Annotated in this window: 205 protein-coding genes, 4 tRNA genes, 1 pseudogene and 1 riboswitch (1 of these 211 only partly in view); of the genes and pseudogenes, 114 read left to right on the top strand and 96 right to left on the bottom strand. The window is 71.0% G+C overall.

Going from position 1 to position 225,939, the window contains the following annotated elements; translation table 11 throughout:
• Together ACIRB1_RS08540 and ACIRB1_RS08535 are read right to left on the bottom strand one after the other, a co-directional pair.
• Positions 1 to 56 carry the beginning of a zinc ribbon domain-containing protein gene (locus tag ACIRB1_RS08540; RefSeq protein ID WP_403465371.1) on the bottom strand. It extends 688 nt beyond the left edge of the window, so 56 of the gene's 744 nt are visible here — the first part of the coding sequence; its start codon is at positions 54 to 56; its stop codon lies beyond the left edge, outside the window.
• Complete coding sequence (locus tag ACIRB1_RS08535; protein ID WP_352183470.1) at positions 53 to 925, bottom strand: Nif3-like dinuclear metal center hexameric protein; 873 nt, start codon at positions 923 to 925, stop codon at positions 53 to 55. Before ACIRB1_RS08535 ends, ACIRB1_RS08540 begins: the two co-directional genes overlap by 4 nt.
• Before the next feature lie 198 nt (positions 926 to 1,123).
• On the opposite strand from ACIRB1_RS08535, the gene ACIRB1_RS08530 reads away from it, so the two are divergent.
• Positions 1,124 to 2,395, top strand: coding sequence for a hypothetical protein (locus tag ACIRB1_RS08530; RefSeq protein WP_403465036.1), 1,272 nt, complete (start codon positions 1,124 to 1,126; stop codon positions 2,393 to 2,395).
• Between the two features lie 125 nt (positions 2,396 to 2,520).
• Positions 2,521 to 2,688, top strand: coding sequence for a hypothetical protein (locus tag ACIRB1_RS08525; protein WP_266768132.1), 168 nt, complete (start codon positions 2,521 to 2,523; stop codon positions 2,686 to 2,688).
• 83 nt (positions 2,689 to 2,771) lie between these two features.
• Here ACIRB1_RS08525 and ACIRB1_RS08520 read toward each other — a convergent pair whose 3' ends face one another.
• From ACIRB1_RS08520 to ACIRB1_RS08510, 3 genes are all read right to left on the bottom strand, one after another.
• Positions 2,772 to 3,719 (bottom strand): 3-oxoacyl-ACP reductase, encoded by a 948-nt coding sequence (locus ACIRB1_RS08520; RefSeq protein WP_403465035.1) that lies wholly within the window; start codon positions 3,717 to 3,719, stop codon positions 2,772 to 2,774.
• Positions 3,720 to 3,783: 64 nt separating this feature from the next.
• Positions 3,784 to 4,869 (bottom strand): Zn-dependent alcohol dehydrogenase, encoded by a 1,086-nt coding sequence (locus tag ACIRB1_RS08515; protein ID WP_352183466.1) that lies wholly within the window; start codon positions 4,867 to 4,869, stop codon positions 3,784 to 3,786.
• A gap of 29 nt (positions 4,870 to 4,898) precedes the next feature.
• Positions 4,899 to 5,759, bottom strand: a complete 861-nt coding sequence (locus ACIRB1_RS08510) for a MaoC/PaaZ C-terminal domain-containing protein (RefSeq protein WP_403465034.1) — start codon at positions 5,757 to 5,759, stop codon at positions 4,899 to 4,901.
• A 320-nt stretch (positions 5,760 to 6,079) separates the two neighbouring features.
• On the opposite strand from ACIRB1_RS08510, the gene ACIRB1_RS08505 reads away from it, so the two are divergent.
• From ACIRB1_RS08505 to ACIRB1_RS08495, 3 genes are read left to right on the top strand one after another with little or no spacing between them, the layout of a single operon-like run.
• Positions 6,080 to 6,973, top strand: coding sequence for an ABC transporter ATP-binding protein (locus ACIRB1_RS08505; RefSeq protein WP_403465370.1), 894 nt, complete (start codon positions 6,080 to 6,082; stop codon positions 6,971 to 6,973).
• Positions 6,973 to 7,689: an ABC transporter permease gene (locus ACIRB1_RS08500; RefSeq protein WP_352183464.1), complete on the top strand. Its 717-nt coding sequence runs from the start codon at positions 6,973 to 6,975 to the stop codon at positions 7,687 to 7,689. The genes ACIRB1_RS08505 and ACIRB1_RS08500 overlap by 1 nt, the downstream gene beginning before the upstream one ends.
• Before the next feature lie 17 nt (positions 7,690 to 7,706).
• Positions 7,707 to 8,999, top strand: coding sequence for a sensor histidine kinase (locus ACIRB1_RS08495; RefSeq protein WP_403465033.1), 1,293 nt, complete (start codon positions 7,707 to 7,709; stop codon positions 8,997 to 8,999).
• On the opposite strand, the gene ACIRB1_RS08490 is transcribed toward ACIRB1_RS08495, so the two are convergent.
• Positions 8,977 to 10,539 carry an alpha-L-arabinofuranosidase B gene (locus ACIRB1_RS08490; protein ID WP_403465032.1) on the bottom strand — a complete coding sequence of 521 codons (1,563 nt, stop codon included), beginning with the start codon at positions 10,537 to 10,539 and terminating at the stop codon, positions 8,977 to 8,979. The genes ACIRB1_RS08495 and ACIRB1_RS08490 overlap by 23 nt on opposite strands.
• A gap of 332 nt (positions 10,540 to 10,871) precedes the next feature.
• Between ACIRB1_RS08490 and ACIRB1_RS08485 the strand changes: the two genes are divergently transcribed.
• The gene (locus ACIRB1_RS08485) at positions 10,872 to 11,504 is read left to right on the top strand and encodes a response regulator (RefSeq protein WP_403465369.1); all 633 of its coding nucleotides are present in this window, start codon (positions 10,872 to 10,874) and stop codon (positions 11,502 to 11,504) included.
• Between the two features lie 37 nt (positions 11,505 to 11,541).
• On the opposite strand, the gene ACIRB1_RS08480 is transcribed toward ACIRB1_RS08485, so the two are convergent.
• The 4 genes from ACIRB1_RS08480 to ACIRB1_RS08465 form a co-directional block, all read right to left on the bottom strand.
• A complete protein-coding gene (locus tag ACIRB1_RS08480) occupies positions 11,542 to 12,324 on the bottom strand; it encodes a class I SAM-dependent methyltransferase (RefSeq protein WP_403465031.1) in 783 nt (260 codons plus the stop codon).
• A 282-nt stretch (positions 12,325 to 12,606) separates the two neighbouring features.
• On the bottom strand, positions 12,607 to 13,575 hold the full coding sequence (locus ACIRB1_RS08475; RefSeq protein WP_403465030.1) for a GNAT family N-acetyltransferase: 969 nt from the start codon (positions 13,573 to 13,575) through the stop codon (positions 12,607 to 12,609).
• A gap of 216 nt (positions 13,576 to 13,791) precedes the next feature.
• Complete coding sequence (locus ACIRB1_RS08470) at positions 13,792 to 14,625, bottom strand: hypothetical protein (RefSeq protein WP_403465029.1); 834 nt, start codon at positions 14,623 to 14,625, stop codon at positions 13,792 to 13,794.
• Positions 14,625 to 15,164 (bottom strand): SigE family RNA polymerase sigma factor, encoded by a 540-nt coding sequence (locus ACIRB1_RS08465; RefSeq protein WP_403465028.1) that lies wholly within the window; start codon positions 15,162 to 15,164, stop codon positions 14,625 to 14,627. The genes ACIRB1_RS08470 and ACIRB1_RS08465 overlap by 1 nt, the downstream gene beginning before the upstream one ends.
• Positions 15,165 to 15,346: 182 nt before the next feature.
• Here ACIRB1_RS08465 and ACIRB1_RS08460 point away from each other — a divergent pair, with 182 nt between their 5' ends.
• Complete coding sequence (locus ACIRB1_RS08460) at positions 15,347 to 15,772, top strand: hypothetical protein (RefSeq protein WP_352183457.1); 426 nt, start codon at positions 15,347 to 15,349, stop codon at positions 15,770 to 15,772.
• Here the strand turns inward: ACIRB1_RS08460 and ACIRB1_RS08455 are convergent, their stop codons facing one another.
• Positions 15,773 to 17,023 (bottom strand): lipid-transfer protein, encoded by a 1,251-nt coding sequence (locus ACIRB1_RS08455; protein WP_403465027.1) that lies wholly within the window; start codon positions 17,021 to 17,023, stop codon positions 15,773 to 15,775.
• A 225-nt stretch (positions 17,024 to 17,248) separates the two neighbouring features.
• On the opposite strand from ACIRB1_RS08455, the gene ACIRB1_RS08450 reads away from it, so the two are divergent.
• On the top strand, positions 17,249 to 18,982 hold the full coding sequence (locus ACIRB1_RS08450) for an MFS transporter (protein ID WP_403465026.1): 1,734 nt from the start codon (positions 17,249 to 17,251) through the stop codon (positions 18,980 to 18,982).
• A gap of 116 nt (positions 18,983 to 19,098) precedes the next feature.
• On the top strand, positions 19,099 to 19,749 hold the full coding sequence (locus ACIRB1_RS08445; protein ID WP_403465025.1) for a class I SAM-dependent methyltransferase: 651 nt from the start codon (positions 19,099 to 19,101) through the stop codon (positions 19,747 to 19,749).
• Between the two features lie 2 nt (positions 19,750 to 19,751).
• Here the strand turns inward: ACIRB1_RS08445 and ACIRB1_RS08440 are convergent, their stop codons facing one another.
• Positions 19,752 to 20,723 (bottom strand): alpha/beta fold hydrolase, encoded by a 972-nt coding sequence (locus tag ACIRB1_RS08440; protein ID WP_403465024.1) that lies wholly within the window; start codon positions 20,721 to 20,723, stop codon positions 19,752 to 19,754.
• A gap of 117 nt (positions 20,724 to 20,840) precedes the next feature.
• On the opposite strand from ACIRB1_RS08440, the gene ACIRB1_RS08435 reads away from it, so the two are divergent.
• From ACIRB1_RS08435 to ACIRB1_RS08425, 3 genes are all read left to right on the top strand, one after another.
• Positions 20,841 to 21,758: an N-acetylmuramoyl-L-alanine amidase gene (locus ACIRB1_RS08435; RefSeq protein WP_403465023.1), complete on the top strand. Its 918-nt coding sequence runs from the start codon at positions 20,841 to 20,843 to the stop codon at positions 21,756 to 21,758.
• Between the two features lie 86 nt (positions 21,759 to 21,844).
• A complete protein-coding gene (locus tag ACIRB1_RS08430) occupies positions 21,845 to 22,636 on the top strand; it encodes a hypothetical protein (protein WP_352183451.1) in 792 nt (263 codons plus the stop codon).
• Between the two features lie 116 nt (positions 22,637 to 22,752).
• Positions 22,753 to 23,757, top strand: a complete 1,005-nt coding sequence (locus tag ACIRB1_RS08425; RefSeq protein WP_403465022.1) for an LLM class F420-dependent oxidoreductase — start codon at positions 22,753 to 22,755, stop codon at positions 23,755 to 23,757.
• Positions 23,758 to 23,775: 18 nt separating this feature from the next.
• On the opposite strand, the gene ACIRB1_RS08420 is transcribed toward ACIRB1_RS08425, so the two are convergent.
• Positions 23,776 to 24,342, bottom strand: a complete 567-nt coding sequence (locus ACIRB1_RS08420; RefSeq protein ID WP_352183449.1) for a hypothetical protein — start codon at positions 24,340 to 24,342, stop codon at positions 23,776 to 23,778.
• A 128-nt stretch (positions 24,343 to 24,470) separates the two neighbouring features.
• Here ACIRB1_RS08420 and ACIRB1_RS08415 point away from each other — a divergent pair, with 128 nt between their 5' ends.
• Entirely contained in the window at positions 24,471 to 24,761 is a 291-nt protein-coding gene (locus ACIRB1_RS08415) for a hypothetical protein (RefSeq protein ID WP_352183448.1), read from the top strand.
• 100 nt (positions 24,762 to 24,861) lie between these two features.
• Here the strand turns inward: ACIRB1_RS08415 and ACIRB1_RS08410 are convergent, their stop codons facing one another.
• From ACIRB1_RS08410 to ACIRB1_RS08400, 3 genes are read right to left on the bottom strand one after another with little or no spacing between them, the layout of a single operon-like run.
• On the bottom strand, positions 24,862 to 25,929 hold the full coding sequence (locus ACIRB1_RS08410) for a prenyltransferase (RefSeq protein WP_403465021.1): 1,068 nt from the start codon (positions 25,927 to 25,929) through the stop codon (positions 24,862 to 24,864).
• On the bottom strand, positions 25,926 to 26,660 hold the full coding sequence (locus ACIRB1_RS08405; RefSeq protein ID WP_200716234.1) for a class I SAM-dependent methyltransferase: 735 nt from the start codon (positions 26,658 to 26,660) through the stop codon (positions 25,926 to 25,928). The genes ACIRB1_RS08410 and ACIRB1_RS08405 overlap by 4 nt, the downstream gene beginning before the upstream one ends.
• On the bottom strand, positions 26,654 to 28,054 hold the full coding sequence (locus ACIRB1_RS08400; RefSeq protein WP_403465020.1) for a glycosyltransferase family 4 protein: 1,401 nt from the start codon (positions 28,052 to 28,054) through the stop codon (positions 26,654 to 26,656). The genes ACIRB1_RS08405 and ACIRB1_RS08400 overlap by 7 nt, the downstream gene beginning before the upstream one ends.
• A 210-nt stretch (positions 28,055 to 28,264) precedes the next feature.
• Here ACIRB1_RS08400 and ACIRB1_RS08395 point away from each other — a divergent pair, with 210 nt between their 5' ends.
• Together ACIRB1_RS08395 and ACIRB1_RS08390 are read left to right on the top strand one after the other, a co-directional pair.
• Positions 28,265 to 28,912, top strand: coding sequence for a TetR family transcriptional regulator (locus tag ACIRB1_RS08395; RefSeq protein WP_403465019.1), 648 nt, complete (start codon positions 28,265 to 28,267; stop codon positions 28,910 to 28,912).
• A gap of 498 nt (positions 28,913 to 29,410) precedes the next feature.
• The gene (locus ACIRB1_RS08390; protein ID WP_403465018.1) at positions 29,411 to 32,647 is read left to right on the top strand and encodes an AfsR/SARP family transcriptional regulator; all 3,237 of its coding nucleotides are present in this window, start codon (positions 29,411 to 29,413) and stop codon (positions 32,645 to 32,647) included.
• Between the two features lie 35 nt (positions 32,648 to 32,682).
• Here ACIRB1_RS08390 and ACIRB1_RS08385 read toward each other — a convergent pair whose 3' ends face one another.
• Together ACIRB1_RS08385 and ACIRB1_RS08380 are read right to left on the bottom strand one after the other, a co-directional pair.
• On the bottom strand, positions 32,683 to 32,922 hold the full coding sequence (locus tag ACIRB1_RS08385) for a ferredoxin (protein WP_403465368.1): 240 nt from the start codon (positions 32,920 to 32,922) through the stop codon (positions 32,683 to 32,685).
• Between the two features lie 5 nt (positions 32,923 to 32,927).
• The gene (locus ACIRB1_RS08380; RefSeq protein WP_352183443.1) at positions 32,928 to 34,385 is read right to left on the bottom strand and encodes an aldehyde dehydrogenase; all 1,458 of its coding nucleotides are present in this window, start codon (positions 34,383 to 34,385) and stop codon (positions 32,928 to 32,930) included.
• 125 nt (positions 34,386 to 34,510) lie between these two features.
• Between ACIRB1_RS08380 and ACIRB1_RS08375 the strand changes: the two genes are divergently transcribed.
• Entirely contained in the window at positions 34,511 to 35,536 is a 1,026-nt protein-coding gene (locus tag ACIRB1_RS08375; protein WP_403465367.1) for an MBL fold metallo-hydrolase, read from the top strand.
• 72 nt (positions 35,537 to 35,608) lie between these two features.
• Positions 35,609 to 36,049 carry a nuclear transport factor 2 family protein gene (locus ACIRB1_RS08370; protein WP_403465017.1) on the top strand — a complete coding sequence of 147 codons (441 nt, stop codon included), beginning with the start codon at positions 35,609 to 35,611 and terminating at the stop codon, positions 36,047 to 36,049.
• On the opposite strand, the gene ACIRB1_RS08365 is transcribed toward ACIRB1_RS08370, so the two are convergent.
• Positions 36,043 to 38,286: an ATP-binding protein gene (locus ACIRB1_RS08365; RefSeq protein ID WP_403465016.1), complete on the bottom strand. Its 2,244-nt coding sequence runs from the start codon at positions 38,284 to 38,286 to the stop codon at positions 36,043 to 36,045. The genes ACIRB1_RS08370 and ACIRB1_RS08365 overlap by 7 nt on opposite strands.
• Before the next feature lie 313 nt (positions 38,287 to 38,599).
• Between ACIRB1_RS08365 and ACIRB1_RS08360 the strand changes: the two genes are divergently transcribed.
• Entirely contained in the window at positions 38,600 to 39,628 is a 1,029-nt protein-coding gene (locus ACIRB1_RS08360) for a PP2C family protein-serine/threonine phosphatase (RefSeq protein ID WP_403465015.1), read from the top strand.
• Between the two features lie 39 nt (positions 39,629 to 39,667).
• Here ACIRB1_RS08360 and ACIRB1_RS08355 read toward each other — a convergent pair whose 3' ends face one another.
• Positions 39,668 to 40,393: an alpha/beta fold hydrolase gene (locus ACIRB1_RS08355; protein ID WP_403465014.1), complete on the bottom strand. Its 726-nt coding sequence runs from the start codon at positions 40,391 to 40,393 to the stop codon at positions 39,668 to 39,670.
• Positions 40,394 to 40,539: 146 nt separating this feature from the next.
• Here ACIRB1_RS08355 and ACIRB1_RS08350 point away from each other — a divergent pair, with 146 nt between their 5' ends.
• Positions 40,540 to 41,409: a helix-turn-helix domain-containing protein gene (locus ACIRB1_RS08350; protein WP_403465013.1), complete on the top strand. Its 870-nt coding sequence runs from the start codon at positions 40,540 to 40,542 to the stop codon at positions 41,407 to 41,409.
• Here the strand turns inward: ACIRB1_RS08350 and ACIRB1_RS08345 are convergent.
• Positions 41,389 to 42,063 (bottom strand): phosphotransferase, encoded by a 675-nt coding sequence (locus ACIRB1_RS08345; RefSeq protein WP_403465012.1) that lies wholly within the window; start codon positions 42,061 to 42,063, stop codon positions 41,389 to 41,391. The genes ACIRB1_RS08350 and ACIRB1_RS08345 overlap by 21 nt on opposite strands.
• A 100-nt stretch (positions 42,064 to 42,163) precedes the next feature.
• A riboswitch (cobalamin riboswitch) is annotated at positions 42,164 to 42,235 on the top strand.
• A 110-nt stretch (positions 42,236 to 42,345) separates the two neighbouring features.
• On the opposite strand from ACIRB1_RS08345, the gene ACIRB1_RS08340 reads away from it, so the two are divergent.
• The 8 genes from ACIRB1_RS08340 (at position 42,346) to ACIRB1_RS08305 (ending at position 50,243) form a co-directional block, all read left to right on the top strand.
• The gene (locus tag ACIRB1_RS08340) at positions 42,346 to 43,587 is read left to right on the top strand and encodes a prenyltransferase/squalene oxidase repeat-containing protein (protein ID WP_403465011.1); all 1,242 of its coding nucleotides are present in this window, start codon (positions 42,346 to 42,348) and stop codon (positions 43,585 to 43,587) included.
• Positions 43,584 to 44,186: an SCO2322 family protein gene (locus ACIRB1_RS08335; protein WP_403465010.1), complete on the top strand. Its 603-nt coding sequence runs from the start codon at positions 43,584 to 43,586 to the stop codon at positions 44,184 to 44,186. The genes ACIRB1_RS08340 and ACIRB1_RS08335 overlap by 4 nt, the downstream gene beginning before the upstream one ends.
• On the top strand, positions 44,179 to 45,369 hold the full coding sequence (locus ACIRB1_RS08330; RefSeq protein ID WP_403465009.1) for an energy-coupling factor transporter transmembrane component T: 1,191 nt from the start codon (positions 44,179 to 44,181) through the stop codon (positions 45,367 to 45,369). The genes ACIRB1_RS08335 and ACIRB1_RS08330 overlap by 8 nt, the downstream gene beginning before the upstream one ends.
• Positions 45,366 to 47,039: an ABC transporter ATP-binding protein gene (locus tag ACIRB1_RS08325; protein ID WP_403465008.1), complete on the top strand. Its 1,674-nt coding sequence runs from the start codon at positions 45,366 to 45,368 to the stop codon at positions 47,037 to 47,039. Before ACIRB1_RS08330 ends, ACIRB1_RS08325 begins: the two co-directional genes overlap by 4 nt.
• Positions 47,036 to 47,872 (top strand): ECF transporter S component, encoded by an 837-nt coding sequence (locus tag ACIRB1_RS08320; RefSeq protein WP_403465007.1) that lies wholly within the window; start codon positions 47,036 to 47,038, stop codon positions 47,870 to 47,872. The genes ACIRB1_RS08325 and ACIRB1_RS08320 overlap by 4 nt, the downstream gene beginning before the upstream one ends.
• Positions 47,873 to 48,211: 339 nt before the next feature.
• The gene (locus ACIRB1_RS08315) at positions 48,212 to 48,628 is read left to right on the top strand and encodes a transglycosylase SLT domain-containing protein (RefSeq protein WP_329555118.1); all 417 of its coding nucleotides are present in this window, start codon (positions 48,212 to 48,214) and stop codon (positions 48,626 to 48,628) included.
• Between the two features lie 270 nt (positions 48,629 to 48,898).
• The gene (locus tag ACIRB1_RS08310) at positions 48,899 to 49,591 is read left to right on the top strand and encodes a YoaK family protein (RefSeq protein WP_403465006.1); all 693 of its coding nucleotides are present in this window, start codon (positions 48,899 to 48,901) and stop codon (positions 49,589 to 49,591) included.
• A gap of 67 nt (positions 49,592 to 49,658) precedes the next feature.
• Positions 49,659 to 50,243 (top strand): TerD family protein, encoded by a 585-nt coding sequence (locus ACIRB1_RS08305; protein WP_352183431.1) that lies wholly within the window; start codon positions 49,659 to 49,661, stop codon positions 50,241 to 50,243.
• Positions 50,244 to 50,321: 78 nt separating this feature from the next.
• Here ACIRB1_RS08305 and ACIRB1_RS08300 read toward each other — a convergent pair whose 3' ends face one another.
• Positions 50,322 to 51,557: a cytochrome P450 gene (locus tag ACIRB1_RS08300; RefSeq protein WP_403465005.1), complete on the bottom strand. Its 1,236-nt coding sequence runs from the start codon at positions 51,555 to 51,557 to the stop codon at positions 50,322 to 50,324.
• 225 nt (positions 51,558 to 51,782) lie between these two features.
• Here ACIRB1_RS08300 and ACIRB1_RS08295 point away from each other — a divergent pair, with 225 nt between their 5' ends.
• Entirely contained in the window at positions 51,783 to 52,952 is a 1,170-nt protein-coding gene (locus ACIRB1_RS08295; RefSeq protein ID WP_403465004.1) for a steroid 3-ketoacyl-CoA thiolase, read from the top strand.
• Here ACIRB1_RS08295 and ACIRB1_RS08290 read toward each other — a convergent pair.
• Positions 52,936 to 53,835, bottom strand: coding sequence for a LysR family transcriptional regulator (locus tag ACIRB1_RS08290; RefSeq protein ID WP_403465002.1), 900 nt, complete (start codon positions 53,833 to 53,835; stop codon positions 52,936 to 52,938). The genes ACIRB1_RS08295 and ACIRB1_RS08290 overlap by 17 nt on opposite strands.
• Before the next feature lie 139 nt (positions 53,836 to 53,974).
• On the opposite strand from ACIRB1_RS08290, the gene ACIRB1_RS08285 reads away from it, so the two are divergent.
• Positions 53,975 to 54,868: an SDR family oxidoreductase gene (locus tag ACIRB1_RS08285; protein WP_403465001.1), complete on the top strand. Its 894-nt coding sequence runs from the start codon at positions 53,975 to 53,977 to the stop codon at positions 54,866 to 54,868.
• On the opposite strand, the gene ACIRB1_RS08280 is transcribed toward ACIRB1_RS08285, so the two are convergent.
• Both ACIRB1_RS08280 and ACIRB1_RS08275 read right to left on the bottom strand, forming a co-directional pair.
• Positions 54,852 to 55,124 (bottom strand): DUF397 domain-containing protein, encoded by a 273-nt coding sequence (locus ACIRB1_RS08280; RefSeq protein ID WP_352183426.1) that lies wholly within the window; start codon positions 55,122 to 55,124, stop codon positions 54,852 to 54,854. The genes ACIRB1_RS08285 and ACIRB1_RS08280 overlap by 17 nt on opposite strands.
• Positions 55,081 to 55,998 (bottom strand): helix-turn-helix transcriptional regulator, encoded by a 918-nt coding sequence (locus tag ACIRB1_RS08275; protein ID WP_403465000.1) that lies wholly within the window; start codon positions 55,996 to 55,998, stop codon positions 55,081 to 55,083. The genes ACIRB1_RS08280 and ACIRB1_RS08275 overlap by 44 nt, the downstream gene beginning before the upstream one ends.
• 40 nt (positions 55,999 to 56,038) lie before the next feature.
• Between ACIRB1_RS08275 and ACIRB1_RS08270 the strand changes: the two genes are divergently transcribed.
• Positions 56,039 to 56,473, top strand: a complete 435-nt coding sequence (locus ACIRB1_RS08270; RefSeq protein ID WP_403464999.1) for an ATP-binding protein — start codon at positions 56,039 to 56,041, stop codon at positions 56,471 to 56,473.
• Between the two features lie 36 nt (positions 56,474 to 56,509).
• Here the strand turns inward: ACIRB1_RS08270 and ACIRB1_RS08265 are convergent, their stop codons facing one another.
• Together ACIRB1_RS08265 and ACIRB1_RS08260 are read right to left on the bottom strand one after the other, a co-directional pair.
• Complete coding sequence (locus ACIRB1_RS08265; protein WP_403464998.1) at positions 56,510 to 57,070, bottom strand: SMI1/KNR4 family protein; 561 nt, start codon at positions 57,068 to 57,070, stop codon at positions 56,510 to 56,512.
• A 44-nt stretch (positions 57,071 to 57,114) separates the two neighbouring features.
• On the bottom strand, positions 57,115 to 59,169 hold the full coding sequence (locus tag ACIRB1_RS08260; protein WP_403464997.1) for a phosphatase PAP2 family protein: 2,055 nt from the start codon (positions 59,167 to 59,169) through the stop codon (positions 57,115 to 57,117).
• Positions 59,170 to 59,387: 218 nt separating this feature from the next.
• On the opposite strand from ACIRB1_RS08260, the gene ACIRB1_RS08255 reads away from it, so the two are divergent.
• Positions 59,388 to 60,527, top strand: a complete 1,140-nt coding sequence (locus ACIRB1_RS08255; protein WP_403464996.1) for a DUF2330 domain-containing protein — start codon at positions 59,388 to 59,390, stop codon at positions 60,525 to 60,527.
• 60 nt (positions 60,528 to 60,587) lie between these two features.
• Positions 60,588 to 61,259: an O-methyltransferase gene (locus tag ACIRB1_RS08250; RefSeq protein ID WP_403464995.1), complete on the top strand. Its 672-nt coding sequence runs from the start codon at positions 60,588 to 60,590 to the stop codon at positions 61,257 to 61,259.
• Between the two features lies 1 nt (position 61,260).
• On the opposite strand, the gene ACIRB1_RS08245 is transcribed toward ACIRB1_RS08250, so the two are convergent.
• On the bottom strand, positions 61,261 to 61,653 hold the full coding sequence (locus ACIRB1_RS08245) for a hypothetical protein (protein ID WP_403464994.1): 393 nt from the start codon (positions 61,651 to 61,653) through the stop codon (positions 61,261 to 61,263).
• An 81-nt stretch (positions 61,654 to 61,734) separates the two neighbouring features.
• On the opposite strand from ACIRB1_RS08245, the gene ACIRB1_RS08240 reads away from it, so the two are divergent.
• A complete protein-coding gene (locus ACIRB1_RS08240; protein ID WP_403464993.1) occupies positions 61,735 to 62,151 on the top strand; it encodes a DUF1992 domain-containing protein in 417 nt (138 codons plus the stop codon).
• A gap of 18 nt (positions 62,152 to 62,169) precedes the next feature.
• Here the strand turns inward: ACIRB1_RS08240 and ACIRB1_RS08235 are convergent, their stop codons facing one another.
• Together ACIRB1_RS08235 and ACIRB1_RS08230 are read right to left on the bottom strand one after the other, a co-directional pair.
• The gene (locus tag ACIRB1_RS08235; protein ID WP_403464992.1) at positions 62,170 to 62,982 is read right to left on the bottom strand and encodes a hypothetical protein; all 813 of its coding nucleotides are present in this window, start codon (positions 62,980 to 62,982) and stop codon (positions 62,170 to 62,172) included.
• A gap of 5 nt (positions 62,983 to 62,987) precedes the next feature.
• The gene (locus tag ACIRB1_RS08230) at positions 62,988 to 63,626 is read right to left on the bottom strand and encodes a hypothetical protein (RefSeq protein ID WP_403464991.1); all 639 of its coding nucleotides are present in this window, start codon (positions 63,624 to 63,626) and stop codon (positions 62,988 to 62,990) included.
• Positions 63,627 to 63,803: 177 nt separating this feature from the next.
• Here ACIRB1_RS08230 and ACIRB1_RS08225 point away from each other — a divergent pair, with 177 nt between their 5' ends.
• Together ACIRB1_RS08225 and ACIRB1_RS08220 are read left to right on the top strand one after the other, a co-directional pair.
• Positions 63,804 to 64,430: a dihydrofolate reductase family protein gene (locus ACIRB1_RS08225; RefSeq protein ID WP_403464990.1), complete on the top strand. Its 627-nt coding sequence runs from the start codon at positions 63,804 to 63,806 to the stop codon at positions 64,428 to 64,430.
• A 10-nt stretch (positions 64,431 to 64,440) separates the two neighbouring features.
• A complete protein-coding gene (locus tag ACIRB1_RS08220) occupies positions 64,441 to 64,932 on the top strand; it encodes a GNAT family N-acetyltransferase (protein ID WP_403464989.1) in 492 nt (163 codons plus the stop codon).
• Here the strand turns inward: ACIRB1_RS08220 and ACIRB1_RS08215 are convergent.
• The gene (locus tag ACIRB1_RS08215) at positions 64,925 to 67,006 is read right to left on the bottom strand and encodes an MFS transporter (protein ID WP_352183413.1); all 2,082 of its coding nucleotides are present in this window, start codon (positions 67,004 to 67,006) and stop codon (positions 64,925 to 64,927) included. The genes ACIRB1_RS08220 and ACIRB1_RS08215 overlap by 8 nt on opposite strands.
• A 157-nt stretch (positions 67,007 to 67,163) precedes the next feature.
• Between ACIRB1_RS08215 and ACIRB1_RS08210 the strand changes: the two genes are divergently transcribed.
• Complete coding sequence (locus ACIRB1_RS08210; protein ID WP_403464988.1) at positions 67,164 to 68,237, top strand: peptidoglycan-binding protein; 1,074 nt, start codon at positions 67,164 to 67,166, stop codon at positions 68,235 to 68,237.
• Positions 68,238 to 68,417: 180 nt separating this feature from the next.
• On the opposite strand, the gene ACIRB1_RS08205 is transcribed toward ACIRB1_RS08210, so the two are convergent.
• Both ACIRB1_RS08205 and ACIRB1_RS08200 read right to left on the bottom strand, forming a co-directional pair.
• Positions 68,418 to 69,077 carry an HAD family hydrolase gene (locus ACIRB1_RS08205; protein ID WP_352183411.1) on the bottom strand — a complete coding sequence of 220 codons (660 nt, stop codon included), beginning with the start codon at positions 69,075 to 69,077 and terminating at the stop codon, positions 68,418 to 68,420.
• 259 nt (positions 69,078 to 69,336) lie between these two features.
• A complete protein-coding gene (locus ACIRB1_RS08200) occupies positions 69,337 to 69,918 on the bottom strand; it encodes a TMEM165/GDT1 family protein (RefSeq protein WP_352183410.1) in 582 nt (193 codons plus the stop codon).
• A 397-nt stretch (positions 69,919 to 70,315) separates the two neighbouring features.
• On the opposite strand from ACIRB1_RS08200, the gene ACIRB1_RS08195 reads away from it, so the two are divergent.
• The 3 genes from ACIRB1_RS08195 to ACIRB1_RS08185 all read left to right on the top strand — a co-directional run bounded on the left by ACIRB1_RS08195 (position 70,316) and on the right by ACIRB1_RS08185 (position 74,787).
• Positions 70,316 to 70,960, top strand: a complete 645-nt coding sequence (locus tag ACIRB1_RS08195; RefSeq protein WP_403464987.1) for an HNH endonuclease family protein — start codon at positions 70,316 to 70,318, stop codon at positions 70,958 to 70,960.
• A 139-nt stretch (positions 70,961 to 71,099) separates the two neighbouring features.
• Entirely contained in the window at positions 71,100 to 72,752 is a 1,653-nt protein-coding gene (locus ACIRB1_RS08190) for an alkaline phosphatase D family protein (protein WP_403464986.1), read from the top strand.
• 88 nt (positions 72,753 to 72,840) lie between these two features.
• A complete protein-coding gene (locus ACIRB1_RS08185) occupies positions 72,841 to 74,787 on the top strand; it encodes an FAD/NAD(P)-binding protein (protein WP_403464985.1) in 1,947 nt (648 codons plus the stop codon).
• On the opposite strand, the gene ACIRB1_RS08180 is transcribed toward ACIRB1_RS08185, so the two are convergent.
• Positions 74,759 to 75,301 (bottom strand): superoxide dismutase family protein, encoded by a 543-nt coding sequence (locus tag ACIRB1_RS08180; protein WP_352183406.1) that lies wholly within the window; start codon positions 75,299 to 75,301, stop codon positions 74,759 to 74,761. The genes ACIRB1_RS08185 and ACIRB1_RS08180 overlap by 29 nt on opposite strands.
• A gap of 296 nt (positions 75,302 to 75,597) precedes the next feature.
• On the opposite strand from ACIRB1_RS08180, the gene ACIRB1_RS08175 reads away from it, so the two are divergent.
• Positions 75,598 to 76,188 (top strand): DedA family protein, encoded by a 591-nt coding sequence (locus tag ACIRB1_RS08175; protein WP_403465366.1) that lies wholly within the window; start codon positions 75,598 to 75,600, stop codon positions 76,186 to 76,188.
• A 223-nt stretch (positions 76,189 to 76,411) separates the two neighbouring features.
• Here ACIRB1_RS08175 and ACIRB1_RS08170 read toward each other — a convergent pair whose 3' ends face one another.
• On the bottom strand, positions 76,412 to 76,639 hold the full coding sequence (locus ACIRB1_RS08170) for a DUF2277 domain-containing protein (protein ID WP_352183405.1): 228 nt from the start codon (positions 76,637 to 76,639) through the stop codon (positions 76,412 to 76,414).
• A gap of 115 nt (positions 76,640 to 76,754) precedes the next feature.
• Between ACIRB1_RS08170 and ACIRB1_RS08165 the strand changes: the two genes are divergently transcribed.
• Positions 76,755 to 77,660 (top strand): ketopantoate reductase family protein, encoded by a 906-nt coding sequence (locus ACIRB1_RS08165; protein WP_403464984.1) that lies wholly within the window; start codon positions 76,755 to 76,757, stop codon positions 77,658 to 77,660.
• A gap of 8 nt (positions 77,661 to 77,668) precedes the next feature.
• Here the strand turns inward: ACIRB1_RS08165 and ACIRB1_RS08160 are convergent, their stop codons facing one another.
• Positions 77,669 to 78,169: a GNAT family N-acetyltransferase gene (locus tag ACIRB1_RS08160; RefSeq protein WP_403464983.1), complete on the bottom strand. Its 501-nt coding sequence runs from the start codon at positions 78,167 to 78,169 to the stop codon at positions 77,669 to 77,671.
• A gap of 61 nt (positions 78,170 to 78,230) precedes the next feature.
• Complete coding sequence (locus ACIRB1_RS08155) at positions 78,231 to 78,662, bottom strand: GNAT family N-acetyltransferase (protein WP_403464982.1); 432 nt, start codon at positions 78,660 to 78,662, stop codon at positions 78,231 to 78,233.
• Positions 78,663 to 78,806: 144 nt separating this feature from the next.
• On the opposite strand from ACIRB1_RS08155, the gene ACIRB1_RS08150 reads away from it, so the two are divergent.
• Positions 78,807 to 79,151, top strand: a complete 345-nt coding sequence (locus ACIRB1_RS08150) for a hypothetical protein (RefSeq protein ID WP_403464981.1) — start codon at positions 78,807 to 78,809, stop codon at positions 79,149 to 79,151.
• Between the two features lie 105 nt (positions 79,152 to 79,256).
• On the opposite strand, the gene ACIRB1_RS08145 is transcribed toward ACIRB1_RS08150, so the two are convergent.
• The 3 genes from ACIRB1_RS08145 to ACIRB1_RS08135 form a co-directional block, all read right to left on the bottom strand.
• Positions 79,257 to 79,661 carry a hypothetical protein gene (locus ACIRB1_RS08145; protein WP_403464980.1) on the bottom strand — a complete coding sequence of 135 codons (405 nt, stop codon included), beginning with the start codon at positions 79,659 to 79,661 and terminating at the stop codon, positions 79,257 to 79,259.
• A gap of 50 nt (positions 79,662 to 79,711) precedes the next feature.
• The gene (locus ACIRB1_RS08140; RefSeq protein ID WP_403464979.1) at positions 79,712 to 80,434 is read right to left on the bottom strand and encodes a dienelactone hydrolase family protein; all 723 of its coding nucleotides are present in this window, start codon (positions 80,432 to 80,434) and stop codon (positions 79,712 to 79,714) included.
• Between the two features lie 258 nt (positions 80,435 to 80,692).
• Positions 80,693 to 80,767, bottom strand: a tRNA-Val gene (locus tag ACIRB1_RS08135).
• Between the two features lie 297 nt (positions 80,768 to 81,064).
• On the opposite strand from ACIRB1_RS08135, the gene ACIRB1_RS08130 reads away from it, so the two are divergent.
• Positions 81,065 to 81,796 (top strand): DUF4097 family beta strand repeat-containing protein, encoded by a 732-nt coding sequence (locus tag ACIRB1_RS08130; RefSeq protein WP_403465365.1) that lies wholly within the window; start codon positions 81,065 to 81,067, stop codon positions 81,794 to 81,796.
• Positions 81,797 to 81,867: 71 nt separating this feature from the next.
• Positions 81,868 to 83,352 carry a hypothetical protein gene (locus ACIRB1_RS08125; protein WP_403464978.1) on the top strand — a complete coding sequence of 495 codons (1,485 nt, stop codon included), beginning with the start codon at positions 81,868 to 81,870 and terminating at the stop codon, positions 83,350 to 83,352.
• A gap of 93 nt (positions 83,353 to 83,445) precedes the next feature.
• Here ACIRB1_RS08125 and ACIRB1_RS08120 read toward each other — a convergent pair whose 3' ends face one another.
• Positions 83,446 to 84,303, bottom strand: coding sequence for an SDR family oxidoreductase (locus ACIRB1_RS08120; protein WP_403465364.1), 858 nt, complete (start codon positions 84,301 to 84,303; stop codon positions 83,446 to 83,448).
• Positions 84,304 to 84,406: 103 nt separating this feature from the next.
• Between ACIRB1_RS08120 and ACIRB1_RS08115 the strand changes: the two genes are divergently transcribed.
• Positions 84,407 to 85,111, top strand: a complete 705-nt coding sequence (locus tag ACIRB1_RS08115; protein WP_352183397.1) for a TetR/AcrR family transcriptional regulator — start codon at positions 84,407 to 84,409, stop codon at positions 85,109 to 85,111.
• 70 nt (positions 85,112 to 85,181) lie between these two features.
• On the opposite strand, the gene ACIRB1_RS08110 is transcribed toward ACIRB1_RS08115, so the two are convergent.
• The 3 genes from ACIRB1_RS08110 to ACIRB1_RS08100 form a co-directional block, all read right to left on the bottom strand.
• Positions 85,182 to 86,351 (bottom strand): amidase domain-containing protein, encoded by a 1,170-nt coding sequence (locus ACIRB1_RS08110; protein ID WP_352183396.1) that lies wholly within the window; start codon positions 86,349 to 86,351, stop codon positions 85,182 to 85,184.
• 109 nt (positions 86,352 to 86,460) lie between these two features.
• Complete coding sequence (locus ACIRB1_RS08105) at positions 86,461 to 87,741, bottom strand: hypothetical protein (RefSeq protein WP_352183395.1); 1,281 nt, start codon at positions 87,739 to 87,741, stop codon at positions 86,461 to 86,463.
• Positions 87,742 to 87,784: 43 nt separating this feature from the next.
• Entirely contained in the window at positions 87,785 to 90,013 is a 2,229-nt protein-coding gene (locus ACIRB1_RS08100) for a transglycosylase domain-containing protein (protein ID WP_403464976.1), read from the bottom strand.
• A gap of 252 nt (positions 90,014 to 90,265) precedes the next feature.
• Here ACIRB1_RS08100 and ACIRB1_RS08095 point away from each other — a divergent pair, with 252 nt between their 5' ends.
• Positions 90,266 to 90,484 (top strand): zinc ribbon domain-containing protein, encoded by a 219-nt coding sequence (locus ACIRB1_RS08095; protein ID WP_403464975.1) that lies wholly within the window; start codon positions 90,266 to 90,268, stop codon positions 90,482 to 90,484.
• A 40-nt stretch (positions 90,485 to 90,524) separates the two neighbouring features.
• Here the strand turns inward: ACIRB1_RS08095 and ACIRB1_RS08090 are convergent, their stop codons facing one another.
• Genes ACIRB1_RS08090 through ACIRB1_RS08080 form a run of 3 tightly spaced genes read right to left on the bottom strand, consistent with a single transcriptional unit; the run spans position 90,525 to position 95,130 of the window.
• Positions 90,525 to 91,340: an HAD family hydrolase gene (locus ACIRB1_RS08090; protein ID WP_403464974.1), complete on the bottom strand. Its 816-nt coding sequence runs from the start codon at positions 91,338 to 91,340 to the stop codon at positions 90,525 to 90,527.
• Entirely contained in the window at positions 91,340 to 93,949 is a 2,610-nt protein-coding gene (locus ACIRB1_RS08085) for a phosphoribosyltransferase (RefSeq protein WP_403464973.1), read from the bottom strand. The genes ACIRB1_RS08090 and ACIRB1_RS08085 overlap by 1 nt, the downstream gene beginning before the upstream one ends.
• Positions 93,950 to 93,963: 14 nt before the next feature.
• Positions 93,964 to 95,130, bottom strand: coding sequence for an HpcH/HpaI aldolase/citrate lyase family protein (locus tag ACIRB1_RS08080; RefSeq protein ID WP_403464972.1), 1,167 nt, complete (start codon positions 95,128 to 95,130; stop codon positions 93,964 to 93,966).
• A 176-nt stretch (positions 95,131 to 95,306) separates the two neighbouring features.
• Here ACIRB1_RS08080 and ACIRB1_RS08075 point away from each other — a divergent pair, with 176 nt between their 5' ends.
• Positions 95,307 to 96,092, top strand: coding sequence for a TerD family protein (locus ACIRB1_RS08075; RefSeq protein ID WP_403464971.1), 786 nt, complete (start codon positions 95,307 to 95,309; stop codon positions 96,090 to 96,092).
• A gap of 49 nt (positions 96,093 to 96,141) precedes the next feature.
• On the opposite strand, the gene ACIRB1_RS08070 is transcribed toward ACIRB1_RS08075, so the two are convergent.
• From ACIRB1_RS08070 to ACIRB1_RS08045, 6 genes are all read right to left on the bottom strand, one after another.
• Complete coding sequence (locus tag ACIRB1_RS08070; protein WP_033286889.1) at positions 96,142 to 96,876, bottom strand: Tellurium resistance; 735 nt, start codon at positions 96,874 to 96,876, stop codon at positions 96,142 to 96,144.
• Positions 96,877 to 96,992: 116 nt separating this feature from the next.
• The gene (locus ACIRB1_RS08065; RefSeq protein ID WP_352183389.1) at positions 96,993 to 98,138 is read right to left on the bottom strand and encodes a DUF475 domain-containing protein; all 1,146 of its coding nucleotides are present in this window, start codon (positions 98,136 to 98,138) and stop codon (positions 96,993 to 96,995) included.
• Between the two features lie 153 nt (positions 98,139 to 98,291).
• The gene (locus tag ACIRB1_RS08060; protein WP_266768259.1) at positions 98,292 to 98,867 is read right to left on the bottom strand and encodes a TerD family protein; all 576 of its coding nucleotides are present in this window, start codon (positions 98,865 to 98,867) and stop codon (positions 98,292 to 98,294) included.
• Positions 98,868 to 98,982: 115 nt separating this feature from the next.
• Positions 98,983 to 99,558, bottom strand: a complete 576-nt coding sequence (locus ACIRB1_RS08055) for a TerD family protein (RefSeq protein WP_019060360.1) — start codon at positions 99,556 to 99,558, stop codon at positions 98,983 to 98,985.
• Positions 99,559 to 99,671: 113 nt separating this feature from the next.
• The gene (locus tag ACIRB1_RS08050) at positions 99,672 to 100,130 is read right to left on the bottom strand and encodes a peroxiredoxin (RefSeq protein ID WP_328831687.1); all 459 of its coding nucleotides are present in this window, start codon (positions 100,128 to 100,130) and stop codon (positions 99,672 to 99,674) included.
• 137 nt (positions 100,131 to 100,267) lie between these two features.
• Complete coding sequence (locus tag ACIRB1_RS08045) at positions 100,268 to 100,705, bottom strand: DUF3052 domain-containing protein (RefSeq protein ID WP_019060358.1); 438 nt, start codon at positions 100,703 to 100,705, stop codon at positions 100,268 to 100,270.
• 444 nt (positions 100,706 to 101,149) lie between these two features.
• On the opposite strand from ACIRB1_RS08045, the gene aceE reads away from it, so the two are divergent.
• Positions 101,150 to 103,897: a pyruvate dehydrogenase (acetyl-transferring), homodimeric type gene (gene aceE, locus ACIRB1_RS08040; RefSeq protein WP_352183388.1), complete on the top strand. Its 2,748-nt coding sequence runs from the start codon at positions 101,150 to 101,152 to the stop codon at positions 103,895 to 103,897.
• An 82-nt stretch (positions 103,898 to 103,979) separates the two neighbouring features.
• A complete protein-coding gene (locus tag ACIRB1_RS08035) occupies positions 103,980 to 104,762 on the top strand; it encodes a potassium channel family protein (protein WP_352183387.1) in 783 nt (260 codons plus the stop codon).
• Between the two features lie 160 nt (positions 104,763 to 104,922).
• Here ACIRB1_RS08035 and ACIRB1_RS08030 read toward each other — a convergent pair whose 3' ends face one another.
• Complete coding sequence (locus tag ACIRB1_RS08030) at positions 104,923 to 105,201, bottom strand: small hydrophobic protein (RefSeq protein WP_352183386.1); 279 nt, start codon at positions 105,199 to 105,201, stop codon at positions 104,923 to 104,925.
• 234 nt (positions 105,202 to 105,435) lie between these two features.
• The gene (locus ACIRB1_RS08025) at positions 105,436 to 107,055 is read right to left on the bottom strand and encodes an MFS transporter (protein ID WP_403464970.1); all 1,620 of its coding nucleotides are present in this window, start codon (positions 107,053 to 107,055) and stop codon (positions 105,436 to 105,438) included.
• Between the two features lie 82 nt (positions 107,056 to 107,137).
• Between ACIRB1_RS08025 and ACIRB1_RS08020 the strand changes: the two genes are divergently transcribed.
• From ACIRB1_RS08020 to ACIRB1_RS08010, 3 genes are all read left to right on the top strand, one after another.
• The gene (locus ACIRB1_RS08020; RefSeq protein WP_403464969.1) at positions 107,138 to 107,773 is read left to right on the top strand and encodes a TetR family transcriptional regulator; all 636 of its coding nucleotides are present in this window, start codon (positions 107,138 to 107,140) and stop codon (positions 107,771 to 107,773) included.
• Between the two features lie 93 nt (positions 107,774 to 107,866).
• On the top strand, positions 107,867 to 109,099 hold the full coding sequence (locus tag ACIRB1_RS08015; protein WP_352183383.1) for an alpha/beta hydrolase: 1,233 nt from the start codon (positions 107,867 to 107,869) through the stop codon (positions 109,097 to 109,099).
• Between the two features lie 58 nt (positions 109,100 to 109,157).
• Positions 109,158 to 110,006: a DUF4429 domain-containing protein gene (locus tag ACIRB1_RS08010; RefSeq protein WP_403464968.1), complete on the top strand. Its 849-nt coding sequence runs from the start codon at positions 109,158 to 109,160 to the stop codon at positions 110,004 to 110,006.
• A gap of 71 nt (positions 110,007 to 110,077) precedes the next feature.
• Here ACIRB1_RS08010 and ACIRB1_RS08005 read toward each other — a convergent pair whose 3' ends face one another.
• Positions 110,078 to 111,094: an aldo/keto reductase gene (locus tag ACIRB1_RS08005; RefSeq protein WP_403464967.1), complete on the bottom strand. Its 1,017-nt coding sequence runs from the start codon at positions 111,092 to 111,094 to the stop codon at positions 110,078 to 110,080.
• Positions 111,091 to 111,555, bottom strand: coding sequence for a MerR family transcriptional regulator (locus tag ACIRB1_RS08000; protein WP_352183380.1), 465 nt, complete (start codon positions 111,553 to 111,555; stop codon positions 111,091 to 111,093). The genes ACIRB1_RS08005 and ACIRB1_RS08000 overlap by 4 nt, the downstream gene beginning before the upstream one ends.
• Before the next feature lie 97 nt (positions 111,556 to 111,652).
• On the opposite strand from ACIRB1_RS08000, the gene ACIRB1_RS07995 reads away from it, so the two are divergent.
• Together ACIRB1_RS07995 and ACIRB1_RS07990 are read left to right on the top strand one after the other, a co-directional pair.
• The gene (locus ACIRB1_RS07995) at positions 111,653 to 112,120 is read left to right on the top strand and encodes a GNAT family N-acetyltransferase (protein ID WP_403464966.1); all 468 of its coding nucleotides are present in this window, start codon (positions 111,653 to 111,655) and stop codon (positions 112,118 to 112,120) included.
• A 19-nt stretch (positions 112,121 to 112,139) separates the two neighbouring features.
• The gene (locus tag ACIRB1_RS07990) at positions 112,140 to 112,955 is read left to right on the top strand and encodes a serine hydrolase domain-containing protein (RefSeq protein ID WP_403464965.1); all 816 of its coding nucleotides are present in this window, start codon (positions 112,140 to 112,142) and stop codon (positions 112,953 to 112,955) included.
• On the opposite strand, the gene ACIRB1_RS07985 is transcribed toward ACIRB1_RS07990, so the two are convergent.
• The gene (locus ACIRB1_RS07985; RefSeq protein ID WP_403464964.1) at positions 112,952 to 113,605 is read right to left on the bottom strand and encodes a pirin family protein; all 654 of its coding nucleotides are present in this window, start codon (positions 113,603 to 113,605) and stop codon (positions 112,952 to 112,954) included. The two genes, ACIRB1_RS07990 and ACIRB1_RS07985, sit on opposite strands and share 4 nt — an antisense overlap.
• 71 nt (positions 113,606 to 113,676) lie before the next feature.
• On the opposite strand from ACIRB1_RS07985, the gene fasR reads away from it, so the two are divergent.
• The 5 genes from fasR to fabF all read left to right on the top strand — a co-directional run bounded on the left by fasR (position 113,677) and on the right by fabF (position 118,648).
• Complete coding sequence (fasR, locus tag ACIRB1_RS07980; RefSeq protein WP_352183374.1) at positions 113,677 to 114,882, top strand: fatty acid biosynthesis transcriptional regulator FasR; 1,206 nt, start codon at positions 113,677 to 113,679, stop codon at positions 114,880 to 114,882.
• Between the two features lie 89 nt (positions 114,883 to 114,971).
• The gene (locus ACIRB1_RS07975; protein WP_352183607.1) at positions 114,972 to 115,889 is read left to right on the top strand and encodes an ACP S-malonyltransferase; all 918 of its coding nucleotides are present in this window, start codon (positions 114,972 to 114,974) and stop codon (positions 115,887 to 115,889) included.
• An 18-nt stretch (positions 115,890 to 115,907) separates the two neighbouring features.
• Positions 115,908 to 116,906 carry a ketoacyl-ACP synthase III gene (locus ACIRB1_RS07970; protein WP_328831674.1) on the top strand — a complete coding sequence of 333 codons (999 nt, stop codon included), beginning with the start codon at positions 115,908 to 115,910 and terminating at the stop codon, positions 116,904 to 116,906.
• A 107-nt stretch (positions 116,907 to 117,013) separates the two neighbouring features.
• A complete protein-coding gene (locus ACIRB1_RS07965; RefSeq protein WP_033286874.1) occupies positions 117,014 to 117,262 on the top strand; it encodes an acyl carrier protein in 249 nt (82 codons plus the stop codon).
• 114 nt (positions 117,263 to 117,376) lie between these two features.
• Positions 117,377 to 118,648, top strand: a complete 1,272-nt coding sequence (gene fabF, locus ACIRB1_RS07960; RefSeq protein ID WP_352183373.1) for a beta-ketoacyl-ACP synthase II — start codon at positions 117,377 to 117,379, stop codon at positions 118,646 to 118,648.
• A gap of 117 nt (positions 118,649 to 118,765) precedes the next feature.
• Here fabF and ACIRB1_RS07955 read toward each other — a convergent pair whose 3' ends face one another.
• Positions 118,766 to 119,260: a DUF3145 domain-containing protein gene (locus ACIRB1_RS07955; protein WP_352183372.1), complete on the bottom strand. Its 495-nt coding sequence runs from the start codon at positions 119,258 to 119,260 to the stop codon at positions 118,766 to 118,768.
• Positions 119,261 to 119,512: 252 nt separating this feature from the next.
• Between ACIRB1_RS07955 and ACIRB1_RS07950 the strand changes: the two genes are divergently transcribed.
• Together ACIRB1_RS07950 and ACIRB1_RS07945 are read left to right on the top strand one after the other, a co-directional pair.
• Positions 119,513 to 120,415, top strand: coding sequence for an SGNH/GDSL hydrolase family protein (locus ACIRB1_RS07950; RefSeq protein WP_352183371.1), 903 nt, complete (start codon positions 119,513 to 119,515; stop codon positions 120,413 to 120,415).
• Between the two features lie 10 nt (positions 120,416 to 120,425).
• Positions 120,426 to 121,403 (top strand): aldose epimerase family protein, encoded by a 978-nt coding sequence (locus ACIRB1_RS07945; protein WP_352183370.1) that lies wholly within the window; start codon positions 120,426 to 120,428, stop codon positions 121,401 to 121,403.
• An 83-nt stretch (positions 121,404 to 121,486) separates the two neighbouring features.
• Here ACIRB1_RS07945 and ACIRB1_RS07940 read toward each other — a convergent pair whose 3' ends face one another.
• Complete coding sequence (locus ACIRB1_RS07940; protein WP_352183369.1) at positions 121,487 to 123,937, bottom strand: glycoside hydrolase family 3 C-terminal domain-containing protein; 2,451 nt, start codon at positions 123,935 to 123,937, stop codon at positions 121,487 to 121,489.
• Between the two features lie 124 nt (positions 123,938 to 124,061).
• Between ACIRB1_RS07940 and ACIRB1_RS07935 the strand changes: the two genes are divergently transcribed.
• Positions 124,062 to 124,646, top strand: coding sequence for a TetR/AcrR family transcriptional regulator (locus tag ACIRB1_RS07935; protein ID WP_352183368.1), 585 nt, complete (start codon positions 124,062 to 124,064; stop codon positions 124,644 to 124,646).
• A 29-nt stretch (positions 124,647 to 124,675) separates the two neighbouring features.
• Here ACIRB1_RS07935 and ACIRB1_RS07930 read toward each other — a convergent pair whose 3' ends face one another.
• Positions 124,676 to 125,014, bottom strand: coding sequence for a YrdB family protein (locus ACIRB1_RS07930; protein WP_352183367.1), 339 nt, complete (start codon positions 125,012 to 125,014; stop codon positions 124,676 to 124,678).
• 25 nt (positions 125,015 to 125,039) lie between these two features.
• Positions 125,040 to 125,282 (bottom strand): hypothetical protein, encoded by a 243-nt coding sequence (locus ACIRB1_RS07925; RefSeq protein ID WP_403464963.1) that lies wholly within the window; start codon positions 125,280 to 125,282, stop codon positions 125,040 to 125,042.
• A gap of 8 nt (positions 125,283 to 125,290) precedes the next feature.
• Between ACIRB1_RS07925 and ACIRB1_RS07920 the strand changes: the two genes are divergently transcribed.
• Positions 125,291 to 126,547 (top strand): pyroglutamyl peptidase, encoded by a 1,257-nt coding sequence (locus ACIRB1_RS07920; RefSeq protein ID WP_403464962.1) that lies wholly within the window; start codon positions 125,291 to 125,293, stop codon positions 126,545 to 126,547.
• Here the strand turns inward: ACIRB1_RS07920 and ACIRB1_RS07915 are convergent.
• Positions 126,533 to 127,339: an EI24 domain-containing protein gene (locus tag ACIRB1_RS07915; protein ID WP_403464961.1), complete on the bottom strand. Its 807-nt coding sequence runs from the start codon at positions 127,337 to 127,339 to the stop codon at positions 126,533 to 126,535. The genes ACIRB1_RS07920 and ACIRB1_RS07915 overlap by 15 nt on opposite strands.
• 113 nt (positions 127,340 to 127,452) lie before the next feature.
• The gene (locus ACIRB1_RS07910; protein ID WP_352183364.1) at positions 127,453 to 128,316 is read right to left on the bottom strand and encodes a hypothetical protein; all 864 of its coding nucleotides are present in this window, start codon (positions 128,314 to 128,316) and stop codon (positions 127,453 to 127,455) included.
• A gap of 349 nt (positions 128,317 to 128,665) precedes the next feature.
• Between ACIRB1_RS07910 and ACIRB1_RS07905 the strand changes: the two are divergent.
• Positions 128,666 to 128,941 (top strand): annotated as a pseudogene (locus ACIRB1_RS07905) (peptidase M28); the annotation flags it as partial.
• Positions 128,938 to 130,092, top strand: a complete 1,155-nt coding sequence (locus ACIRB1_RS07900) for a serine hydrolase domain-containing protein (protein WP_352183363.1) — start codon at positions 128,938 to 128,940, stop codon at positions 130,090 to 130,092. The pseudogene ACIRB1_RS07905 and the gene ACIRB1_RS07900, both read left to right, overlap by 4 nt.
• A 60-nt stretch (positions 130,093 to 130,152) precedes the next feature.
• Here ACIRB1_RS07900 and ACIRB1_RS07895 read toward each other — a convergent pair whose 3' ends face one another.
• Complete coding sequence (locus tag ACIRB1_RS07895) at positions 130,153 to 131,151, bottom strand: NADP-dependent oxidoreductase (protein WP_403464960.1); 999 nt, start codon at positions 131,149 to 131,151, stop codon at positions 130,153 to 130,155.
• Between the two features lie 116 nt (positions 131,152 to 131,267).
• Here ACIRB1_RS07895 and ACIRB1_RS07890 point away from each other — a divergent pair, with 116 nt between their 5' ends.
• On the top strand, positions 131,268 to 131,705 hold the full coding sequence (locus ACIRB1_RS07890) for a MarR family transcriptional regulator (protein ID WP_352183361.1): 438 nt from the start codon (positions 131,268 to 131,270) through the stop codon (positions 131,703 to 131,705).
• Between the two features lie 139 nt (positions 131,706 to 131,844).
• Here ACIRB1_RS07890 and ACIRB1_RS07885 read toward each other — a convergent pair whose 3' ends face one another.
• On the bottom strand, positions 131,845 to 132,645 hold the full coding sequence (locus ACIRB1_RS07885; RefSeq protein WP_403464959.1) for a hypothetical protein: 801 nt from the start codon (positions 132,643 to 132,645) through the stop codon (positions 131,845 to 131,847).
• 256 nt (positions 132,646 to 132,901) lie between these two features.
• On the opposite strand from ACIRB1_RS07885, the gene ACIRB1_RS07880 reads away from it, so the two are divergent.
• The 8 genes from ACIRB1_RS07880 (at position 132,902) to ACIRB1_RS07845 (ending at position 143,508) form a co-directional block, all read left to right on the top strand.
• Entirely contained in the window at positions 132,902 to 134,059 is a 1,158-nt protein-coding gene (locus ACIRB1_RS07880; RefSeq protein ID WP_403464958.1) for a mandelate racemase/muconate lactonizing enzyme family protein, read from the top strand.
• Positions 134,056 to 135,060, top strand: a complete 1,005-nt coding sequence (locus ACIRB1_RS07875) for a zinc-binding dehydrogenase (RefSeq protein WP_403464957.1) — start codon at positions 134,056 to 134,058, stop codon at positions 135,058 to 135,060. The genes ACIRB1_RS07880 and ACIRB1_RS07875 overlap by 4 nt, the downstream gene beginning before the upstream one ends.
• Before the next feature lie 120 nt (positions 135,061 to 135,180).
• Entirely contained in the window at positions 135,181 to 136,155 is a 975-nt protein-coding gene (locus tag ACIRB1_RS07870; protein ID WP_352183357.1) for a hypothetical protein, read from the top strand.
• A 251-nt stretch (positions 136,156 to 136,406) separates the two neighbouring features.
• Positions 136,407 to 137,519 (top strand): multiple monosaccharide ABC transporter substrate-binding protein, encoded by a 1,113-nt coding sequence (gene chvE / locus ACIRB1_RS07865; RefSeq protein WP_403464956.1) that lies wholly within the window; start codon positions 136,407 to 136,409, stop codon positions 137,517 to 137,519.
• A gap of 46 nt (positions 137,520 to 137,565) precedes the next feature.
• Complete coding sequence (gene mmsA / locus ACIRB1_RS07860) at positions 137,566 to 139,116, top strand: multiple monosaccharide ABC transporter ATP-binding protein (RefSeq protein WP_352183355.1); 1,551 nt, start codon at positions 137,566 to 137,568, stop codon at positions 139,114 to 139,116.
• Positions 139,113 to 140,357, top strand: a complete 1,245-nt coding sequence (gene mmsB, locus ACIRB1_RS07855) for a multiple monosaccharide ABC transporter permease (RefSeq protein WP_352183354.1) — start codon at positions 139,113 to 139,115, stop codon at positions 140,355 to 140,357. The genes mmsA and mmsB overlap by 4 nt, the downstream gene beginning before the upstream one ends.
• Before the next feature lie 123 nt (positions 140,358 to 140,480).
• Positions 140,481 to 141,638 carry an aldose epimerase family protein gene (locus ACIRB1_RS07850; RefSeq protein ID WP_352183353.1) on the top strand — a complete coding sequence of 386 codons (1,158 nt, stop codon included), beginning with the start codon at positions 140,481 to 140,483 and terminating at the stop codon, positions 141,636 to 141,638.
• A gap of 160 nt (positions 141,639 to 141,798) precedes the next feature.
• Entirely contained in the window at positions 141,799 to 143,508 is a 1,710-nt protein-coding gene (locus ACIRB1_RS07845) for an aminotransferase class I/II-fold pyridoxal phosphate-dependent enzyme (protein ID WP_352183352.1), read from the top strand.
• Here the strand turns inward: ACIRB1_RS07845 and ACIRB1_RS07840 are convergent.
• The 3 genes from ACIRB1_RS07840 to ACIRB1_RS07830 form a co-directional block, all read right to left on the bottom strand.
• Positions 143,505 to 145,103: a methyltransferase gene (locus ACIRB1_RS07840; protein WP_352183351.1), complete on the bottom strand. Its 1,599-nt coding sequence runs from the start codon at positions 145,101 to 145,103 to the stop codon at positions 143,505 to 143,507. The two genes, ACIRB1_RS07845 and ACIRB1_RS07840, sit on opposite strands and share 4 nt — an antisense overlap.
• Positions 145,104 to 145,149: 46 nt before the next feature.
• Positions 145,150 to 146,343 carry a 4-hydroxybenzoate 3-monooxygenase gene (locus ACIRB1_RS07835; protein ID WP_403464955.1) on the bottom strand — a complete coding sequence of 398 codons (1,194 nt, stop codon included), beginning with the start codon at positions 146,341 to 146,343 and terminating at the stop codon, positions 145,150 to 145,152.
• Between the two features lie 109 nt (positions 146,344 to 146,452).
• Entirely contained in the window at positions 146,453 to 147,793 is a 1,341-nt protein-coding gene (locus tag ACIRB1_RS07830; protein ID WP_403464954.1) for a DUF3500 domain-containing protein, read from the bottom strand.
• A gap of 234 nt (positions 147,794 to 148,027) precedes the next feature.
• Between ACIRB1_RS07830 and ACIRB1_RS07825 the strand changes: the two genes are divergently transcribed.
• Positions 148,028 to 148,798 carry an intradiol ring-cleavage dioxygenase gene (locus ACIRB1_RS07825; protein ID WP_403464953.1) on the top strand — a complete coding sequence of 257 codons (771 nt, stop codon included), beginning with the start codon at positions 148,028 to 148,030 and terminating at the stop codon, positions 148,796 to 148,798.
• Positions 148,799 to 148,865: 67 nt separating this feature from the next.
• Here ACIRB1_RS07825 and ACIRB1_RS07820 read toward each other — a convergent pair whose 3' ends face one another.
• A complete protein-coding gene (locus ACIRB1_RS07820) occupies positions 148,866 to 149,519 on the bottom strand; it encodes a DUF4360 domain-containing protein (RefSeq protein WP_352183347.1) in 654 nt (217 codons plus the stop codon).
• 328 nt (positions 149,520 to 149,847) lie between these two features.
• Positions 149,848 to 150,306 (bottom strand): Rrf2 family transcriptional regulator, encoded by a 459-nt coding sequence (locus ACIRB1_RS07815; protein WP_352185615.1) that lies wholly within the window; start codon positions 150,304 to 150,306, stop codon positions 149,848 to 149,850.
• Positions 150,307 to 150,424: 118 nt separating this feature from the next.
• On the opposite strand from ACIRB1_RS07815, the gene ACIRB1_RS07810 reads away from it, so the two are divergent.
• Positions 150,425 to 153,400, top strand: a complete 2,976-nt coding sequence (locus tag ACIRB1_RS07810; RefSeq protein ID WP_403464952.1) for a beta-galactosidase — start codon at positions 150,425 to 150,427, stop codon at positions 153,398 to 153,400.
• A 12-nt stretch (positions 153,401 to 153,412) separates the two neighbouring features.
• Here ACIRB1_RS07810 and ACIRB1_RS07805 read toward each other — a convergent pair whose 3' ends face one another.
• The 5 genes from ACIRB1_RS07805 to ACIRB1_RS07785 all read right to left on the bottom strand — a co-directional run bounded on the left by ACIRB1_RS07805 (position 153,413) and on the right by ACIRB1_RS07785 (position 159,187).
• A complete protein-coding gene (locus ACIRB1_RS07805; RefSeq protein ID WP_403464951.1) occupies positions 153,413 to 154,924 on the bottom strand; it encodes an alpha-N-arabinofuranosidase in 1,512 nt (503 codons plus the stop codon).
• Positions 154,925 to 155,046: 122 nt separating this feature from the next.
• Positions 155,047 to 156,015 (bottom strand): arabinan endo-1,5-alpha-L-arabinosidase, encoded by a 969-nt coding sequence (locus tag ACIRB1_RS07800; protein ID WP_403464950.1) that lies wholly within the window; start codon positions 156,013 to 156,015, stop codon positions 155,047 to 155,049.
• A 21-nt stretch (positions 156,016 to 156,036) separates the two neighbouring features.
• A complete protein-coding gene (locus ACIRB1_RS07795; protein ID WP_352185611.1) occupies positions 156,037 to 156,894 on the bottom strand; it encodes a carbohydrate ABC transporter permease in 858 nt (285 codons plus the stop codon).
• Complete coding sequence (locus tag ACIRB1_RS07790; RefSeq protein ID WP_352185610.1) at positions 156,891 to 157,832, bottom strand: sugar ABC transporter permease; 942 nt, start codon at positions 157,830 to 157,832, stop codon at positions 156,891 to 156,893. The genes ACIRB1_RS07795 and ACIRB1_RS07790 overlap by 4 nt, the downstream gene beginning before the upstream one ends.
• Complete coding sequence (locus ACIRB1_RS07785) at positions 157,829 to 159,187, bottom strand: extracellular solute-binding protein (protein WP_403464949.1); 1,359 nt, start codon at positions 159,185 to 159,187, stop codon at positions 157,829 to 157,831. The genes ACIRB1_RS07790 and ACIRB1_RS07785 overlap by 4 nt, the downstream gene beginning before the upstream one ends.
• A 255-nt stretch (positions 159,188 to 159,442) precedes the next feature.
• Between ACIRB1_RS07785 and ACIRB1_RS07780 the strand changes: the two genes are divergently transcribed.
• The 5 genes from ACIRB1_RS07780 to ACIRB1_RS07760 are packed head-to-tail and all read left to right on the top strand — an operon-like array spanning position 159,443 to position 165,084.
• Positions 159,443 to 160,717: a DUF6545 domain-containing protein gene (locus ACIRB1_RS07780; protein WP_352185608.1), complete on the top strand. Its 1,275-nt coding sequence runs from the start codon at positions 159,443 to 159,445 to the stop codon at positions 160,715 to 160,717.
• 38 nt (positions 160,718 to 160,755) lie between these two features.
• A complete protein-coding gene (locus ACIRB1_RS07775) occupies positions 160,756 to 161,286 on the top strand; it encodes a toxin (protein WP_352185607.1) in 531 nt (176 codons plus the stop codon).
• Positions 161,283 to 162,467, top strand: a complete 1,185-nt coding sequence (locus ACIRB1_RS07770; RefSeq protein WP_352185606.1) for an MAB_1171c family putative transporter — start codon at positions 161,283 to 161,285, stop codon at positions 162,465 to 162,467. Before ACIRB1_RS07775 ends, ACIRB1_RS07770 begins: the two co-directional genes overlap by 4 nt.
• Entirely contained in the window at positions 162,464 to 163,639 is a 1,176-nt protein-coding gene (locus ACIRB1_RS07765; protein WP_403464948.1) for an MAB_1171c family putative transporter, read from the top strand. Before ACIRB1_RS07770 ends, ACIRB1_RS07765 begins: the two co-directional genes overlap by 4 nt.
• Before the next feature lie 47 nt (positions 163,640 to 163,686).
• On the top strand, positions 163,687 to 165,084 hold the full coding sequence (locus tag ACIRB1_RS07760) for an FAD-dependent oxidoreductase (protein ID WP_403464947.1): 1,398 nt from the start codon (positions 163,687 to 163,689) through the stop codon (positions 165,082 to 165,084).
• A gap of 70 nt (positions 165,085 to 165,154) precedes the next feature.
• Here ACIRB1_RS07760 and ACIRB1_RS07755 read toward each other — a convergent pair whose 3' ends face one another.
• The 4 genes from ACIRB1_RS07755 to ACIRB1_RS07740 form a co-directional block, all read right to left on the bottom strand.
• The gene (locus ACIRB1_RS07755) at positions 165,155 to 165,997 is read right to left on the bottom strand and encodes an SMP-30/gluconolactonase/LRE family protein (RefSeq protein ID WP_352185603.1); all 843 of its coding nucleotides are present in this window, start codon (positions 165,995 to 165,997) and stop codon (positions 165,155 to 165,157) included.
• Positions 165,994 to 166,767, bottom strand: coding sequence for an IclR family transcriptional regulator (locus tag ACIRB1_RS07750; protein WP_352185602.1), 774 nt, complete (start codon positions 166,765 to 166,767; stop codon positions 165,994 to 165,996). The genes ACIRB1_RS07755 and ACIRB1_RS07750 overlap by 4 nt, the downstream gene beginning before the upstream one ends.
• A gap of 153 nt (positions 166,768 to 166,920) precedes the next feature.
• Entirely contained in the window at positions 166,921 to 168,141 is a 1,221-nt protein-coding gene (locus ACIRB1_RS07745) for a helix-turn-helix domain-containing protein (RefSeq protein ID WP_352185601.1), read from the bottom strand.
• Between the two features lie 100 nt (positions 168,142 to 168,241).
• On the bottom strand, positions 168,242 to 168,394 hold the full coding sequence (locus ACIRB1_RS07740; RefSeq protein WP_266768360.1) for a hypothetical protein: 153 nt from the start codon (positions 168,392 to 168,394) through the stop codon (positions 168,242 to 168,244).
• 154 nt (positions 168,395 to 168,548) lie between these two features.
• Here ACIRB1_RS07740 and ACIRB1_RS07735 point away from each other — a divergent pair, with 154 nt between their 5' ends.
• From ACIRB1_RS07735 to ACIRB1_RS07690, 10 genes are all read left to right on the top strand, one after another.
• Positions 168,549 to 169,526 (top strand): DUF3068 domain-containing protein, encoded by a 978-nt coding sequence (locus ACIRB1_RS07735; RefSeq protein WP_352185600.1) that lies wholly within the window; start codon positions 168,549 to 168,551, stop codon positions 169,524 to 169,526.
• 179 nt (positions 169,527 to 169,705) lie between these two features.
• Positions 169,706 to 170,893, top strand: coding sequence for a glycosyltransferase family 4 protein (locus ACIRB1_RS07730; protein WP_352185599.1), 1,188 nt, complete (start codon positions 169,706 to 169,708; stop codon positions 170,891 to 170,893).
• Positions 170,890 to 171,717, top strand: coding sequence for a class I SAM-dependent methyltransferase (locus ACIRB1_RS07725; protein WP_403464946.1), 828 nt, complete (start codon positions 170,890 to 170,892; stop codon positions 171,715 to 171,717). Before ACIRB1_RS07730 ends, ACIRB1_RS07725 begins: the two co-directional genes overlap by 4 nt.
• On the top strand, positions 171,714 to 175,925 hold the full coding sequence (locus ACIRB1_RS07720; RefSeq protein WP_403465363.1) for an alpha-(1->3)-arabinofuranosyltransferase family protein: 4,212 nt from the start codon (positions 171,714 to 171,716) through the stop codon (positions 175,923 to 175,925). Before ACIRB1_RS07725 ends, ACIRB1_RS07720 begins: the two co-directional genes overlap by 4 nt.
• Positions 175,922 to 177,229 (top strand): condensation protein, encoded by a 1,308-nt coding sequence (locus ACIRB1_RS07715; protein WP_403464945.1) that lies wholly within the window; start codon positions 175,922 to 175,924, stop codon positions 177,227 to 177,229. The genes ACIRB1_RS07720 and ACIRB1_RS07715 overlap by 4 nt, the downstream gene beginning before the upstream one ends.
• Positions 177,226 to 177,957: a class I SAM-dependent methyltransferase gene (locus ACIRB1_RS07710; RefSeq protein WP_403464944.1), complete on the top strand. Its 732-nt coding sequence runs from the start codon at positions 177,226 to 177,228 to the stop codon at positions 177,955 to 177,957. The genes ACIRB1_RS07715 and ACIRB1_RS07710 overlap by 4 nt, the downstream gene beginning before the upstream one ends.
• A gap of 24 nt (positions 177,958 to 177,981) precedes the next feature.
• Complete coding sequence (locus ACIRB1_RS07705; RefSeq protein ID WP_403464943.1) at positions 177,982 to 178,881, top strand: hypothetical protein; 900 nt, start codon at positions 177,982 to 177,984, stop codon at positions 178,879 to 178,881.
• Entirely contained in the window at positions 178,878 to 179,087 is a 210-nt protein-coding gene (locus tag ACIRB1_RS07700; RefSeq protein ID WP_403464942.1) for a Trm112 family protein, read from the top strand. Before ACIRB1_RS07705 ends, ACIRB1_RS07700 begins: the two co-directional genes overlap by 4 nt.
• The gene (locus tag ACIRB1_RS07695) at positions 179,084 to 180,028 is read left to right on the top strand and encodes an FkbM family methyltransferase (RefSeq protein WP_403464941.1); all 945 of its coding nucleotides are present in this window, start codon (positions 179,084 to 179,086) and stop codon (positions 180,026 to 180,028) included. The genes ACIRB1_RS07700 and ACIRB1_RS07695 overlap by 4 nt, the downstream gene beginning before the upstream one ends.
• Entirely contained in the window at positions 179,916 to 180,506 is a 591-nt protein-coding gene (locus ACIRB1_RS07690) for a hypothetical protein (RefSeq protein ID WP_352185592.1), read from the top strand. The genes ACIRB1_RS07695 and ACIRB1_RS07690 overlap by 113 nt, the downstream gene beginning before the upstream one ends.
• Here the strand turns inward: ACIRB1_RS07690 and ACIRB1_RS07685 are convergent.
• Complete coding sequence (locus ACIRB1_RS07685) at positions 180,496 to 181,371, bottom strand: RimK family alpha-L-glutamate ligase (protein ID WP_403464940.1); 876 nt, start codon at positions 181,369 to 181,371, stop codon at positions 180,496 to 180,498. The genes ACIRB1_RS07690 and ACIRB1_RS07685 overlap by 11 nt on opposite strands.
• Before the next feature lie 160 nt (positions 181,372 to 181,531).
• On the opposite strand from ACIRB1_RS07685, the gene ACIRB1_RS07680 reads away from it, so the two are divergent.
• Genes ACIRB1_RS07680 through ACIRB1_RS07670 form a run of 3 tightly spaced genes read left to right on the top strand, consistent with a single transcriptional unit; the run spans position 181,532 to position 185,462 of the window.
• Complete coding sequence (locus ACIRB1_RS07680; protein ID WP_403465362.1) at positions 181,532 to 182,587, top strand: MerR family transcriptional regulator; 1,056 nt, start codon at positions 181,532 to 181,534, stop codon at positions 182,585 to 182,587.
• 60 nt (positions 182,588 to 182,647) lie between these two features.
• A complete protein-coding gene (locus ACIRB1_RS07675) occupies positions 182,648 to 184,093 on the top strand; it encodes an acyl-CoA synthetase (RefSeq protein WP_403464939.1) in 1,446 nt (481 codons plus the stop codon).
• Positions 184,086 to 185,462 (top strand): carboxyl transferase domain-containing protein, encoded by a 1,377-nt coding sequence (locus tag ACIRB1_RS07670; protein WP_403464938.1) that lies wholly within the window; start codon positions 184,086 to 184,088, stop codon positions 185,460 to 185,462. The genes ACIRB1_RS07675 and ACIRB1_RS07670 overlap by 8 nt, the downstream gene beginning before the upstream one ends.
• A 48-nt stretch (positions 185,463 to 185,510) precedes the next feature.
• On the opposite strand, the gene ACIRB1_RS07665 is transcribed toward ACIRB1_RS07670, so the two are convergent.
• Positions 185,511 to 189,152 carry a S8 family serine peptidase gene (locus ACIRB1_RS07665; RefSeq protein WP_403464936.1) on the bottom strand — a complete coding sequence of 1,214 codons (3,642 nt, stop codon included), beginning with the start codon at positions 189,150 to 189,152 and terminating at the stop codon, positions 185,511 to 185,513.
• Between the two features lie 310 nt (positions 189,153 to 189,462).
• Between ACIRB1_RS07665 and ACIRB1_RS07660 the strand changes: the two genes are divergently transcribed.
• The 3 genes from ACIRB1_RS07660 (at position 189,463) to ACIRB1_RS07650 (ending at position 192,978) form a co-directional block, all read left to right on the top strand.
• On the top strand, positions 189,463 to 190,503 hold the full coding sequence (locus ACIRB1_RS07660) for a rod shape-determining protein (protein ID WP_352185587.1): 1,041 nt from the start codon (positions 189,463 to 189,465) through the stop codon (positions 190,501 to 190,503).
• A gap of 59 nt (positions 190,504 to 190,562) precedes the next feature.
• Positions 190,563 to 191,924: a GAF domain-containing protein gene (locus ACIRB1_RS07655; RefSeq protein WP_403464935.1), complete on the top strand. Its 1,362-nt coding sequence runs from the start codon at positions 190,563 to 190,565 to the stop codon at positions 191,922 to 191,924.
• Positions 191,925 to 192,135: 211 nt separating this feature from the next.
• The gene (locus ACIRB1_RS07650; RefSeq protein ID WP_403464934.1) at positions 192,136 to 192,978 is read left to right on the top strand and encodes a DUF1932 domain-containing protein; all 843 of its coding nucleotides are present in this window, start codon (positions 192,136 to 192,138) and stop codon (positions 192,976 to 192,978) included.
• A 23-nt stretch (positions 192,979 to 193,001) separates the two neighbouring features.
• Here the strand turns inward: ACIRB1_RS07650 and ACIRB1_RS07645 are convergent, their stop codons facing one another.
• The 4 genes from ACIRB1_RS07645 to ACIRB1_RS07630 are packed head-to-tail and all read right to left on the bottom strand — an operon-like array spanning position 193,002 to position 195,309.
• Entirely contained in the window at positions 193,002 to 193,490 is a 489-nt protein-coding gene (locus tag ACIRB1_RS07645; RefSeq protein WP_403464933.1) for a hypothetical protein, read from the bottom strand.
• Positions 193,491 to 193,536: 46 nt separating this feature from the next.
• Positions 193,537 to 193,740, bottom strand: coding sequence for a hypothetical protein (locus ACIRB1_RS07640; RefSeq protein WP_352185583.1), 204 nt, complete (start codon positions 193,738 to 193,740; stop codon positions 193,537 to 193,539).
• Between the two features lie 4 nt (positions 193,741 to 193,744).
• A complete protein-coding gene (locus tag ACIRB1_RS07635; RefSeq protein WP_403464932.1) occupies positions 193,745 to 194,473 on the bottom strand; it encodes a hypothetical protein in 729 nt (242 codons plus the stop codon).
• Between the two features lie 56 nt (positions 194,474 to 194,529).
• Entirely contained in the window at positions 194,530 to 195,309 is a 780-nt protein-coding gene (locus ACIRB1_RS07630; RefSeq protein ID WP_403464931.1) for a hypothetical protein, read from the bottom strand.
• A gap of 1,329 nt (positions 195,310 to 196,638) precedes the next feature.
• Here ACIRB1_RS07630 and ACIRB1_RS07625 point away from each other — a divergent pair.
• The 8 genes from ACIRB1_RS07625 (at position 196,639) to ACIRB1_RS07590 (ending at position 205,398) form a co-directional block, all read left to right on the top strand.
• Positions 196,639 to 197,736 (top strand): ATP-binding protein, encoded by a 1,098-nt coding sequence (locus ACIRB1_RS07625; protein WP_352185578.1) that lies wholly within the window; start codon positions 196,639 to 196,641, stop codon positions 197,734 to 197,736.
• A 20-nt stretch (positions 197,737 to 197,756) separates the two neighbouring features.
• Positions 197,757 to 198,584, top strand: coding sequence for a roadblock/LC7 domain-containing protein (locus ACIRB1_RS07620; RefSeq protein WP_352185617.1), 828 nt, complete (start codon positions 197,757 to 197,759; stop codon positions 198,582 to 198,584).
• A complete protein-coding gene (locus ACIRB1_RS07615) occupies positions 198,577 to 198,963 on the top strand; it encodes a DUF742 domain-containing protein (RefSeq protein ID WP_266768386.1) in 387 nt (128 codons plus the stop codon). The genes ACIRB1_RS07620 and ACIRB1_RS07615 overlap by 8 nt, the downstream gene beginning before the upstream one ends.
• A 4-nt stretch (positions 198,964 to 198,967) precedes the next feature.
• Positions 198,968 to 199,528, top strand: coding sequence for an ATP/GTP-binding protein (locus ACIRB1_RS07610; RefSeq protein WP_352185577.1), 561 nt, complete (start codon positions 198,968 to 198,970; stop codon positions 199,526 to 199,528).
• 8 nt (positions 199,529 to 199,536) lie between these two features.
• Positions 199,537 to 200,916 carry a cytochrome P450 gene (locus ACIRB1_RS07605; RefSeq protein ID WP_403464930.1) on the top strand — a complete coding sequence of 460 codons (1,380 nt, stop codon included), beginning with the start codon at positions 199,537 to 199,539 and terminating at the stop codon, positions 200,914 to 200,916.
• Positions 200,917 to 201,021: 105 nt separating this feature from the next.
• Positions 201,022 to 202,269, top strand: coding sequence for a cytochrome P450 (locus ACIRB1_RS07600; RefSeq protein WP_403464929.1), 1,248 nt, complete (start codon positions 201,022 to 201,024; stop codon positions 202,267 to 202,269).
• The gene (locus ACIRB1_RS07595; protein ID WP_403464928.1) at positions 202,266 to 203,087 is read left to right on the top strand and encodes an enoyl-CoA hydratase/isomerase family protein; all 822 of its coding nucleotides are present in this window, start codon (positions 202,266 to 202,268) and stop codon (positions 203,085 to 203,087) included. The genes ACIRB1_RS07600 and ACIRB1_RS07595 overlap by 4 nt, the downstream gene beginning before the upstream one ends.
• Positions 203,088 to 203,286: 199 nt before the next feature.
• Positions 203,287 to 205,398 (top strand): LamG-like jellyroll fold domain-containing protein, encoded by a 2,112-nt coding sequence (locus tag ACIRB1_RS07590; protein ID WP_403465361.1) that lies wholly within the window; start codon positions 203,287 to 203,289, stop codon positions 205,396 to 205,398.
• Positions 205,399 to 205,550: 152 nt separating this feature from the next.
• Here the strand turns inward: ACIRB1_RS07590 and ACIRB1_RS07585 are convergent.
• The 3 genes from ACIRB1_RS07585 to ACIRB1_RS07575 all read right to left on the bottom strand — a co-directional run bounded on the left by ACIRB1_RS07585 (position 205,551) and on the right by ACIRB1_RS07575 (position 205,954).
• Positions 205,551 to 205,624, bottom strand: a tRNA-Ile gene (locus ACIRB1_RS07585).
• A gap of 178 nt (positions 205,625 to 205,802) precedes the next feature.
• A tRNA-Asn gene (locus ACIRB1_RS07580) sits at positions 205,803 to 205,875 on the bottom strand.
• Positions 205,876 to 205,881: 6 nt separating this feature from the next.
• A tRNA-Asn gene (locus tag ACIRB1_RS07575) sits at positions 205,882 to 205,954 on the bottom strand.
• Positions 205,955 to 206,110: 156 nt separating this feature from the next.
• On the opposite strand from ACIRB1_RS07575, the gene ACIRB1_RS07570 reads away from it, so the two are divergent.
• The 4 genes from ACIRB1_RS07570 to ACIRB1_RS07555 all read left to right on the top strand — a co-directional run bounded on the left by ACIRB1_RS07570 (position 206,111) and on the right by ACIRB1_RS07555 (position 211,750).
• Positions 206,111 to 206,416, top strand: a complete 306-nt coding sequence (locus ACIRB1_RS07570; protein ID WP_352185568.1) for a YtxH domain-containing protein — start codon at positions 206,111 to 206,113, stop codon at positions 206,414 to 206,416.
• A 51-nt stretch (positions 206,417 to 206,467) separates the two neighbouring features.
• Positions 206,468 to 207,925, top strand: a complete 1,458-nt coding sequence (locus ACIRB1_RS07565; protein ID WP_403464927.1) for an FGGY-family carbohydrate kinase — start codon at positions 206,468 to 206,470, stop codon at positions 207,923 to 207,925.
• A 163-nt stretch (positions 207,926 to 208,088) separates the two neighbouring features.
• Complete coding sequence (locus ACIRB1_RS07560) at positions 208,089 to 209,822, top strand: ABC transporter ATP-binding protein (protein ID WP_403464926.1); 1,734 nt, start codon at positions 208,089 to 208,091, stop codon at positions 209,820 to 209,822.
• On the top strand, positions 209,822 to 211,750 hold the full coding sequence (locus tag ACIRB1_RS07555; protein ID WP_352185565.1) for an ABC transporter ATP-binding protein: 1,929 nt from the start codon (positions 209,822 to 209,824) through the stop codon (positions 211,748 to 211,750). The genes ACIRB1_RS07560 and ACIRB1_RS07555 overlap by 1 nt, the downstream gene beginning before the upstream one ends.
• Positions 211,751 to 211,909: 159 nt before the next feature.
• Here ACIRB1_RS07555 and ACIRB1_RS07550 read toward each other — a convergent pair whose 3' ends face one another.
• From ACIRB1_RS07550 to ACIRB1_RS07530, 5 genes are all read right to left on the bottom strand, one after another.
• Positions 211,910 to 213,220 carry an RNA polymerase sigma factor gene (locus ACIRB1_RS07550; protein WP_352185564.1) on the bottom strand — a complete coding sequence of 437 codons (1,311 nt, stop codon included), beginning with the start codon at positions 213,218 to 213,220 and terminating at the stop codon, positions 211,910 to 211,912.
• 81 nt (positions 213,221 to 213,301) lie between these two features.
• Positions 213,302 to 215,206, bottom strand: coding sequence for a DNA primase (gene dnaG / locus ACIRB1_RS07545; RefSeq protein ID WP_403464925.1), 1,905 nt, complete (start codon positions 215,204 to 215,206; stop codon positions 213,302 to 213,304).
• A 35-nt stretch (positions 215,207 to 215,241) separates the two neighbouring features.
• On the bottom strand, positions 215,242 to 216,519 hold the full coding sequence (locus ACIRB1_RS07540) for an NAD(P)/FAD-dependent oxidoreductase (RefSeq protein WP_403464924.1): 1,278 nt from the start codon (positions 216,517 to 216,519) through the stop codon (positions 215,242 to 215,244).
• A 93-nt stretch (positions 216,520 to 216,612) separates the two neighbouring features.
• Positions 216,613 to 217,932 (bottom strand): deoxyguanosinetriphosphate triphosphohydrolase, encoded by a 1,320-nt coding sequence (locus tag ACIRB1_RS07535; protein ID WP_352185561.1) that lies wholly within the window; start codon positions 217,930 to 217,932, stop codon positions 216,613 to 216,615.
• Between the two features lie 103 nt (positions 217,933 to 218,035).
• Complete coding sequence (locus ACIRB1_RS07530; RefSeq protein WP_403464923.1) at positions 218,036 to 218,803, bottom strand: sirohydrochlorin chelatase; 768 nt, start codon at positions 218,801 to 218,803, stop codon at positions 218,036 to 218,038.
• 153 nt (positions 218,804 to 218,956) lie between these two features.
• On the opposite strand from ACIRB1_RS07530, the gene ACIRB1_RS07525 reads away from it, so the two are divergent.
• Entirely contained in the window at positions 218,957 to 219,643 is a 687-nt protein-coding gene (locus ACIRB1_RS07525; protein ID WP_403464922.1) for a vancomycin high temperature exclusion protein, read from the top strand.
• Between the two features lie 7 nt (positions 219,644 to 219,650).
• On the opposite strand, the gene ACIRB1_RS07520 is transcribed toward ACIRB1_RS07525, so the two are convergent.
• Complete coding sequence (locus tag ACIRB1_RS07520; protein WP_403464921.1) at positions 219,651 to 220,073, bottom strand: gamma-glutamylcyclotransferase family protein; 423 nt, start codon at positions 220,071 to 220,073, stop codon at positions 219,651 to 219,653.
• 189 nt (positions 220,074 to 220,262) lie between these two features.
• On the opposite strand from ACIRB1_RS07520, the gene ACIRB1_RS07515 reads away from it, so the two are divergent.
• A complete protein-coding gene (locus ACIRB1_RS07515; RefSeq protein WP_352185557.1) occupies positions 220,263 to 221,906 on the top strand; it encodes a M4 family metallopeptidase in 1,644 nt (547 codons plus the stop codon).
• A 107-nt stretch (positions 221,907 to 222,013) separates the two neighbouring features.
• Complete coding sequence (locus ACIRB1_RS07510; RefSeq protein ID WP_403464920.1) at positions 222,014 to 222,514, top strand: GNAT family N-acetyltransferase; 501 nt, start codon at positions 222,014 to 222,016, stop codon at positions 222,512 to 222,514.
• A 165-nt stretch (positions 222,515 to 222,679) separates the two neighbouring features.
• Here the strand turns inward: ACIRB1_RS07510 and ACIRB1_RS07505 are convergent, their stop codons facing one another.
• Positions 222,680 to 224,188: an MFS transporter gene (locus ACIRB1_RS07505; RefSeq protein ID WP_352185555.1), complete on the bottom strand. Its 1,509-nt coding sequence runs from the start codon at positions 224,186 to 224,188 to the stop codon at positions 222,680 to 222,682.
• 171 nt (positions 224,189 to 224,359) lie between these two features.
• Between ACIRB1_RS07505 and ACIRB1_RS07500 the strand changes: the two genes are divergently transcribed.
• Both ACIRB1_RS07500 and ACIRB1_RS07495 read left to right on the top strand, forming a co-directional pair.
• Positions 224,360 to 225,094 (top strand): TetR/AcrR family transcriptional regulator C-terminal domain-containing protein, encoded by a 735-nt coding sequence (locus tag ACIRB1_RS07500; protein WP_352185554.1) that lies wholly within the window; start codon positions 224,360 to 224,362, stop codon positions 225,092 to 225,094.
• 437 nt (positions 225,095 to 225,531) lie between these two features.
• The gene (locus tag ACIRB1_RS07495) at positions 225,532 to 225,777 is read left to right on the top strand and encodes a hypothetical protein (protein WP_352182735.1); all 246 of its coding nucleotides are present in this window, start codon (positions 225,532 to 225,534) and stop codon (positions 225,775 to 225,777) included.
• Positions 225,778 to 225,939 lie beyond the last annotated feature (162 nt).

Raw genomic sequence — 225,939 nt, 5'->3', positions numbered from 1 at the left:
ACGTCGAGGGCCTGGACGTCGAGAAGTCGGATCTGGTCGGCGGGCGCGGCGTTCAGTTGGGGGCTCCCATTGAGTCGGGTGTGCTGGAGGACGCCGCGTGGGCGGTCCAGGGGTCGGTGACCGTCTTGGAGACGTGGACCCTGAGGTCCCATCCCTCGCGGTCGGAGATCTCGTCGAGCTGGGCGGCGGCCAGCTCGCACCAGGGCCACTCGGTGGCCCAGTGCGCCGCGTCGAGCAGCGCCAGAGAAGTGTGGGACCGGGCCTCCGACACCGGGTGGTGGCGGAGGTCCGCGGTGAGGAAGGCGTCCACGCCCGCCGCTCGTACGTCGTCGAAGAGGCTGTCGCCGGAGCCGCCGCTGACCGCGATCCGGTGGACCAGGGCGTCCGGGTCGCCGGCGACGCGGATGCCCTGCGCGGTCGCGGGCAGGCGCTCGGCGGCCCGGGCGGCGAGGTCGCGGACGGTCAGCGGGTGGTCCAGCTCGCAGATCCGGCCCAGGCCCCGGCGGCCCTCCGGATCGGTCGGGTCCGGTACGAGCGGTCCCACGACCCTGAGGTCCAGCGCGCCCGCGAGGGCGTCGGAGACTCCCGGGTCGGCGCGGTCCGCGTTGGTGTGGGCGACGTGCAGGGCGATGTCGTGCTTGATCAGGGTGTGCACCACGCGGCCCTTGAAGGTGGAGGCCGCGACCGTGGTCGTACCGCGCAGGTAGAGCGGGTGGTGGGTGACCAGCAGGTCGGCGCCCAGCTTCACCGCCTCGTCGACGATCTCCTGGACCGGGTCGACGGCGAACAGCACACGGGTGACGTCCTGGTCCGGGTCGCCCACGACGGTGCCGACCGCGTCCCAGGACTCGGCCCGCTCGGCGGGCCACAGGTTCTCCAGCGCGGCGATGACTTCGGACAGGCGGGGTACGGACTGACGGGGCACGGGGAAAGGCTACCTGGCCGGGCTGGGCGGCTGAACCGCTGAAGCGGTCGCATGAAGGCCTGCGGCACCGTTCAGCACACCCGCCCCGGTTTCCTCAGGCGAATCGTTACTTGGCCACCCTTATGGATGATGACGCTGCTCATCGGTCCCACGCCCGTACGTGCGAAAACTAGTTTCGTCGCCGGAGGTGACCGAACCATGACGGCCTGTGCGATCGAGCCCACGGCGGCGGACGAGAACGGCGACGAGTGCGGGGACCCGCGGACCGATGGCACCGAGTGTGCTGTCACCGCGGACGGGTCGTACGCCGCCCGTCTCGCCCCGGCCGGCGACTGTCTGTTCCCGGAGCGGTGGACGCTGGACGGCCCCGAGCCGTACGCCGTGCCGCTGCCCGGCAATCAGCCCGAGGAGCCCGGCACCGAGGTGCAGCCGATGGGCGACGGGCGGGTGCTCATCCGGCGGCTGGTGGACGGGCGGCACACGTTCTCGCTGCTCTACCCGACCGGGCCGGGCACCGGTGAGCTGCCGCTGGGCGCGGTCGAGTGCCCGGACCCGGACACCCGGCTGCGGCTGCTGCCGCCCGCGCCGGGGGGCGAGAAGGCGTACGCCCTCGCCGTGGGCCGGCGCTCGACCGCCGTGTGGCTGGTCGCGGGCGGGGCGTTCGGGCCCGAGCATCTCGCGATGGTCCCGGGGCGCTGCTCGGGCGGGGTCTGGCTGGACCGGGCCGGGCGGATGCTGGCGCTCGACCGGGAGGTCGGGGGGCGGACCAAGGCGATCGTGGTCGACCTGGAGCGGGACGGGGAGGTGTCGCCGCTGTTGCAGATCACCGCGGACAGCGACGACCGGCTGCTCGCGGCCGACCCCGACAGCGGGCTGCTGCTGATCGGCTCGGACGCGCCGGCGCCGGGGCGGGGGGAACGGCTCGGGTGGGGGGTGGTCGGTTCCACGCTGCCGGTGCGGTTCCCGGAGTGCCTGCGGCTGCCGGACTGCACGGTGACGCCGTTCGCGATCCAGCCGGGGCAGGTGCTGATGCCGGAGAACTGCGGGGTGGCGCTGCGCGTCGACGGACCGGCCGGCACCTGGTTCGCCGTCTGGCGGCCCGCCGACCGGCAGCTGCTCCAACTCCCGGCGCCGGAGGGCTGGTTGACGGGCACCGGGCTGTGGACGGAGGACGGGGTGCTGCGACTGCCGTACACCACACGGGAGGTGCCGTGCGGGGTGGCGCGGTTCGCGGTGCCCAGGGGGGCGGGGGGGAACGGGGGCCCGGGGTCCGGGGGGACCTCCGGGGCGCTGGGGGGAACGGGGGAAACACGCCCGGGGGATCCGGTCGGGGACGGGACGGGGGGTGCGCCTGGGGAGGCCGTGCCCGCGCCGTCGCGGCCGTCACCGCCGGATCCTCCGGTGCCGGCGGCCCCGCGTCCGGTGCCGTTGCGGGAGGCACCGCTCAAGGGCCGGGTGGCGGTCGGGTAACGAAGTGGTGTGGGTCGGTAACGAAGTCGTTCCGGACGGCGATCCGCCTCGCGTCACCCCGGGAACGGCTGGATAAGATCGCCGGGCTGTATGAAGGATCATGTTTCTACGGGGTGAAGTATCCGATGAGCGACACGAACAGCGCGCAGACCATGTCTGCCGACACGCAGGAGGCCTCCGGCCACGGCAAGCACCGGGGTCCGGTCTCGGTCCAGGAGAGCGAGTCGGCCGCCCACGGCCGGCACCGCAAGCCGTCCGAGCAGGCCGAACAGTCCCGGTACGCGGCTGTCTGACGCCACGTCAGGCGCCGTGCGCCGCTTCGCACGACACGGCCCCGCCCGTCAACTGACGGGTGGGGCCGCTGCGTTCCCGCGTCCTACCGTTCGTGGTCCCGCTTGAGCCCGAGCACCTCCGCCGCCGCGAACGTCTCGCCGTCCGGCCGCTGCGCGTAGTGCGGAGTGAGGACGGCGTCCAGCTCGTCGTAGCTGAAGAGGTCCTGCTTGCTGTCGAACTTGGCCTGGACGTGCGGGCGTTCGACGATCGCGACCATGCCGCCGTGCACGACGAGGAGCTGTCCGTTGATCCGTGCGGCGGCGGGTGACGCCAAGTAGCCGACGAGCGGGGCGACATGCTCGGGTGCGAGGGGGTCGAGGCCGTCGCCGTCCTCCCCGAACCCGGCGAAGACGTCCTCGGTCATCCGGGTGCGGGCGCGCGGGCAGATGGCGTTCGCGGTCACGCCGTACTTGGCCAGCGCGAGGGCGGTGGAGGTGGTGAGGCCGACGATCCCGCCTTTGGCCGCCGCGTAGTTGGGCTGTCCGGCCGAGCCCGCGAGGTACGCCTCGGACGAGGTGTTCACGATCCGCCCGTACACCGGTGCGCCGCTCGCCTTGGACCGCTCGCGCCAGTGCCTGGCCGCGAAGTGGGTGGTGTTGAAGTGGCCCTTGAGGTGGACCCGGATCACCGCGTCCCACTCGCCCTCGGTCATGGAGAAGACCATGCGGTCGCGCAGGATGCCCGCGTTGTTGACGAGGATGTCGAGCCTGCCGAACTCGGCGATCGCCAACTCGACGAGTTCCGACGCCTGTTGGAAGTCGGCGACGTCCCCGGTGTGGGCCGTGGCCCGGCCGCCCGCCTCCCGGATCCGGGAGGCGACCTCCTCCGCGGGACCGGCGGAGGCCTCCCCCGAACCGTCCCGGCCCGGCTGCCCGTAGTCGTTGACGACGACGGCCGCGCCGAGCCGGCCGAGCTCGAGCGCCTCGGCCCGGCCGAGCCCGCGTCCGGCACCGGTGACGATCGCGGAGAGGCCCTCAAGTGGCAGTGACATCAAGGTCCTTTCGGTGGAAGGGGGCCCACAGATCCCGGAGTTCACGGGGTTCAGGTCCCGGGGCTCAGATCTCGATGCACGTGCGCAGGGCGGTCCCCTGGCGCATCTGGTCGAGGGCCTCGTTGATGTCGGCCAGCGGGACGCGGTGGGTGATCAGGCTCTCCAGGTCGACCCGGCCCGCGCGCCACAGGGCGATGGTGCGCTCGTAGGAACGCAGCACGTCTCCCCCGCCGTACATCGAGGGCAGGATGCGCTTCTCGTCGAAGAACAGCTCGAACATGCTGAGTTGGAGGTAGTCGTCGAGGGCGCCCGCGCCGACGACGACGAGGGTGCCGCCCCGGCGGGTGTTCTCGTAGGCGGTGCGGGCGGTGGCGGAGCGGCCGACGACCTCGAAGACGTAGTCGAACCCCTCGCCGCCGGTGACCTGTTGCTTGGCGTCGGGCAGCTCGTCCGGCGAGATCGCCTTCGTGGCACCGAACGTGAGCGCGGACTCGCGGCGCGAGGCGACCGGGTCGACGGCGACGATCTCGGCGGCGCCCTTGAGCCGGGCGCCCTGGATCGCGGAGATGCCCACGCCCCCGCAGCCGATCACGGCGACCGACGAACCGGCCGCCACGTCGGCGGTGTTGAGGGCGGCGCCGAGTCCGGTGGTGACGCCGCAGCCGATGAGGGCGGCGATGTCGAAGGGCACGTCGTCGGGGATGGGGACGGCGCAGCCCGCGTCGACGACGACCTCCTCGGCGAAGGTGCCGGTACCCGCGAAGCCGAACACATCGGAAGGACTGCCGCCGGGGCGCCTGAAGTTGGGGGTGCCCGCGTTCATGAACCCGGCCAGGCACAGCTGGGTCTGACCGCGCTTGCACGCCGGACAGGCGCCGCAGGCGGGCAGCCAGCAGACGACCACCCGGTCACCGGGCTTCACATGGCTGACGCCCTCGCCGACTTCGAGGACCTCCCCGGCGCCCTCGTGCCCGGGTACGAAGGGAGCGGGCTGCGGCAGTACGCCCGCCATCGCGGACAGGTCCGAGTGGCACAGCCCCGTGGCGCGCACCCGGATCCTGACCCTGCCCGGTCCGAACCCCGTCGACTCGATGTCGTCGAGGACTTCCAGCTTGTCCTGGCCTATCTCGTGCAGTACGGCTGCGCGCATGGTGCGGCTCCCCTCAAGTCCGGCCTGGTTCAGGAGTGTTCGACGATCGTGTCGGCGAGTACGGGAGCGTCGTCCCGCTCCACGGCGCTCACCGCGACCCGCACGCCGGCCCCGCCCTGCCGCCACATGCGGATGCGCAGCGTCTCGCCGGGGAACACCACTCCGGCGAACCGTGTGTCGTAGGAGCGCACCCGGGTCACGTCGCCGTCGAGCAGGGTGTCGACGACGGCCTTGAGCGTCATGCCGTAGGTGCACAGGCCGTGCAGGATGGGCCGGTCGAAGCCGGCGAGCTTGGCGAACTCGGGGTCGGCGTGCAGGGGGTTCCAGTCGCCGGAGAGGCGGTAGAGGAGGGCCTGGTCCTCGCGGACGGCACGCTCGACCACCTTGTCGGGCTCGCCCGTTGGGGGTTCGAGGCGGGTGGAGGGGCCGCGGTCGCCGCCCCAGCCGCCCTCTCCCCGTACGAAGATCTGCGCGTCGTTGGTCCACAACGGGCCGTCGGCGTCGGCGACTTCGGTGCGCATGACGAGGACGGCCGCCTTGCCCTTGTCGTACACGGCGGCGATGCGCCCGGTGCTGGTCGCGCTGCCGTGGGCCGGGATCGGGCGGTGCAGACGCAGGGACTGGCCGCCGTGCAGGACGCGGGCGAGGTCGACCTCGACGCCGGGCATGGACAGGCCGCTAATGACGCCGGGCGAGCCGTTGCCCGCGACGGTGGCGAAGCTCGGCAGGACGTGCAGCCGGGACTCCAGGGTGTAGCGCAGCTCGTCGGGGTCGGTGGCGGGGGTGCCCGCGCCGAGGCCGAGGTGGTAGAGCTGCACGTCCTTGGTGTTCCAGGAGATCTCTCCCGAGCGGGGTTCGGCGGCGAGTGCCTTGGCGGCGTCGATCGGCATGGGGCTCCTGTTCAGTGGTGGCGGAAGACCTCGGTGCGGCCGTCCGCACCGTCGGCCGCACCGAGGTCGTCACGGGCCGACCTAGAACGCGTTCCAGTCCGGCGCCCTTCTGTATAGCCGAGCGCCCCGTACTTGTGAAGGCTCCTGACGGTGCGTCAGGTGGGTGTCGGCTCCGCCGCCCGGGACATTTGTCCTGCCCGAGTCCGTACATGCGCATCTGCCGGGCGAGGGGGCCGATCCGTAGCGTCGTAGCCATGACACAGACAGGTGGGGCAGCGGTCGGGACGGCAGGCGGGACGGCGGACCGGACCGGGCGTGCCGTGTCCTTCACGGGGGCGGTCAAGTCCTTCGGCGCGGTACGGGCCGTGGACGGGGTGGACCTGGAGATCGCGCGCGGCGAGACGGTCGCGCTGCTGGGCCGCAACGGCGCGGGCAAGTCGACGACGATCTCGCTGCTGCTCGGGCTGAACACCCCCGACGCCGGCACGGTCGAACTCTTCGGCTCCGCACCGGAGTCGGCCGTACGCGACGGCCTGGTCGGGGCGATGCTCCAGGAGGCGCGGGCGGTGCCCCGGGTCACCGTGGGCGAGCTGGTCGGCTTCGTCGCCCGGCGCTACCCGGCGCCGATGCCGGTGGCGCGGGCCCTGGAGCTGGCCGGGATCGGCGACCTGGCCCGCCGGCGGGTGGACCGGCTGTCGGGCGGGCAGACGCAGCGGGTGCGGTTCGCCGTGGCACTGGCCGGGAACCCGTCGCTGCTCGTGCTCGACGAGCCGACGGCCGCGCTGGACGTGGAGGCACGGCACGCGTTCTGGCAGTCGATGCGGGCGTACGCCCGGCGCGGGCACACCGTGCTGTTCTCCACGCACTACCTGGAGGAGGCGGACGCGCACGCCGACCGGATCGTCGTCATCGACCGCGGCCGGATCGTCGCGGACGGCACCGGCGAGCAGCTCAAGCGGGCGGCCGGCGGCAGCCTCGTCTCCTTCGACCTGGCCGGCCGGGCCACCGACGACCTGACCCTGCTGCCCGGTGTGCGGTCCCTCGAAGTGCGCGGCGACCGGGCGCTGCTGCGCACCGACGACTCGGACGCGACCGTGATCGCCCTCGCCGCCCGCGACGCGATCCGCGGCCTGGTGGTCACCCCGGCCTCCCTCGACGACGCGTTCCTCACCCTGACGTCCCACGAACCCGAAGCCGAACTGGAGACGGTGTGATGTTCGACTACCTGCGCCTCGAAGTACGCCGGACCCTGCGCGACATCGGCTTCGTGATCGGCGGGATCGCGATGCCGGTGATGATGTACCTGCTGTTCACGAACCTCGGCGGCGACGACAGCGGCTACAAGGCCACGGCGATGGTCGGCATGGCCGCCTACGGCGCCGTCGGCTCCGCCCTCAACACCGGCGGCGGGGTCGCCGAGGACCGGGCGATCGGCTGGCTGCGGCAGCTGCGGGTGACCCCGATGACCCCGCGCCAGGTCGTCGTCGGCCGCGCGCTGACCGGTTCGGTGACGGTACTGCCCTCGATCGTCGCGGTCCTCGCGGCGGGCGGCCTGGTCAACGGCGTACGGCTCGACGCCTGGCAGTGGGCGGCGATCGCGCTGCTGCTGTGGCTCGGCTCGATCCCCTTCACCCTGCTCGGCCTCGGCAACGGCTACGGGCTCACCTCCCAGACCACCGGCGTCGCGAACATGGCCTGCACCATGGGGCTCGCGGTGGTCGGCGGCCTGTGGTTCCCGATCAGCCTGTTCCCCGGCTGGCTGCGCGCCGTCTCCGGCTACACCCCGACCAACCGCTTCGCCGAACTCGGCACCTCCGTCGCCGACGGGCACGCCCCGGCACTCGGCGCGATCGTGGTGCTGACGGCTTGGCTGCTCGCGTTCGGTTCGTACGCTGTGCTGGCATACCGCAGGACCGGGCGGACCGTGTGACCGGGGGAGCGAGAAAGATGCACTGGACGCGAGGGATCACCTGTCAGGTACGGGCCTGGCGGGCGGCGCGAGCCGACTGGAAGACCGACATGGAGCGCTACAAGGCCGCCGAGAAGGAGGCCCGCAGGACCGGCGGGAAGATGCCCGACCAGCCCGGTCCGCCGCCCACCGGCTTCGCGCTGCTGCCGTGGCTGCTGATGGGCATGGGCTCCTTCTCCAACCTCCTCCAGGGCAAGACCGCCAACCCCTGGATCGGCGGCCTGGGCCTGTTGGCCTTCAACTCCCTCTACATCTACGTCGTGTTCCGCGCCTTCGTGAAGGACAAGCGCGAGGCGGTCGCGACCCGGGTGGCGCTCGGCGTGATGTGCCTGATCACCTGCGGTCTCGCCGCGGGCTACGGCGGCAGCTGGCTGTACTTCTTCCCGCTGCTCGGCCTCGCCACCGGCGCCGTACTGCGCGGCTCGTGGCTCGGCAAGACCGGCATCGCGCTGGCCGCGCTGGCGGGCGCCGTCTCCGCTGTCCGGGCGGGCACGGACGCCATCAACATCGCGTACGGCACGTTCCTGTCCACGATGGTGACCGCGGCGATCCTCTCCCTCTCCGAGGCCGTACGCGAACTGCGCGCCGCCCGCGAGGAGTTGGCCCGCCGCGCGATCGAGAAGGAACGGCTGCGGTTCTCCCGCGACCTGCACGACCTGCTCGGGCACACCCTCTCGGTGATCGTGGTGAAGTCGGAGGCGGCCCGGCGGCTCGCACCCCGGGACATGGACGCCGCGCTCGGCCAGATCACCGACATCGAGGCGGTGGGCCGGCAGGCGCTCACCGAGATCCGCGAGGCCGTCACCGGCTACCGCGAGGGCAGCCTCGCCACCGAACTGGACCGCGCCCGCTCCGCCCTGACCGCCGCCGACATCGACCCGGTGGTCCGCCAGTCGGGCCCGCCGCTGACCCCGCAGAACGAGGCCCTGCTCGGCTGGGTGGTCCGCGAGGCGGTCACCAACGCCGTACGGCACAGCGGTGCGACGCGCTGCGAGATCACGGTCGACGGCATCCTGGACCGGGTGCGGCTGACGGTCGCGGACGACGGACCGGGCACCGGGGACTCCCCGGCGACCGCCCCCGCGGAGGACGTCGGCGGCACCGGCCTCAAGGGCCTCACCGAACGCCTCGCGACGGCGGGCGGCTCCTTGCGGGCCGGCCCGTCGCCGCGCGGCGGTTTCACGGTCACCGCCGAACTCCCGGTGGAGGCGGCGGAGTTGACGTCCTCCCTGGTGACTACGGCTGGAGCTACGGCGCCCAGGGAGCCGTGACGGCCCAACTCACGTCGTCGGTCCACGAGGTGGCGCTGTCGAAGGCGTTCGAGCCCCCGTCGCTCGCGATGTAGACGTTGTAGTTGTAGTGCCGGAGATATCTGGTCGGGTAGTTGTACGACGCGAACGAGGTGCCCGTGCCGCTCTTCCCGGTCGAGGCGCAGAACGTGGCGTCCTGTCTGAACTGGGCGGTGCCGACCATGGGTTGGCGGTAGAGCTGGTAGTTGTAGTGGCGCAGGAAGTCACCGGGATAGTTCCGCGACTCGAACGAGTAGCAGGAGCTGTCGGCGAGGCCCCGGCGGACGATCCAGGTGGCGTCGCCCTTGTCGAGCGCCGCGCTGCTCGACGTGATGGCCGAGAGGACCGCCGCGTTGTTCTGGTGGCGGATGTAGTCGCCGGTGCAGCACGAGGTGGTCGCCCGCAGCGAGATCTCCGAACCGGCCGCGAGGGTCCCGGTGGTGCCGGTCGAGCCGCCGTAGCCGACGGAGACGATGTTCGCCTGTACGGAGTTGTCGGCCGCGTCGGTCGGGATGCCGGCGGTCATGACGCCCTCGAAGAACGAGCCGATGGAGCCATTGCTGTTGTCCCCGCCGGTGCCGAGGACGATCGCGCCCTCCTGGTGCATGGGCGAGTATCCGCTCGTGGTGGGTTCACCCCCGGAATAGGTGGTCGTGAGACTCCCCGACTGCGCGTTTCCGTATTTCAGCGCGAAATGGTCCTGACCGTTGTTTTTCAGCAAAGCGGTGACGAACGGTATCGCTCCGGTGCCGGTGTTCGCGGTGTTCTTGCTGTAGCCGGAGTCCGACTGGAACAGCCCGTTCTCCAGGTCGGCCTGCACCCAGGGGCCGCCGCCGTAGCAGGGCGAGAACCAGCACTCCGTACCGAAGTTGATCGCGTCCATGTGACCGTTGCCGGTGTCCTTGTTGTTCGTCTCCGCGTTGCCGTAGTCGAAGCAGCAGCTGCCGTTGACGTGCGTGCCCGAGGTCACCATGTACATCCCCTCGGCGGCACCGTTCGTGGCCACGCCCGAGGTCGAGTTGTCGCGATAGCCCATCCCGGCCGAGATCTCCAGGCCGTAGACCTGATGGCCGCCGACCGTCACCGGCAGCGCGTCGGCGGGCGCCCCGACATCGGCCGCGCCGGCCCCGCCCGCACCCTCGACCGTGAGGTCGTTGTGGCGCGCCGACTGGTCGTAGATCTTCGTGATGATGCACGTCGTACCCGAACAGAACGAGTCCTGCGCCGCCGCGTTGGCATACCCCCCGGCCGCCAGCAGGCCGATGTTCGCGGTGGCGCTGTCGGAGGCCCGCTGCACCTGGTAGAGCGAGCCGTTGTACGACGAGTACAGCGCCCGGACGAGACTGTGCGCGGCGACGCACGGGGTGCCGGCGGTGGCGTAGATGTCGCACGGCAGCGACCCGGCGGCCGACGCCTGCGGCACGCCGACGGCCAGCGCGAGGACGGTGACGAGCGCGGACAGGGCGGCGAGGGTGGCGTTTCTCAGCCGGCGCGGCCGGGCGCGGAGGAATCGCAGGAACACGGTGCACCTCATTCTGTTGCGGGTGGGCGGTGCGGGTGGCTGGTACGGGTGGGCGGGGCGGTTGGGCGGTGCGGGTAGGCGGTTGGGGGTGGCTGGTCGAAATACCGGACACTGTTCGATCGAAATACCGAACCGTTCGCGATCGAAATGTCGAACTGCCGAAAGATTGTCGAAAGGTTTCCGGAAACTGTCCGGTGCGGGAAATTCCAAGGTGCTTTCGGAATGCCGAGGCGATTGTTTGCCCGCGGCCGGGGACCGTCAAGACTCGCGGACGCGAACAATGAAGAGTTTTTGACAACCGCCCCGGGCCTTACCCTTGCCCCGTGGATGAGATGCCCCGGGACCACCGGCCCGCCAAGTCCGTCAGAGTGCTGCTCGCCGAGGACCAGGGCATGATGCGCGGCGCGCTCGCCCTGCTGCTCGGCATGGAGCCGGACCTCGATGTCGTCGCGCAGGTCGGACGGGGTGACACGATCGTCGACGCCGCCCTGACCCACCGCCCCGACGTCGCCCTCCTCGACATCGAACTCCCCGGCATGAGCGGCCTGGACGCCGCCGCCGAACTCCGCGAACAGGCCCCGGACTGCCGGGTGTTGATCCTCACGACATTCGGCCGCCCCGGTTACCTGCGCCGGGCGATGGAGGCGGGCGCGGCGGGCTTCCTGGTGAAGGACGGCCCCGTGGAGGACCTGGCCGCCGCGATCCGCCGCGTCCTGACCGGCGAGACGGTCATCGACCCGGCACTGGCCGCCGCCGCACTGAGCGCCGGCCCGAACCCGCTCACCGCCCGCGAGTGCGACGTCCTCAAGGCCTCGGTGGACGGCGCGACGGTCTCCGACATCGCGACGCAACTCCACCTCTCGGAGTCGACGGTCCGCAACTACCTCTCGTCAGCGATCGGCAAGACGGGCACCCGCAACCGCATGGAGGCCATGCGAGAGGCCCGCCAACAGGGCTGGCTGTAGCCACCCCTCCCCCTGCCCCAGGCGCCGCTCCCCCGCCCTAGGCGCCGCTCCCCCGGCGAAACAGCGCGGTCCACAGAAAACCCTCCCCGAACCAGGCCGACTCCACAGGCTCATCCCGCATCCGCCGCACCTCGACCACCTCCAACTCCCCGAACACCCACCGCAGTTCATCAGCCGTGTAGGCCAGCCCGCCTTGCAGCCCGGAACCCCGGTACAGCTCGGCGTCGGGCACCTCGGACCCCATCCCACCCGCGGCGAAGCAGGTCAGCCCGAAGTAACCACCGGGTGCGAGGACTTGGTCCAGCAGGGCGAGGTAGCTGATCCGGCGATGCGGGGGCAGGTGATGAAAACACCCAGAGTCGTAGACGAGGTCGTAGGGACCGGGCAGTTCGGCACCCGCAAGGGCGAACACGTCCCCGCGGTGGAAACGGACCGAGGGCGCCTCCCCTTCGACGCTGCTGTCCCACGCCCGCTCCTGCGCCCGCTCCTCCGCCCACGCGACGGCAGCGGACGACAGATCCACCCCGTCCACCTCGTAGCCCCGCGCGGCCAGTTGAAGGGCGTTGCGCCCCGGCCCGCACCCCAGATCCAGAGCACGCCCCCTCTCGGGAATCAGTCCCCGGTCGAGATACCCGACCAGGTTCTCGTCCGCCTTCCCCACAAAGAACGGCACCCCTTTGTCCCGGTCGGCATAGAAGCCGTCCCACCAGGAGACCGCCCCGGAGGTCCACCGATCGGCCTCCGGCGCGAACATCCCGTCGAGAAGCCGCAGTACGTCGTCCACCGTGCGGATGTCACGCCCGCGCTGTTCCCGGTCCATCCGGTCCCCCTCTCCGAGGGGCCGATCGTAGGAGCGGGCGGGTCCGAGGCCGAGGTCAGCGCGTACCCGCAGCACACACACGAACGCCGTCAACACCCTTGTACGGTCCGGGAGTCGACCCCGGAAGGCCACCGGTCCGGGGGCAGGCCGAAACCCCGCCGGCACCCGGCCCGAAGGTCATCAGAACCCCGGTGCGGACGGCCCTGGCCCCACTTTTCAAGCATCCGGGACGGCGTCAGGTGATCCCGGGTCCGGACGGCCACCGCGCAGCCCGTACCCCCCTCAGCCCGCACCCCCGCAGCCCGCACCCCCGGACTTGATGAGCGGCGCGTCCCGTGACAACTCCCGGAAGCCGAGGCCGTAGTACAGCGCGCGTGCCTTCGGGTGGCCCGGGGCGCCCAGGCAGGCGACCGTCGCCTGGGTGGCGCCGGATGCCCGGGCCTGGTGCATTCCGTGCAGGAGCATCGCCCTTGCCAGGCCCAGGCGCCGGTATGCCGGGTGCGCGCCGACCGGTTCGAACTCGACGGTGTCGTTCGCCTCGTCGAGCCACATGATGGTCGAGGCCGCCATCGTGCCGTCCGGGGCCTCCACCAGGAAGTGCAGGTCCGCCCGGTATCCCGGTGTTCCGCGGACGCCCTCGTAGCTCTCGGCCGTGTAGGCCGAGGGGGCCCAGGCGTCCAGGTGGGCCTGGACCGCGGCCTCCGGGCCCGCCTCGGCGGCGGTGCGGAAACGGAAGCCCTCCGGCAGTACCGCGGGTTCCAGCTCGGTGAGGTCCCGTTCGTTGAGCTGCGTCCAGACACCCATGTCGCCGAGCGAGGCCGGGTCGGGCTCGTAGCCGTGTGCCGCCCAGCGGGTCAGGGCGAACTCGTCGGCGGCGCTCGCGACCACCGTGCGGTCGATGCCCGGCGCGGTGGCGTCGTACCAGTCGATCACCTCGTCGATCAGTTCAGCCCGGTCGGGGTGCACCTGGTAGGTGACGCAGGCGTCGGTGAGGTCCTTCACCGAACCATCGTTCCGCCGCACCTGCCGCGGAAGCCGGGCCCAGGCCCATGCCGCCAGCTCCCCACCCGCGAACCACAGCCGACAGGGTCTCCCCTTGCCGTCGCCGCCCTGCTCCTTGCCCCAGGTCCAGGCCAGCTCGCCGAACGTCGCGTCGGCGTTCACCAGGTCGGGACGAGTGGCGGTGACGCGCTGCGCCAACCCCTGCATCAGCCGCAGCTCCGCGGCGGTCACCAGCTCGACGTTCGTCATAGTGCGCCACCGTGCCAGAGCCCCGCCCGACCGGCGAACGGTTTTCGAGCCCCCGCTCGCGCCGGTCATCGGCATGGCGTGGACGGGGCGGACCACGGGTCTCCACCCCACGCCACACCCGGCGTCCCCGGCCCGCCCCACCCCGCGTCCCCGACCCGCCCCGCCACACCCAGCCTCCCCGACCAGGCGTCCCGACCACCCCGCTCCCTACTCCCCCTACTCCGTAACCACCTTCACCGAATCGAACGACGTCCCCGGCGCCCCCACGCACACGAACCAGTTCACCGGTGCCCCCGCCACCGGCCGGATCGACGACTCGTCGGTGTTGAGGTCGGCGCCCGCGGAGACCAGGTCGGCGTAGGTCGTCGTGCCGTTCTTCCAGGTGCAGGCGACCTGCTGGGCGGTCTTGGCGACCTGGCCGACGACCAGGCGCTGCGGCTCGGTGTGGTTCGGGTCGAGGGAGAGTGCGGCGGATTCGAGGTCGGTGCCCGCCATCCTGTCCTTGGTGTCGACCGAGTTCTGCGTGATGACGGACTCCTTCCCGTCCCCGATGCTCCGGCGCACGAAGAACGTGTACTTGCCGATCAGTTGGGACGACTTGTCCACGGCCACCGCCTCCTCGCCGTAGGCCTTCATGCGCTGGAGCTGGGCCCATGCCTCCCCCTCGTCGCGCGGCGCGCCCCACACCTGGACGGTGACCCTCCAGTCCTTGCCGCCGACGCCGCCCGTGCCGACCAGGGTGTCCTGCGGCTCGTACACATGGCGCTCCTCCGGAGTCAACGGCTGCGTCGGCCGCTGGGTCACCGCCGGTGTCACCTCCCGGCCGTCCCCATCGCGCAGCCCGGCCAGGGCCAGCGTGCCCGAGGCGCCCGTGATCACCAGTGCCGCGGCCGTCGCGAGTGCCCAGCGGCGGGCCCGGCGCCGACGGCCGCCGCGGATCACCGCCTGGTAGGGGGCTATGCCGATCTCGACCTCGTCCGCGGCGTCGGCCAGCAGGAGGGCGATGTCTCTGTCGGTCATCGTGGTGTTCGTCTCCCGGTCCGCGCTCATCACTTCCGCCCTCCCTGCGTCACCATCTCGGCGAGTCCCGGTATGGCACGGAGTTTCGCGATGCCCTTCGCCGCGTTGCTCTTCACCGCGCCGACCGAGCAGCCCATCGCCTGGGCCGTCTGTGTCTCGGTCAGGTCCTCCCAGTACCGCAGCACCACCGCCTCCCGCTGCCTCGGAGGCAGTTGGGCCAGTGCCTTCAGCAGGGCGCTGCGATCGTCGGCCTGGGCCATGCGGTCACCGGTGTCGGCGATCTCGCGGACCAGGCCCGAGTCGTCCTTGGGCGCCAGGAATTCCTTGAGTCGTCTGCGGTGTTTTCGTGCGTGCGCGTTGATCATCACGCGCCGCACATACGCCTCGGGATCGTCGGCCGAGCCGACCTTCCGCCAGGCCACAAAGGTCTGTTCGAGCGTCGACTGGACCAGGTCCTCCGCCGCGTGCTGCTCCCCCGTGAGGAGAAATGCCGTTCGCATCAACCGCGGCCAGCGGCCGATGACAAAGCTCTGGAACTCATCGTCCCGAGCCTGCTTGCGATCCCCCATGGGCACCTCCTAGATGTCTATAGGAGTCCACGAGCCGCCCGAACCGTTGCCCCTCCCCCCGAAATCCCTCCCCGCCGCTCCGGCGACCCGCTGAAGTGCACGTCACGGGGCAGAAGAAGAAGCCCGGGTCCCCCTCGACGCGATCCGGAGACACCCATTCACCCGACCGACCGGAGCCCCTCATGACCGCCGTACTCGCCCTGATCCACCTGCACGCCTTCCCCGACGGAAGCAGCGACTTCAAGCTGGTCGGCGTCTTCTCGACGCAGCGCAAGGCCGCGGAGGCGCAGGCCGCCACCGTGGAACTCCCGGGGTTCAGAGATTCTCCGAGCAGCTTCTGGATCGTCCCGTTGCAAGTGGACACGACCCCGTCCCCCGGGGACACCGGGCCGGACCAGCCACCGGGCGAACTCCATCTCCTCTTCCAGACCCTGGACCACCCCGAACGCGGCGAGCTGGTCAAGATCCTCGGCGCGTTCCTCTCGGAGGATCAGGCCCGGGCCGCCCTCGCGAACCATCCGGGCATCCCGGCCGGGGCCGAACTCGAGGTCGCGCCGGTGAGGCTGGACGAAAGGACCTGGACGGAAGGTTTCGTCACCGTCACATAGTCAAATGGAGGCCGCCCGCAACAACGTCACCACAGCCGCCCCGCCCAACCCGATGTTGTGCGCGAGCCCCACCTCGGCCCCCGGCACCTGCCGCTCCCCCGCCGTCCCCCGCAGCTGCCACACCAACTCGGCGACTTGAGCGATCCCGGTGGCCCCCAGCGGATGTCCCTTGGAGATCAGGCCGCCGGACGGGTTCACGACCCACCGCCCGCCGTACGTCGTCGCCCCGGACTCGACGAGTTTCCCGGACTCCCCCGGCGCGCACATGCCGAGCGCCTCGTACGTCAGCAGCTCGTTGATCGAGAAGCAGTCGTGGAGTTCCACGACGTCCACGTCCTCGATGCCGAGCCCCGACCGCTCGTAGACCTGGCGGGCGGCGGCCCGGGACATCGGCTGCCCGACGACGTCGACGCAGGAGCCGGACGCGAAGGACTCCTCCGTGTCGGTGGTCATCGCCTGGGCGACGATCTCGACGAGCGAACCCGAGCCGCCACCCGCAGCGAGGCCCGCACCCGATCCTGCCCCCGCACCCGCCCCCAGCCCCCGCTCCTCCGCGAACCGCTCCGACACCACGACCGCCGCGGCCGCGCCGTCCGACGTCGGCGAGCACTGCAACTTCGTCAACGGCCGGTGCACCACCCGCGCCGCCAGGATGTCGTCGACGTCGTACACGTCCCGGAACTGGGCGTACGGATTGTGCGCGGAGTGCCGGTGGTTCTTCGCGGCGACGGCGGCGAGCTGTGCCTCGGTCGTGCCGTACCTCTCCATGTGCTCGCGGGCCGCGTCGCCGAAGATCTGTGCGGTGGGCGGGGTCATCTCGAAGCCGTGGCGGGCGGCCATGACGCCGTAGTGCCGGGCCACGGGGGAGGTCGCGAAGTCACCGCCGTCCGCTCCGCCGCCGCCCAGCGAGCCCCGCTTCATCTTCTCGAAGCCCAGCGCGAGGACGCAGTCCGCGGCTCCGCCCTCCACCAGCTGCCGGGCCAGCATCAGCGCGGTCGAGCCGGTGGCGCAGTTGTTGTTGACGTTGTAGACGGGGATGCCGGTGAGACCTAGCTCATAGGCGGCGCGCTGGCCGGCGGTGGAGGGCTGGAAGCAGTAGCCGACAGGAACCTGTTCTACGTCGGCGTAGGAGATCCCGGCGTCCGCGAGGGCGGCGTTCCCGGCCTCCCGCACCATGTCCCAGTACTGCCACTCCCGGGTCTCGGGCTTCTCGAACCTCGTCATCCCGACGCCTGCGACATAGGCCTTCATGGCGGGCGAGATTAGAACACGTTCCAGAGAATGACCAGACCTGATGACACGTCAGATATCCATGGGACGGTCAAGGATTAGTTAGTACGCCGAAGCATCGGAATAGTTGCCCGTGCATACGAGGTTTACCGTGCACTTATCCCGCACGGATCAGTCACCTTGTACGGATCCACCCGCACGGATCACCCCACCCTGAACACCCTTACGGCCTGGAGGCCCCACTCCATGACGCACACGTCGACCGACCAGCCCGCACGGAGGCCGTCCGGCGCCGTCGTGCCGGTGCTCGCCTTCGCGGGCATCGTTGTCGCGGTGATGCAGACCCTGCTCGTCCCGGTCATCAAGGACCTGCCGCAGCTGCTGGGCACCGAACCCAGCAACGCCACCTGGGTCCTGACCTCGACTCTCCTCTCCGGAGCCGTCGCCACGCCGATCATGGGCCGCCTCGGCGACCTCTACGGCAAGCGCCGGATGCTGATCACCAGCCTGGCCGTGATGGTCGTAGGAGCCCTGGTCAGCGCCCTCACCAGCGATCTGCTCACGATGATCGCGGGCCGCACGTTGCAAGGCTTCGCGATGGGCGCGATACCCCTCGGCATCGGCCTGATGCGCGACATGCTGCCCCGCGAGAAGCTCGGCTCGGCGATGGCACTGATGAGTTCCTCGATCGGCGTCGGCGGTGGCCTCGCGCTGCCCGCCGCGGCCCTGGTCGCGCAGCACGCCGACTGGCACGCCCTCTTCTACGGCGCCGCCGGCCTCGGTGTTCTCGCGATCGGCCTCACCCTCCTCGTCGTACCGGAGTCCCCGATGCGCGCGGAGGGCACCTTCGACGTGCTCGGCGCGATCGGCCTCTCGGTGGGCCTCGTCCTCTTCCTCCTCCCCATCACCAAGGGCAGCGACTGGGGCTGGACCTCCGGCACCACGCTCGGGCTGTTCGCCGCGGCGGTCGTCGTCCTGCTGCTGTGGGGCACGATGGAGCTGCGTCTGAAGGCCCCGCTGGTCGACCTGCGCACCACCGCCCGCCCGGCGGTCCTCTTCACCAACCTCGCCTCGATCATGGTCGGTGTCTCCTTCTACGTCGTCTCCCTCGTCCTGCCGCAGCTCCTCCAGCTGCCGAAGTCCACGGGCTACGGCCTCGGGCAGTCGATGGTCAGCGCCGGTCTGCTGGTGGCGCCGCTCGGTCTGACGATGATGTTCACGGCCCCCGTCTACGCCAAGCTGTCGGCGAAGTACGGGCCGAAGTTCACCCTGATCCTCGGCATGCTGATCATCGGTATCGGCTACGGTGCGGGGCTCGGCCTCATGAGCGCGGCCTGGCAGTCCCTTGTCATCGCCGTCGTGCTCGGTGCGGGCATCGGGCTCGCGTACTCGTCGCTGCCCGCGTTGATCGTCGGCGCCGTGCCCGCCTCCGAGACCGGTGCGGCCAACGGGCTCAACACCCTTATGCGGTCCATCGGTACGTCCGTCTCCAGCGCGGTGATCGGGATGGTGCTGGCGAACACCGCGAACCATGTGGGCGGGGTCGCCATCCCGACGATGCACGGGTTCCGCGTGTCGTTCCTGATCGCCACCGGTGCGGTTGCCGTCGGCCTGCTGATGGCGCTGTTCCTCCCGAAGCCGAATCGGGCGCCGCGGTTGAACTTCAGCAGTGAGGAAGAGGCGAACCTGGAGCGGGCCGAGGAGGTTCTTCGGGGGTTCCGGGGGCGGGTGCTGAGTGCGGACGGGGTTCCTGTCGCCCGGGCCAAGGTCACATTGATCGATCGGCGTGGGCGGCAGGCCGGGGCGACGTTGTCCTCCGAGGACGGGAGCTACGTGCTCGCCGTGCCCTCGCAGGGGGCGTATGTGCTGGCGGCGCGGGCTTCGGGGCACGGTCCGTTGGCCTCATCCGCGACGCATGCGGGGGACTCCGTCGCGGTTGACCTGGATCTGTCCTTGCCCGGCGAGACCGTGAGCGCGTAGTCGGTAGTTCGTTCTGTGCAGGTGCGTGGGGGCTGGTCGCGCAGTTCCCCGCGCCCCTGAAGGGACGTAGCCTGGCCTGCGCCCACCAGCTCGCCCCGTACCGAAGGGACCGTCCCATGTCACCGGCACCCAAGCCCGAGATCCTCGCCGCGTTCGAGGCGGCCAAGGGATTCATGCCGGTCGACGAGGGGCTCGCCCTGTACGCCGCCGCGACGGAAGCCGGGCGCCTCGGCCTTCCCCTCCTCGAAGTCGGGACGTACTGCGGCCGCTCCACCCTCCTCCTCGCCGACGCCGCCCGCGAGGCAGGCGTCACCGCGCTCACCCTCGATCATCACCGGGGCAGCGAGGAGCAGCAGCCGGGGTGGGAGTACCACGACCCGGAGACCGTCGACCCGGAGATCGGGCTGATGGACACCCTGCCGACGTTCCGCAGGACCCTGCACCGGGCCGGGCTGGAGGAGCACGTGGTGGCCCTCGTCGGGCGCTCGCCGCAGGTCTCGCGGATCTGGGGCACCCCCCTCGCCCTCGTCTTCATCGACGGCGGGCACACCGACGAGCACGCGAACGGGGACTACGAGGGCTGGGCGCCCCATGTCGCCGAGGGCGGGCTGCTGGTCATCCATGACGTGTTCCCGGACCCGGAGGACGAGTTCACCGGGCAGGCGCCGTACCGCGTGTATCTGCGGGCGCTGGAGTCCGGCGCGTTCACGGAGGTGTCGGTGAGCGGCTCCCTGCGGGTCCTACGGCGTACCGGCAGCGGTATCTGAGGTCAACTGGACAGCCCGGCCAGCCAGTTGGTCAGGTGCTGGTTGACCTCCGCCGGGCGCTCCTGCTGGATCCAGTGGCCGCAGCCCTCCAGGATGTGCGAGCCGCGCAGGCCCGGCAGGGTCGTCGGGTAGGCGGCGATGGCGTCGGACAGCCAGGTGGTGGAGGCGTCCAGGGAACCGCCGAGGAACAGGGACGGCTGGGTGATGGGTGCGCCGTCGTAGGCCGCCATGTCCTCCCAGTCGCGGTCCATGTTCCGGTAGCGGTGGAGGGCGGTGGTCAGGCCCGTGCGCTCGAACTCCCCTGCGTAGACGTCGAGTTCGTCCGTGCCCAGCCAGGCCGGTGTCTTCGCCGGGAAGCGGTCGCGGAGGGTGCCGCCGTTCCTGCTCACGAAGTGCGGGTCGGGGGCGCCGGGTGCGGGCATCGTGTCGGCGGAGAACGCGGCGTAGAAGCCCGCCAGCCAGCCCCGTACGTCCGGTTCGGTCTCCGCCTCCGCCCGGCCCGGCTCCTGGAAGTACGAGACGTAGAACTCCTCGTCCCCGCCCATCCCCGCGAAGATCTCGCCGGGTCGCGGGCCGCCGCGCGGGGCGTAGGGGACGCTGAGCAGTCCCACGGCGTGGAAGACGTCGGGGCGCAGGAGGGCGGAGTGGGCGGCGATGCCCGCGCCCCAGTCGTGGCCGACGATCACCGCGGACCGCTCGCCCAGCGCGTGGACGACCGCCACAGCGTCCTCCACGAGGTCGCGCATGCGGTACGCCGACACGTCGTCCGGCCTCGACGAGCGGCCGTAGCCCCGCACGTCGACGGCCACCGCGCGGTGGCCGGCTTCGGCGAGGGCGGGCAGCTGGTGGCGCCACGAGTACCAGGACTCGGGGAAGCCGTGCACCAGCAGGACCAGGGGGCCGGTGCCCTGTTCGGCGAGGTGGATGCGGCCGGCGGGGGCGGGCACGAGGCGGTGTGTGACGTCCTTGACCATGGGCTTGAGTCCTCCGGGAGGGGGCTGGTCCCCCGATCGTCGGCCGGGGGCGGGGACGCGCGCGACTCCTGTTGCCGGTTCGGCAAACCCGCCGGGCAAGGCGGCTAGGGTGGCTCCGTGTCGTACGTAGGCCCGGACTTCGATCCCCCACAGCCCCGCCGTCCCCGCCGGGGGCCCCTGACCGTGGCGCTCGCCGCGCTGGTCCCGGGGGCCCTGATCGGATGGTTCGTGTACGAGGCCGTCGGCGCCCCGGGCGGCAGCTCGGGCCGCGCGGCGGGCAGCACGTCCTCCACCACGGCCGGCGCGCCCCTCTCGCCGACGGGCACCGCGTCCAACGACGACAAGCCGCCGGGGTCAAGTTCCCTCAAGGGTAAGGTCGTTGTCATCGACCCCGGGCACAACGTCACCAACTTCCAGCACACCGCCGAGATCAACCGCAAGGTGAACATCGGCACGAACTGGAAGGAGTGCGACACGACCGGGACGTCGACCAACGCGGGTTACTCGGAAGCCCGGTTCACGATGGACGTCTCGCACCGGCTGAAGGCGCTGCTCGAACGGCAGGGCATCACGGTGAAGCTGACGCACGACGGCGACTCCCCCGCCTGGGGGCCGTGCGTGGACCAGCGGGCCCGGATCGGGAACGACGCGCACGCGGACGCGGCGATCTCCATCCACGCGGACGGCGCGGCCGCCGGCGACCGCGGCTTCCATGTGATCCTGCCGGGCTCGGTGCACGCGGGCTCCGCCGACACCCGCGCCATCGTCGCCTCCTCCGCCGCCCTCGGCCGGGGCATCGCGGGCGACTACCGTCGCGCGACGGGCGAACAGTTCTCCAACTACATCGGCGAAGGCACCGGTCTCGTCACGCGTAAGGACCTGGGCGGTCTCAATCTGTCAACGGTTCCCAAGGTGTTCATCGAGTGCGGCAACATGCGCGATAGCAAGGATGCCGCACTGCTGACGGACAACGCCTGGCGACAGAAGGCGGCGCAGGGAATCTCTGAGGGAATCGTGAGTTTCCTGCGCGGGTAGCGGTCAGTGGGCTGATCCGGGCGGACACCCTGACAGGGTGGACGATAGGGTCTACCGACGACGAGACGACCTACGAAGGACCTGAAGTGAATATCCGCTCCCTCACACGAGGCGACGGCGTGGTGATCGGAGCAGCGGTATTGCTCTTCATCGCGTCTTTTCTCAGCTTCTACACGGCCACCGGTTACAGCAACGCTCCGACCGCCTGGGACTACCTCGGCGACGGCCTGGGCCTCTACATCGGTGGGGTCATCGCCGCCGCCCTGATCGTCGTCAACCGCCTGCTGCCGCAGCCGCGCAAGATCGTGGGCATCGAACTGGGCCAGGCGGGCGTCGCGTTCTCGGTCCTGGTGGTCTGGGCCCTGTTCTGGACCCTCGTGGATGTCCCGGACGGCCTCAGCGCCGGTGGCGGTCTCATCCTCGGCTTCATCGCGTCCCTCGTCCTGGCCGGCGGCGCCATCGCCACCCCGCTGCTCCCGCCGCTCCAGGCCGCCCTCGTCCCGGCCCCCAAGCCGGCCGCCCCGCAGCCCTACGGCGCCCAGCCGCCCGGTGGTTACGGCTATCCCGGCGCCGGTCCCGCCGGTCCGGGTGCGCCGCAGCCCTCGTACGGCACTCCGCCGCAGCAGGCGCAGGCCGGGCAGCCGTTCGGGCAGCCGCAGCCGGCGCCCGCTCCGGCCGGGGACTTCTCGCCGTTCTGGTTCGCCGTGCCGGTGGCCAGGCCGCTGTTCGCGGAGGACGGTTCGCCGTCGCCGATCGCCGAACTCGCGCCGGGTACCTGGTACTTGGCCGTCGAGCAGCGCGGGCCGGCCCTCGTCGCGCAGACGCAGGACGGCCGTCGCGGCGTCCTTCAGGACACCTCGGGTATCCAGCGCGGCTGAGCCCCGCACCGTCTCCCACGGCCCCTCGCCCTTCCCGGCGGGGGGCCGTTGTCGTACAGTCGCAGCCGTCGATCTGTCGACTGACGGACCGTCAGCTCCGTTGCTCTGGAGGCGATATGCGGCTCGGTCTCGCACTCGGGTACTGGGGGCGCGGGCCCTCCGCCGATCATCTGCCGCTGGCGCTGGAGGCCGAGCGGCTGGGGTACGACTCCGTGTGGACGGCCGAGTCGTGGGGGTCCGATGCCTTCACCCCCCTGACCTGGATCGCGGCGCAGACGTCAACGATCAAGCTGGGTACGGCCGTTGCGCAGATGGCGGCCCGCTCCCCGACCACCACCGCGATGCACGCGCTCACGCTCGACCATCTCTCCGGCGGGCGGGTGCTGCTCGGGCTCGGGCTGTCGGGGCCGCAGGTGGTGGAGGGGTGGTACGGGCGGCCGTTCCCCACGTCGCCGCTGACCGCGACCCGGGAGTACGTCGAGGTGGTACGGCAGGTGCTGCGGCGGGAGGCGCCGGTCGAGATGGACGGCCGGTTCCACGCGCATCCGTACCGGGGCGCGGACGGCACGGGACTCGGCAAGGCCCTCAGGTCCATCACGCACCCGCTCCGTTCGGACCTGCCGGTGCTGCTCGGCGCGGAGGGGCCGAAGAACGTGGCGCAGACGGCGGCGATCGCGGACGGGTGGCTGCCGCTGTACTGGTCGCCGAGCCGCCCCGAGGTCTACGGCACGACCGTCTTCCGGGACGACTTCCTCGTGGCGCCCATGGCACAGGTGAAGGTCTGCGACGACGTGGCCGAGGGCCTGCTCCCCGTGAAGATGATGCTCGGCTTCTACATCGGCGGGATGGGGCACGCGGCCCGGAACTTCCACGCCGACCTGATGGCGCGCATGGGGTACGAGCAAGAGGCCCGGCGGATACAGGAGTTGTTCCTCGCCGGGCGCCGCGAGGAGGCCGTGCTCGCCGTGCCGGACGCGTTCGCCGACGAGATCTCGCTCGTCGGCCCGCGTGAACGCATCGCGGAGCGGCTGGAGTTGTGGCGCAAGGGCCCGGTGACGGATCTCCTGGCCCTTGCGCCCGACCCGCACACGCTACGGGTACTGGCCGAGCTGAACTCCTAGGAGCAGCTCAACTCCTCGTCAGCCGCCCGCCAGTTGGCCCGCCGACGGCACCTTGTCGGTCACCTCGGCGCCGGCGCTCTTGCCCGCGTCCTTGACCTTGTTGATGATGTCGTCGAAGGAACCGGCCGTCGAGTCGGTCGAGTCGCCCTTGCGGAGCTTGGACGGCAGGTCCTTGAGCGAGTCGATCCCCGCGGTCAGCGGAGCGAGCGCCTTGGACAGCGTGGGGTCGCCCTCGGCGTTGCGCTTGGCGGCCTTGAGCCGGTTGTACGCGAAGGCGCCCGCGAGGCCCGCCTTGACGAGCGCGAACCTGCGTCCGCTCGCGCCCTTCTTGAACTTGCCCGCCTTCCAGGGCTTCACGATCCACTGGTAGGTGGCGCCCGCGGCGAGGCTCGCGTTGGCGACGAAGCGGGTCTTGGCCAGCTTCTGCCGCTGGGCGGTGGTGCTGGGACTGGGCGTGGCGGCAGCCACGACGGCCGCGGTGTCCTGGCCGGCGTCGGTGGTCGCGCTGCCGCAGGCGGTGGCGCCGGCGAGCAGGGCGCAGCACAGGGTGAGCGCCACGAAGAGGCGCCGTATCGGTACGGGCACGGGGTCCTCCGGGGTGTTCTCCCCGAGTGGGTGTCCTTGCTCCGGCAGCCTCACCCGGTTCGGGCCGCCGCGCCACCCGGGGGAAGCCGTTCGGGTTTCATCCGGTCGGAAGCGGCAATCCGCTTGGCATGTCCCCCTACTACAGACGCGGTTCGAATTCAGTCGGCAACGTCATAGTGATCATCGCCGACATCATGGCCCTCATTCTGGCCCTCTGGATTCTGATGTACCTGTTGGACGCCAACCGCGCGAACGACCTCGTGCAGTTCGTCCACCGTTCGGCCAACTGGCTCGCCGGCTGGTCCCGCGACCTGTTCACCTTCGACGCGGCATGGGCACGGGTCGTCTGCGGCTACGGCCTGGCAGCGGTGGTGTACCTCTTCATCGGCCACGCGATAGCCAACCGGGTCTCCCGCTGAGCAAGGCTGGTCACACAGTTCCCCGCACCCTTAAAAGCAGGGCTCGCCGCCTCTTTTAGGGGCGCGGGGAACTGCGCGACCAGCCCCCACCGGCCCGCGCTCAACAACAATCCGGATCCAGCCCCAACGGCAAGTGCTCCGCACCGAATACCGCACAGGTCGCGTCATGCCCACCCAGCGCCGCCACGGCCAGCAGCAGCGACCCCGCGGTCCACGTGGTCAACTCCCGCGGCCACACCGCGTCGTCGTCGAAGACATACCCGGTCCAGTACAGCCCGCTCTCGGCATCGCGCAGGTGCTGGATGGACTGAAGAATCTCCAGCGCCCGATCGGACTCCCCCAACGCCCATAGCGCGAGGGCGAGTTCGGCCGACTCCCCGCCCGTCACCCACGGGTTGGGAACGACGCACCGCACCCCGAGCCCCGGCACGACGAACCGGCTCCACCCCTCCTCCACCCGGGATGTGGCCTCCGCACCGGTCAACGCCCCGCCCAGGACCGGGTAGTACCAGTCCATCGAGTACCGGTCCTTGTCCAGGAACCGTTCGGGATGCCGACGGATCGCGTGCCGCAACGCCCCGACCGCCAACTCCCAGTCCGGCTGCGGCTCTTCACGCTGCTCGGCGATGGCGAGCGCGCACCGCAACGCCTGGTGGATCGAGGACGACCCGGTCAGCAGCGCGTCCGATGTGTCCGTGCCGTCGTCCTCCCGCTTCCACCCGATCTGCCCGCCCGGCTGCTGAAGCCGCAGCACGAACTCGACCGCGGCGAAGACATGCGGCCACAGCCGGTCGAGGAAGGTGTCGTCGCCGGTGGCGAGGTAGTGGTGCCACACGCCGACGGCGATGTAGGCGACGAAGTTGGTCTCGCGCCCCCGGTCGGTGACGTCATCCGGATCGCCGTCGGCGTAGGCCGCGAACCACGACCCGTCCGCGTTCTGGTGCCGCGCGAGCCAGTTGTACGCCCGCTCCGCCGCCGCGTGCTCACCGGCCGCGTCGAGCGCCATCGCCGCCTCGGTGTGGTCCCACGGGTCGAGGTGATGCCCCCGGAACCACGGGATCGCCCCGTCCTCCCGCTGCACGGCGAGGATGCCCGCGACGGTCGCGGCGGCCTCCTCCGCGGTGAGGACCCCGGGCAGGACGAGGTGTTCTGTCCGGGGAGTGGTCACTTGGCTTCCGCCAGGGGAAGGTGCGGCTTGGTCGCGTACGCCACGAAGCTCTTGCCGATCAGCGGGTTCAGCGCCTGTTCGGCGACCCGGGTGGCGAGGGGTTTCTTCATGATGTCCCAGACCAGGAGCTTGTGGTACGCCTGCACCGGCAGCGCCTTGTCGTTGTCCACGCCGAACGCGCACTTCAGCCACCAGTACGGCGAGTGCAGCCCGTGCGCGTGGTGGGTGCCGTACGGCTGGAGGCCCGCCTCGCGGATCTTGGCGAGGAGTTCGTCCGCCTTGTAGATGCGGATGTGGCCGCCCTCGACCTCGTGATAGGCGTCGGACAGCGCCCAGCACACCTTCTCGGGGCCGTAGCGCGGGACGGTGATGGCGATCCGGCCGCCGGGCTTGAGCACCCGGACCATCTCGGCGAGGACTCCCTTGTCGTCCGGGATGTGCTCCATCACCTCGGAGATGATCACGACGTCGAACGACTCGTCGGGGAAGGGGAGTTGGAGCGCGTCGCCTTCCATCGCGGTGGCGGTGGCGCCGGCCGGGGCCTCGCCGGCCTCCTTCATCGCCGCGAACCACTTGGCGACCTCGCGGATCTCCTCGGCGTTCTGGTCGAGGGCGACGACCTGTGCCCCTCGCCGGTAGCACTCGAACGCGTGCCGCCCGGCACCGCATCCGAGGTCCAGGACACGGTCGCCAGGGGCGAGCGGGAACCGGGAGAAGTCGACGGTCAGCACGTGGCCCTGCTTTCGGGATAGACACCGGTGTGGCTGTTCGGAGTTGCGGAGGGGGAGGTCGTACGGCCGGACATCGCCGCGCGGTAGCGGGCCACCGTGCCTTCGGCCGCCTTCGCCCAGGTGAAGCGGGCCAGGACGCGTTCGCGGCCCGCCGCGCCGAGGCGGGCCCGGAGCACCGGGTCGGCCAGCAGCCGGCTGAGGGCGGTCGCGAGTGCGCCCGGGTCCCCGGGGGGCACCGCCAGGCAGGTCTCCCCGTCGCGGCCCGCGACCTCCGGGATCGCCCCGCCCGTCGTCGCGACGAGCGGCGTCCCCGTGGCCATCGCCTCCGCCGCCGGGAGCGAGAAGCCCTCGTACAGCGACGGCACGCAGGCGACCTCCGCCGAGCGGACCAGGTCGACCAGTTCGGCGTCGGTGATGCCCTTGACGAAGTCGACGGCGCCTTCGAGGCCGTAGCGCTCGACGGCCTGGGAGACCGGGCCCTCCGTCGGACGCTTTCCTACGACGATCAGGTGCGCGTCGGGGTGTTCCGTGCGGACCTTCGCCAGGGCCTCGACGAGGAAGACGAGGCCCTTGAGGGGGACGTCCGCGCTGGACGTGGTGACGATCCGGCCCGGCACCTGCGGGACCGAGGGGTCCGGGGCGAACAGGTCGGTGTCGGCGCCGATGTGGACGACGTGGATGCGATCGTCGCGGACGCCGAGGTGGTCGATGATCTCCTGGCGCGAGGTGCCGGAGACGGTGAGCACGGAGGGCAGCCGGCGGGCGACGCGCTTCTGCATCCGGGTGAACGCGTACCAGCGGCGCTTGGACATCCGCTGCCACCGGTTCTCGGCCGCGTCCAGCTCCAACTGCCGGTCCACGGTGATGGGGTGGTGGATCGTGGTGACGAGCGGCGCGCCGACGTCCCCCAACAGGCCGTAGCCGAGCGTCTGGTTGTCGTGCACGATGTCGAACTCGCCGCGCCTGGCCCGGAGGTGGCGGCGGGCGCGGAGCGAGAACGTGAGGGGCTCGGGGAAGCCGCCGGTCCACATCGTGCCGACTTCGAGGGCATCGATCCAGTCCCGGTACTCGTCGCGCTTCGGGGTGCGGAAGGGGTCCGGTGAGCGGTAGAGGTCGAGCGAGGGCAGCTCGGTGAGGGAGATGCCGTCGTAGCCCTCGTCGAGGACCGGGTAGGGCTGGGAGCCGATGACCTCGACGCGGTGGCCGAGACGGGCCAGCTCGCGGGAGAGGTGGCGGACGTAGACGCCCTGCCCGCCGCAGAACGGGTTCCCCTTGTAGGTGAGGAGTGCGATACGGAGTGGTCGCTCTCCCCCACTCTCACCGCTCGACCGGGAGGGGCCACCACCGCCTGCCGAGTCCTCCTGGGAACCCGCCTGACTGGCCTCAGCGGTCACTCTGAGCCCCCTTCTCCCTGCACTGTCCCGCGAGATTACGCCGGGACGCTAATCTAGAACAAGTTTCAGACTTGATCGTCCAGGAGGTTCTGAATCTACCGGCCGGTACGGGTGCTGTGAGAAGTGGATCAGGTGATTCACACCACGGCCGACACCCTGCCATGATCGGTCCGATCACCCGCCCTCACCGACAGTCACGGAACGGGAGCCATGCCAGCGCAAGCCAAGCCCGAAGCCACCGTGCGGACCTCGCCGCCCCTCACCGAGCGGCAGGAGGCCCGTCGGCGCCGCATCCTGCACGCGAGCGCGCAGCTGGCGAGCCGGGGCGGCTTCGACGCGGTGCAGATGCGGGAGGTCGCGGAGTCCTCGCAGGTGGCGCTCGGCACGCTCTACCGGTACTTCCCGTCCAAGGTGCATCTCCTGGTGGCCACGATGCAGGACCAGTTGGAGCACATGCACGGCACGCTGCGGAAGAAGCCGCCGGGCGGCGAGAGCGCGGCCGAGCGGGTCGCGGAGACTTTGATGCGTGCCTTCCGCGCGCTCCAGCGCGAGCCGCATCTCGCCGATGCGATGGTCCGCGCGCTGACCTTCGCCGACCGCAGCGTCTCCCCCGAGGTCGACCAGGTGTCCCGGCAGACCACGGTGATCATCCTGGACGCGATGGGTCTGGAGGACCCGACTCCGGAGCAGCTCTCGGCGGTCCGCGTCATCGAGCACACCTGGCACTCGGCGCTGATCACCTGGCTGTCGGGCCGGGCGTCCATCGCCCAGGTGAAGATCGACATCGAGACGGTGTGCCGCCTGATCGACCTGACGGACCCGGGCCGCACGGAGCGGGACGCCCCCGGGGGTGCGTGAACGGCCGGTTGCGGGGGCAGCCGGCCGTTCACGCCGTGATGGCGGCCGGCATCCGGTTCCGGTCGGACGCACAGCGTGCCACGGTCTTTGGGTCGGACGCCGTCAACAGCCGTTTCCGCATGGCCTGTTGGACGCCCCGACGGCGCACGGCGAAGGAACCTCCGGCCCGCGGGCCGACTGCTCTCCCCCGTGGGAGCAGCCGGCCCCGGACAGCACCGGGAGCACCGCGCACCGTGTCGGCCGCGCCATGGGTGTGCTCACCCGCACCGGTCGGTTCCCGGAGGCGAGGACGCAGCTGGAACCCCGGTAGCCGGTGACGGCCGGGATGCGCTTCATTCGCTGTGCTCCTCCCTCATGTGGTGCGGGCGAGTTGCCGCTCCCAAGGTGACGGAGGGGGGTGGCCGGCGACCTTGCGTAAACCTTGTCCCGCTGGTGGGCAGGTGGTTGGGTGCGCGGTGGAGAATCCGTGAAGCGTGTGGGCGGGACGGTGGGGGCTGCGTGACGGGATTTCGGCTGCTGGGGCCCGTGGAGTTGTGGGTGGCGGGCCGTCCGGTGGAGCTCGGGCCCGCCAAGCGGCGCACGGTCCTGGCGGCACTGCTGGTGGACGCGGGCCGCTGGGTACCGGCGGAGACGCTGATCGACCGGGTGTGGGGGGAGGACCCGCCGGCGCAGGTGCGGGCCACGCTGTACGCGCATGTCGCTCGGATACGGCGGATGCTCGGGGAGGTGGGGGCGGGGCTCGCCGGGGACACCGAGGGCTCCGAACGCGCCGGGAGCGCCGGGGACTTCGAGGGCTCCGAACATGGCGGAGGCGCCGGGGACTTAGCGCTCTCCGCGGGCTCCCATGACTCTCACCGCGCCGAATTACCTTCCCCCGCGCCGGTGTTGGTGCGCGGCCCCGCGGGCTACCGGCTCGACATCACCCCGGACCTGGTCGACGCACACCGCTTCCGGGACCTGATCGCACGGGCACGCCGTGCCGAAGTCTCCGACCCCGGGCGGCTGTTGACGTTGCGGGAGGCGATGGGCCTGTGGCGGGGTACGCCATTGGCCGGGCTGACCGGGGAGTGGGCGGAGCGTACCCGGGAGAGCTGGCTGCACCAGTACGTCGACGCCATGCCGGCCTGGGCGGACGCCGAACTCCGGGTCGGCGGGCACCTCGTGGTGATCGACACGCTGTCCGGCCTCGTCGCCGAGCACCCGCTCGTCGAACCGCTCACGGTGGCGCTGATGCGGGCGCTGCACGCGGCCGGGCGCACCCCGGAGGCACTCCAGTGCTACGCCGGTCTCCGCAAGCGGCTGGCCGACGAACTCGGCACCACGCCGGGCGCGGAGGCCCGCCGGGAACACCAGGACCTGCTGACCGGGAAGGCCCCACCGCGCCCGCCGTACGGCACCGGCACCGGCACCGGCACCGGGAGCGGGAGCGGGACCGAGCGCGCCAGGGTCGTCCCCGCTCAACTCCCCCTGGACGCCGCCGGTTTCACCGGACGTGAGGACGAACTCACCCGGCTGGAGCAGGTGCTGGGCCCGAGTGGGCCGCGGCCGTCCGCCGTGGTGGTGTCGGCGGTGTCCGGGACGGCGGGCGTCGGCAAGACGGCGCTCGCGGTGCACTGGGCGCACCGGGCCCGGGACCGTTTCCCGGACGGCCAGTTGTACGTCAACCTGCGCGGCTACGACCCCGACCGCCCGATGACCGCCCCCGACGCGCTGGTCCGGTTCCTGACCGCGCTCGGGGTCTCCGGGCAGGACATCCCGCTGGAGCCGGACGACCGGGCGGCGCGCTACCGCACGGAGGTCGCGGGGCGCCGCATGCTGATCGTGCTCGACAACGCGGCCACCGTGGAGCAGGTCCGTCCGCTGCTGCCCGGCACCGGTTCCTGCGCGGTGCTGGTGACCAGCCGCGACAGCCTGGCCGGGCTGGTCGTGCGGGAGGGCGCCCAGCGGCTCGACCTCGACCTGCTGCCCGCCGACGCGGCCCGCGCCCTGCTGCGCCGGCTCATCGGCCCCCGCGCCGAGGCCGAGCCCGAGGCGGTCGGTGCCCTCGCCGCGCAGTGCGCCCGGCTCCCGCTGGCGCTCCGGGTCGCCGCGGAACTGGCCGCCGCCCGCCCCACCACTCCGCTGGCCGACCTGGTCGCCGAACTGGCAGACCGGCAACGGCGATTATTCCTGCTGAACGCGGACGGCGACCCCCGGGCCGCCGTGGTCACGGTGTTCTCCTGGTCGCTGCGGTACCTCCCGGCGGAGGCGGCACGGACGTTCCGCCTGCTCGGCCTGCAACCCGGCCCCGACCTGGACGCGCACGCCACCGCCGCGCTCACCGGCACCACCCCGGCGGAAGCGCGGCGATCGCTCGACGTCCTCGCCCGCGCCCACCTGGTCCAGCGCGTGGACGCCGCCCGCTACGGCATGCACGACCTGCTGCGCGCCTACGCGGCCGGGCTGGCGAGCGCCCAGGACACACCGGAGGCCCGCGAGTCCGCGCTGGACGGGCTCTTCGACCACTACCTCGCGACCGCTGCCGCCGCCATGGACCAACTCCACCCGGCCGAGGCCCACTTACGCCCCGCCGCGCCCGAGACCTCGACACCCGTGCCCGACCTCTCGGACCCGGACGCGGCCCGCGCCTGGCTGACCACCGAGCGCGCGTGCCTGACGGCGATGTCGGCACACACCGCCGCGCACGGCCGCCCCACCCATGCGATCCGCCTCTCGCAGACCCTGTACCGCCATCTCGTCAGCGGCCGGCACACCGACGGCCTGACGATCCACGGCCACGCCCGCGACGCGGCCCGTCTGCTCGACGACCCGGCGAGCGAGGCCCGCGCGCTCCTGGGCATCGGCACGGCCCACTACCAACTGGCCCACCACGAACCGGCCCGCCGCCACCTCCAGGAGGCCCTGACCCTGTTCCGCCGGGCCGACGACCCGACGGGCCGGGCCCGCGCCCTGACCAACCTCGGCCTGGTCGACGAACGCCTGGGCCGCTTCAGCACAGCGGTCGCCTACCTGGAACAGGCGCTGGCCCTCTACCGAAGCACCGGCGACACGGCGGGCGAGTCGATCGCGCTGAAGAATCTCGCCCATGTCGAGAGCCAGTTGGGCCGCTACGACGGGTCCGCCGACCACCTCCACCAGTGCCTGGCCCTGCTGCGCCGCACCGGCAACCGCTATCTGGAGGCGCACGCGCTGATGGACCTCGGCACGGTCGAGACCCGCCTCGACCGCCTGGACGAGGCAGCCGTCCACCAGGAACAGGCCCTGGCCCTCCTGAGGGAGGTGGGCGACGGCTACGGCGAGGCGGGCGCCCTGCACGGCCTGGGCGTCGTCCACTCCCTCCGCGACCGGCCCGCGGAGGCCGCCGACTGCCATCGCGAGGCCCTCGCCCTCTACTCCCGCAACGGCGACCGCGACGGCGAGGCCAGAGCCCTCAACGGCCTGGGCGAAGCGGCCCGGGCCACCGCCCGGCCGGCCGAAGCCCTCACCCACCACACCCGGGCCCTCACCATCGCCGAGGACATCGGCAACCCGGGCCAACAGGCCCGAGCCCACGCGGGCTTGGCGGAAACCCACGAGTCCCTGGCCGACATCCCCACGGCGGCCCACCACTACGAACGCGCGCTCGCCCTCTACCAGGAACACGGCATGCCGGAGGCGACCACGATCAGAAAACACCTGGAGACGGTGACCGGGGCCGCCGGCGATCCCTGCCCCCGAGGCGACGAGCCGGACTAGACGTTCTCCGCCACGCCCGCCCGAGCGCAGGCCGTCTACTCCTCGGGCGGGAACACCGGCTCCCCGCTGCCCAGGAGCGTGATCATGATGGCTTCCACCGGGCAGCCCTCCGCCGCCGCGAGGATCTTCTCGTTGGCGTCGGACTCGGAGGCGGTCGGGTGGGACTGCATGGCCGCGTCGAGGTGGAAGCGGTCGGGGGCCTGGTGGGTGCACTGCGCCGAGCCGATGCAGAGGGAGCGGTCGACCTCTATCTGCCAGCGGTCGCCCGCCCCCATCGTGCTCACCCCTCCCAGCCGGCGGGCAGGTGGATCATCTTGTGTTCGAGGAACTCGGAGAAGCCCTCGGGCCCGAACTCCCGTCCCAGACCGCTGTTCTTGTAGCCGCCGAAGGGGCCGAGCATGTCGAGGCTGAAGGTGTTGACGGAGTAGGTGCCGGTGCGGACCTGGCGGGCGATGTCGATGCCGTGGGCGACGTCGGCGGTCCAGACGCTGCCGCTGAGGCCGTAGTCGGAGTCGTTCGCGATCTTCACGGCCTCGGTCTCGTCGCCGTACGGAAGGAGGCAGATGACCGGGCCGAAGATCTCCTCGCGGGCGATGCGCATGGAGTTGTCGACGTCGCCGAAGAGGGTCGGTTCGACGTACCAGCCGTGGTCGAGGCCGGGTGGACGGCCGCCGCCGGTGAGGATCTTGGCGCCTTCCTCCTGGCCGATGCGGATGTAGTCGAGGTTGCGTTGCTGCTGGCGCTTGGCGACGAGCGGGCCCACCTGGGTGGCGGGGTCGAGCGGGTCGCCGACGACGAGGGCACCGGCCGCCGCCGCGAACGCGTCCGCGCACTCGTCGTAGCGGGAGCGCGGTACGAGGATGCGGGTCTGGGCGACGCAGGCCTGGCCGTTGTTCATCCAGGCGGCCGAGACGATGCCGGGGACGGAGGTGGCGAGGTCCGCGTCGGGCAGCACGATCGCCGCCGACTTGCCACCCAACTCCAGTGTCACGCGCGTGAGATGGCGGGCGGCGACCTCCATCACGCGCCGGCCGGCGCCGACGGAACCGGTGAAGGAGACCTTGTCGATGCCGGGGTGGCCGACGAGGTACTCGCTGACCTCGCGGTCGGCGGGGAGGATCGACAGGACGCCTTCGGGCAGCCCCGCCTCCTTCGCTATCTCGCCCAACAGGTAGGCGTCCAGCGGCGATTCGGGCGACGGCTTGAGGATCGCCGTGCAGCCGGTGAGCAGCGCGGGCGCGAGTTTGGCGGCGGCGACGAACTGCGGGACGTTCCAGGGGACCACGGCCGCGACCACCCCGACCGGCTCCCGGCGCACGAGGATCTTGCCGAGGACGCCGTCGCGCCGCTCCTCGTAGGTGAAGTTCTTCGCGACGGTGATCGCCGCGTCCCACACCATCATCGCGCCGAGGGCCTGCCCGAGGATGCTCCAGGAGTACGGCGACCCGTTCTCGGAGGAGATGACGCGGCCGATCTCCTCGTACCGGGCGGCGATCGCGTCCTTGATGCGGGTGACGACCGCGATCCGCTCGTCGAGGGTCGTGCGCGGCCAGGGTCCCTCGTCGAAGGCCTTGCGCGCCACGGCGACCGCGCGGTCCACGTCCTGGGTCGACGCGTGCGGGACGCGTCCGATGACCTCCTCGGTGTGCGGGGAGATCACCTCGATGACGTCCGTGCCCAGCGGATCGGTCAACTCCCCGCCGATGAACAGCTGTCGGTGTTCCACGAGCTCCGTCATGGCCGATTGCCTCCCCGGTACCGCTGTCTGACGATCCATCAGATACGAAGACTGAATACCAGTTCCGGTCGATGGAGTCCACGTATAGTGGCCGGAAGGCGGCGATTGGGGAGTCGATGACGTCCATGAGTCAGGTCCACGACCACGGCGGCGGTGTCCGTTCCGTCGAAGTCCCCATCCCGGACAACCCCTTGGGGACCACCCTCGTCTACGTCGTCGACACCGACCGCGGTCCGGTCCTGGTCGACACGGGGTGGGACGACCCGGGGTCCTGGGACGCCCTGGTCCAGGGACTGCTGGCCTGCGGGACGTCCGTCGGCGAGGTCCACGGCGTGATCATCACCCACCACCACCCCGACCACCACGGTCTGTCCGGGCGGGTGCGTGAGACGTCCGGGGCGTGGCTGGCGATGCACGCGGCGGACACGGCGATCGTCCGGCGGGCCCGTTCGACCCAACCGGGGCGCTGGCTGGCGTACATGACGGCGAAGCTCGCGGCGGCCGGTGCCCCCGAGGAACACCTCGCGCCCCTGCGCGCCGCCCGCCCGCGCAGCGTGCCGGGCCTGGCCCCCGCCCTCCCCGACCGCGAGATCGTCCCCGGCGAACTCCTCGACCTGGCGGGCCGCCGCCTGCGCGCGATCTGGACCCCGGGCCACACCCCGGGACATGTCTGCCTGCACCTGGAGGAGCAGCATCCCGCCCAACTCCCGGGCCACGGACGCCTGTTCTCCGGCGACCATCTGCTCCCCGAGATCACCCCGCACATCGGCCTGTACGAGGACCCGGACGACACCACGATCGCCGACCCCCTCGGCGACTACCTCGACTCCCTGGAGCGCATCGGCCGCCTCGCCCCCGCCGAGATCCTCCCGGCCCACCAGCACACCTTCACCGACGCGCCGGGCCGCGTAGGGGAGTTGCTCACCCACCACGAGGACCGGCTGAGGGGGTTGCTGACCCTGCTCTCCGAACCGCTCACGGCGTGGCAGGTCGCGGAGCGGATGGAGTGGAACCGCCCCTGGTCCGACATCCCCTACCCGTCACGGAACATCGCGGTCTCCGAGGCCGAGGCGCATCTGCGGCGGCTGGTGAAACTGGGGCAGGCGGAGTCGGTGCCGGGGAGCGAGCCGGTGACGTACGTGGCGGTGTAGTCCGGCCGTGGACGTGCCGCGGCCGGGGTAATCCGGTCGTGGCCCGGGGTGTCCGGCTGGTACCAACTTCCCATGGACCCCCTGGCTCAACTCCTCGCCGAGCGCGCCTGCGAGCGCGTCATCCTGGACTTCGTCCGCCGCCTCGATCTCGGTGAACCCTCGTCCGTGGCCGAGCTGTTCACCGCCGACGGCACCTGGGAGTGGCCCGACGGAAAACGGCTCGTCGAGGGGCGGGGGGCGCTGCGGGCGTACTTCGGGTCCCGGCCCGCCGACCGGCTCTCGCGACGCCTGATGTCGAACGTCCTCGTCACCCTCACCTCCCCCGGCACCGCGATCTCGACGGCGTACTTCACGACGTACCGTGTCGACGGCTACCACGGCGGCCAGGTCCCCGCGGGTCCCCCGGTCCAGGTCGGCCACTACGAGGACAGCTTCCGTGAGGTGGACGGGAGTTGGCTGATCGCGAGCCGGACCCTCTTCCTGCCGTTCGGTGGGGACACCCCGCGTCACTGAGCATCCGGCCGGCGCGTCGCGTAGGCGATTCCCTCGTCGTACGACATGGCCAGGCCCGCCCGGTAACCCGTCTCGTACGCGGTGTCGCCGAGGCGTTCGCGGACGCGGAGTTCGCAGGTGCGGCGGGTGGCGATGAGGTCGGGGGAGTCCATCTGGGCGCGGCCGGTGAGTTCCCAGAGGCGGGTGCCGATGCCGAGGAGGCGGGCGGCGCGGGGGGCGTCGCCCGCGGTGACGACGGCGGTGGCCAGGAGGTCGAGGGACATCGCGGCGCCGACGGTGTTGTGCAGCAGGGCGTGGCCCGCGATGGAGGTGCGGGCGCCGTTCACCGCGGCCGGTACGTCGCCGTGCGCCAGGTCCGCCTGGGCGATGAGGTGGTCGGCGAAGGCCCCGCACCAGTACTCTCCCTGTTTCCGGCTGGCCGTCCGCACCTCGTCGGCGACCTCACGGCCCCGCTCGTCCTCTCCCAGCAGGATGTGCGCGAGGGAGAGCGCGAGTCTGACCTGGAGCTGGGCCGCTCCGAACGCGTCGTCCTGCACGGGGAGTCGGGGCGCCGCGGCCAGGACGTCGATCGCCTCCTTCTGGCGGCTGGTGAGGGCCAGTTGGCCGCCCCTGAGGTAGACCGCGGCGACCTCCGCGACCGGGGAGCCCTGTGCGCGGGCCGCGTCGGCGCACCGCACCGCCCAGTTGGCCGCCGCCTCCTGGTCGCCCTGGAGGAGCGCGACCGCCCCGCGCGACCACAGGGCGAGGGTGCGGCCGTGCCCGGCCGGCGGAGCAGCGGGGAGGGGCCGGTCGGGGCGGGGCGGTGCGTCGCGTGCGTCGGCGGCGAACGCCTGGTCCGGCGGGGGCGGCGGGTCTGCGGCCAGGGCCTGGTCCAGGCAGTGGGCCGCCTCTCGGAGGTAGCCGCAGTGCCGCCACAGGAAGCCGACATGGCCCGTCATCTCCACGGCCGCCTCCCGGTCCGGTTCGGCCAGCGCGCTGTCGACGGCCGCGCGGAAGTTGGCGTGTTCGCTCAACACCCGCTCGCACCAGGCGGCTTGCCGCCCGGTGTTCCACTCGGCGCATCCCTGGTGGGCGAGGCGGGCGTAGTACTCGCGGTGTCGACGGCGTACGGCGCGGTCCTCGCCGAGCGCGTGCAGCCAGTCGGTGCCGTACTCCCGGACGGTGTCGAGCATCCGGAAGCGGGCCGACATCACCGGGTCGGGCAGCACGATGGACTGCGCGACGAGCCGGGAGAGCAGCCCGGCGATCCGCTCCGGCGCCAACGGGCCGCCCGCGCACACCTGTTGGACCGTCTCCGCGCAGAAACCGCCGGTGAAGACGGACAGCCGCGCCCACAGCAGGCGTTCGAGGGGCGCGCAGAGTTCGTGGCTCCAGCCGATGGCGGTGCGCAGGGTCTGGTGGCGGGGCGGGCGTTCGCCGGGGGTGGAGGTGAGCATGTCCAGGGGTGAGGGCAGGCGTTCACCCAACCGTGCGTGGAGTTGGCCGAGGGTGAGGTCGGCCAGGCGGGCCGCGGCGAGTTCGAGGGCGAGGGGGATGCCGTCGAGGCGGCGGCACACGGCGGCGGCGACGGCACGGGCGGCCTGGTCGTCGTCGGCCAGCGGGCGCCCGGCGGCGGCGGCCCGCTCGGCGAACAGCGCCACGGCGTCACCGGCCGCAGCCGTGTCGCCCGTGTCGGCGCCGCCCACCGGCAGCGGTTCGAGGTGCAGGACCTCCTCGCCGGGCAGCGCGAGGCGTTCCCGGCCGGTGACGAGGATGCGCAGGCCGGGTGCGCGGGTGAGCAGGGCGGCGGCGACCTTGGCGCTGTCGGCGAGGAGGTGCTCGCAGGAGTCGAGGACGAGCAACAGCCGTTTGCCGTGGGCCCATTCGGCGATGACGTCGAGCACCGGGCGGGTCGAGTGGTCGGCGAGGCGGAGGGTCTCCATGACGGCGAGGCCGACGAGTCCCGGGGTGTGGAGCGGGGAGAGTTCGACGAGCCAGACCCCGTCCGGGTAGGCGTGACGGGCCTCCGCCGCCGCGCGCAGGGCGAGCCGGGTCTTGCCGACCCCGCCGGGCCCGACGACGCTCACCAGCCGGGCCGTGCCCGCGGCCGACTGTCCGCCCGGCGCGGCCGGATCCCTGGCCGCCGGGTCCAACGCGGCCCCAAGCCAGGCGAGTTCGGCGCGCCGCCCGACGAAACTGTGCGTCTCGGGCGGCAGATTCCCGAGGTTCCCGGGGTTCGGGTGAGTCGTGTCCGGCACGAGGCCCAGTGTGTCCGTACGTCACCGGCTCCACGCCCGGGTCCCGGCACGCGGTCCACGGCTGCCCGGAAAAGCCGAAACACCCCCTGGACAGGTGCCCTTTCCGATCATCCGGGGAGTCATTCGGACACATCGTGATCGAGAGCTGATCAACTGCCCGGTGCCATGGGTGGGGAGGCGGAAATTCCGCGATCGTCGTGGCGTGAACGCGATGGATGGGGGACGCCGGTCCCGGACGGCGTGGACGGGTGGCGGCAGGGCGGGGACGGACCGCCGCGCGGCGCGGACAGGCGGCCGGACCCTCGGCGCGCCCGTGAGCTTCCTCCTCGCGCCCGTCGGCTGTCTGCTCGCGGCCACACCGGGGCTGCTGATTGGCCGGGTACAGCCGATCCTGCCCTTGCTGGCGATCGGGCCGCTGATGGCCGCGACGTTCCTGAATGCCCGCCGTACGTTCCTGGTCTGCTGCTGGACCGTCCTGCTCGCGCTCGCCGCGGGCCTCGGCGCGAGCCCGCACGTCACCGTCGGGTTCGCGGTCCGCTGGGCCGGGCTGCTGCTGGGCTGCGTGTGCAGTGTGTACGCGGCGCGCCAGCGCGGCCGGCTGCGGGAGCGGCTCGCGGAGGCACGGGAGGTGGCCCGGATCACCCAGGAGGCGATCCTGCGGCCCCTCTCCCGCACCCTCTCCGGCACCCATGTCTCCACCCGTTACCACTGCGCGAGCCGTGAGTCGTCGCTCGGCGGCGACCTGTACGACGTGGCGGTGACGCCGTACGGCCTGCGGGTGCTGGTCGGTGACGCGCGCGGGCACGGGCTCGACGCGCTGCGGACGGCGGCCGACACGGTCACCGCGTTCCGCGAACTGGCGTACACCGCACCGGACTTGACGACGATCGCGAGGGCGCTGGACGCCCGCCTCTCCCCTCATCTGGCCCCCGAGGACTTCGTCACGGCGGTGCTGGTGGAGTTCGGCCCGGGTGAGGTGCGGCTGGTCAACTGCGGGCATCCGGCGCCCCTGCGCTCCGGCCAGCGGCTGGAACTCCTCGAACCCCGGTTTCCCGCCCTGCCGTTGGGTCTGCACCCGGACCCGCGCCAGTACCGGGTCCGGCTCCAGCCCGGTGACCGTCTGCTCCTCTACACGGACGGCCTCACCGACTCCCGCGCCCCCGACGGCACCCCCTTCGCCCTTCTCTCCGAGTCCGCGCTCGCGCTCAGCGAACCGATGCCGGACGCGGCGCTGCACACCCTGTACGAGCGGCTGCTCGCCCACACCGGCGGCCCGCCCACCGACGACCTGGCCCTGGTGCTGTGCCAGCCGTCGGGGGTGACGGCGCCGGTCCGGGTCTAGGGCCTGGAACACGCGGCCCACCCGGCCCCGGCCACCGGTTCAGCCCAACTTGACCAGCAGTTGGGTGAGTTCGGCCGGCTTGGTGATCATGCAGTCGTGGCCGGTCTCCAGTTCCCACACCTGTGCCGGGGTGCCGTTGGGCTGCACCGCGGGGACGGGCCGCCGCTCGAAGCCCTCCGGTTCGCTGCCCACGCAGTGGATGTGGGTGCGCGGGACCGCCCTCGCGGCGGGGTTGTCCAGGTGGACGGGCTGCTGGAGGCAGAGCGCCGGCTGGTCCGAGACCAGCGTGCGCAGCCAGGCCACATCCGCCGGGTCGGTGACCCCGAACAGGCCGCCGGGCGGCGGGAGTTCGGGCAGCGGCGGAATCCGCCAGGGGGTGTCGGACCGCGCGGCCAGGTCGATCAGTACCTGGGTGAGGGGCATGATGTCGGTCGCGGCCTCGCCGTCCACCGGGACCATCGCGTCGAGGTAGACGAGCTGGGCGATGCGGTCCGGGACCCGGTTGACCACACCCGAGACGACCAGTCCCGCGTAGCTGTGGCCCACGAGGACGACATCGGTGAGGTCCTCCTGCATGATCAGGCCGACGACGTCGTCGACGTGGGTGTCGAGCCCCACCCCGGGCCCGAGCAGCCCCGCCTTGTCGCCGTATCCGGTGAGGGACGGCGCGAACACCCGGTGCCCGGCCGCCGTCAGCAGCGGTACCACCCGGTCCCAGGCGCGCCCGCTGTGCCAGGCGCCGTGCACCAGCAGATAGGTGGACATCTCATCACTCCCTGTCGTCGGTGGCCGGGGTTGCCGCCCGGCCACCGCTGACGCTCCCGCCCGCCCTCCGCCCCAGCCAGGGCCCCCGCGCCCCTGGGTGTGACAGGACCAGGCAGGCGCCCGGCCTGCCGTTTTACAGTGGACGGATGGCCGACGAACCGAATCTGCTGGGCGAGTACGTGCGCGCCCGCCGCGAACTCGTCACGCCCGAACAGGCCGGTATCCAGGTCTTCGGGGTCCGGCGGGTGCCGGGCCTGCGCCGCGAGGAGGTCGCGCTGCTGGCCGGGATCAGCGCCGACTACTACCTGCGCCTGGAGCAGGGCCGCGACCGCAACCCCTCCGTGCAGGTCCTCGAAGCCATCGCCCGGGTGCTCCGGCTCGACGACACCGCGACGGCCCATCTGCTGCGCCTCGGCGCCGACAGCCCGCGCCGCCACCGCGCCCGTCCGCACCGCCGGAAGGAGACGGTGCCGCCGACCATCACCACACTGCTCACGACGCTCCCGCTCCCGGCGATGGTCGAGGGCCGCTACTTCGACGTCCTGGCCGCGAACCCCCTCGCGACCGCCCTGTCACCCCGCTTCACGCCGGGCGCCAACCGTCTGCGGTCCCTCTTCCTCGACCCCGCCGAGCAGGCGCTCCACCCGCGGTGGGAGGACTCCAGCGGAGGCATGGTCGCCGCGTTCCGCGAGGCCGTCGGCACCGACACCGACGACCCGCGGTTCATCGAGCTGGTCGGTGAACTCTCCCTCGCCAGCCCCCTGTTCAGCCGTCTCTGGGCCCGCCACGACGTCCAGTCCTGCGAGGCCTCGTCCAGGTACCTCGACCACCCCCAGGTCGGCGGCCTCCGGCTCAACCGCGAGCGCCTGAGCATCGACGGCGCCCCCGGCCAGACCCTCGTCATCTACCACCCGGACCCCGGCACGGACGCGGCAGACAAGCTGACCCTCCTGGCCTCGGCCATCCAGCCACCGCCGGAAACCGCCACCGCTCCCCTACCCGAGACCCGCCACTGACCGCACCAACTCCTCGGCGGAATCGATCAGTTGCACCTCGCCCAGGGTCATGGTCGGATTCGCCGCCCGTCTCCGCCGGGCCTCGGCCAGCGCCTCCCGTGTGAGGCCGGACGGTTCGGCGAGCAGTGAGCGGAGCATCGCGCGGGCCGGTGCGGCGACGGGCAGATCGTCCACGGCGACCTGGGCGAGGATGATCGCGGAGAGCGCCCAGTCGAGCGCCGGTTCACCGTCCTCCGCGGTGGCCCAGTCGATGACGCGGGGTCCGTCCGGGGTGAGCAGGACATTCTCCGGGTGCAGGTCGAGATGGAGCACCCGGGTGCCGGGGAGCCGACCCGGGACGGCGTGCAACCGCCGTAGCAGCGAAGCGAGTACGGTCCCCGCCTCCCGGGCGTCGATCGCGCCGGCGGCGAACGCCTCCAGCATGGTGGGGCCGGTGAGGCGTTCCATGACGAGGTCGGTGCGCGAGTCGCCCGGCCGGACGCGGGGCACGGGATAGCCGTGGGCCCGCACGTGTTCCATCACCGCGCCCTCGGCCGCCGCGTCGCCCCAGTCCTCGCGGTTGCGGCGCAGCACCCAGACCTCGTCGAGTGCGTAGACGTCGGCGGTGCGGCCGGAGCCGATCAGTCTCCCCGGCGCTTTCCCCGTGGCTGGCATGGCCAGAACCTACCGGGGACGGCGGACCGGGCAACCCCTGCTCACAGCCGGGGCCCAGGTTCCCCGTACAGTGGCCGGGTCGCCATCACACCCGTACGGGGGGAAGCCGGTGCAATTCCGGCGCTGACCCGCAGCCGTGATCCGGTCCCGTGAGGGCCCGGTGAGCCGGACCGCCCCGCACGGCACGTGACCGGTTCACACGCACCGTCGAGGAATACGGAGCCGAGCCGCCCGGGGGTTCCCGCGCTGCCGTGCTCCCCGCAGGGAAGGCATCCGCCGATCATGAACGTCCGCCGCAGCGCCGCGGTCCTGGCCACCGTCGTCACCGTGATGGCGGCGACCCCGGCCGTCGCCGCCGGTCCGTCGCCCTCGCCGTCCACGGCGATACCCGCCGGGCTCTACGGCACCGCCGACCCCACCTACGACGGCGTCTGGCGCCAGTCCCTCGCGCTGCTCGCGCAGAACGCGGTGGGCGTGGAGCCCGCCGAGCAGGCGGTGACCTGGCTGCTGGGCCAGCAGTGCGCCGACGGCGCCTTCGCGGCGTTCCGCGCCGACCCCGCCAAGGCCTGCGACGCGAAGGTCATGGTCGACACGAACAGCACGGCCGCCGCCGTCCAGGCCCTCACGAACGACAGCCGCGGGGACTCCGCCGTCACCAAGGCCGTCACCTGGCTGAAGTCGGTCCAGAACCCCGACGGCGGCTGGGGCTACTCCCCGGGCGGTGCCAGCGACGCGAACTCCACCTCCGTCGTCATCGGCGCCCTCGCGGACGCGGGCGTGACCGTGCCGAACCTCCGGAAGGACGGCAAGTCCCCGTACGACGCCCTGGCGAAGCTCGCGCTGCCCTGCGACGGCGGCGCGGACGAGGGTGCCTTCGCCTACCAGCCCGACAAAAGGGGCAGGCTCGCGGCCAACGCGGACGCGACGGCAGCGGCCGTGCTGGGCCTCCACGACGAGTCGCTGACCGGCAGCCCGCAGGACGACGCCGACCCGCCCGCGTCCTGCGAGAAGCACGGCACCGACCCCCTCCGGGTGGCGGACAACGGCGCCGCGTGGCTCGCTCACGCCATGGCGAAGACCGGCCACCTCACCACCGCCCTCCCCGGCGCCAAGCCCCAGCCCGACTACGGCAACACGGCCGACGCGATCGTCGCCCTGTCGTCCCTCGGCCGGCACGACGAGGCCGCCAAGCCGCTGCACTGGCTGGAGACCCACTCCAAGTCCTGGGCCGCGCAAAGCGGTCCGGCCGCCTACGCCCAGCTCGTCTTCGTGGCGACCACGGCGAAGGGCGCCGACGTCCACGACTTCGGCGGCCAGAACCTCGTCACCCTCCTCAACGCGACGGGCCCGGCCCCCAAGGGAATCGGCGAGCCGCAGACCGCGGGCCCGACCGAGAAGGCGGCCTCCGACGACAACGGCGGTTCCTCGAACGTCGCCTGGACGGTCGGCGGCATCCTCCTCCTGGCCGCGATCGTCGGCGCCGTCCTGATCGCCCGCAGCCGCAAGCACGGCCGGCGACAGTGACCCGCCGCCTCCTCCTGCTCCTGCCGGCCCTGCTCCTCGTCCTGGGCGCCGCGGGTCACGCCCAGGCGGCCGGCTACCGCTACTGGTCCTTCTGGGACCGCACCGGCACCCACTGGACCTACGCCACCCAGGGCCCCGCCACCACCCGCCCGGACGACGGCACCGTCCAGGGCTTCCGCTTCGCGGTGAGCGAGGACTCGGCGAACGCGGCGCAACCCCGCCTCCGGTCAGCGGACTTCGCGAAGATCTGCGCCAACTCCCCGGCCGCCCAAGGCAAGAAGCGCGTGGCCCTGGTCATCGACTTCGGTACGGACTCCGACGCCCCCGCCCCCCGCACGGCCTGCGCGACGGTCGCCCCCGACGCGACCACGGCAGAGGCGCTGGCCACGGTCGCCAAGCCCCTGCGCTACAACACGGCCGCCCTGCTCTGCGCCATCTCCGGCTACCCGAAACAGGGCTGCGCCGACCAGGTGACCGACCGGAAGAAGACCCCAACCCCCCACCACGGCCCGTCAGTCGGCCTGCTGGCGGGAGCAACGGCCGTCGTCCTACTGGCCGCGGCAGCAGTATGGCGAGCCCGACGGCACCCCCATGACTGAAAACCCCGGCCCGAGCAACCCCCTTCTGAAGGGGCGCGGGGCTGTGACATGTGCGGCTCCGCCGCGCGGGCGCGACCAGCCACGACGGCGCGGCGGCCCACACTCGGCCCATCACAACACCCTGCACCCAGGGGCCTGGTGGCTCTGGTCCCTGGGCCTGGCGACAGCCGCCACCCGCACCACCAACCCCCTTCTCCTGGCCCTCCTGATCACCGTCACGGCCTACGTGGTGGCAACCCACCGCACCACCGCCCCCTGGTCCCGCTCCTACACCGCCTTCGCCAGACTCGCCCTGGCCGTCCTCCTCATCCGCCTCCTCTTCGCGACGATCCTCGGCTCCCCCATCCCCGGCACCCACACCCTCCTCACCCTCCCCGAACTCCCCCTCCCCCACTGGGCCCAGGGCATCCGCCTCGGCGGCGAGGTGACCACCGAGGCACTGCTCTTCGCGTTCTACGACGGCCTGAGACTGGCCACCCTCCTGATCTGCGTCGGAGCGGCGAACGCCCTGGCGAACCCGGCCCGCCTCCTCAAGTCCCTCCCCGGCGCCCTGTACGAGACCGGCGTGGCGGTGGTCGTGGCCCTCACCTTCGCCCCGAACCTCATCGCCGACGCCCAGCGCCTGCGCGCCGCCCGCCGTCTGCGGGGCCGCCCGGACCGGGGTCTGCGCGGCCTCCTCCAGGTCGGACTCCCGGTCCTGGAGGGCGCGTTGGAACGCTCGGTCGCCCTGGCCGCGGCCATGGACGCGCGAGGCTACGGCCGTACGGCCCAGGTCCCCGCCTCCGTGAGGCGGACGACCACCGCGCTGACCCTCGGCGGCCTCCTGGGCGTCTGCGCCGGAACGTACGGCCTGCTCACGGCCGAAGGCGCCGCATACGGACTGCCGTTGCTGCTCGCCGGTGTCGTCGCCGCCCTCGCGGGCCTGCGCCTGGGTGGCCGCCGCACGCTTCGCACCCGGTACCGCCCCGACCCCTGGGACCTACGGGCCTGGCTGGTCACGGCGTCCGGCGTGGCGGTCGCCGCGCTGCTGACCCTCGCCGCGACCCGCGACCCCGCGGCGCTCACCCCCGGCGTGATCCCCCTGACCGCGCCCACCCTCCCCCTCTGGCCGGCCGCCGCCGTCCTGCTCGGCCTGGCCCCCGCGCTCCTCCCCGCCTCCAAGCCTGCCAAGGAACCGTCGTGATCCGCTTCGAGGACGTCTCCGTGACCTACGACGGCGCTCCTGAACCCGCCGTCCAGCACGTCGACTTCGAGGTGCCGGAAGGCGAACTCGTGCTGCTCGTCGGCCCGTCGGGCGTCGGCAAGTCGACGGTGCTGGGCGCGGTGAGCGGACTGGTCCCGCACTTCACCGGCGGCACCCTGCGCGGCCGGGTCACGGTGGCCGGCCGTGACACCCGTACCCACGCGCCGCGCGAACTCGCCGATGTCGTGGGCACGGTGGGCCAGGACCCGCTGTCGCACTTCGTGACGGACACGGTCGAGGACGAACTCGCCTACGGCATGGAGTCGTTGGGCCTCGCCCCCGAGGTGATGCGCCGCCGGGTGGAGGAGACCCTGGACCTGCTGGGCCTCGCCGGTCTCCGTGACCGCCCGATCGCCACCCTCTCCGGCGGCCAGCAACAGCGCGTGGCGATCGGCTCGGTCCTCACCCCGCACCCCAGGGTCCTGGTCCTCGACGAACCCACCTCGGCCCTCGATCCGGCGGCAGCGGAGGAAGTCCTCGCGGTCCTCCAGCGCCTCGTCCACGACCTCGGCACGACCGTCCTCCTCGCCGAACACCGCCTGGAACGCGTCATCCAGTACGCCGACCAGGTCGCCCTCCTCCCGGCCCCGGGCGCGGCACCGGTCCTGGGCACCCCGGCGGAGATCATGGCCGTATCCCCCGTGTTCCCGCCGGTGGTCGACCTGGGCCGGCTCGCCGGGTGGACCCCGCTCCCCCTCACCGTGCGGGACGCGCGGCGCCGGGCGGGCGGGCTGCGGGAGCGCCTCACGGACCGCGAACCGGTGCGCGGGACCCGCGCCCCTGTCTCCGGGCCGGTCCCCGACAGCCGCCCGAGCGGCCCCCGTTGGCGCCCACGCAGGACGACCGTCTCAACTCCCGCCCCCACGGCGGAAGTCCAGGGCCTCGCCGTCCGCCGCGGCCAGGTCGACGCCCTGCGTCACCTCGACCTCACCCTCGCGCCCGGCGAGACGGTCGCTCTCATGGGCCGCAACGGCGCCGGAAAGTCCACGCTCCTCAACTCCCTTGTCGGGCTGGTCACTCCGACCTCGGGGACGGTCCGGGTGGGCGGTCTCACCCCGCATCGCACGGCACCCCGCGACCTCGTCCGGCGCGTGGGCCTGGTCCCGCAGGAACCGCGTGACCTGCTCTACGCGGACACGGTCGCCGCGGAGTGCACGGCCGCCGACGCGGACGCGGGCGCCGAGGCGGGGACGTGCCGTGCGCTGGTCTCAGAGCTGCTCCCCGGGGTGGCCGACGACGTCCACCCCCGTGATCTGTCGGAGGGGCAGCGTCTCGCGCTGGCCCTCGCGATCGTGCTGACGGCCCGCCCGCCGCTCCTGCTGCTGGACGAGCCGACCCGGGGTCTGGACTACGCGGCCAAGTCCCGTCTGGTCACGGTGGTGCGGGCGCTCGCCGCCGAGGGGCACGCGATCGTCCTGGCCACGCATGACGTCGAGCTGGCCGCCGAACTCGCCCACCGGGTCGTGCTGTTGGCCGACGGAGAGGTGATCGCCGACGGGCCGACGGCGGAGGTGGTCGTGGCGTCCCCGTCGTTCGCCCCGCAGACGACGAAGATCCTGGCCCCGCAGCGGTGGCTCACGGTCGCCGAGGTCAGGGCGGCCCTGGCATGACCACGCATCCGCCCCGCCGCGGGCGTCACCGCCCCATCCCCCTCACTCCCCGTTCCACCGCCGCCCTCGTCCTCGTCACGGTCACCGGCTTCGCCGCCTTCACCTGGCCCTTCCTCGCTCCGCCCACCTCGCAGGTCGCCGCCCACTCCCAGGACGCCCCCTGGCTGTTCGCGGGGCTGCTGGTGCTCCTCGTCGCGGTGTCGGCCGCGGCGATCGCGGAGTCCGGGCTCGGGCCGAAGGCCGTCGCCATGCTCGGTGTGCTCGCCGCGACCGGTGCCGCGCTGCGGCCCATCGGTGCCGGTACGGCCGGTATCGAGCCGATGTTCTTCCTGATGGTGCTGAGCGGGCGCGTCCTCGGACCGGGCTTCGGGTTCGTGCTGGGCAACGTCACGATGTTCGCGTCGGCGCTGCTCACCGGCGGGGTCGGCCCGTGGCTGCCGTTCCAGATGCTGGCGATGGGCTGGTTCACGATGGGTGCGGGGCTGCTGCCGGGCAGGGAGCGGCTGCGCGGCCGTGGCGAGGTCGTGCTGCTGGCCTGCTACGGATTCCTCGCCGCCTTCGGGTACGGGACCGCGATGAATCTGGCCGGGTGGCCGTTCATGGGGGCGCTGGCCTCGTCCGTGGCGTTCGAACCGCAGGCCGCCGTTCCCGCGAATCTGGCGCGGTTCGTGGCCTACTGCCTGGCGACCTCGCTGGGCTGGGATCTGGGGCGGGCCGTCGTCACCGTCGTCCTCACGCTCACGCTCGGGCCCGCACTCCTCGGAGCACTGCGGCGGGCCACGCGCAGGGCCGCGTTCGAGACGCCGGTCACGTTCGACGGACCCCCTGGGTGAGAGGGTGTGCGCCGACCGTGACGGAGGGGGTGAAGCGGCCCACATGACCCATGTCACGAACTACTGGGATTAGTAGTGTTTAGGCATGTCATGTACGCGCCTCAAACACCCTCTGACCTGGTGTTTGAGAGCCACGTCACACAGTTGACTATTCACCCACATGCGACCACAACTAGTAAAAGGGGTCTTTGCGGACACGGATCGAGAGTGTTTCTCTGGAGCAGTCGCACGGCGCCGACGAGCCCTCACGGGCCTCGGCGCCGACGCATTGCCCCCGCCGCGCACCGCGTGACACCGGCAGGCGTACGACACCTCTGTCCCCGAAGAAACAGGTTCTCCGTGTCCGTCTCCCGCATCGTCGCTCGCATCGCCTCCCCGAAGAAGGCCCTGACCGCCGCCGCTCTCGCCGCCGCCACCACCGGCATGGTGCTGACCTCGGCCCCCGCTCAGGCCGCGACGACGTCGTCCTCCTCCGCGCAGGCGATCGCGCACAAGATGATCCCGAGCGCCGCGCAGTACAACGCGTTCAGCAAGATCGTCGAGCACGAGAGCGGCTGGAACGTCACCGCCACGAACTCCTCCTCCGGCGCCTACGGCCTGGTCCAGGCCCTCCCGGGCTCGAAGATGTCCTCGGCCGGCTCCGACTGGAAGACCAACGCCGCCACGCAGATCAAGTGGGGCCTGGACTACATGAACTCCCGCTACGGCAGCCCGACGGCCGCCTGGAGCTTCTGGCAGTCCAACGGCTGGTACTGATCACCGGCCCCACACGCACCACAGAGCGGCGGGGGGGCGGGGGGCCCCGGGGGCCCCCCCCCCCCCGGGGGGGGGCGGCGCCCCCCCCCCCCCCCCCCCCCCCCCCCCCCCCCCCCCCCCCCCCCCCCCGCCCCGCCCCCCCCCCCCCCCCCGCCGCGGCGGCGGGTGTCTTGGTGGGTTGCTCCCGGGGGGTGGGGCCCCCCCCCCCCCCCCCCCCCCCCGGGGGGGGCCCCCCGGGGCCCCGGGGGCCCCCGCCGCTACATTGCGTTCATGGCCGAGAACACACCCTCCCCGTCCCACGACCGTGAAGCGCGCGGAGTGCGGCTGGTGGCCGTGCTGCTGGGGCTGACCGTGGTCAGCGGGCTCATCGACGCCGTCAGCTATCTGGGCCTCGGCCATGTCTTCGTCGCGAACATGACCGGCAATGTGGTGGTGCTGGGCTTCGCCGCCGCCGGGGCGCCCGGGTTCTCGGTGCTCCACAACCTCACCTCTCTCGGCGCCTTCCTCGTTGGCGTGGCGGCCGGTGGCCGGATCTCGGTCCGGATGGCCACCGGGTCGCGGCGCACCTGGGCCCGGGTGAGTCTCGGCGCGGAGGCGGTGCTGGTGGGGGTGGCGGCCGTCATCGCCTTCGCCGCACCGGGCGACCACGCCATCACCTACCCCCTCATCGCCCTCACCGCCTTCGCGATGGGGCTGCGCAACGCGGCGGTCCGCACGCTCAAGGTCGCCGACATCTCGACCACCACGGTCCTGACGTCGACCCTGACCGCACTGGTCGCCGACTCGGTCGCGGGCGACGGCTGGGGCCCCGGTTCGCTCCGCCGCGGTCTGGCCGTCGTGGGCATGATCGCGGGCGCGGTGCTCGGCGCCTGGCTCACGGTCCACCACGGCCTGCGCTACCCGCTCCTGATCGCGGCTCTGGCCGCCGGGGTGTTCGCTTTGACCGCATCCGGACGGGAGTAGCCCAAAGCCCGGTGAAGAAGGCAGAATTCGTGCGTCTGAGTCCCACGATCAAAAGGATCGATCACGCATGATCACGCTCACGAAGGAAGACGGTCCGGCGGATCTGGACGGAGTGACCCATCTGGAGATCGGGGCGTCCTGGGACCCCACCGTCGGCAGCAGCGGCGGCATCATCGGGAAGCTGCGCCAGAAGGCCGGTACGGACCTCGACCTGATCGCCATCGCGATGCAGGGCCAGGACCCGGTGCGGCTCGCGGGCCTCGATTCCGTGGACCCGCTGGGCAACGGCTCGCTGGTGCACAGCGGGGACAACCAGACCGGCAAGGGCGAGGGCGACGACGAGACCGTGACCGTCGACCTCGCGCGGATACCCGGCAACATCTCGTCGATCGTCTTCGTCGCCGCCGCCTACAAGAAGGGCAGCTCCTTCCGGAAGGCCCGCAACATCGCCTTCAAGGTCTACGACGCGACGGGCGGCAGCACCCAGCAGGTCGCCGAGATCTGGCCCAACCTGCTCAGCGACCACAACGGCTGCGCGGTCGCCAAGGCGATCCGTGAGGGCGCGAGCTGGAAGCTCCAGGTCATCAACGAGACCGGGAACATCAAGCAGGGCGACGAGCGGGAACTGATGAAGTTCGCCGTACGGAAGTAGCCGTACGCGCGGCTGCGCGCGGGTGCTTGAGACGGGCCGGCGGCGCCGGGATGCCGCCGGCCCGAGCTGTGCGCACGGTCAACCGGCGGTCACCTGAAGCTCCTTGACCCCGTTGATCCACGCGGAGCGCAGCCGGCGCGGGTCGCCGGTCAGGGTCAGGTTCGGCATCGCGTCCGCGATCGCGTTGAAGATCAGGTCGATCTCCAGGACCGCGAGGGACTTGCCGAGGCAGTAGTGCGGGCCTCCGCCGCCGAAGCCGAGGTGCGGGTTCGGGTCGCGCATGACGTCGAACCGGTCCGGGTTCTCGAAGACCTCGGGGTCGTGGTTGGCCGAGGCGTAGAAGATGCCGACCCGGTCGCCCTTCTTGATCAGCTTGCCGCCCAGCTCGGTGTCCTGGGTCGCCGTGCGCTGGAAGGCGTTGACCGGGGTCGCCCAGCGGACGATCTCCTCGGCGGCGGTCGAGGGGCGTTCCCGCTTGTACAGCTCCCACTGGTCGGGGTGGGTGAGGAACGCGTGCATGCCGTGGGTGATGGCGTTGCGGGTGGTCTCGTTCCCGGCCACCGAGAGCATCAGCACGAAGAAGCCGAACTCGTCGGAGTTCAGGTTGCCCTCGTCCTCGGCGGCGACCAGGGTGCTGACGATGTCGTGGGCCGGACACTGCTTGCGTTCGGCGGCCATCCCCATGGCGTAGGCGATGAGTTCGGCGGCGGACTCGGCGCCGACCTGCTCGGTGATGGCGTACTCGGGATCGTCGTACGCGATCATCTTGTTGGACCACTCGAAGATCTTGACGCGGTCGTCCTGCGGGATGCCGATGAGTTCGGCGATGGCCTGGAGGGGCAGTTCGCAGGCGACCTCGGTGACGAAGTCGAAGGGGCCGGGGTGGGCGCGAGCGCCCGCGACGATCGCGTGGGCGCGGGCGCGGAGGCGGTCCTCCAGGGCGCGGATCGCCCGCGGGGTGAAGCCGCGCTGGACGATCTGGCGGACCCGGGTGTGCTCGGGCGGGTCCATGTTGAGCAGGATGAGCCGCTGGACGTCGATCGACTCGCGCGTCATGTGCTCGCCGAAGCGGATGATCGCCGTGTTGAGGGTTGAGGAGAACAGCTCCGGGTGCGTGGAGACGTACCGGACGTCGGCGTGCCGGGTCACGGCCCAGTAGCCCTCGTCCTGGAACCCCGCGATGTTCAGGGGCTGTTGGATCCAGCGCACCGGCTCGGCCGCGCGCAGCTGGGCGAACTCCGGGAGCGGGACGCGGTGGTGGAGCAGGTCCGGGTCGGTGAGGTCGAACCCCTCGGGGAGAGCTGGACAGGGCATGGGTACTCCAGCCTGATTCTGACGGCCCATCAGGAATGTGTCGTGAAGGTAATAACGGGTTCTAGAACTCGCAAGGGGTACGGCGACCCGAATTCCCTGCACGCCCCTTGCGGTTGTGGACGGCCTGTCAGCAGACTGCACACAGAACTAGAACGCGTACTAGTTCTGCGTGGCGGGTGGCCGGGACGCCCGCGCCGCGCGGTGTACGAGGAGAGGACGTGTCCCATGGTCGCGGAACCCGTCATCGTGGAAGCCGTACGCACCCCCATCGGCAAGCGCGGCGGAGCGCTCGCCAACCTCCATCCCGCCTATCTCCTGGGCGAGACCTACCGTGAACTGCTGGGCCGCACCGGCATCCACGCCGACTGCGTCGAGCAGATCGTCGGCGGCACGGTGACCCACGCCGGCGAGCAGTCCATGAACCCCGCGCGCACGGCCTGGCTGACGATGGGCCTGCCGTACGAGACGGCGGCGACGACCGTCGACTGTCAGTGCGGCTCCTCGCAGCAGGCCTCGCACATGACGGCCAACATGATCGCCGCCGGTGTCATCGACGTCGGGATCAGCTGCGGCGTCGAGGCGATGTCGCGGGTGCCGCTCGGCTCGGGGTCGAAGCACGGGCCGGGAAAGCCGTTCCCGGACGAGTGGAACGTGGACCTGCCCAACCAGTTCGAGGCCGCCGAACGTATCGCCCGCAACCGGAAGTTGACCCGCGAGAACGTCGACTCGCTCGGTCTGATCTCGCAGGAGCGGGCGGCGATCGCCTGGTCCGAGGAGCGGTTCAAGAAGGAGACGTTCGCCGTCCAGGTGCCGACGACGGAGGACGAGCAGCGCGCGGGCCACGGCATGTGGCGGCTCGTCGACCGGGACGAGGGCCTGCGCGACACGTCCATGGACGCGCTGGCCCAGCTGAAGCCGGTGATGCCGACCGCCGTGCACACGGCGGGCAACTCCTCGCAGATCAGCGACGGCGCCTCGGCGATCATGTGGGCGTCGAAGCGGATGGCGCGGGCGCTGAAGCTCAGGCCGAGGGCGAGGATCGTGGCCCAGGCGCTGGTCGGGGCCGATCCGCACTACCACCTCGACGGGCCGATCGACGCGACACGGGCCGTGCTCGGCAAGGCGGGCATGACACTCAAGGACATCGACATCGTCGAGATCAACGAGGCGTTCGCGTCGGTGGTGTTGAGCTGGGCGCAGGTCTTCGGCCAGGACCTGGAGAAGGTCAACGTGAACGGCGGTGCGATCGCCCTCGGCCATCCGGTGGGCGCAACCGGCGCCCGCCTCATCACCACCGCGCTGCACGAACTGGAGCGCGCCGACAAGGAGTTCGCGCTGATCACGATGTGCGCGGGCGGGGCGCTGGCGACGGGCACGATCATCCAGCGTCTGTAGCAACCCAGTTGTCGGGGTGCAGGTGCTCCTCGGCGCAGACGCGGAAGGCCGCGAGGAGCGGTCGCCCCTCCTCGCCCGCGCGGACGGCCAGCACCACCGGGACCGGGGGCACGCCCTCGATCGGGACCGTCGTCAGATCGAGCCGCAGGCCCTTTCTGACGGCACCCGCCGGAACCATCGCGACCGCCTCGCCCGCCGCGATGGCCTCGAGCTTGTCCTCCAGCTCCCGGACGAACGGGCCGGCCGGCGCGGGGCGGCCGTCCGGGCGAGGGTCCACGCGCCAGAACGCGTTGAACTCCTCGTCCGGGAAACGGGGTACGGGCTCGTCGGCGATGTCGTCGATGCTGACGCACTCCTTGCCGGCCAGCCGGTGGCCGACCGGCATCAGCAGCATCCGGGGCTCCTCGCAGAGGACGCTGACGCTCAACCCCTCGGTGTCGAAGGGGAGTCGGCCCACGACCACGTCGACCCGGTGCTCCAGCAGGGCGGACGGCAGCTCGCCCCAGCCGAGGAAGCGGCTGTGCACGTCGGCCTCCGGATGACGGGCGCGCAGGGCACGCACCGCCGGGGTGATGATGAGTCCGTTCATGAACCCGATGACGACCCGGCTGGGCCGCCCGGCCGCCCGCGCCACGGCGGTCGCCTCCTCCGCCGACCGCAGCAGTTCATGGGCCCGGGGCAGGAACGCCCGCCCCGCTTCGGTGAGTTGCGTGCCCTGCGCGGTCCTGTCGAAGAGCCGCACCCCCAACTCCCCCTCAAGCCGCCGCACATGACGGCTCAGCGAAGGCTGCGCGAGGTGGAGCACGGCCGCCGCCCGGCCGAAGTGCAGTTCCTCGGCGACGACGGTGAAGCAGCGCACCAGGCGCAGGTCCAGGTCGGTCATCCTTCGACTGTACGACGGTGCGAGCTGCGTCGATACCGGAAATGAATCACGTCTTCCGGAGTCCGTCTTGGACGGGCGGGGTGCGGTGGGCGCACGCTGGAGGCACACCACTTCCTGACCCACCTGGGGTGATTTCGTCATGCGTGTCTTCGTCACCGGAGCGACCGGATTCGTCGGCAGCGCGGTCGTCCGCGAACTACTCGCCAACGGCCACGACGTGCTGGGCCTGGCCCGTTCCGACGCGTCGGCCGATCGGCTCGCGGCGACCGGGGCGGAGGTGCACCGGGGTTCGCTGGAGGACCTCGACGCCCTCCGCGCGGGCGCGGCGGCGTCCGACGGTGTGATCCACACCGGTTTCATCCACGACTTCTCGAAATACGCCGCCTGCGTCGCGATCGACCTGAGCGTGGTGAAGGCCCTCACCGAGACCCTCGCGGGCTCGGACCGTCCCCTCGTCATCAGCTCGGTCATGAGCCACGGCCGGACCGAGGACGACGTCCCCGACCCCGCCGACCGCCCCGACCTGCTCCGCCTCCCGGCCGAGGTGACCACCCTGACGGCGGCGGCGCGGGGCGTCCGTTCGTCGGTGATACGGCTGCCGCAGGTGCACGGGGAGGGCGATCACGCCTTCGTCCCCGGCGTGATCGACATCGCCCGCGCCAAGGGCGTCTCCGCGTACCCCGGCGACGGCACGAACGGCTGGGCCGCCGTGCACCGCGAGGACGCGGCGGTGCTGTTCCGGCTGGCCCTGGAGAACGCCCCCGCGGGCACGGTGCTGCACGCGGTGGACGACGAGGGCGTACCCGTACGGGAGATCGCCGAGGTCATCGGCAGGCGGCTGGACCTACCGGTGAAGAGCGTGCCGGTCGAGGAGGCCGGGGCCCACTTCGGCTGGCTGGGCCACTTCTACTCCTCCGACCTGGTCGGCACGAGCGTCCTGACCCGGGAGCGGTTCGGCTGGACACCGAGCCGGATCGGTCTCCTGGAGGACCTCGACCACGACTACTACTTCGAGGTCAACCAGCCGTCGTAGCGGACCAGTTGACGAAGGTCGTGAACGCGGCGGGGCCGAGGGTGAGGATCGGTCCCGCCGGGGTCTTGGAGTCGCGGATGGCGAGGGTGGGGGTGGTGGGGCAGGGGAGTTCGGCGACCTCTATGCAGTTGCCGCCCTGGTCGCTGCTGTACGAGGACTTCCGCCAGGCGAGCGGGCCGAGGGGCGCACACTCGACACAGTTGCCTCCCTGGTCACCGCTGTAGCTCGACTTCCGCCACTGAGTCACCGTCGGCATCGCGTTGTTCCCCATAACGTTCCTCCATCACGCGCCGGATCAGCGCCGCCGAGTCCCGAATGGAGAGGGCGGCAGCCTGGAGATGATCGTAACGGAGCGAACAGTCCTTGACGGTGTCCGGGTTGGCGGTCGGATGCCCGCTGCCGTAGCTCTCGGTGTAGACGATGGGCGGGTCGCTCGGGAAGCGATAGAGGTCGAACGAGCCTTGCAAACCCGCGTGGGCTCCGGCCGAGTGCGGCAGGATCTGAATGTTGATCCGAGGATTGTCCTCATAGGTCAACAGGCGGGCCAGTTGATCGCTCATCGTCTTCCGGCCGCCGATTTCCAGATACAGCGCGGCCTCACTCAGGATCGCCCAGAAGACCGGCGGGTTCTCCTTCTCGAAGATGCGCTGCCGAGCCATGCGAACGGCGGTCCTGTCGTCCAGGTTGCTCTGGTCCAGCGTGCCGAGCACAGCGCAGGCGTATTCCTGAGTCTGGAGGAGACCGGGGATCATCTGAGCCTCGAAGGAACAGATATCGACGGCCCGCGCCTGTAGTTCAGCAACTTGCTGGAACCACGCGGGCAGTTGACTGCGCAGCACGAGATCGAGCAACCGGGTCAGCAACCCACCGGTATTGAGGGCCGCGTCGACCGCCCTGCTGAATTCCAGCGTCGGGAACTTCTTCGCCGTCTCGATCTGGCCGATCAAGGATCCGGTGTAGTTGATGATGACGCCTAGTTGGCGCTGGGTGAGACCGGCCGCCTCTCGGTAACGGCGGAGTTCGTAGCCGTAGTAGTCCAGCGCCGAAGCCCCCGGGTCGAGGGTGGTGATGTGCACGCTAAGCCCCCTGTTCAGCCGACGTTTGTCCACCCGCGAACGGGTTGTATTCATACCGTTGCCGAGGGTAGCCGCGAAGCATCAGCCTCGTTATGTGAACGAACCGATTCCCCCCGCCGTGCTGGCCTTTCCCCACCGCCAGCAGTACGTCATGCACATCACCGTGGGCGAACACTCGGCCCGGCACATCCGCCGTATCGTCCGCTCGTTCCTGCTGGAGTGGGGCATGCCGGAGCTGGCCGACGCCGTCGAGCTCGCTGTCACGGAGCTGATCGCCAATGTCGTACGGCACGTTCCGGACCGGCGCTGCGGACTGTTCCTGCTGCGCCAACCGACCGGCGTACGCGTCGAGGTGAGCGACAGCTCCTGCCAACTCCCGGACCTGCACCCGGAGTTCGACGCGGAGTCGGAGAACGGGCGCGGGCTGGTACTGCTGGACGCGGTGACGGACAAGTGGGGGGTCACCCGGACGGCCGGCGGCGGAAAGGCCGTGTGGTTCGAGTGTTCGCGAACTGCGGTGGTCAGCTGAGGAGTTCGGACCGCGTGTCGCCATTCGCCCAGCCGCCTAGGCAGCGGGCCACTCCAGCATGCGTCCTTCATGGACAGCGGGACGGCGCCCCAGCCTGGGCAGGGGAGACATGTCCTCGACCGAGTCGCACAGGTCGTGAAGCATCACACGCGCATTCGGCCACAGCCAGCGGTACTCAGGGGAGCCAAAGGAGATTTCCCCTATCTCTCCGTGGCGGTCGCTCCGGTGGTCGATGAACAGCAGATCGCCGGTGAGGCCTTGCGCGAAGGGCACCCACCGCTCATGCGCGATGGACCCGACCACCTCTTCCTCGTAGCCCTCTTCCGCGGCTTCCCGCGACATCGCGGCCAGGTTCTGCTGCCACTCCAGAATCCCGTCCGTGGTGAGCGGGCTGTAACCGAGGAGGAAGGCGCCGGCCTGCGTACTCGACCGACGCGGGGCAACACCGTTGTGCTTCGAGAGCAACAACCTGAGATCGCCGGCCAGCGAGAACCCGACCTCGCCTTCCAGGTGAGACATCTCCGCGCTGGTGGCACCCGGAAGAAGCGCCTGATGATCCTCAGGCGCATTGTGGATGAGCCACGACTCCCATCTCATCCACAGTTCTTCGAGTTGATGCCCCGCTTCAGGTGCCGGGGCACTCATCCGGGCACCGCTGATGCCTTTTCCAACTCCGGCTTCTTCTGGGCCGGTTGAGTCAGTGATCTGGCCCGCGGTCCCTGGAAGACGTACGACAGCCCGAAGCCCGCCGTCACCACCGCCGCGCCGCCCACCGCGTCCAGGACCCAGTGGTTGCCCGTCGCGACGATCGCGGTGACGGTGAAGAACGGGTGCAGGAGGCCGAGCGCCTTCATCCACCACTTGGGGGCCAGGGCGAAGATGACGACGCCGCACCACAGGGACCAGCCGAAGTGCAGGGACGGCATCGCCGCGTACTGGTTGGTGAGGGCGGTGAGGGTGCCGTAGTCCGGCTTGGAGAAGTCCTGGACGCCGTGGACCGTGTCGATGATGCCGAGGCCGGGGAGCAGGCGCGGCGGGGCCAACGGGTAGAGCCAGAAGCCGATCAGGGCCAGGAGCGTGGCGAAGCCGAGGGAGGAGCGGGCCCAGCGGTAGTCGACCGGGCGGCGCCAGTAGAGGACCGCCATCACCGTCAGCGGGACCACGAAGTGGAAGGACTCGTAGTAGAAGTTGAAGAAGTCCTTGAGGAAGTCGACCTTCACGACCCAGTGGTTGACCGCGTGCTCGATGTCGATGTGCAGGAAGCGTTCGATGGAGAGGATCTGGTGGCCGTGGTGTTCCGCCGTGGCCCGGCCGCCCGAGTTGGTGCCGCCGGTCGCCGCGAGGCGGACCTGCTGGTAGGCCGCGTACGTGACGCGGATCAGGAGGAGTTCGAGGAGGAGGTTCGGGCGGGTCAGGACGCGGCGCAGGAACGGCAGCAGCGGGACGTGCTTCCAGCGCGCCGGGACCGGCTCGGCGTACTCCGTGGGGATCGGCCGGCGGTAGTACTCCGACGTGCGGGACAGGAACGGGACCGCCGTCGCGGCGGCGAGGGCCGCGAGCAGGACGACGTTGTCCCGGATCGGGTACATCGCCGGCATGTTCGGCAGCATCATTTTCGCGGGCAGGGTGACCACGAGGATCACCGCGACCGGCCACACGAACCGGTCCGAGGCCCGCTTGCCGACCCGGCCGACCACCGCGAGCAGCACCCACAGCAGCTGGTGCTGCCAGGTCGTCGGCGACACGGCGATCGCCGCGCAGCCCGTGATCGCGACCGCGAGCAGCAGCTGCCCGTCGCGCGCGTACCGCACGGCCCGGCGCAGGCCCAGGTAGGTGACGGCCGCGCCCAGCGCGAGGAACACGCCGATCTCCAGCGGGCCGGTGAGTCCGAGCCGCAGCAGCGCGCCGTGCAGCGACTGGTTGCCGAGGCCGTCGGCCGCGCCACCGAGGCCGGCGCCCGCCATGTGGTGCACCCAATACGTGTACGAGTCGTGCGGCATCGCGGCCCACGCGACCGCCACGCTCGCGGCGAACGTGCCCGCGGAGGTGACGGCGGCCCGGCGGCGGCCGGTGAACCACAGCAGCGGCGCGAACAGCAACACCGTGGGCTGGAGCCCGGCGGCGAGCCCGATCAGCACCCCGCTGGCCCGCTCACCGCGCACGGTGAAGCAGCCGAGCAGCACGAGCAGGACCGGGATGACGCTGGTCTGGCCGAGCCACAGCGTGTTGCGCACCGGCAGCGACAGCATGAGCAGGCTGATCGCGACGGGCGCGGCGAGCAGCGAGGCACGGCGGGTGACGGGCGGCGGCAGGGCGCGCGAGACGACCAGGCCGAGCGCGACGACCAGCAGCAGCGTGCCGAAGGTCCAGCCCCAGCCGAGGGCCTGCTCGGCTGCCCTGGTGAGCGGTTTGAGGACGAGCCCGGCGAAGGGGGTGCCGGTGAACTGCGTCGAGTCGTACAGCGAGCCCTTCACATGCAGCACGCCGTTCGGCCCGACCCAGGTCTCCAGGTCGGTCAGCCGTTCCCCTTGCGGGGTGCTGAGGACGACGGCCACCTGCCGTACGGCGAGGACCGTGGCGACCAGCCACAGGCCCAGGCGCGCCACGCGCAGCCGTGCCCTGGCCGTCCCGGCGGCCGTCGCCCCGAACGCTCCTGCGGCTCCCGCCGGTCGCCCGCTGTGCTCCACGTTCGCCACGCCTCGTAGGCCTCCCGCCCCGTCGTCCCACGCGTGTGCCGCGTGGATGTCCCTCTGCGAACCCTATGAGGTTCGCACCCCCTGCGGGAGAGACGCAGGCAACCCCCCCTTCACCTGACGGCCGCTCTCCTTTTGTCCGGATGACGATAGTGGGCGTGAGGTTGCCTGGGCACGGGAAACAACTGCGCGCTTCCGACCGGCCCCGCTAGCTTGTCGACATGATCGGTTTACCGCGGGGCCGGGCCCCGGCACGCGCACTGGCCGTCGTACTGGCGTTGTTCGCCCTGCAACTCGGCTCCCTGGTGGCACCGGCCTGGGCGTGCGGCTGCGGCGCCCTGGTGCCGGGCGGCGCGCAGCGGGTGGCGGTGGGGCGCGAGACATCCGTGGTGCGCTGGGACGGGCGCCAGGAACAGATCGTGATGCGGCTCACTGTCTCCGGTGACGCACGGCGGGCCGCCTGGATCATGCCGGTCCCGCACCGGGCGACGGTCACGCTCGCCGACCCGGCGCTCTTCGACGCGCTGAACACGCTCACCGCGCCCGCGCACCGCGTCCGTCACCACTTCTGGCCCCAGGACGGCGACTGGCCGCTCGTCTCCGGCGGTGCGGGCGGCGGCGCCCCGCCCGGCGCCGTCACGGCCCCCGGAGTCGGTGTGATCGGCCGTGAGCGCCTCGGCCCCTTCGACGTGGCCCGGCTGACCGCCACCGACCCGGACGCGCTCGGTGACTGGTTGCACACGAACGGGTTCGTCCTGCCGTCCCGCCTTGACCAGGCCCTCCAGCCGTACGTCGACCAGCGCTGGGAGTACGTCGCGGTCCGCCTCGCCCCCGCGGCAGCCGGCACCCCGCTCCAGGGCGCCCTCGACCCGCTGCACCTCACCTTCGCCGCCGAGTCCCCCGTCTACCCGATGCGCCTCTCCCGGCTGGCCCGCACCCCGCAGTCCCTCGGCCTGTTCATCCTCGCCGCGCACCGCATGGAACCCGGCGGCACCATCGGCGGCGAACCGCCCCGGGTCGCCTACGCGGGCCGCGTCCCCACCACCTCCGGCCCGCTGTCCGCCCTCGCCAGGGGCACCCCGTTCCTCACCGCCGTCAACCAGGAGTTCCCCGACCCGGCCCGCATCACCGGCGACCACCTGCTGCGCCGCACGGCGACCGACACCCCGTTCCACCAGGTCATCTACGAGGACCGGTTGACGAGGATCGCGGGCGTCCCGGCCTGGCTGCTGACGATCGCCGGAAGCCTCGCGGTGCTCCTCACGGCCACCGTCCTGTTCCTCGTACGACGCTCCCGGCGGCCGGAGATCCCGCCGCCACCGGCGTTTCCACCGCCTCCGACGCACCCGCCGGGTAGTTGACTTGGGTGGCCGACGCGGGTGCTCGGCCCACGTCACCGGACGCACGAAAGGCACCAGCACATGAGTGAGACACAGCTGTGGGACGACGTCGACGACTACTTCATCGGCCAACTCGCCCCGGAGGATGAGGTGTTGACGGCGGCCCTGCGTGACAGCGAGGCCGCCGGGCTGCCGGAGATCGCCGTGAGCGCCGCCGAGGGCAAGCTGCTCCACCTGCTGGCCCAGATCCAGGGCGCCACCCGCGTCCTGGAGATCGGCACCCTCGGCGGCTACAGCACGATCTGGCTGGCCCGCGCACTGCCCGCCGACGGCCGCGTGGTCACCCTGGAGTACAGCGCGCGGCACGCCGAGGTCGCCACCCGCAACATCGCCCGCGCGGGCCTCGACAAGATCGTCGAGGTGCGGGTGGGCCCGGCCCTGGAGTCGCTGCCCGTCCTCGTCGACGAACACCAGGACCCCTTCGACCTGGTCTTCATCGACGCCGACAAGAGCAACAACCCGCACTACGTCGAGTGGGCCCTCAAGCTCACCCGCCCCGGCAGCCTGATCATCGTCGACAACGTCGTGCGCGGCGGCCGGGTCGCCGACCCGGACAACGCCTCGCCGGACGTCCAGGGCACGCGCACCGCGATCGAGCTGATCGGCTCGCACGCGCGTCTCTCGGGCACCGCGATCCAGACGGTGGGCCGGAAGGGATACGACGGCTTCGCGCTGGCGCGCGTGCTGCCCTAGCTCAACTCCCGTGATAGAAGCCGACGTTGACGCTGCGCGGCCCGGTGCGGTCCTGGATGACGATCTCGCCGCTGCCGCCCCGGGGCAACGGCACGCTTCCGCCGTAGCCGACCGTCTGGGCGTACTCCCCGACGATCAGGCGTACTTCGGAGGACGGGTCGGGCTGGGAGCCGCGCAGCCAGCTCACCTGCCACACCCCCTCGGGTCCGCACAGGAACTCCAGATGGACCCGCGAGATGAACAGCCAGTCGTCCGGTGTCACCAGCCGGCACACCGACTCGTCCCGGCCCACCCGCAGCACCGCGCCCGGGTCACTGGGCGCGTCGGCCATCAGCATGCCGGCGGTCGCGCCCTCGTCCGTCCCGGAGACCGAGGCCATGGTGAGTTCGAGCACGTGCGCTCCCCTTGAAGTGTCCTTACAGCAGCGGGCGCATGATAAATCGCCCGGTGCCGCCGCGTCCGGCACAATGAAGTCATGACCGAGCGAAAGCCACCGGGTGTGTCCTTCGAGTCCTGGGTCGACAAGCAGATCCGGGATGCGGAGCAGGCCGGAGAGTTCGCCCATCTGCCGGGCGCGGGCAAGCCGTTGCCGTCCGGCGCCGACACGACGTACGACGAACTGTGGTGGATCAAGCAGAAGATGGCCCGCGAGGGCATCTCCGTGCTGCCGCCCACGCTGGCACTGCGCAAAGAGGCCGAGGACGCCCTTGCTGCGGCGTACTCGGCCTCTTCGGAGCGGATCGCCCGGCGGATCATCACCGAAGTGAACGTGAAGATCCGCGAGATGATGTTCAAGCCGCCGCCCGGACCCCCGCTCGGGATGAAGCCGTACGACGTCGAAGAGGTCGCGCGGGAGTGGCGGGAGCGCCGGGCGGCTGACGGACAGGGCTGAATGGACAGCCCAGGCCGGTCACAGGTGGAGGAGCCGCTCCGTCAGTTCGCGGTAGTCCCGCAGGGCCAGGCGGAGTTGCTCGGTGTCGTCCGCGCCGTCCGAGCCCTTGGACTCCCAGGAGCCGTGCAGGGTGGCGCGGCGCTTGGTGACGGCCTCGGTGAAGCGGGCGGCGACCTCTTCCAGCACGTGGTCGGCCTCCTCGACGGCGGACCGGGGCTCGTCCACGAACCCGGTGACCGCGTGCTGGAGCCGCAGGCTGAACTTGTCGCTCTCGTCGTGCGGCAGCAGGCTGCCGTTCTCGGCGTCCTGGGGGACGCGGCGTCCGTTGCCGGAGCCGACCGCGGGGGCCGGTTCGGGGGCGTGGACGGACGGGGTGGACTGCTCGGTGCGGTCACCGCGCTCGGTGCGGGTCGACTGGGCAGTGCGCTCGCCGCGCGTCTCCGTCGGGTCGCCCTCGCGCGGGGACGGAATCGCCCGGTCGGACGTCGAGGCCGGCGAGGCGGTGCGGTCCGAGCGGTCGGTGCGGTCCGAGCGGTCCGAGCCGAGGGGGGTCGCCCTCTCCTTGTCGGAGCCGGTGCCCCGCAGCGCGGACTTGTCGTCGGCGGTCCTGTCACCGGACTTGGTGTCGAAGGGCTTGGTGCCGGTCGTGCCGGTGCCGGTGGTTCCCGTGCCGGTGGTTCCCGTGCCGGTGGTGCCGGTGGCGGACTCGCGCGAGGCCTTGTCGGCGTCCCGCTGTCCGGTGGTCCTGTCGGCGCTCGCGTCGGTTGCCCTGCGCTCGTTCTCCTTGCGCTCGGTGTTCGAGTCGCCGGTCGGCCGTATCGCATCGGACATGTAGCTCAACTCCCCTTCAGTGCCTGCTTGTTGAATGCGCCGAACGAATGGCGACCGCCGCCTCCGTGGCCACTGCCGTCGCGGTTGCCGTCGTTCATCAGGTCGTCGAAGAGGGCGCGGGCTTCGAGCATGGCCTCACGCATCTCCTCGGTCCCGGCCTGGCTCTCCGGTGTGCCGTTCGCACGCGTGGTGACGACGCGGTGGACGCGCCGGTAGCCGTGGACGTGGTCCGCGTGGTGCACGGAGAGCGCGTCGAACTGCTTCTCGTACTCCTGGACGTCGGGGAAGCCCCGGGCTCCGGCGACCTGGCCGAGCAGCTGGTCGACCTCGGACATGGCCTCGCGGGGCGAATCGACGAACCGCTCCTGGGCGGCGGCCCAGCGTGCCTGGTACTGCTCACGGGCCGCGGGCTCCAGCGGCTTCTCCTGCAACGAACCGTGCTCCTGGACGCGCGCGCCGAGCTCCTGCTCGGCGGCCTTCGCGTCGCCGTTGTGCCGGGCAACGGTCCGGTCGTACTCCGGTCCGAAGCGGCGCTTCAAGCCCGAGCCGCCGGTCGCGCCTCGGGCACGCAGCGCCAGGGCGGCCGCGGCAGCGACCACGCCGACCACGATCACGATCAAAACGATGATCACGCCTGTGGACATGAGTGCCTTCCGGGTTCTCGCCCAACCGGCTCTCGTAGCCGGTCGGTTCCCCTACCGGGTTGCCGTAAAGACCCCCTTCAAACGACGGCCACACCTCCGGGGAATTCATGGCGCCGGTGTGTCGATTCCGTCCCGCCCCGTTCGACGCAGGGGTGAGAAACCATCGAGGAGGTTGTCATGAGTGACGTCATCGCACGGCTGGCCATGTCGCTGGACGGGTACATCGCGGGCCCGGAGTCGGGGCGGGAGCATCCGCTGGGCATCGGCGGGGAGCGGCTGCACTCCTGGGTGTTCGGGCTGCGGAGCTTCCGCCGGATGCAGGGCATGGAGGGCGGCACGGAGGGCCCCGACGACACCCTGCTCGCCGAGTGGACGGAACGGCCCGGCGCGGTGGTCATGGGGCACGGCATGTTCATCACCGGGGAGGTCCCGTGGGGCGACGAACCGCCGTTCCACACACCGGTGTTCGTCGTGACGCACCACGCACGCGAGTCGGTGGTGAAGAAGGGCGGCACGACCTACCACTTCGTCACCGAGGGCCCCGCCCGCGCGCTGGAGCTGGCCCGCGAGGCGGCCGGCGACAAGGACATCTCGCTGGCCGGGGGCGCCGACCTGGCCCAGCAGTTCATCCGCGCGGGATGGTTGGACGAACTCCTGCTGCATGTCGTGCCGGTCCTCGCGTGCGGCGGACGGCGCCTGTTCGACCACCTCGGCGACGCGCACATCGAGTGGCACAAGACCCAGGTCCTCGACTCCCCCGAGGTCACCCATATTCGCTTGCGCCGCATCCCCACCGCCTCGTGACAATGCCCGTATGACCTGGACGATCACCCCGGAGCCCGTCGACTCCCCGGCCGCCGCCGCACTCTGGCGGGCCTACTACACGGAGGTCAGCGACCGCTGGTACCTCCTGCACGAGCGGCGGCGGACGGACCCGGAGGAACTGGAACGCGAGATCGCCGCCCACACCGGCTCCGAACTCGCCCCGCCCGACGGGCTGTTGCTCGTCGCCCGGTACGACGGGGAGGCGGCCGGGAATGCGGGGGTGCGGCTCCTCGGGGGCGGCGTCGCCGAGTTGACGAGGGTCTTCGTGTACGAGGGGATGCGCGGCCGGGGCGGCGCGCCGAGGCTGGTGAAGGCCGCCGAGGACGCCGCCCGCGAGCTGGGCGCCGAGGTGATGATCCTCGACACCCGCACCGACCTGGTGGAGGCACGCGCGCTGTACGCACGGCTCGGCTACCAGGAGACGGAGCGGCACAACGACGACCCGTACGCGGAGCACTGGTTCCGGAAGAGCCTCAACTGAGCGCCGTGGACGCCCCGTCGTGCGGCTGTTCGCGGTCCGAGCCGCACAGCTCCCCGTTCAGCTCCTTCACCAGCTGGATGAGGTCCGTGGGCCGGTCAGGACCCCACCAGTCGCCCAGGGTCTCGGCGAGAGATTCCTCACGGGCCAGGGACAGCTTCTCGGCCACTTCCCGGCCCTGGTCGGTGAGCCGGAGGTCGAGGCCCTCGCGTACGGCCAGCCTGCGCTCCTCGACCTGGCGGACGGCGGCGAGGATCACTGGCAGCGGCACGGTGCTGCGTTCGGCGAGGACACCCGGCTCCGCCCAGCCGTCCCGCTTGATGCGCAGCAGCAGCCAACTCGCCGCCGGCTGAAGGTCGTAGCCCGCCTTGGTGGTGATGGTCCGGTAGATCTCGCGGCGGCCCTCCCGGGTGCCGAGCACGGACAGCGCGCGGCACACCTCGTCGTAGGAGGAGCGCTGGACCGGGTTGCTCGCGAGGGTCTCGCTGACGTCGGGTGCCGTGACCGAGCCGCGCAGCTTGTCCTCCTTGAGGAACCACGCCAGGACGAAGCCGACGAGGGCGACGGGGGCCGCGTAGAGGAAGACGTCGGTGATGGACGAGGCGTATGCGTGCAGGGCCTCCGGGCGTACGGCGGGCGGGAGTTGGGAGATTCCGCGCGGGTCCGACTCCAGCCCGTCCGGGGTGACGCCGGGCGGGAGGGAGGTGCCCTTGAGGGCGTCGGTGAGTTTGTCGCCGAGACGGCTCGCGAAGACCGTGCCGAAGATGGCGACGCCGAAGGAGGCCCCGATGGAGCGGAAGAAGGTCGCGCCCGAGGTGGCGACGCCGAGGTCCTCGTACGAGACGGCGTTCTGCACGATCAGCACCAACACCTGCATGACCAGGCCGAGTCCGAGCCCGAAGACGAAGAAGTACGCGCTCATCTCGGCGGTGGAACTGCCCTCGTCGAGTTGGTGGAGCAGCAGCAGGCCGAGCGCGGTGACGCCGGTGCCCGCGATGGGGAACACCTTCCAGCGGCCGGTGCGGCTGACGATCTGGCCGGACGTGGTGGACGAGATCAGCATGCCGAACACCATCGGCAGCATGTGCACACCGGACATGGTCGGGGAGATGCCCTGCACGACCTGGAGGAACGTCGGCAGATAGGTCATCGCGCCGAACATCGCGAAGCCGACGATGAAGCTGATGACGGCGGCGAGCGTGAAGGTGCGGACGCGGAACAGCTTGAGCGGCAGGACGGGTTCGGCGGCCCGGCGCTCCACGACGACGAACGCCACGATCAGCACGACGCCGAGCACCGCGAGCCCGATGATCTGCGGCGAGCCCCAGCCCCAGGTCGTACCGCCGAGCGAGGCGACCAGGACCAGGCAGGTGGCGACGGCGGCGATGAGGAAGGTGCCGAGGTAGTCGATGACGTGCCGGGTCGACCTGCGCGGGATGTGCAGCGCGGTCGCGATGACGGCGAGGGCGACGACACCGACGGGGAGGTTGATGTAGAAGACCCAGCGCCAGCTCAGATGCTCGGTGAACAGCCCGCCGAGAAGCGGCCCGAGGACACTCGTCGCACCGAACACGGCCCCGAACAGGCCCTGGTAGCGCCCGCGTTCACGGGGTGCGACCACATCGCCGACGATCGCCATCGACAACACGATCAGCCCGCCGCCGCCGAGACCCTGCAAGGCCCGGAAGGCGATCAGCTGGGGCATGTTCTGCGCCGCGCCGCACAGTGCGGACCCGACGAGGAAGATCAGGATCGCGATCTGGTAGAGCCGCTTCCGTCCGTACTGGTCGCCGAGTTTGCCCCACAGCGGGGTCGCGGCGGTCGACGCGAGCAGATACGCGGTGACGACCCACGACAGGTGTTCCAGTCCGCCGAGGTCGCTGACGATCGTCGGCAGCGCGGTCGACACGATGGTCTGGTCGAGGGCGGCGAGGAGCAGCCCGAGGAGCAGCGCCCCGATCGAGACGAGGACGTTGCCCGACACGTGTTCCTGGGCGGAACTGCCCCGTCGCGGGGGCCCCTCCGGTGGCTGCGCGTGGTGCACATTCCCCGTCATACCGTGCGCATCGCCGGCCATGAAGACCTCCTGCGGCTCTCGTTACACATCCATGGTGATCGGTATGGCCGGTTACGGCCTGTTGAGTCCGATGGGAAGCCGTCGTTCCGGGGGTCCGAGGAGACGGGGTGAAGGAGATCCGCATAACCTCTGGAGATCCACGGGGAGGGACGAACACGTGAACGAGGCGAAGGGCCACATATGCCCGCGGTGCGGCGCACCCCGGGCAGCCGACGGCTCCCCGTCGTGCACCTGCACCCAGCAGGCGGCCGACGCGCTCCGCGACACGCGCACGGCGGAGGCGGCAGCGGCGGAGGACTTCGACCCGCTGCGGATCAGGCCGTATGTGGAGCTGGACGGGGAGGCGAAGGGACCGGGGCCCACGGCGGGCTCGGGGACATCGGGGGCACCAGAGGGCGCGGCCGGTGCGGCCGAGACCCAGCGACTGCCCGCCGTCGAGGAGACGATGCCGCTGCGCGCGGTGCCGCCGGCGCCCGCCCCTCAGGGGGAGACCTCGGTCCTGCCCACCCTGCGGGCCCCCTCGGACACGACCCCGAACGCCACCGACCTGAGCCTGTTCGAGGACGGCGAGGACGGCGGAGGCCGCGAGGGGACCCCGGGTGCGTCCACGGGTGAGGGCGACCGGAACCCGACGCGTCGCCGCCGTACCGCGCTGCTCGCCATGGCGGGAGCGGCCGTGGCGGTGACAGCGGTGGCCGGCTTCGCCGGCGGCCTGTTCTCGTACGAGCCCCCGTCCCGGGACGACGCGGCCCCGCAGGACGTACGGGCGAGCGTCCCGGCCGAGTCGGAGAGCGCGGCCTCGGCGACACCGACCACGAGCGGCTCCCCGTCCGCCGGGCCGACGACGGCGTCCCCGACCCCGTCACTCGGCGAGACTCCGTCACCGACGGCGTCCTCGACCCCCTCGGCCACACCCTCCACGTCCGCGAAGCCGAGCCGCACCCCGACCCCCACGGCCACCGCCTCCACCGCGTCGGCCACCAACCACCAGAGCAGCAGCACGCCCGCCCCGGTCCTGCAACGCGGCGACGAGGGCCCCGAGGTGACCGAACTCCAGCTCCGCCTCACCCAGTTGAGGCTCTACACCGGCCCCGAGAACGGCATCTTCGACAAACAGGTCCAGTCCTCGGTCCGCACCTACCAACTGGCCCGAGGCATCACATCCGACACGCCAGGCGTCTACGGCCAGACAACCCGCACAAAACTGGAGTCGGAAACCTCCCAGCCGTAACGCGACACAGGTGGGGGTCAGGGGATCCAAGCCTCACCCGCAGGCCAACCCCCAAGGGGCCACCCCCTAAAGGGGCGCGGGGAACTGCGCGCCCAGCCCCCACGGCGCGGCACCCACAAAACAACCCAAGCCCCCCAACCGCCGTACCACTCACCCCGGGTCACCCCAAGTCACCGCACGTCACCCCACGTGCAGCCGAATCCCCCCACCCGCAACCCCCTCAACCCGCACCTCACGCAAATCCCGCACCACGACATCCGCCCGATGGAACCCGGCCTGCGGCCCAACCCCCACCACCCGCATCCCCGCGGAGCGCCCCGCCGCGATCCCCGCCCCCGAGTCCTCGAACACCACACAGTCCGCGGGCGCGACGCCCAGCTCGGCCGCGCCCTTCAGGAACCCCTCAGGGTCCGGCTTGCTCGCGCCGACGGACTCGGCGGTGACCCGAACCTCGGGAAGTTCCAGCCCGGCCGCCCCCATCCGCGCCGTGGAGAGGGCGACATCCGCCGAGGTGACGAGCGCGTGCGGCAGCCCCCGCAGCGAGGCGAGGAACTCCACCGCACCGGGAACGGGGACGACGCCCTCGACGTCGGCGGTCTCCTCGGCGAGCATGCGCGCGTTCTCCGCGTAGTTCTGCTCCATGGGCCGGTTCGGCAGCAGCAGCGCCATCGACGCGTACCCCTGCCGCCCGTGCACGACCTTCATGACCTCGTCCGCGTTCAGCCCGTGCCGGTCGGCCCAGTTCCGCCAGATCCGCTCGACCACGGCATGCGAGTCGACGAGGGTGCCGTCCATGTCCAGCAGCAGGGCACGGGCGGTGAGCACGGTGGTGGCCGTCATCGGCAGGCTCCAAGGAACGAACGGGAGGGGGCGCGGCGGATGACCCCCGGAGGGACAAGGCGGCCCCGTCCGCCGGTCAGGGAAAACGGACGGGAGCCACTTTGTTTCTCTACGGTACAAAACCGGACCGGCATCGCGCCACCACCCCCCGGAACAGTTCACTCACCGTTCAGCTCACCCCGCCGAACGAGAGCCCCCGCCACCCGGCGCCCCGCACCCCCGGCACCAGGCGCCCCGCACCCCCGTCACGCCACCCCCGTCACCCGGCGACGGCCTCCCACAGACTCCACGCCCCCAGCGCCAGCATCAGCACCGCCGCGATCTGCGTGATCAGCTTCAGCGGCACCCGCTTCATCAGCGCCTTTCCGCCCACGATGCCCAGCCCCGCGACCGCCCACAGCGCCAGCACCGCGCCGAGACCGACCGAGAACGGGTCGTCGTAACGGGCCGCGAGGTTGGCCGTCATGATCTGGGTCAGGTCACCGAACTCGGCGACCAGGATGAGCATGAATCCGGCGCCGGACACCTTCCAGAAGGACTGGTCCTTCGGCGCGCGGACCTCCTCCTCGTCGTCGCCCCTCTTGAAGAGCAGCACCGCGGCCCCGGCCAGGAAGAGCACACCGGTCACCGCGGCCACCAACTGCTGCGGCAGCAGCGTCAGTACGCTGCCCGCGGCCACCGCCAGCACGACATGGAGAAGGAACGCGGCGGCGACGCCGGCGAAGACGTACGAGGCGCGGTAACGGGTGCCGAGGACGAGTCCGGCGAGCGCGGTCTTGTCGGGGAGTTCGGCGAGAAAGACGACGCCGAAAACGAGCGCCGTCACGCTGATGCTGATCAAAATTCCTCAATCGGTCGGAGTCGCCGCCCCGCCGAGAGAATCGTCGCTGTCCGCGGACACCTCGGCACGGCAGCGCACGCGAAAAACGACTAGTGCACTGCTTACCGAAGGTCTCGCTGGCCAGCCCGTCCACCTGCGGACGAACCTGCCTCCGGGCGCCGGCTCAGAACGAGCTGAGCAGTATGTCGACGGTCCGGCGAAGAGCTACTCCCCTTCTGCGCCGTCCACTGTACGCGAGATCCGGGCCGCCCCGCCCGTGAGGAAAGTCTCGCCGCACCCCTTGTTGTGACATGAACACGTCACTAACTTCTTACCGAACACACACCTTCCGGCAACACGGCACGGCGAGCATTCCCTCGCTCGCACTCCAACACCCCCACACCACAAGGGAGTTCGTATGCCGAAGTTCTACGCGCGTCGACGGCTAAGCATACTCGCGGCGTTCACCGGACTCATAGCCTCCGTCGCCCTGTTCAACAGCCCGACCGCCTCCGCCGCCCTCCCCACGCCCGTCAGCGCGGCCGCCGCCCGTACCTACCTCGCCTCCCTCACCGTGGCGACCGAGGTCAGGACCGGCTACGTGCGCGACCTGTTCCCGACCTGGGACACCATCAGCGGCACCTGCAACACCCGTGAGTGGATCCTCAAGCGCGACGGCACGAACGTCGTCACCAACTCCGCCTGCACCGCGACCAGCGGCAGCTGGTACTCCCCCTACGACGGCGCCACCTGGACCGCCGCCTCCGACGTGGACATCGACCACCTCGTGCCGCTGGCCGAGGCCTGGGACTCCGGCGCCCGCAACTGGACCACCGCCCAGCGCGAGTCCTTCGCCAACGACGTGACCCGCCCGCAGCTCCTCGCGGTCACCGACAACGTCAACCAGTCCAAGGGCGACCAGGACCCGGCCACCTGGATGCCGTCGCTGACCTCGTACCGCTGCACGTACGTCCGTGCCTGGGTGCAGGTGAAGTACTACTACGACCTGTCGGTCGACTCCGCCGAGAAGACCGCGCTGACGAACTACCTCTCCGGTTGCTGATCGCCGCCAACCGGTGATCTGCGGAACCTGGCCACTGACCTCCGTCGTTCCGTACCGTACGGGGCGACGGAGGAGGGCGGGCCGAAGGGGCGAGGCCCCCGGAGGCGAGCCCGACCATGCAGGGGGCAGGTGATCGACCGTGGCCGGACTGAGTCTTGGACCACTGCTTCGCTACGCCGACGGATCGTCGGCGACGGTCTGGGTCGAGGCGAGCCGTCCGTGCACGGCCGAGGTGCGCTGTGCGGACGGCGCGGGCGGCACCGCCCGCACCTTCCAAGTGGCGGGCCACCACTACGCGTTGGTGCCGGTGGAGGGCCTCACGGCCGGGACGTCGACGCCGTACGACGTGTTCCTGGACGGCACGCGCGTATGGCCGCTGCCCGACTCGCCGTTCCCTCCGTCGGTGATCCACACCCCGGACGCCGACGGCACGGTCCGCGTCGCGTTCGGCTCCTGCCGCTGGGCCGCGCCGGCCGCCGGCTCCCACGACCCGGTGGGCCCGGACGCCCTGGACTCGCTGGCCTCGCGCATCGCCCGCGAGCCGGAGTCCGAACGGCCGGACGTACTCGTCCTGCTGGGCGACCAGGTGTATGCCGACGAGGTCTCCGACGCGACCCGCCGCTGGCTCTCCGCCCGCCGCGACCTGCGCGAGCCGCCGGGCGGCGAGGTCGCGGACTACGAGGAGTACACGCACCTCTACTACGAGTCCTGGCTCGACCCGGAGATCCGCTGGCTGCTGTCCACCGTGCCGTCGTGCATGATCTTCGACGACCACGACGTGATCGACGACTGGAACACCTCCGCCGCCTGGGTCGCGGACATGCGGGACACCGCCTGGTGGCGCGAGCGGCTGCTGAGCGGGCTGATGTCGTACTGGGTGCACCAGCACCTCGGGAACCTCTCCCCCGCCGAACTCGCCGCCGATCCCCTCTACTCGGCGGTCCGTGGCGCCCCCGACGGCACCGACGAACTCCGTGCCTTCGCCTCCCGCGCCGATGCCGACCCGGCCTCCGTCCGCTGGAGCTACCGCCGCGACTTCGGCCGCGTCCGGCTGCTGATGGTGGACAGCAGGGCGGCCCGCGTCCTCGACGAACAGCACCGCGCGATGCTCGACCCCGGCGAGGCCGACTGGCTGCGCACGGAGGCACTCAAGGACCGCGCCTCCTACGACCACCTCCTCATCGGCACCTCCCTGCCCTGGCTGCTGCCCCATCTCGTCCACGACGCCGAGACCTGGGACGCGGCCCTGAGCCGGGGCGAACGGGGCGCCCGCTGGGCCGGGTTCGGCGAGAAGCTGCGCCGCGCGGCCGACCTCGAACACTGGGCGGCGTTCCCGGAGTCCTTCGAGCAGCTGGCGGACCTGATCGCCGAGGCGGGGACGGGGGACGAGGCGCCGGCATCGGTGCTCGTGCTGTCGGGAGACGTGCACCACGCGTATGTGGCCGAGCCCAAGTGGCGTGACCGTCCCGGGACTTCAGGTGCGGCCGGGCCTCCGGACTCGCGGGTCCTCCAGCTCACCTGCTCCCCGGTCCACAACTCCATCCCCGCCTATATGCGCGTCGGCTTCCGCTTCGGCTGGAGCGCGGTCGCGCGCGGCCTCGGCCGCCGTCTCGTCCGGCACGGCCGCTGCCCCGACCCGTCGGTGACGTGGCGCAAAACGGGCGGGCCCTGGTTCGGCAACCAGCTCATGACCCTCACGCTGCGCGGCCGTTCGGCCCGGCTGCGGCTGGAGCAGGCACGGCCGGACGGGACGCTGCGGACCGTGGAGGACTCCCCCCTGACACCCTCGTGATCCCGTTGCGGGCATGATGAGGCGGACCGTCCGCTTCCGAGCGGGCGGTCTGCTCCATTGCGCCCCCACACGCCCGGGAGTCACCCCTTTGTCCCCAGTGAACGCGTTCGACGGCGAACCGGTCTCCGTCTCCGTCGCCGTGGTCGGCGCCGGTCCGCGCGGTACCAGCGTCCTGGAACGCCTCTGCGCCTCCGCGCCGGAGCTCCTCCCGCCCGGCGCCCGGCTCACCGTGCACGTCGTCGACCCGGCACCCCCGGGCCCCGGCCGCGTATGGCGCTCCGCGCAGTCGCCCGAGCTGCTGATGAACACCGTGGCCTCGCAGGTGACCCTCTTCACCGACGACAGCGTCGACTGCTCGGGGCCGATCCGCCCCGGCCCGAGTCTGCACGAGTGGGCGCCCGCCGAACTCGGCCCGGACGACTACCCCACCCGCGCGCACTACGGCCGCTATCTGGAGTGGGTGTTCGCCCGCACCGTCCGCGAGGCCCCCGACTCCGTCCATGTGCGGCCGCACACGGCCCGCGCCGTACGCCTCGACGACACGGCCGACGGCCACCAGTCCCTCACCCTCGACAACGGCCGTACCCTGTCCGCCCTTTCGGCCGTCGTCCTGGCGCAGGGCCACCTCCCGACGATCCCGGACCCGGCCCACCGCCGCCTCACCGCCTACGCCGACCGCCACGGCCTGCACCACATCCCGCCCGCCAACCCGGCCGACGTCGACCTGTCCGTCGTACGCCCCGGCGAACCCGTCCTGTTGCGCGGCCTGGGCCTCAACTTCTTCGACCACACGGCCCTGTTGACGACGGGCAGAGGCGGCCGTTTCGTCCGCGCGCGGAACGGGTCCCTGCGCTACGTCCGCTCGGGCGACGAGCCCCGTCTGTACGCCGGTTCACGCCGGGGCATCCCGTACCAGGCCCGCGGCGACAACGCGAAGGGCCCCTACGGCCGCCACATTCCCCAAGTCCTCACCCCCGAGGCGATATCCGCCTTCCGCAAACGCGCCGACTCGGCCGAGCCGCCCGAATTCCTCACGGAGATATGGCCGTTGGTGGCGAAGGAGGTCGAGACGGTCTACTACACCGCGCTGCTGCGTCTCTCCCGGCACCCGGCGTCGGCGGACTTCGCCGAGCGCTTCCTCGCCGTCCCGCACCGGGACCCCCAAGAGGCCCTGATCCTGGACGAGTTCGGGGTGCCGGCGGCCGACCGCTGGTGCTGGGACCGGCTGTCCCGGCCGTACGGGGAACGCGATCTCGCGCACCCGGCGGCCTGGCGGGACTGGCTGCTGTCGTATCTGCGCGAGGACGCGGAGCACGCGGCGCGCGGCAACGTGGACGGCCCGCTCAAGGCGGCCCTGGACGTGCTGCGCGATCTGCGCAACGAACTCCGGCTGGTCGTCGACCACGGCGGCCTGGCCGGTGCCTCGCGCCGTGACCACCTGGACCGCTGGTACACCCCGCTCAACGCGTTCCTGTCCATCGGACCGCCCCGCCGCCGTATCGAGGAGCTGGCCGCGCTGGTCGAGGCGGGCGTGGTGGAGGTGCTCGGGCCGCGGCTCGACGTACGGGAGGCGGACGGCGCCTGGGTGGCGTCCTCGCCCGAGATACCGGGCTCGGCGGTCCGTGTGACCACCCTCATCGAGGCGCGCCTCCCCGAACCGGACCTGCGCCGCACCGCCGACGAACTCCTCGGCCGGCTGCTGCGCACGGGCCGGTGCCGGCCGCACACGGTGGACGGCTACGAGACGGGCGGACTGGACGTGACACCCCGCCCGTACCGCCTGATAGACCGTCAGGGAGCCGTCCACGAAAGGCGGTTCGCGTTCGGGGTGCCCACGGAGGGCGTGCACTGGGTGACCGCGGCGGGCGCCCGGCCCGGGGTGGACTCGGTGACACTGTCGGACGCGGACGCGGTGGCACGGGCGGTGCTGCGCGCGGCGGCGACAACACCGGCGGCCGGCCGGCGGGCGCCGGACACCGGCGCCCGCTCCTGTTCGTCCCCGCAGGTCAGGGAGCCCAGCCGAACGGCACCGTGAAGCAGGCGGCGCGGGTGTGGCTGCCCGGCCTGTCATGGATCACGACGGAGGACGCCTCGCCCTGCCGGAAGCCCCACGCGTGCCGGGCGCTCGCCTCGGCGGCACCGTGCTCGTCGGCCGTGAAGTCGAGCCAGACCTCGTTGTCGGCGTTGGCGGCGGCCGGATCGGTGGACGGTTTGTGCTGGAAGTGCCCGCCCGCGGCGGCCGGGTCCGCGCCGCACGGCTTCTGGTGCACATGGACGGCGTACGCGTGTCCCGGCACCATCCCGTCGACCCGCAGCTTCACCGTCGTGGCACCGCCCACCGCCGTGTGCTGATTCACCTGAATCCACGCGGCGGCGGGCACCAGCTTGCTGTCGTACGTCACCGCCGCCGACGGCACGAGGGCGCCGACCGGCGCGAACCGCGCGTCCGTCCGCATCCAGAAACCGTCCGGAGCACCGGCCGCGGCGCCGCCCGTACCGCTCGCCAGTACGGCCGCGACGACGGCGCCCGCGCATATCCCTGCCACCATGATGTGTACCGTTCCTCACGTCTTGTTCCGCTTGGTTCCCCTTTGCCTACGTTGCTACGGGATGCGGGCGCGGGCCGCCCCCTGGGACGGGGCAGCCGGGTGAACACGCTGTGCCGATCACTCGCGCCCCCCGTGAATCTCCTGTCACTGCCCGGGCGTACGCTGTATGGCTGTCACTGGCCGCCCCTGCCGCTCCCTCGCGACACCGCGGCAGGTATGGCCCACGGGGGAGTTCACGGGGAGACGCGTTGTTCGAGAGTGTGGGGTCACTGACCGGCAGTCCATGGATCTACGCCATGGTCGCCCTGTCCGTACTCCTTGATGTGTTCCTGCCGGTCCTGCCGAGCGGTGTCCTGGTCATCGCGGCCGCGACGGCGGCGGCAGCGGGCACCGGTGCGGCGATCGACGCGGTTCCCGTGCCTCACGAGGTCCCGAGCATCCTGGCGCTGATCGCGTCCGCGGCGACCGCGTCCCTCCTCGGCGATCTCGTGGCGTACCGGCTCGCCTGGCGCGGCGGCGAACGCCTGGACCGCGCGATCTCCCGCTCCCGCCGCCTCACCACCGCGCAGGAACGTCTCGGCCAGGCCCTCGCCCGAGGCGGCGGCGCCCTAGTCATCCTGGCCCGCTTCGCCCCCGCCGGCCGCTCGGTGGTCTCCCTGGGCGCAGGCGCCGCCCACCGCCGAGCCCGGGACTTCCTCCCCTGGTCAGCCCTGGCGGGCCTCTCCTGGGCGGCCTACAGCGTGGCCCTCGGCTACTACGGCGCCCAGTGGCTGGGCACGACCTGGCTGGCAACGGGGGTGTCGTTGCTGGCCCTGTTCGGCGCGGGTGCGGCAGCGGCCTACGTAATGCGCCGCCAACCAACAACACCAGAGGCAACAGCCTCCTAAACAACGAAACACGCCAGGCGACACCCCCCCTAGGGGCGCGGGGAACTGCGCGACAAGCCCCCACCGGCCCGCACGTCACAACGAACGCCAGGCACACGTCCGCCTTCAGGGGCGCGGGGAACGGCGCGACAAGCCCCCACGGCCCGCACCTTCACGACGACCCGCAGGCACGTGTTTCCAGGGGCGCGAGGAACCGCGCCCCCCCGCCCCACCACCCCGCACCTCACGACACCCCCCGAGCCACCCCCTTCACCTCAAGCCCCCCAAGCAGTTCCGCGGTAGCCGCCGCAATCACATCAACCGCATGGTCAAAGACCTCACGGTTATGCGCAGCCGGCGCCCGGAACCCGGAGACTTTGCGGACGTACTGCAACGCGGCAGCCCGCATCTCCTCCTCCGTGGCCTCGTCGGGCAGAGCAGGCGGTCGAAGCGTCTTGATACTGCGGCACATACCCCCAGTCTCCCGCGTCGCAGCCCATCCCGCCGCCCCTCTCCCGAACACACCTGCGATGATCTCCCCCGAGGCGGCCACCGTTCACGGGGCCGACCGACGAGAGGACAAGCACATGGCGAACGACGAACTCACCGTGGCGATCCTGGGCCCGGGCGGAGTGGGCGGCCTGCTCGCGGCCCTGCTGTCCCGCGCCGGACACCGGGTGATCTGCCTGGCCGGAGAGGAAACCGCCGACACCCTCCGTACGAACGGAATCCGCGTCCACAGCACCCGCTTCGGCGACTTCACCGCCCCCGTGGAGGCCGACACGGAGCTACGCGAACCGGTGGACGCCTGCCTGATCACGGTCAAGGCGACGACCCTGGACCGGGCACTGACCCGCGTCCCGGCGAAGGCACTGGCCGACGCCCTCCTCGTACCGTTCCTGAACGGCGTGGAACACCCGGCACACCTCCGCGCCCACTACACCCCCGCCCAGGTCGCCCCCGCGATCATCCGGGTCGAGTCGACGCGCACCGCCCCGGGGCACATTGATCACGGCAGCCCCTTCGCGGAGATCGACCTGACCGGCGACCCGGTCCCCCGCCCCCGCCTGGACACCCTCGCCACCGCCCTGAACGCGGCCGGCCCCACCACCCAGGTCCTCCCCGACGAGACGGCCGCACTCTGGGCCAAGATGACCTTCCTCGCCCCCCTCGCCCTCCTCACCACCCGCTACGGCCTCCCCCTGGGCGACGTACGCACGCGCCACCGAGGGGAGTTGACGTCCCTGCTGGAGGAGACGGCCGCGGTGAGCCGGTCCTACGGCGGCCCGTCGGACCCGGGCGGGGCGCTCGCCCGGTACGACGCGTTCCCGCCGGGGACCAAGTCGTCGATGCAGCGTGACGCGGAGGCCGGACGTCCGCTCGAACTGGACGCGATCGGCGGGGCGTTGCTGCGGGCGGCGGAGCGGCACGGGATCGCGGTGCCGGTGGCGGCAAGGCTCGTAAGGGAGTTGGGGGCGCCCGGCGCCAACTGACGCCCCGCTCAGGCCTGGAGGTCGAACCGCCAGTCGTTCGAGGTCATCCAGCTGCCCTTCGGGTACTCGAACTCCACCGCGCCGATCAGGGTGAACCCGGCTTTCCTGCATACCGAGTTGGACGCGGGATGGTCGACGCCCGGAAAGGCGTGCAGATACCGGTGCCATCCGGCGGCCCGCGCCGCCACCACGACGGCGCGGGCCGCCTGGGCTGCCAGCCCGCGCCCCTGGAACTCGGGCAGCACCCCCCATCCGGTCTCCCACACCGGCTCGCCCCGCCACTCCCGCTCCCAGAAGCCGATCGAGCCCACGGTCTCCCCGCTCACCGCGGACTCCACCCGGAACATCCCCCCGCGGTCCAGCCGGACGTACCGCCTCTGCCGGTCGACGAGCCGCTCCTCGCTCTCGGGACCCCCCAAGTGCGCGGTCATCTCAGGGCTGTTGAGCCGCTCCAGCAACCAGAAGTCTCCCGCACCCCAGGGCTGAAGCCGCACCTGTTCCACATCCATGCCGAGCACATTAGGCGCGCTCACCGACAGCCGCGGGCCGGTGCGCCCTCGGCCAAGACCGTCAACTCGCCCCCATGAAGCGGTACATGCCGACCGAGCCGTGCCGGGCGGTGTCGGCGAAACCGAACTTCTCGTACAGGAAGCGCGCGGGTCCGTCCGCGATGAGCGAGACGTACGCGGTGGCGGGCGCCCGGCGTTCCAGCTCCTCCGTGAGCGCGGCCATGATGCGCCGGCCGAGCCCGCGTCCCTGATGCGCGGGATGCACGCAGATGTCGACGACCTGGAACGCCGTACCGCCGTCCCCGATGATCCGCCCCATCCCGATGGGCTCGCCCTGGTGCCGGAGCACCACCCCGTACCAGGTGTTGGGCAGCGCGGCGGCGACCGCCGCGGGGTCCTTGTCGGAGAGTCCCGCGTCGGTCCGCAGGCGCCGGAAGTCCTCGACGGACGGAACACCCGCGACCACTTCGTAAGGGTCAGTAATCACTTCCATGCCTTACACGCTAGAGGACGAGCGGTGAAGATTGCCACGGCGGCACCTCCCCGACCAGCGGTCGAAGCGCTCCTTCCGCACCCGTTCGCGTGAAGTCCCTGAAGGAACTCGCGACCCAAAATCGAACAGGCGTAGCATTACCTCGTGGCTACGACCTATGACTTCCCGAGTGACCTCCTCGCCGGTCAGGAGGAGCTGCATCAGGTCCGGGCCGAGCTGTCGGCCCTGCTGAAGCGGCTGCCCTGGTCGGTCGAGCCCCTGGACGGGTTCAGCGACACGAGCGGCTGGCGCAAGGTGGAGCGCCCGGCCTCCCCCGGCTGGACACCCGACGAACAGGCCGAGGTGGAGAAGCTCCGGCAGCGCGAACACGAGCTGGCGGTCTTCGTCAGCGGCCACCGTTTCTGGACGGAGGTCGTGGCGGCGGAGCGGGTGGAGACACGGATGCGGCTGAAGCACGCGCACGAGACACCGACGGCGGACGGCGACTGAGAAACCCCGGGCGGCGGGCGGCGGACGGCGACTGAGAGACCCCGGACGTCGGACGGCGGCTGGGAGACCCCGGGCGTCGGACGCGGCACCCCGCCGGTCCTTCACCTAGGGCTTGCGCGGCCCCCGCCGGCCCAGCAGCAGGGTCGCGGCAATTCCGGCGACCCCCGCGATCCCGACCACAGCGCCGAGAGTCCCCGCGGTCCCCGCCGTCCCGACCGCCCGGAAGCCGCGCGTCGCACGCCAGGACAGCACCGACCACCGCGACTGCGCGGACAGGACGGACCCCGTGCTCAGCCACGACCCGGCCGAGACGAACGACAGGGCCGAGCCGATCGAGCCGACCGAGAGCGCGCTCCCGATCGACCCGACCGACAGGCTCGACCCGACGGAGCCGATGGACAGCACCGACCCCACCGAGCCGATCGACAGCACCGAGTCCGTCGACCACAGGGACAGGACGGAGCCCGAGGGGGTGGTGCGGTGCGCCGACGGTACGGAGGATGTGGTCATGGACCCATCCTGCCCACCCGCGCGGGAAAGTCCCCCTCGGTGCCCCCGGTCTACTTCAGGTGGCGGCCGAAGAACCTGTCCCCGTCCTCCCGTTCGAACCACGGGGTGCCGAGGTGACCTCCCAGGTTGGCGTGGAGGGTCTTCTCCTTGCTGCCGAAGGCGTCGAACAGCTCAAGGGCCCGCTGGCGCGGGTTGCCCTCGTCGTCCCACTGGAGCAGGAGCAGCAGCGGGACGGTGACCTGGCGGGCCTCCTCGCGCTGGGCGTGCGGGACGTACCCTCCGGCGAAGAAGCCGGCCGCCGCGATCCGCGGCTCCAGCACCGCCAGCCGGATGCCGAGGGCGGTCCACCCCGAGTATCCGACCGGGCCGGTGATCCCGGGCAGGCCGAGGAGGGCGTCGAGGGCGGTGCGCCAGTCGGGGACCGCCTGTTCGACCAGCGGGCCGACGAGGGACTCGAAGATGTCGTCGGTGGGCTCACCGGCCCGCATCGCCCGGCGGAGGTCGGCGCGGGCCTGTTCGGCGGCGGCGGAGCGGGGCCGGTCACCGCACCCGGCGGCGTCGATGGCGGCCACCGCGTAGCCGCCCGCCGCGGACAGCCGGGCCCGGGCCACCAGGCGCGGTTCCGCCTTGGGCAGGCCGTTGTTGTGGGCCATCAGGATCAGCGGGACCGGCGCGGCGGACTCGGGCGTCCACAGGGTGCCGGGAATCTCGCCGAGGGTGAACTCGCGTTCCAGGACGCCGTCTTCGAGACGTCGTTCAGTGGTGAAGTCCATGGTCGTGCCTTTCGGGAGAGCTGCGTACGGCGCTCCCGGACGACCTATCGCCCGACCGCGACCCCGGAGGGGAGCACCCATGTCGTCACTGCGTTCACGGGTACCACCTCCTCGCTCTCTCGCACGGCCTCCGTGAAGGTAGCAGCGGGCGCCCCGGCCCGCCAACGGTTTTCCCGGCACCCGCCGCGGACCCGGACCCCGCCATGGAAAGAGGCCCCCGGGGAACTCCCCGGGGGCCTCTGACCTGCTGCTTGTTCCTGGTGGGCGCGGACGGTTTCGAACCGCCGACATTCGCCTTGTAAGGGCGACGCTCTACCCCTGAGCTACGCGCCCAGGACGAGTCGACAGCCTACATTGCCGGGGGGCCTGTCCCGCAAACCCGTATCGGGAAGAAAGCGGGTCGAGGGCGAGGTCAGGGGCGTCCCGGGGGTTTACCCCACCCCTGGTCCGGGAGTGCGCCGGATGCCCTCGCCGTGCGCCGCTCTCTACGGTCGTAGAGCGCCGTAGGAGTCACCAGGGCTCCGCGTCCGTCCCAGGGGGAGAACAACCGTGACCAGCTCCGGCACCCGTAGCCGTACCCGCACCCGTCGCCGCGCCACCCGCGCCCTCACCGGCACCACCGCCGTCGCCCTGCTGCTGCTCGGGGCCACCGCCTGCGGCACCGCCTCCGCCGGGGACGACAAGCACCCCGATCACCGCACCTTCGCGCTGCCCGGCCGTACGCTCACCATCGACTCCGACGACTCCGCGCTGGAGGTCGTCGCCTCGGACGCGAACCCGGCGGGGAAGATCGAGGTCACCCGGTGGTGGCAGGGCAGCGTGTCGATCGGGTCGGGTCCCAAGGTGAGCTGGGCGATGGACGGTGACCGGCTGAAGTTGCGGATGAAGTGCTCCGGGGTGATCGCCGACTGCTCCGCCAAGCACCGGATCGAGGTGCCGCGCGGGGTCACCGTGAAGGTGGAGGACGGGGACGGAAGCGTGCGGGCGCGCGGGTTCAAGGACGCGCTGAGTGTGCGGACCGGCGACGGTTCCGTGCATGTGACCGACTCCTCCGGGCCGCTGACCCTGCACACCGGGGACGGCTCCGTGCACGCCGAGGTCTCGTCCCGGCAGGTGCGCACGACCACCCGTGACGGGTCCGTGCACCTCGAACTCGGCGCCGTACCCGACCTGGTGGAGTCCACCAGCGGCGACGGTTCCGTGACGATCGCGCTGCCCAGGGACGGCGGTGCGAAGTACCGCGTGACGACCAAGACCAGGGACGGATCGGTGGATGTGTCGGTGCCCCGGGACTCGTCGAGTTCGCATGTGGTGACCGCCCACACCGGCGACGGGAAAGTCACGGTGCGGAACGTGAACTGACCGGCCCGTGTGTTCGTCCTCTACCGGTGGGAGAATGACAGCGGTCAGGATGGAAGACACGGGAGAGGGATGTGACGGCGACACCAGCGCAGCCGTATTCGCCGCTCACACGGCTCCGGCGCGTGCCAGGGCTCCGGCCCCCGCGCGGTTCCGCCGCAGGTCGCGCCCCACAGCCCGGCGCCGCGCCCCGTGACCCCCGCCCCGGTGACACCGCCCGCACGGGCGGCACCACCCGCGCGGCCCTCGACACCCTGACCCTGATCGGCCTCCCGCTGCTCGTCGCGCTCGCCCTCCCCGTCTCCTTCGCCGGTGGCGGCACCCGGCGCTGGTTCGGCGGGCGGGCGGAGAGCCAGCGGGCCGAGGCGCAGGCGGCGAAGGATGCCGCGGCGGCGGCGTTCTACGAGCTGGACACCGCCCAGCGGGATCTGCGGATCTCGATAGAGACCATTACCGCGGTCGACGACTCGCCTGCCGCCCGCCGCGCGGTCACCGACTTCGAGGCGCTGGGGCGGCGCATCGACGAGGCGAGCGGCCGGTACATCAACGCCGTCGACGCGCACGACCTCGACCGCGACGACCTGGAGGCCGCCGCGGCGAACCGCGCCCGTACCGAACTGTCCGCCGCGAAGGACCAGTTGGGGCAGGTGAAGCAGGAGCTGGACCGGTTCGAGAGCGGGCTCGGTCCGCTGCTCGGCAAGGCCGAGACCCAGCTGGCCCGGCTGGCGCCCGCCGTCGAGCGGGCCCGGCAGGCACTGCTCGCCGCCTCCAACGCCCTGGACGCCGTGCGGAGTTCGGGGCTGCGGGCCGACGATCTCGCCGCCCGGCTCGCCGCGCTCGGGCCGGAGCTGACCAAGCTGAACCAGGGTGCCGGGCAGCACGGTGTGCCGCAGACCCTGGAGCGGGCGACGCAAGTGGCCCGGGAGGCGGAAGCCATCCGGGCCCAGGCCGGTCAACTGCCCGAGAAGGCCGCCGAGATCGACCACCGGCTGGTCTCCCTGCGCACCCGCGCCCAGGCTCTCACCACCCGCGCGGGCCAAGTCGACCCGGTGCTCAGCGAGTTGCGGCGGCGCTTCTCCGCCGCGTGCTGGCAGGACCTCCAGCAGGTGCCGCAGCAGGCCGGGGAGAACGTACGGCAGGCCGAGCTGAAGCTGAAGGAGGCACAGGCCGCGCGGGACGCCCAGCGCTGGCCGGACGCCACCTCCCTGCTCTCGACCGTGCGGGCCCTCCTGAACACCACCGACGAGGCCGTCTCCGCCGCCGGCGACCGGCTGCGCCGGCTGAACGCCGTGCAGAAGGACCCCCAGCAGGAGATCGACCGCACCCGCTTCGCCATCCGCGACGCCCAACGCCTCGCGATGACGGGCCGCACCACCCCCGACCCCCGCCACGCCCGCCCCCTCGACGACGCCGTGGCCCGCCTGGACCGGGCGATCGCCACGCTGGAGGGCCGCCACCCCGACTACTGGCACTTCCTCACGGAGACAGAGGCGGTACGCCAGTCCGTGGCCCGGGTGGTCACCCAGATCCGAGAGGAACGCGGAACAGCGGGGCACTGACAGACACCGGCCCAGGAGTACACCGGCCCAGGAGTACCCGCGAAGGGGCGCGACCGGCCCCCACCGGCCCGCGGCTCCGAACAACCGGGCCGATCACGCCAGTGCGGCCCCGAGCACCTCCCGCAACGACGTGGGCGCCCTCCCGATCAGCTCCCCCAACACCGGACTCACCTCCGCGAACTCCCCCGCCCTGCTCGCCCGGAACAACCCCACGAGCAGCTCCGCCTGCCCCTCCGGCACGCCGTGGGAGACCAGCCCCGCCCGGTACTCCTCATCCGCGACCGTCACCCGCTTGATCGTGCGCCCCGTGACCGCCGAGGCCAGCGCCGCCACCTCCGCGAGGTCAAGCGCCTCCGCCCCGGTGAGCGGCGGCGTCACCCCGTCGAACCGCCCCTCCTCCACCAGCGCTGTCGCCGCGGCCTCGGCCAGGTCGGCGTGGGCCGTCCACGACACCGGCCCGTCCTCCGGCGCGGTCAACTCCCCCGTCTTCAGGGCCTCGCCGAGAAGCATCACGGTCGTAGCGGCATAGAAGCCGTTACGCAGCGATGTGAACGGGACGCCCGACGCGCGCAGCACCGCCTCCGTCTCCGCGTGGTCCGGCATCGGGGCGAACGGCGACGCCGGGTTCGCGCCCATGTGGCTGGTGTAGAGGACGCGGCGGGCACCGGAGTCGCGGGCCGCGGCTATCGCGGTGCGGTGCTGTCGTAGCGCCGCGTCGCCCGTGCTCGCGGCGGAGACGAGGAGGATCTGGTCCGCTCCCTCGAAGGCCTCGGCCAGGGTCTCGGGGGCGTCGAAGTCGCCCCGGCGGACGCGGACTCCCCGCTCGGTCAGTTCCCTGGCTCCCTCCGGGTCGCGGACGCTCACCGCTATCCGCTCGGCGGGGACGCGGGCGAGCAGCCGGTCCACCACTCCCCTGCCCAGTTGCCCATTGGCTCCGGTGACGACGATCACGGCTACCACCTCCACGAAGAACAGCACACATCAACCGCTAACACTCACGACATTAGCATCGCTACCGAACAAGTGCTAACGCGTTTCTGTTAGCGTTTGACGCATGTCTGCTGACGACGACTCCACCCCCCGCGAGCGCATCCTCGCCGCCACCGCCCGCCTCCTCACCGAAGGCGGGCGCGAGGCCGTGTCGACGCGGGCCGTCGGGAGCGCGGCCGGGGTGCAGGCGCCGACCATCTACCGGCTCTTCGGCGACAAACAGGGACTCCTCGACGCGGTGGCCACGGAGGGCTTCGCCGCCTATCTCGCCAGCAAGACCGAGCTGGCGCCCACCGCCGACCCGGTCGCCGACCTGCGCGCCGGCTGGGACCTGCACATCGACTTCGGTCTCACCAACCCGGCGCTGTACCTGCTCATGTACGCCGAGCCCCGCCCTGGCGCGGCCCCGCCGAAGGCCGCCGTCGCGGGCGCCGAGATCCTCGCCGGGCACATCCACCGCATCGCCGAGGCGGGCCGGCTGCGCGTGAGCGAGGAGCGCGCCGTGCAGCTGGTGCACGCGGCCGGCAGCGGTACGGCGATCAGCCTCATCTCCCTGCCCGAGGACCGCCGCGACCTCGAACTGTCCACGCTGGCAAGGGAGTCCGTGATCGCCGCGATCACCACCGAGACCCCGGCGACCGACGCCCCCGGCCCGGTCCCCGCCGCCGTCGCCCTGCGCGCCGCGCTCCGGCGGACCGACGTCCTGACCGACGGCGAGCTGAGCCTGCTGCGGGAGTGGCTCGACCGGATCGCGCGCGGCACGCCGTAGACGCGGATCGGCCCCCGTCGCTGCCGGAGCGAGCGACGGGGGCCGATGAAACCGTGCGGGACTACCGACCTCAGGTGCGGTAGGCGTAGTAGTACGCGTTCGGGTACGACGCGATGAGGCTCGCCACCGACCTGCGCAGGGTGTTGTTCGAGTGGTACGTGACGTACGGGACGCCGTTGCTCTTGGCCGTCACGATCATCGTGTGGTCCTTGGCACCGTCGCGGTCGAAGTCCATCTGGAGGACGTCGCCGACCTCCAGCTGGTACACGTTCGCGAGCGGGGTGGTCCGCTTGGAGTTCTGCGCGAACCAGGACCACTCGTTGACGCCGACGAAGGAGTCCGACTGGATGTCGGCGGTGCCGAACCACTTCGTGTAGTCGTAGACGTAGCCCGGGACGTGCTTCCAGCCGCCGGCCTTGAGGGACTGGCTGACGAAGTTGGTGCAGTCGCCGCCGTCCGCGTGGCCGTTGAAGTCCGGGTAGGCCGTGTTGTAGACGTTCCAGTACTTCTCGGCGTAGGCCGCCATCGCCTTGTAGTCGTACGCCGTGCTCGTCTTCGGGACCGCCACCGGGTTGCGGGTGATGGCCGCGCGCGGCGCGTCCGGCATGGTGTTGCCGTCGTCGGCCGGGGCGGGCGACGCCTTCACCGCGGGCTTGGACAGCGTGTTGACGGCGAGGCCGCCCTCGTCGGTGTCCTGGATGTTCGACAGCTGCCAGGTGCCCCGCTGGTCGGCCTTGAAGGTCAACTCGTGGTGGGCCTGGAAGCCGGTGGTCCTCGGCTGGTTCCCCGCGGCCTTCGCGTACGTCAGCGTGGTCGTCTCGGTGACGTCGGCCTTGGCGGTACGGCCGGTCACCCGGGTCGCGTCCAGCGTGACCTTCGTGGTGCCCGCGCTGTAGGTCTCGCCGAGCTTGGCGATGCTGCTCTGGCGGCCGCGCAGCTGGCTCAGCGCCGACTTCTCGTCGCGCGACTGGGTGCTGGAGAGGCGGACGTCGCCGGAGAAACGCGAGGTGGTCTGCTGGGTGCCGGCCCCGCGGACGAGGGCCTGCGTGCGGTCCGTGAAGACCGCGTCGGCGAGCTTCTGGAAGGTCGCCTTGGTCGCGGCGTTCACCGTCGGGTCGTCGACGACGGCCGCGCCCGCGCTCCAGTTGGGCACGAGGGCGACGCCGGCGACGACCGAGGCGGCCGCCGCCGAGATTATGGCCGTACGACTCCGCCTACGGCTCAGTTTTCTGGATTTCAATGGTGTTCCCCTCTACGCCGGCACGCCTACCGGGCGAGGGCATCTTCGCACGCCATATGTGGCTCCTGTGAAGGGGGTTGCACTTGGTCAGTTCACCAGTCGCGAAAGGTCACTTGACCACCGTGGACCAGTCGGGCGACTGAGCGGGGTCCAGACTGCGCAACTGCTGCAAAGTCTGGGGCGACTGCACATCCATCCAGTCCGAAAGCTCCTTGAAGGACACGCACTTGACGCCCTTCTTCGTGCAGATCCTCGGGATGATCTGGTCGATGGCCTTCATGTAGATGCTGCCGTTCCAGTTCTCGAAGTGGTTGCCGATGAACAGGGGCGCCCGGCTGCCGTAGTAGACCCGGTTGAAGCCGGCCATGTACGAGTCGACCGTCTTCTTCTCCCAGTCGGCGAACTTCGCGGGGTCGCCCTGGGTGGCGCCGCCCGACTGGTTGTAGAGGAAGTTGAAGTCCATCGACAGGGCCTGGATGTTGTCCCCGTAGGGGAGCAGTTCGAGCGGGAAGTCCCAGAGGCCGTCCTTCTTGGCGGGCCATATCTGGAAGTCGCCCGGGGAACTGGCGTCGTAGCGCCAGCCGTAACCCTTCAGCGCCTTCAGGAGGTTGGGCTGACCCTCCAGGCAGGGAGCACGGCCGCCGACGACCTCCTTCTTGAAGTCGAAGGGCAGCGCCGGGATGTCGGTGTAGCCGGTGTTGGTCTTCCAGTTCTCCACGAAGGAGAAGAACTGGTCGATCTCGCTCTTCCACTGCGCGACGCTCCAGTCACCGCCGCCCTTGGCCTCGCAGAAGTGGCCGTTGAAGTGGGTGCCGATGTCGTTGCCCTGCTCGTAGGCCAGGCGGAGCTGCTCCAGCGTGTCCCGGATGTGCTGGTCGGTCGGGAAGTCGATCGCGGCCGAACCCACCGAGTGCATCGGCGGGTGATAGAGGTCCCTCTTGCTCTTGGGCAGCAGATAGATGCCCGTGAGGAAGAAGGTCATATGGGCGTTGTACTCCTTCGCCATCTCCCGGTAGTGCGAGAAGAGTTTGTCGTCCCCCTGGAGCGCGCCGTCCCAGGAGAAGACCACGAACTGGGGTGGTTTCTCACCGGGCTTGAGCGGTACGGCCTTCAACTGGTCCTTCTGCGGCCCCGTGTACGAGGTCGAACCGTCCCCCAGCACCTGCGTCTTGCCGTCCCAGGCGGGTTCCTTGGACGACTTGGGCTCGGCGTTCCGGCCGGCCGACGCGGTGGGCGCCGTGTTGTCCCGGTTCAACGCCAGATACCCGGTCACCAGCGAGGCGACGACAAGGAACACGGCCAGGGTGAGGAACCCGGGCTTCGGGGTACGACGGCGCGGTTCAGGCGCTCTGCGGCGGCGGCCGGACGGTGCCTTCGTCCGAGGCTTCATGGGCGGCTCATTCTGCGAGGAGTTGGCGGGGTCGCTGCGGTGGTCAGCCCAGCGGGGTCATGGCTCTCGACCAGATGCCGTAGGGGACGTCGGTGACGGGAGTGCCGGAGATTCCTTTCAGCGGAAGGGGTTCGAGGCTCTTGTTCAGGTCGATGCGGTAGACGACGACGGCCGTGGACACCGACTTGGCCGTGCCGACGTACCAGGCGGCCGTGTCGTCCTGGGTGGTGCCGGACTTGCCCGCCACTCCCCCTCCGGCCTGCGCGTCCTCGGGGTGCGCGGTGGCGAAGGAGGCGGTGAGCGCGTCCGTCACCTCGTCCGCCGTGGTCTTGCTCATCGCCCGGTCGGGCCGCGGCCGTTCGAGAGGGACCCCGGCGCCGTTACGGGTGATACGGCGGACCGAGTACGGCTCGGTGTGCACACCCCCGGCGTCGAACGTGCCGTACGCGCTCGCCATGCGCAAGGCGCTGGGCGTGGCATTGCCCATCGACAGCGCGGGCACCTGTGCCCCGAAACTGGACGAGAGAAGCCCTGCCTTCTCCGCGGTCTGCCGGACGGTCGTCAGGCCGGTGTCCATCCCGAGCTGCATGAACGGCGTGTTCACGGACTGGGCAAGCGCCTGGCGCAGACTGATCTGCCCGTACGACTTGTTGCCGTCGTTGTGCGCGGCGACCTTCTTGCCGCTGCGGTCCCAGTACGGCCCCTCCGGCGTGGTGACCGGCACGCCGTCGTCCCCGTCGTACAGCGTGTCCGGGGTGACCGGGGTCGGCGGTCTGCCACGGGTCTTGGTGACCCCGTGCTCCAGCGCTGCCGCGTAGACGAACGGCTCGAAGGCCGAACCGGCCGGCACCGTCGTCGCGTTGGACTCGTTGAAGCCCTGCGTACGGTGGTCGGGGCCGCCGTACACGGCGAGGATACGGCCGTCGGAGGCGACCGAGGAGGCGCCGTAGTGGGCCGTCCTGGCGCCGGTCGGGTCGTGCTTCAGCGCGTCCTTGCGGGCCTTGGTGACGGCGTCGGTCAGCTCGGTCTCACGGTCGCGGTCGAAGGTCGTGTAGATCTGGTAGCCGCCGAGGTCGAAGTCCTTGTCCGAGATGTGCGCGGTCTTCTTCACGTACTGGGTGGCGAGTTCGACCAGGTAGTCGCTCTGCTTGCCGGTGTCGTAGGTCTTCGACTGCTTGAGCGGCTCGGGGAACGTCGTGTACTTGGCGCGCTCGGCCGGGGACAGCTTGCCGATCTTCACCATGCGGTCCAGGATCCAGGACCAACGGGCCACCGCTCGGGCACGGTTGGCCTTGCTGAGCGTCGGGTCGTAGAGGCCCGCGCCCTTCAGCAGCGAGGCGAGGAAGGCCCCCTGGCTGGCGTTGAGCTGGCTGACGTCCTTGCCGTAGTACGCCTGCGAGGCGCGTTGCAGTCCGTAGGTGCCGCGGCCGAACCAGCTGGTGTTGAGATAGCCCTCGAGGATCTTGTCCTTGCTCATCTTGTTGTCGAGCTTGAGGGAGATCATCGCCTCGGTGAACTTGCGGCCGACCGTCTGGTTCTGGGTCAGATAGACGTTCTTCACGTACTGCTGGGTGATCGTCGAGCCGCCCTCGGTGTCACCCTGGCCGACCGTGCGGTACAGGGCGCGGGCGATGCCCTTCATGGAGATGCCGGGGTCGGTGTAGAAGCTCTGGTTCTCGGCGGCGAGGACCGCCCAGCGGACGTCGGTCGGGATGTCCTTCAGCGGCATCGCCTGCCGCTGCACCCAGCCGGTCCGGGCCATGGGCGTCCCGTCGGACCAGAAGTACACGTTGTCCTGCTGGGTCGCGTACGCGTTGAGGTTCGACGGGATGTCGGTGGCCGCGTACGAGACGACCAGGAACAGTCCGCTGAGGCCGACGGCGGCGGCCACGCCCCCGAGCCACTGCCGCCAGGAGGGCATCCAGCGCCGCCAGCCGGTGCGGCCGGGGCGGGGGTACTGCGGGCGCAGCTTGCGAACGTACGGGGTGAGGAACATCACGGCCGGGGCGAGGCGCGCGGCGACCGGGGCGAAGCGGGTGCGGAGGTGTGCGGCGATGCGGGAGAGACGGGTGCGGAGGGACGGGCGAGGGGCCTTGCGTCCCCGGTGCCGTACCGGTTTCGTCTCCCCCTCGGGTATCTCGGGCTCCTCGGGTATCTCCAGGTCGGAGACCCGCAGCTGCATGGTCTCGTCCGGACGGAACCCGTCGGGGAGCTTCAACTGCATGGTCTCGTCCGGTGCCTGGCGCTCCTCCCCGTCCCCCTCGTGGCTCACGACGCGACTCCCTCCGCACTCCGTATTACTCGCACAGGCAGACGCATCGACGTACGAGGGGCTGAAATGGTTGCCGCGGACGCGACTGCAAATCCCGGTTCCCCCCGGCCTCACAGATCACGCGGCGCCCTCAAATTACCAGTGGTCTTCGCAAGTTCTCCATATAAGAAAACGACAGAACAGGACACAGTCGAAACCTTCATGAAAAAACAAGGTGCCGTACTCACGCGAGAACGCCGCTAGCCTGTGGGCATGCCTCGCTACGAGTACCGCTGCCGTACCTGTGGGTCCACGTTCGAAGTCAGCCGGCCGATGGCGGAGTCCTCGTCCCCGGCGGACTGCCCCGCCGGGCACGCCGACACCGTGAAGCTGCTGTCCGCCGTGGCCGTGCGCGGTATGTCCTCCGCGCCCTCGCCCGCGGCGGGCGGAGGCGGCGGCGGTGGCTGCTGTGGCGGGGGCTGCTGCGGCTGAGCAGGGCCCGCGCGGTTGCCCGCACCCCCGGGGGTTGCCCCTACGGGGTCGATGGACGGGCCGCTCTCAGGAACTCGCGCAGGATGCGCTCGCCGGCCAGGACGCCTCGCTCCGGCAGGGCCGTGACGTTGGGGGCCGTCCACGCCTCGTCCGCCAACTCGCCGTGGCCCGGGCGCCAGGCCGTGTCCGCGGCCAGGAGGAGGTCGGCGTCCAGCAGGGAGTCGCCGGCCGCCAGGGTGAGGGTGGCGTTGGTGCGGTGGGCCACCTCGCGCATGGCGGCGCTCTTGGTGAGGGGCTTGGGGACCGCGTAGATCTTGCGGCCCTGGAGGGAGACCGTCCAACCTCGGTTCTCCGCCCAGACCGCCAGGTCCTTCACCCACTCCTCGGGCAGGAGTTCGCGCTCGACCACGAGATAGGCGAAGAGGTCCTCGGCGATGCGGTGCTTGCGCACCCAGGCGGGATCGGCGGTGGTCGCGAGGTGTTCGCGCACCTCCTCCAGCGGGGCGCACTGGGCGGCCAGCTTCGCCTGGACCCGGGCATGCCAGTCCTCGTCGGTCACACCGTCGACGAGGAGATGGCCGCCATTGGCGCAGATCGCGAACTTCGGCTCGGGGCCCGGCAGGTTGATGCGCTGGTACTGCTTGCGGGTGCGGGTGGTGGTGGGCACGAAGACGGCCGTGTCGCCGAGTTCGGTGAGCAGGGCGGCCGACGTCTCCGTCATGAAGGACAGCGGCCTGCTCTCGTGCACCTCGACGCAGAGCAGCCGGGGCGCCCGCGCGTCCGGCATCGTGAGGGCGAGGGCGGCGGCGGAGTAGATGAGCGTACGGTCGAGGTCGCTCGCGACGAGTACCGGCATCAGACCGCCACCGCCCTGCCGTCGGCACCGGTCGCACCGCGCGTGTACTTGGGGTGGATCAACCCCACGCAGGTGTACGGCAGTTCGGCCACCTCCTCGACGGGTACGCCCCGCTGCTCGGCGAGCAGTCTGACGTGGTCGAGGTCGGCACCCGCACCGGCCCGCGCGAGGATCTTCCAGGGCACCCGGCGCAGCAGCACCCGGGTGGTCTCGCCGACGCCCGGCTTGACGAGGTTCACGTCGTGGATGCCGTACTCCTCGCTGATCCGCTCAACTGCCGCCCAGCCCTCCCAGGTCGGGGTGCGGTCGGCGGCGAGCAGTTCCTTGGCGAGGACGGTCACCGCGTCCGAGACCTCCGGGAAGCGGGCGGCGACGGCGTCCAGGAAGTCCACCGAGACATCCGCGCCGGCGAGTTCGCGGTAGAACTTCGCGCCGTGGAAATCGTGCGGGCCGACCAGGTCCGAGCGCAGCACCGTACGTGAAATCAGGCCCGACACGGTCGAGTTGAGGCAGGCGGACGGAATGAGGAAATCCTCGCGGGTGCCGTACGTCCGCACGCAGGAGCCGGGGTCGGCGAGCACCGCGATCTCCGGGTCGAAGCCGGTGATGCCGTCGGACTCCTCGAACTCCCTGATCGCCTCGGTGAGTTCGCGGGTGATGGCACCCTTGCCGGTCCAGCCGTCGACGAACACGACGTCGGCGGGGTCGTGGTGGGCGGCGAGCCAGCGGAGCGCGTTGGCGTCGATGCCCCGCCCGCGCACGATCGACACGGCGTAGTGCGGGAGGTCGAGACCGTGGCGGTGCTGGGCCCAGCGGCGCATCAGGACGCCCACGGGGGTGCCGGCGCGGGCGAGCGAGACGAGGACGGGGTGCGGGGAGCGTTCGGCGAGGACCAGTTCGGTGACCGCGCCCACCGCCAGTGCGAGGCGGTCGGCGGCCTCGTCCAGCGCGGTGTGGAACAGCTGCTGGTACTGCTCGCTCGGCTGGTACTCCACCGGCAGCGACTCCGCGTAGTGGGCTCCGCCGCTCTGGATGGCCTCCTCGCGCTCCTCGGTCGGCGCCTCCAGGGTCACGTCCGAGAGGTCCTGGAGCAGCCAGCCGACCTCGTCCGGGGCGTACGAGGAGAAGGCGGGGCCGCGGAGGGGGTCGGGGAGCATGGCGGGCCTTTCGGGGACGTACGAGGGGATCACCGCGAGGACTACGTGCGGGGTGTGTTCGGCGAGCCTCGCCAACAGGCCGTCCGGGGCGTGGAGTTCGGGGGTGTCGGCGGTGTCGTCGATCACGGCGACCACGGCGTCGAAGCCGGCGCCGGCGATGTTGTAGGCGTAGCGGTCGCCCGGGCCGTCCGCGGGGGTGTCGTGGGCGGGGAAGGTGAGGCGGGTTCGTATCGCGTAGCCGGGGTCGTCCACCGCGAGGACGGGTGAGCGGGTGGTGGTGGAGTACGTGACGCCGGCGTCGACTATCTGCTCCAGCTCGCGGGCCAGGCGGAGGGGGGCGTACATCAGCTCTTCGAAGCCGAGGATGTGGACGCGGTGGGCGTCCTCCGGCAGTGCGGCTGCCAGGCGGGCGGCCATGGCGGGGAGGGCGGTCTCCAGGCGTATTCGGTGACCTGGGGTGAAGCCGTGTCTGCCGCCGTCGGGGAGGTTTTTGGGCCAGCGGATGTCGACCTGGGTGACTCGGTTGTTCTTCGGGTGCGGGTCGGTGGGGGTCGGTCGCGCAGTTCCCCGCGCCCCCAGGGGGTTGGGGCTTGGGGTGGTTTCGATGCTTGGGGTGGTCTCCGCGCTTGCATCGGGGGCGGCGGCAGCGGCCTTGTCCTTTAGGGGCGCGGGGAACTGCGCGCCCAGCCGCGACGGCGCTGCGGACGGCCGACTACCCGACCCGGCACTCTCCGACTCGTACCTCGCCACCAACTCCTGGCCCTTCTCGAGGACCCCCGTCGGCAGGCTCACCGTCCCCGAAGCCGCCGCGACGAGGTCGACCCTCGCGCCGATCTCCGACGCGAACTCGTCCAGCCGTCCCGCGTCCGCCGCCGAGCGCATGTCGACGAGGGCGACGACCACGTACCGGCGCCGGGGGTACCGGGCGTGCAGGTCGCGGATGGTGTTCAGGACCGTGTTGCCGGTGGAGAACTCGTCGTCCACGAGGACCAAGGGGCCCTCGCCGGAGAGCAGGGCGGGGTTCTCGGGGAGGAGGAGATGGGACGTGGCGTGGGAGTGGGACTCCTCGAAGCCGCCCGCCGTGGCCACGCCGGGGACGGGGCGGCGGGTGGAGTGGAGGTAGGGAGCCAGCGCGATGCCGTCGGCGACCGCGTGGCCGAGGCCCGTCGCGGTCTCCGCGTAGCCGAGGACCACCGCCCGCCGGGACTCCTGCGTGCCGAGGAGTTCGCGGACCCGGCGGCCCAGGGTGAAGCCGTGGCCGTAGACCACCGACGGGGACTGCGGGACGTGCTTGCCGAGCACGTTCGACACGAGGAGGTGGGCCCGCTTGGGGTTGCGGCGGAGGGCCAGGCCCAGGAGGTCGGTCAGCCCGGGGTCGCCGAGCAGTTCGACACCGAGCCGCTGCGCGACCCAACTGCCCGACCAGACACCGTCGTTCACTGCCTTGTTCATACGTCCCTTGCGATTCAGCCGGGTATTCCGGCGGCGAGCAGCTCCACGAAGCCGACGTCCTCGCGTGCGACCCCGAAGATCTCGGCGCGCAGCATCGTCCGCTCGGCCCAGGCGCGGTGCGGCTTCACCTCGTTCATCTTGTTCGTGTACGCCGAGCGCAGCACTCCCCCGCCGCCCCGCTCCGGCCGCAGGATGTCCTGCGCGTCGGAGAACTCCTCGTGGCTGACCACGGACAGCGCGTGCACGGGCAGCACGTGGGTGGGGTGGATGCAGGTCTTGCCCAGCAGTCCGTTGGCCTGGTCGAGGGCGATCTCGCGGAGCAGGCCGTCCATCGCGTGCTCGATCAGCGCCTCGCGCAGCTCCTCGGCCTGGCCCTCCAGGAAGGGGCTGCGGCGCAGCTGCGGCTTGAACATGCGCTCCTGGACCCGGAAGTACTCCCACACCGGCCCGGTCACCGTGAAGCCGGTGCCGTCGGCGCGGCCCAGCATGTTCACCACGTCGGCGATCACGCTGGCGACGATCTGGACGTCGTAGGCCGTCATGTCGGAGGCGCGGCGCAGGCCGTACGACGAGCAGAAGTCCGTCACGCCGAGGCGCAGGGCGAGGACGCGGTCGCGGTACTTGTCGACCGCGCGGGAGATGCCCTCCAGGGTCTCCACGCGCGACTCGCGGTACAGCAGCTCGGGCGACTCCAGCACCGGCATGCCGAACAGCCGGTGCCCGCTCGCCGCCTCCGCGGCGGCCAGCGCCTCCAGGAACGGCGTGCCGCTCTCCTCGGTGAACTTCGGCATCACGAAACCGGAGAGGAGTCGTACGGCCGGACCCATGCGGCGTACGAGATCGGGGATCTGCTCGGGCACGCGGACCCGGACGAACAGCAGCGGAAGCCCGACGTCCGGGCGGGCGGCCAGGTCGGTGAACTGCCGGACCAGGTTCTCCTCGGCGGCCGGCACGTCCTCGTCGCCGATCGAGTCCTCCAGGCACAGCACCATCGACACCACACCGCGCGCCGCCAGCTTGACGACGTCGTCGGCGAGGTGCGGGCGGGTGGCCGGGCTGTAGAGCGTGGCGCCCAGGGCCGCGGCGAGCAGCCGGGCCGGGGAGTCCGCGTCGAACTCGCAGGGCTCCTGGAAGAAGAGACGCTGCCGTACCTCAGGGGCAATGTGCCCGAAATGACGCATAAAGCTCCCCCGTGGTGCCGGTGTGACTCGTGAACGTATTCGACAGGTGGCCGGTAATAGTACGTACAAACCCATGTCGGGGGTTCCCGCCGGGCATGAACTTCAGGTAACTCGGCCGTGTCGGTGTCCGAACCCCCACGTTGTCGTGACCAGGACCGAGAGGGCAGGATGACCGCATGACGCACGCGATGCTGAAGGGGTCGAACGTCCCGCTGGAGGCCACCACGGTACGTGCCGTGCTGCGCTGGACTCCCGGGCAGGGGGTCCCTGACGTGGATGCCTCGGCGCTGCTCCTCGGCCCCGCCGGTCAGGTGCGTTCCGACGAGGATTTCGTCTTCTACAACCAGCCCCGGCACCCCTCCGGGAAGGTCTGGTGGCTGGGCAAGAAACGGGTCGCGGAGGGCCCCACCGACACGATCCAGACAGATCTGGCCGGTGTCGAGTCCGAAGTGAGCCGGATTCTGGTGGTCGCTTCGGCGGAGGACAACACCTTCGACCGCGTACAGGGGCTGCGCATCCTGCTGTACGACGCGGGCGTCGCCGAGGGTGAGCCCCTGCTGTATTTCGACATCAAGCCGGAGACCGGCGAGGAGACCGCGCTGATCTGCGGGGAGCTGTACCGGCGGGGGGACGGGTGGAAGTTCCGGGCGCTGGGCGAGGGGTACGCCAACGGGTTGCGTGGGCTCGCGATGGACTTCGGGATCACGGTGGACGAGTCGGAGGGGGCCGTTCCCGAGACCTCCCAGCCGTTGCCTCCGGAGCAGCCGACCGCGGTGCAGGTGCCGGTGCCCGAGCAATCCGGCTACGGGTATCCGCCGGCTCAGGAGCCGGTGGCCCAGCCGGCGTACGGCTATCCGCAGACCGCTCCCGCGGGGACGTACGGCTATCCGCAGCCGGTGCCTGCTGCCACCGCGCCGGACCCGAACTTCCGGTTGCCGCCGCAGGGGCCGCAGTTCATCTGAGGGTGAGCGCGTCGTTTCCCGGGCGCGGGCCGGGTGGGAGCCCGAAAAACTATCGCTCGACCTTTGTCTTGTAGCCCCGGCCCCACTGAAGGCCCCAGCCGTACAGCCGGTCCAGCTCCGCCTGGAAGCCGTAGACGAACTTGACCTCCCGGCGGACGACCAGCTCGCCCTTGACGTTCTCGATCATCACCACGGCGCAGGAGCGGGCCTGGGGGTGGCGTTCGTCGAGGCCTATCTCGATGCGGGGGCCGTTGCTCGGGTAGAGGGTGACGATCGCGTGGGTGCGGTCGAAGGCGGGGGTCTGGTCGTAGATGTAGACGAAGACCAGGAGCCGCTTGATCTGGTCGCGGTGGTCGAGGTTGACGTACATCGTCTCGCCGGACGCGGAGCCGAAGCGGTCGTCGCCGCTGAGTTTCACGTACGGGGGTGAGTTGACGTCGCCCAGGAGGCCGCCCAGGGGCTGCACCACGCCCTTGGTGCCGTCCATCAGTTCATAGAGGCAGCCGAGGTCCAAGTCGACGTTGACCATGCTCTGGCTGTGGCCCATGACCTCCGGGGGCTTGAGCGCCTTGAAGGGGTGGCGCAGCAGGCTGTCGCGCTGGAGGCCGCCGATGTCGGAGGTCCGCATCCGCCAGGTGAGGTTGACGCGGAGGTTGCCGGTGGCCGCGCCCTGTTTGGTGAGCGAGACCTGATGGTGCCGTTTGGTCAGTTCGATCGCGTTGCTGGCCGCGCTGCCCGAGTCGAAGTCGGCCTCGCGCCGCCATATCCCGTCGAAGAAGCCCATTCCCGCCCCCACGCTCGCATCCACGTCCCGCATGACACAGCTGTCGGGGCGGCCGGACAGAGGACATGTCCTCGACGGCCGCCCCGAACAGAAGCGTTCCCTCACCAGGGAGCTTGTCACACCCCGGACGAGACCTCAGTCTTCTCGTCCGAGCCCGCTTCTCCCCCGGCTTCCGCCAGGGCCTTGTTCCTGCGGACCGATGACCAGAAGGACCAGCCGATCAGGACCACGCCGACCAGGCCGGTGATGACCTCGTTGATCTGGTACTGGATGGTCACCATCAGGATCACGGCCAGGGCGCCGATCGCGTAGTGCGCGCCGTGCTCCAGGTAGACGTAGTCGTCGAGGGTTCCCTGACGGACCAGATACACCGTCAGCGAGCGGACGTACATCGCGCCGATGCCCAGGCCGAGGGCCATGAGCACGATGTCGTTGGTGATGGCGAAGGCGCCGATCACGCCGTCGAAGGAGAAGGACGCGTCCAGGACCTCCAGGTACAGGAACATGAAGAACGCGGCCTGGCCCGCCAGGACGACCGCCGAGCGCTGCTTGCCGGTGCGCGCGGCCTCTTCCTCCTCCTCGTGCTCCCGCTCCTCCTCTTCTTCGAGCTTGTCCTCGAAGTAGCCGGAGAGCCCGCCGACGATCATGTACGTGATCAGACCGGCGACACCGGCGATCAGCACCGTCTGCGCCTTGTCCGCGTGGGCGCCGCCGTGCTGGTGGGCGTGTGCGGCGAAGGTGAAGGAGGTGATCAGCAGGACGATCAGGGCGATGCAGACCGACAGCATGTCGACCTTGCCGAGCTTGGCCAGCGGGCGCTCGATCCAGCGCAGCCACTGGATGTCCCGCTCCTCGAAGATGAAGTCCAGGAAGATCATCAGCAGGAACATGCCGCCGAAGGCCGCGATCGCCGGGTGGGCGTCGGTGACCAGCTGCTGGTAGTGGTCCTTGTTGTTGAGCGCGAGGTCGACCGCGTCGATCGGGCCGATCTTGGCGGTGACGGCGACGATGACGACGGGGAACACCAGCCGCATGCCGAAGACGGCGATCAGGACGCCCACCGTGAGGAAGATCTTCTGCCAGAAGGCGGACATCTTCTTCAGGATCCCGGCGTTGACCACCGCGTTGTCGAAGGACAGCGAGATCTCCAGGACGGCCAGGATCGCCACGATGCCGAAGGCTTCCCACCCCCCGTAGAACGCCGCTGCGACCAGGCCGAGCGCGGTGACCGCGAACGACCAGCCGAAGGTTTTCAGAAGCACTGGCTACCCAATCGTGTGTTGGGGGTCCCCCAGACGGAGTCTGAGGGAAGGTCTCCCCCTGCGCCGCACTCGGCTTTACTTAAAATTTGACGTCGAGCACTGAGTCTAAGGGGAGACTCCGCCGACCGGGACAGCCGGTATGAACAACGGCCTTTACGAGACGTTGACCCCGAAGTCCATGGCGATGCCCCGCAGTCCGGACGCATACCCCTGGCCGACCGCCCTGAACTTCCACTCGCCCTGGTAGCGGTAGAGCTCGCCGAAGATCATGGCCGTCTCGGTGGAGGCGTCCTCGGAGAGGTCGTAGCGCGCGAGCTCCTGGCCGTCCGCCTGGTTGACCACGCGGATGAAGGCGTTGCTGACCTGGCCGAAGGTCTGGCCGCGCTCGTCGGCCATGTGGATGGAGACCGGGAAGATGATCTTGTCGCAGGTGGCCGGCACCTTCGGGAGGTCGACCAGGATCGACTCGTCGTCGCCCTCGCCCTCACCGGTGAGGTTGTCGCCGGTGTGCTCCACGGAACCATCGGGACTCGTGAGCTGGTTGTAGAAAATGAACCACTCGTCCCCGAGGACCCGCCCGCCGCCGCACAGCAGTGCGCTGGCGTCCAGGTCGAAGTCGGCTCCGGTGGTGGAGCGCGCGTCCCAGCCGAGGCCGATCAGGACGTTCGTGAGGTTCGGTGCGGCCTTGGACAGGGAGACATTGCCCCCCTTGGCGAGCGTGACGCCCATAGTGCTGGTCCTCCCCGAGGTGATGCTTCTTTGGTTGTCCTGCGCTCCCCCCAGAGGGGGACCCCCGGCGCCGCACGGGGACCGCGCGGCGCCGGGGGGGTGAAGCCTCCCGACGTCAGACGTTGACGCCGAAGTCCTGGGCGATGCCGCGCAGGCCCGAGGCGTAGCCCTGGCCGATGGCGCGGAACTTCCACTCCGCGCCGTTGCGGTACAGCTCGCCGAAGACCATGGCCGTCTCGGTCGAGGCGTCCTCGGAGAGGTCGTAGCGGGCGATCTCGGCGCCGCCCGCCTGGTTCACCACGCGGATGAACGCGTTGCGGACCTGGCCGAAGGACTGCTGGCGGTTCTCGGCGTCGTAGATCGAGACCGGGAAGGTGATCTTGTCGACGTCGGCCGGGACCGCCGCCAGGTTCACCTTGATCGCCTCGTCGTCGCCCTCGCCCTCACCGGTGGTGTTGTCGCCGGTGTGCTCGACGGAGCCGTCGGGGCTCTTGAGGTTGTTGAAGAAGACGAAGTTCGCGTCACTGGCGACCTTGCCCGCGCTGTTCAGCAGCAGTGCGCTGGCGTCGAGGTCGAAGTCGGTGCCGGTGGTGGTGCGGACGTCCCACCCCAGACCGACGATGACCGCGGTCAGGCCCGGGGCCTCCTTGGTCAGTGATACGTTGCCGCCCTTGCTGAGGCTGACTCCCACGAGTCCTCCATTGGTGTCCAGGGGCGGGGATGCCCCGTAGTGCGTCGGTATCGGATCAACGTCTCGATCCTAGTGACGGGTTCCCGACCCTCGCAGGCCCTGGAACCTAACAATCACAGGGTGTCGAGCGCCTTCACGTACTCGTTGAGGTCGCGGGCGTCCGGCAGGCCGTTGACGACGGTCCAGCGCACGACGCCCTCCTTGTCGATGATGAAGGTGCCGCGCACGGCGCACCCCTTGTCCTCGTCGAAGACGCCGTAGGCACGCGAAGTGTTGCCGTGCGGCCAGAAGTCGGAGAGCAGCGGGTACTCCAGGCCCTCCTGCTCGGCGAAGACGCGCAGGGTGTGGATGGAGTCGTTCGAGACGGCGAGGAGCTGGGTGTCGCGGTCGGTGAACTGCGGCAGGTTGTCGCGCAGGGAGCACAGTTCGCCGGTGCACACGCCGGTGAAGGCGAAGGGGTAGAACAGCAGCACCACGTTCTTCTCGCCGCGGAAGTCGGAGAGCTTCACGGTGGCGCCGTGGTTGTCCTTGAGCTCGAAATCAGGGGCCTTGTCGCCGACCTGGATCGCCATTCGTCCTGAATCCCTTCGGTGGGGCTGTTCGGGTGAGACCACCCTGAGTCCACCCTACGCAGCGATCACCGCATGCGGACGGACGGGCTGGCGTGGCCAGCCCGTCCGGGATTCAACGATCGAGGTACCTCGGTGGACTACCTCTTGGACTTGGCCGCCTTGGGCGTCACCAGCCGGCTGCCGCTCCAGTCCTTGCCCACGCTGACGCTCTTGGCCGCGGAAAGGCCCGCGGTCGTGGCGGCTTCCGAGATGTCGCTGGGCTCGACGTAGCCGTCACGGCCGGTCTTCGGCGTCAGCAGCAGGATCGAGCCGCCCTCCTCGACGTACGAGATGGCGTCCACCAGCACGTCGGTCAGGTCGCCGTCCTCGTCGCGGAACCACAGCACCACGGCATCGGCGACGTCGTCGTAGTCCTCGTCCACCAGGTCGCTGCCGATGACTTCTTCAATGGCCTCGCGGAGTTCCTGGTCTACGTCGTCGTCGTAGCCGATCTCCTGGACCACCTGCTCGGGCTGGAACCCCAGCCTGACGGCAGGGTTCGTCCGCTCCTCCGCGTGGTCCGCGGTCGCGCTCACGGGTTGCCTCCTGATCATGTCTTGATGAATGTCCAGCCACGCGCGTGCGCGAAGCATTGGCCGTAGTCCACACGGACGGGCCGGATCGCGCAAGTACCCGGCGATTCGGAACGCCGAAACGGTGACGATCCTGGCCGTGTCGCCGCAACTCCAGGCACGCTATCGCGGCCACCGGTGACGTACACCACAGCGTTCTGCCCGGTTTGCACGTTTGAGAACCCTCCGAGGGTACGCGACTCGAATGACTTTGCTAAACGAGTCACGGTTACCTCACGGTAGAGATGACGATTGCCGTCCTGCGGTAGACCATGGGGAACGGTGCGGAACCATGGGAAATCCAGCGCCTATAAGCCTCGATAAGCACCCATCAGATCCCCATCAGCCCTCAGACAGCCCACTCAGACAGCCCCCTCACACAGCTCCCTCTGACAGGTAAGGAACAGCGTGGCTTCCGGATCCGATCGCAATCCGATCATCATTGGCGGCCTTCCGAGTCAGGTTCCTGACTTCGATCCCGAAGAGACCCAGGAGTGGCTGGACTCGCTCGACGCCGCCGTGGACCAGCGCGGCCGTGAGCGGGCCCGCTACCTGATGCTCCGGCTGATCGAGCGGGCCCGCGAGAAGCGCGTGGCCGTGCCCGAGATGCGCAGCACGGACTACGTCAACACGATCGCCACCAAGGACGAGCCGTTCTTCCCCGGCAACGAGGAGATCGAGCGCCGCATCCTGAACGCCACCCGCTGGAACGCGGCCGTGATGGTGTCCAGGGCCCAGCGTCCCGGTATCGGCGTCGGCGGCCACATCGCCACCTTCGCGTCCTCCGCCTCGCTCTACGACGTGGGCTTCAACCACTTCTTCCGGGGCAAGGACCAGGGCGACGGCGGCGACCAGATCTTCTTCCAGGGGCACGCCTCGCCGGGCATCTACGCCCGCGCGTTCCTCCTGGACCGGCTCAGCGAGCAGCAGCTGGACGCGTTCCGCCAGGAGAAGTCGAAGGCGCCGTACGGGCTGTCCTCGTACCCGCACCCGCGGTCGATGCCGGACTTCTGGGAGTTCCCGACCGTGTCGATGGGCCTGGGCCCGCTCGGCGCGATCTTCCAGGCGCGGATGAACCGCTACATGGCGGCGCGCGGGATCGCGGACACGTCGAAGTCGCACGTGTGGGCGTTCCTCGGCGACGGCGAGATGGACGAGCCGGAGTCGCTCGGCCAGCTGTCGATCGCGGCGCGCGAGGGCCTGGACAACCTGACCTTCGTCGTCAACTGCAACCTCCAGCGGCTCGACGGCCCGGTGCGCGGCAACGGCAAGATCATCCAGGAGCTGGAGTCGCAGTTCCGGGGCGCCGGCTGGAACGTCATCAAGCTGGTCTGGGACCGCACCTGGGACCCGCTGCTGGCCCAGGACCGCGACGGCGTGCTGGTCAACCAGCTCAACACCACGCCGGACGGCCAGTTCCAGACGTACGCCACGGAGACGGGCGCGTACATCCGCGAGCACTTCTTCGGGCACGACCACCGGCTGCGCGCGATGGTCGAGAACATGACCGACGACCAGATCCTGCACCTGGGGCGCGGCGGGCACGACCACCAGAAGGTCTACGCGGCCTTCGCGGCGGCCAAGGAGCACAAGGGCCAGCCGACCGTCGTCCTCGCGCAGACGGTCAAGGGCTGGACGCTGGGCCCCAACTTCGAGGGCCGCAACGCCACGCACCAGATGAAGAAGCTGACGGTCGCCGACCTCAAGGGCTTCCGCGACCGGCTGCACCTGCCGATCACCGACCGGGAGCTGGAGTCCGGCGCGCCGCCGTACTTCCACCCGGGCCGGGACTCGGAGGAGATCCAGTACATGCACGACCGGCGCAACGCGCTGGGCGGTTATGTCCCGACGCGTGTCGTCCGCTCGAAGCCGCTGGCGCTGCCCGAGGACAAGACGTACGCGAGTGTGAAGAAGGGTTCGGGCCAGCAGTCGATCGCCACCACCATGGCGTTCGTACGGCTGCTCAAGGACCTCATGCGGGACAAGGAGATCGGCAAGCGGTTCGTGCTGATCGCGCCGGACGAGTACCGCACGTTCGGCATGGACTCGTTCTTCCCGAGCGCGAAGATCTACAACCCGCTCGGCCAGCAGTACGAGTCGGTGGACCGTGAACTCCTGCTCGCCTACAAGGAGTCGCCGACCGGGCAGATGCTGCACGACGGCATCTCCGAGGCGGGCTGCACGGCCTCGCTGATCGCGGCGGGCTCGGCGTACGCGACGCACGGCGAGCCGCTCATCCCGGTCTACGTCTTCTACTCGATGTTCGGTTTCCAGCGCACCGGTGACCAGTTCTGGCAGATGGCCGACCAGTTGGCGCGCGGTTTCGTACTGGGCGCGACCGCCGGCCGTACGACACTGACCGGCGAGGGTCTGCAACACGCGGACGGGCACTCGCAGCTGCTGGCGTCGACCAACCCGGGGTGTGTCGCCTACGACCCGGCGTACGCGTACGAGATCGCGCACATCGTGCAGGACGGGCTGCGGCGGATGTACGGCTCGGACGCGGAACACCCGCACGGCGAGGACGTCTTCTACTACCTCACCGTCTACAACGAGCCGATCCAGCACCCCGCGGAGCCGTCCGACGTGGACGTGGAGGGCATCCTCAAGGGCGTTCACCGCATCAGCCAGGGGACTTCGGGGACCGTGCCGGCGCAGATCATGGCGTCCGGTGTCGCGGTCCCGTGGGCCCTCGACGCGCAGCGGATTCTCGCCGAGGAATGGAACGTCCGGGCCGACGTGTGGTCCGCGACCTCCTGGAACGAACTGCGGCGCGAGGCGGTCGAGGTCGAGCGGCACAATCTCCTTCACCCGGAGGAGGAACAGCGAGTTCCTTATGTCACGCGGAAGTTGAGCGGGGCGGAGGGGCCGTTCGTGGCCGTTTCCGACTGGATGCGGTCTGTTCCCGACCAGATTTCTCGATGGGTGCCCGGGACCTATCAGTCGCTCGGGGCTGACGGGTTCGGGTTCGCCGACACTCGCGGGGCGGCTCGGCGGTTCTTCCACATCGACGCGCAGTCGATCGTGGTGGCCGTGCTGACGGAGCTGGCCCGGGAGGGGAAGGTCGACCGGTCCGTGCTGAAGCAGGCGGTCGACCGGTACCAGTTGCTGGATGTCGCCTCGGCCGATCCGGGGGCCGCCGGAGGGGACGCCTAGTTCTTCGGGTGCGGGGCGTGGGGACTGCTCGCGCGGTTCCCCGCGCCCCTGCGGGGCGCTCCGCTCGCCCTAACATGCGGGCATGAAGGAACAATCGGCGCAAGCCCGCTGGGAGTTGCATACTCAGCGGCCCCTGCTGGGGCTCGCGGTCGCGTTCGCCGTGGCCTATGCCCTGCCGATCGTGGACTCGACCGCGGGGCATCGGCTGACGACCGTGTGCACGGTCGTCGAGTGGGTGGTGTGGGGGGCGTTCGCCGCCGACTACCTGATGCGGCTGGCGATGTCCCGGGACCGGCGGCGGTTCGTGCGGACGCACTGGATGGACCTGTGCGCCGTGGTGGTGCCGATACTCCAGCCGCTACGGCTCCTGCGCATGGTGTCGACGCTGATACTCGTCGGGCGCCGGGCACGGATGGCCTCGCAGATCCAGCTGACGACGTATGTCGCGGGCTCGGTGATCGGGCTCCTCATGTTCGGTTCGCTCGCGGTGCTCTCCGTGGAACGGGACTCCCCGAACGGGAACATCCGCACGCTGGGTGACGCCGTGTGGTGGTCGTTCACCACGATGACGACAGTGGGCTACGGCGACCACGCCCCGACCACCGGCCTCGGCCGGATGATCGCCGTCGGCCTGATGCTGTCCGGCATCGCGCTGCTCGGTGTGGTCACCGCGAACATCGCCACATGGTTCATCGCCCGCTTCGAGAAGGACGACGTGGAGGAGCGCCGCCAGACGCGGGCGATCGAGGAGCTGACGGAGGAAGTTCGGGCGCTGCGGGCTGAGGTGGCGGCGCTGTCGGGGGCGGAAGCGGGGGCTGGGGCGGCGGGGGTTCGGCGGGCGATGGGCGACGAGGTGGCGCGTTAGGGCCTGTCCCCACAGGGAGGCCGCGCGGCGTCAGGTGGCCCCAGCCGTCATGGCGGCCGGGGCGGGGCGGACCCTCACCCAGGTGAATGTCCACCCTCGCTCCGCTCGGAGACCGGCTGCCCGGCCTCCCCCAGCCGGGCACCCACCTGCTCACGCCCGCTCAGAAGAACGTCCACAGGACCGCCGCCAGCGTGTCGATCGCGCCCAGGATCAGGGCGATCAGGGCCGGCAGGGAGCGGGAGCCCACCCAGCGGCGGCCCATGGAGAGCCAGCCGCAGATCACGGCGAGTGGGCCCAGGAGGATGCCCAGGGTGAAGAAGCCGGCGATGGCGCAGACGAGTCCGATGATGCCCAGGGTCGCGCGGTCCGGCCCGGTCCCTGACCTCATACGGCCACGTGAGCGGGGGTATTTGCGCGTTCCGTTGCCGAGACCCGTCATCGTCAACTCCCTGGGCGTGCATGCCAGTTCGGCCGGTCTGTCTATGCCCTTCGGGTACCCCGCCCGACGCGAAGAAAGCCTGCCTGCGCGCTGCCCCCCTCCGGCAGCGCGCCGCAGACCACCCGTCCCCCCTGCCCTGCGGAGGACTTGACCCACTGTGACCTGCGGCGCGTACCGGGTGCCAGGAATCTTTAGCGGAGTCACCCTGATAGGCGAACTCCCCCCGCATCGGGGTCAGATGTGGGCCGCCCCCGCGCCCGCCTCCGCGTTCTCGCCGCGCTTGGTCAGGAACGCGACGAACACCGCGATCACCGCCACACCGGCCGCGACCAGGCAGGCCAGGCTCATGCCGGAGATGAACGTGTCGTGGGCGACCTGCGTGATCTTCGCGGCGATCGCCTCCGGGGTGTTCGGAGCGACCGGGGCGACACCGACCTGCACCGCCTCGGCGGCGGCGTCCAGCTGCGGCTGGGTGAGCTTGGGCAGACCCGCGTCCGCCCAGTTGCCGGCGAGGTCGCTGTCGACGCGGGAGGCCATCACCGCGCCGAGGACGGCCGTACCGAGGCTGCCGCCGATCTGCATCGCGGCCTGCTGGAGACCACCGGCGACACCGGAGAGCTCCATGGGCGCGTTGCCCACGATGACCTCGGTCGCGCCGACCATCACCGGGGCGAGGCCGAGGCCCAGCAGGGCGAACCAGATCGACATGACGGCGCTGCCGGTGTTCGAGTCCAGCGTGGACATGCCGAACATGGCGATCGCGGTGGCCGCCATGCCGCCGGCCAGCGGGATGCGCGGGCCGAGCTTGGTGATCGCGGCGCCGGCGAGCGGAGAGCCGACGATCATCATCCCGGTGAGCGGGAGGAGGTGGAGACCGGCGTCGATGGGGCTCATGCCGTGCACGTTCTGGAGATAGAACGTCACGAAGAACAGGCCGCCCATGAAGGCGATCGCCATCAGGACCATGAGGACCACACCGGCGGACAGCGGGACCGACCGGAACAGGCCCAGCGGGATGAGGGGTTCCGCGACCCGCTGCTCCCAGAACGCGAACAACGCGAAGCCCACCACCGACACGGCGAGGAACGTCCAGGTCGTGCCGGAGCCCCAGCCCCAGGCGGGCGCCTTGATGAGGGCCCAGACGAGACAGAACATGGCGCCGGAGAGCAGCCCGATGCCGAGGATGTCGAAGGAGCGCGGCGCGTTCTCCGCGCGGTGGTCGCGCAGGATCAGCAGGCCGAGGATCAGCGCGATGGCACCGACCGGCACGTTGATGAAGAACACCGACTGCCAGTTGACGTGCTCGACGAGGACGCCGCCGAGGATCGGGCCGCCCGCGGTGGAGGCGCCGATGACCATGCCCCACAGGCCGATGGCCATGTTGAGCTTCTCGGCCGGGAAGGTGGCCCGCAGCAGGCCGAGCGCGGCCGGCATCAGCAGCGCCCCGAAGAGACCCTGGAGCACGCGGAAGGTGACGACGAACGCGATGCTGTGCGAGAGCCCGATGGCGCCGGACGCGAGGGCGAAGCCGGTGACGCCGATCAGGAAGGTCTGGCGGTGACCGAAGCGGTCACCGAGCTTGCCCGCGGTGATGAGGGAGACCGCGAGGGCGAGGAAGTACCCGTTGGTGATCCACTGGACGTCGGCGAAGCTGGCGCCGAGGTCCTTCTGGATGGCCGGGTTGGCGATGGCGACGATGGTGCCGTCGAGGGCCACCATCATGACGCCGACGGCGACGGTTATGAGGGTGAACCACGGGTGGCCGCGCAGCCCCGTGGACGGCGTCGGGTCGGACGGGGCGGCTGGTGCCTTGTCCCCCGGCCCCGGCGCGCTGATGGTGGTCTGACTAGTCATACGCGGAGGCTAATGTCAGCCACTGACAGTTGACAAACAGGTTCAGATGTCGCGGACTGTCAACAATCGCGAGGAGAACAGCATGGAGACGTTGCGCGAGCGAAAGAAGGCCCGTACGCGGGACGCGCTGCTGCGTGCCGCCCTGGAGCTGTTCACCACCAAGGGGTACGAGCGGACCACGGTCGACGAGATCGCCGAGGCCGTCGACGTCTCGCAGCGCACCTTCTTCCGCTACTTCGCGAGCAAGGAGGAGGCCGCGTTCTTCGTGCCCCGGCTCACCGAGACCCGCTTCGTGAGCGCGGTCCGCGCCCGCCCGCCGCAGGAGGCCCCGCTGGAGACGCTGCGCCGGGCCGTGCTGGAGAGCTGGGACACCATCAACGAGGCGATCCAGCAGGTCGTACCGCTGGAGCTGCACCTGCGGACCTACCGGGTGATCGAGTCGACGCCCGCGCTGCTCGCCGTGCATCTGCGGCGCTCGCTGGAGCTGGAGGAGGAGCTGGCGCAGATCATCGCCCGGCGCGAGGGGCTCGGCGTCGACGCGGACCCCCGGCCCCGGCTGGCGGTGGCCGTGTTCGGCGGGGTGATGCGGGTGGTGGAGCGGATGTGGATCGCGGGGGACGACCTCAGCGTCGACGCGATGCGGGAGCTGACCGCGGAGTATCTGGACGCGGTGGGACCGGCGCTCGCCGAGAACTGGCGGGCGAGCCGCGTCGGGTGAGTCGTACTGAGTTTCTCGTCACGTCCCGCTGAAACGTGATACCCGTCACTCGGTTAACGCGAGACCCTCTCGTTCTCCTAGTGTGTCCTCCCAGTGACTTCCTTCGACTCCTCCCCCACGCTGAACGCCTGGCGCGCACTGCTCGCGCTGGCCGTGGTGTTCGTGATGCTGGCGACCACCGGCTGGACCGCGGTCCGCAGCCACCCGGGGAAAACGGCGCTCCAGTCCTCCCTCTCCGCGTGGGAGCACGGCCATGTGAACGGGCGCGAGCTGCCCGACCCGGACGCCTCCCCGACCCGGCTGGCCCGCTTCTTCGCCTCGCTCACCGCGCAGCAGCGCACGCGCCTCGCGCACCGCTATCCGCTCGCGGTCGGCAACATGAACGGCGCCCCGGTCTCGCTGCGCTACCGCGCCAACCGCATCGCTCTCGACCAGCAGCGCGCGGTCGAGAAGAAGCGCATGCACGACCCGCGCCTCACCCCCGTCGGCAAGCAGGAGGCGGGCCGGCTCCTGCACCGCTTCGAGGCGCTGACGACCGGGGACCGCCACATCCTGTCCTTCGACCCCGAGGGCTCCGGCCGCATCGCCGAGGTCTTCGGCGACCTGGACACCGCGCAGCGGGTGTCGGTCATCGTCCCCGGGGTCGACACCGACCTGCTCACGTTCCAGAAGACGTACAAGAACTACACGGCACCGGTCGGCATGGCGCAGAACCTGTACGCGGCCGAGAACACGGCGAAGTCCGCGACGGACACCGCCGGCACGCGGACCGCCGTCATCGCCTGGGCCGACTACACCGCCCCCGGCGGCCTCGGCATCGACTCGGCCACCGCGGGACGCGCCGAGGCCGGTGCCATACGGCTGAACGCGCTGGTGCGGGCGCTGCCCGGCGCCTCGCGGATCGCCCTGTTCTGCCACAGCTACGGCTCGGTGGTGTGCGGGGTCGCCGCGCACGAACTGCCCGCCCGGGTGACCGACATCGCGGTGGCCGGGAGTCCCGGTATGCGCACCTCCAGCGCCGCCCACCTGCACACCGATGCCCGGGTGTGGGCGATGCGGGACGCGAACGACTGGATCCAGGACGTGCCGTACATGGAGCTCGGCGGCCTGGGCCACGGCGAGGACCCGGTGTCGAACGCGTTCGGCGCGCGGGTGCTGGCCGCGAAGGACGCACAGGGCCACACCGGGTACTTCGCGCCCGGCACCGACAGTCTCGCCAACTTCGCCGACATCGGGGTTGGCGCGTACCACTCGGTGACGTGCGCGCACGAAGGTGACACCTGCCGAGAGGGTTTGTCCGGCGCCTCGGCGGCCGGACGCGCGTAGAAACAGCAGGAAGTGCGGTCTGCGCGGGGATGGGACGGAGGAGCATGTGCCGCCTACGATGAGCCGCATGGGTGACGTACTGGCCGGATTTCATGCCGCCTGGGAGTTCGAGTCCGACTCCGTGCTCATCCGCTACGAACGGGGCATCCGGACACCCAAGCTGTTCCAGGCGCTCGGCGAGCGCCGGATCCCCTTCGAGGCGATCGAGACGGTGACGCTCGCGCCGGGCCGGCGCGGCACGGTCGTGCTGCGCGTGGAGCCGCGGGCGGGGGCGGACCCTCTGATGGAGACGGCCGCGGGTCAGCTCAAGGAGAGCTGCGATCCGTACCGGCTGGCGCTGCCCGCCGAGCGGGAGACTCTCGCCGAGTACTACGCCGACGAGTTGCGTGCGCGCCTCAAACCGCACGAGGGGGCGGCGGAGCGGTTTCTCGTGGCCGCGCCCGAGGTGCCGCTCCGGTTCAAGGCCTACGACGGGAAGGCGTCCTTCGACGGGAGGACGGTGTCGTTCCGGTGGTTCTGGACCGGCGCGTCGTCGGCGAAGTGGAAGGCCGGCGACCAGAGTTTCGCGGTCGCCGACCTGAACGGGGTCGAGTGGCGCTCCCCCGAGGTCTTCGAGGGGCATCTACGGCTGTTGCACGGCACCGCGCCACTGCTGCCTGTCGACCAGGACCCGGCGGCTGTGGTGTTCGGGCTGGGGTACGGACCCGTGCACGAGTCCCTGCCGTTCGCGGCGGCCGTGCTCGCCGCGGTGCGCTCCGCGCGGCCCAGTGCGGTGATACCGGCCGCTCGGCGGGATCCTGCGGATATCGCCGAGCGGATTCGGCATCTGGGGGAGCTGCACGCGTCGGGGTTGGTGACGGACGAGGAGTTCACCGTGAAAAAAGCGGAGCTGCTGGCCGAGCTGTGAGTGCGGGTCCGTTGTGGCAGGTCGCGCAGTTCTCCGCGCCCCTGAAGGGGCGCTCCGGCTCGGGGTGTTTTCTACTCCCTGTGGGACGACGTGAACGTCATGTCCGCGTAGCGGTCGCCCGCCACCTTGCCGGCGATCGGCTCCAGGAGGGACAGCTCGTCGTCCGTCAGGACGATCCTCGTCGCCGCCGTGTTCTCCTCCACCCGGCCCGGCTTGGTCGTCCCGGGGATCGGGATGACCGGGAGGCCGTGGACCTGGGAGCGCTGTTGGACCCAGGCCAGGGCGATCTGGCCCAGGGACGCTTCGTGTGCCTCGGCGACCGTGCGGATCGGGTCGAGGAGGGTGGCGTTGGCGGCCGCGTTCTCGCCGGTGAAGCGGGGCTGGGTGCGGCGGAAGTCGCCCTCGGTGAGGTCCTGGTCGGCGTCGGCGAAGGAACCGGTGAGGAAGCCCCGGCCCAGCGGTGAGTACGGTACGACCGCCACGCCCAGTTCGGCGGCGGCGCCGACCAGGCTGATCTCGACGTCTCGGCTGAACAGCGACCACTCCGACTGCACGGCGGCGATGGGGTGCACGGCGTGCGCCGCCCGCAGTTCCGCGCCGGTGACCTCGCTCAGGCCCAGGTGCTTGACCTTGCCCTCGGCCACCAGTTCCGCCATCGCGCCGACGGTGTCCTCGATGGGGACGGCCGGGTCGCGGCGGTGCATGTAGTAGAGGTCGATGACGTCGACGTCGAGCCGCTGGAGGCTCGCCTCGACCGCCTGGCGGATGTACGGGCGGTCGTTGCGGATGACGCGCCGGGTGGGCTCGCCGGGCGGGATCGACAGGGCGAACTTGGTGGCGATGACGAGCTGGTCGCGGTGCGCCTTGAAGAACGGCGACAGGAACCGCTCGTTCTCGCCGACGCCGTACGCGTCCGCCGTGTCGTACAGGGTCACGCCGAGTTCGAAGGCGCGGTCCAGGGCGGCCTGGGACTGCTTCGCGTCCGCGGGGCCGTAGGCGAAGCTCATGCCCATGCAGCCGAGGCCCTGGACGCCGACCTCGGGGCCTGCCGCGCCGAGCCGTGCGGTCGGGATCGTGGTGTCGGTCATCCTGCCTTCTCCTTCTCGTGGGCGCGGCCGGCCGTGGCGTAGAAGTTGATCTTCCGGTCGAGGACGGCCAGGGTGTCCTGAAGTTCGGCGATCCTGGCGATGACGTCCCTGCGGGTCGCCTCCAGGAGTTCGAAGCGGTCGCCGTAGGTGTGCTCGCCCTCGCGCATCAGCTCGGCGTAGCGGACCATGTCGGCGACCGGCATCCCGGTCAGGCGGAGCTTGCCGACGAGGTCGAGCCAGTCGAGGTCGCGGTTGCTGTAGCGGCGCTGGCCGGTGTGCGAGCGGTCGATGTGCGGCATCAGCCCGATGCGCTCGTACCAGCGCAGGGTGTGCGCGGTCAGCCCGGTGAAGGCGACGACCTCGCTGATCGTGTAGCTGTCCGCGCCGTCCGGACGCCGCTCGGCCTGTGGCGGGCCCGCGCAGCTGTCGGTACTGGTACCCGTGGTCTCCATCACCGTCATGACCACCACGCTATGGCCTTGGAGTGCACTCGAAGCAAGCGGAACCGGTAAGAAATCGGCGGGACGGGCGAAGGGCGCGGTGGATAGCGTACGGACCATGAGTCTCGTACGACGGGCAGTGCCCGAGGATGCCGCCGAGCTGCTGCGACTGCGCCAGGTGATGATCGACGCGCTGCCCGGGTCGGACCCCGGCACGGACTGGCACGCGGAGTCCCTGCCGACGCTGAAGGAGCGGCTGGCGTCGGACGGGGACTTCGGGGCGTTCGTCGTGGACCATCCGGAGCGGCCGGGCGCGCTGGCCGCGCTGGTGGTCGGCACGGTGGACTACCGGATCGGGAAGGCGGGGAACCCGCGCGGGAAGGCCGGGTTCGTCTTCAGCGTGGCCACCGACCCGGACGCGCGGCGCCGGGGATACGCCCGCGCGTGCATGGAGGAGCTGCTCCAGTGGTTCCGCGAGCGCGGGGCCGGCCAGGTCCTCCTCACCGCCTCCCCCGACGCCGAGCCGCTGTACGCCTCCCTCGGCTTCACGCGCAAGCCCGACCCCATGATGGGGCTCATGCTCTGAACCACTTAGGCTCGACGGCATGTCCTTGCAGAGCCTCGCGCTGATCGAGAACTGGCCGGTGCCGACCGCGGCGGCGGCTGTCGTACGCGCCGACGGAACCCTTCTGGGAACCCACGGCCCGACCGACCACCGCTTCCCGCTCGCCTCGGTCACCAAGCCGCTCGCGGCGTACGCCGCCCTCGTCGCGTACGAGGAGGGCGCGATCGAGCTGGACGAACCGGCGGGTCCGCCCGGCGCCACGGTCCGCCACCTCCTCGCCCACACCTCGGGCCTGGCCTTCGACGAACACCGCGTGACGGCCCCGCCCGGCCAGCGCCGCCTGTACTCGAACGCGGGCTTCGAGCAGCTCGGCGACCATGTGGCGAAGGCGACGGAGATCCCGTTCGCGGAGTATCTGCGCCAGGCGGTCCTCGACCCCCTCGGCATGGCGTCCACCTCGCTGGACGGCTCCCCCGCGAAGGACGGCGTCTCCACGGTCGACGACCTCCTCCGCTTCGCCGCCGAACTCCAGGCCCCCCGCCTCCTCGACCCCCGCACGGTCGCCGAGGCGATGACGGTCCAGTACCCCGGCACCAAGGGCGTCCTCCCCGGCTACGGCCACCAGAACCCCAACGACTGGGGCCTCGGCCTGGAGATCCGCGACTCCAAGTCCCCCCACTGGACGGGCAGTTCGTCCTCCCCGCGCACCTTCGGCCACTTCGGCCAGTCGGGCACGTTCCTGTGGGTCGACCCGGCCGCGGGCGCGGCCTGCGTGGCCCTGACGGACCGGGCGTTCGGCCCGTGGGCGGTCGAGGCATGGCCGCCGTTCACGGACGCGGTGCTGGCGGAGCTCTAGGTCATCTCCCACATCAGCACCTCGGCCCCGGTGGCCGCCTCCACCACCAGCTCCCGCGCGTCCGTGACCCGCGCCGCGTCCCCGGGGCCCAGCTTCTCCCCGCCCATCCGGACCTCACCGCGCACGACATGGACGTACACCTGCGCCGCGTCCGGTACGGCCGTGCGCTCGCCGGGGACCAGGCGTCGGACATGGAGCATCGCGCCGGCCTCCGGTACCGCGTAGGGCGTGGAGTCGGCGATGCCGCGGACGATCTCGTACGACGGTTCGCCGCCGGGTTCCAGGGGGGCCAGCCACATCTGCACGAAGGTCAGGGGGCCGTCGCCGTCGTTGCGTTCGACGTGCCGGACGCCGGCGGCCGAGCTGAGGCGCTGGACGTCGCCGGGGCGGACCCGGGTCAGTTCGCCCGTGGAGTCGCGGTGGCTCAGCTCGCCCTCCACGACCCAGGTGATGATCTCGGTGTGGCTGTGCGGGTGTTCGTCGAACCCGGCGCCGGGTGCGAGCCGTTCCTCGTTGCAGGCGATGACCGCGCCGAACCGGAGGTTGTCGGGGTCGTAGTGCGGGCCGAAGGAGAAGGCGTGCCAGGACTCGATCCCGGCCTGCGGGTCACCCCCTGGGTAGCGCTCGGCGGAGCGCCGTACGTCCATCACACGGACCACGGTAGACCTCGGTCGAGACCCGCCACCGCACGCTCCCGTCCGGATAAGGCAGTCTTGTCCCCGTGCCCGAACCCGAAACCAGCAAACCCGCAGGCCCTGTGCCCCGTGCCCATTCGCACCCGGCGACTCTGAAGCGGCTGGAGCAGTCGTCCGGGAGTCTCGCCGCCCAGGCCATCGCGCGCATGGACGAGACGCTGTCGTGGTACCGGGCGATGCCACCGGAGAACCGTTCCTGGATCGGGCTGGTCGCGCAGGCCGGTATCGCCGCGTTCACCGAGTGGTTCCGGCATCCCGACGCCCCGCAGGCCATCTCCACCGATGTGTTCGGCACCGCCCCGCGCGAGCTGACCCGGGCCATCACGCTGCGCCAGACCGTGGAGATGGTGCGGACGACCATCGAGGTCATGGAGTCCGCCATCGACGAGGTGGCCGCCCCCGGCGACGAGTCGGTGCTGCGCGAGGCGCTGCTCGTCTACGCCCGCGAGATCGCCTTCGCGACCGCCCAGGTGTACGCGCAGGCCGCCGAGGCGCGTGGCGCGTGGGACGCCCGGCTGGAGTCCCTCGTCGTGAACGCCGTGCTGAGCGGTGAGGCCGACGAGGGGGCGGTCAGCAGGGCCGCCGCGCTCGGGTGGAACTCGCCCGAGCATGTGTGTGTGGTGCTGGGGACCGCGCCCGACGGGGACAGCGAGCTGACCGTGGAGGCGATCCGGCGGGCCGCCCGGCACGCCAAGCTCCAGGTGCTCACCGGGGTGCTCGGGGACCGGCTCGTCGTCATCGCGGGCGGGAGCGACAACCCGCTCGCCGTCGCCAAGTCGCTGATCGGGCCGTATGCCGCGGGACCCGTCGTGGCCGGGCCCATCGTGCCCGACCTGCTCGCCGCCACCCGCTCCGCGCAGGCCGCCGCCGCCGGGCTCAAGGCGTGCGCCGCCTGGCAGGACGCCCCGCGCCCGGTACTGGCGGACGACCTGCTTCCGGAACGTGCGATGGCCGGTGACCCCGGCGCCCGGGACCAGTTGGTGGAGGAGATCTACAGACCGCTGGAGGAGGCCGGGTCCGCGCTTCTGGAGACGTTGAGTGTCTATCTGGAGCAGGCGAGTAGCCTCGAAGGTGCCGCGCGCATGCTGTTCGTCCATCCCAACACCGTGCGCTACCGGCTTCGACGTGTGACTGACGTCACCGGCTGGTCGCCGTCGGATGTACGCTCCGCGTTCACGCTGCGGATCGCGCTGATCCTGGGGCGTCTGGCTGATGGAGATCCCCAGAACTAACCTTTTGTCGGGGCCCCACAAAACCCCTTCCCGTTCTTCGTCCCTGTCCCCACGGGCGGCCGTGCCCGTCCCCAAGAGAGAGTGTGAGAGTGCTCGTACTCGTCGCTCCCGGCCAGGGCGCCCAGACGCCCGGCTTCCTGACCCCCTGGCTCGACCTCCCCGGTGTCGAGGACCGTCTGCGTGCCCTCTCGGCCGCCGCCGACCTCGACCTGGTGCACTACGGCACGGACGCCGACGCGGACGAGATCCGTGACACCGCCGTCGCCCAGCCGCTGCTCGTCGCCGCCGGACTGGTCTCCGCCGCGGCCCTCGGCACCGTGAACCCGGGTGCCGTCGCCGGGCACAGCGTCGGCGAGATCACCGCCGCCGTCCTCGCGGGCGTCCTGGACGACACGGCCGCCCTGGCCCTCGTACGCAAGCGCGGTCTGGCGATGGCCGAGGCCGCCGCGATCACCGCGACCGGCATGTCCGCGCTGCTCGGCGGCGACCCGGACACCACGGTCGCGCACCTGGAGAAGCTCGGCCTGACCCCGGCCAACGTGAACGGCGCGGGCCAGATCGTGGCCGCCGGCACGATGGAGCAGCTCGCCGCCCTGGAGGCCGACAAGCCCGAGGGCGTCCGGCGGGTCGTGGCCCTGAAGGTGGCCGGCGCGTTCCACACCCGGCACATGGCCCCGGCGGTCGACACGCTCGCCAAGGCCGCGCTGGAGCTGACGCCCGCCGACCCGGCGATCACCTATGTCTCGAACAAGGACGGCCGGACGGTCGCCACCGGTGCCGAGGTGCTGGACCGGCTGGTCGGCCAGGTCGCCAACCCGGTCCGCTGGGACCTCTGCATGGAGACCTTCAAGGAGCTGGGCGTCACCGCCCTCCTGGAGGTGTGCCCCGGCGGCACCCTGACCGGCCTCGCCAAGCGCGCCCTGCCGGGCGTCAAGACGCTGGCCCTGAAGACCCCCGACGACCTGGACGCGGCCCGCGAGCTCATCGCCGAGCATGCCGACGCCTGAAGAAGGAGCCGTAGGAACATGTCGACGAAGATCAAGCCGAGCAAGGGCGCGCCGTACGCGCGCATCCTCGGTGTGGGCGGTTACCGTCCGGTCCGGGTCGTCCCGAACGAGGTGATCCTGGAGACGATCGACTCGTCGGACGAATGGATCCGCTCCCGTTCGGGCATCGAGACCCGGCACTGGGCGAACGACGAGGAGACCGTCGCCGCGATGTCCCTGGAGGCGTCCGGCAAGGCCATCGCGGACGCGGGCATCTCCGCCGAGCAGATCGGCGGCGTGATCGTCTCCACGGTCTCGCACTTCAAGCAGACCCCGGCCGTGGCGACGGAGATCGCCGACAAGCTGGGCACGGACAAGGCCGCCGCGTTCGACATCTCGGCGGGCTGCGCGGGCTTCGGCTACGGCCTGACCCTCGCCAAGGGCATGATCGTCGAGGGCAGCGCGGAGTACGTGCTCGTCATCGGCGTGGAGCGGCTGTCCGACCTGACCGACCTGGAGGACCGCGCGACGGCCTTCCTGTTCGGTGACGGCGCGGGCGCGGTCGTCGTCGGCCCCGCCAAGGAACCGCACATCGGTCCGACCGTGTGGGGCTCGGAGGGTGACAAGTCCGAGACCATCAAGCAGACCGTGCCGTGGACCGAGTACGACAGCACGGGCAAGTTCCCTGCGATCACGCAGGAGGGCCAAGCGGTCTTCCGCTGGGCCGTGTTCGAGATGGCGAAGGTCGCCCAGCAGGCGCTGGACGCGGCCGGGATCACCCCGGACGACCTGGATGTCTTCATTCCTCACCAGGCCAACGAGCGGATCATCGACTCGATGGTGAAGACGCTGAAACTGCCGGAGCACGTCACGGTCGCGCGTGACGTACGCACCACCGGCAACACCTCGGCCGCCTCGATTCCGCTCGCTATGGAGCGGCTTCTGGCGACCGGCGAGGCCAAGAGCGGCGACACCGCGCTCGTCATCGGCTTCGGGGCGGGTCTCGTGTACGCCGCGACGGTCGTTACCCTCCCCTAGGCACTCCGTGCCGGATCATCATCTGGTCCGGCACGGTCGCATCCACCCGCCGCTGCCGCGGCGGGGCACCGCCACACCCTCTGGATCACAAAGAAGGAGCGCCTGACATGGCCGCCACTCAGGAAGAGATCGTCGCCGGTCTCGCCGACATCGTGAACGAGATCGCCGGCATCCCGGTTGAGGACGTCCAGCTGGACAAGTCCTTCACCGACGACCTGGACGTCGACTCGCTGTCCATGGTCGAGGTCGTCGTCGCCGCCGAAGAGCGCTTCGACGTCAAGATCCCCGACGAGGACGTCAAGAACCTCAAGACGGTCGGCGACGCGACCACCTACATCCTCGAGCACCAGGCCTGAGCCACGTCTCGGGCCCGGACCACCGGGCCCTAGCCGCCTCATAGGCCCGGCTGCATGGCCCCGCCACCCGGCGGTGGCGCCGCTTCATCCTCGTACCGTTGGAGAAAGATTTCCGTGAGCCCGACCAATCGCACCGTGGTCGTCACCGGTATCGGCGCAACCACACCGCTGGGTGGCGACGCAGCCTCTACCTGGGAGGGCATGGTCGCCGGCAAGTCCGGCGTCAAGCCCCTGGAGCAGGAGTGGGCCGCCGAGCAGGCGGTCCGTATCGCCGCGCAGATCGCCGTGGAGCCGTCGGAGGTCATCCCGCGTCCGCAGGCCCGCCGTCTGGACCGCTCGGCGCAGTTCGCGCTGATCGCGGCGCAGGAGGCGTGGGCCGACGCCGGTTTCACCGACAAGGCCGGCGAGGACACGTCCGTCGACCCCGACCGGCTCGGCACCGTCATCGCCTCCGGCATCGGCGGTGTGACGACCCTGCTCGACCAGTACGACGTGCTGAAGGAGAAGGGCGTCCGCCGCGTCTCCCCGCACACCGTCCCCATGCTGATGCCGAACGGCCCGTCCGCCAACGTGGGTCTGCTCGTGGGCGCCCGCGCGGGCGTGCACACGCCGGTCTCCGCGTGCGCCTCCGGCGCCGAGGCCATCGGCTACGCCATCGAGATGATCCGTACCGGCCGCGCCGACGTCGTCGTCGCGGGGGGCACGGAGGCGGCGATCCACCCGCTGCCCATCGCCGCGTTCGGCAACATGATGGCGATGTCCAAGAACAACGACGACCCGCAGGGCGCCTCGCGTCCCTACGACACCGCCCGTGACGGCTTCGTCCTCGGCGAGGGCGCGGGCGTCCTCGTCCTGGAGTCCGCCGAGCACGCCGCGAAGCGCGGTGCCCGGGTGTACGCCGAGGCGGTCGGCCAGGGCATCTCGGCCGACGGCCACGACATCGTGCAGCCGGAGCCGGAGGGGCGCGGGATCTCCCACGCCCTTCAGAACCTGCTCGACAACACCGATCTCGACCCGGCGGAGATCGTGCACGTGAACGCGCACGCCACGTCGACGCCCGCGGGTGACGTGGCCGAGCTCAAGGCGTTGCGCAAGGTGTTCGGCGACGACGCCGACCACATGGCCGTCTCGGCCACGAAGTCCATGACCGGGCATCTGCTGGGCGGTGCGGGCGGTGTCGAGTCCGTGGCGACCGTGCTCGCGCTGTACAACCGGATCGCGCCGCCGACCATCAACGTGGAGAACCTCGACCCCGAGGCGGAGGCCAACGCGGATGTCGTCCGCGGGGAGGCCCGCAAGCTGCCGGTCGAGGGGCGTATCGCCGCGCTGAACGACTCGTTCGGGTTCGGTGGGCACAACGTGGTGCTGGCGTTCCGGACGGTCTGAGACATTCGCTGAACGGCGTGTGGCCCGCTCCCTGGGTTTGGGGGGCGGGCCACACGTTGTTTTTCGGCTATCGGCCGGTGGGGGCTGGTCGCGCAGTTCCCCGCGCCCCTAAAAACATCACACCACCTGGTGCAGCCAGCGGACCGGAGCTCCCTCGCCCGCGTAGCGGAACGGCTCCAGCTCGTCGTCCCACGGCTTGCCCAGGAGCTTGGCGATCTCCGCTTCCAGGTCGGTTTCGCCCTGTTGAGACCTCGTCAGGGCCGCGCGGAGGCGGTCCTCCGGGATGAGGATGTCGCCGTGGATGCCGGTGACGGCGTGGAAGATGCCGAGGTCGGGGGTGCAGCTGTAGCGCTCGCCCTCGGCGGTGGGGCAGGGTTCGGCGGTCACCTCGAAGCGCAGGAGGTGCCAGCCGCGGAGGGCCGAGGCCAGTTTGGACGCCGTGCCGACCTCCGCCTGCCAGGAGAATTCGGAACGCCAGGTTCCGGGGGCCGCGGGCTGTCGGATCCAGTCGAGGCTGACGCGTGTGCCGAGCACCCCGGCGACGGCCCACTCGACGTGCGGGCACAGCGCGCGCGGCGCGGAGTGCACGTACAGAACTCCACGTGTCGTCACCGGGACCTCCGGACAGAGCGGGGCATCTTGCGGGCTGGCAAACGGCGGCGGCAGCGCAGCCATGTTGAGGGCGAGGCTACCGTGCGGCGGGGCGCGGAGTGTGACGTACCGTCCGTCCCACTGCCAGGAAACCCCGCCATTCACCCATGGGGACGCTTGTACGGGGTGAGCCGTTGCATCGCGCACGTTCGGGAACCCTCGCGCGTTGTGATGGGTTGAGACGTGACACGACACCAAGGGGCTGGGCCAGGCATGCGATTCCGACGCCACCGTTCACGGGCCGTGCTCGCCGTCACGGCGGCGGCCGTCCTGGGCGCCGCCGGCTGTGACGCCGGCGGCGGCTCGACGAGCCCGCACGGCAAGAGCGGTACGGCGGCGAAGGCGAAGCCCTCCCCCACCCCGCTGTGGGACAGCAGCCCGTCCTCGGTCGCGGCGGTCGGCGACTCCATCACCCGCGGCTTCGACGCCTGTACGGTCCTCTCCGACTGCCCGGAGGTCTCCTGGGCGACGGGCAGTTCGGCCTCGGTCGACAGCCTCGCCGTACGGCTGCTGGGCAAGGCGGGCGCGGCGCGGCGCAGCTGGAACTACGCGGAGACCGGCGCGCGGATGGCCGACCTGCCCGCGCAGATCGGCCAGGCGGTCACCCGCAGGCCGCAGTTGCTCACGGTGATGGTGGGGGCCAATGACGCCTGCGCGGCCTCGACGTCGGCGATGACCTCCGTCGCCGACTTCCGCACCGACTTCGAGACCTCGCTGAAGACACTGCGCAGGTCACTGCCGAAGACGCAGGTCTACGTCTCCAGCGTGCCGAATCTCAAGCGGCTCTGGTCGCAGGGGCGGACGAACCCGCTGGGCAAGCAGATCTGGAAGCTGGGCATCTGCCCCTCGATGCTGGCCGACGCGGACGCCCTGGACTCGGCGGCGACCGAGCGGCGGGACACGGTGCAGGACCGGGTGGAGGCGTACAACACGGTGCTGAAGGAGGTGTGCGCGAAGGACGAGCGATGCCGTTTCGACGGGGGCGCGGTCTACGACTACCGCTTCGGGACGGACCAGTTGAGCCACTGGGACTGGTTCCACCCGAGCACGGACGGCCAGGCGCGGCTCGCCGAGATCGCCTACCGCCACGTCACCGCACGTACACCCGTGACCTAGGGTTTCCCTCATGAGCGAACTTTTCGGCACACTTCCCGACGGCACGCCGGTGCACCGCTGGACGCTGGAGCGGGCGGGCGTGCGGGTGCGGGTGCTGTCGTACGGCGGGATCGTGCAGTCGGTGGAGGTGCCGGACCGGGCGGGCCGGGTGGCCGACGTGGTGCTCGGGTTCGCGGACCTGGACGGCTATCTCGCCCATCCCGAGCCGTATCTCGGGGCGTTGGTGGGCCGGTACGCGAACCGGATCGCGGGCGGCCGCTTCCCGCTGGACGGGGTCACGTACTCGCTGGCGCAGAACAACGCGCCGAACTCCCTGCACGGCGGCGAGCGCGGTTTCGACAAGCGCGTGTGGGACGTGGAGCCGGTCGAGCACGGGCTGCGGCTCAGCCGGGTCAGCGCGCACGGCGAGGAGGGCTTCCCGGGGCGGCTCGTCGTCTCGGCGACGTACACGCTGGACGCGTCGGGGGCGCTGCGGTTCGCCTACGAGGCCACGACGGACGCGCCGACGATCGTGAACCTCACGAACCACAGCTACTTCAACCTCGGCGGCACCGGCAGCGGCACGGCAGGGGGCCATGAACTCCGGCTCGCCGCCTCGCGGTTCACGCCGGTCGACGCCGATCTGATCCCGACCGGCGCGCTGGACGACGTCACGGGCACGCGCTTCGACTTCCGTGAGCCGCGGAAGGTCGGCGCCGACTACGACCACAACTTCGTGCTCGACAAGGGCGTCACCGAAGCCCCGGTCGAGATCGCCGAGCTCCACGACCCGGCGTCCGGGCGGGTGTTGACGGTGGCGACGACCGAGCCGGGCATCCAGCTCTACACAGCGGATCATCTGGAGGACCCCTTCACCCCGGGCGCCGGGATCGCCCTGGAGACCCAGCACTTCCCGGACTCCCCGAACCGGCCGGGGTTCCCGAGCACGGAGCTGCGGCCGGGGCGGACGTACCGGTCGGAGACGGTGTACGGCTTCTCGGCGCGCTGAGAGCGGTCGCCTCGGCAGGAGATGAGCCCCGGTCCAGGGGTCAGGTCCCGGACCGGGGCTGTCTGAGGGGACGGTGTCCCGGATCAGACGTTAATCGTCGTCGTGACCCTGCGGTCGGTGATCGAGCGCCCGGCCTGGATCTCGTACGAACCCTTTACAAATGCCCACGCGTTCGCCGTCTCATCCCACATCTCGAAAGATCGGCGCGGAAGTTCGAGGACCACCTCGACGCTGTCGCCGGGGCCGGCCTCGACCCCGGCGAATCCGGCCAGCCAGCGGGCGGGCCGCTCCGGGTCGGGCTCGACGGGGGCCAGATAGACCTGGACGACCTCACGGCCGTGCCGGGCACCGGAGTTGGTGATCCGCACGGTGACGGACGTGCCGTCCGCCTCGATGGCGTCGTAGCTCCAGTCGGTGTAGCCGAGGCCGTGCCCGAAGGGGTACGACGGGGTGCGGCCCGCCTTCTCCCAGGCGCGGTAGCCGATGAACACGCCCTCGGTGTAGGGGAGTTCGCCGTTCTCCGGGAGGACCTGGGTGACCGGGGCGTCGGTCAGGGAGCCCCAGGTGGTGGGGAGCCGGCCGCCGGGTTCGTGGGCGCCGGTGAGGACGTCGGTGAGGGCGGCGCCGCCCTCCTGGCCGGGGAACCAGCCGAGCAGCACGGCGGCGACCTCGTCGCGCCAGGGCAGTTCGACCGGGGAGCCGGCGTTGACGATCACGACGGTGTTCGGGTTGGCGGCGGCGACGGCGTGCACCAAGTCGTCCTGGCGGCCGGGGAGTCGCAGGTCCGTGCGGTCGTAGCCCTCGGACTCGACGCGTTCGGTGGTGGCGACCACGACGACGGCGGTGTCGGCGGCGCGGGCCAACTCGACTGCTTCGGCGATGAGTTCGTCGGGATCGCGCTGCGGTTCCTGGTGGACGAGGCTGAAGCCGACGACCTTGAGGTCGCGGTTCTCGGCGAAGCTCACGACGTAGGTCAGGGACACCTCGACCGGCGTGCCGGCGGTGAGTTCGACGCGGGCGCGGGGTTCGGGCGAGCCGAAGAAGGAGCCGAACGGGTCGTCCTTGACCGGGCGTTGGACGTCGTCGTAGTACGTGGTGCCGTCGACGGCGAGGGTGAAGGCGCCGAGTCCCTTGATGCCGAAGGTGTGTTCGCCGGTGTCGCGCGGGGTGAAGGTGCCGGTGAGTTCGACGGTGTGGAGGGTGTCGTGGGTGACGCCCTCGGGGAGGTCGTCGCCCATCCACCGGAGCTGTCCGCTGGGTGCGTCGGCGCTGCCGATGACCTGGCCGGCCGCGTCCCGGCAGACGGCGCGCAGCTCGAACCCCTTGTCGGCGTCGGCGAGTTCGGTGTTCGGGTCGGCGCCGACGGCGTAGCTGAGGGCGCCGTCGGGGAGGGCGGCGGTGAGACCGTCGAGCGGGGAGACGACGTGCGGCGGGAAGACGATGGCGGAGCCGCCGCCGAGGACGCGGGCGTCGCGGGCGGCGGCGCCGAGGAGTGCGACGGTGCCGTGGGGCTTCAGGGGCAGCGCGTCGTGCTCGTTCCGGACGAGGACGAAGGAGCGGCGGGCGATCTCGCGGGCGAGGGCCTCTCCGTCGACGGGGGACGGGAGCCGGTCCGCCGCGACGACCGGCTCGGCGCCGTCCAGGATGCCGACGCGGGCGGCGAGCCGCAGCACGTTGCGTACGGCGGTGTCGACGGTGGCCTCCGCGACCTCGCCGTCCCGCACGGCCTGGGCGAGGGCGTCGCCGTAGACGGTCTTCGGGCCGGGCATGGCGACGTCGAGGCCGCCCTCGATGGTGGCGACGGTGGAGCGGGCGGCGGTCCAGTCGGAGACGTTGAACCCGTCGAAGCCCCATTCGCCGCGCAGGATCTCGTTCACGAGGTAGCGGTGCTCGGACATCGTGGTGCCGTTGACCGTGTTGTACGCGGTCATGATGCCCCAGGGGTGGGCGTTCTCCACGATGTGCTCGAAGGGGGCCAAGTACAGCTCGCGCAGGGCGCGTTGAGAGATGAGGTTGTTCACGGTGAAGCGGTCGGTCTCGGCGTCGTTGGCGACGAAGTGCTTGACGGTGGTGCCGACTCCCCCTGCCTGTACGCCTGTCACGTACCCGGCGCCGATCCGGCCGGTGAGGTACGGGTCCTCGCTGTACGCCTCGAAGTGCCGTCCGCCGAGCGGGGAGCGGTGCAGGTTGACGGTCGGGGCGAGGAGCACGTGGACGCCCTTGCGGCGGGCCTCCTGGGCGAGCAACACGCCCGCCCGGTAGGCGAGTTCGGGGTCCCAGGCGGCGGCGAGGGCGGTCGGCGACGGCAGCGCGACGGAGGGATCGGCGGCGGTCCAGCGCACGCCCCGGACGCCGATCGGGCCGTCCGACATCACGAGGGACCTCAGGCCGATCTCCGGGAGCGCGGGCAGGGACCACATGTCCTGCCCGGCGAGCAGCCGCGTCTTGTCGTCGAGGCCAAGCCTGCCGAGCGCCGCCTCGACGACCGCGTCAACCGCTCCGACCGCTGCGCCCGCTTCACGGGTTTCCGCCATCCCGGTGCCTCCTCGTTGAGTCCGTGGTGAGCCCACGGTGCGTCCGTGTGGTGCCTCCATCGTGCATCGGCTACCTGTAGAGCGGTAGGTTTCGTTACCTTGCCGTTATGTGAACGGTCGCCGGGTGTCGTACGGTGACGCCATGAACGCCACGAACTCCAGGACCCGGCGCGAGGAGCGGCGCGCCGAGATCGTGCGGGCGGCGCTGGAGGTGATCGCCGAGCGCGGCTACCGGGGCACGAGCCTGGCGGCGGTGGCGGAGCGCGTCGGCCTGACCCAGCAGGGCCTGCTGCACTACTTCCCGACGAAGGACGCGCTGCTCGTCGCCGTCCTGGAGGAACGCGACCAGTGGGACGCGGTGCCGGACACCCGCTGGCGCGTCGACCTCCTGGCCTCCCTGGTCGAGTACAACGCGATGCGCCCCGGGATCATCCAGACCTTCTCCGCCCTCCTCGGCGAGAGCGTCACGGAGGGCCATCCGGCCCGGGAGTACTTCACCGAGCGGTACGGCCGCGTACGGGGGAGCATGGCGGGCGTCCTGCGCGCCGAGTACGGCGACCATCTGCCGAACGGCCTCACACCGGAGCGGGCGGCACCGCTGCTGGTGGCGGTGATGGACGGTCTCCAGTACCAGTGGCTGCTGGACCCGGAGTCGGTGGACATGCCGGGCGCGTTCAGGGACTTCCTGGCCCTGCTGGGCGAGAACTGACAGGCAGTCAACTCCACACGTCTGCCCGGCTATTGATGCCAGACCACGGCCAGGGTCTTGCTCACCACGCACACGAGGGCGAGGACGAGGGCCCAGTCGTAGGCCCCGGCGAGGACGAGGGCGGCCACCCCGGCCCCGAACCACACCGCCTCGAACCCGACCCGCCCGGCGCCCCGCACCTTGTACCTGGCCTTCGGCGAACCGCACAGCCCCCACGCCACGGCGAGCACGACCGGCCCGCCGATCCCGAGCAGCCAGGCCCACGGCGTCGCGACGTCCCGCGTGAACCCCCAGTACCCGACGGCGACCAGGGCACCCACCTCGATGGCGAAGAGGACGCCGAGGTTCGCTGTCTTCGCTGTCTTCATGGGCGGCAGTATCACCCGGAAGCGATCACTCCGTCCCGGGAACGGCGGCCACGACTTCGACCTCGACGAGCGCGTCCGCTTGGAACAGCCGCGACACCTCGAAGGTCATGCCGGTGGGCGGGGTACCGGCGGCGACGGAGGCGTTCCTCGGGGTGCCGGCGGAGGAGGCCGGGGGGATCGGATCGTCCGTCGGGCCGGTGGCGTAGACCACACCCGTCACGCGATACTGCCGCCGTCCCGCACCGCACCCCACTGCGACGGAAGGCATCAACCACCTTGAACGTCATACGAGTTCGGACCGGCATCCTCGGACTGGCCCTGTTGGCCGGTTTCTCCGCGCCCAGTACCGGGGCGGCGGCGGCCGGCACCGCCCTGTCCCCGACCGTCGAGGAGCAGCGGCTCGACAAGGAGGTTCCCCGGGAGATCCTCGAGCACTCCGGATTCGACTCCGTGGCACCGGAGTTCAACCGGGCGCTGGAGGGCGCGCACAGTTACGCGCAGGCCCGGCGGATCGTCGTACGCGAGGGGACCGCGTTGTGGCGGCGGGCCGTGGCGCGGGCGCAGGGGCGGGGGCCGGCCGGCGGGGATCTGAGCCGGGACGACGACCGGCCGTTGTACTGGGCCCGGTTGGGGATGACCCGGGAAGTGCGGGGGTGGCAGCCCGGGTTCCGCATCAGTGAGGCGCAACGGGCCGCTCTGCTCTCCGAGTTGGAGGTGACCTCGCGCGGGCAGAGCAGCATCCGGTATCCGCACGAGAAGGGGGTCAGGCGGATACTCGTGACCGGGTTCGACCCGTTCACCCTCGACGCGGACATCCGGATCTCCAATCCGTCCGGGGCGACCGCGCTGGCGCTCGACGGCACGGTGATCCGGACCGCGGACGGGCCCGCGCGGATCGAGACGGCCATGTTCCCCGTGCGGTGGGCCGACTTCGCGGACGGGAGCGTGGAGCGGGCGTTGCGGCCGTATCTGCCGAAGGTGGATCTGTTCACCACCGTGAGCCAGGGGCGGGTCGGCCGGTTCGACGTCGAGCGGACCAACGGGGCCTGGCGGGGCGGGTATCCGGACAACGACAACGTGTCGAGGACCGAGACCGTGCCGGTCGCCGATCCGGCCTCCCAGCCCCAGTGGACGTCGACGACCCTGCCGTACAAGGCGATGGTGGCCGCCGACACCGGGCGGTTCCCGGTGTACGACCACACCGAGGTGACGGAGATCCCGGCGGGCGGCACCGATCCCGTCGTACGGCCCGACGGGCCCACCGCGGGGTCCACGGCCCGTGCCGGGGGCGGCGGGAACTACCTCTCCAACGAGATCGCCTACCGGGCGACGCTGCTACGGGACCGGCTCGGGCTGCACGACTCGCTGCCGGGCGGCCATATCCACACGCCGGTCCTTGCGTTCGGGGCGGGGAACACGGACCCGGCGACGGGGACGATCACCGATCCGGAGTTCGTGCGGAACCGGGTGGACATCATCGCGCAGGTCAGGGCGCTGGTGACGGTGGCGATGGACGCGTCACTGGCCGACTGACGCGGGTCCGGTCTCCGGGCCGCCCTCTTCCCGTTGACCCTCCTCGGTCTCCTCCCCCAGCAGCTCCCGCGCCATCATCGTCGCCCCGGCCACCGCGCCCGGCATCAGGAACACCGCGACGAACGGGATCAGGAAGGAGAGGCCGAGGGGGGTGCCGAAGCCCCAGATGAGGGTCTTGCGGGAGCGGAGGAGGGTGAGGCGGGCGCGGAGGTCGACGCCCCGGCGCTGGAGGGCGACCGCCGTCAGTTCCTCGGTGAGGAAGAAGCCGGTGACGAAGAAGCCGATCACCGGGATGACCGTCTGGCCGATGAACGGGACGAAGCCCAGGGCGAAGAGGAGGACGCCCCACAGGAGCGCGCGGACCAGGATGCGGAGGCTGTCGCGGGCGGAGATCCACAGTTCGCGCCAGAGCGGGAGGCCCGATTCCGGGGCGGTGCCGTCGGGGGATATGTCCTCGTCGACCTTCTCGGAGAGCGTCTCGTAGAAGGGCTGGCCTATCAGCAGGGTGACCGCCGTGAAGGTCAACACCGAGAGCAGCAGGGCGAGTACGAACAGGACCGCGGTGAGGAAACCGCGGAACAGGCCCTGCCACGGGCTCGACCAGTCGTCCGCGAAGGGCGTCGTCCAGGTGACGAAGTCGTCGCCCCAGAGCGCCAGCGCGACCAGCGCCGCGACATACAGGACGAGCGTGATCAGACCGGGGAGCAGCCCGAAACCGTACTGCCTCCCGTGCCGCGCGACCCAGCGCTGGCCCTTCAGGAGATAGCCGAACCCCGCTCCAAGATCATGCATGGGGCGAACTTTACCCAGCCCTTCCGCACCCCGCACCGGCCCGGGTCAACTCCACGTCAACTCCCTTCGGCCGAACCGGTTTCCGCCGATCTCCGTACCTCCCCGTCCCGGCCCTACGCCGTGCTCACCCCCACCACGACCGCCCGGTCCGCCGTCGGCGCCACCGCCGCCGTCACGCGGACCGCCGTCGCCCGGGCCACCCGGCCCGCGCGGGAGGTCGCCGCGAGGAGGGTCGGCTGGAGGTGTTCCAGGGCGGAGACGAGGAGTTCCTCGCCCGCGACCAGGACCGGGCCCGCGACCTTCGTGGTGGCGGCCGCCGCCTCCGTGAGGTCGGCGAGGGGTGGCAGCGCGGCCCGGATCACGTTCACGCCCGCGGTCGCCGCCCGTTGCGCGAGGGCCACCTGGAACGGGAGCAGCGGAGCCAGCGCCGCCGTCAACGCCTCGGCGACGCGCCGGAGTTCGGGTGAGGAGTCGGCCAGTACGTCGGCCGCCGCCCTGATGAGAGGGGTCAGGGCCAGCAGCAGGCCCGCGGCCACGCCCGCCGCCGCGGGGAGCAGCGGCGAGGCCGCCTCGACCAGGTCGCCGAGCGCCGCCGCGAACTCCTCCACCGCCGGTTCCACCGCGTCCAGCACGGGCAGCAGACTGTCCCCGAGCACGGTCAGCAGCGCCTGCGCCGGTGCGCTCACCGGGTGCACGGCCAGCGGGGCGCCGCTCGTACCGAGCCGGGTCAGGGTGTCGACGACGCGGTAGAACGCCTCCTGGGCCTGGGGCGACGCGCTCGCCTCGGCCAGCCCCGCGGTGGTCTCGCGCAGCACCCTGATCGCCTCCGCGCCCGAACCGTCGCGTGGATCAAGGGTGTTGATCGCGATCCTGGTGATGTTCCCGGCCGTGTCCAGGAGTTGGCCGGTGATGTCGGTGGTGCTGCGCGCCATGCGCAGCATGTCGTCCCTGCTGGGGAGCGAAGGAAGCGTTGCCATGGGAACTCCTCGCCGTACGCGGACGTGCGCAGCCGGACACACGCAAGGCCCGGCCGCGCACCACCCACGGCACCCGCCGTACCCGCGTCGTCCGCCGCACCCGCTGCCCGGAACCGGTGACCTGTGCTCAGCATGCCCCCTCCCCGGCCCCACGAATGCGCCATCCGGGGCATCGACGACACCGACGACTTCCTGTGTGCCGTTGAGTCGAACAGGTGCGGCCCGCCGTACCGATCTCTGGAACCAAGAGGAGGTACGCGTGCGAACCATTGCCCGAGCCGTCCGCCCGAGACCCGTTCTGATCACCGCCGTCGCCCTGACCACCACCGCCGGTTCGCTCCCGGCGCCCCGCGCCACGGCTTCGTACGCGACCGGGAATCCTCTTCTCACCGGGCACTGGCGGACGCGGGCCGACGGCTCGGGCGGTCCACCGGACGGGGCGGGGCGGCCCTCGGTCGTCAGTGGCCGACACGCCGTGCTGTTCGGCACGGAGCCCCTCTTCCGGGATCATCCCCAGGGGGAACTCCCGCAGGTCGGACGGGCGTTGTTCACCATGGCACACACGAGCGACGGCGCACGAGCGATGGCTCACGCGAGCAGCGGATCAGTGGAGGAGAGCGGATGACCCAGGAGATCCACGGCACCGTGGCCGACGGCTTCGAGGCGGTACGGGCGGAGTTCGCCGCGTTCGTGGCGACGGAACGCGACGACTACGAGGGCCAGTTGTGTGCATACGTACACGGCCGGCGGGTCGTCGACCTGTGGGCGGGGCCGCCTGGTACCGACGGCGACTCGCTCTATGGCGTGTTCTCGTCCACGAAGGGCGCCGCGCATCTCGTGGTGGCGCTGCTCGTGCAGGACGGCACGCTGGAGCTGGACCGCAAAGTGACCTACTACTGGCCGGAGTTCGCGTCCGAGGGCAAGGGTGGGCTGACACTGCGCGAGCTGCTCGCACACCGGGCGGGCCTCGTCGGGACCGACACCGGGTTCACGCTCGACGAGCTGGCCGACGACCGGGCGCTGGCCGAACGCCTCGCCGACCAGCGGCCGTTCTGGCGCCCGGGGACGGCCTTCGGCTATCACGCCCTGGTGATCGGCGCGTTGACCGGCGAGATCGTACGCCGGGCCACGGGCCGTTCGCTCCAGGAGGTGCACGAGGAGAGAGTGCGCGCGCCCTACGGGCTGGACTTCTTCCTCGGGCTGCCGATGGCGCACGAGCCCCGGTTCCGCACGGTCCAGCCCCTGTTGCTGTCACCGGAGCAGGAGGCCGCGCGGGCCGCGGAGCCGTCGGGGCCGCACAGTCTCGGCTCGATCGCGTTCAACGCGCACGCGGCGCAGCCGACCGAGCTCATGTCCCTGCCGAACGAGCGGGTGATCCGGGCGAAGGGTCCCGCCTCGGTCGGCGGGGTGGCGTCGGCGCGCGGGCTGGCGGGGCTGTACGCGGCGGCGACCAGTGAAGTCGACGACAGGGCGGCGCTGTTGAAGCCGGACACGGTGGCCGAGTTCGGGCAGCTGCACTCCGTCGGGTACGACGTGGTGACCGGCACGCACAGGTCGTTCGGCCTGGGGTTCCAGGCGACGGCGGACGCCTGGTACCCGTTCCTCGGCGCGGGCACGATCGGCCACAGCGGCGCGGCGGGCTCGCAGGCCTTCGCGGACCCGCGCAGCGGGCTGGCCTACGGCTACACCCGGCGCCGGTTCGCGTTCCCGGGCGGGGCGGCGCCGGAGAACGTGGGGCTGGTGCGGGCGGTGCACGGCGCGGCGCTGGCGCAGTGACGTCGGCGAAGGCCGCACCCCGCGTGAAAGGGTGCGGCCTCGGCGTAACGGCGTCTGGCGTCAGAGCTTGACGATCATCTTGCCGGTGTTGTCCCCGCGCAGCTGGCCGAGGAACGCCTCCAGGTTGTTCTCGATGCCCTCGACGACCGTCTCGCGGTACTTCAGGGCGCCGGACGCGACCCACGCGCCGACCTCCTGGACGAACTGCGGCTGAAGGTCGTAGTGGTCGCCGACGAGGAAGCCCTCGATGCGGCCGCGGGTCTGGATGAGGCGGCCGAGATTCTTCGGGCCGGGGGCGGGCTCGGTGTTGTTGTAGACCGAGATCATGCCGCAGATCGCGATGCGCCCGCGCTCGTTCAGGGAGCCGATCGCGGCTTCGAGGTGGTCGCCGCCGACGTTGTCGAAGTAGACGTCGACGCCGTCCGGGGCGGCCTCGCGGAGCTGCTGACCGACCGGGCCGTTCTTGTAGTTGAAGGCCGCGTCGAAGCCGTACTCCTCGACGAGGAGCTTGACCTTCTCGTCCGAGCCGGCGGAGCCGATGACGCGGGAGGCGCCCTTGAGCTTGGCGATCTGGCCGACCTGGCTGCCGACGGCACCGGCGGCGCCGGAGACGAAGACCGAGTCGCCCTCCTTGAAGGACGCGGTGCGCAGCAGGCCCGCGTAGGCGGTGAGGCCGGTCATGCCGAGGACGCCGAGGTAGGTGGAGAGCGGGGCGAGGTCGGGGTCGACCTTGACGGCGCCCTTGGCGTCGATGGTCGCGTACTCGCGCCAGCCGCCGAAGTGCAGGACGTGGTCGCCGGGGGCGAACCCCTCGGCGTTCGACTCGACGACCTCGCCGACCGCGCCGCCCTGCATGACCTTGCCCAGCTCGAAGGGGGCGACGTACGACTTCGCCGCGCTCATGCGGCCGCGCATGTACGGGTCGACCGACAGGTACTTGTTCCGCACCAGCACCTGGCCCTCGGCCGGGGCCCGGGTCTCGGTCTCCACCAGGGCGAAGTCCTCGGGCTTCGGCCAGCCGACCGGGCGGCTGAGCAGGTGCCATTCGCGGTTGATCATCACAAGCGCCTTTCGTTGTGCAGGGGTGTCTCGCATACTGCCAAATACTTCAGTACCTGAAACAACCATGCCTCTGGATATTTCATGATGTCAAGTAACGGGGTACGCTGGAGTCCATGGCCACACCCGAAAAGACGCGCCGCTCCGACCCCGTGACCATGGAGGTCGTCGAGCTGATCGGCGACGTCGTGGCGCGGTTCTACCAGGACTACGAGGAAGCGGCGGGCGACCACAAGCTCACCGGAGCCCAGGCCAGACTGCTCAGCCTGCTCTCCCTGGAGCCCCTGCCCATGCGCAGACTCGCCCGCAAGCTGAAGTGCGAGCCGTCGAACGTCACGGGCATCGTGGACCGCCTGGAGACCCGCGGCCTGGTGGAGCGCCGCCCCGACCCCGCCGACCGCCGGGTGAAGCTGGCGGCGGCCACGGAGGAAGGCCGCCGGGTCGCCCGCAGCCTGCGCGAGTCTCTGCGCTTCGCCCGCGAGCCGCTGGCCGGCCTGTCGGACGAGGAGCGGCTGGCGCTGCGGGGGCTGTTGCGGAGGATGCTGGAGGACTGAGGGCCGCGGCGGGTGCCGGTGACCGGGTGGGACTGCTCAGCCCCCGGTCCGTCCCGCCCGCCTCGGCGCGGTCACAGCGCCCGTCGTCGGACGCGAGGCCCGGGGCCTGCGCACGGGCGATGACAGCACCGCCGGTACGTCAGGAGCACCACCACAGGATCTGCTTGCACGTCTCCGACGGAGACGGTGTCGGGCTCGGGTCCGAGGAGGTCGGTTCCGAGGACGGGGTGGTGGTCGGCGGGTTCGTCGACGACGTGGACGCGGGGGACGTGGTGTCGTCGCCGGTGGCTGCCGTGGGGGTGCTCGTCTCCTCGGGGTCCTTGGTGGCCTTCGGGGACTTCGAGGGGGACGCGGAGGGTGACGCCGAGGCGTCCGGGGACGCCGTACCCGCGCCGGTTCCTACGGTCTTCGTCGCGTCCAGGGGCTCCGCCGTCGGGCTGGCCTCCTCGTCCGCGCCGCCCTCCGCGGAGGCGCCCGGTGCCGCGGACCCCGGGATCGAGAAGGGCGCGTCCGTGCCCAGTTCCGCCAGGCTCAGGCCGGCCGCCGCCAGTACGAAACCGGCCGTTATGAGAAGCACCCGGCGACGGCGCCTGCGGTGTGCCGCGGCCTTGCGGTCACGGCGGCTCCCGCCTGCCGTGTCCGGGTCCTCGGGGCCGTCGTCGTCGGCCTCGGCCTCGGTCGCGGCGAGGGTGCTCTCGACGCGGACGCGGCCCCGGTTCTTCCGCCGCGCGGCACGGCCCTGCGGCTCATCGTCCGCGTCACCCTCCTCGCGTCCGGCGTCGGGCGCGCCCTCGTACGACGCGCCGCCCATGTCCGGGCGCGCGTCAACCGCGGGTGCGTGGGCCTGAGTTGAGTCGGCCGGTGGTTCGACCGGCGCGCCGCACCCCGGGCACGCGAGGGCGCCGTTCAGGTGCCGGCCGCAGGGGTGGCAGTAGTCCATGACGCGGGGAAGACTAGGTTCCTCACAGGTGCCGTTCATAGTCACGCCTGTGAAAGTTGTGTGGGGACGTGGCGGGAAACGACAAGAATCGACACGAACCGGCGCCGTCAGGCGGTACGTCGATCGCCCGTCTTGCCGAAACCGTTACACGTTCGACCCATTGACACCCCCGCCTCGCCGTCCTTACTGTCTGCCCAGCATTTCGAACGTGAGCCGAAATTTCGAACAGCACTGAAGAGCACAGGGGGCAACTGCCGTGCGCATCACGGGAATCAGCACACACGTGGTCGGGACGCCATGGCGCAATCTGACGTACGTCCAAGTGCACACCGACGAGGGCGTCACCGGTGTCGGCGAGACCCGGATGCTGGGCCACACCGACGCGCTGATCGGTTACCTGCGCGAGGCCGAGGCAAACCACATTCTCGGTTCGGACCCGTTCGCAGTGGAAGACCTCGTACGCCGGATGAAGTACGGCGACTACGGGCGCGCGGGTGAGATCGTCATGTCCGGCATCGCCGTGATCGAGATGGCCTGCTGGGACATCAAGGGCAAGGCCCTCGGCGTGCCGGTGTGGCAGTTGCTCGGCGGCAAGGTCACCGACAAGGTGAAGGCGTACGCCAACGGCTGGTACACCACCGAGCGGACCCCGGAGGCCTATCACAAGGCCGCCCAGGGGGTCGTCGAGCGCGGCTACAAGGCTCTGAAGATCGACCCGTTCGGCACCGGGCACTTCGAACTCGACCACGAGCAGACCCTGTACGCGGTCTCCCTCATCGAGGCCGTACGGGACGCGATCGGCCCGGACGCCGAGCTGATGCTGGAGATGCACGGCCGGTTCTCGCCGTCGACCGCGGTACGGCTCGCGCACGAACTCGCCCCGTTCAAGCCCGCGTGGCTGGAGGAGCCGGTCCCGCCGGAGAACCTGAAGGCGCTGGAGAAGGTCGCCGCCAAGGTCGACATCCCGGTCGCCACGGGTGAACGCATCCACGACCGCGTCGAGTTCCGCGAGCTGTTCGAGAGCCAGGCCGTCGACATCATCCAGCCCGACGTCGGCCACATCGGCGGCATCTGGGAGACCCGCAAGCTGGCCGCGACCGCCGAGGCGCACTACGTCCTCGTCGCCCCGCACAACGTCGGCGGCCCGGTGCTGACCGCCGCCTCGCTCCAGGTCGGCTTCTCCACACCGAACTTCAAGATCCTGGAGCACTTCAACGACTTCGCGGACGCCGAGATCAAGAAGGTCGTCAAGGGCGCCCCGCAGGTGATCGACGGCTACTTCCACCTCTCGGACGCGCCCGGTCTCGGTGTCGAGCTGGACACCGACGCGGCGGCCGAATTCCCGCAGCAGCAGGCGCGGTTCGATCTCTGGGCGGACGGCTGGGAGCAGCGCAAGCCGAAGGGCACGAAGTGAGCACCGCGGTCGTCGTCGAGGCCCCGGGCGAGCACCGGCTGGCCTCGCACGAGCCCCGGCGGCCGGAGGCGGGCGAGGCGCTGGTGCGCGTCCACGCGGTCGGCATCTGCGGCAGCGACCGCGAGGTGTACCAGGGCAACAGGCCCGAGGGCTACGTCCGTTACCCCCTCACCCCGGGCCACGAGTGGTCCGGCACGGTGGCGGCCGTGGGCACCGGGGTGCCCGCGACCCTGGTGGGCCGCAAGGTCGTCGGCGAGGGCTTCCGCAACTGCCAGGTCTGCGACCGCTGCCACGCGGGCGAGACAACGTTGTGCACGGCGGGTTACGAGGAGACCGGCTTCACCCAGCCGGGCGCGATGGCCGCCACCCTCACGCTCCCCGCCCGCCTCCTCCATGTCCTCCCGGACGATGCCGACTTGACGGCGGCGGCCCTGCTGGAACCCGCCGCCTGCATCGCGGCCGCCGCACTGAAGGCGAACGCCCGCCCCGGCGAGCGGGTCGCGGTGGTCGGCACCGGCACGCTCGGGATGTTCGCGGTGCAGTTCCTGAAGGCGGGCTCGCCGGCCGAGTTGCTCGTGGTGGGCACCCGGCCCGACCGCGCGAAGCTGTCGAAGGACTTCGGCGCGAGCCGATTCCTCACCAGGGACCAGGAGTTGCCCGACGACTTCGATGTGGTGATCGAGACCGCCGGGTCCGCGTCCGCCGCGCGCACCGCCGCCTCCCTGCTGAGGCGCGGCGGACGCCTGGTCCTCACCGGTATCCCCGCGCCGGGCGCCGAGGGTCTCGACCCGACCGATCTCGTCGTACGGCAGCTGGAGGTGCACACCGTCTTCGGGGCACCGCCGGACGCCTGGGCGCACACGGTACGGGTCTTCGGGGCGGGCTTGCTCGATCCGCTCCCCCTGATCACCCATGAGCTGCCGCTCGCCGAGTTCCCGCAGGCCATCGAGCTGGTGGGGTCCGGCGATCCGAAGGTCGGCAAGGTGCTGCTGCGGCCGTAGGACACCCCAGTCGTACGTCGGCACGGGGTGACCTGACCACCCCGTGCCGACGTACCACCAGAACTTTCCGTACTCCGAGCCGCGAACTTTGTCCGATATACCGAACGCGAAGGACAGCTAGTGACCGACACCGCCACGGCAGCCCGCAGGCCCGGGGAGCAGGCGCTCTCCGCGCTCGGCCTGGGCGCGCCCGCACTCGACCCCGCCGACGCCTCGCCGCACACCTTCCCGGGCGGTGGTCGCTGGCGCACCGAGATCCCCTCGTGCGAGGGTCCCGAGGCGCTGGCGGTCATCCTCAAGGAGTCCTCTCGCCTGGACGTGCCGATCCACCGGATCAGCCAGGGCAGTGGCGTGTGGATGCTGACCGACACCGAGATCACCGAGATGGTCGAGGCGACGGCCGAACGCGACATCGAGCTCTGCCTGTTCACCGGGCCGCGCGGGACGTGGGACATCGGCGGCTCGGTCCGCTCCGACTCACGTGGCGGCGGCCTGCGTGCCCGGGGCCATGACGCGGTCGCCGGCTGCGTCGAAGACGCCGTGCGGGCCACGGAGTTGGGCGTCAAGTGCCTGCTCGTCGCGGACGAGGGCGTGCTGTGGACGCTGCACCGGGCGCGGGCGACGGGGATCATCCCGGCCGACACGACGCTCAAGGTCTCGGCGCTGATCGGTCCGGTCAACCCGGCGGCGTACGCGGTCTACGAACGCCTCGGCGCGGACTCCCTGAACGTCCCCAGCGACCTGACGCTCGCTCACCTCACCGAGATCCGGCGGGTGTCGGCGGCGCCGATGGACATGTACATCGAGGCGCCGGACGACCTCGGCGGCTACATCCGGATGTACGAGGTCGCCGAACTGATCCGCCGGGGCGCCCCGTTGTACCTCAAGTTCGGCCTCTCCAAGGCCCCCGGCATCTACCCGTGGGGCACCCACCTGCGGGACGTGACCCTGGACACCGCGCGGGAGCGGGTACGGCGGGGGCGGCTCGCCCTCGACCTGCTCGCCCGCCATGGGGCGGACACCGGCATGGCCCCCCTGGGTACCAGGCTCCCCGGCCCTCTCAACCGCTTCCCCACAGAGAGTGCCACCGACTGACGAACAGGGTCTGCGGGCCCGCCTGTGGCCGGTCGCGCAGTTCCCCGCGCCCCTAAGGGACCTGGGCCGGTGCTCAAGGGGCGCGGGGAACTGCGCGACCAGCCCCCACCGCCCCGCACCGAACAACACAACCCGCACCACCCCACACCCGTACCCGCACCCGCACCCGCACCCGCACAACAACCCCGCATCCTGAACCACCCTCCACACCCGCTGCCCCTCTCAACGACGAGAAGAATGAGGCCAGTTCCATGCACATCCGCAGAAGTCGTGCCCTCCCCCTGATAGCCGGCGCAGCCACCCTCGCCCTGACCCTCTCCGCATGCGGCCAGAGCGGTTCCGGCGGCAGCAAGGAGAAGTCGAGCAGCGCGAAGGGCGGCACGATCGGCATCGCGATGCCGACGAAGTCCTCCGCACGCTGGATCTCCGACGGCAACAACATGGTCAAGGACCTCAAGGCCAAGGGCTACAAGACCAAGCTGGTCTACGGCGAGGACGACCCGGACACCCAGGTCTCGCAGATCGAGAACATGATCACCCAGGGCGTCAAGGGCCTGGTCATCGCGGCGATCGACAACAAGTCCCTGAACAACGTGCTCCAGGAAGCCGCCAGCGCGAAGATCCCGGTCATCGCCTACGACCGCCTCATCCTCGGCACCAAGAACGTCGACTACTACGCGTCGTTCGACAACGAGAAGGTCGGCACCCTCCAAGGCACGTACATCGTGCACAAGCTGGGGCTGGACAGCGGCAAGAAGGGCCCGTTCAACATCGAGCTGTTCGCCGGCTCGAACGACGACAACAACACCAAGTACTTCTTCGACGGCGCGATGAAGGTCCTCCAGCCGTACATCGACAAGAAGGAACTGGTCGTCAAGTCCGGGCAGACCGCGCTCAACAAGGTCACCACCCTGCGCTGGGACGGCACCACCGCGCAGAACCGCATGGAGGACATCCTCACCGGCTCGTACAAGACCGGCCGGGTCGACGCCGTGCTGTCGCCCTACGACGGCATCTCCATCGGCATCCTGTCCGCGCTGAAGTCGGACGGCTACGGCTCGTCCAGCAAGCCGCTGCCGGTGATCACCGGCCAGGACGCCGAGCTGGCCTCGGTGAAGTCGATCATCGCCGGTGAGCAGACGCAGACGGTCTACAAGGACACCCGTCAGCTCGCCAAGGTCGCGGACACGATGCTCGACGACGTGCTCAACGGCAAGACGCCGCAGACCAACGACACCAAGACCTACGACAACGGCACCAAGGTCGTCCCCGCCTACCTGCTCCAGCCGGTGAGCGTCGACAAGACCAACTACGAGGACGTGCTGGTCAAGGGCGGTTACTACACGGACGCCCAACTCAAGTAGTTCCGGCTCCCGTTACCCGACCCCACACTGATTGGTAGGCACGACCATGGCGGGACCCGTCCTGGAAATGCGCTCGATCGTCAAGACCTTTCCCGGTGTCAAAGCGCTCTCGGACGTCACTTTGACGGTCCGTCAGGGCGAGGTCCACGCCATCTGCGGCGAGAACGGCGCCGGGAAGTCCACCTTGATGAAGGTGCTCTCCGGCGTCCATCCGCACGGCAGTTACGAGGGGGACATCCTCTTCGAGGGCGAGGAGTGCGCCTTCCGCGACATCCGGGCGAGCGAGCAGCGCGGCATCGTGATCATCCACCAGGAACTGGCGCTGGTGCCGTTCCTGTCGATCGCGGAGAACATCTTCCTCGGCAACGAGCACGCCTCGCGCGGGCTCATCAACTGGAACGAGACCCTGCGGCACGGCACCGAACTGCTGCGCCGGGTGGGCCTCAGCGACCACCCGGAGACCCGCGTCGCCGACATCGGCGTGGGCAAGCAGCAGCTCGTGGAGATCGCGAAGGCGCTGTCGAAGAAGGTGAAGCTGCTCATCCTGGATGAGCCGACGGCGGCCCTGAACGACGAGGACAGCGGCAAACTCCTGGATCTCATCCTGGAGTTGAAGAAGCAGGGCATCACCTCGATCATCATCTCCCACAAGCTCAACGAGATCCGCAAGGTCGCCGACTCGGTGACGATCCTGCGCGACGGGCGCTCCATCGAGACGCTCGACGTGAAGGCGCCGGAGACGACCGAGGAGCGGATCATCTCCGGCATGGTCGGCCGCGACCTCGACCACCGCTTCCCCGAGCGCACCCCGTACGCGGGCGAGCCCGAGGCGGCACCGGCTCTGGAGATCCGCGGCTGGACGGTGTTCCATCCGATCGACCAGCAGCGCAAGGTAGTTGACGATGTGTCCATAAACGTGCGCAGGGGCGAGATCGTCGGCATCGCCGGACTGATGGGCGCCGGCCGCACCGAACTCGCGATGAGCGTCTTCGGCCGCTCCTACGGCCGCTACGCCGGCGGCACGGTCCTCAAGGACGGCCGGGAGATCCGCACCAAGTCGGTGGCGGAGGCGGTCGGACAGGGCATCGCCTATGTCACCGAGGACCGTAAGCACTACGGCCTCAACCTCATCGACACGATCAACCGGAACATCTCGCTGACCGCCCTGAACAAGGTCTCCAAGCGCGGGGTGGTCGACGAGCACGGGGAACGGCAGGTCGCCGAGCGGTTCCGCACGTCCATGAACATCAAGGCACCGACCGTCTTCGAGCCGGTGGGCAAGCTGTCCGGCGGCAACCAGCAGAAGGTCGTCCTCAGCAAGTGGATCTTCGCGGGTCCCGAGGTGCTGATCCTGGACGAGCCCACCCGGGGCATCGACGTGGGCGCCAAATACGAGATCTACACGGTCATCGACCAACTCGCCGCCGAGGGCAAGGCGGTGGTCTTCATCTCCTCCGAACTGCCGGAACTGCTCGGCATGTGCGACCGCATCTACACGATGGCGGCGGGCCGCCTGACCGGTGAGGTGCCCCGGGCCGAGGCCACGCAGGAAGTGCTGATGCGCCAGATGACGAAGGACAAAGAGGTAACGCGATGAGCACGGACGTGACCGCCAAGAGCCCGGCCCCCGCGCCGCCGGGCAAGAGCGGATCGGCCGCGGGTGGCGGCCTGGTGCAGCTGATGCTGGACGGCCTGCGGCGCAACATGCGCCAGTACGGCATGCTGATCGCGCTCGGTCTGATCGTGATCCTCTTCGAGGTCTGGACCGGCGGGGACCTGCTGCTGCCGCGCAACGTCTCCAACCTGGTGCTTCAGAACAGCTACATCCTGATCCTGGCGATCGGCATGATGCTGGTCATCATCGCCGGGCACATCGACCTGTCGGTGGGCTCGCTGACGGCGTTCGTGGGTGCCTTCGCGGCGGTCCTGATGGTCAACCATCAGGTGCCGTGGCCGGTCGCGGTGGTGCTGTGCCTGCTGATGGGCGCCGTCGCGGGCTCCGTACAGGGGCTGTTGATCGCCTACGCGGGGATACCGTCCTTCATCGTCACCCTCGCCGGGATGCTGCTCTTCCGCGGCCTCACGGAGATCCTCCTCCAGGGTCAGACGCTCGGCCCGTTCCCCAACGGCCTTCAGAAGATAGGCAACGGCTTCCTGCCCTCCGTGGGACCGAACACCAACTACCACAACATCACGCTGCTGTTGGGGCTCGTGATGATCGCCGCGGTGGTGTGGCAGGAGGTGCGGGACCGCCGCAGGCAGCAGGAGTTCTCGCTCGACGTGCCACCCACCAAGCTGTTCCTGCTCAAGCTGGCCGCGATCATCGCCGCGATCCTCTGGCTCACGCTGCTGCTCGCCAGCTACGACGGCGCGCCCATCGTGCTGATCATCCTCGGTGTCCTGGTGGCCGGTTACGGCTATGTGATGCGCAACGCGGTCTTCGGCCGCCACATCTACGCGATCGGCGGCAACCTGCCGGCCGCGAAGCTGTCCGGCGTCAAGGACAAGCGCGTCACCTTCCAGGTGTTCCTGAACATGGGCGTGCTCGCGGCCCTGGCGGGTCTGGTGGTCACCTCCCGCCTCAACGCGGCCTCGCCGAAGGCGGGCGACGGCTTCGAACTCGAGGCCATCGCCTCGTCGTTCATCGGTGGCGCGTCCATGAGCGGCGGTGTGGGTACCGTCCTCGGCGCGATCATCGGTGGTCTCGTCCTCGGCGTGCTGAACAACGGCATGAACCTCCTCAGCGTCGGCACCGACTGGCAACAGGTCATCAAGGGCCTCGCCCTGCTGGCCGCGGTCGGCTTCGATGTGTGGAACAAGCGCAAGTCCGGTTCGTAACGGAAGCTCCGCCGGGAGAGCGGGACTTGGCCGCGGGTTCATCGTGGCTGGTCGCGCAGCCCCGCGCCCCCTTGGGCGCGGGGTCCCGGTGGAGCCCCCTTCAACGCACTAGGGAGCCGCTCCATGGAACTGAACAGACGCACGGTCATCGCAGGTGCCGCGGCAGCCGGTCTCGCCGCGAGCACGCTCGGCACGGGTACGGCGGAGGCAGCGGCCTCGGGAGGCCGACGGCCCGTGAAGGAGCTCTTCGGGACGCTCGCCGACGGGACGAAGGTGTACCGCTGGTCGCTGGCCAACGGCGGGACCCGACTGAAGGTCCTCTCCTACGGCGGCATCGTCCAGTCGCTCGAACTCCCCGACCGGCACGGCAAGTACGCCAATGTGTCGCTCGGCTACGACAACCTCGCGGCGTACGTCGCCGGCACCACGTTCTTCGGCGCGACCATCGGCCGGTACGGAAACCGCATCGCCAAGGGGAAGTTCACCCTCGACGGCAAGGCCTACCAGCTCTCCGTCAACGACGGCGTGAACAGCCTGCACGGCGGTGCCAAGGGCTTCAACACGAAGGTGTGGGACATCGAGCCCTTCACCAAGGGCTCCGACGTCGGCCTGTACCTCCACTACACCAGCGTGGACGGGGAGATGGGCTACCCCGGCACGCTCAAGACGAAGGTGACGTTCACCCTCACCCGGCACGGCGACTGGCGTATCGACTACGAGGCCACCACCGACAAGCCGACGGTCGTCAACCTCACCAACCACACGTACTTCAACCTCGCGGGCGAGGGCAACGGCGGCATCTACGACCACGAACTCTCCATCGCCGCCAGCAGGTACACGCCCACCGACTCGGGTCTGATCCCCACCGGTGAGCTGGCGAAGATCGCGGGCACCCCCTTCGACTTCCGCAAGGCCAAGCCGATCGGCCGCGACATCCGCGCCGGGCACCCGCAGCAGGTCACCGCCAAGGGCTACGACCACAACTGGGTGCTGGACAAGGGGGTCACGGCGAAGCCCGAGCACATCGCCACCCTGCGCGACCCCGCCTCCGGCCGCACCCTGAAGATCTCCACCGACCAGCCGGGCCTCCAGTTCTACTCGGGCAACTTCCTCGACGGCACACTGATCGGCACGTCCGGCCGCACCTACCGGCAGGGCGACGGACTGGCCCTGGAGACCCAGCACTTCCCGGACTCCCCGAACGAGCCGTCCTGGCCGACGACGGTCCTGCGCCCCGGTCAGACCTACCGGACGACGACGATCCACTCGTTCAGCCACTGAGTTCGGACCCGGGGTTCCCGAACACACGCCATTTTCACATCCGTTGAACAGCGCCACTCGCGTCTCCGTATCCATGGGTGGCCCGTGCTCCCCCGCGCGGGCCACCCAAGACGACGGGCCCGGTCGTCCCCGCCGGGCCCGCCTTCATACGGAGGTTCCATTGGCCGACTCCAACGTCACCTCGCTGTTCCGCGGCACGGGGGCACACAGCCCGTCGATGGCGGCGTTGGCACGTGAGAGCGACGGCACCGGGCCGGTGGACTTCTGCATCCCGTGCAACCCGTACTTCCCCACTCCCGCCATGTTCGACGAGATGGCGGCCAGGCTGCGCGAGATCATCACGTACTACCCGAGCAGCGCCGACACGATCACGGCCGAGCTCTGCAACCTTCTCCAACTCCCGCCGCAGTGCGTGGCGATGGGCAACGGTTCCACCGAACTGATCACCTGGATCGACCACTTGATGGTCCGGGAGTCCCTCGCCATCCCCGTCCCCACCTTCGGCCGCTGGACCGACCAGCCCATGGAGACCGGCAAGCGGGTCGACATGTTCCCGCTCCAGGAGTCCAACGGCTTCGCCCTCGACCTGTCGCAGTACGCGGAGTTCATCCGCAAGCGCAACACCAAGGTCGCCGTCATCTGCAACCCGAACAACCCCGACGGCGGCTTCCTGCACAAGCAGGCGCTGGTCCAGTTCATGGACGCCATGGCCGATCTGGACCTCATCGTCATCGACGAGTCGTTCCTGGAGTTCGCCGACGCGGAGGTCGAGCCCAGCGTCGTACAGGAGGCGATGATCCGTCCCAACGTGGTCGTCCTGCGCAGCCTCGGCAAGAACTTCGGCCTGCACGGCATACGGTTCGGATACCTCGTCGCGAACCCCGCGCTGGCCGGCCGCATCCGCAGCATGCTCCCCAAGTGGAACCTCAACGCCTTCGCGGAACATGTGGTGTTCATCCTCAAGGAGCACGGCGCGGAGTACGCGCAGAGTCTCCAGCAGGTGCGCCGCGACCGGCTCGACATGGCGAGCCATCTCTCCGCGCTGCCCGGCCTGACGGTCTATCCGTCGCAGGGCAACTTCCTCTTCGTGCGCCTCCCCGTGGGCGCGGAGGGAACCGTGGTCCGGGACCGGATGCTCACCGAGCACCGCATCCTCGTCCGCGAGTGCGGCAACAAGATCGGTTCGTCCAGCCGCTTCCTGCGGCTCGTGGTGCGCCCCCAGACGGACGTGCGTCGCCTGGTGTCCGGCATGGAACAGGTGCTCTACGGGACCAGGAGGGGAGCCGCCGTGCCCGAGCTGGGTACAGGGACCAACTACAGCTCGGGTACGGCGGCCGTGGATCGCCTGGTCGGCGCGACGAACGGCGCGGGGATGCAGAACCTCGCCGCCCAGGCCCTCGGCACGGGGACGTCGGGCGCCCCCACGCCGATGCCCGTGCCGGCGGCGGCGCAGATACAGCCGCAGCCCCAGCCGGTGCCCATGCAGGTGCCCCAGCCCCAACAGCCGCAGCCCCAGCCGCAGTTCCAGCCGATGGTGGCCGCCGCGCAGGTCCAGCAGATGCCGATGACGAGCATGGCCGACCAGCCGTCGAACGGAATGGGCATGCCGATGCAGACACCTCAACCGCCACAGCAGGCACCCCAGCCCATGCCCCCACAACAGCAGCCCTACGGCGTCCCGGCCCCGGCCCCCATGCCCCCACAGGGCCCCACCCCCACCGGCGTCCCCGCCCGCAACGGCCTCACCGCCGCCCAGGTGCGCGGCGCCACCAGCCCCAACGGCATGCAGAACCTGGCCCCCGCCCCCGCGACCGGCTGGCCCAACGCCCAGAGCTGGCCCAACGCGGCGGGGATGGGCCAGGCGGGCTAGGGCCGCACCGCGCTGATGAGCGACGCCCCCAGCGGCAGGGCGTGACTCGTCCGGACCGCGAAGCCCGCCTTCTCCAGCAGGCGCCGGTAGTGGTCCTCGTCGCGTTCCCGCCCGCCCACGTTGCACAGCATGTGGAGGTCCCACGCGACCGCCGTGGGACTCGGCAACAGCCGCTCCACCACGAGGAGTCGGGCGCCCGGGAGCATCGCCTCCGCGCAGCGCCGGAGGATCGTCAGGCAGCGTTCGTCGTCCCAGTCGTGCAGGACCCGGGACAGGAGATAGACGTCCCCGCCCGCCGGTACGGAGCGGGTGAAGTCCCCGGCGACGAAGGAGCAGCGCTCGGTGAGCCGGGTGCGGGCGGCCTCCAGGGCGCCGGGGCGTTCGTAGAGGACGCCCTCCAGGTGGGGGTGGGCGCGGAGCAGCCGGTCCAGCAGCGCGCCGTTTCCGCCGCCCACGTCCACCACGCGCCGCGCGCCGGAGAAGTCGACCAGGGTCGGTACCGGCGTGAACATCTCGGCGCTGGCCGCCATCGACCGGTGGAACAGGTCGCCCAGTTCGGGGTGTTCGGCGAAGTACGCGAAGTGGTGCCGGCCGTTGCGGTGGGCGAAGGCCTCCTCGCCGGTGCGTACGGAGTGGGTCAGGCCCGCGAAGGAGTCGTAGAACGGGCCCGCGTAGAGCCGGGCCAGCGGGTGGAGGCTGAACTCCGTCGCGGTGCGCAGGGGTTGGCCCGCCGCCGTGAGGTGGTAGGTGTCGTCGGCGGCCGTCAGGAGACCCAGGGTGGTGAGGTAGCGGAGGAGGCGGCGCAGTGCGCCCGGGTGCGTCGCGGTGCGTTCCGCGAGCCGCGCCGCCGACATGCCGGGGTGCTCCGCCAGATGGTCCGCGAGGTGCAACTCGGCCATGGTGGCGACCGCTTGGGTGGCCCAGGCCCCGGTCATGACGGTGAGCAGGGCCGTCGTGGGGTCGGGGAGGGGCAGGTGGCGCCCGGGGAGCCGGAGTTCGAAACGGCGGTGGGTGCTGGTGCGGTGGTAGAGGACGGTGACGTTCTCGTGCTCGTTGTAGCCGCCGCCGTCGGGCACCGCGCCGCCCCGCTCCTGGAGCAGCAGCCGTAGCCCTGCCGGGACCACCGGGCCGGGGGCGGTGACCGCGAAGGCGTGGTGCGACTCGTGTTCCGCCTCGCGTTCGTCGGCGGCCACGGCCTCCAGCGCGGAGCCGGCGGGCACGGGGAGCGCGAAGATCTCCACGCTGCGGGTGCCGACCGCCACGTGCGTGATGCCCACCGGGATGTCGGCGAGTTCCGGGCCGTAGCGGCGGGTCAGCCGGTCGCGGACCACGACGCTCGGGGTGACCGGGCCCGGTGCGAGGCCGAGGCGGCGGAGTTCCTCGCGGAGGCCGTCCAGGGATTCGGGGAAGACCAGGACGGCGGTGTGGTCGAAGACCACGTGCCGTGCCACGTCCGCCCGTTCGGCGGGTGTGAGGGCCGGGAGGAGTTCGGCCAGGACCTGGTCCGTGTCGTGGGTCTCGACGTAGGCCGCCGCGCGCTCGATGCGGGCCGCGTCGGCCGTGGCGAGGCGTGCCTGTACGACGGGGAGGTTCATGAAGGGGTTCCCGGTGAATCGTGGGGACGGAGACGGGAGACGCGGTTCAGATGCCGGTGTAGTTCTCGGCGAAGAAGTCCTGGTGCGCGCGGGACGTCCGCAGGCTGTCCAGGCGGGCGTACTGGAGCGCGCGGCCGTAGCGGGCGTGGGCCTCGACGGTGTGCTCGCTGTCCTCCGCGAGCGGGCCGTGCAGCAGGCCACTCATCCAGTGCGAGAACTCGTGGGCCCGCCAGACGCGCGGCAGACAGTCGGCGGCGTAGCGGTCGAGGTCGTTCTCGTTGTCGTGCTGGACGGCCAACGCCAGTGCCTGCGCGAGGCGTTCGGCCTGGAGCACGGCGAGGTTGGCGCCCTTCGCGGCGGAGGGGCTGATGAGTCCGGCCGCGTCGCCCGCGAGCCAGAGCTGTCCCTCGCCGGGGGTGTCGAGCACGTCGGAGCGCAGGTCCACGACCGCCTTCTCCAGCACCGGGCCGTCCTTGAGCTGTCCGAACTCGTCGACGCGGAGCCGGATTTCGAGTTCGGTCCAGATCCGGTCGGCGCTCCAGTCGGCGGGATCGGTGCCGCGGGGGCACTGGAGGTAGTAGCGGGTGACGGTCGCCGTGCGGGCCATGTGGCCGGCGAATCCCCGTGCGTGCAGGGCGTAGCCGACGGCCTCCATGCTCGGCGGGGCCTCGGCCAGGACCGCGAGCCAGCTCACGCCGTGGTCCCAGCGGGCGGTGCGCGTGCCGTGGGCGGTCATGGTCGCGCGGGCGACTCCCCGGTGTCCGTCGCACCCGGCCACGTAGCGGCCGACGACGTCCGTGCCGTCGGAGGTCCTGACCCGGCCCTGGGAGATCTCCTCGACCTCCGTGTCGAAGTGGATCACGCCACCGCGCCGGAGGTACTCGGCGAGGAGGTCACGTACCAACTCCTGCTGGGGGTAGACCGTGTGGACCTCGCCGCGTCCCAACTCGCCGTAGTCGAGGGTGAACTCACCTCGATCGCTGCGGAACAGGCAGGTGCGGTGGGTGTGGCCGCGGGCCAGCACGCCGTCCGCCAGGCCGTGTTGGGTGAGGACGCGGACGGAGTGGGCGGCCAGGAAGCCCGCTCTGGCCCGCCCCTCCACCGCCTCGCGTGCGCGCCGCTCCATGATCACGCAGTCGATGCCCTGGTCCAGCAGCAGGTTCCCCAGGACGAGCCCCGCCGGGCCCGCCCCGACGATCACCACCCCGGTCCGCGCCCCGGAGTCGAATCGTTTCCCCACATCCACCCCTGATCTTGCTTTTTCGGCCAAGGGGTTTCATATCAGCCAGATCAGGGAGATGGGCAATCGAAAGCGGCTTCTTAGCCCATAAGGGCCAACTCGGCATATGTCAGTGGTCGTTGTCGGGGTGCAGCTTCAGCAGGTCCACGCCGTAGTCGCCGCCGTTGGGGGTGCGGATGATGGTGTGGATGTGCTGCTGGGTGGGGGTGCCGCCGGGGCCGCCCGTGCCCCCCTTGGTGCCGTAGGCCAGCGGGGACTGGGCGTCGTACTCGATGAGGACGACCGGGCTGTGCACGCGGTAGTAGAAGGCGGAGGAGTCCTTGGTCTCCCCCATCCAGGAGAAGTAGGTCGAGTCGAGGTGGGCCTCGACCTCCGCCATCTTCACCTCGGCGTGGCCGTCGTTCATGGTGCCGACGTAGACGCGCACGAGGTCGAGGAGGTGCGTGCGCTGGGCGCTGCTGAACTCCTTCGCCGCCAGGCCCTGGTAGGCGAGCTCGGCGTTGTCCTGACCGGCGCCGGCCTTCATGTCGTCGCCGGACTTCTTGCCGCTGGAGATCACCTTGGCGCGCTGGGCGGCGGTGAGCGACCGCAGGAGGGTGAGACCGGCCTTGGTCTCGGTCCTGAAGAGGGTGATCTTCTCGCCCTGGTAGGTGGCGGAGGTCGGTTCGGACCCCATGAAGGTCGGGGTCATGACGACCTGGTCGCCGAGCACGAAGTAGTTGATGGCCACGTGGTGGCCCTCGTACTGGAAGCCCCACGGCTTGGTGGTGGACGGCGTGCCCATGAAGGTGAAGAAGTACGCGCCCTCGGTGAGGGTGTCCCGGTTGCCGCCGCTGTAGTCGCCGAGGAAGGCGTTGAGCTTCATGATGTTGCGGGTCCGGGTGAGCCCGTCGGCGGAGAGGGCGGCGGCGAGCAGCGCGTACCCGAGGTTCCGCTTGCCTGCGGTGATGTCGCCCATCCGCACGCCCTTGCGCTGGTACCCGTCGACGTTGCTCCAGGCCAGCCACTCGTCGTCGTCGACGTCGAAGGTGCAGGACGTGCGCTCCTTGGCGCTGAGCCCGTCGAGGAAGGCCTGCGCGGCCTTGACGATCCCGTCGGTCGACACATCGGTGGCGTGGATGGAGTAGAGCCCGTCGGTGATCTTGCCGTCGGTCGAGACGCCGGTGAAATCGGCGTACTTGACCTCACTCTGCCCCGGCCCCATACCGCTGCCCCCGCCCCCGGGTCCGCCGGAGGGCATCGCACCGGTGGGCACGCCACCGCCGGGTCCGCCCGAGGCAGCGCCGTTCGGGGCGCCGGAGGACGAGGACGCGGTGGCCGTGCCGGAGGTGTTCGAGGAGCAGCCGGTCATGGTCGCGACGGCGGCGACTCCGCCGGCGAGCAGCGCCTTGTTCATGAACCAGCGGCGGCTGCGGTCGGCTTCGGGGGTGCGGGGGCGGTGTCCGTGCATACGGGCCAACCTCCCGCACGAACCTGAGCCGAACCTGAAGCGCCGCCGCGTGAGCCTGCCGCTTCATCAGCGCGCTCCGGGCCGCCTCCCCCGGCTCCTCTCCCGAGCCATCGCGCCGGCGAGAGGCAGGTATCGGCAAGGGCCATCACTCGTGTCTCGCAAGCAACTTGACGGCTCGTCATTTTGCGAGCCGCACAGCCGGCGGACAGGCTCCACCCCTACGGTGCCGTGTCCATGACAGACTCCTCGAAAGACCCGGCAAAAGCAGGAACCCACGCGATCGGGCGCCGCACGGTCCTGATCGCCACCGGCACCACGGCCGCCGTACTGGCCGTAGGCGCCGCCGCACCCGAAGCCCCCACATCCGCCGCCGCCCCCACCGCGGCCGCCGCGGCCGCCGTCTGCACGCTCACCAAGGAGATGACCGAAGGCCCCTACTACCTCGACGGCGCCCTGGTCCGCGCCGACGTCACCGAAGGCAAGGCCGGCATCGCGCTCAAGCTCGCCCTCACGGTCGTGGACGACAGCACCTGCGTCGCGATCCCCGACGCGCTCGTCGAGATCTGGCACTGCGACGCGCTCGGCGAGTACTCCGGCTACGTCGGCAACAACGGCCACAGCGAACCGGACGACCGCACCTTCCTGCGCGGCGGTGTCCTCACCGACTCCGCGGGGCTCGCCAGCATCACGACGATCTACCCGGGGTGGTACCGCGGACGCTGCGTCCACATCCACGTGAAGGTGCACACCGGCGTCACGCTCACCTCGGACGGCTCGTTCACCGGCGGCCAGGAACTCCACACCGGCCAGCTCTTCATCGACGAGACGATCACCACCGCCGTCGCCAAGATCTCCCCGTACTCGGCCAACACGGTCACCCGCACCACCCTCGCCCAGGACTCGATCTACGACGACGGGGGCGCCGCGTCCGGCCTCATGACCGTCACGGGGTCGGCCTCCGCGGGCTACACGGGCACGCTGACGCTCGGCGTCCAGCAGAGCTGAGCAGACGGGGTGGCCCGCGGTGCGACACGGGCCACCCCGTCCTCAGGTCATCTCACGGCACCGCGCGTCAGGAGCCCGGGCAGTGCTCCCAGGCCATGTGGTAGACCGTGCTGATGTCGCCGTCCGTCGAGTCCATCGTCATGAAGCTGACCGTGCCGGGCGCCGAGGTGCCGGCGTTGACCCGGAGCTCCGTGTTGATGTTGAAGTTGCGCTGGACTCCGCAGGGCGCCCAGACCAGTTGGGCCACGTCCGTGCTGTCGTTCGCCTGCCAGTTGTCGTCGTAGGGACCGCTGAACGGATGGTTCTTGCTCGCGGTGTTCGACGAGCCCTGGAAGTAGTACGAGGCCTTCTGCGCACCGCTCGCGCCGCGCTGGAGCGAGGCGAAGCCCCGGTAGTCGGCGCTCGCGATGGCGTAGGTGAAGCCCTGCGGGACGTGGACGACCAGGTTGAGCTGGCAGTTCTTGCGGAACGCCGTGGGGTCGGAGTTGCCGCCGACCTGGGCGAGGTAGGCGCTGTAGGTCACCGTGAAGGCGGTGTTGTCCTCGGAGACGGCGACCGCCGTCGTGCCCTGCGGGCAGCCCGAGCCGTTGACCGTGGCGACGTTGATGACGATCTTGTCCGGGGGCGGGTCGTCGAACACGGGTGAGGATGCGTGCCCCACGGGCAGCGCGGTGGTGAGAAGAGCGGCGACGGCGCCGCTCAGGAGGAGCCCACCAGGCATGGTTTCTCCTTGGGATCGGGGGGTGGCCGCGCCCCAAGTCTTTGAAGAAACAATGAAGTTCCTGTGAAGACCGACGGCGCGCTCGCATCGTAGGAAGCCGCGCCGGAGGCGGTCAGGGCGAACTCAGGCCATTCACAGACGCGTCTTTCACACCGAATCCGCAGTGAGTGAACTCTGTTGGAAAAAGCGGGTGTTGACGTATCCGCTCCCGGGCTCTTCACAGCCGCACACCATGGAATCCTTCCGGCACGACCCCGGCCCGAGTACGCCGAGGTGACCCCAAAGGGTGAATCCGAGCGCGGCCTGGGACACGGACGAACGACAGGCCCTACGGGTTCTCCCAGGCCGCCGGTTCCGCGGCCAGCGCGCGTACCGGCTCCGGCAGGGCGTCCGCCGCGATGTCGGCGACGGTGACGCCCTCCAGGATTCTGCGGACGTTGGCGCGCAGGGCGATCCACAGGGGGAGGAGGGGTTCGGCGGAGCCGGTGTAGGCGAGGCCGGTGGGGCGTTCGCCGCGGACCGAGACGATCGGGCCGTCCACCGCGCGTATGACGTCGGCGACGGTGATCGCGTCGGCCGCGCGCGCCAGCCGGTAGCCGCCGCCCCCGCCGCGCCGGCTGTCGACGATCCCGGCGCGCCGGAGGTCGCCGAGAATTCCCTCCAGGAACTTGTGCGGGATGTCCTGCGTGGTGGCGATGGCCTCGGCCTTCACCGGGTCGTCGTCACCGCGCACGGCGAGCTCCAGAACCGCCCGTACCGCGTAATCCGCCCGTGCCGAGATCCTCATGCGTCCATTGTGGGCCGTTCCGGCATAGAGAATGACCCCGCACGACGGCCTCCTGGGATCACCACGGAAAATGGCTTCGCACGTGCCGCCGACGGACCGGACCCGGGAGGAGCTTCCAGTGGAGCTGAGCAGGCGTACCTTCAGCACCCTCGCGGGCACGGCCGCGCTCGGATTCGCGCTGGGGGGTGGCAGCGGCGGCAGCGGTGACGCGTACGCCGCGCACGTCGTGCCCACCGGCCCGCCGCCCGCGCCGCCGGGCGCGGACGGGCGGACCCACACGATCGGCTACGACCGCTACTCCCTGATCGTAGACGGAAAACGCCTGGTCCTGTGGTCGGGCGAGATGCACCCCTTCCGGCTGCCGAGCCCCTCCCTGTGGCGCGACATCCTCCAGAAGATGCGCGCCTTCGGCTACAACGCGGTCAGCATCTACGTCTCCTGGAACTACCACTCCCCCGCCCAGGGCCACTACGACTTCACCGGCGTCCGCGACCTCGACCTGTTCCTGCGCATGGCCGCCGAGACCGGTCTCTACGTCGTCCTGCGGCCCGGCCCGTACATCAACGCGGAGATCGACGCGGGCGGCTTCCCCGGCTGGCTCGTCGCCACGAAGGGCACGGCCCGCACCTCGGACCCGACGTATCTCTCGCACGTCGACGAGTGGCTGACCCAGGTCGACTCCATCGTCTCCAAGCACCTGTTCACCCAGGGCACGGGCACGGTCCTGCTCTACCAGATCGAGAACGAGTACGACGCCCACGTCACCGAGCCCTCCGGCCGCGACTACATGTCCCACCTCTACAAGAAGGTGCGCGCCGACGGCATCGACGTCCCCCTGTTCCACAACGACAAGGGACGCAACGGCTACTGGACCCCGGGGTCGTTCGACACCGGCGCGGACACGGGCGGTTGGCTGTACGGCTTCGACGGGTATCCCTCGCCGTCCCAGCTCCCGCCCGACTGGGGGCACTTCGGGGTGGGAGGGGCCAAGGGCGGTGCGACCGCCAGCCCCAAGACGCCCGGTTTCGTGCCGGAGTTCGGTGGCGGCTGGTTCGACCCGTGGGGCGGGTCCTGGTTCGACGGGAAGGGGTACGCGGAGTCGCGCCGGACGCGTGACGCGGCGTACGAGCGGCGTTTCTACCTCACCAACCTCGCCAACGGACTCACCCTCCACAACGTCTACATGACCTTCGGCGGCACCTCGTGGGGCTGGCTGCCCGCGCCGGTCGTCTACACGTCCTACGACTACGGCGCGGCCTTCGACGAGGGCCGCAACCCGACCGCGAAGCTCGTGGCGATGCACCAACTCGGCCATCTGCTGCGGACGGTGCCCGACTTCGCCAAACTGGACCGCGCGGCCGACGTCAAGGCGGACGGCCTGAAGGTCTACCACCTCACCAACGCTGACACCGGCGCCCACGTCTACGTCCTGCGCAACGACACCGCGGCGGCGGTCACGTCGACCCTGCCGACCGCGACCGACGACATCGAGGTCACCGTCCCGGCCCAGGACGCCCGTCTCCTCGTCACCCAACTCTCGCTCGGCGGGCGCACATTGAGGTACTCGACGGTCACACCGATGATGTCGCTCAGCACCGGCCGGCAGGACATCGCCGTGTTCGCCGGGCCCCGCGGCGAGATGGCGCACGCCGTCGTCGAGTGCCTCGACGAGCCGGTGGTGACCCGGCTGGACGCGCAGGCCGCCTGGGTGTGGGACCGCGGTCTCCTGCACGTCACCGTCCCACTCGGCATCGGCGGCCTCACCCGGGTCCTCGTCCAGGGCGGCGGCGTCGACAATCCCCTCCTGCTGGTCTTCGCCGACGAGGCCACCTCCGTACGCCTGTGGCCGTACGAGACCGGAGCGGGCACCGCGCTCGTCTACGGCCCCGCGCTGCTCCGCGCGGCCACCATCAGCGGGACGACCGCCCAGCTCACCGGCGACACCATCGGCGAGACCGGACTTGAGGTGTGGGGGCCGCGCGGCCTCACCGAGGTCACCTGGAACGGGCGGGCGGTGCCCACGACCGTCACCACCGCGGGCAGCCTGCGCTCCAACCCGGACGCCCTGCTGCCCGGCGTGCCCGCCGTGCCGCTCCCCGCACTCGACGGCTGGCGGCGGAAGGTGGAGAACCAGGAGGCCGCCGTCGCCTTCGACGACTCCAAGTGGACGACGGCGAACCGCACTTCGACGTTCAGCACGACCGCGATCCCCGCCGGGCAGCCCCTGCTCTTCGCGGACGACTACGGCTTCCACTACGGCGACGTCTGGTACCGCGGCCGGTTCACCACCGCCGCGACCGATGCCCTGGAGTCGGTGACCCTCGCCTACAGCACCGGCACGCAGGGCCTGCTGATGGCCTGGCTCGACGGGGAACCGCTCGGCACCCACCGGATGCCGGTGCCGACCACCAGCAGTGTGCGGCAGGGCAGTTGGGCCGCGAAGGCGACCCTCCCGGTCCCGGAGAAGCTGCGCACGGCCGGTTCGCACGTCCTGTCCGTGCTGGTGCGCCGCATGCAGCACGACCAGGACGGCAAGGCCCTCGACACCCACAAGGTCGCCCGCGGCCTGACGGCGGCGACCTTCAAGGGCGCCTCCCCGAAGGTGAGTTGGCGCCTCCAGGGCGAGACGGCACCCGATCCCGTACGCGGTCCGCAGAACAACGGCGGACTGTACGGCGAACGCGAGGGCTGGCACCTGCCGGGCTACGGCGACACCGGCTGGGAGGCGGTCACCCTCCCCCGCGCCGACAAGCGGCAGGGCGTGGCCTGGTACCGCACCACCTTCAAGCTCGCCGTGGACACCGGCATCGACGCCTCGATCGGCCTCGTCCTCGACGACGACCCGGCCCGCGCCTACCGCGTCCAGATCTTCCTCAACGGCTGGAACATGGGCCAGTACATCAACGACGTGGGCCCGCAGCACACCTTCGCCCTGCCGAACGGAATCCTCCGCACACGGGGCACCAACACCCTCGCCCTGGCCGTCCTGTCCGACGGCACCACACCGGCGGGCCCGAAGGACGTACGGCTGACGCTGCTGGGGAGCGCGGCCGGAGGAGTACCGGTGTCGCCGGTGGACTCCCCCGGCCGATAGCCCCGCCGGGAGCTACGCGAGCCTGATCATGTTCCAGGACAGCGGCTCCAGTACGGCGGTCAGCGTGCCGTCCTGGAGGGTGGTGCCGTCGACCCCGTGCGGGGCCACCCGCTCCGGGTCGGCCATGGTGTTGCGGGCGTCCGGGTCGGCGTCGGCGAGCGCGCTGTGCTCGACGACCGACGTCAAGTCCAGCCCGTTCAGGCCGACATGGAGCGGCAGCGACTCGGTGCGGCTGCGGTTGACGGCGAACACCGTGACCGAGCCGTCCTCGCCGCGCACGGCGGTGGCGTGCAGCAGGTCGGTCTCGCCGTACCGCTTCGTCTCGTGCGTCGGGGAGTCGACGCGGACGTCCAGGACCTGGCCCCGGCCGTGCCGCGACGCCTGCGCGAACGGGAAGAACGTCGTCTGGCGCCAGGCCGGGCCGCCCGGCTCGGTCATGATCGGCGCGATGACGTTGACGAGCTGGGCGAGGCAGGCGACGGTGACGCGGTCCGCGTGCCGCAGCAGGGCGATCAGCAGCGAGCCGAAGACCACCGCGTCCATGACGCTGTAGTTGTCCTCCAGGAGGCGGGGGGCCTCCGCCCAGTCCCGCGCGCCGGAGTTCTCGATCTCGTGCCACTGCGAGATGTACCAGACGTTCCACTCGTCGAAGGAGAGGTTGATCCTCTTCGAGGACTTCAGCCTGGCACCCACGTGGTCACAGGTGGCGACCACGTTCTCGATGAAGGACTCCATGTCGACGGCGGAGGCGAGGAAGGAGTCGAGGTCGCCGTCCTCGGGCTGGTAGTAGGCGTGCAGGGAGATGTAGTCGACGAGGTCGTACGTCTCCTCCAGGACCGTCGCCTCCCATGCCGCGAAGGTCGGCATGGACTGGCTGGAGGAGCCGCAGGCGACGAGTTCGACTCCCGGGTCGATCTGGCGCATCGCGCGGGCCGTCTCGGCGGCGATCCTGCCGTACTCCTCGGCGGTCTTGTGGCCCGTCTGCCAGGGGCCGTCCATCTCGTTGCCGAGGCACCAGAGGCCGATGCCGAAGGGGTCCTTGTCGCCGTGGGCGATCCGCCGGTCGGAGAGGGCCGTGCCGGAGGGGTGGTTGGCGTACTCCTGGAGTTCCAGGGCCTCCGCCACGCCCCGGGTTCCGAGGTTGATCGCCATCATCGGTTCCGCCTGGGGGCCCAGCTTCTTCAGGAACGCGATGTACTCGGAGAGGCCGAAGCGGTTGGTCTCCGTCGAGCGCCAGGCCAGGTCGAGGCGGCGGGGGCGGTCCTCCGCGGGGCCCACCGAGTCCTCCCACTTGTAGCCGGAGACGAAGTTGCCGCCGGGGTAGCGGATGGTGGTGACGCCCAGTTCCCTGACCAGCTCCAGGACGTCCTGGCGGAGGCCTTCCGCGTCCGCGGTGGGGTGGTCGGGTTCGAAGATGCCGGTGTAGACGCAGCGGCCGAGGTGTTCCACGAAGGAGCCGAAGAGGCGGGGGTTGACTTCGCCGATGGTGAAGGCGGGGTCGAGGGTGAAGCGGGCGGTGCGCATACGGGCCTTTCCGGGTTGGGTTTCGTCTGCGGCTTGGTGGGAGGGGGGGGCTGGGCGCGCTCTCGCGGCGGGGCCGCGTATCGACGGAGCCGCGTATCGATGCGGCCCCGCGCCCCTGACGGCTAGAGGACCTTTGGCCAGCCGGTGTCTGTCCAGCTCAGGGTGTTCAGCCCCAGCTTCGGGGTGCCTGAATCCTCTCCGTCGTAGTAGTGGTATGCCAAGACATCCTTACCTTTGTCTTGAAAGATGGATTGTCCGCCAGGGCCTATGTAGCGGCCGTGGGTGGCCAGCAGGAGGTCGCCGCCGCCCGTGAGCATGGGCTTGCCGGTGCTGTCCGTGTAGGGGCCCGTGATCGTTGCCGCCCTGCCTACGCGGATCTTGTAGGTGGAGTTCACACCCGCGCAGCACGCGTCGTACGAGGCGAAGAGGTAGTAGTAGCCGCCGTGTTTGAGCACATAGGCGCCCTCCACCGCGTACGGGGCGTCCGGGCGGGTGGCCAGTTGGGCTACCGGGGCGTTCGGGAGCGCCTTGCCGGTGGCCGGGTCGAGTTCGACCATGCGGATGCCCGTCCAGTACGAGCCGAACGCCATCCAGAGTCCCCCGCCGGCCTGGATCACCGCCGGGTCGATGGCGTTCCAGGTGTCCGTGGTCTCCGAGGTGAAGACCTTGCCCTGGTCGGTCCAGGTGCCGGGGAGGGCGGTGGGGGACGTCGCCACGCCGATCGCGGAGTGGTTCGTGCCCCAGGAGGACACCGCGTAGTAGAGCCAGTAGCGGCCGTCGCGGTAGGAGAGGTCGGGGGCCCAGGGGTCGGCGGTGGAACTGTAGTCGTACCACCAACTCGGGGGCGTGGCGAAGGCGTTGCCGGCGTCGTCCCACCGGACGCGGTCCTTGGAGGTGCGGGCGCCGATGATGCCGCCGGTCGAATAGGCCACGTAGGAGCCGGACTTGAGGCGGATGACCGTGGGGTCGTGGATGATCTGCTGGCCGGTGACGGGCTGCGGGTCGGGGTAGGTCGCGTCCGCTCTCGCCGTGGTGGGGAGCAGGGCGATCAGCGCGGCGGTCAGGAGTGTCGCCAGTCTCAGGGGCTTCAACTCGGTTCCTCCTGCGGTGGGTTACTGACCGGCCAGGCCCGTGTGGGCCACGCCGCGGACTATCTGGCTCTGGAAGAAGACGAAGACGATGATCAGCGGGAGGCCCGCGATGAGACCGCCTGCCATGAGCTGGGGCCAGACGATGCCGAAGGCGTTCTGCACGGTGGCGATGCCGTTCGGCATGGTCATCAGGTCGGGGTTGTTGGTCACCATGTACGGCCAGATGAAGTTGTTCCAGGAGGCGATGAAGGTGAAGATGCCGACCGCCGAGAGGGACGGTTTCGACAGGGGCAGGACGATCGTGAAGAAGATCCGCCAGCGGCCCGCGCCGTCGATGAACGCGGCCTCCTCCGGTTCCTTCGGCAGTGACTGGAAGAACTTGTAGAGGATGTAGACCATCGCCGCGGGCGCGCACTGCGGAAGGATCATCCCCCAGTACGTGTCGACCATCCCGAGCGACTGGACCGTCGTGAACAGCGGTACGCCGAGGATCGCCGGGGAGAACATCAGGCCCGCCATGGTGAGCGCCATCAGGGCGCGCCGGCCGCGGAAGTCGGTGCGGGCGAAGCCGTAGGCCGCGAGGGAGGCGACCAGGAGGACGAGGACGGTGACGCAGACCGAGACCACGACGGAGTTCACGAACCAGTTGGGGATGTTGCCCGCGTCGATGACGCTCTTCCAGGACTCCAGGGTGATGTGGTCGGGGATCCAGTGCGGGGCCGCCACCGATTCCGTCGGTGTCTTGAGGGACGTGGACAGGGCCCAGACCAGCGGGGAGAGCCAGATCAGGGAGAGCGCCGCGGCCACCGCCGTGAGGGCTGCCTGGCCCGGGGTCCAGGTGCTGCGGGGCTTGCGGCGCACGGGAGTCGGGGTGGTCATCGGGTCTCCTCCTCGCGGCGGCGGAGCAGCCACATACGGCCCAGGGCCACGGCCGCGATGATGAGGAACAGGACGAAGGAGATCGCGGAGGCGTAGCCGACGCGGTAGCTCGTGAAGCCCTGTTCGAGGGTGTACTGCACGAAGGTGCGGGTGGATTCCTCGGGTCCCGGGCCGAACTGGTACATGACGACGGCCTGGTCGAAGACCTGGAGCGAGGCGAGGACCTGGAGCGCGATGACCAGGCCCGTGATGTTGCGCAGGTTGGGCACGGTGATGTGGATCAGCCGCTGGAAGGCGTTGGCACCGTCCAGCTCGGCCGCCTCGTACAGGTGTTGGGGGATGTTCTGGAGGGCGGCCAGGTAGAGGAGGAAGCTGAAGCCGACCGTCCACCACAGGGTCGCGATGACGACCGCGAGCAGCGCCGTGGACTTCTGGGCCAGCCAGGGGGTCTGGAGGCCGAGGACGTGGTTGACCATGCCGTTGGTGGGCTGGAAGAGCCACCACCAGAGGTTGCCGACGACCGCCGAGGGGAGGAGGAACGGCGCGAAGAAGCAGAGGCGCCACAGCCATGTGAAGTGGACGGTGTGGTGGGCGATCAGGGCCATCAGCAGGGCCACCACGACGATCATCGGTACGACCCACAGCGTGAACTTGACGCTGTGCCACAGCGAGGACCACACGAGGTCGTCGCCGAGCGCCTCGCGGTAGTTGGCGAGGCCGACGAAGCTGGTGTGGTCGCCGGAGATGTTGGCGTCGGTGAAGCTGAGGTAGAGGCCGCGGACGACCGGGACGAGGACGAACAGGCCGTAGAGGACGAAGAACGGGGCGACGAACCAGCCGCCGTGCTGGAAGCGGCGGCCCCAGCGGAGGCGGGCGGAGTCGGTGGCGGCGGCCGAGCGGGGGCGCAGGGTGGCGGCGGATGCCACGGTGGCGGTCATGCTCCGGCTCCCGTCAGCTCCTGGGCGGCGGTGTGGCCGTCCATGGGGTTCTTCATCGCGAGGAGTTGTTCCAGGGCCGACTTCATCTTCCGGGCCGCGGCGTCGGGCTTGGTGGAGCCGAGGTTGGAGGCCGCGATGATCGGGCCGATGTGCTGGGCGAGGATGCCGGTGGAGCCGGCGAACCAGATGTGGGGTTCGGTGGCGGGGTGTTCCATGGCCGGCCTGGAGTACTCGTCCTGCGGGGTGAGCCTGAGGTAGGCCGGGTCCTTGAACGTGGGGAGGTAGGCGGGGACATGGCCGCCGCCCGCCCAGGCGGTGGCGTGGGTGACGAGGTAGGCGGCGAGCTGGTAGGCGCCCTCGTTGGCGGCGCCGCCCCGGTCGGACTGGTGGGGCAGCACGAAGGAGTGCGACTCGGCGTGGGTGGCGGGGGTGCCGAAGACCGGGGGCAGCGGCTGGGCGCCGTAGCCGAGTTTCTGGCCGCTGTAGTACGGCACCGACCAGTCGCCCTCCCAGGTGAAGGGTGATCCGGCGAGGAAGGCCTCGGCGTCGGTGGCGCCGACGATCGCGTATCCGTCGGTGACGTGTTGGCGGAAGAACTCCAGTACCTGGGTGGCCTTCTGGGTGTCGAAGGTGACGTCGGTGCGGGCGTCGTCGAAGTACGTGCCCGCGAGCTGCTGGTAGAAGGCGACGAAGAACCACCAGGAGAAATTCTGGTCGTTGGCGTGCAGGCCGAGGGTCTGTTCGCCCGACTTCAGTTGTTTCCGGGCCGACTTGAGGATGCCGAACCAGTCGTCGGTGGAGGTGGCGGAGGGCAACTTCCCTTCCGCGTCGAGGAGTCCGGCCTTCTTGCACACGTCGGTGCGGTAGAAGTTCAGCTGGACGTGGATGTCGAGCGGCAGGGCGTAGAGCTTGCCGTCGACGATGCCGCGCTGCCACAGGACCGGGTTGAAGTCGGCTTCTTTCACGCCGTACTTGCGGAGCAGGTCCAGGTCCCAGGGGTCCAGGAGCCGGCCGGGCGCGAAGCCGGGCACGCGGCCCTGGTGCATGACGGCGAGGTCGGGTGCGCGGCTGCCGGCGGCGGCCATGGCGAGCTTCGTGTAGTAGGGGCCGCCCCAGGTGAGAGTGGACGCCTTGACCGCGACGTCCGGGGTGGCCTGCTGGAAGGCGTCGACCATCGCGACCATGTTGCCGCCGTCGCCGCCGCTGAAGAGGTTCCAATACCGCACCCGGGTGCGGGCGTTGGAGGCGAGCGCGTCGGCGCCGGTGCCGAGGGCGGCGAAGCCGAAGCTGCCCGCGACCGCGAGGCCGCCCGCGGTGGCGAGGAAGTGCCTGCGATTCAGGTCAGGTAGTCCCATTCCCTGCCCTCACTGTAGAGATTTCGTGTTCGAAATGTCGTACGTCGCTCGTCACATCGAACGGGACCGTAAAATCGAAGCGCTTGCGCGTCAATGGGTTGAACACTGTGCACTGTTCATTCGCGGGGGCGATTTCCGGACACAGCGGTCGTTCCCGGTCCCACAACGGCCACCGGAGGACATGACGTCGCCAGTTGTGGGCGCGTAACCTCGGACCGGCCCGGCAGGCGGACGGCGGAAGGGGGAGCGCACGACGTGGTGACGACCTTCCTCGGCGAGCTGTACACGTCCTTCGCGTGGATTCCCACCGCGGTCCTCGGCGCCGCCCTCGCGCTGAAGCTGCCGGCGATCATCCGGCTGTGGCGGGAGCCGCTGCTGCGGGCGGTCGGCGGGCTGCTGCTGCTCGCCTGCGCGGTGTTCGTGTTCGTGATGCCACCGGTGATCACCTGGACCAACCGGGTCACGGGTGTGCCCAACTTCTCGGCGCCGTGGGTGTATTCGCTGCTCACCGCGTTCAGCGGGGCCGGACTGCTGCTCATCGTGACCTGGCGCAACGGCCTGTCGGAGCGCTCGGACGCGACCCGGCGCGCGAGGCGGTGGGTCATCTGGATCTACTCCGGCGTGATCGTGGCGCTGTGGGTGCTGTTCGCGCTGGCCGACGCGCCCGTGGAACGGGTCCGGGACCTGGACACCTACTACGCGAACACGCCCTTCATGCGCGAGATGATCGTGCTCTATCTCCTCGGGCACACCGTGGCCGTGCTGATCACCGGACGGCTCATCTGGAACTGGGTCCGCGCGGACGGTCTGCACGGCTGGCTGCGCTGGGGACTGACGTTCCTGGGCGCGGGCTACGCGCTGAACCTCGGGTTCGATCTCGCCAAACTCACGGCGGTCGCGGCCCGTTGGACCGGGCACGACCTCGACACCCTCAGCACCGACATCGCGCCGTGCGCGGCCTGCCTCGGCGCGATCCTGATCGCCGTCGGTTTCATCCTGCCGCACACCGGCCAGTACCTGCACGGCCGCCTCCGCGTCCGCCTCGCCCACCACCAACTCCGGCCGCTCTACGTCCTGATGCGCTCCGTCGACGGCGACGGCGTCCCCTTCGTGCTCTGCGCGAAGCCCGAACTCCGGCTGATCCGGCGGGAGACGTACATCCGCGACGTCCTCCTGCCGCTCGCCCGCCACCTCGACGACGACCTCCGCACCCGTGCCCACCAGGCCGCCCTCGCCCTCGGCTGCACCCCGCCCCGGGCGAAGGCGCTGGCCGCGGCGGTGGCGATCCTCGACGCCATCGGCTCCGGCCCCGGGCACCCCACCGGTCACCCCGACACCGCCGACCTCCTCCAGGATCTCGGCCCGGTCTCCCGCGCCCTGCGCCACCGCGACGCGATCGACGCGGTGCGCGCGGCCGTACGGAGGGCGGGACAGGGGGCCGGCACCACGGAGCCGGGCCCCGCACCGGGACCGGCACCCTCCGCAGACCCCGCGGAAGCCTCCCGCTTCCTGCTTCCGCGGCGACCGTGAGGTGGCTGAGTCGGCGAATGTCCTGGCATATTGCAGCGGTGCGCACGAAGAAGGAGATGCGTCGGTTCGCCGCCGCCCTCATCGACCCGATGCGCGTCCCGGTCCCGGCCGAGCCCGAGGCCCTGTTCGACGCGCTGGTCGACTCCGTGACGCGCTGGCGAGGACGTGAAGTCGTCGTCCGGCGCGAGGTGTTCCCGCCGCACACCGCCAGCGGCCTGTGGCTGGAGGGCGACACCTACGACGTCATCGTCATCGACAAGCGGGCCGCCGCCTGGCACCAGATCGTGATCTTCTGCCACGAGGTGTGGCACATGCACCAGCGGACCGCCCAGCCCACGCCCAGCGCCGACGGCAGCCCCCAACCCGTCGCCGCCCGCACCGACTTCAGCCTCGCCGACGAACAAGAGGCCGACCGCTTCGGCATGTTGATGAGCGGACGGCTGCGGCCCTGGCTGGAGGCCGCCGCCACGGCGGAGGAGGCACACGGCCCCGCCGTGGACGCCGACGGTCAGGACGGGCTCGCCGGGCGCATCGGAGCCGCCCTCAACTACCGCGGGACCAGAAAATGAGCGGTCTGATCAACTACCTCAGCTGCGGCCTGCTGTGGCTCGGCCTGCTGGTGAAGGCCCCCGATCTCCTACGGCACTGGCGCGACCCCTATCTCCGCGTCATCTGCGTGCTCCTCGGCCTGGCCGGGGCCTGCTTCTTCCTCGGGGCGCCCCCGACCGTCGGCGCGATCAACCACCTCAGCGGCGTCCCGAACCTCGCCGCGCCGCTGACGTACGCGTCGATCACCGCGTACAGCGCGTCCTCCCAGGTGCTCTTCGTGTACTGGCGGGGCGGACCGCACGTCCACCGCACCGCCCGCCGCTGGATCGTGGCGTACACCCTCGTCCTCATCGGCATCGCCGTGATGTTCGCGCTGGGCGACACCCCGGTGGAGCGCCGCACCGACCTGGACACCTACTACGCGAAGACGCCGTTCATCACCGAGATGATCGTGCTGTACCTGTGCGGGCACCTCGCCGCCGTCAGCGTCACCACGGTGTCGTCGCTGCGCTGGGCGCGCCAGGTGGACGGCTGGCTGCGCGCGGGGCTGATCACGCTGGGCATCGGCTCGCTGTGCGGCGCCGGGTACAGCGTGACCAAGTTCGCTGCGGTCATCGCCTGTTGGTGCGGACGCGACTGGACGAAGCTCGGGACGACGGTGTCACCGGCCGCCGCGGGCCTGGGCGCGGTCCTGATCGTCGTCGGTGTGCTGATCCCGCTCAGCGGCCCCCGGCTGACCCAGTGGCGCCGGGCGCGGCGGACGTACGCCCGGCTCGAACCGCTGGAACACGAACTGGACGAACTCCTCACCCGCCGCTCCCTGCGGCTGCCCCGGCCGCGCTGGTCCTCCCCCGCGACCCGGCTGGTGTGGCGGCAGACCAGCATCCACAACGCGCTCGGCCACCTCGACGCGTTCTTCGACCGGGCCCTGTACGAGCGGACGCTGGAGGCCGCCGCCCGCACCACGGGCGACCCGGAGCAGGCCGAGGCGACCGCGTGGGCGGCGGTCGTCGCCGCGGCCGTGGCCGAGGAACGCCACCGCGACCCGCGTCTCCTGCCCGCCGACGAACCGGGCCGGCTCCCCGACCGCGCCCCCGGCACCACCCTCCTGGTGCCGATCGCCGACGCCCTGACCCGCTCCCCGCTCGTCGCCGCCGCCCGGGTCCGCGCCGGTACGACGGAAGGGAGTTCACGGGCATGAGCCTCATCGTGTATCTCGCCGCCGCCGTCTTCGGACTGTCCTGCACCGTCCTGCTGCGCCGCCCGCCGAGCTTCCCGCGCGACCCGCTGACCCTCACCACCTGTGTGGCGATCGTCCTCGGCGCCCTGGGCCTGGTCTGCGCCGCACCGCCGACCCTGAGCGCGGTCAACGACCTCACCGGCGTCGCCAACTTCGGCGCCCCGCTCACCTACGGCATGATCTCCGCGTACAGCTGCTCCCTGCTGGTGCTGCTCTTCCAGTGGCGGGGTGGCTCCCCCGCCCGCATCCGCCGCCTGGTGCTGCGCAGCATGGCCGCCTACGGCGCGCTGATCATCGCCATCGTCGTGCTGTTCGCGCTGGCCGACGCGAGCACCGAGCGGCTCACCGACCTCGACACGTACTACGCCAACACGCCCTACATGCGCGAGATGATCGTGCTCTATCTGCTCGGGCACAGCGCGGCCACCCTCGCGATGTGCACGGTCTGCGTCAGTTGGGCGCGGGAGGTCACCGGTCTGCTGCGCAGGGGGCTCCAACTGATCCTCGTCGGCACCCTGTTGGACGTGGTCGGCTTCCAGCTCGTCAAGTACACGGCGGTGGTGGCCCGTTGGTCCGGGCACAACCTCGACTTCCTGTCCACCGGAGTCGCCCCGCCGATGGCCTCGCTGGCCGCCCTGACCTGCTCGATGGGCTTCGTCCTGCCCCGGCTGCTGCCCACCGCCCGCGCGCACTGGCGCTACCTCGACGACCTGCGCGGACTGGGCCCGCTGTGGTCGGAGATCCGGTTCGCGTCCATCGCGCCGAAGCCGCCCAGCGCGCTCTGGCAGCTGCCCCGGATGCGACTGCACTGGCGTGAGGTGTCCATCCACGACGCCCTGTTGGCGCTCGCCCCGTACTTCGACGACCGGGTCCGTGAGCGCACCCGTGAGGCCGCGCTGCACGAGGGGCGCTCCGCGCACGAGGCCCGGATGGTCGCGGAGGCGGCGATGGTGGCCGACGCCGCCCGCCGTGCCGCCGCCCGCGAGGAACCCTTCGGCACGCCGAGCACCTACCGGCTCTACGCCATGGAGGTCTCCGACACCGGCGGGCTGGTCGAGCTGGCGCGGGCGCTCGCCCGGTCCCGTGTCACCGCGGCCGTACCGGAGGGTACGGTGAAGGCCACCCCGCACTGATCCACTCGCCCGAACCCGCCTGTTCCCGGGCCGACTTGAGGAGCCGCATGCCGCGGAGAGCTGTCGTCATCGGGGCCGGACTGGCCGGCGTGCTGGCCGCGGCCGCGTTGTCCGCCCACGCGGACGAGGTGATCGTGCTCGACCGGGACGAGCTGCCCGAGGGACCGGAACACCGCAGGGGCCTTCCGCAGGGCCGCCACGCCCATCTGCTGATGTCCGGCGGCCTGGCCGCGATGGAGGACCTCGTACCGGGCGTTTTGATGCGCGAGCGGCTGCTCGACGCGGGCGCTCACGAGATCTCCCTCAACTCGGGCCTCCTCGCGCTGACTCCGGAGGGCTGGCTGCGCCGCTGGCGGCACCCGGGCCCCCGCATGCTCACGTGCAGCCGGGCGCTGCTGGACTGGGTGGTCCGCGAGGCGGTCCTCGCCGAGACCAAGACCGTGATCCGGCACGCCCAGGGCGTGGCACTCCTCGGCGACGCCCGCCGCGTCACCGGCGTCCGCATCTCGACGGAGGCCGGGGAGAGGGAACTCGACGCCGACTTCGTGGTCGACGCGAGCGGTCGCGGCTCCCGTGTCGTCCACTGGCTGGAGGATCTCGGCGTCACCGGCGTCGAGGAACGGATCGTGGACTCCGGGCTCGTCAACGCGACCAGGATCTACCGCCGCCCCGCGGGCGCGGAGCACTTCCCCCTCACGATCCTCCAGGCCGACCCCTACGCGTCCCGCCCCGGCCGCGCCGGCATGGTCCTCCCCATCGAGGGCGACCGCTGGATGGTCAGCCTCGCGGGCACCCGCGGTGCGGAACCCCCCGCGGACCCGGACGGCTTCCTCCAGTACATACGCGACCTCCCGCATCCGATCCTCGCCCGGCTGATCTCCGGCGCGGAGCCGCTGACCGACGTGCACACCAGCCGCAGCACGCGGAACACCCGCCGCTATCTGGAGAAGGTCCGGGACTGGCCCGAGGCCTTGATCGTCCTCGGCGACGCCCTGGCCACCTTCAACCCGGCCTACGGCCAGGGCATGTCGGTGGCCGCGCTGGGCGCCCGGACCCTCTCCCACGCGCTGACCCAGGACGGATTCACGGCCCCCGGCCTCTCCGCGAGGGTCCAACGCGCCCTGGCGGCCCCGGTGGAGGGGGCCTGGTCGATGGCAGTGGGCCAGGACATCTGGTACCCCGACACCAAGGGCCCGACGCCCACCAGGGCCGACCACCTGGTCGCCCGCTACTCCCGCCGTCTCCTCAAGGCGGCGACGGGTTCCTACCCAGCGGCGGCAGCCCTGTCGTCGGTGACGAGCATGGAGTCGGCCGCGTCGGCGCTCCTGCGCCCCCACGTCGTGCTCGCCGCCCTCAACGGCCCACTCCTGCCCAGGCTTTCCGCCCCGCCTCTGACCCCGGCGGAACGCCGGACCCTGGCGACTCTGGATCACCGGGCGAGCTGACGTCCTTCAGGGCCGGCTCCGCCGTGTGGGCGCGACCGGCCACAGCGCGCCCGCGGGCACGGAACGGACCTCAGCCCGCGAACGCGACCTGCGGCAGCCCCTTGCCCACGCCCGGCACGACCAGCAACGACCCGGCGACGGGATGCGGCGCCTCAAGCCCCACCCGAGCAGTGGTCACGTACAGGTCGGTGAGGTCCGCGCCCCCGAACGCACACGCGGTGACCAGCGAAGCCGGCAACGGGACAACCCGGTCCAACTCCCCGTCCGGCGTGTACCTCCGCACCGCGCCCCCACCCCACAGAGCCACCCACACACACCCGTCGGCGTCCACGGTGAGCCCGTCGGGGAACCCGGCGCCGGCCTCGATCTGGGCGAACCGCCGCCGTCGGCTGACCCGCCCGTCCGCGTACTCGAACACATCGATCCGCCGGGTGGGCGAGTCGATGTAGTACATCAGCCGCCCGTCGGGACTCCACCCGGTCCCGTTGCTCACCGCGACGTCGTCCAGGACGAGCTGCACGGACCCGTCCCCGGTGATCCGGGACAACGTCCCCCCGCACGCCGCCTCGTCGTAGCGCATCGTCCCCGCCCACAGCGCCCCGTCAGGCGCGACGGCGGCATCGTTCGCCCGCCGCCCCGGAACGACCTCCCGATGCAGCCAGCCGAACTCCCCGTCGGCGTCGAGGAGTCCGACCCCGTCCCGCAGATTGAGGACGAGCCCCCCACCGGCCCGAGGCTTCGCGGCCCCCACGTGCTGGTCGGTGACCCGCACCGTCCGCACCCCGGAAACGGGGTCGTACGTGTGCACCCGGCACCCGAGGATGTCGATCCAGATCAACCGCCCGGTGGCCGCGTCCCAGGTAGGGCCCTCGCCGAGCGTCGCCTCGGCCCGTACCGCCACCTCGTACGTCATCCCACGCTCCGGTGTCCGAGCCGCTCCGACAGTTCGGCCGCGCCCTTCGCCGCCAGCTGCTCCAGCTCGGTCCGCCGCTCGTCGCTCCAGCGGATCATCGGGACGGAGATGGAGAGCGCGGCGACGACCTGCCCGGTGCGGTCCCGGACCGGCGCGGCGACACAGGACACGTCCGGGTTCGACTCACGGCTCTCGACGGCGATCCCCCGCTCCCGGATCTCGGCGAGGGCCACCCGCAGGGCGTCCGGGTCGGTGATGCTGTTGGGCGTCATCGCGGCCAGCGAGGCGTTCGCCGGGATACGCGCGGTCAGCTCAGGGGCGGGCAGCGAGGCCAGCAGCATCTTGCCCACGGAGGTGCAGTGCGCGGGCAGCCGGCGGCCGGCCGCCGACACCATGCGCACCGCGTGCGTGGAGTCGACCTTGGCGATGTAGATGACGTCGGTGCCTTCGAGGATGGCCACGTGCACGGTCTCGTCGCAGGTCTCGGCGACGGACCGGGCGACCTGCTGCCCCTCGGCGGCGAGGTCGAGCTGCTCGGCGTATCGGCTCCCGAGCTGGTACGGACGCACACCCAGCCGGTAACGTCCGGGTTGTCCGGGCACGGGCACGATGTACGACCGGGCCGCGAGGGTGGTGACCAGTTCGTGCACGGTCGTGCGCGGCAGTTGCAGCTTGCGCACGATGTCGGGGGCGGAGAGGGTCCCGTCCCCGTCGAGGAAGAGCTCGAGAATGTCGAGAGCCCGGGTCACGGCAGGTACGAGGCGTCCCACAACCGGCCCCCTTCTTGGTGTCTGTGAGTGGCTGATCTTGGCGTGAGCGCGTGCTTGTGCTGCGCTGTGTTCGAAATTTCAACTGGCGATCGGCATGACGAACACAGGCTAGCCATAGTGGGTTGCCCGGGCAATGGCCGGGTGACCAGGTGACTACCGAACGGCCCCGGTACCCCCCAGCCGACCCCGCAACCGCTGCGCGCGCAAGACGAGTTCGAGCTCGAACCGGCGGTCCGGATGATCGATCTCGTCGCCCCACAGCTCACGGATCTGCCGCAGCCGGTACCGCACGGTCTGCGGATGCACACCGAGCCGCGCCGCCACCTCGGGCGCCCCGCCGCGCGTCTCCAGCCAGGCCAGCAGGGTCTCCGCGAGCCGCCGCCCGTGCGTCGGCCCGCAGTGCGCCAGCGGCGCGAGACACCGCAGCGCGAGATCGTCGATCAGCTCCTCGGGCTGGAGCAGCACCAGCGCCTCGGTGTGCTCGGTGCAGTACAGCACTCCCCCGCCCGGCAACAGCCCCCGCTCCATCAGCCCTACGGCGGCCTCGGCCCAGCGCGCCGACTTCACCGCGTCGGCCAGCGGCACCGGGGGCCCGATCGCCCCGGCCCAGCCGGTCAGCGCCCGGTGCAGCAGTTCGGGCCGCCCGGCGGCGTCCGGTTCGGGCACGACCATGCGGGGCCGCTCGTACTCCATGTCGAGCAGGACCTCCTGCCCCACGGCGGGGGCGACGGCCTCACGCGCGGGGCGCAGCAGGACACCCACGGCGACCTTGTCGGGGAGCGGCCAGCCGATCCGCGCGGCGCGCTCGGAGAGGGCCTCGGCCGGGTCGCCGCGATGGTGTTCGGCGAGGAGGAGTTCCATGAGCCGCCGTTGCAGCCGCAGCCGCTCCCCCGCCTGCCGTGCGGCGGCCTCGGCGTATCCGCGCACGGACTGGTCGACCAGCCCGTCCAGGTACTCGTAGCCCGCGTCGACGAGTGCGTACATCGCGGGCGGCGGGATCTCGACCCGCTGCCCGATCTCGGCCAGCCGGCGCCAGGCGAGCCGGACGCCCATGCGGTAGATCGCCTGGAGCGAGTCGAGGCTGCGGCCGTTCAGGCCCTCTCCGCGCCCGAACTCCTGGAAGACGCCGGGCGGTACGGTCGGCCGCCCCTCGGCGGTCTCCAGGTGCTGGACGAAGACCTCGATGGCACGCCGGATACCGACCAGGGCCATCGGCTCGCCCGACTCGTCCAGCACCAGCGGCAGTTGAGGGTGCTCCCGGCGGATCTCCCGCAGGATCTCCTCGGCGAGCGCGGGTGCCTCTGCCATCGCGATCGCCGCGAACTCCCGTACCTTCAGGCGCGGTACGTCGTGCCACGCCGAGCGCGCGGTCATGGTCGCCGGGCGAGCGGTCGACGGCTGAGCGGTCGCCGATGGCGTGGTCGGCGGCCGGGATGTCGCCGACCGGGCGGTCGCCGGGCGCGCGGCCACGGCGTCAACTCCCTTGGTCCGCTTGCTCGTACGTGACCAACGGGGTGTTCGGCTGGGCTGGTCTCGCGTCGAGCAGGGCGACGATGCCGAGCGCGGCGCCGACGGCGAGGGCGGCGGCCAGGAGCACGGTCAGTGCGGCGGCGAGCAGTCTGGGCATCGCGGGGTCAGCCTCTCTGTCCTGAGGTCCGTGCGCCCCACCTCTGCCCGTCGGCCCAGTGTCGGCAGACATTGACACTCCGTCAAGGGCCGCCTACGGTTCCCGGCCCAAGAGCGGCCCGAACTCCGTCACCACATCCCACTGGAGTGCCCGGATGCGCCGTACAGCCTCTCCACTTTCCCTGATCCTGCTGGGACTCGGCACCTTTCTGCTGGTCCTGGCGCCGCTGCTGGCCTGGTACGTCGAGCCGCGGGCCGCCGTGACCCCGATCGACATCGACACGACCGCCGTCTACCGGGGCACCGGCAGCTACTTCGACACCGGCGAGCTGCGGACCGTGGACGACCAGCGGATCACCGTCACCCAGCAGGTGCGCGGCGATGTCGCGGACAGCGAGAAGAGCGGGGACGCGGTCTGGGACGTCACCACGACCGTCGACACCGACAAGTCCCTGCCGGCCGCCGATCCGCACGACGCGCTGGAGTTCTTCCCCAACCGCTGGGTCACGGACCGCAGGACCAACAAGCCGGTGCACTGCTGCCACGAGAACCCGTACTTCGAGGGCGATGCCTATCTGAAGTTCCCGTTCGACGTGCGGAAACAGTCCTACCAGTGGTGGGACAACTCCCTGGGCGCCACGGTGACCCTGCGTTACGCGGGCACCAAGAAGGTGCAGGGCTGGTCGGGTTATGTCTTCAAGGGCACCGTCCCGCCCACGAAGATCGGCACCCGGCTGGTCCCCGGCAGCCTCGTCGACCAGCCCGGCTCCCCGCAGATCCTGGCCGAGGAGTGGTACTCCAACCACGGCATCGAGCTGATCGCCGACCAGCGCACCGGCCGGGTGATCTACGCCAGCACCGGCCCCCGCCGCACCCTGCGCGCCCCCGGCCACGCCCACGACGCGGTCCTCCTCCTGGACGCCGACAAGCTCGCCTTCACCACGGCCACGCAGAAGGAACAGGTGAGACTGGCGAAGAAGGAGAGCGGCCAACTGCGCCTGGTGGGGCAGACGTTGCCGATCGGTACCGCTGTGGCCGGATTCGTCCTCGCGGCGATCGGAGGCGTTTTGGTGCTACGCGGCCGTCGGCGCCCCGAATCATCCACTTCACCCGAGTATCCGCCCACGATGTGACGTGACGTCAGTTCTAATAACCCCCGAAATTGTCACGCGGGTGAGTAGCCGTCACGAACGCCGGGGCGAAAACTGTCCACCCACCCGGACACAGCCCACGCACAGAACTCCGCACCGCGCCCCGCCCCTTACGGCCCCACCCCACAGAGTTCCGCACCCTGAGACGAGTTGGAGCACCCATGCCCCAGCACGTGCCCTACTCTCCCCCACCCTCGAATTCACTGGGGTGGGGGGACCCCCACCGCGCCCCGTTTCCCCCGGTCGCGCAGTACCCCCCGACGCCGGTGCCGCAACCGCGCCGGATCGTCTTCCTCGCCCACCGGGACCTCGACAACCCGCAGGCCGGCGGTTCCGAACTCCTCGTGGACAGACTCGCCGACGGCCTGACCCGGCTCGGCCATCAGGTCACCCTGCTGTGCGGCGGCCCGGCGTCCTACCGCGACTACCGCGTGGTGTCGGCGGGCGGCGCCTACGGCCACTTCCTGCGCGCCCGATCCGCCTTCGCCCAACTCGTCGGTGACTGCGATCTGTTGGTCGAGGTGTGCAACGGGATGCCGTACTTCGCGCCCGCGTGGCACCACGGGCCGACGCTGCGGCTCGTGAACCACGTCCACACGGACCTGTGGAGGATGCGGTTCGGCGGCCCGATGGCGCCGGCGGCCCGGATCGGGCGAAGACTTGAGCACTGGGCGCTGGCGGGGGCGCGGCACCGGGGGCTGTTGGTCGCGGTGTCTCCCTCGACGGCGCACGCGCTGCGCGGGATCGGGGTCTCGCGGGACCGCATCCGGGTCGTCCACAACGGAGTCGAGGAGCCGGGGCCTCGGGCCGCTCGGTCCGTCGAGCCGTTGTTCGTGGCCGTGGGGCGGCTCGTCGAGTACAAGCGGGTCGATCTGCTGCTGCGGTTGTGGGAACGGGTACGTCCCGTTGTCGGCGGGCGGCTGCTGATCGTCGGTGACGGCCCTGAACGTGAGCGGCTTGAGCGACTCGCCGGGCCCGGCGTGGAGTTCACCGGGCATGTCTCCGAGGCCCGGAAACACGAACTGCTCTGTGCGGCCTGGTTGTTGCTGCATCCCTCCGCGCTGGAGGGGTGGGGCCTGGTGGTGACCGAGGCCGCGGTCCGGGAGACTCCGGCGGTGGCGTTCGACGTGCCGGGGCTGCGGGACTCGGTCGTCGATGGCGTGACGGGTGTCCTGGCCCGGGGGGAGTCCTCCTTCGCGGCGGCCTGGTGCACGTTGGCGTTGTCCGGGCAGCGACGTGAGGTCATGGGCAGGGCGGCGCGGGATCGTGCGGCGCGCTATCGATGGGACCGGACGATCAGGCAGTTCCGGTCGGTGGCCGGTGAGGCGGTGAAGGGCTGGGGGCCGTGAGCCGGCCGCGGTCCGGCGGGGGCTGGTCGCGGCCCCGCGGCGGAGCCGCTGATGTCACGCCCCCGCGCCCTCATCAGGGCGCCGCTCCCCACCGGCGGTTCAAGGACCCGTCTCTTCACCGGTCCCTTGCCCTCTTCCGCGCCTTTCTGCATGAGCAGGACGACCCGGAGTCCTGCTATGCGCTGCTCGCCACCGACGCCGCCGATCAGGTCGAGTCCTACGACGGTCCCGTCGCCGGGCGCACGGTCGTGGACGTCGGTGGTGGGAGTGGGTACTTCACGTCGGAGTTCCGGCGGCGGGGCGCTCACGCCTACCTCTTCGAGCCGGACGTGGGGGAGTTGGCGCGCAAGCCGGCGGACGGGACCGTGATCGCCGACGGATATCTGCTCCCTCTGTCCGACGGAGTCGCGGACGTCACCTTCTCCTCCAACGTTCTCGAGCACGTGTCCGATCCGCAGACGTTCCTCAGTGAGCTGGCGCGGGTGACCCGGCCCGGTGGGCTGATCTACGTGTCGTTCACCAACTGGCTGTCCCCGTGGGGCGGTCACGAGTGGGCGCCGTGGCACTACCTCGGTGCCGAGCGGGCCCGTGCGCGCTACCGGCGGCGTACCGGAAAGCCGGCCAAGCACACGCTCGGCGAGAACCTGTTCGCCGTGCACATCGGTGCCACCCTGCGGCAGGTCCGTGCCCGCGACGACGTGACGGTCGTCGTGGCGCGTTCCCGCTACTGGCCCTTCCTCGACCGAGCCGTCGTCAAAGCGCCCGGGATACGGGAGTTGGCCACCTGGAACCTCCTCCTCATTCTCCGGCGGTGTCCACCATGACGGCGACCACGGTCCAGGCCCCGCCCCCGGCGGCCGACCCCTCCGGCACGACCGTCGCGGGGCCGCCGGAGGGCCCGAGGTCATGGCGCTGGCTGCTGGGGTTCTGGGCCGTGGTGTTCGTGCTGTTCCTCGCCGTGCACCCTGGCCGGCAGACCTTCGACACCAAGCTCGGGGTGACCGTCGATCCGGGTCAGTTCCTGTCCGACCTGGGCCAGTTGTGGCACGACCGGGGTTCGTTCGGCGGCATCCAGGACCAGTACGCGGGCTACCTCTGGCCGATGCTCCCGTTCTACTGGCTGGCCCACGCCGTGCGGTTGCCGGTGTGGCTCGCGGAACGCCTGTGGTTGTCGCTGATCCTCTCGGTCGCCTTCTGGGGGGCGCTGCGGCTGGCCGAGCGGCTGCGTGTCGGCAGCCCCGCGTCCCGGCTGCTGGCCGCCGTGACGTACGCGTTGTGGCCGGTGTTCACGATCGTCGTGGGGTCGACGTCCGCGGCCGCGCTCCCCGGGGCCTTCCTCCCCTGGGTGCTGCTGCCGCTCACCGACGAGCGTCATTCGGCCCGGATCGCGGCCCTGCGGTCGGCGCTGGTCGTCCCGTTCATGGGCGGGGTGAACGCGGCGGCGACCCTCGCCTCGCTCCTCCCGGTGGGTCTGTATCTGCTGTCCCGCCCACCGGGGCCACGGCAGCGCAAGCTGATCGCGTGGTGGGTGCCGGGGGTGGTCCTGGCGACGGCGTGGTGGTGGATCCCGCTGCTCATGCTCGGTGTCTACGGCGAGAACTTCCTTCCGTACGTGGAGACTTCGCAGACCACGACGGACACCATGTCGGCCACGGAGGGCCTGCGCGGAGCCGGTGACTGGGTCGCCTATCTGCATCTCGGGGAGGCGTGGATACCGGCCGGGTGGACGGTCGCCTCGTCGGTGATCGTCATCGTCTGCTCGGCCCTCGCGGCCGGACTCGGCCTGGCGGGCCTGGCCCGACGGGACATGCCGGAGCGGCGGTGGCTGGTGCTGATCGCCGTGACGGTCGCGCTGATCCTGTTCGCCGGGTACGGCGGCGCGTTCGGGGCGCCCTTCCACGGGCTGGTGCAGGACTGGCTGAACGGCCCGCTGGTCCCCTTCCGCAACATCTACAAGTTCCAGGCGGGCCTGGCCCTCGCGCTCGTCCTCGGCCTGGCCCACCTGGTGGGCATCGCCACCGAGCCACGCGGAGCGCGTCCGGTCCCGGGCCGCCGGCTCGTCCCGCTGATCGCGCTGGTCCTCGTCCTGCCCGGTCTGGCCTGGCCGTATCTCAACGGGTCGATCCTGAACCCGGGTTCGTTCCAGCGGCTCCCCGCATACTGGCAGTCCACGGCCGACTGGCTGCACAGATACTCCCCCGACTCCCGCGCCCTGGTCGTCCCGGCGACCGCGCACGGCATCTACACCTGGGGCTCCCCCATCGACGAGCCCCTCGACGTCCTCGCCGACTCCCGCTGGGCCGAGCGCGACTACGTCCCGATGGGCACCCCGGGCAACCGCCGCGCGATGGACGCCGTGGAACAGGCGCTGGCCAGCGGCAGCGAAGTCCCGGGCCTGGCCGACTACTTGAGCCGGGCGGGCGTCTACTACGTCGTCGTCCGCAACGACCTCGACCCCGACCAGATCGGCTACGTCCCGACGACCACCGTCAAACGCACCCTCGAACAGTCCGGCTACCGGCGGGTGACCGGCCTGGGCCCCGTCATGACCGGCGGCCGCATCGCCGACGACACCCCGCTCCAGGTGGAGGGCCTCTACCCGCGCCAACGGGCGGTGGAGATCTACGAACCGACCGGCAAGGACGTGATCCGCCCAGGCCAGGCGGGCCTGACGCCGGTGGCCGACACGGCGGTGGTCTCGGGCGGCCCGGAGTCCCTCCTCCCCCTCGCGACCGAACTCCGGGGCCGGGCCACGGTGTTGACGGGCGACAACCACCCGGGCCTGGGCTCCCCCGCGCTTCAGATCGTCGGCGACGGACTGCGCCGGGCGGACACCCGGTTCGGCCTCGTCGACGCCAACACGTCGTACACCTACACCCCCACCGAACGCAACGCGCCCGACGCGGTCCAGGACGCCGGGAAGAAGCCGAAGCAGATCCTGCCGACGAAGGGCATCGCCCACCAGACGGTCGCGCGGCTGCGCGGCGCCCGCTCGGTGACGGCGTCGTCCAGCGGCAACTGGCTGTTCTCGCTCCCCCAGTTCGACCCGGTGAACGCCTTCGACGGCGACCCCGGCACCGCGTGGGCGGAGGGCGCGCCGGGTTCGCCGAACGGGCAGTGGCTGCGCATCGGGTTCGCGGGCGGATCGTACGACATGCCGAGTTCGTTCAAGGTCACCCCGCTCCCGCAGGAGAGCGTGCGGGCGGCGGCGACCAAGGTGCGGGTGCAGACGGCGAAGGGGACGGCGACCAGCTTCCTCCAGCCGAGCGGCATGACCCAGACGATCAAGTCCCCGCCGGGCGAGACGGGTTGGATGAAGCTGACGATCGTCGGCTCGGTGGCCCGGCACACCGGTCTGACCGGTGCGGGCTTCTCCGAGATCGCCCTGCCCCACGTCCAGGTGACCCGGCTCCTCCAGCTCCCCACCGACGCCGACACGAGCGACGCGTCCGCCGAGATCATCTCCCTGCACCGCACGGCCGACCCGACCGGTCTCTCCCCGACAGGCACGGAGGCGGGCCTGCACCGCACGTTCTCGACGGCGACGGCGGGAGCGTACGAGATGAGGGCGAGCGCGGTCGCCGTCCCCGGCGAGGAGCTGGACAGGCTCCTCTACGAGGTGGCCCCCGCCCAGCAGCACCGCGTCACCGCGACGGCGGACTCCACCGCGGCGCTCGGCACGGGCCTCTCCGCCCGCAACCTCACGGACGGCGACCTGACGACGGGCTGGGTGGCGGGCGACCGCCCGACGATCCACCTCACCTGGACCGGCAAACAGGCGGTGGGCGAAGTGGTGCTGGCCCCCGCGGGCGGCCTGTCGACGCGTCCGACCGAGGTCGACATCAGTTCACCCGACGGCTCGACGATCGCGGGCGTGGACGAGAACGGCGTGGCCCGCTTCGATCCGATCACGACGGACCGCCTGACCATCACCGTCACCAAGACCGCCCCCCTGACCCTCCACAACCCGATAGCGGACGACAGCCTCCAGCTCCCGGTGGGCCTCACCGAGGCCTACATCCCGGCCCTGGCCCAGTACCGCACCCCGCAGCCGAACCCGTCCCGCCCCTTCACCCTGCCCTGTGGCAAGGGCCCGGTGGTGGCGGTGGACGGCGAGCTGTACGCAACGAGCGTCCAGGGAACGGTGGGCGACTTGACGGCCCGCCGAGAGGTTCAGGTGACGCCTTGTCAGCAGGGCTTGTCGGACGGGTCGTTGGAGCTGACTTCGGGCGCACACCGGGTCGAGGCGGGCGACGCGGGCCCGTTGACCCTCACGGACATCACCCTGACCCGGGGCACGGTCACCGAACCCATCGCCACGAACCGTCAGTTGACGATCCAGGACTGGCTCGGCGACCGCCGGGAGGTGACCGCGGGGGCGGGCGCGGCCTCGTACCTCACCACCTACGAGAACTACAACACGGGCTGGAAAGCCACCCTGAACGGCAAGGAGTTGTCCGCCCTGCGCCTGGACGGCTGGCAACAGGGCTGGCGCGTCCCGGCGGGCGCGGGCGGCAAGATCAAGCTGACATATGAACCGGCGACCACGTACGAGGCCGGCCTGATCGGAAGCGGCGTAGCCATGGCGGCCCTCCTGGCCCTGGTCGTCTGGCGCCGCCGGGACCCCAACCCCGACGACCTCCAACCACCCCCACCCCTACCGGGCCTGTGGCTGGGCACGGTCGCACTGACCCTGGTCGGGGTGGTGATAGCGGGTTGGTTCGCGCTTCTGGTCCCGGCACTGGCGCTACTCGCGTACCGCCGCCACGCCCTCCTGGTCCCCATCGCCTTCGTGGCCATGACGGGCGCGGGCATCACAGCGGCGACGGGAGCGGGCGACCCGGTGGGCGCGGCCCACGGAGCATTCGGCCACGCGGCCCAACTCCTGGCACTCATAGCCCTGTTCGCAGGTCTGGTCAGCACCGAGGGCTGGAGCGCCCCGATAGGGGCGCGGGGCCGTGACATCAGCGGCTCCGCCGCGGGGGCGCGACAAGCCCCCACCGGCCCGCACCAAAAGGACGACCCCCGATGACCACACTCGACAACCCCCGCTTCCCCACCCGCATCCCCTTCCCCACAGTCGACGAAATCGCCCGCCACTGCCACCAGTCCACGGAACCGGAAACCGTCCACATAGAGGTCCACCTCCCAGGCCCCCTCAACCCGGACCGCCTCCGCACCGCGTTCACGGAGGCCCTCCACCACCACCCCCGCATCCTCATGCGCGAGGCCCCGGGCCCCTGGTACCGCCGCCGCTACGAATGGGAGCTGACCCCCGCCCCGGACATGGACGTGGTCACCTTCCCGCCCGCCACCAAGGACGCCCTCGAAGAAGCCCGCACCCGCTCCCTCACCCACACCCCGCCCCTGACCACCTCCCCGCCCATCCGCCTGGAAGCCGTCCCCCTCCCGCCCCCGGGCACGGGAACCGCCCTGATCCTCACGGTCAACCACACGGCGCTGGACGGCCCCGCCTGCCTCCGCATCCTCGCCACCGCGGCGGAGCGCTACGGCGGAAAGGACAACACCCCGACCGCCCCGCCGACCCGCCCCCCGGAGGCACCGGAACCCCCCGAGAACACCCCGTCCGTGTGGACCCCGCCCGCCCGGGTCGCCCCCGGCACCCCCGACCGGTCCCCCGGCGGCAACGGTCTCCTCCTCACCGAACTCCCGGTGCCGCACCGCCCCAAGGGCTCCCCGTACACGGTGAACGACCAGCTCATGGTCACCACGGCCCTGATGATCGCCCACTGGAACCGGGAACACGGCGAACACCCCCGCCCGCTGCGCATCACGATGCCCGTGGACGACCGCCCCCGGGGCACGGACATGCCGATAGGCAACGGCACGAGACTCGTGGAAGTCACCTTCGCCCCGGCGGAGTTGACCCCCGCCCCGGCCCGGATGGCCGATCTGCTGCACCGCACGGCGAACCGCACCCGCACCCTCAAGGCCCTCCAACGCCCCCAACTGGGCCATGGCGCGGCTCTGTTGACGGCCCCGGTCGTCCCCGTGGCCTGGCGCGCCGCCCTCACCCGAGGGCTGCGCAGGGCAGCGGCCCCCTGGACGTCGACCACCCTCCTCAGCAACATCGGCCGCATCCCGTACACCCTGGACTTCGGCGAACCGGCAGGCCGAGCGCACGCGGTCTGGTTCTCCGCCCCGGCCCGCATGCCCCGCGGCTTCACCGTGACGACGGCGTCCACCGCGGGGAAGCTGCACGTCGCCCTCCGCTGGTCCCGCACCCTCCTCGGCCCCGGCGACGGAGCCCACCTCCGCGACCTGTTCGAGCACTACCTGCACACGACGGAACAGACGGAGGAGCATCCGGCATGACGACCACCACCCCGCATCGCCCCGGCCTCCGCGACTTCTACGAGAACCCCGCCGTCCCCGTCGCCTCCGGCCCGTCCCGCACCCTGCGCCAGGCCCGCGCCCTCGCCACCGCCCTGGGTCCGGCCACCGCCGGACACCCCCGCACCGTCCTGGACATCGGCTGCGGCGACGGCACCGCCGCAGCCACCGCCGCACCTCTCCTCGCCGGTCACCGGGTCGTCGGCGTCGACTGGTCCCAGGACGCCCTGGCCCGCGCCCGCACCCACCTCCCGTACACGGTCCGCGGCGAACTCACCGCGCTCCCGCTCCGCTCCGCCTCCGCCGACGCCGTCCTGTTCAGCGAAGTGATCGAACACCTCGTCGACCCGGACACGGCACTCGACGAGATCCGCCGCATCCTGCGGCCGGGAGGCCATCTCATGCTGTCCACACCGAACTTGGCGGCCTGGTACAACCGCGCCCTGCTGCTCGCCGGCGTCCAGCCCGTGTTCTCGGAGGTGAGCCTGCGCGCGATCCACGGCCGTCCGGGCAAGGAGGTCGTGGGACATCTGCGGCTCTACACCCCGCGCGCGTTGCGGGAGTTCGTGGCGGCGGCGGGCTTCACGGTCGTAGGGCTGAAGGGGGCGCCCTTCCACGGCGTACCGCGTCCGCTCCGGCCGCTGGACCGACTGGCGTGTGCCAGACCGCGGTTGGCGTCGATCCTGTTGCTGCACGCGCGGAAGAGGTAGGGGGCGCGGCCCGTGTGGTGGGGAGTGGCTGCGGCCCTGTTGGCGAACGTCCTGTACAGCGGCGGGTTCGTCCTGGAGAAACGGGCGCTCGCCGGGCTGCCCGAGGTGACGGTCCGTCAACCGGTCAGGCTGCTGCGGCTGGTGCTGGGCAGTCCGCTGTGGATCGGCGGGTCGCTCGCGCTCGCGTCCGGGTTCGGTGCGCAGCTCGCCGTGTACCGGACGCTGCCGATCGCCGCCGCGCAGGGCATCTTCGTGTCGGGTCTGGTGCTGCTCGTGCTGCTGTCGACGCGGCTGCTCGGCGAGGAGACCAGCGGCCGGGAGCGGTACGCGCTCGGGGCGATCCTCGTCGCCCTGCTGATGGTGGTGCTGTCGCTCAAGGAGGGCTCGGACCAGGTCAGCCGCAACGCCCCTTATCCACTGGTCCTGTTGGTGTGCCTGCCGTCGCTCGCGGCCGGTGTCTGGCTGTACCGGCACACCGAGCGGCGGGCGGCACACCGGCTGCCCACCACGGGCGTCGAGTACGGCGTGGCGGTGGGCCTGTTGTACGGGGTCAGCTCGCTCGCCATCAAAGGGGTGTCGAGCTGTCTGACGACACATGACGTGGGCGGGGCGATCGTCGGGCTGCTCCGGTCGCCGTATCCGTATCTCCTGCTCTTCACCGGCGCGTTCGGTCTGGTCATGTCGCAGGCGGCGCTCCAGCGGTGCCGGGCCTCGCTGATCGTGCCGGTCTGCACGACGGTGACCAGTCTGTTCACGGCGGTGCTCGGCACGCTCGCGTTCGGCGAGGCCCTGCCGCACGATCCGCTGCGGCTGGCCCTGCGGATCGCGGGCACCCTCCTCGCGGTCACTGTTCTGCTGGCCATGCCGAAGCACGACGACGCGCCTCAACCACCGGCCGAGGCCAAGGAGTTGACACCCCCATGAACCCGGACGACCCGCTGCTGAAGATCCTGGCCTGCCCGCTCGACAAGGGCCCGCTGCACCTGCTGTCGACGGACGCCCTCTACAACCCTCGCCTGCGCCGCCGTTACCCCGTCGTCGACGGCATCCCGCAACTCCTGCCGTCGTCGGGCGAGCAGGTCACCGACGACGCCGAACACGAGGAACTCCTCAAACGGATGGCCCCATGACCCCCGCGAACCCCGGGGAACCCGCTCCCCGCACCCTCACCGCCCGGCTCGCCCCCCTCCTCCCCACCCGCCTCGTCGCCGCCACCGCCCGCGCCGTCTACCCCCGCTTCGAACCCGAACTGGCGCGCCTGGCGGACCTGTTGCCGCCGGACTGCGGGACGGCGGTCGACGTGGGCGGCTGGTACGGCCCCTGGACGCACCGGCTGTGGCGGCACGCGCGGGAGGTGGTGACCGTCGAGCCGGTCCCGCACCTGGCGCGGCTCCTCGAAGCCGCCGCGCCCGCGCACGCCCGGGTGGTCCCGGCCGCCGCCTCGGACCGTCCCGGCACGGCCCGGCTGTGGCTGCCGCCGGACGACGAGGGCGACCGGGGTGTGTCCTCCCTGGTCCGCCGGGACATCCACGCCCGCGCGGTGCACGTCCCCTGCGTCACGCTCGACGGGCTCGGCCTGCGGGACGTGGGTTTCATCAAGATCGACGTGGACGGCAGCGAACTGGCCGTCCTGCACGGCGCGACCGGCCTGCTCACCCGCGACCGGCCCGCGCTCTTCGTCGAGCTGGAGTCCCGCATCCAGCCGGTCGCCCCCGTGGTCACCTACCTCTCGCTGCTCGGCTACGAGGGCTGGGTCCTCCCGGACCGGAACCGGGACTGGGTCCGGCTCGCGGACTTTCCCCTGGAGGATCACCAGGCCCGGACCTCGTACGTCGTCTCCCAGGGGCTGCTGCGCCGGGTCCTGCCGTTCTCCCGGGGCCCCCGTTACGTCAACTCGGTGCTCTTCCTCGCCAACGGCCGCACCCCGGGTGTCAGTGCCGTGCGCGACGATGGATCGCATGCCCGAGACGAAACGCCCCGCGAGCCCCTTCGGCCCCCTGGACTTCCAGCTCGTCCTGCTGCGTCGCATGGCGGACCACAACCCGGACCTGGTCGAGGACGCCCGTCATGAGCTGGGCGTCTCGATCGCCGACATGCGCGAGGCCAACAAGCGGTGGCAGGCGATGCTGCACGCCCCGCGCGGCCGGCCCGCCGCCTCGCGCTACCGCTCGATCCTGGGCGCCCCCGACTCGACCGTCAAGCGCAGGATCGGCGACCTGGACTGCGAGGCCCGGCTGTGGACGCTGCCCCTCTGGCCTGACCTCCGCTTCGAGGTGCTGACTGCCCCGAACGGCGCGGTGTGGAACGAATGGCTGGTCCGCGCCCCGGGCACCCAGGGCCCCGCCCTCCGCACCCTCGACGACCTGACCCCCTGGTCCTGCACGGTCGACGAGGCTGCCCGCGCCTTCGCCCCCGCCCGCCCCCTGGAGGGCACGGCCCCCACGCGTTGGGGTCTCGCCTTCACCGCCCCGGACGCGCGGGGCGTACGCCACAGGTGCGCGGCCGAGTTCACCTGGGGCCTGCTCCAGCGGACGGCGGTCAGCGACTAGCCGCCCCCAGGATCACCTCGACCACCGCGGTCAGCGACGACTCCGGATGCAGATCCAGGAAGAGGTTCGGCTCGACGAGTTCCAGCTCCATCACGCACGGCTCGCCGTCCGGCCCGTCGACGAGGTCCACGCGCGCGTACAGCAGCTCCGGAGAGTCCGGTACGGCGGCCAACGCCCGCTCCGCGAGGGCGAGTTCGGCCTCGGTCGCGGTCCACGGCTCCAGGTCCGGGTGGGACACCTTGTCGTCGTCGTAGGCCGTCCCGCGCGCTAGTACGGCCCCCTTCCGCGAGGCGTGCACGAACCGCCCCCCGAAGAACAGCAGCGCCCGCTCCCCGCTGACGTCCACGTTCGTCAGATACGGCTGCACCATCGCGGTCAGCCCCTCGGCGTGCATGCGCTCCAGCTGTCGTACGGCCGTCTCGTGCTGGTCGGGCGTGTAGCGGGCGGCGAAGCGGGCGCCCGCGCCGGAGGTCGGCTTGACGACGTACTCGTGGTCGTCCGGGAGGTCGGCCGGGTCGCCGGGGGCGAGATAGCGGGTCGGCACGACGGGCACGCCGGCCGCCGCGAGGTCGCCGACGTAGCGCTTGTCGGTGTTCCACCGCACGACCTCCACCGGGTTCGCGAGCCGGGTCGCCTTCGCGGTCCGCTCGGCCCAGGCCACGAACTCGGCGGGCCGCCAGCTGTAGTCCCAGGTGGAGCGGAGGAGCACGAGGTCGTACGAGCCCCAGTCGGTCCCGGCGTCGTCCCACGGCGCGGCGACCGCCTCGGCCCCGGCCGCCCGCAACGCCGCCACCAGCACCGGGAGGTCCCGGTCCTTGCTGGGCTTGCTTCCGGGGTCGTAGGTGGCGAGCGCGATTCGGGGCACGGGAGCCTCCAGCTTCGTACGGCGGTCGGTCTGCGGTCGGTCTGCGGCAGATCGTTTCCGCAGGTTAACCACGGCCACCGCAACCGCGGCAACCGGATTGACCTTCCCCCTCGGTGAAGCCCCAGCATCGGTGACGGAACCGAAAGAGGTCGAGGTGCGCATGAAGGGCACGGACATGCTGACGATCGGGGCCTTCGCGCGGGCGTGCAGGCTGTCGCCGAAGGCGTTGCGGCTGTACGACGAGCTGGAGCTGCTGCGGCCGGCGCGCGTGGACCCCGACAGCGGCTACCGGTACTACGCGGTGGACCAGCTGGAGCGGGCGCGGCTGGTCGCGTGGCTGCGGCGGCTGGGGATGCCGCTGGCCGGAATCCGTGAGGTGTGCGCCCTCGAACCTGCCGTCGCCGCGCGGGAGATCCGTGCCTTCTGGGCGCGGATCGAGGCGGAGACGGCGGTGCGGCGGGATCTCGCCGGGTTCCTCGTCGACCATCTCGCGGCCGTGACGGCCGCACCGGGAAAGGACTCCACCATGCTGGAACTGCGTTATGCCGCCCACTCGGACCGCGGTCTGGTCCGCCCCTCCAACCAGGACACCGCGTACGCGGGGACCCGGCTGCTCGCGGTCGCCGACGGGTTCGGTCCGGCGGGCGCGCCCGCGAGCGGGGCCGCGGTGGAGGCGCTGCGTTTCCTGGACACCGAGGAAGTGCCCGCGGGCGATGTGCTCAACCTCCTGGAGGAGGCGGTACGGGGTGCCACCGAGGCGGTCCGTGACGTGGCCGGTCCCGACGAGAACGGCACGACCCTGACCGCGCTGCTGTGGACGGGCTCGAAGCTGGCGCTCGTGCACATCGGGGACTCGCGGGCGTATCTGCTGCGCGACGGCGGGCTGTTCCGGATCACGCACGACCACTCGGTCGTCCAGTCGCTGATCGACGAGGGCCGGCTGACACCGGAGGAGGCCGGCGCCCACCCTCAACGCATGATGCTGCTCAAGGCGTTGACGAGCGGAACCCCGGACCTGAAACTCCACGACGCCCGTCGCGGCGACCGCTATCTGCTGTGCTCGGACGGCCTGACCGGGGTCGTCCCGGAGCACCGCGTCCGCGAACTCCTGACCGCGAGCCCGGACCCGGAGGAGGCGGTACGGTCCCTGGTCGACGCGGCGAACGCGGCCGGGGGTCCGGACAACGTCAGTTGTGTGGTGGCGGACGTGGTGTAGGAACGGGGGTGTCCCCGACGGTTGGGGACCCTTGTCCCCGACGACCAAGGAGTGCGCCGCGTGTCCACCCTCTTTCCCGCCCTGACCGACCCGGGCGGCCGGCCCGCGCTCAGGTTCGGTGACCGATCCCTGACGTACGCGGAGCTGGGCGCGGCGGCGGACGCCCTCGCGGCCCGGTGCGCGGGCGCCGGCCGGGTCGCCGTGTGGGCCACCAACTCGCTGGAGACGGCCGTCGCGGTCGTGGCGGCACTGCGGGCCGGGGTGGCCGCGGTGCCGCTCAACCCGAAGTCGGGCGAGAGGGAACTCGGCCACATCCTGACGGACAGCGCACCGACCCTGGTACTCGCGGCTCCGGGCGACGAACTTCCCTCCGCGCTACGGCACTTGGAGCGCGTCGACATCGACGTGCGGGGTGCCGGAGTGGAGGGTCCCGACGTCTCCCCCGGCGACGAGGACCCCGCCCTCGTCGTCTACACCTCCGGCACCACCGGCCCGCCCAAGGGTGCCGTCATCCCGCGCCGGGCCGTCGCCGCGACGCTGGACGCGCTCGCCGACGCCTGGGAGTGGACCGGCGACGACGTCCTCGTGCACGGGCTGCCGCTGTTCCATGTGCACGGACTGGTCCTCGGCATCCTGGGCCCGCTGCGGCTCGGCGGCTCGGTGCGGCACCTGGGCCGCTTCAGCACGGAGGGCGTGGCGCGGGAGCTGAACGACGGCGCGACGATGATGTTCGGCGTCCCGACGATGTACCACCGCATCGCCGAGTCCCTCCCCGATGACCCCGAACTCGTCAAGTCCCTCGCCCGCGCACGCCTGTTGGTCTCCGGCTCGGCCGCGCTCCCGGTCCACGACCACGAACGGATCGCCTCGGCGACCGGCCGCCGCGTCATCGAGCGCTACGGCATGACGGAGACCCTGATGAACACCAGCGTCCGCGCGGACGGCCGGCCGCGCGCCGGAACGGTCGGCGTCCCGGTGCGCGGGGTGGAACTCCGGCTGGTCGAGGACGACGGCACACCCCTGTCGCGGTACGACGGCGAGAGCGTGGGCGAGATCCAGGTGCGCGGCCCGAACCTCTTCACCGAGTACCTCAACCGGCCCGACGCGACCGTCGCCGCCTTCACCGCCGACGGCTGGTTCCGTACCGGTGACATGGCCGTGCGCGATCCCGACGGCTATGTCAGGATCGTCGGCCGCAAGGCCACCGACCTGATCAAGAGCGGGGGTTACAAGATCGGCGCGGGCGAGATCGAGAACGCGCTCCTCGAACACCCCGGGGTCCGCGAGGCCGCCGTCACCGGCGAACCGGACCCCGACCTCGGCGAACGCGTCGTGGCCTGGATCGTGCCGACGGACCCCCAGTCACCGCCGCAGCTGCCCGAGTTGGCCGACCACGTGGCGTCCCGTCTCGCCCCGCACAAACGCCCGCGCGTCCTGCACCACCTCTCCGAACTCCCCCGCAACGACATGGGGAAGATCCTGAAGCGCTCCCTGACCCATGACTGAACGCCTCTCGGCCCGGGAGACCGTGGCCCTCCTCACCGACGACTTCACCGAACTCCCCTACCCGGCACGGGAGTCCAAGCCGGACGGCCCCCTCGCCTGGCAGGGCTACGACGCCTCGCGCGCCCGCGCCGCCGACCGCACCGGCGAGTCGGAGTCGGTGATCTGCGGCACGGCCACCGTGGCGGGGACCCGAGCGGTGCTACTCGCCTTCGAGTTCGGCTTCCTCGGCGGCTCCCTCGGCGAAAGCACCGGGGACCGGCTGGAGGCGGCGTACACCTACGCCCGTGAACACCGGCTGCCCGTCGTGCCGTTGGTCGCCACCGGGGGCAGCCGGATGCAGGAGGGCATGATCGCCCTCACCCAACTCCAGCGCGTGGCGCGCCAGTCGGCGCTGACCCGGGAGGCCGGACTCCCGCAGATCGCGGTCCTCCGCGATCCGACCACGGGCGGCGGCTGGGCCACCCTCGGCGCGGGCGCCGACGTGATCCTGGCCCTCCCCGGCGCCCAGGTCGGCTTCGCGGGCTCCCGCGTCCGGCCGCCCGACGCGGACCCGGCGGCGTACACGGCGGAGGCCCAGGTGGCGGCGGGCGCGGCCGACGCGCTCGTACGACCGGAGGAGCTGAGGGAGACCCTGGGGAGGTGGCTGCGGCTGCTGACCACGCCGTGGGCGGGGCAGGCGCCGGTGCCTGCCGCGCTGGGCGCGGTGGCCGGGCTGCCGGTGTCCGGGCAGGAGGCCGGGCCGGGCGCCGAGGCCGGTCTCCCGGTCACCGGACGGGAAGCCGTGCGGCGCGCCCGGTCTCCCCGACGCCCGCGCGCGGCAGCCTACTTGGACGCCTACTTCACGCACCGGCTGGCGATCTGCGGTGACCGGTGCGGCGGTACCGACGCGGGCATGCTGTGCGGGTTCGGGGAGCGGGAGGGGCGGACGGTCGCCTATGCCGCGCAGGCCGGGACGGCGACCCGGCCCGCCGGTTATCGCACCGCCGCCCGGCTGATCCGGCTCGCGGGCCGGCTCGGCATCCCGGTGCTGACGCTGGTGGACACCCCGGGCGCGGCCAACGACGCCGAGGCGGAACGGCAGGGCGCGGGCGCCGCGATCGCCGACCTGTTCGGCGCGGTGGCCTCCGCCCGCACCCCGCTCACCACCCTGCTGATCGGCGAGGGCGGCTCCGGCGGGGCGCTGGCGCTGGCCGCACCGGGCGACACCTGGGCCACACCGGACAGCTACTTCTCGGTGATCGCCCCGGAGTCGGCCGCCGCGATCCTGAAACGGCCGCCTGAGGAGACCGGGTCGACGGCCGACCAACTCCGCCTGCGCCCGCAGGACTTGGCGGAGCTGGGGCTGATCAGGACCTCGCGGACCGTGTAAGAGGCGGTGCCGTCCCCCCTCCCAAGGAGACGGCACCGCCCGTCCGCGTCACCGGACTCCCACCGCTCGTATGATCTCCTGGCGCACCGAACCCCCTTGGTCGTCGCTCGCGGACGCCCGCAGCGAGATGTACCGAGCACCCCGGGGCACGGTGAGGGTGCCGCGCCATGCCGCGTGGCCGCCGGAGAGCTTCACCGAACGCCACGACGTCCCGTCGTCGTACGACACTTGGAGCGTGCCGCCGACGATCGTGCCGGTGTCCGGCGCGCCCACCACATACGAGGCGCCGACCCCGACCGGCACCCGCCCGCCGCCCCGCACATCGCCCGCGAGGTCGGTGTCGATGTCGAAGGCGAGGTTGAGAAGGGGCAGGAAGGTCCAGCGGTCGGCCGGTGTGGCAGCCGAGTCGAAGGTCCACTCGGCGTGGCCCCGGGTGGAGAGTTCCCAGCGGGCGGGGTCGAGGGCGGTGTCGGTGACGACCTTGTAGGTGTGTTCGCCGGCGGGCGCTTCCCAGTCGTAGGCGGTGGAGTCGGTGTTCCGGTCGACCAGGGTGCCGTCCTGGTAGACGGCGGTGGACTGGGTCATGCCGCTCTCCTCGCTCCAGACGTCGCCGAAGCCGGTGTGGTCGGGCCCGGAGTCACCCCAGCCGGGAGTGTTGAACTGCATCTGGTTTCCCGACCGTTGCTGTCCCCAGCCGAGCCCGGTGCCGAGCCATGGATGCCACACGGGCTTGAACCAGTCGAGGGTGCGCTGCTCGCCGCCGGTGTACCGCACCAGCCCGCTGCGTTCCTCCAGCGTGCCGTCGCCGACCGTCACGGACTCCGCCCAGCGCTGCCCCGGACCGGTCGAGACATAGTCGGTCCGGGTGGCCGGGTAGTCGACGCGCTCCAGGAAGCCGAGCCCGAGCGGGAAGGTGTCGGTGATCGAGTAGCGGAACTCCCCGCCGCTCACCGGCTTCACCGCGTGGAACGTGGTGTCCAGGACGGCGAGTTGGCGGCGGCTGGGCGCGTAGGTGAGATCGGCGTCCGGGATCGCGCCCGGGTGTCCGGCCGAAAGGTCGTACGTGTAGGGCGTGTTGCGCGTCCCGGTCATGTCGACCGTCTTCATCGCCCGTAGCCGTGCCGCGTCGGCGGCGTTCACCGAGGCGATCTGGAGCGGCCGGTCGGAGCCGTCGTCCGCGCCCCACCAGGCGCTGAGCCGTCCGGCCACGTCGTCCGTCACGAACAGCGCCTTGGCCCCGGCATCCTGGACGGCCTGGGCGAGCGCGACCGGATCGGCGCCGTCGGCGAGACGGGCGAGCACGGCCCTGCCCCGGACGGCGGCGGTCACGGGTCCGTCTCCGATGTCCGCCAGCGGCAGCCGGCCGCGCCCCTCGATCAGCGTGCCGCCCGACTGCACGACGGCCTCGCCGACCCCCTTGACCTCCAACCGCGGCTTGCCGAGCCGCCATATGGTCCGGTACTCGAAGCTGCCCTGGGTGACCTTGTCGGTCGGGGCGGCGAAGACGCTGTCGTACGTCACCGGTACCTGGACGGCGTCGAAGAGATCGGAGCCGTTCGCGTTCCGGTCGTACTCCATGACCAACTGCCGTGTCTCGGTGCGCTGTTGAACCTTCGCGGCGACCTCCCTGAGCCGCCGCCCGTCGAGGGTGACCTCACGGTCCCGGTCGAGGGCGATCTCGGGCGCCGCGAGGAAGCCGAGCCCCAGGGAGTCGGCGCCGTGGCTGCCGTGCACGTCGAAGAAGGAGGTGAGGCTGTACGTCCCGGGCTGGAGCCGCAGCCTGACCGTGCCGGAGTCGTCCACGGCTTCCGGGTAGGGGTCGTAGCCCTCGGCGAGCCGCTGCACCACCAGGTCGGCGGGCGTGGCGGCCCCGTCCCGGTCCTTGACGTGGACGGTGAGGGTGTACCGCTCCTCCTCCTTGACCAGCCCGAACGCCGTGTGGGCGACGGGAGTTCCGGCGACGGAGGCGACGATCTGCCCGCTGGTGTCACCGACCTCGGCCTGCGCGCCGTCGCCGGTCACGGTGGTGGAGGCGGTGCCGTGCGCGGGCACGGTGAGGGTGGAGTCGGCGAGGGTGGCGACACCGGCCGGGGCGCCCTGCGCGACCAGGCTCAACTGCACAGCCGTGTCGGAGGAGTTGGTGTAGGTGAGGGTCCTGCTGACCGGCTTGTCGCCGTCGTAGGGCCAGCGGTAGAAGCCGAGGTCTGCGCTGCCGGTGGCGGTGACGCGGGCATCCACGGCATCGGGCACGCTCACCCGTCCCGCACCCAACTCGTAGACGGAGGCGTCGAGTTGCCTGGACGTGGACATCAGCGCGTCCTTGAGCTGCGCGCCGGTCCAGTCGGGGTGTTCCTGGGCGAGCAGCGCGGCCACCCCGGCCACGTGCGGGGTCGCCATCGACGTACCGCTCATGGAGGTGTAGTACCCGCTGCCGTCGACGAGTTGGGAGCGGGCGGCGAGGATGTCGACGCCGGGGGCGGAGAGGTCGGGCTTGAGGGCGTTGTCGCCGTGGCGTGGTCCGGCGCTGGTGAAGTAGGCGGCCTGGTCGTCCGCGTCGACGGCGCCGACGGTGAGGGCGGAGTCGGCAGCGCCGGGTGAGCCGATGGAGGAGGGGGTGCCGGTGTTGCCCGCGGCGATGACGAAGAGGGCGCCGGTCTCCTGGGACAGGGTGTTCACGGCCTGGGCCATGGGGTCGGTGCCGTCGCTGGGTTCGGTCGAACCGAGGCTCATGGACACGATCTTGGCGTGCACGTCCCGGGCGGCCCACTCCATCCCGGCGATGATCTGCGACTCGCTCCCGGACCCCTGGTCGCTGAGCACCTTGCCCACCGCGAGGGTCGCGTCCGGGGCGACTCCCTTCTCCTGCCCGTCGGATGCGGCTCCGCTGCCGCCGACGGTGGAGGTGACGTGGGTGCCGTGGCCGTTGCGGTCGGCTGTGTCCTCGCCGTCGATGAAGCTCTTGGTGGCGGAGACGCGTCGGGCGAGGTCGGGGTGCGAGAGGTCGACTCCCGTGTCCAGTACGGCGACGGTGACGCCCTTGCCGGTCAGCCCGGCCGCCCAGGCGTGCGCCGTACCGATCTGCGCGTTGCTCTCGGCCATGTCGGCGGTGACCCGCCCGTCGAGCCAGACCTTCCGTACGCCGTTCTGCCGGGTGAACGCCTTCCAGAATCCGCGCCCCTTGTCCGCGTCGACGGCGGCCCCGCGGACGCTCGCGAGGGTTCGCGTCCGCTCGGCGTCGCGCGGGGTCGCGGTCGGCGCGCCCTTGTCGTAGGTCACGATCAGCGGCAGCTCGTCGGTCGTCCGGTCGGCGAGGCCCTGGCGCAGCAGCTCGCTCACGTCGAAGAGTCGCCGGTCGAGGGTGCCCGCGCGCAGGTACGGGAGAGCCTCGTCGGGTACGACGGTGAGGTCACCGTTGGCCAGCCGGGTGCGGACGGCGCCGGTGGCGCCCCGGGGGCGCTCGACGCTCACGGTCTTCCGGCCGCCCGCGAGGTCGGTGACGGTGACCTTGTCGCCGGTGACGAGGGTGACGGTGCGGGTGGGGTTCGTGGTGCGGGTGGGGTGTGCCGTGGGGGTGGAATGCGCCGTGGGGGTCGTGGTCGTCGCCCGCGCCTGTGCGGCCGTCGGCAACAGCGCGACCACGAGCCCGGCCGACAGCAGCACCGCCCCGCGTCTGACTGGTCCTCTGCTCATGCCCGCCCCTCTTCGTCGCATCACCGGGTCGTCGAGTGCTGCGACGAGTGTCACGGGGCTTGTGGTGCAAGGGAGTTGAACGGGGCTGGCGGATTGACGCCCTGGCGCTTTCCCGCCAACGCGGCGTCACGAGGACACCCCCCACTGCCCCTTAACCGATCTTTATTTCGGGCATTACAGACAAATACCCCCATTCAGCCGCACCCCACCCGGCCCACCACAAGGCGCGCCCGCCCCACCGCCCCCGCACGATGCGAAAGAGGCCCGCCGCCCGGCGAAGCCCCGGTCCGCGCTCTCGGGAGAACCTGCCATGACCGTCAGTCTGGAGCAGTTGCGACGCTGCCATTTCGCCGTCGACCTGGGTGCCGCCCGTACCCGTGTCTACGTCAAGGGCGCCGGGCTCGTCGTCGACCAGCCGTCCGCCGCCGCCGTGAACACGCGGACCGGTGCGCTGATCGCCGTAGGAGAGTTCGCGGAGAAGATGACGGGCCGTACGCCCGACTACATCCGGGTGGTGCGGCCGGTGTCCGGCGGCACGGTCGTCGACATCGAGATGGCGCAGCGCATGCTGCGGCACCTGATCGGCGACAAGGTGCGCCGCGCGCTGCGCCGCAAGCCCCGGCTGCGGGCCGCGGCCTGCACCCCGCACGACGCCGATCCGCTGGCGCAGCGGGCCGCCATCGAGACACTGGTCGGGCTCGGGGCGCGCCGGGTGGAGCTGGTCGACACGCTGATCGCCGCCGCGGTCGGCTGCGGGCTGCCCGTCGAGCGGCCCGAAGCCACCATGATCATGGTGTGCGGGGCCGCCGCGACCCAGGTCGCCGTGCTCTCCCTCGGCTCGATCGTGACCGCCGAGCGCATCCCGGTGGGCGGTGAGGCCGTGGACCACGCGATCGTCCAACACCTGCGCCACGAGCACGAGTTGATGCTCCCGAGCCAGTCCGTACGACCGCTGCAACTGGCCCTGTCCGGCAACGGTCTCACCCCGCACGGCCCGACCACCACCGAGATCCACGGCCGGGACGTGGCCAGCGGCCTCGCCCGTTCCGTACGGGTCGACACCGCGGCCGTACGGGACGCGATCGAGACCCCGCTGACCGCCGTGCTCGACGGGATCGGCCGGGTGCTGCGCAACTGCCCGCCCGACCTGGTGGCCGACCTCGCGGACCGCGGGATCATGATGGTCGGCGGCAGCGCGCTGCTCCCCGGCTTCGACCAGATGCTGCGCGGGGCGACCGGCATGCCGGTGCACATCGCCGAGCGACCGGACGTGTGCGCCGTACAGGGCCTGGGCTACATGCTGGAGGGCAAGATCGAGCCGCTGGTCCTGGACCCGCTGGCGACCGCCTGAACCCGGACCCGGCCGGCCCCCGCGAAGGCGTCCCCGACCTCTCCCGGCTCCTCGAAGCCGTGCTGAGCGTCGGCTCCGAGCTCGAACTGCGCACCACGCTCCAGCACATCGTGGACGGCGCCGCCGAGCTGACCGGCGCGCGGTACGCGGCGATCGGGACCACGGACCCCGGGCAGGACGGCCTCACCGAGATCCGCACCGGCGGGGCCGAGCCACCGTCCGCCGGGGTGCTCAGCGTGCCGATCCACGTCCACGACGAGGTGTTCGGCCACCTCCACCTGGCCGGCAAGCACCACTCCGCCCCCTTCACCGCCGAGGACGAGCAGCTCCTGCACGTCCTCGCCGCCCAGGCCGGCATCGCGATCGGCAACGCCCACCTGTACGAGACGGCCCGGCAGCGCGAACGCTGGATCGAGGGCGCGGCGGCCGTCACCACCGCCCTGCTCACCGGCGAGCGGGCGGCCGACGCGCTGGCCACGGTCGCGGAGGGCGCACGGGCGCTCGCCGACGCGGCCGCGGGCGTGATCCTCCAGCCCACCCCGGCGGGCGGCATGGAGATCGTCACCGCGTCGGCCCACGACGACCCGGGCGACTTCGTCGGTACGACCATCGCACCCGGCAGCCCGGTCCTGGTCCAACTCCTGGGCGGCGAACCGGTGTTCATCGACGACTCGGCGACCGACCCGCGCATGACGACGCATGTACGGCACCGGTTCGGCCCGAGCATGATGCTGCCGCTCCAGGCGGAGGGCCGCCTCATCGGCACCCTCGCCCTCCCGCGCCGGCCGGGCGACCGCCCCTACACGGCCGTGGAACGCCTGCTGGCGACGCAGTTCGCGTCCCAGGCCGCGCTCGCGCTGGTGCTGGCGGACGCGCAGCACAGCCGGGAACGCCTCGCGGTGTACGAGGACCGCGACCGGATCGCCCGTGACCTGCACGACCTGGTGGTCCAACGCCTGTTCGCCACCGGCATGATGCTCGAGTCCACGCAGCGCAGAACCGCGGAATCCGACGAGGCCCACGACCTCCTCGGCCGCGCCGTCGACGAACTCCAGTCGACGGTCCAGGAGGTCCGCACGGCGATCTTCGCCCTGCAACAACCTCCGGCGGAAGCCCCGACATCCCTGCGCGGCAAGGTACTTCGCGAAACGGCGACCGCCTCCGCGATCCTGGGCTTCGCGCCCTCGACGCACTTCGAGGGCGCGGTGGACACGCTGGTCCCCGACCGGGTGGCGGCCCCGCTCCTGACCGCCCTCCGCCGCGCCGTCACCGCCGCGTCCCACCGCGCGGGCGTCTCCCGCCTGGAGATCACGATCGACGTGACGAGACCCCTGCCGGACGGCAGGGGCGCCGTACGACTGCGGGTCCACGACGACGGTGGCACGGACGGCACGACGGTGAACTGGCAGTCGCCGCTGTAGGGTTCGGCCTGGTCAGTACGGCAGGAGGCGCCCCGACGGCGTCCTGCGGTCGATGGTGTCGTCCCGGGGCGCGATGGGCCGGCGACTGACGCGAACGCGGATCTGTCGGTTCATGGCGCCCTCCCGAGGCTCATATCTCCTATGCCCCTCTCCTATGCCCAACACTCGCCCTCGCGACTCCCAACAACATCACGTCCGTACGGTGAGACCCATGACGATCACTCTCACGCTGCTGCATCCCGGCGCCATGGGCGCGAAAGTGGGCGGCGAGGCGACCCGCACGGGCACCCGAGTCCTGTACGTCCCCGCAGGCCGGAGCCCCGCCAGCCTCCAACGCGCCCGCGACGCGGGCCTTGAGCCCGCCGACTCCCTCGAATCCGCCCTGGCCGCAAGCGACTTCGTGCTGTCGGTGTGCCCGCCGCACGCGGCGGAGGACGTGGCGCACGAGGTCCTCGCGCACCCCTTCCGGGGCGTGTACGTGGAGGCCAACGCGATCAGCCCGGACCGTACGCGGCGTATCGCGGCGGCGTGCGCGGAACGTGACGTGCTGATGCTGGACGGCTCGATCGTCGGCGGCCCGCCGGGACCGGCTAGCGCGCCACGCCTTTACCTGAGCGGGGACGGCGAGCAAGTCACCCGCCTGGCAGGCGCGTTCGAGGGCACCCGGGTCGCGGCCCGCCCGCTGGACGCGGAGATCGGTGCCGCGTCGGCACTGAAGATGGCCTACGCCTCCTACCAGAAGTCGGCCCGCGTCCTGGCCGCCGTGTCGCACGCCCTCGCCGCCCACCACGGCGTGGCCCCCGAACTCGCCCGCGAGGCAGCCTCGTTGACGTCCAACATCTTCGCCGAGACCGACCAGCTCCCCAGCGTCGCGGCCCGCGCCTGGCGCTGGGCACCGGAGTTGGAGGAGATCGCGGCGACGTTGCGTACGGCGGGGTTGCCCGCGGAGTTGGCGGAGGGGGCGGCGGCGGTGCTGGGGCGGTGGACCGGGGACAAGGACAGGCTCGACCTGCCGCTGGAGGAGGTACTGGCCCACCTCCAGGCCGAGGACTGACTCAGCACGCCGTCAGCACGCCGTCAGGGCGCCGTCGTGGGTGCGACGCTCCGCAGCTCCCGCACGGTCCCTCCGAGCCGGGACCGGAACCCCGCCAGCAGCTCGGGCTTCGCGCTGACGACCCACCGCGTACCGACGAGGTACTTGCCGCCGTAGATGGCCGCACTGTCCAGCCAGGTCACCTTGAACCGCTCCTCGGGGAAGGTGGTGATCCGGTACTCCCCCTGCTCCGTACGGCAGATCCCCTCCCGCAGCTCGTCCGCGTCGATCCGGATCTCGGCGGTGCAGCCGGTCAGCCCGGCGATGACCTCGACCTTGGCGGGGGCCACGACCCCGGCCTCGGGGGCGGCGGTGACCACGGCCCGCGTCGACGCCGCCCGCTTGCGGTCGGCGGTGTCATCACCCTCGCCTCCGCCGCAGGCCACGGCGAGGGGGAGGAGGGCGAGTGCGGCGCTTTTGCGGAGGCGGGAGGTGTGGGCTCGGGATGACAACTGCCGTGTCTGGTAGGTCATGGCAGGGGGTACGGGTGTGCCACGGTCCCTGTTCACCCCGGAACGGTCAGCCCTGGGCCAGCACCACGATCCCGCCCAACAGCAGGAAGACCCCGCCCGCGAAGGCAAGCCCGGCGAGACCGGCCAGCACCGCCGGCCGCAGGATCAGCGAGGACGACGGCGCCGCGGCCGCGCTGAGCTGCCTGCGCCGCAATCCGAGGGCCCGGATACCGGCGAGCACGGCCACCAGGCCGATGATCAGATACGCCATGACGTCAGTTCTCCAGGCTTTCGAGCAGTTCCGCGAGCTTTGCGATCACGGTGGACGGGTCTCCCTCGGCAAGGGGGTCCGGGTGGCCGGGGACGTGGAGACGGAAGTGTCCCGGCTTCTGGAATGCCACCGACGCCAGGAGCCGGGAGTCGTACGCGTCGGGCATGAACAGGAAGTTGTGTCCCAGGCCCGGAAAGAACCGGCTCACGGTCGGGTGGTCGGCGGCCAGGTCGACCACGTCACGGTAGAACTCCGTGGCGTCACGCCGGACGATCCGCCACTGAGTCTCCAGGGCGTCGCCGCGCTCGTAGGCCAGTTGCAGTTCCGAGAACTCCACGAAGGGCCAGCGCGCGGCCATCTCCTCAAGCCCGGTCCCGGCGAGCCAGGCACGGGCCGCCTCGGCGACCTGGCGCCTGTCCAGGCAGCTGCCGTGCGCCCACCCCTTGGCGCCCCGAAGGAACGTGAGGAGGTAGGTCTCGTCGGCGGTAAGCACGGACACCCGTGAACGGCCGTCCGTCACGGACACCGGCCCCCGGTCGGGACGTGTCGGTGACGTGGTGAACAAGTTCGGTGACTCCGCGCCGAGTTCGGCGTTGAGCGCCTCGGCCAGCTCACCACCGAACAGGGCGCCGGGAAAGCGCGTCATCCGCCACATCTTCCCCATGGTGCCCCGTACCTTCTCCGGGTGGTTCGCGGCACGCCCCAGGTTCACCGCGTCCTGGAACACCGCCACCGGGTCGGATTCGTCCTCGTCGGCCAGCGAGGGAGGGAACTCCCGGGCGCCGACGGCTACTTCAGGTCGAGCGTGTCCCCGCCCGCCGTCTTCAGCGAGGTGGTCGTGGTGCCGGGGAAGTACCAGCGCCAGGTTCCCGCCGAGGTGACGGTCACCTTGGTCGTCAGTTGCCCGATGTTGCCCGTCGTGACGGTCTTGACCGTGCTGTAGTGGGCGGCGCCCTTCTTCTTGAACTGGAGCCTGACCTGCTGCCCGGGGTACCCGTGGTACTTGAGGTCCTCCCAGTTGGCCCGCGACAGCTTGCCGGTGACCGTCACCTTCGCGTTCTTGGCGACCTTCTCGGGCGCGATCACCGTGGTGAGCCGGGCGGCCCGCTTGACCTTGTAGTCGGCGATGTCGTCGGAGATCCAGTAGTCGCCGTCGTTCGCCTCGACGTTCGCGTTGACCTGCCAGACGCCGGCGAGCTTGTTGGAGTCGATGTCGTCGCTGTCGGCGATCCACGCGGGGTCGATGGTCATCGTGGCCCGGCACACCGAAGTGGTCGCACTCTTCTTCGTGCAGCGCGAGTCGTTGTTCCAGTCCGCGAAGCTGAACAAGAGTGTCTTGTTGAAGGTGCTGACGTGCAGGAGCCCCTTCACCCCCGAGTTGTCCTTGACGGTGATGTCGACCGGGTAGCGGATCGTCTTCGCCGTCCCCACGATGACGTTGCCACCGCCGTTGACGACGGTCTTCACCACCCGGACATCGCCCCGCCCCTCCGCGTGCGCGCCGGTCGCCGTCACCAGTACCAGGGCCGCTGCCCCACCGGCCGCGGCCCAGGCCGTTCTGCCTCTCATGACCCTCCCCTTGTCGTGTGCGTGCCAGGGGAGCCTATGTGATCAGCGATTTTCCACGGGTAAGTCCAGGACCGGTGAGTCCGGGACCGTACCCCGAACAACGAACAGGGGCTGTCCCGCACCGTGTGCGGAACAGCCCCTGTGATCGAGCGCCGGGCAGGCCTTGCACCTGCATTTCCCCGCGGGAAGCGGAGCGTCTTTCCTTGGACCACCAACGCAGCACCAGCCGACCGGAGTTACGGCGACGGGCTCAAGATCCAGCATAGCCCGAGGAAGCGCGTGAGCCCAATCCGGACGACCCCCTGGCGCCGAACCGGGAGGAGCCGGGCAAGAACGGCCCAGGCCGCGTTTCGCACCGTACGCACCATGCCGGAGCCGATTGATCATCTGCCGCGAAAAGGACTCCCGCGCGTGCCAGTTGTGCGCACCCCGAGTGATGAAGTGGTGGAGACAGTGGAAACACCTGGAGCCGACGAGGCCGACATCCACCCGCTGGGCCGGACGTCGTCAGCCTGCCGAAACCGACAGCGGAGCCGCGGAAGAGTCGGGCCGTACCCCCGTCGCGGGGCGCCAGGACGACAGGGCGGCCGGGCTTCACGTCCGCCGGGCACCTCTCGACACTGGAGCCGATGCCGGTGACGGTCTGTCACCAGTGCAGGAGAAGCGCCGAGTTGGAGCGAGCTGGTGGCCTCCGGCTCGGGCCCGCCGGCGATCCGTCCCGCACCGGTACAACACGCCACGTTTTCGCGGGACTTGCCGAGGTATAAGACAGCCGCATCGACCCACGCGCCACCGTTGACCTCGCCCCACTCCCGCCCCGTACCACCGGGTCCGCAGGAGGCCCGGACCACCGCGCCCCTCAACCCACCGTCGTCACGCTCCGCCACCCCGCCGTCCGACCGCGACAACCCCGTTCACCCGCAGGCCACTTGGTGATTACGGACATCTCGGCGCCTTTACCGGAGCGGTGGGGACGGCACCCCTCGGCGCCGGAGCTCCCGGCATCCAAGTCCGGTCAACACCCCTTGCGCAGCAGGCATGTTAACTCCGTAAAACCCGATGGAGTGAACTCTGATGCACCGGTTGACGGTGATAGCATTCCGCCGTCTGCGACCTTGATCCACTTTTGGTCAGACTTCGAGTCTGAACGCGGTCACCCCTCCGCGTCGATCAGTCATGCAGTCCCCTGGACGGGTTGCGGATCCCTGCAAGGCGTACTCGATGACGCCTGCACGCCACGCGCCGGGAAAGGTTTCCATGACTCAAGACGTGCTTCTTTGGTGCCTGGTTGCGATAGCGGTGATAGCCACAGCCGCGGTCGTGGCTCTCATGCTCCGCAGTAGAGCCCTGGGGAGGAAGAAGAAGGAATCCGAGGCGGCGCTGGAGGCGCGGCTGCGGTATACGCAGGGTGAACTCGACCGCGCCCAGGCCGCCTTGGTGACGCTGCGGAACGAACAGGACAGTGTCATCCGCGAGGCGGGGCAGGCCGCCGAGGAGAACACCAAGGCGGTCCTCAAGGGCGCCGCCCGTTTCCTTCAGAGCCTCGCGGCCGAGCAGACCACCCTGCTGGACGGGGTGCAGCGGGAGTACGGCGGTCACGCGGTCCTCTCCGACCTGATGGACATCACCCACGCCAACGCCCAGATGGCCCGCAAGGCGCAGGGCATCGCGGTCATGTGCGGCGCCCCGCTGGGCCGCCGCAACCAGCCCGCCAGCGTCTACGACGTCGTACGCAGCGCGCAGAGCCAGATCCGCAACTTCCAGCGGGTCGAGATCATGCAGCCGAGCGGCATCGCGCTGAAGGCCTCCGCCGTCGCGCCGGTCGCCCTGGCCGTCGCCGAGCTCCTCGACAACGCCGCCAGCTTCTCGCAGGCGGACGCACCGATCGAGGTCACGTTCCGTCAGGCCCAGAAGAACCTGTGCATCGTCATCGACGACGCGGGCGTCGGCATGAGTGACGAGGACCGGCAGCGGGCGACCGCGCTGCTGTCCGGGGAGGGACTTCCGCAGCTGTCCGAACTGGGCACCCAGCCGAAGTTCGGCTTCCCCGTCATCGGTCTGATCGCCCGTCAGCACGGCTTCACGGTGGATGTCACCGGTGTCTCCCGGTACGGCGGCGTACGGGCCGTCGTCCTTCTGCCCGAGGAGCTGTGGACCATGGAGGAGACCCTGCCGCCGGCCACCGAGGCGCCCGTGAGCAGCATCCGGCCGATGGAGACCGGGCGGTCGGCGCGTACGGCGGGCGGTCTGCCGAAGCGCGGGTCCCGCATGTCGCCCACCGGTGTTCCCACCAGTGGAGACCAGTCGCCCCGCCGGAGTGCCCGGCGCGGCTCCGGCAGCCTGGCGGCCCTTCAGCGCGGTACGCAGTCCGCGCGTGACACGGCCTCCTTCGACACCCAGACGCCCGGAGGGTCCGAAAACGCATGAGTACAGCAGACCTGTCCTGGATGGTCCAGGACATCGTGGACAACGTGCCGAGAGCACGGCACGCCGTGGTGTTGTCCGCGGACGGGATTCCGCGCGGGTCCACGGACGACCTGACCGGACAGGACGTGCGGACCATCTCCGCCGCCATGGCGGGGATGCAGTCGCTCAGCCGGGCCACCGCCCACTTCGCCGGGCTGGCCAGGGACCGGCAGTGGATCCAGACGGTGATCGAGTTCCAGCACGGCTGGGTGTTCCTGATCGGGGCCGGGCAGGGTGCCTATCTGGCCGCCGCCGCGGAGCCCGACGTGGACATGGAGCAGCTCTCGTTCCGGATGAACCGGCTGGTCTCCCGGCTGGGCAACAACCTGACGGCGCCGCCGCGGGTGACCGCCGGCGACGCGGCGCACAGCGTGGACGCCGCCTCGGCGCAGCGGGACGCGGAGGGCGGCGGGGTCTTCCTGCTCGCGGAGCTGGACAAGGCGGTGGCGTCGGTGCCGGGCGCCCTGCACGCTCTGCTGCTCGGCGCGGACGGTCTGCCGCGCGGGGCGAGCGCGGGGATCGGCAGGAACCTGGCGGACACGATCTCGGCGGCCATGACGGGCATCCACGCGTACAGCCGGGCGACCGCGCCGTTCGCGGGCGGTCAGCAGGACGACGAGTGGATGCAGACGGTCATCGAGTTCGAGCACGGCTGGGTGTTCCTGATCGCGGCCGGCGAGGGTGCCTTCCTCGCGGCGGCGGCCGAACACGGCTGTGACATCGAGGAATTCACCGTACGTCTGGGCGACACGATGCCGGCTCTCAGCGCCGGGTCGGCCGCTCGCGGAGGAAGGACGGGCGATGCGTGACGACCTGGACGGCGAGCTGGAACTCACGGCCCCATTAGTCCCCCTCTTCGTCATCGCGCAGGGTCGCGCGCTGCCGCGGGAGAGCGAGTACGAGCACACCACGATCATCACGGCCCAGGACGGCGCCCTGGCGGCGGCCCGCACGCTGTCCCCCGAGGCCCGTACGGTCATGGACCTGATCGCGGACGGCTTTCTCTCGGTCGCCGAGGTCGCCGCGCACACCCGGCTGCCGCTGGGCATCGTCCGCATCCTGCTGGCGCAGATGGCGGAGGACGGTCTGATCCATGTGCGTGACCCGGTGCCGCACGCCGAACGCCACGACCCCGTCCTGCTGACCGCCGTGCTCGACGGCCTGATGCGAATTCGAACCGGAGCGTAGTCCCGTGTATCTGGATCCCGACGTCTCCCGCTCCGTGAAGATCCTGGTCGTGGGCCACTTCGCGGTCGGGAAGACCACGTACATCGGAAGCGTCTCCGAGATCGAGCCGCTACAGACCGAGGAGGAGATCACCGAGGCCAGCGAGGGTCTCGACGACCTCTCCGAGACCCCGGACAAGACGACCACGACCGTCGCGATGGACTTCGGGCGTCTCACCCTCGGCGAGGACCTGGTCCTCTACATCTTCGGAACCCCCGGTCAGGAGCGGTTCAAGCAGATGTGGGAGGGGCTGTCCCGGGGAGCGCTGGGGGCGCTCGTCCTGGCGGACCCCGAGCGGCTGGAGGAGACCTTTCCCGTCCTCGACCTGGTCGAGGCGTTCGGTCTGCCCTATGTCATCGGCGTCAACACGTTCGAGGGGAAGCAGCAGTTCCCGCTGGACGAAGTGTGCGAGGCACTCAACATCGCCGAGGAGACCCCGGTCATCCACTGCGACGTCCGTGACCAGGACTCCTCGATGCAGGCACTCATCACGCTCGTGAAGCACCTCTTGTCCTCACTCGGCTAGGAGCCAGCATGCAACACCCCTTCGACCCGTCCGGGGCACCGGCCGGCTGCCCCGCGCACGGCAACGTCCCGCTGTACGGTCCCGACTTCGGCTCCGACCCCGAGAGCACCTACGCCCGGCTGCGCACGCTGGGCCCGAGCGCCCCGGTCGACATCGCGCCGGACGTCGAGGTCGAGCTGGTGACGAGTTACGACGCCAGCCTGTACATCCTCCAGAACCCGACCCTGTTCGTGCGGGACTCGCGCCGCTGGAACGCGCTGAACGACGGGCAGGTGCCCGCGGACAGTCCGGCGCTGCCGATGATGGGCTACCGGCCCAACGCCCTGTTCAGCGACGGCGCGGCGCACGCCCGGCTGCGGCAGGCGGTCACGGACAGTCTCGCGACCGTCGAGCAGAGCCGGCTCGTCCGGCTGACGCAGCAGTCGGCCGACTATCTGATCAGCCAGTTCAGCTCCGAGGCCCTCGGGCAGGCGGAGTTGATGGCCGCCTACGCCCAGCCGTTGCCGCTGCTGGTCTTCGGTGAGCTGTTCGGCTGCCCGCCGGAACTCGGTGACCGCGTGATCGCTGGCATCACCGGCATCTTCCAGGGCATCCCGGGTGCCGACGAGACGCTGGGCGGGGCGCTCGCCGAACTGATCGCCCTCAAGCGCCGGCAGCCCGGCGAGGACCTCACCACCCAGCTGATGGTGCACTCCTCCCGGCTGACCGACGAAGAGGTGCTGCACCAGCTCGTCACCCTGCTCTCCGGCGGCACCGCGCCCCTGACGGCCTCGATCGGCACCAGCACCGCGCTGTACCTCAGCGACGACTGGCCGAGCGGTCTGCCGGTCGAGGACGCGGTGGTGAAGACGCTGTGGAACTACGCGCCGATCGCCAACTACGCGGCCCACTACCCCACGCAGGACGTCGAGTTGGGCGACCGGACGCTCCACTCGGGCGACCCGGTCCTGATCTCCTTCGCGGCCGCCAACAACGACCCGAAGCTGACCGCGCACCGCGAACAGCTCAGCTCCAAGGCCCACCTGGCCTTCGGTGCCGGTCCGCACGCGTGCCCGGCGAAGGACCCGGCGTTCATGATCGCCGCCACGGCCGTCGAGTCCCTCCTGAACCGGCTGCCCGACGTCGAGATGCGCGTCCCCTTCAAGGAGCTCGCGTGGGTGCCGGCGCCGTGGAGCCGCCAGTTGGTGACCGTGCCCATCCGGTACACCCCGCGCACGGTGCCGTCGGCGGCCAAGCCCCGCCCGGCGCGGCCGTCCGCTCCGGGCGTCGGGCAGGCGCCCGCCGCTGTGCCGCAGCAGGCCGCGTTCAGCCGGCCGGCCGCGCACGCCGCTCCGCGCCCCAAGGGCGGGATGTTCAGCCGCTTCCGTGCCTGGGTGAATGGTGAGTGACGTGAAGAGCGAGTGATGTAAGTAACCCTACGAAAGCACTGTGTTATTGGATGATTCAAACATCCCACGGGTACGAATGGCGGCTGGCAGAGAGGAGCCACCATCGTGGGAAGCGTCACGACTCCGACAGCGGACCGTCGGGCCACCGTCTCCCTGTTCTCCCGTCTCCGGACGGCTGAGGGACAGGCCGATCCCTTCCCCATCTACGCGGCACTCAGGGCGCGCGGCACAGTCAGCCCCGCGCCCTGGGGCGGTCACCTCGTGACCGGCTACGGCACCTGCGACCAGGTACTGCGCAACGGCCTCTGGCTCGAACCGGACACCGACTGGAGGGCTCGGCAGGGCGCGCGTACCCGCTGGAGCGCCCCCTCCTCACGGGAGATCAGCCGAACCATGCCCGCCCTCAACCCGCCGGAGCACACCCGGGTGCGCCGGTCGGCCGGCACCTTCGACCGCTCCACCGTCGAGCAGATCGGCCGACGGGTGAACGACATCGTCGACCGCCTCCTGGACACCCTGCACGAGCGCCTGCGCGCGGGCGAGGCCGACTTCGCGGAACTCGTCAGCGAGGAACTCCCGGTCGCCACCATCGGCGACTGGCTCGGCATACCCGGCGCGGACTGGCCCCGGCTGCGTGAACTGACCCACGACCAGGTCTTCACCCAGGAGCTGCTCCCGAACGCCAGCCAACTGGCCCGCTCCGACGCCGCGATGGCGGAGCTGCGGGTCTACTTCCTGGAGCTGGTGCGCGACCGGCGCGCACATCCGGGCGACGATCCCGTCTCCCGGTGGATACGCGCCTGGGACGAGCTCGAACCGGACCGGGACAAGGCCGACGAAGGCGTCTACTTCCTCGCCCTGTTCGTCCTGCTCGCCGCCCTGGAGACGACGTCGACACTGCTGTCGACCATGGTCCTCCTGCTGGTCGAGGACCCCGCCCGCTGGAGTCTGCTCGCCGAACACCCGGACCTCGTCCCGGAGTTCGTGGAGGAGACCCTTCGCTACGACCCTCCCACCCACGTCATCAGCCGGGTCGCCTCCCAGGACTGCCTCCTGGAGAACACCGAGGTCCGCGCCGGCGAGATGGTCCACCTGATGGTGGGTGCCGCCCACCGGGACCCGGCCCGGTGCGCGGACCCCGACTCCTTCGCCCCCCGGCGCAAGCTGACCCATCTCGCCTTCAGCGGGGGCATCCACTACTGCCTGGGCGCACCCCTGGCCCGGCTGGAGGCGCAGACCCTGCTGCGCCGCATGATCGCCCGACTGCCGAGACTCACCCTGGTACGCCGTCCCGCGATGGCACCCCGGGTGGCGTTCAGGCGACTCCTGAACCTGGACGTATCACTGACATGAACTCGCCAATGACCCCCGGTGCCACCGTGCAGACCCCCGTTCCGGAGCCCTTGAACCACCCGGAGACGGCCGCCCCCGCCGCCCCCGTGAGCCTCACCCGGACCGGGTCCGTCCTCCACGTACAACTCAACCCCTCCGGCCAGGACGACGACGTCCTGAGCTCCGCCGTCCTGGACGCACTCATCGCCGTCCTCGACGGCCTCCACGAACAGCCCGACGTACGCATCCTGGTGCTCTCGTCCCTGGGCGAAGACTTCTGCCGGGGAGCGGACCGCCGCGAGTTCCAGGAGGCGCTGGCCGCCGATCCGACCGGGGCCACGCTCCGGCGCATCACGGACAAGGCCCAGCGTCTGTGCCAGGCGCTGGAGAACACCCACGCCGTCACCATCGCCCGCCTCCACGGCAACGTCATCGGCGCGGGCCTCGCCCTGGCCGCCCACTTCGATCTGCGCGCGGGGGCGGACACCTGCCGCTTCCGCATGCCGGAGGTCGGCCTCGGCCTCGCACCCGCGTGGGGCGGCGGCATGGGACGCCTGATCGTGGAGGCCGGTGCCGCCCGTATCCGCGAACTCATGCTCACCTGCGAGGACTTCGACGCCTCCACCGCCCACCGCCTGGGGCTCCTCCACAAGGTCGCGCCCCTCGACGACCTGGACGACACCGTCACCGCCTGGACCAGACCCCTCGCCCGACGCTCCCCACAGGCCCTCGTCCTGACCAAACGCATGCTCACCGGCTACGTGAAGGCAGCCCGGGCATCCGACACCACCCTGCTCGACTCCCACCTCCTCGCCGCCCAACTCACCCAACCACGCTGACGACAGAAGCACCGGCCCGCCGCTCACCCCCGGTTCGGCGGGCCGGGCATCTGCTGGAACGGGGCGGCCCGGAAACCCCTTTCCGTACTGTCAGTGGCCTCTGTTAGCTTCAGGCGCCCGTGTGATCCACGGGCGTCAGACGCTCACAGGGGAGGGCCACTTGACCAGGTTCGCAAGGACAGGCAGACGTAGACGGACGATGGTGGGGGGCTGCGTGGCCGCGCTGTTGGCCACGGCCACCGGGACGGCGTACGCGGTGGACAACCTGCCGCCGGATCAACCGCTCGTCCGAGACCTCCAGTCGGGAGGCAAGCCGTGCGCGACCGGTGACGACACGGCCTACGTGTCGGCGCCGCCCAGGCTCAGCGCGGTGCTGTACGACCCGGAGGAGGACAACCAGCCCTCCGAATCCAGCCCGCTCAAGGGCGAGTTCGAAGCCTGGTGGACGGACGCGGCCGGAGTGAAGCAGCAGCGCAGCTACACCTCCGTCACTCTCTCCTCGGGGTCGCGCCAGGACTGGAGGATGCCGAGCGACATCCCGGCGAACACCGTCGTCTCCTGGCACGTCCGCGCGAACGACGGCAAGGCGACCTCTCCGTGGAGCGACGAGGGCGACGGCTCGGTCTGCTCGTTCGTGTACGACGACGTGAGCCCGGAGAAGGCGACGATCACCTCGCCCGAATACCCCAACCGGGAGGACGTGTTCTGGGTGGACGGAGTGGGCGTCTACGGCCACTTCACCATGGTCTCGCCGTCCGACGACGTGGAGTCGTACACGTACGGCTTCCTGGGCGGCCCTTACGGCACCGTCTCCGCGGCACGACCGGGCGCGCCCGTGACCATTCCGTATCTGCCGCTCTCCCAGGGACCCAAGTCGCTGACGGTCCACGCGATCGACCGGTCGGGCCGGAGCAGCGCCGAGTCGCACTACGACTTCAACGTGAAGGCCGGCCGCGCCCCCGTCGCCCGCTGGAAGCTGGACGACCCCGCGGACTCCCGCTCGGCCACCGCCGAGACCGGCACCGCCGCCCGTGCCGGGACCGGCGTGACCTTCGGCGGCCCGGCGCCCACCGGCACCACGGCCACCGCCACGGTCGCCCTCGACGGCAGCGAGCGAGGCTTCCTCACGCCTGACGCCCCGGCGACCGACCTCCGTAAGTCCTTCGCGGTGAGCGCGTGGGTACGGCCCGCCGAGACCGGCCGGGACATGACCGTCCTCAGCCAGGATGCCGCCGCGGCGCCCGGCTTCGACCTCGGGCTGCGCAGCCAGGACGCCGGGCCCGCCTGGTCGTTCGCGATCGGCGGCGCGCGGGTGTCCGGCGGCGCCCCCGAGACCGGCGAGTGGGCCCATCTGCTGGGGCTGTACGACGCCGAGACCGGAAAGGCGCGGTTGTACGTCAACGGCCACGAGGTCGGGACCGCGGCCGACGCGACTCCCGCCGAGGCGGCCGGTGCCTTCCAGATCGGGCGCGCCCTCGGGGCGGCCGGCTATGGAGGCCAGTGGCACGGCGACGTCGGCGACGTACAGGTTCACGACCGGGTCGTGGTGCCGAACGAAGCCGCCGAACTGGCCTACCGCAAGCCCAAGTTGCTGGGCCACTGGTCACTGGAGAACGCGACGGACGGGGTGAGCCCCGAGCAGTCGGGCGGCACGCCCCTGCGGCTCGGCACGGGGGCTTCCCTCTACCAGGGCTCCGACGACTCCTGCATCCCGGACATCGACCCGGACTGCGCCTACGTGCCGCCGCCACTCGTCGGTGACGGTCATCTGCGACTGGACGGCGAGAGCGGGTACGCCGCTGCCGACGGTCCCGTCGTGGACACCGGGGACAGCTTCACTCTCGGCGTCGTCGTACGCCTCGCGGACTCCGAGCCCGCCCACCCGATGACCGTGCTCTCCCAGTCCGGCGAGCACACCGACGCCTTCAGGCTGCGCTACGAGCCGTCCACGTACTCCTGGCAGCTGGTGATGCCGGAGAAGGACGAGGCCGGGGCCCCCGAGAAGGTGGTGTCCCAGATCACGGGCGCGGACGGAGGCGAGGGCCAGGGTCATCGCCTCGCCGTGGTCTACGACGACGCCACCGACACGATCAGGCTTTTCCTCGACGGCTACACCAACACCCAGGCCACCACGACCCTCCCCAACGGCTGGCACAGCACGGGTGCCCTCCAGATCGGCCGCGCCAGGTCCGGCGACGGCTGGGGCGAGTACCTGCACGGCGACGTGGATGAGATACAGGCCTACTCCGGCGCGCTGAGTGACGGCGACATCATCGGCCTGGGGGCGGGTACGGACCCCTGCGTGTGCTGATGCCTGATCCCTGACTTCCCCAACGGTCCGCCGGAACCCCGGTCCTGGCGGACCGTCGGCCGAACAGCCGAACGGGTGTCACCCCGGTCGAGTGACGGCACCCGTTCCGACGTTTCCGCAGGTGGAAACGGTTCTCCTGAAAGAGGCAAGGGTGGGGCGGGTGGGACTCGAACCCACGGCCGACGGATTATGAGTCCGCTGCTCTAACCGGCTGAGCTACCGCCCCATTACGGCGCGTCGCGCACATTTGTACGCGCCGTCTGCCGCAGCATAGCCGCTCATACGATCTCCTGCTTCGGATGGTCGACTTCGCACGACCATGAGGACTGCGGCACGTCGCGAGCGGTTCCGGGGGACATGAAAAAGGACCCCAACGGGGTCCTCATCACTGCTTCCTCACTGCGCTCTCCCGACTGGACTCGAACCAGTAACCTGCCGGTTAACAGCCGGCTGCTCTGCCAATTGAGCTACGGAAGATCGAAGCTCCCCCGACTGGACTCGAACCAGTAACCTGCCGGTTAACAGCCGGCTGCTCTGCCAATTGAGCTACAGGGGAATGCCTCGTTGCATCGAACGTACCTCCCTGGGTATTCGCCAGAGGGCGTGTGCTCGCTGCGACACATACATTAGCGCAAGCAGGGGGGTGCTCCGCCAATCGGTTCCCCCGGCACCGAGCCGCGCCGGAGATCTACGCAAGGGAAGGATGGCCGTCATGCGCTACAAGCTCACGTTCGTCGTCGGACTGGCTCTGGGTTACGTGCTGGGCACGCGGGCCGGACGCGAGCGCTACGAGCAGCTGAAGAAGTCGGCACGTCAGGTCGCGCAGAACCCCGCCGTCCGCAACACCGCCGAGACGGCGGCGCAGCAGGGCCGCCAGTTCGCGGGCAAGGCGTACCACGTGGTCGGTGAGAAGGTCGGCGACCGGGTCCCCGACTCGGTCGCCCAGCGCGTACGGTCCCTGCGTGAGCGCAACGCGAACGGCACGGGCGAGGACGACTGGGGCACCAGCAACACGTAGGGAGTCCGGACCCGGCGCCGCCACCTCCCGCCGTACGGCAGAATTTCCGCCATGGGGATAGTCGCCGGGTTGGACAGTTCGCCCGATTTCACTCGTATCGTCGTCTGCGACACGGACACGGGGTCCGTGCTCAGGCAGGGATATGCGCCGCATCCGGTCGAAACCGAGACCGAGGGCGGCGGGCGGCCCTCCGATGTCGATCCACAGGCCTGGCTGCTGTCGCTGGGCGAGGCGGCCGGCGGGGGGCTGCTGGAGGGCGTGCAGGCCATCGGCGTCTCCGCGCAGCAGAACGCGGTCGTGCCGTTGGACGCGCAGGGCAACACCGTGCGGCCCGCGATGGTCGGCGGTGACAAGCGGGCGCAGGTCGCGGCGGCCGACCTCGTCGACGCGCTCGGCGGGCGTGAGGCGTGGGCGCAGGCGGTGGGTTCCGTACCGCAGGCCGCGCACCCCGTGACCAAGCTCCGCTGGCTGAACAGGACCGAGCCCGACAACGCCCGCCGCACCGCGGCGCTGCTCCAGGCGCACGACTGGCTCGTGTGGCAGCTGCTCGGGCGGCCGGTGCGGAGGACGACCGATCGGGGTGGAGCCTCCGGGACCGGTTACTGGTCCGCCGCCAGCGGTGGCTACCGGCCCGATCTCGTCGACCTCGCCCTCGGCCACCAGGCCATGCTCCCCGAGGTGATCGGCCCGTCCGAAGCGGCCGGTACGACCCCGGAGGGGCTGCTGATCTCCGCAGGAACCGGCGAGACGATGGCCGCCGCCTTCGGGCTCGGGATCGGCTTCGGGGACGCGGTCGTGTCGCTCGGGGCCTCCGGGTCCGTGATGGCCGTACACCCCGAGGCGCTCGTCGACCAGAGCGGGATGATCACCTCGCTGGCCGACGCGACCGGGATGCATCTGCCGGTCGTCACCACCCTCAATGCCGTACGGACCCTGCGGGGCGCCGCCGAGCTGCTCGGGCTGCCCGATCTGGAGAGTCTGTCCGAGCTGGCGATGAAGTCGACGCCGGGGGCGCACGGGCTGGTGTTCCTGCCCTATCTGGAGGGCGAGCGGACGCCGAATCTGCCGCACACCGCCGGGACGCTGGCCGGGCTGCGGCGGGAGTCGATGAAGGCGGAGCATCTGGCGCGGGCCGCGTTCGAGGGCATGCTGTGCGGGCTCGCGGACGCGCTGGACGTGCTGCGCGGGCGGGGCGTGGCCGTACGGCGGCTCTTCCTGCTGGGGCCTGCCGCCGAGCTGCCCGCCGTGCAGGCCGCGGCGCCCGCGCTGTTCGGGACGCAGGTCGTCGTACCGCAGCCCGCCGACTACGCCGCGATCGGCGCCGCCCGGCAGGCCGCGTGGGCGCTCGGGGTCTCGCAGGGCACCCTGGACCCGCGCAACCCGCCGCCCTGGCAGGGACCGGTCGCCCAGGTCTTCGAGCCGGGCGACGAACTGGCCGTAGGACAGGCCGTGCGGCAGCAGTACGTGTCGGTACGGGAACAGACGCATCCGGGCGCGTTCCGCTCGTAGCTATGTGCGGTCGTCGGCCTGAAGAGGGCACTCAAGGGTGCATAACGGCGCGTTGGGCACTGCTGTTGGCTTAATCGGTTGAGGTAACGCGGGTGGAGTGTCCGACGATAGGGGCGAGGGGCACACCGCCCGCCCTCCACCCGCCGACTCCGAGAGACCCAGCGTGCTCATACGACTTCTGCGGACCTATCTCAGGCCCTACAGGAAACCCATCCTTCTTCTGGTGCTGCTGCAGTTTCTGCAGACCTGCGCCACCCTCTACCTGCCCACTCTGAACGCGCACATCATCGACAACGGTGTGGTGAAGGGTGACACCGGCTACATCCTGTCCTTCGGCGCCCTGATGATCGGGATCTCGCTGGTCCAGGTCGTGTGCAACACCGGTGCCGTCTACTTCGGCGCGCGCACCGCGTCCGCCGTCGGCCGGGACATCCGGGGTGCCATCTTCGACCGGGTGCAGTCGTTCTCGGCCCGCGAGGTCGGCCAGTTCGGCGCGCCCTCGCTGATCACCCGGACGACCAACGACGTCCAGCAGGTCCAGATGCTGACCCTGATGACGTTCACGCTGCTGGTGTCGGCGCCGATCATGTGCGTCGGCGGGATCATCCTGGCGCTCGGTCTGGATGTGCCGCTGTCCGGGGTGCTGGTCGCCGTGGTGCCGACGCTGACCCTCTGCGTGACGCTGATCGTGCGCCGGCTGCGGCCGCTGTTCCGGTCCATGCAGGTGCGGCTCGACGCGGTCAACCGGGTGCTGCGCGAGCAGATCACCGGCAACCGCGTGATCCGTGCCTTCGTCCGGGACGAGTACGAGAAGGACCGGTTCCGGAAGGCCAACAGCGATCTCACCGAGATGCAGCTGAGGACCGGCAACCTGCTCGCGCTGATGTTCCCGGTGGTCATGACCACGGTGAACCTGTCGTCGATCGCCGTCGTGTGGTTCGGTGCGCACCGGATCAACAGCGGCGGAATGCAGATCGGCGACCTGACCGCGTTCCTCGCCTACCTCATGCAGATCGTGATGTCCGTGATGATGGCCACCTTCATGTTCATGATGGTGCCGCGCGCGGAGGTCTGTGCCGAGCGCATCGAAGAGGTCCTCGACACCGAGAGCAGTGTCGTGCCGCCGCTCGCGCCCGTCACCGAGCTGCGCCGGCACGGGCACCTGGAGATCCGCGGGGGCGGGTTCTGCTACCCGGGCGCCGAGGAACCCGTGCTGAAGTCCATCGACCTGGTGGCCCGCCCGGGCGAGACGACGGCCGTGATCGGCTCGACCGGCAGCGGGAAGTCCACCCTTCTGAGTCTGGTCCCGCGTCTGGTCGACGCGACCGACGGCGAGGTCCTCGTCGACGGTGTCGCCGTGTCGACGATCGACCCGGTGCTGCTCGCCAAGACGGTCGGCCTGGTCCCGCAGAAGCCGTACCTCTTCGCGGGCACGGTCGCGACCAACCTTCGCTACGGCAATCCCGACGCGACCGACGAGGAGTTGTGGCACGCGCTGGAGGTGGCGCAGGCCAAGGGCTTCGTCGAGGGGCTGGAGAACGGCCTCGACTCCCCCATCGCCCAGGGCGGCACCAACGTCTCCGGCGGTCAGCGGCAGCGGCTCGCGATCGCCCGGACGCTGGTGCAGCGGCCGGAGATCTACCTCTTCGACGACTCCTTCTCCGCCCTCGACTACGCGACCGACGCGGCGCTGCGGGCGGCGCTCTCGCAGGAGACCGCCGAGGCGACCGTGGTGATCGTGGCGCAGCGGGTGGCCACCATCAGGGACGCCGACCGGATCGTCGTACTCGACGAGGGCCGGGTCGTGGGGACGGGCCGCCATCACGAACTGATGGCGGACAACGAGACGTATCGGGAGATCGTGCTCTCCCAGCTGACGGAAGCGGAGGCTGCCTGATGGCCGGGCCCATGGGGCGGATGATGGCCGGGACGGGCCCCGACGCCCGTTCGATGGACTTCAAGGTGTCCGGCAAGCGGCTGATCGGCCAGTTCAGGCCGGAGCGGCTGACCATCGGCATCCTGCTGATGTGCGTGGTGGTGAGCGTCGGCCTGAACGTGGTCGGGCCGAAGATCCTCGGCAACGCCACCGACCTGGTGTTCGCGGGCATCATCGGGCGGCAGATGCCGGCCGGGACGACCAAGGCGCAGGCACTCCAGGCGATGCGCGACCGCGGCCAGGGTTCGGTCGCGGACATGCTCAAGAGCACGGACTTCACGCCGGGCAAGGGCATCGACTTCACCTCGGTGGGGCATGTGCTGCTGCTCGCGCTGGGCACGTTCCTGGTGGCCGGGCTGCTGATGGCGGTGGCGACCCGGATGGTCAACCGGGCGGTCAACCGGACCATGTTCCGGCTGCGCGAGAGCGTGCAGACGAAGATGTCGCGGCTGCCGCTGTCGTACTTCGACAAGCGGCAGCGCGGTGAGGTGCTGTCCCGCGCGACCAACGACATCGACAACATCGGGCAGACGCTCCAGCAGTCGATGGGCCAGCTGATCAACTCGCTGCTCACGATCATCGGCGTCCTCGCGATGATGTTCTGGGTGTCCTGGCTGCTCGCCCTGGTGGCGCTGGTGACCGTGCCGCTGTCGTTCCTCGTCGCCACCCGCATCGGCAAGCGCTCGCAGCCGCACTTCGTGCAGCAGTGGCGCTCGACCGGCAAGCTCAACGCGCACGTCGAGGAGATGTACACCGGGCACAACCTGGTGAAGGTCTTCGGCCGGCAGGACGAGTCGGCGCAGCTGTTCGCCGAGCAGAACGACGCGCTGTACGAGGCGGGCTTCAGGGCGCAGTTCAACAGCGGGGTCATGCAGCCGCTGATGATGTTCGTCTCGAACCTCAACTACGTGCTGGTGGCGGTGGTCGGCGGCCTGCGCGTCGCGTCCGGCGCACTCTCCATCGGAGACGTGCAGGCCTTCGTCCAGTACTCGCGCCAGTTCTCCATGCCGCTGACCCAGGTCGCGTCGATGGCGAACCTGGTCCAGTCCGGAGTCGCCTCGGCCGAGCGGATCTTCGAACTCCTCGACGCCGAGGAGCAGGCCCCCGACCCGATGCCGAGCGAACGCCCCGCCGAACTCCGCGGCCTGGTCGCCCTGGAGCACGTCTCCTTCCGCTACGACCCCGACAAGCCGCTCATCGAGGACCTCTCGCTGACGGTGGAACCGGGCCACACGGTCGCGATCGTCGGCCCCACCGGCGCGGGCAAGACGACCCTGGTCAACCTCCTCATGCGGTTCTACGAGGTCTCCGGCGGGCGCATCACCCTCGACGGCGTGGACATCGCGCGGATGTCCCGGGACGAACTCCGGGCCGGGATCGGCATGGTGCTCCAGGACACCTGGCTGTTCGGCGGCTCCATCGCCGACAACATCGCGTACGGGGCCTCCCGCGAGGTCACCCGGGGCGAGATCGAGGAGGCGGCGCGGGCGGCGCACGCCGACCGGTTCGTCCGTACGCTGCCCGAGGGCTACGACACGGTCATCGACGACGAGGGCACGGGCGTCAGCGCCGGTGAGAAGCAGCTCATCACCATCGCGCGGGCGTTCCTGTCCGACCCGACGATCCTGGTCCTGGACGAGGCGACGTCCTCCGTGGACACCCGCACGGAGGTGTTGATCCAGAAGGCGATGGCCAAACTCGCCCATGGCCGCACGTCGTTCGTGATCGCGCACCGGCTCTCCACGATCCGGGACGCGGACACGATCCTCGTCATGGAGAACGGCTCCATCGTCGAACAGGGCGCGCACACCGACCTGTTGGCGGCGGACGGGGCGTACGCGCGGCTGTACAAGGCGCAGTTCGCCCAGGCGGTGGCGGAAGTGGACTAGCCGTTCTGCGGTGAGTGCCACGAGGGGCCGTCGTGTGTGTGCCGGCCCGTCGTGGCTGGTCGCGCAGTTCCCCGCGCCCCTAAAAAGCGACCTCAGCCGAGGTGCCTTCAGGGGCGCGGGGAACTGCGCGACCGGCCCCCACCGGGCCCGCGCCCGGCATCAGTCCAGATAGCCCCTCAGCTGATCCGCGAAAGCGTGGTCCCGCAGCTTGTTCAGCGTCTTGGACTCGATCTGCCGTATCCGCTCCCGGGTCACGCCGAAGATCCGCCCGATCTCCTCCAGCGTGCGCGGACGCCCGTCCGCCAGCCCGTACCGCAGCTGTACGACCTTCCGCTCCCGCTCCCCCAGCGTCGACAGCACGACGTCGAGGTGCTGCCGCAGCAGCAGGAACGCCGCCGACTCGACGGGGCTGGTGGCGTCGCCGTCCTCGATCAGGTCCCCGAGGGCGACGTCGTCCTCCTCCCCCACCGGCGCGTGCAGCGAAACCGGCTCCTGGGCGAGCCGGAGCACCTCGCTGACGCGCTCGGGCGCGAGGTCGAGGTGGTCGGCCACCTCCTCCGGCGTCGGCTCGTAGCCGCGCTCCTGGAGCATCCGGCGCTGGACGCGGACGACCCGGTTGATCAGCTCGACGACATGCACCGGGACGCGGATCGTGCGGGCCTGGTCGGCGAGGGCGCGGGACATGGCCTGGCGGATCCACCAGGTCGCGTACGTCGAGAACTTGTACCCGCGGGCGTAGTCGAACTTCTCGACCGCCCTGATCAGCCCGAGGTTTCCCTCCTGGACGAGGTCGAGCATGGTCAGCCCGCGCCCGACGTACCGCTTGGCGACGGAGACGACCAGCCGCAGGTTCGCCTCGATCAGACGGCGCTTGGCCATCCGGCCCATGACGACCAGCCTGTCGAGGTCGACGGCGAGCTGGCTGTCCAGGTCGAAGGCGCTGCCGAGCTTCTCCTCGGCGAACAGACCGGCTTCGACACGGCGGGCGAGGTCGACCTCCTCGGCCGCGGTGAGCAGCGGGATGCGGCCGATCTCGCGGAGGTACTGGCGGAACAGGTCCGAGGAGGGTGCGCCGTTGTCGGCGGCGACCCGGCCGCGGGGCCGTACGTCGGGCTCGGTGGCCTCGGCGGTCTCCACCGCTTCGGCCGTCGGTTCTTCGAGCTCGGGCGGGCTCTCCGGGTCCGCGGTCTCGGGGTGGTGCGCGGCGCGGCTCTGCGGAGGGACGGTCGCGAGGACATCGGTCTCCGCTTCCGGTTCCGCGCCGTCCGTCGTGCTGGTCTCGGTCTGGTCGAGGGTCTGGGTCTGCACGGGGGCGACCTCCAGGATGATCGCTGCCGGCGGGTACGGCAGCGGTACTTCAGGGGCGGAGTCGGCGGCCTCGCCGCTGTCCGTCCCGTACTCGATGAGCGGAACCGCGGGGGTGAAGGACCCGCTGGGAACGGATCGGCCGCGCTCCGAGGACTCAGGCACCGGAACCCAGTGTGGAGTACGACACATCGCTGCCACGAGGGGCGTGCGGTGACTTTTTGAGTCCGTCCCGTGACTACGTGCTCAGAGCGCTGTGGCGCCGTGCACCTGGAGTGCCTGGTCGTACTGCTGGAGCACCCACAACTCGTTCTGTACGGCGGCCAGTTCGGCGGAGTCGCCGAGGCTGCCCAGGCGGGTCAGCGTGCCCTGGATGTCGCGGATCCGGCGGACCACGGCTCTGCGGCGGACGGTGACGAGCTGTTCGCCCGCGTAGTTCTCGTCGACCGTGCGGCGCAGGATCGCCTCGACGGCCAGCTCGGTGACCATCGCGCGGACGGCGTCGTCCGGGGCGGCCTCGCGGACCCGGACCAGATAGTCCTGGGCGTCCTGAAGGCCGTACTCGGCGCCGCCCGCCTCCATGATCGCCTCGCGTACGGCGGCATAGGGCGGAGCGGTGAACTCGTCGACGCCGTACGCGTCGAAGGCCGGGGAGACCAGGTCGGGGCGCTGGAGGGCGAGTTTGAGCAGTTCGCGCTCGGTGGCGAAGACCGGGTTGCGGAGGGTGAGGGCGGGGCCGCCGGTGGCGGTGCGCGGGGCGGTGTCGTACTGCTGCCGGTCGGCGCCCCTGGCCGGTGCGGGGCCCTTGCCGCCGCGGTCGCGGGCCCAACGGGCCAGCTGGGCGACCCTCTTGACCACGAACTGGGTGTCCAGGATGCCGAGCATGCCGGCGAGCTGGACGGCCACCTCGTGCTGCGCGCCGCTGTTCTTGATGCGGGCGACGATCGGGGCGGCCTCGTCCAGGGCGGCGGCGCGGCCCGCGGGGGTGTCGAGGTCGTAGCGGACGACGATCTGGCGGAGCGCGAACTCGAAGAGCGGGGTGCGGGGTTCGACGAGGTCGGCGACCGCCGCGTCGCCCTTGGCGAGGCGCAGCTCGCAGGGGTCCATGTTGTCCGGGGCAATCGCGATGTACGTCTCGGCGGCGAACTTCTGGTCGTCCTCGAAGGCGCGCAGGGCCGCCTTCTGGCCGGCCGCGTCGCCGTCGAAGGTGAAGATCACGCGCGCCGAGCCGTTGTCCATCAGGAGCCTGCGGAGGATCTTGATGTGGTCGCCGCCGAAGGCCGTGCCGCAGGTAGCGATGGCGGTGGTGACTCCGGCGAGGTGGCAGGCCATGACGTCCGTGTAGCCCTCGACGACGACCGCGCGGGAGGACTTCGCGATGTCCTTCTTGGCGAGGTCGATGCCGTAGAGGACCTGCGACTTCTTGTAGATCGCGGTGTCGGGCGTGTTGAGGTACTTCGGGCCGTTGTCCGACTCGTAGAGCTTTCTCGCGCCGAAGCCGACGACCTCGCCGCCGATGTCGCGGATCGGCCACATCAGACGGCCGCGGAAGCGGTCGATGGGGCCGCGGCGGCCCTCCTGGGCGAGGCCGGAGAGCAGGATCTCCTTGTCGCTGAAGCCCTTGCCGCGGAGGTACTTGGTGAGGTGGTCCCAGCCCTGCGGGCTGTAGCCGACGGAGAAGTGCTCGGCGGCGGACTGGTCGAAGCCGCGCTCGGCGAGGAACTTGCGGCCGGCGTCCGCCTCGGGGCTGACGGCGAGCTGCTCCACATAGAAGTCGGCGGCGACCTTGTGGGCCTCGACCAGGCGGATGCGCTCGCCGCGCTGGTGGGAGGGGTTGTACCCGCCCTCCTCGTACCGCAGGGTGATGCCGGCCTGGGCGGCCAGGCGCTCGACCGACTCGGAGAACGTGAGGTGGTCGACCTTCATCACGAACGTGATGGTGTCGCCGCCCTCCTGGCAGCCGAAGCAGTGGAAGAGACCCTTGCTCGGACTGACCTGGAAGGACGGCGACTTCTCGTCGTGGAACGGGCAGAGACCCTTGAGGTTGCCGCCGCCCGCGTTCCGCAGCTGGAGGTACTCGGACACCACGGCGTCGATCGGGACCGCGTCCCGAACCGCCTTCACGTCCTCGTCGTTGATCCGTCCTGCCACGCGTGAATTCTACGGGGCCGGACTGACAGCAGTGACTACGAGGAGCTCTTGGCGCCCAGGCTGTCCAGCGGAACGTGTGGGTCCGCGAGGGCCTCGGTGTCCACCCGCGCCCGGGAGCGGATGAGCTGCTGGATGGGCTCTGTGACGTCCCACACATTCACATTCATCCCGGCCAGCACCCGGCCCTCCTTCATCCAGAAGGCGATGAACTCGCGCTTGCCCGCGTCTCCCCGGATCACCACTTCGTCGTAGGAGCCCGGGGGCGCCCAGCCGGAGTACTCCATACCCAGGTCGTACTGGTCGGAGAAGAAATAGGGCACGCGGTCGTAGGTGACGTCCTTGCCGAGCATCGCGCGGGCCGCCGCCGGGCCGCCGTTGAGCGCGTTCGCCCAGTGCTCCACCCGGAGGCGGGTGTCGAACAGGGCGTGGTGGAAGGCGGCCACGTCACCGGCCGCGTAGATGTCGGGGTCGGAGGTGCGCAGCCGTTCGTCGACCGCGATGCCGCCGCCGTGCGCGCGGTCGGCCAGGTCGAGGCCCGCCGCCTCGGCGAGCGCGGTGCGCGGGGCCGCGCCGATGGCCGCGAGGACGTCGTGCGCCGGGTGCTCCTCGCCGTCGTCGGTGCGGGCGGCCAGCACCATGCCGTCCTGGCCGACGATCTCGGTGAGCCGGGCGCCGAAGTGGAACCGCACTCCGTGCTCGGCGTGCAGGTCGGCGAAGATCTGGCCCAGTTCGGGGCCGAGGACGCCGTGCAGCGGTGTCTGGGACGGTTCCACGACGGTGACCTCGGCGCCGTACTCCCGGGCCGCCGCGGCGACCTCCAGGCCGATCCAGCCGCCGCCGGCGATCACCAGGTGGCCGTTGTCCCGGCCGAGGGAGGCCAGCACGTTCTTGAGGCGCTCGGCGTGCGAGAGGCGGCGCAGGTGGTGGACGCCGGCGAGGTCCGTGCCCGGGATGTCGAGGCGGCGGGGCTCCGAGCCGGTGGCGATGAGCAGCTTGTCATAGTGGACAAGGGTGCCGTCGTCCCCGAAGCGGACCGTCCTCGCCGCACGGTCGACGGCGTCGACGGTCTGGCCGAGGTGCAGTTCGATGTCGTTCTGCGCGTACCAGGCGGGTTCGTGCACGAAGACGCTGTCGCGCTCCTCCTTGCCGAGGAGGTAGCCCTTGGACAGCGGCGGACGCTCGTACGGGTGGTCGCGTTCGTCGCAGATCAGTATCACGCGGCCGGTGAAGCCCTCCGCTCGGAGCGTCTCGGCCGCCTTGGCGCCGGCCAGGCCTCCTCCGATGATGACGAACGTCTGATCCGCGTCGACCACTTGATGCCTCCTCGTAATGATGCCGCCATATGCGAGCGTCCCGCACGCAGCGTGATGCGGGAAGGGGGTGTGGCCCGATCAGGCCACGGAGGGTCACATTCGGGCTTGTTTCGCGTCACTGTGCCCCAGTGATGTGAGATGCGCGTGAAGAGACCGCGCCGACGCGTCCGTCAGCGAGGCGATCTGATCCACGATCACCCGCTTGCGGGCGCGGTCGTCGGGCGCCTCGTCGAACTGCGCGCGGAACTGCGGCTCCAGCCCGTCGGGCGCGCGCGTGGTGAGCGCCTCGGCGAGTTCGGCGACCACGATCCGCTCGTCGGCGCGGATCCGCGCCTGCTCCGCACGCTGCATCACATACCGGTCGGCGACCGCCTTGAGGACCGCGCATTCCAGCCGCGCCTCCCGCGGTACGACGAGTTCGGCGTCGTAGCGGGTGAGGCGGCCGGTGCCGTACGCCGCGCGCGTGGCGGTCTCGGCGGCCAGGCAGAAGCGGCCGATGAGCTGGCTGGTGGCGTCCTTGAGGCGGGCCTGCGCCACGGCCGAGCCGTCGTAGCCGTGCGGCCACCACGGCTCGTCCTGGAGGCGGTCCAGGGCTTCGGCGAGTTCGGCGGGGTCGGTGTCCGCCGGGACGTAGCGGCCGATGGCCACCTGGAAGACCTCCTGGCGCTCCGGCTCGGCGTGGAGGTAGTTCGGGTCGATGTGGCCGGCGTGCAGGCCGTCCTCCACGTCGTGCACCGAGTACGCCACGTCGTCCGACCAGTCCATCACCTGGGCCTCGAAGCAGGTGCGGGTGCCGGGGGCGCCCTTGCGGACCCAGTCGAAGACGGGCCTGTCGTCCTCGTAGACACCGAACTTGGGGGACGCGGGGTCGGTGGGGCGGGCTCCGCGCGGCCAGGGGTACTTGGTGGCCGCGTCCAGGGTGGCCCGGGTGAGGTTGAGGCCGACGCTCACCATCTCGTCCGTCGTGTCACTTCTCACGAAGCGCTTCGGTTCGATGCGGGTGAGGAGTCTCAGGGACTGCGCGTTTCCCTCGAAGCCGCCGCAGTCGTCGGCGAATTCGTTGAGGGCCTGTTCGCCGTTGTGGCCGAAGGGGGGATGACCGAGGTCGTGGGAGAGGCAGGCGGCCTCCACGAGGTCCGGGTCGCAGCCGAGGGCGGCGCCCAGCTCGCGGCCCACCTGGGCGCACTCCAGGGAGTGGGTCAGACGGGTGCGGGGGCTGGCGTCCCAGGCCTGGCTGCGAGTGCCTGGGGTGACGACCTGGGTCTTGCCCGCGAGGCGGCGCAGGGCGGCGGAGTGCAGTACGCGGGCGCGGTCGCGTTGGAAGGCGGTGCGGCCGGGGCGTTTGTCGGGCTCGGCCGCCCAGCGGTCGACTGACGTCGGGTCGTAAGCGGGGGGTGGTGCTGTGCCGTCCATGCTTCGACAGTAAGCGGCGGCAGTGACAATTCGGGAGTTGAGGGGCGCGTAAGCGGTTGCCCGGTGCGGATTGGCGGCGGGCGCGGGTGTGTTGGGGCTCGTTTCAGGTCGAGGCCAGTTCCGGTCGCATGGGCGCCGTTGCCGCGAGGGTCTGGTCGTAGCGGTGGAGGATCAGCCTCGCCATCGCGGGGTGGGCTCCCAGCGGAGCGGAAGCGATCCACGGGGCGGCGTTCGCGCACTGGGTCGCGAAGCGGCCCGGGGCCGTGAAGCAGGAGGCCACCGCCACCCTGTGGTGGCCGCGGGTGGTGAGGGTGTGGATTGCCTCGGGGACGGTGGGGGTCGCCGCCGAGGCGTAGGCCGGGAGCACCGGGACGCCCAGGCGGGCGGACAGGAGGTGGGCCGTGCGGGCGGTGTCCAGCGTCGACTCCGGGTCCCGGGAGCCCGCCGCGGCCAGGACCACGGCGCTCGCCTTGCGGGGCCTTGGGGGCCAGCCCGCCTCCACCAGGCGGTCGTGGAGGGTCTCCACCAGGAGGGGGTGGGGGCCCAGAGGGGGTGCCACGCGCGCGTGTGCCTGTGCCTGGGCGGCCAGTTCGGGGATGTCCTGCTTCACGTGGTAGCCGCGGGACAGGAGGAGGGGAACCAGGACCGCCTCCCGGGTGGGGAGTCGGTCGAGGGTGTCCGGGAGGCGGGGTTCGTTCAGTTCGATGTGCCCCAGGTGGACGGGGAGCCCGGGGCGCAGGGCGCGGACGCGGGCCTGGAGGGCTCGTACGGTGTGCAGGGCTCTCGGGTCGCGGCTGCCGTGGGCCACCAGGACGAGGGTGGGCGTGCTGCCAGGGGTGCGGTCCTCGCGGGGTGGGTTCGACGGCGTCATGAAGTGATGGTGGCGGGGGGAGGTTGCCATCCCGTTGCACTGGGGACACGGGTCTTTTCCGGGGGTTCACGGTGGGGTGCCGGGCGGTGTGAGAACCGCGGCGGGTCACGGCGCGTCTGTGACTGTCGAACCCGAACGGGAGGGGCCCTTCTCATGCGTCGCCTGGAACTCCGCAGACCACGGCTGCCGCGCACGCGTGCCGGATGGCGGCAGCTCGTGCAGGTGGTGGCCGCCGGGTGTGTCCTCGCGCTGCTTCCGGCCACCTGGCTGTGGGTGGCGACGGCCGACCGGCTGCGGACCGTCCAGGACGCGCCGCGCACGGACGTCGCCGTGGTCTTCGGGGCCGGGCTGTGGGACGGCGAGCCGTCGCCGTATCTCGCGCACCGGCTGGACGCGGCGGCGACGCTGTACCGGGAGGGCCGGGTGAAGGTCGTCCTGGTGACCGGCGACAACAGCCGCAAGGACTACGACGAACCGGACGCGATGCGCGTCTACTTGGCGCGACACGGGGTGCCCCGCGCGCGCGTGGTGACCGATTACGCCGGTTTCGACACCTGGGACTCCTGCGTCCGCGCGAAGAAGATCTTCGGCGTCGACAGTGCGGTCCTCATCAGCCAGAACTTCCACATCCGGCGCGCGGTCGCCCTGTGCGACGCGGCGGGCGTCACCTCGTACGGCGTCGGGGTCGACGAGTCGCACAACGTGACCTGGTACTACGGCGGCACCCGCGAGGTCCTGGCGGCCGGCAAGGCGGCGCTGGACGTGGTGTTCCACCCCGATCCGACGTTCCTCGGGCACAAGGAGACCGGCGTCACACGGGCGCTGGCGTCCGCCCGCTGAGGTCCCGTCAGCGGCGGTCGGTCCAGTCGCCGCCCTCGATCAGCCTGCCGTGGGCGCGGAGCCGGGCGGTGACGGCGGGGGCGGCGAGGTACACCCAGGCGCGGACGGCCGTGCCGTCGCTGTCGCGGGCGACCTCGCGCTCGACGCGTTCGTAGAGGTTGCGCGCGTCGCCGGGGATGTACTCCTCAAGCCGGTCCAGTTCCCTGAGGAGTTGGGGGTAGGCCTCGCGGTGCGCGGTGACGAGTTCGCCGACGGTCACCGCGCCGGGGGCGGCCACGGCGTACGGGTAGCCGGGGCCGTCGTAGAGGGCGGCGCCGTGGAGGCGTGCCCGCTCTTCGGAGTGCGTACGGCCGCGCAGGAACAGGTCGTGGTTGGGCTCGCCGGGGCGGAGGGTGCCGTAGACGAAGAAGGGGAGGGGTGGCGGCGTCATCTCTCTCCTTGACCCGGGTGCCGGGGCCGGGGGTGAGTGGTGCGGGGGGGTGAGTGGGAACGGGGTGCGGGTGCTCAGGAGTCTTTGCACGCGCTATGGACACGACATGTCATGCCCCCTTAAATCTAAGTCAACATCAACTCCCTCTCCCCTCCCCCACTTTCGTTCCCGAGGAGACCGATGAGAACGATGAGTCAAGCACGGCGTGTCCGGGGTTCCCGGCTCGCCACGGCCGGTGTCGCCGTCGGTGCCGCGACCCTGCTGGCCGCCACCCTCGCCCCCACCGCCCACGCGGCCGACCGGCCGACCCGGGCCGACGCGATCGCGCACGCCGCCTCCGCGCTGGTGGCGCACGCCGCGAGCCTGGGGCTCACGGCCTCGGAGGACACGTCGGTCCGTGACGTGATCGTCGACGCGGACGGCACGCAGCACGTCCGCTACGACCGCACCTACCGCCAACTCCCGGTCCTCGGCGGCGACTTCGTGGTCCACCTGGCGCCCAACGGCGCCTACCGGAGCGCCGACCGCGCGACCCGGAACTCCATATCCCTGTCGTCCGTGACGCCGAAGGTGGCCGCCCCGAAGGCGGCGGACCTGGCGGTGAACGCGTTGCGGGCGGCGAATCTCGGCGAGGCGCTGAAGAGCGTAACGGCCAAGCCGGAGTTGATAGTCGACGCCCTGCACGGCACCCCGAAGCTCGCCTGGCGGACGAACGCGGTCGCCAAGGACTCGCTCGGCAACCCGGTCGCCCGCACGGTGCTGACCGATGCCAGGACCGGCGCGCAGATCGACGCCTGGGACAGTGTGGAGACGGCGGCCGGTGACGGGAAGTCGTTGTACAGCGGGACGGTGCCGCTGGAGACGACGCTGTCGGGGTCGACGTATCAGCTCAAGGACGCCACGCGCGGCGGCACCTACACCGGTGACGCGGCGAACAAGACCGACCTGTGCATCCTCGGCATCTGCATCAGCCGCGCCCCGGCCACGCTCTTCACGGACGCCGACAACCACTGGGGAACCGGGGCGAGTTCGGACCGTTCCACGGCCGCGGTCGACGCGCAGTACGGCACCGACGAGACCTGGGACTACTACAAGAACGTGCACGGCCGCAACGGCATCGCGGGCGACGGCAAGGGGTCGTACAACCGCGTGCACTACGGCAACAGCTACAACAACGCCTTCTGGGACGACAGTTGCTTCTGCATGACGTACGGCGACGGTGACGGGACGCAGCTCGGTCCGCTGGTGGCGCTGGATGTCGCCGGGCACGAGATGTCGCACGGCGTGACCTCCAAAACGGCGGCGCTGACGTACTCGGGCGAGTCCGGCGGGCTCAACGAGGCGACCTCGGACATCATGGGCACGCTGGTGGAGTGGTACGCCAACAACTCCTCCGACCCGGGCGATTACCTCATCGGCGAGAAGATCGTGCGGGCGGGCTTCGGCAAGGCGGCGCTGCGGTTCATGGACCAGCCCTCCAAGGACGGCAATTCCGCGGACTGCTGGAGCTCGTCGGTCGGGAACCTGGACGTCCACTACTCGTCGGGCGTCGCGAACCACTTCGCGTACCTCCTCGCGGAGGGCAGCGGAGCGAAGACCATCAACGGCGTGAGCTACAACTCGCCCACGTGCAACAGCTCTTCGGTGAGCGGCATCGGGCGGAACAAGCTGGGGGCCATCTGGTACCGGGCATTGACGGTCTACATGACGTCCTCAACGAACTACGCCGGAGCCCGGACGGCGACCCTCAACGCGGCCAAGGACCTCTACGGGGTGGGGAGTCCGGAGTACGCCGCGGTGGGCGCGGCATGGAGTGCGGTGAGCGTGGGGTGAGTTGAGGCTCGGAGGCGGCGGAATCATGCCGTGGCGTCGTCCGGGGCGTCACGGCACCGTCCTCGATGTCGGACCCATCGCCTCCTCACCCCTGGATACTTGACGTCATGGCTGATCAGCGCGAGGTTTCCATCGTCCGTCGACCGGGCCCGGCCCTCTCCGCCGAGGACGGGGTGGGGCCGTTGCTGGCGGCGTACCACCTGCGGACGGAGGCCGAGAAGGGGGTGCCCGTCGCCGAGGTGGACGGGCTGCCGGACCGGTACCGGGCGGAGATCTCGGACCCCCGGACCGCGTTCGTCGACGACGTCGTGCTCGTGGCCGTGAGCGGGGGCACCGCGGTGGGCTGTCTGGTGGTGACCGCCCCCGTCGACGGGCGGTCGGAGATCAAGCGGCTCTGGACGGAACCGGCGTTCCGGGGCCGGGGTGTCGCCTCGGATCTCCTCGGTGCGGCGCTCGCCCATGCGGCGGAGAGCGGTGCGGGCGCCGTGCGGTTGTCGGTGTGGAAGTGGCGGACCGGGGCGATCGCACTGTACGAACGGCTCGGCTTCACGGTCACCGCGTCATGGGACGACCGGGATCAACTGGTCTGCATGGAAAGGGCCTTGTGAGCCACGACGTGGCCGCACCGGTCACCGGTGATCGGGATCTCTTCGGGCATCGTCGAACTCCTTCTCGCTTACGGCCACTTGGGACGACCCCCCGCCGGACGCGGCGAGGCCGTCGCCCGCTGTGGGCGACGGCCTCGCGCTCCGTGTGAGGTGAGCCCGCCCGGGTCAGGCGGCCAACTCGCTTGCCGCCGGCTTCTCCTGGGCCTCGGTCATCGGCTTTCCCTTCCCGTCCCGCATCACCACAGCCGCCAGTACCGCCGCCGCCACGACCCCGACCGCGCTGACCATGAAGGTCGTTGACATGGCGTTGGTGAACGCCTCGCGAGCCGTCCGGATCAGCCCCGGGTCCCCGTGCGCCGCGGCCAGCGCCCCGCCGATCGAGTGGCGGGCCGTGTCGGACGTACCGGAGGGCATCTCGTCGGCGAAGCCGCTCGACAGGAGGGAGCCGAGGATCGCGATGCCCAGGGCCGTACCCGCCTGCTGGATCGTGTCGTTGAGCGCGGAGCCGACGCCCGCCTTGTCCTCCGGGATCGTGCCCATGAGCGCGCCCACCGCCGCCGGCATCGCGAGACCCGCGCCCAGGCCGAGGAGGCCGAGGGCGACCGCGGGGACGGTGAAGCCGGTGTCCGCGGTGACCGTCGTCAGCAGGACGAAGGAGGACGCCATCACCAGCATGCCCGCCAGGATGAGGTAGCGGTGGCCGTACTTCACCGTGAACTTGGCGCCCGCCGCGTTACCGGCCAGCGCGGTGACCGCCATCGGGACGAAGGCCAGGCCCGCCTTCACCGGTGAGTAGCCGAGGACGAACTGCAGGTACTGGGTGAGGACGAGCAGCAGCCCGCCGTTGCCGATCTGGACCAGGGTCAGGGAGAGCGAACCGCCGCTGAAATCACGGTGCTTGAAGAGGACCAGCGGGACCATCGGGGTCGGCGTGACGTTCTCCCAGATCACGAATCCGGCCAGGCCCACCACCGCCACCGCGAGGGTGACCAGGCCCCGGCCGCCGAACGCGCCGTGCTGCGGGATCTCGATGATCCACCAGATCAACGCCGTCATACCGACCGCCGACAGCACCGCACCCAGCGGGTCCGGCTTCTGCCAGGGCCCCTTGGACTCCGGCATCAGCGTCACACCGGCCACCAACGCGAGCGCCACGACCGGCACGTTGAGGAAGAAGATGGAGTGCCACGAGAAGTGGTCGATCAGGACGCCGCCGAGCACCGGGCTGCCGACCAGCGCGAGCATCGACACCGAACCCCAAGCCGCCATCGCCTTGCCGCGTTCCTCCGCGTCGAAGACGGTGATGAGGATCGAGAGCGTCGAGGGCATGATCAGCGACCCGCCCACCCCCATCGCCACCCGTACGGCGATCACCTCGCCGGGGTTCGTGCAGAACGTGGCCGCCAGTGACGCCGCCCCGAACAGCACCAGCCCGATCAGCATCACCTTCCGCCGGCCGAAGCGGTCACCGAGGCTGCCGGAGGTCAGCAGCAGGCCGGCGAAGACCAGGATGTAGGAGTCGAGGATCCACTGCGTGTCCTGGGCGCTCGCACCGAGGCTCTCGGTCATCGACGGCACCGCCACGGTCAGCGCCATGCTGTCGACCACCAGCACCAGCGAGCTGAGGCACAGCACGACGAGAATCCACCAGCGTCGCGGGTTTCGGGTTTCCATGGGGCTTCCCTTCAGATCACGCACATCGACCGGTCGTGCGTACACCGTTCCTTCGATGCGAACACTGTACGCACAGCGGAACAGTGTGCGCAATGCCTGCACTCTGTACGCTGGACGCGAACGACGTACGCACGACCCGCAACGCCCGCACAGCCCGCACGAAGGAGCCCCATGGCCGCCAGGACGAAGCCCATCCCCTCCGTGTGGGCCCGCGAGCAGCGCGCACCCGACCAGCCCGCGCTGAGCCGCGCCGCGATCGTCCGCGAGGCGATCGCGATGCTGGACGCGGACGGCATCGAGGCGCTGAGCATGCGCAAGCTCGGCGCCCGCCTCAACGCCGGCGCGACCTCCCTCTACCGGCATGTCGCGACCAAGGACGAGCTGATGGAGCTGGCCGTCGACGAGGTCGCCGCCGAGATCCACGTCCCGGCCGCGGACGCCGCCGACTGGCGCGCCGCCGTCACCGAGGCCGCGGCCTCCTTCCGTACGACCGCGCTACGGCACCGCTGGCTGTCCTCGGTGCTCGGGCAGGCCGGACTCGCCTACCTCGGCCCGAACCTCATGGCCTTCAGCGAGCGGCTCGCCGCGCTGTTCACGGCCGTCGGCTTCGCCGAGCCGAGCGGCGCGATCGACGCCGTGCTGTCGTACACCATCGGGATGAGCACGACCGAGGCCGCCTGGCTGACCACGGTCGCGCGGTCCGGGGAGAGCGAGGCGGAGTTCATCGCCCGCCTGATGCCGGCCGCGCAGCAGGCGGCGGCCGGTCACGCCCATCTCGCCAGTTCCTACGCCGAGTCGGCCGCCACGCCCACCGATCCGGTGGCCCTGCGCGACGCCAAGTTCGCCTACGGCCTCGATGTCGTCCTGGACGGGCTGTCGCTGCGGCTGACCCCTCGGAACCCCTAGGTCGTGTCCGCAAAGTCCCGTCGTCCGCCCGGAGGGCGGGCCTCGCGGCGTCCGGTGCGTGCGCTCGGTGTGCCGCCCGGAAGCCCCCGTACTGGACGTACTTGGGCTTCCGGGCGGTGCGGCGAGCGTGCGTGCCGGGCGTCGCGAGGCAGGCGGGACTTTGCGGACACGGCCTAGCTCCGCCCGTTCGGTCGGACGGCCGACGGACAGGTCGGCGGCGATGTCGTGACGGACGTACCGGATGCCCCTGGGGTGCGTGCGGATACCCCTGTACAGCGGTGCTTATGGCTCCTGGCAGGTTCACGTTCGGGTGAATCGGGGGGTGATTCACGTGGCGGCGGCGCGCCGGTACGGCGTTCTCAGTGATCGTTTGCGGTGTCGAACCGACCGGCGTGCTTGTTTTCCGGTGCGTCGTCCAGAGATCATTGGGAGTAGTCATGCGTATGCGTTCCGCCCTGACCGCGTCCGTCCTCACCGTCGGCATCCTGCTCGGCGGTGCCGGTGCCGCCCTCGCCCACGACGACGACGGGGTCGTCGCGGGCACCGGCTCGAAGGGCTACGGGCACACCGACAACACCATGTTCGCCGGTGTCATCGAGCACGTCGGCCCCGTCTACGCCTCGACCAGCAAGACGGACCACAAGTGGGACCGCGGCACGTTCCAGGGCATCTTCGGCGACTGACACGTCCGCCCGGCTCCGGCCGGGCAGCGCACCGAGCCATCAGTGACGGTGTGAAGGGGGCGGCCGCCCAGCGGCGGCCGCCCCCCCTTTTTTGTTTTGGCGAGATCAAACGCCCCCCCAGGCGCGCGGCCCCCCACCCCCCGCCCCCCCCCCCCCCAGGGT

It is taken from the genome of Streptomyces sp. NPDC096013, from assembly GCF_044763565.1.
GTDB lineage: Bacteria > Actinomycetota > Actinomycetes > Streptomycetales > Streptomycetaceae > Streptomyces.
Note: the sequence above shows the minus strand (reverse complement) of the source record. Positions and strands in the feature narration are given on the sequence as shown.

Coding starts and splice junctions, on each gene's coding strand:
- ACIRB1_RS08255 (WP_403464996.1), top strand. CDS start 59,388: ATGATCGGTTTACCGCGGGGCCGGGCCCCGGCACGCGCACTGGCCGTC.
- ACIRB1_RS07570 (WP_352185568.1), top strand. CDS start 206,111: ATGCGCTACAAGCTCACGTTCGTCGTCGGACTGGCTCTGGGTTACGTG.
- ACIRB1_RS08345 (WP_403465012.1), bottom strand. CDS start 42,063: ATGCCAGCCACGGGGAAAGCGCCGGGGAGACTGATCGGCTCCGGCCGC.
- ACIRB1_RS07645 (WP_403464933.1), bottom strand. CDS start 193,490: ATGACCTACCAGACACGGCAGTTGTCATCCCGAGCCCACACCTCCCGC.
- ACIRB1_RS08000 (WP_352183380.1), bottom strand. CDS start 111,555: ATGACGGTGATGGAGACCACGGGTACCAGTACCGACAGCTGCGCGGGC.
- ACIRB1_RS07690 (WP_352185592.1), top strand. CDS start 179,916: ATGCCCGAGACGAAACGCCCCGCGAGCCCCTTCGGCCCCCTGGACTTC.
- ACIRB1_RS08155 (WP_403464982.1), bottom strand. CDS start 78,662: ATGGAAGTGATTACTGACCCTTACGAAGTGGTCGCGGGTGTTCCGTCC.
- ACIRB1_RS07520 (WP_403464921.1), bottom strand. CDS start 220,073: ATGACGCCGCCACCCCTCCCCTTCTTCGTCTACGGCACCCTCCGCCCC.
- ACIRB1_RS07650 (WP_403464934.1), top strand. CDS start 192,136: ATGACGATCACTCTCACGCTGCTGCATCCCGGCGCCATGGGCGCGAAA.
- ACIRB1_RS08010 (WP_403464968.1), top strand. CDS start 109,158: ATGAGCCGCATGGGTGACGTACTGGCCGGATTTCATGCCGCCTGGGAG.
- ACIRB1_RS07695 (WP_403464941.1), top strand. CDS start 179,084: ATGACCCCCGCGAACCCCGGGGAACCCGCTCCCCGCACCCTCACCGCC.
- ACIRB1_RS08330 (WP_403465009.1), top strand. CDS start 44,179: ATGACTGAAAACCCCGGCCCGAGCAACCCCCTTCTGAAGGGGCGCGGG.
- ACIRB1_RS08060 (WP_266768259.1), bottom strand. CDS start 98,867: ATGGGCGTCACGCTCGCCAAGGGGGGCAATGTCTCCCTGTCCAAGGCC.
- ACIRB1_RS08195 (WP_403464987.1), top strand. CDS start 70,316: ATGCCGAAGTTCTACGCGCGTCGACGGCTAAGCATACTCGCGGCGTTC.
- ACIRB1_RS07615 (WP_266768386.1), top strand. CDS start 198,577: ATGCGTGACGACCTGGACGGCGAGCTGGAACTCACGGCCCCATTAGTC.
- mmsA (WP_352183355.1), top strand. CDS start 137,566: ATGGCGGGACCCGTCCTGGAAATGCGCTCGATCGTCAAGACCTTTCCC.
- ACIRB1_RS08075 (WP_403464971.1), top strand. CDS start 95,307: ATGACGCACGCGATGCTGAAGGGGTCGAACGTCCCGCTGGAGGCCACC.
- ACIRB1_RS07670 (WP_403464938.1), top strand. CDS start 184,086: ATGACTGAACGCCTCTCGGCCCGGGAGACCGTGGCCCTCCTCACCGAC.
- ACIRB1_RS08280 (WP_352183426.1), bottom strand. CDS start 55,124: ATGCCGACGGTGACTCAGTGGCGGAAGTCGAGCTACAGCGGTGACCAG.
- ACIRB1_RS07770 (WP_352185606.1), top strand. CDS start 161,283: ATGAGCGGTCTGATCAACTACCTCAGCTGCGGCCTGCTGTGGCTCGGC.
- ACIRB1_RS07515 (WP_352185557.1), top strand. CDS start 220,263: ATGAGTCAAGCACGGCGTGTCCGGGGTTCCCGGCTCGCCACGGCCGGT.
- ACIRB1_RS07720 (WP_403465363.1), top strand. CDS start 171,714: ATGACGGCGACCACGGTCCAGGCCCCGCCCCCGGCGGCCGACCCCTCC.
- ACIRB1_RS08140 (WP_403464979.1), bottom strand. CDS start 80,434: ATGGACTTCACCACTGAACGACGTCTCGAAGACGGCGTCCTGGAACGC.
- ACIRB1_RS08530 (WP_403465036.1), top strand. CDS start 1,124: ATGACGGCCTGTGCGATCGAGCCCACGGCGGCGGACGAGAACGGCGAC.
- ACIRB1_RS07535 (WP_352185561.1), bottom strand. CDS start 217,932: ATGGACGGCACAGCACCACCCCCCGCTTACGACCCGACGTCAGTCGAC.
- ACIRB1_RS07850 (WP_352183353.1), top strand. CDS start 140,481: ATGGAACTGAACAGACGCACGGTCATCGCAGGTGCCGCGGCAGCCGGT.
- ACIRB1_RS07565 (WP_403464927.1), top strand. CDS start 206,468: ATGGGGATAGTCGCCGGGTTGGACAGTTCGCCCGATTTCACTCGTATC.
- ACIRB1_RS07595 (WP_403464928.1), top strand. CDS start 202,266: ATGAACTCGCCAATGACCCCCGGTGCCACCGTGCAGACCCCCGTTCCG.
- ACIRB1_RS07945 (WP_352183370.1), top strand. CDS start 120,426: ATGAGCGAACTTTTCGGCACACTTCCCGACGGCACGCCGGTGCACCGC.
- ACIRB1_RS07820 (WP_352183347.1), bottom strand. CDS start 149,519: ATGCCTGGTGGGCTCCTCCTGAGCGGCGCCGTCGCCGCTCTTCTCACC.
- mmsB (WP_352183354.1), top strand. CDS start 139,113: ATGAGCACGGACGTGACCGCCAAGAGCCCGGCCCCCGCGCCGCCGGGC.
- ACIRB1_RS07995 (WP_403464966.1), top strand. CDS start 111,653: ATGAGTCTCGTACGACGGGCAGTGCCCGAGGATGCCGCCGAGCTGCTG.
- ACIRB1_RS08285 (WP_403465001.1), top strand. CDS start 53,975: ATGCGTGTCTTCGTCACCGGAGCGACCGGATTCGTCGGCAGCGCGGTC.
- ACIRB1_RS07495 (WP_352182735.1), top strand. CDS start 225,532: ATGCGTATGCGTTCCGCCCTGACCGCGTCCGTCCTCACCGTCGGCATC.
- ACIRB1_RS07755 (WP_352185603.1), bottom strand. CDS start 165,997: ATGACGTACGAGGTGGCGGTACGGGCCGAGGCGACGCTCGGCGAGGGC.
- ACIRB1_RS08385 (WP_403465368.1), bottom strand. CDS start 32,922: ATGGGGGCGGGCGACCGCTGGCAGATAGAGGTCGACCGCTCCCTCTGC.
- ACIRB1_RS08030 (WP_352183386.1), bottom strand. CDS start 105,201: ATGACGGGTCTCGGCAACGGAACGCGCAAATACCCCCGCTCACGTGGC.
- ACIRB1_RS07530 (WP_403464923.1), bottom strand. CDS start 218,803: ATGACGCCGTCGAACCCACCCCGCGAGGACCGCACCCCTGGCAGCACG.
- ACIRB1_RS07640 (WP_352185583.1), bottom strand. CDS start 193,740: ATGGCGTATCTGATCATCGGCCTGGTGGCCGTGCTCGCCGGTATCCGG.
- ACIRB1_RS07730 (WP_352185599.1), top strand. CDS start 169,706: ATGCCCCAGCACGTGCCCTACTCTCCCCCACCCTCGAATTCACTGGGG.
- ACIRB1_RS07735 (WP_352185600.1), top strand. CDS start 168,549: ATGCGCCGTACAGCCTCTCCACTTTCCCTGATCCTGCTGGGACTCGGC.
- chvE (WP_403464956.1), top strand. CDS start 136,407: ATGCACATCCGCAGAAGTCGTGCCCTCCCCCTGATAGCCGGCGCAGCC.
- ACIRB1_RS08425 (WP_403465022.1), top strand. CDS start 22,753: ATGCGGCTCGGTCTCGCACTCGGGTACTGGGGGCGCGGGCCCTCCGCC.
- ACIRB1_RS07525 (WP_403464922.1), top strand. CDS start 218,957: ATGCGTCGCCTGGAACTCCGCAGACCACGGCTGCCGCGCACGCGTGCC.
- ACIRB1_RS07930 (WP_352183367.1), bottom strand. CDS start 125,014: ATGAAGACAGCGAAGACAGCGAACCTCGGCGTCCTCTTCGCCATCGAG.
- ACIRB1_RS08525 (WP_266768132.1), top strand. CDS start 2,521: ATGAGCGACACGAACAGCGCGCAGACCATGTCTGCCGACACGCAGGAG.
- ACIRB1_RS08180 (WP_352183406.1), bottom strand. CDS start 75,301: ATGGTGGCAGGGATATGCGCGGGCGCCGTCGTCGCGGCCGTACTGGCG.
- ACIRB1_RS08310 (WP_403465006.1), top strand. CDS start 48,899: ATGGCCGAGAACACACCCTCCCCGTCCCACGACCGTGAAGCGCGCGGA.
- ACIRB1_RS08510 (WP_403465034.1), bottom strand. CDS start 5,759: ATGCCGATCGACGCCGCCAAGGCACTCGCCGCCGAACCCCGCTCGGGA.
- ACIRB1_RS08340 (WP_403465011.1), top strand. CDS start 42,346: ATGAACGTCCGCCGCAGCGCCGCGGTCCTGGCCACCGTCGTCACCGTG.
- ACIRB1_RS07620 (WP_352185617.1), top strand. CDS start 197,757: ATGGTCCAGGACATCGTGGACAACGTGCCGAGAGCACGGCACGCCGTG.
- ACIRB1_RS08035 (WP_352183387.1), top strand. CDS start 103,980: ATGAAGGAACAATCGGCGCAAGCCCGCTGGGAGTTGCATACTCAGCGG.
- ACIRB1_RS08070 (WP_033286889.1), bottom strand. CDS start 96,876: ATGGGCTTCTTCGACGGGATATGGCGGCGCGAGGCCGACTTCGACTCG.
- ACIRB1_RS07765 (WP_403464948.1), top strand. CDS start 162,464: ATGAGCCTCATCGTGTATCTCGCCGCCGCCGTCTTCGGACTGTCCTGC.
- ACIRB1_RS08020 (WP_403464969.1), top strand. CDS start 107,138: ATGGAGACGTTGCGCGAGCGAAAGAAGGCCCGTACGCGGGACGCGCTG.
- ACIRB1_RS07680 (WP_403465362.1), top strand. CDS start 181,532: ATGAAGGGCACGGACATGCTGACGATCGGGGCCTTCGCGCGGGCGTGC.
- ACIRB1_RS08515 (WP_352183466.1), bottom strand. CDS start 4,869: ATGCGCGCAGCCGTACTGCACGAGATAGGCCAGGACAAGCTGGAAGTC.
- ACIRB1_RS08450 (WP_403465026.1), top strand. CDS start 17,249: ATGACGCACACGTCGACCGACCAGCCCGCACGGAGGCCGTCCGGCGCC.
- ACIRB1_RS08145 (WP_403464980.1), bottom strand. CDS start 79,661: ATGACCACATCCTCCGTACCGTCGGCGCACCGCACCACCCCCTCGGGC.
- ACIRB1_RS07830 (WP_403464954.1), bottom strand. CDS start 147,793: ATGCACGGACACCGCCCCCGCACCCCCGAAGCCGACCGCAGCCGCCGC.
- ACIRB1_RS07500 (WP_352185554.1), top strand. CDS start 224,360: ATGGCCGCCAGGACGAAGCCCATCCCCTCCGTGTGGGCCCGCGAGCAG.
- ACIRB1_RS08250 (WP_403464995.1), top strand. CDS start 60,588: ATGAGTGAGACACAGCTGTGGGACGACGTCGACGACTACTTCATCGGC.
- ACIRB1_RS08240 (WP_403464993.1), top strand. CDS start 61,735: ATGACCGAGCGAAAGCCACCGGGTGTGTCCTTCGAGTCCTGGGTCGAC.
- ACIRB1_RS08230 (WP_403464991.1), bottom strand. CDS start 63,626: ATGTCCACAGGCGTGATCATCGTTTTGATCGTGATCGTGGTCGGCGTG.
- ACIRB1_RS08165 (WP_403464984.1), top strand. CDS start 76,755: ATGGCGAACGACGAACTCACCGTGGCGATCCTGGGCCCGGGCGGAGTG.
- ACIRB1_RS08295 (WP_403465004.1), top strand. CDS start 51,783: ATGGTCGCGGAACCCGTCATCGTGGAAGCCGTACGCACCCCCATCGGC.
- ACIRB1_RS07990 (WP_403464965.1), top strand. CDS start 112,140: ATGTCCTTGCAGAGCCTCGCGCTGATCGAGAACTGGCCGGTGCCGACC.
- ACIRB1_RS07760 (WP_403464947.1), top strand. CDS start 163,687: ATGCCGCGGAGAGCTGTCGTCATCGGGGCCGGACTGGCCGGCGTGCTG.
- ACIRB1_RS07665 (WP_403464936.1), bottom strand. CDS start 189,152: ATGAGCAGAGGACCAGTCAGACGCGGGGCGGTGCTGCTGTCGGCCGGG.
- ACIRB1_RS07825 (WP_403464953.1), top strand. CDS start 148,028: ATGACAGACTCCTCGAAAGACCCGGCAAAAGCAGGAACCCACGCGATC.
- ACIRB1_RS07660 (WP_352185587.1), top strand. CDS start 189,463: ATGACCGTCAGTCTGGAGCAGTTGCGACGCTGCCATTTCGCCGTCGAC.
- ACIRB1_RS08170 (WP_352183405.1), bottom strand. CDS start 76,639: ATGTGCCGCAGTATCAAGACGCTTCGACCGCCTGCTCTGCCCGACGAG.
- ACIRB1_RS08375 (WP_403465367.1), top strand. CDS start 34,511: ATGAGTCAGGTCCACGACCACGGCGGCGGTGTCCGTTCCGTCGAAGTC.
- ACIRB1_RS08025 (WP_403464970.1), bottom strand. CDS start 107,055: ATGACTAGTCAGACCACCATCAGCGCGCCGGGGCCGGGGGACAAGGCA.
- ACIRB1_RS08440 (WP_403465024.1), bottom strand. CDS start 20,723: ATGGTCAAGGACGTCACACACCGCCTCGTGCCCGCCCCCGCCGGCCGC.
- ACIRB1_RS08485 (WP_403465369.1), top strand. CDS start 10,872: ATGCCCCGGGACCACCGGCCCGCCAAGTCCGTCAGAGTGCTGCTCGCC.
- ACIRB1_RS08460 (WP_352183457.1), top strand. CDS start 15,347: ATGACCGCCGTACTCGCCCTGATCCACCTGCACGCCTTCCCCGACGGA.
- ACIRB1_RS08050 (WP_328831687.1), bottom strand. CDS start 100,130: ATGGCGATCCAGGTCGGCGACAAGGCCCCTGATTTCGAGCTCAAGGAC.
- ACIRB1_RS07890 (WP_352183361.1), top strand. CDS start 131,268: ATGGCCACACCCGAAAAGACGCGCCGCTCCGACCCCGTGACCATGGAG.
- ACIRB1_RS08085 (WP_403464973.1), bottom strand. CDS start 93,949: ATGAACAAGGCAGTGAACGACGGTGTCTGGTCGGGCAGTTGGGTCGCG.
- ACIRB1_RS07700 (WP_403464942.1), top strand. CDS start 178,878: ATGAACCCGGACGACCCGCTGCTGAAGATCCTGGCCTGCCCGCTCGAC.
- ACIRB1_RS08395 (WP_403465019.1), top strand. CDS start 28,265: ATGCCAGCGCAAGCCAAGCCCGAAGCCACCGTGCGGACCTCGCCGCCC.
- ACIRB1_RS08175 (WP_403465366.1), top strand. CDS start 75,598: ATGGTCGCCCTGTCCGTACTCCTTGATGTGTTCCTGCCGGTCCTGCCG.
- ACIRB1_RS07790 (WP_352185610.1), bottom strand. CDS start 157,832: ATGACCGCCACCGTGGCATCCGCCGCCACCCTGCGCCCCCGCTCGGCC.
- ACIRB1_RS08455 (WP_403465027.1), bottom strand. CDS start 17,023: ATGAAGGCCTATGTCGCAGGCGTCGGGATGACGAGGTTCGAGAAGCCC.
- ACIRB1_RS07815 (WP_352185615.1), bottom strand. CDS start 150,306: ATGAGGATCTCGGCACGGGCGGATTACGCGGTACGGGCGGTTCTGGAG.
- ACIRB1_RS08305 (WP_352183431.1), top strand. CDS start 49,659: ATGATCACGCTCACGAAGGAAGACGGTCCGGCGGATCTGGACGGAGTG.
- ACIRB1_RS07805 (WP_403464951.1), bottom strand. CDS start 154,924: ATGCGCACCGCCCGCTTCACCCTCGACCCCGCCTTCACCATCGGCGAA.
- ACIRB1_RS08215 (WP_352183413.1), bottom strand. CDS start 67,006: ATGGCCGGCGATGCGCACGGTATGACGGGGAATGTGCACCACGCGCAG.
- ACIRB1_RS08090 (WP_403464974.1), bottom strand. CDS start 91,340: ATGCCGGTACTCGTCGCGAGCGACCTCGACCGTACGCTCATCTACTCC.
- ACIRB1_RS08290 (WP_403465002.1), bottom strand. CDS start 53,835: ATGACCGACCTGGACCTGCGCCTGGTGCGCTGCTTCACCGTCGTCGCC.
- ACIRB1_RS08275 (WP_403465000.1), bottom strand. CDS start 55,998: ATGAATACAACCCGTTCGCGGGTGGACAAACGTCGGCTGAACAGGGGG.
- ACIRB1_RS08160 (WP_403464983.1), bottom strand. CDS start 78,169: ATGGATGTGGAACAGGTGCGGCTTCAGCCCTGGGGTGCGGGAGACTTC.
- ACIRB1_RS07900 (WP_352183363.1), top strand. CDS start 128,938: ATGACCCAGGAGATCCACGGCACCGTGGCCGACGGCTTCGAGGCGGTA.
- ACIRB1_RS07715 (WP_403464945.1), top strand. CDS start 175,922: ATGACCACACTCGACAACCCCCGCTTCCCCACCCGCATCCCCTTCCCC.
- ACIRB1_RS08380 (WP_352183443.1), bottom strand. CDS start 34,385: ATGACGGAGCTCGTGGAACACCGACAGCTGTTCATCGGCGGGGAGTTG.
- ACIRB1_RS07940 (WP_352183369.1), bottom strand. CDS start 123,937: ATGGCGGAAACCCGTGAAGCGGGCGCAGCGGTCGGAGCGGTTGACGCG.
- ACIRB1_RS07950 (WP_352183371.1), top strand. CDS start 119,513: ATGCGATTCCGACGCCACCGTTCACGGGCCGTGCTCGCCGTCACGGCG.
- ACIRB1_RS08005 (WP_403464967.1), bottom strand. CDS start 111,094: ATGACCGACACCACGATCCCGACCGCACGGCTCGGCGCGGCAGGCCCC.
- ACIRB1_RS08320 (WP_403465007.1), top strand. CDS start 47,036: ATGACCACGCATCCGCCCCGCCGCGGGCGTCACCGCCCCATCCCCCTC.
- ACIRB1_RS08520 (WP_403465035.1), bottom strand. CDS start 3,719: ATGTCACTGCCACTTGAGGGCCTCTCCGCGATCGTCACCGGTGCCGGA.
- ACIRB1_RS07970 (WP_328831674.1), top strand. CDS start 115,908: ATGTCGACGAAGATCAAGCCGAGCAAGGGCGCGCCGTACGCGCGCATC.
- ACIRB1_RS07895 (WP_403464960.1), bottom strand. CDS start 131,151: ATGATCAACCGCGAATGGCACCTGCTCAGCCGCCCGGTCGGCTGGCCG.
- ACIRB1_RS07590 (WP_403465361.1), top strand. CDS start 203,287: ATGGTGGGGGGCTGCGTGGCCGCGCTGTTGGCCACGGCCACCGGGACG.
- ACIRB1_RS07925 (WP_403464963.1), bottom strand. CDS start 125,282: ATGCCTTCCGTCGCAGTGGGGTGCGGTGCGGGACGGCGGCAGTATCGC.
- ACIRB1_RS07740 (WP_266768360.1), bottom strand. CDS start 168,394: ATGCCCAGACTGCTCGCCGCCGCACTGACCGTGCTCCTGGCCGCCGCC.
- ACIRB1_RS07795 (WP_352185611.1), bottom strand. CDS start 156,894: ATGACCACCCCGACTCCCGTGCGCCGCAAGCCCCGCAGCACCTGGACC.
- ACIRB1_RS07710 (WP_403464944.1), top strand. CDS start 177,226: ATGACGACCACCACCCCGCATCGCCCCGGCCTCCGCGACTTCTACGAG.
- ACIRB1_RS07785 (WP_403464949.1), bottom strand. CDS start 159,187: ATGGGACTACCTGACCTGAATCGCAGGCACTTCCTCGCCACCGCGGGC.
- ACIRB1_RS08220 (WP_403464989.1), top strand. CDS start 64,441: ATGACCTGGACGATCACCCCGGAGCCCGTCGACTCCCCGGCCGCCGCC.
- ACIRB1_RS08205 (WP_352183411.1), bottom strand. CDS start 69,077: ATGACGGCCACCACCGTGCTCACCGCCCGTGCCCTGCTGCTGGACATG.
- ACIRB1_RS07625 (WP_352185578.1), top strand. CDS start 196,639: ATGCTCCGCAGTAGAGCCCTGGGGAGGAAGAAGAAGGAATCCGAGGCG.
- ACIRB1_RS08105 (WP_352183395.1), bottom strand. CDS start 87,741: ATGAAGCCTCGGACGAAGGCACCGTCCGGCCGCCGCCGCAGAGCGCCT.
- ACIRB1_RS08415 (WP_352183448.1), top strand. CDS start 24,471: ATGTCCCCCTACTACAGACGCGGTTCGAATTCAGTCGGCAACGTCATA.
- ACIRB1_RS08475 (WP_403465030.1), bottom strand. CDS start 13,575: ATGACGAACGTCGAGCTGGTGACCGCCGCGGAGCTGCGGCTGATGCAG.
- ACIRB1_RS08350 (WP_403465013.1), top strand. CDS start 40,540: ATGGCCGACGAACCGAATCTGCTGGGCGAGTACGTGCGCGCCCGCCGC.
- ACIRB1_RS07555 (WP_352185565.1), top strand. CDS start 209,822: ATGGCCGGGCCCATGGGGCGGATGATGGCCGGGACGGGCCCCGACGCC.
- ACIRB1_RS08445 (WP_403465025.1), top strand. CDS start 19,099: ATGTCACCGGCACCCAAGCCCGAGATCCTCGCCGCGTTCGAGGCGGCC.
- ACIRB1_RS07505 (WP_352185555.1), bottom strand. CDS start 224,188: ATGGAAACCCGAAACCCGCGACGCTGGTGGATTCTCGTCGTGCTGTGC.
- ACIRB1_RS08115 (WP_352183397.1), top strand. CDS start 84,407: ATGTCTGCTGACGACGACTCCACCCCCCGCGAGCGCATCCTCGCCGCC.
- ACIRB1_RS07915 (WP_403464961.1), bottom strand. CDS start 127,339: ATGCATGATCTTGGAGCGGGGTTCGGCTATCTCCTGAAGGGCCAGCGC.
- ACIRB1_RS07885 (WP_403464959.1), bottom strand. CDS start 132,645: ATGGACTACTGCCACCCCTGCGGCCGGCACCTGAACGGCGCCCTCGCG.
- ACIRB1_RS07605 (WP_403464930.1), top strand. CDS start 199,537: ATGCAACACCCCTTCGACCCGTCCGGGGCACCGGCCGGCTGCCCCGCG.
- ACIRB1_RS08265 (WP_403464998.1), bottom strand. CDS start 57,070: ATGAGATGGGAGTCGTGGCTCATCCACAATGCGCCTGAGGATCATCAG.
- ACIRB1_RS08480 (WP_403465031.1), bottom strand. CDS start 12,324: ATGGACCGGGAACAGCGCGGGCGTGACATCCGCACGGTGGACGACGTA.
- ACIRB1_RS08500 (WP_352183464.1), top strand. CDS start 6,973: ATGTTCGACTACCTGCGCCTCGAAGTACGCCGGACCCTGCGCGACATC.
- ACIRB1_RS07630 (WP_403464931.1), bottom strand. CDS start 195,309: ATGAGAGGCAGAACGGCCTGGGCCGCGGCCGGTGGGGCAGCGGCCCTG.
- ACIRB1_RS08235 (WP_403464992.1), bottom strand. CDS start 62,982: ATGTCCGATGCGATACGGCCGACCGGCGACTCGAACACCGAGCGCAAG.
- ACIRB1_RS07840 (WP_352183351.1), bottom strand. CDS start 145,103: ATGAACCTCCCCGTCGTACAGGCACGCCTCGCCACGGCCGACGCGGCC.
- ACIRB1_RS07510 (WP_403464920.1), top strand. CDS start 222,014: ATGGCTGATCAGCGCGAGGTTTCCATCGTCCGTCGACCGGGCCCGGCC.
- ACIRB1_RS08465 (WP_403465028.1), bottom strand. CDS start 15,164: ATGGGGGATCGCAAGCAGGCTCGGGACGATGAGTTCCAGAGCTTTGTC.
- ACIRB1_RS08355 (WP_403465014.1), bottom strand. CDS start 40,393: ATGTCCACCTATCTGCTGGTGCACGGCGCCTGGCACAGCGGGCGCGCC.
- ACIRB1_RS08300 (WP_403465005.1), bottom strand. CDS start 51,557: ATGCCCTGTCCAGCTCTCCCCGAGGGGTTCGACCTCACCGACCCGGAC.
- ACIRB1_RS08495 (WP_403465033.1), top strand. CDS start 7,707: ATGCACTGGACGCGAGGGATCACCTGTCAGGTACGGGCCTGGCGGGCG.
- ACIRB1_RS07910 (WP_352183364.1), bottom strand. CDS start 128,316: ATGGCAACGCTTCCTTCGCTCCCCAGCAGGGACGACATGCTGCGCATG.
- ACIRB1_RS08080 (WP_403464972.1), bottom strand. CDS start 95,130: ATGCGTCATTTCGGGCACATTGCCCCTGAGGTACGGCAGCGTCTCTTC.
- ACIRB1_RS08225 (WP_403464990.1), top strand. CDS start 63,804: ATGAGTGACGTCATCGCACGGCTGGCCATGTCGCTGGACGGGTACATC.
- ACIRB1_RS07965 (WP_033286874.1), top strand. CDS start 117,014: ATGGCCGCCACTCAGGAAGAGATCGTCGCCGGTCTCGCCGACATCGTG.
- ACIRB1_RS08370 (WP_403465017.1), top strand. CDS start 35,609: ATGGACCCCCTGGCTCAACTCCTCGCCGAGCGCGCCTGCGAGCGCGTC.
- ACIRB1_RS07745 (WP_352185601.1), bottom strand. CDS start 168,141: ATGACCGCGCGCTCGGCGTGGCACGACGTACCGCGCCTGAAGGTACGG.
- ACIRB1_RS08470 (WP_403465029.1), bottom strand. CDS start 14,625: ATGAGCGCGGACCGGGAGACGAACACCACGATGACCGACAGAGACATC.
- ACIRB1_RS08095 (WP_403464975.1), top strand. CDS start 90,266: ATGCCTCGCTACGAGTACCGCTGCCGTACCTGTGGGTCCACGTTCGAA.